The organism is Marisediminitalea aggregata (assembly GCF_900129565.1).
Lineage (GTDB): Bacteria > Pseudomonadota > Gammaproteobacteria > Enterobacterales > Alteromonadaceae > Alteromonas > Alteromonas aggregata.
On sequence record NZ_FQWD01000002.1, the window covers coordinates 669,782 to 888,717 of the forward strand.

General features: G+C 48.8%; 189 protein-coding genes and 1 riboswitch (1 of these 190 cut by a window edge). Of the genes, 83 read left to right on the plus strand and 106 right to left on the minus strand.

Annotation, left to right across the window (positions count from 1 at the left end):
- From BUB81_RS07095 to BUB81_RS07110, 4 genes are all read right to left on the minus strand, one after another.
- Positions 1–2,287, minus strand: the 5' portion of a protein-coding gene (locus tag BUB81_RS07095) for a glycosyl hydrolase 115 family protein (protein WP_175555779.1). It extends 11 nt beyond the left edge of the window; the window shows 2,287 of its 2,298 coding nt (coding positions 1–2,287); its start codon is at positions 2,285–2,287; its stop codon lies beyond the left edge, outside the window.
- A 337-nt stretch (positions 2,288–2,624) separates the two neighbouring features.
- The gene (locus BUB81_RS07100; RefSeq protein WP_073320363.1) at positions 2,625–4,007 is read right to left on the minus strand and encodes a M16 family metallopeptidase; all 1,383 of its coding nucleotides are present in this window, start codon (positions 4,005–4,007) and stop codon (positions 2,625–2,627) included.
- 5 nt (positions 4,008–4,012) lie between these two features.
- On the minus strand, positions 4,013–5,482 hold the full coding sequence (locus tag BUB81_RS07105; protein WP_217653455.1) for a M16 family metallopeptidase: 1,470 nt from the start codon (positions 5,480–5,482) through the stop codon (positions 4,013–4,015).
- A gap of 252 nt (positions 5,483–5,734) precedes the next feature.
- Entirely contained in the window at positions 5,735–6,235 is a 501-nt protein-coding gene (locus tag BUB81_RS07110) for a lactoylglutathione lyase family protein (RefSeq protein ID WP_073320366.1), read from the minus strand.
- 89 nt (positions 6,236–6,324) lie between these two features.
- Between BUB81_RS07110 and BUB81_RS07115 the strand changes: the two genes are divergently transcribed.
- Complete coding sequence (locus tag BUB81_RS07115) at positions 6,325–7,200, plus strand: LysR family transcriptional regulator (RefSeq protein WP_073320369.1); 876 nt, start codon at positions 6,325–6,327, stop codon at positions 7,198–7,200.
- On the opposite strand, the gene arfB is transcribed toward BUB81_RS07115, so the two are convergent.
- Positions 7,197–7,610 carry an alternative ribosome rescue aminoacyl-tRNA hydrolase ArfB gene (gene arfB / locus BUB81_RS07120; protein ID WP_073320372.1) on the minus strand — a complete coding sequence of 138 codons (414 nt, stop codon included), beginning with the start codon at positions 7,608–7,610 and terminating at the stop codon, positions 7,197–7,199. The genes BUB81_RS07115 and arfB overlap by 4 nt on opposite strands.
- A 154-nt stretch (positions 7,611–7,764) precedes the next feature.
- Here arfB and BUB81_RS07125 point away from each other — a divergent pair, with 154 nt between their 5' ends.
- The 3 genes from BUB81_RS07125 to BUB81_RS07135 all read left to right on the plus strand — a co-directional run bounded on the left by BUB81_RS07125 (position 7,765) and on the right by BUB81_RS07135 (position 12,656).
- The gene (locus BUB81_RS07125) at positions 7,765–9,357 is read left to right on the plus strand and encodes a sensor domain-containing diguanylate cyclase (protein WP_073320375.1); all 1,593 of its coding nucleotides are present in this window, start codon (positions 7,765–7,767) and stop codon (positions 9,355–9,357) included.
- A 108-nt stretch (positions 9,358–9,465) separates the two neighbouring features.
- Positions 9,466–10,980, plus strand: coding sequence for a bifunctional metallophosphatase/5'-nucleotidase (locus BUB81_RS07130; protein ID WP_084526299.1), 1,515 nt, complete (start codon positions 9,466–9,468; stop codon positions 10,978–10,980).
- On the plus strand, positions 10,980–12,656 hold the full coding sequence (locus BUB81_RS07135; protein ID WP_073320378.1) for a diguanylate cyclase: 1,677 nt from the start codon (positions 10,980–10,982) through the stop codon (positions 12,654–12,656). The genes BUB81_RS07130 and BUB81_RS07135 overlap by 1 nt, the downstream gene beginning before the upstream one ends.
- Before the next feature lie 73 nt (positions 12,657–12,729).
- Here BUB81_RS07135 and lysC read toward each other — a convergent pair whose 3' ends face one another.
- The 4 genes from lysC to BUB81_RS07155 all read right to left on the minus strand — a co-directional run bounded on the left by lysC (position 12,730) and on the right by BUB81_RS07155 (position 18,608).
- On the minus strand, positions 12,730–14,079 hold the full coding sequence (gene lysC / locus BUB81_RS07140; protein ID WP_073320381.1) for a lysine-sensitive aspartokinase 3: 1,350 nt from the start codon (positions 14,077–14,079) through the stop codon (positions 12,730–12,732).
- 34 nt (positions 14,080–14,113) lie between these two features.
- Positions 14,114–14,590 (minus strand): DUF192 domain-containing protein, encoded by a 477-nt coding sequence (locus BUB81_RS07145; RefSeq protein WP_245819131.1) that lies wholly within the window; start codon positions 14,588–14,590, stop codon positions 14,114–14,116.
- Positions 14,591–14,640: 50 nt separating this feature from the next.
- The gene (acnB, locus tag BUB81_RS07150; RefSeq protein ID WP_073320384.1) at positions 14,641–17,253 is read right to left on the minus strand and encodes a bifunctional aconitate hydratase 2/2-methylisocitrate dehydratase; all 2,613 of its coding nucleotides are present in this window, start codon (positions 17,251–17,253) and stop codon (positions 14,641–14,643) included.
- Positions 17,254–17,438: 185 nt separating this feature from the next.
- Positions 17,439–18,608 carry a PQQ-dependent sugar dehydrogenase gene (locus BUB81_RS07155; protein WP_175555780.1) on the minus strand — a complete coding sequence of 390 codons (1,170 nt, stop codon included), beginning with the start codon at positions 18,606–18,608 and terminating at the stop codon, positions 17,439–17,441.
- Between the two features lie 105 nt (positions 18,609–18,713).
- On the opposite strand from BUB81_RS07155, the gene BUB81_RS22350 reads away from it, so the two are divergent.
- From BUB81_RS22350 to BUB81_RS07195, 8 genes are all read left to right on the plus strand, one after another.
- The gene (locus tag BUB81_RS22350; RefSeq protein WP_073320387.1) at positions 18,714–19,229 is read left to right on the plus strand and encodes a hypothetical protein; all 516 of its coding nucleotides are present in this window, start codon (positions 18,714–18,716) and stop codon (positions 19,227–19,229) included.
- 158 nt (positions 19,230–19,387) lie between these two features.
- Positions 19,388–21,343, plus strand: coding sequence for a TonB-dependent receptor plug domain-containing protein (locus BUB81_RS07165; protein WP_073320390.1), 1,956 nt, complete (start codon positions 19,388–19,390; stop codon positions 21,341–21,343).
- 15 nt (positions 21,344–21,358) lie between these two features.
- The gene (locus BUB81_RS07170; protein ID WP_073320393.1) at positions 21,359–22,456 is read left to right on the plus strand and encodes an HmuY family protein; all 1,098 of its coding nucleotides are present in this window, start codon (positions 21,359–21,361) and stop codon (positions 22,454–22,456) included.
- Between the two features lie 58 nt (positions 22,457–22,514).
- Entirely contained in the window at positions 22,515–23,369 is an 855-nt protein-coding gene (locus tag BUB81_RS22355; protein ID WP_073320396.1) for a heme/hemin ABC transporter substrate-binding protein, read from the plus strand.
- A complete protein-coding gene (locus BUB81_RS07180) occupies positions 23,362–24,444 on the plus strand; it encodes a FecCD family ABC transporter permease (protein ID WP_245819132.1) in 1,083 nt (360 codons plus the stop codon). Before BUB81_RS22355 ends, BUB81_RS07180 begins: the two co-directional genes overlap by 8 nt.
- Positions 24,437–25,234 carry an ATP-binding cassette domain-containing protein gene (locus BUB81_RS07185; protein WP_073320399.1) on the plus strand — a complete coding sequence of 266 codons (798 nt, stop codon included), beginning with the start codon at positions 24,437–24,439 and terminating at the stop codon, positions 25,232–25,234. Before BUB81_RS07180 ends, BUB81_RS07185 begins: the two co-directional genes overlap by 8 nt.
- A 35-nt stretch (positions 25,235–25,269) precedes the next feature.
- Positions 25,270–26,010 (plus strand): HugZ family pyridoxamine 5'-phosphate oxidase, encoded by a 741-nt coding sequence (locus BUB81_RS07190; protein ID WP_073320402.1) that lies wholly within the window; start codon positions 25,270–25,272, stop codon positions 26,008–26,010.
- A 190-nt stretch (positions 26,011–26,200) separates the two neighbouring features.
- Positions 26,201–27,526: a DUF2254 domain-containing protein gene (locus tag BUB81_RS07195; protein ID WP_073320405.1), complete on the plus strand. Its 1,326-nt coding sequence runs from the start codon at positions 26,201–26,203 to the stop codon at positions 27,524–27,526.
- A gap of 2 nt (positions 27,527–27,528) precedes the next feature.
- Here the strand turns inward: BUB81_RS07195 and BUB81_RS07200 are convergent, their stop codons facing one another.
- The 13 genes from BUB81_RS07200 to phoB form a co-directional block, all read right to left on the minus strand.
- Positions 27,529–29,175, minus strand: a complete 1,647-nt coding sequence (locus tag BUB81_RS07200; RefSeq protein ID WP_073320410.1) for an alkaline phosphatase D family protein — start codon at positions 29,173–29,175, stop codon at positions 27,529–27,531.
- A 94-nt stretch (positions 29,176–29,269) separates the two neighbouring features.
- A complete protein-coding gene (locus BUB81_RS07205; RefSeq protein ID WP_073320413.1) occupies positions 29,270–30,394 on the minus strand; it encodes a TonB family protein in 1,125 nt (374 codons plus the stop codon).
- 144 nt (positions 30,395–30,538) lie between these two features.
- Positions 30,539–31,855: a tetratricopeptide repeat protein gene (locus tag BUB81_RS07210; RefSeq protein ID WP_073320416.1), complete on the minus strand. Its 1,317-nt coding sequence runs from the start codon at positions 31,853–31,855 to the stop codon at positions 30,539–30,541.
- A 7-nt stretch (positions 31,856–31,862) separates the two neighbouring features.
- Positions 31,863–32,474, minus strand: coding sequence for an energy transducer TonB (locus BUB81_RS07215; RefSeq protein WP_073320419.1), 612 nt, complete (start codon positions 32,472–32,474; stop codon positions 31,863–31,865).
- Positions 32,475–32,486: 12 nt separating this feature from the next.
- Positions 32,487–32,894: an ExbD/TolR family protein gene (locus BUB81_RS07220; RefSeq protein WP_073320422.1), complete on the minus strand. Its 408-nt coding sequence runs from the start codon at positions 32,892–32,894 to the stop codon at positions 32,487–32,489.
- Between the two features lie 46 nt (positions 32,895–32,940).
- Positions 32,941–33,456 carry a MotA/TolQ/ExbB proton channel family protein gene (locus BUB81_RS07225; protein ID WP_073320425.1) on the minus strand — a complete coding sequence of 172 codons (516 nt, stop codon included), beginning with the start codon at positions 33,454–33,456 and terminating at the stop codon, positions 32,941–32,943.
- A 5-nt stretch (positions 33,457–33,461) separates the two neighbouring features.
- Entirely contained in the window at positions 33,462–34,772 is a 1,311-nt protein-coding gene (locus tag BUB81_RS07230) for a MotA/TolQ/ExbB proton channel family protein (protein WP_425435068.1), read from the minus strand.
- A gap of 66 nt (positions 34,773–34,838) precedes the next feature.
- The gene (locus BUB81_RS07235; RefSeq protein ID WP_073320432.1) at positions 34,839–35,594 is read right to left on the minus strand and encodes a DUF3450 domain-containing protein; all 756 of its coding nucleotides are present in this window, start codon (positions 35,592–35,594) and stop codon (positions 34,839–34,841) included.
- A gap of 172 nt (positions 35,595–35,766) precedes the next feature.
- Positions 35,767–38,415 carry a TonB-dependent receptor domain-containing protein gene (locus BUB81_RS07240; RefSeq protein WP_073320435.1) on the minus strand — a complete coding sequence of 883 codons (2,649 nt, stop codon included), beginning with the start codon at positions 38,413–38,415 and terminating at the stop codon, positions 35,767–35,769.
- A 120-nt stretch (positions 38,416–38,535) separates the two neighbouring features.
- Positions 38,536–41,313 carry a hypothetical protein gene (locus BUB81_RS07245; protein WP_073320437.1) on the minus strand — a complete coding sequence of 926 codons (2,778 nt, stop codon included), beginning with the start codon at positions 41,311–41,313 and terminating at the stop codon, positions 38,536–38,538.
- Positions 41,314–41,575: 262 nt separating this feature from the next.
- Entirely contained in the window at positions 41,576–42,523 is a 948-nt protein-coding gene (locus BUB81_RS07250; RefSeq protein ID WP_073321099.1) for a PstS family phosphate ABC transporter substrate-binding protein, read from the minus strand.
- Positions 42,523–43,836 carry a phosphate regulon sensor histidine kinase PhoR gene (gene phoR / locus BUB81_RS07255; protein WP_073320440.1) on the minus strand — a complete coding sequence of 438 codons (1,314 nt, stop codon included), beginning with the start codon at positions 43,834–43,836 and terminating at the stop codon, positions 42,523–42,525. The genes BUB81_RS07250 and phoR overlap by 1 nt, the downstream gene beginning before the upstream one ends.
- A gap of 76 nt (positions 43,837–43,912) precedes the next feature.
- Positions 43,913–44,602: a phosphate regulon transcriptional regulator PhoB gene (phoB, locus tag BUB81_RS07260; protein WP_073320443.1), complete on the minus strand. Its 690-nt coding sequence runs from the start codon at positions 44,600–44,602 to the stop codon at positions 43,913–43,915.
- Positions 44,603–44,839: 237 nt separating this feature from the next.
- On the opposite strand from phoB, the gene BUB81_RS07265 reads away from it, so the two are divergent.
- Both BUB81_RS07265 and rdgC read left to right on the plus strand, forming a co-directional pair.
- Entirely contained in the window at positions 44,840–46,567 is a 1,728-nt protein-coding gene (locus tag BUB81_RS07265; protein ID WP_073320446.1) for a sensor histidine kinase, read from the plus strand.
- Between the two features lie 78 nt (positions 46,568–46,645).
- The gene (rdgC, locus tag BUB81_RS07270) at positions 46,646–47,554 is read left to right on the plus strand and encodes a recombination-associated protein RdgC (protein WP_073320449.1); all 909 of its coding nucleotides are present in this window, start codon (positions 46,646–46,648) and stop codon (positions 47,552–47,554) included.
- Positions 47,555–47,565: 11 nt separating this feature from the next.
- Here rdgC and BUB81_RS07275 read toward each other — a convergent pair whose 3' ends face one another.
- Both BUB81_RS07275 and BUB81_RS07280 read right to left on the minus strand, forming a co-directional pair.
- Entirely contained in the window at positions 47,566–48,822 is a 1,257-nt protein-coding gene (locus BUB81_RS07275) for a DUF418 domain-containing protein (RefSeq protein WP_175555781.1), read from the minus strand.
- Positions 48,823–48,855: 33 nt separating this feature from the next.
- Positions 48,856–49,395: a helix-turn-helix domain-containing protein gene (locus tag BUB81_RS07280; protein ID WP_073320455.1), complete on the minus strand. Its 540-nt coding sequence runs from the start codon at positions 49,393–49,395 to the stop codon at positions 48,856–48,858.
- Positions 49,396–49,500: 105 nt separating this feature from the next.
- Between BUB81_RS07280 and BUB81_RS07285 the strand changes: the two genes are divergently transcribed.
- The gene (locus BUB81_RS07285; RefSeq protein WP_073320458.1) at positions 49,501–50,676 is read left to right on the plus strand and encodes a benzoate/H(+) symporter BenE family transporter; all 1,176 of its coding nucleotides are present in this window, start codon (positions 49,501–49,503) and stop codon (positions 50,674–50,676) included.
- A 51-nt stretch (positions 50,677–50,727) separates the two neighbouring features.
- Here BUB81_RS07285 and BUB81_RS07290 read toward each other — a convergent pair whose 3' ends face one another.
- The gene (locus tag BUB81_RS07290; protein WP_073320461.1) at positions 50,728–51,564 is read right to left on the minus strand and encodes an HDOD domain-containing protein; all 837 of its coding nucleotides are present in this window, start codon (positions 51,562–51,564) and stop codon (positions 50,728–50,730) included.
- Positions 51,565–51,890: 326 nt separating this feature from the next.
- Between BUB81_RS07290 and BUB81_RS07295 the strand changes: the two genes are divergently transcribed.
- Positions 51,891–53,567, plus strand: coding sequence for a dipeptidyl-peptidase 3 family protein (locus tag BUB81_RS07295; RefSeq protein WP_073320464.1), 1,677 nt, complete (start codon positions 51,891–51,893; stop codon positions 53,565–53,567).
- A 111-nt stretch (positions 53,568–53,678) separates the two neighbouring features.
- Here BUB81_RS07295 and BUB81_RS07300 read toward each other — a convergent pair whose 3' ends face one another.
- Genes BUB81_RS07300 through folB form a run of 4 tightly spaced genes read right to left on the minus strand, consistent with a single transcriptional unit; the run spans position 53,679 to position 55,725 of the window.
- Positions 53,679–54,047 carry a histidine triad nucleotide-binding protein gene (locus BUB81_RS07300; protein ID WP_073320467.1) on the minus strand — a complete coding sequence of 123 codons (369 nt, stop codon included), beginning with the start codon at positions 54,045–54,047 and terminating at the stop codon, positions 53,679–53,681.
- 21 nt (positions 54,048–54,068) lie between these two features.
- On the minus strand, positions 54,069–54,869 hold the full coding sequence (locus tag BUB81_RS07305; protein ID WP_073320471.1) for an undecaprenyl-diphosphate phosphatase: 801 nt from the start codon (positions 54,867–54,869) through the stop codon (positions 54,069–54,071).
- Positions 54,866–55,372, minus strand: a complete 507-nt coding sequence (folK, locus tag BUB81_RS07310) for a 2-amino-4-hydroxy-6-hydroxymethyldihydropteridine diphosphokinase (RefSeq protein WP_084526307.1) — start codon at positions 55,370–55,372, stop codon at positions 54,866–54,868. Before folK (BUB81_RS07310) ends, BUB81_RS07305 begins: the two co-directional genes overlap by 4 nt.
- Positions 55,369–55,725: a dihydroneopterin aldolase gene (gene folB, locus BUB81_RS07315; RefSeq protein WP_073321101.1), complete on the minus strand. Its 357-nt coding sequence runs from the start codon at positions 55,723–55,725 to the stop codon at positions 55,369–55,371. Before folB ends, folK (BUB81_RS07310) begins: the two co-directional genes overlap by 4 nt.
- A 193-nt stretch (positions 55,726–55,918) precedes the next feature.
- On the opposite strand from folB, the gene plsY reads away from it, so the two are divergent.
- A complete protein-coding gene (plsY, locus tag BUB81_RS07320; RefSeq protein WP_073320474.1) occupies positions 55,919–56,521 on the plus strand; it encodes a glycerol-3-phosphate 1-O-acyltransferase PlsY in 603 nt (200 codons plus the stop codon).
- A gap of 24 nt (positions 56,522–56,545) precedes the next feature.
- Here plsY and BUB81_RS07325 read toward each other — a convergent pair whose 3' ends face one another.
- From BUB81_RS07325 to tsaD, 5 genes are all read right to left on the minus strand, one after another.
- The gene (locus tag BUB81_RS07325; protein ID WP_073320477.1) at positions 56,546–57,253 is read right to left on the minus strand and encodes a hypothetical protein; all 708 of its coding nucleotides are present in this window, start codon (positions 57,251–57,253) and stop codon (positions 56,546–56,548) included.
- 231 nt (positions 57,254–57,484) lie between these two features.
- Positions 57,485–58,318, minus strand: coding sequence for a TlpA disulfide reductase family protein (locus BUB81_RS07330; RefSeq protein WP_139241523.1), 834 nt, complete (start codon positions 58,316–58,318; stop codon positions 57,485–57,487).
- A 2-nt stretch (positions 58,319–58,320) separates the two neighbouring features.
- On the minus strand, positions 58,321–58,671 hold the full coding sequence (locus BUB81_RS07335; protein WP_073320483.1) for a carboxymuconolactone decarboxylase family protein: 351 nt from the start codon (positions 58,669–58,671) through the stop codon (positions 58,321–58,323).
- A 48-nt stretch (positions 58,672–58,719) separates the two neighbouring features.
- Complete coding sequence (locus tag BUB81_RS07340) at positions 58,720–59,886, minus strand: alkaline phosphatase family protein (RefSeq protein WP_245819133.1); 1,167 nt, start codon at positions 59,884–59,886, stop codon at positions 58,720–58,722.
- A gap of 191 nt (positions 59,887–60,077) precedes the next feature.
- Positions 60,078–61,091 (minus strand): tRNA (adenosine(37)-N6)-threonylcarbamoyltransferase complex transferase subunit TsaD, encoded by a 1,014-nt coding sequence (gene tsaD, locus BUB81_RS07345; protein WP_073320509.1) that lies wholly within the window; start codon positions 61,089–61,091, stop codon positions 60,078–60,080.
- A gap of 251 nt (positions 61,092–61,342) precedes the next feature.
- Between tsaD and rpsU the strand changes: the two genes are divergently transcribed.
- The 4 genes from rpsU (at position 61,343) to rpoD (ending at position 66,053) form a co-directional block, all read left to right on the plus strand.
- Positions 61,343–61,558, plus strand: coding sequence for a 30S ribosomal protein S21 (gene rpsU, locus BUB81_RS07350; RefSeq protein ID WP_012517258.1), 216 nt, complete (start codon positions 61,343–61,345; stop codon positions 61,556–61,558).
- A gap of 71 nt (positions 61,559–61,629) precedes the next feature.
- Positions 61,630–62,073, plus strand: coding sequence for a GatB/YqeY domain-containing protein (locus BUB81_RS07355; RefSeq protein WP_073320512.1), 444 nt, complete (start codon positions 61,630–61,632; stop codon positions 62,071–62,073).
- 111 nt (positions 62,074–62,184) lie between these two features.
- Entirely contained in the window at positions 62,185–63,972 is a 1,788-nt protein-coding gene (dnaG, locus tag BUB81_RS07360; RefSeq protein WP_073320515.1) for a DNA primase, read from the plus strand.
- A 245-nt stretch (positions 63,973–64,217) separates the two neighbouring features.
- A complete protein-coding gene (rpoD, locus tag BUB81_RS07365) occupies positions 64,218–66,053 on the plus strand; it encodes an RNA polymerase sigma factor RpoD (RefSeq protein WP_073320519.1) in 1,836 nt (611 codons plus the stop codon).
- A gap of 17 nt (positions 66,054–66,070) precedes the next feature.
- Here rpoD and tsgA read toward each other — a convergent pair whose 3' ends face one another.
- Both tsgA and BUB81_RS07375 read right to left on the minus strand, forming a co-directional pair.
- Entirely contained in the window at positions 66,071–67,315 is a 1,245-nt protein-coding gene (gene tsgA / locus BUB81_RS07370) for an MFS transporter TsgA (protein ID WP_073320522.1), read from the minus strand.
- A complete protein-coding gene (locus tag BUB81_RS07375) occupies positions 67,315–67,836 on the minus strand; it encodes a DUF3750 domain-containing protein (RefSeq protein ID WP_425435067.1) in 522 nt (173 codons plus the stop codon). The genes tsgA and BUB81_RS07375 overlap by 1 nt, the downstream gene beginning before the upstream one ends.
- 188 nt (positions 67,837–68,024) lie before the next feature.
- On the opposite strand from BUB81_RS07375, the gene BUB81_RS07380 reads away from it, so the two are divergent.
- The gene (locus BUB81_RS07380) at positions 68,025–69,587 is read left to right on the plus strand and encodes a sodium:solute symporter family transporter (RefSeq protein ID WP_139241524.1); all 1,563 of its coding nucleotides are present in this window, start codon (positions 68,025–68,027) and stop codon (positions 69,585–69,587) included.
- 49 nt (positions 69,588–69,636) lie between these two features.
- On the opposite strand, the gene BUB81_RS07385 is transcribed toward BUB81_RS07380, so the two are convergent.
- The gene (locus BUB81_RS07385; protein WP_073320547.1) at positions 69,637–72,738 is read right to left on the minus strand and encodes an efflux RND transporter permease subunit; all 3,102 of its coding nucleotides are present in this window, start codon (positions 72,736–72,738) and stop codon (positions 69,637–69,639) included.
- A gap of 3 nt (positions 72,739–72,741) precedes the next feature.
- Positions 72,742–73,809 carry an efflux RND transporter periplasmic adaptor subunit gene (locus BUB81_RS07390; RefSeq protein WP_073320549.1) on the minus strand — a complete coding sequence of 356 codons (1,068 nt, stop codon included), beginning with the start codon at positions 73,807–73,809 and terminating at the stop codon, positions 72,742–72,744.
- A gap of 62 nt (positions 73,810–73,871) precedes the next feature.
- Between BUB81_RS07390 and BUB81_RS22465 the strand changes: the two genes are divergently transcribed.
- A complete protein-coding gene (locus BUB81_RS22465) occupies positions 73,872–74,426 on the plus strand; it encodes an NUDIX hydrolase (protein WP_073320551.1) in 555 nt (184 codons plus the stop codon).
- A gap of 228 nt (positions 74,427–74,654) precedes the next feature.
- Positions 74,655–76,415 (plus strand): acyl-CoA dehydrogenase family protein, encoded by a 1,761-nt coding sequence (locus tag BUB81_RS07400; protein ID WP_073320553.1) that lies wholly within the window; start codon positions 74,655–74,657, stop codon positions 76,413–76,415.
- A gap of 116 nt (positions 76,416–76,531) precedes the next feature.
- Here BUB81_RS07400 and BUB81_RS07405 read toward each other — a convergent pair whose 3' ends face one another.
- The 3 genes from BUB81_RS07405 to BUB81_RS07415 form a co-directional block, all read right to left on the minus strand.
- Positions 76,532–80,179 (minus strand): ExeM/NucH family extracellular endonuclease, encoded by a 3,648-nt coding sequence (locus BUB81_RS07405; protein WP_073320557.1) that lies wholly within the window; start codon positions 80,177–80,179, stop codon positions 76,532–76,534.
- Between the two features lie 430 nt (positions 80,180–80,609).
- Positions 80,610–81,149, minus strand: coding sequence for a DUF3016 domain-containing protein (locus tag BUB81_RS07410; protein ID WP_084526309.1), 540 nt, complete (start codon positions 81,147–81,149; stop codon positions 80,610–80,612).
- 137 nt (positions 81,150–81,286) lie between these two features.
- Positions 81,287–81,679, minus strand: coding sequence for a hypothetical protein (locus BUB81_RS07415; protein ID WP_073320560.1), 393 nt, complete (start codon positions 81,677–81,679; stop codon positions 81,287–81,289).
- A gap of 437 nt (positions 81,680–82,116) precedes the next feature.
- On the opposite strand from BUB81_RS07415, the gene ccoG reads away from it, so the two are divergent.
- From ccoG to BUB81_RS07435, 4 genes are all read left to right on the plus strand, one after another.
- Entirely contained in the window at positions 82,117–83,550 is a 1,434-nt protein-coding gene (ccoG, locus tag BUB81_RS07420; RefSeq protein ID WP_073320563.1) for a cytochrome c oxidase accessory protein CcoG, read from the plus strand.
- An 11-nt stretch (positions 83,551–83,561) separates the two neighbouring features.
- On the plus strand, positions 83,562–84,539 hold the full coding sequence (locus BUB81_RS07425) for a serine/threonine protein kinase (protein ID WP_073320566.1): 978 nt from the start codon (positions 83,562–83,564) through the stop codon (positions 84,537–84,539).
- 77 nt (positions 84,540–84,616) lie between these two features.
- Positions 84,617–84,819: riboswitch (cobalamin riboswitch) on the plus strand.
- Positions 84,820–84,879: 60 nt separating this feature from the next.
- Positions 84,880–86,793 (plus strand): TonB-dependent receptor plug domain-containing protein, encoded by a 1,914-nt coding sequence (locus BUB81_RS07430; protein WP_073320569.1) that lies wholly within the window; start codon positions 84,880–84,882, stop codon positions 86,791–86,793.
- 106 nt (positions 86,794–86,899) lie between these two features.
- Positions 86,900–87,526 carry a thiol:disulfide interchange protein DsbA/DsbL gene (locus BUB81_RS07435; protein WP_073320572.1) on the plus strand — a complete coding sequence of 209 codons (627 nt, stop codon included), beginning with the start codon at positions 86,900–86,902 and terminating at the stop codon, positions 87,524–87,526.
- Positions 87,527–87,622: 96 nt separating this feature from the next.
- Here BUB81_RS07435 and BUB81_RS07440 read toward each other — a convergent pair whose 3' ends face one another.
- Positions 87,623–89,674, minus strand: coding sequence for a winged helix-turn-helix domain-containing protein (locus BUB81_RS07440; protein WP_084526311.1), 2,052 nt, complete (start codon positions 89,672–89,674; stop codon positions 87,623–87,625).
- 146 nt (positions 89,675–89,820) lie between these two features.
- Here BUB81_RS07440 and BUB81_RS07445 point away from each other — a divergent pair, with 146 nt between their 5' ends.
- The 3 genes from BUB81_RS07445 (at position 89,821) to BUB81_RS07455 (ending at position 93,821) form a co-directional block, all read left to right on the plus strand.
- On the plus strand, positions 89,821–92,139 hold the full coding sequence (locus BUB81_RS07445; RefSeq protein ID WP_073320578.1) for a CocE/NonD family hydrolase: 2,319 nt from the start codon (positions 89,821–89,823) through the stop codon (positions 92,137–92,139).
- A gap of 188 nt (positions 92,140–92,327) precedes the next feature.
- Positions 92,328–93,338 (plus strand): serine hydrolase domain-containing protein, encoded by a 1,011-nt coding sequence (locus BUB81_RS07450; protein ID WP_073320581.1) that lies wholly within the window; start codon positions 92,328–92,330, stop codon positions 93,336–93,338.
- A gap of 222 nt (positions 93,339–93,560) precedes the next feature.
- Positions 93,561–93,821, plus strand: coding sequence for a hypothetical protein (locus tag BUB81_RS07455; RefSeq protein WP_073320584.1), 261 nt, complete (start codon positions 93,561–93,563; stop codon positions 93,819–93,821).
- A 73-nt stretch (positions 93,822–93,894) separates the two neighbouring features.
- Here BUB81_RS07455 and BUB81_RS07460 read toward each other — a convergent pair whose 3' ends face one another.
- Positions 93,895–95,460: a SulP family inorganic anion transporter gene (locus tag BUB81_RS07460; protein WP_073320587.1), complete on the minus strand. Its 1,566-nt coding sequence runs from the start codon at positions 95,458–95,460 to the stop codon at positions 93,895–93,897.
- On the opposite strand from BUB81_RS07460, the gene BUB81_RS07465 reads away from it, so the two are divergent.
- The 3 genes from BUB81_RS07465 (at position 95,459) to BUB81_RS07475 (ending at position 97,304) form a co-directional block, all read left to right on the plus strand.
- On the plus strand, positions 95,459–95,938 hold the full coding sequence (locus BUB81_RS07465; protein ID WP_139241526.1) for a hypothetical protein: 480 nt from the start codon (positions 95,459–95,461) through the stop codon (positions 95,936–95,938). The two genes, BUB81_RS07460 and BUB81_RS07465, sit on opposite strands and share 2 nt — an antisense overlap.
- On the plus strand, positions 95,935–96,225 hold the full coding sequence (locus tag BUB81_RS07470) for an antibiotic biosynthesis monooxygenase family protein (RefSeq protein WP_073320593.1): 291 nt from the start codon (positions 95,935–95,937) through the stop codon (positions 96,223–96,225). The genes BUB81_RS07465 and BUB81_RS07470 overlap by 4 nt, the downstream gene beginning before the upstream one ends.
- Positions 96,226–96,359: 134 nt before the next feature.
- The gene (locus BUB81_RS07475; protein ID WP_073320596.1) at positions 96,360–97,304 is read left to right on the plus strand and encodes an AEC family transporter; all 945 of its coding nucleotides are present in this window, start codon (positions 96,360–96,362) and stop codon (positions 97,302–97,304) included.
- A 7-nt stretch (positions 97,305–97,311) separates the two neighbouring features.
- On the opposite strand, the gene BUB81_RS07480 is transcribed toward BUB81_RS07475, so the two are convergent.
- Positions 97,312–97,629, minus strand: coding sequence for a BolA/IbaG family iron-sulfur metabolism protein (locus tag BUB81_RS07480; RefSeq protein WP_073320599.1), 318 nt, complete (start codon positions 97,627–97,629; stop codon positions 97,312–97,314).
- Positions 97,596–98,246, minus strand: coding sequence for an alpha-ketoglutarate-dependent dioxygenase AlkB family protein (locus BUB81_RS07485; RefSeq protein ID WP_073321109.1), 651 nt, complete (start codon positions 98,244–98,246; stop codon positions 97,596–97,598). Before BUB81_RS07485 ends, BUB81_RS07480 begins: the two co-directional genes overlap by 34 nt.
- Before the next feature lie 29 nt (positions 98,247–98,275).
- Between BUB81_RS07485 and BUB81_RS07490 the strand changes: the two genes are divergently transcribed.
- Together BUB81_RS07490 and BUB81_RS07495 are read left to right on the plus strand one after the other, a co-directional pair.
- Positions 98,276–99,451, plus strand: coding sequence for a methyltransferase (locus BUB81_RS07490; protein WP_073320602.1), 1,176 nt, complete (start codon positions 98,276–98,278; stop codon positions 99,449–99,451).
- 9 nt (positions 99,452–99,460) lie between these two features.
- Positions 99,461–100,060 (plus strand): peptidylprolyl isomerase, encoded by a 600-nt coding sequence (locus tag BUB81_RS07495; protein ID WP_073320604.1) that lies wholly within the window; start codon positions 99,461–99,463, stop codon positions 100,058–100,060.
- On the opposite strand, the gene BUB81_RS07500 is transcribed toward BUB81_RS07495, so the two are convergent.
- From BUB81_RS07500 to BUB81_RS07545, 10 genes are all read right to left on the minus strand, one after another.
- Positions 100,057–101,565 carry a diguanylate cyclase domain-containing protein gene (locus BUB81_RS07500; protein WP_073320607.1) on the minus strand — a complete coding sequence of 503 codons (1,509 nt, stop codon included), beginning with the start codon at positions 101,563–101,565 and terminating at the stop codon, positions 100,057–100,059. The two genes, BUB81_RS07495 and BUB81_RS07500, sit on opposite strands and share 4 nt — an antisense overlap.
- A 166-nt stretch (positions 101,566–101,731) precedes the next feature.
- The gene (locus tag BUB81_RS07505; RefSeq protein ID WP_073320610.1) at positions 101,732–102,442 is read right to left on the minus strand and encodes an SDR family oxidoreductase; all 711 of its coding nucleotides are present in this window, start codon (positions 102,440–102,442) and stop codon (positions 101,732–101,734) included.
- 37 nt (positions 102,443–102,479) lie between these two features.
- On the minus strand, positions 102,480–103,913 hold the full coding sequence (locus BUB81_RS07510; RefSeq protein WP_073320614.1) for an alpha-amylase: 1,434 nt from the start codon (positions 103,911–103,913) through the stop codon (positions 102,480–102,482).
- A gap of 143 nt (positions 103,914–104,056) precedes the next feature.
- Positions 104,057–105,133: a tetratricopeptide repeat protein gene (locus tag BUB81_RS07515; RefSeq protein WP_073320617.1), complete on the minus strand. Its 1,077-nt coding sequence runs from the start codon at positions 105,131–105,133 to the stop codon at positions 104,057–104,059.
- 218 nt (positions 105,134–105,351) lie between these two features.
- The gene (locus BUB81_RS07520; RefSeq protein WP_073320620.1) at positions 105,352–105,873 is read right to left on the minus strand and encodes a GNAT family N-acetyltransferase; all 522 of its coding nucleotides are present in this window, start codon (positions 105,871–105,873) and stop codon (positions 105,352–105,354) included.
- Positions 105,857–106,489, minus strand: a complete 633-nt coding sequence (locus BUB81_RS07525) for a gamma-glutamylcyclotransferase (RefSeq protein ID WP_073320623.1) — start codon at positions 106,487–106,489, stop codon at positions 105,857–105,859. The genes BUB81_RS07520 and BUB81_RS07525 overlap by 17 nt, the downstream gene beginning before the upstream one ends.
- Positions 106,490–106,499: 10 nt before the next feature.
- Positions 106,500–107,243 carry a 23S rRNA (guanosine(2251)-2'-O)-methyltransferase RlmB gene (gene rlmB, locus BUB81_RS07530; protein ID WP_073320626.1) on the minus strand — a complete coding sequence of 248 codons (744 nt, stop codon included), beginning with the start codon at positions 107,241–107,243 and terminating at the stop codon, positions 106,500–106,502.
- Entirely contained in the window at positions 107,243–109,570 is a 2,328-nt protein-coding gene (rnr, locus tag BUB81_RS07535) for a ribonuclease R (RefSeq protein ID WP_073320629.1), read from the minus strand. Before rnr ends, rlmB begins: the two co-directional genes overlap by 1 nt.
- Positions 109,571–109,714: 144 nt before the next feature.
- Entirely contained in the window at positions 109,715–112,597 is a 2,883-nt protein-coding gene (locus BUB81_RS07540; protein ID WP_073320632.1) for an insulinase family protein, read from the minus strand.
- A 200-nt stretch (positions 112,598–112,797) separates the two neighbouring features.
- On the minus strand, positions 112,798–113,169 hold the full coding sequence (locus BUB81_RS07545) for a VOC family protein (RefSeq protein WP_073320635.1): 372 nt from the start codon (positions 113,167–113,169) through the stop codon (positions 112,798–112,800).
- A gap of 156 nt (positions 113,170–113,325) precedes the next feature.
- On the opposite strand from BUB81_RS07545, the gene BUB81_RS07550 reads away from it, so the two are divergent.
- On the plus strand, positions 113,326–115,014 hold the full coding sequence (locus BUB81_RS07550; protein WP_073321112.1) for an alkaline phosphatase D family protein: 1,689 nt from the start codon (positions 113,326–113,328) through the stop codon (positions 115,012–115,014).
- 185 nt (positions 115,015–115,199) lie between these two features.
- On the opposite strand, the gene BUB81_RS07555 is transcribed toward BUB81_RS07550, so the two are convergent.
- The 3 genes from BUB81_RS07555 to BUB81_RS07565 form a co-directional block, all read right to left on the minus strand.
- On the minus strand, positions 115,200–116,021 hold the full coding sequence (locus BUB81_RS07555) for a GH12 family glycosyl hydrolase domain-containing protein (protein ID WP_073320638.1): 822 nt from the start codon (positions 116,019–116,021) through the stop codon (positions 115,200–115,202).
- Positions 116,022–116,212: 191 nt separating this feature from the next.
- Entirely contained in the window at positions 116,213–116,845 is a 633-nt protein-coding gene (locus BUB81_RS07560; protein WP_073320641.1) for a tetratricopeptide repeat protein, read from the minus strand.
- A 59-nt stretch (positions 116,846–116,904) separates the two neighbouring features.
- Positions 116,905–117,147, minus strand: a complete 243-nt coding sequence (locus BUB81_RS07565; RefSeq protein ID WP_073320644.1) for a TIGR02647 family protein — start codon at positions 117,145–117,147, stop codon at positions 116,905–116,907.
- A 173-nt stretch (positions 117,148–117,320) separates the two neighbouring features.
- Here BUB81_RS07565 and ubiD point away from each other — a divergent pair, with 173 nt between their 5' ends.
- The 4 genes from ubiD to BUB81_RS07585 all read left to right on the plus strand — a co-directional run bounded on the left by ubiD (position 117,321) and on the right by BUB81_RS07585 (position 122,011).
- Complete coding sequence (ubiD, locus tag BUB81_RS07570) at positions 117,321–118,802, plus strand: 4-hydroxy-3-polyprenylbenzoate decarboxylase (protein ID WP_073321115.1); 1,482 nt, start codon at positions 117,321–117,323, stop codon at positions 118,800–118,802.
- Between the two features lie 30 nt (positions 118,803–118,832).
- Positions 118,833–119,528 (plus strand): NAD(P)H-flavin reductase, encoded by a 696-nt coding sequence (gene fre, locus BUB81_RS07575; protein ID WP_073320647.1) that lies wholly within the window; start codon positions 118,833–118,835, stop codon positions 119,526–119,528.
- A 23-nt stretch (positions 119,529–119,551) separates the two neighbouring features.
- Positions 119,552–120,925: a M28 family metallopeptidase gene (locus BUB81_RS07580; protein WP_073320650.1), complete on the plus strand. Its 1,374-nt coding sequence runs from the start codon at positions 119,552–119,554 to the stop codon at positions 120,923–120,925.
- Positions 120,926–121,009: 84 nt separating this feature from the next.
- Positions 121,010–122,011, plus strand: coding sequence for a type 2 periplasmic-binding domain-containing protein (locus BUB81_RS07585; protein ID WP_073321118.1), 1,002 nt, complete (start codon positions 121,010–121,012; stop codon positions 122,009–122,011).
- Positions 122,012–122,019: 8 nt separating this feature from the next.
- Here the strand turns inward: BUB81_RS07585 and BUB81_RS07590 are convergent, their stop codons facing one another.
- Positions 122,020–122,526 (minus strand): flavodoxin family protein, encoded by a 507-nt coding sequence (locus BUB81_RS07590; protein ID WP_084526319.1) that lies wholly within the window; start codon positions 122,524–122,526, stop codon positions 122,020–122,022.
- Positions 122,527–122,730: 204 nt separating this feature from the next.
- On the opposite strand from BUB81_RS07590, the gene BUB81_RS07595 reads away from it, so the two are divergent.
- The 4 genes from BUB81_RS07595 (at position 122,731) to BUB81_RS07615 (ending at position 124,997) form a co-directional block, all read left to right on the plus strand.
- The gene (locus BUB81_RS07595) at positions 122,731–123,222 is read left to right on the plus strand and encodes a hypothetical protein (protein ID WP_073320653.1); all 492 of its coding nucleotides are present in this window, start codon (positions 122,731–122,733) and stop codon (positions 123,220–123,222) included.
- Positions 123,215–123,427 carry a helix-turn-helix transcriptional regulator gene (locus tag BUB81_RS07600; RefSeq protein ID WP_073320656.1) on the plus strand — a complete coding sequence of 71 codons (213 nt, stop codon included), beginning with the start codon at positions 123,215–123,217 and terminating at the stop codon, positions 123,425–123,427. Before BUB81_RS07595 ends, BUB81_RS07600 begins: the two co-directional genes overlap by 8 nt.
- Before the next feature lie 227 nt (positions 123,428–123,654).
- Positions 123,655–123,870, plus strand: coding sequence for a hypothetical protein (locus BUB81_RS07605; RefSeq protein WP_073320659.1), 216 nt, complete (start codon positions 123,655–123,657; stop codon positions 123,868–123,870).
- Positions 123,871–124,169: 299 nt separating this feature from the next.
- A complete protein-coding gene (locus BUB81_RS07615; RefSeq protein ID WP_073320665.1) occupies positions 124,170–124,997 on the plus strand; it encodes a MipA/OmpV family protein in 828 nt (275 codons plus the stop codon).
- 124 nt (positions 124,998–125,121) lie between these two features.
- Here BUB81_RS07615 and BUB81_RS07620 read toward each other — a convergent pair whose 3' ends face one another.
- Positions 125,122–125,976, minus strand: a complete 855-nt coding sequence (locus BUB81_RS07620; protein ID WP_073320668.1) for a LysR family transcriptional regulator — start codon at positions 125,974–125,976, stop codon at positions 125,122–125,124.
- Positions 125,977–126,105: 129 nt separating this feature from the next.
- Here BUB81_RS07620 and BUB81_RS07625 point away from each other — a divergent pair, with 129 nt between their 5' ends.
- The gene (locus BUB81_RS07625; protein ID WP_073320671.1) at positions 126,106–126,810 is read left to right on the plus strand and encodes an FMN-dependent NADH-azoreductase; all 705 of its coding nucleotides are present in this window, start codon (positions 126,106–126,108) and stop codon (positions 126,808–126,810) included.
- Between the two features lie 203 nt (positions 126,811–127,013).
- Here the strand turns inward: BUB81_RS07625 and BUB81_RS07630 are convergent, their stop codons facing one another.
- From BUB81_RS07630 to BUB81_RS07640, 3 genes are read right to left on the minus strand one after another with little or no spacing between them, the layout of a single operon-like run.
- Positions 127,014–127,394: a VOC family protein gene (locus BUB81_RS07630; protein WP_073320674.1), complete on the minus strand. Its 381-nt coding sequence runs from the start codon at positions 127,392–127,394 to the stop codon at positions 127,014–127,016.
- 20 nt (positions 127,395–127,414) lie between these two features.
- The gene (locus BUB81_RS07635; protein ID WP_073320677.1) at positions 127,415–128,593 is read right to left on the minus strand and encodes an acyl-CoA dehydrogenase; all 1,179 of its coding nucleotides are present in this window, start codon (positions 128,591–128,593) and stop codon (positions 127,415–127,417) included.
- A gap of 22 nt (positions 128,594–128,615) precedes the next feature.
- Positions 128,616–129,089 (minus strand): Lrp/AsnC family transcriptional regulator, encoded by a 474-nt coding sequence (locus BUB81_RS07640; protein ID WP_370240206.1) that lies wholly within the window; start codon positions 129,087–129,089, stop codon positions 128,616–128,618.
- Positions 129,090–129,208: 119 nt separating this feature from the next.
- On the opposite strand from BUB81_RS07640, the gene BUB81_RS07645 reads away from it, so the two are divergent.
- The gene (locus tag BUB81_RS07645) at positions 129,209–130,198 is read left to right on the plus strand and encodes a PLP-dependent cysteine synthase family protein (protein ID WP_084526321.1); all 990 of its coding nucleotides are present in this window, start codon (positions 129,209–129,211) and stop codon (positions 130,196–130,198) included.
- A gap of 12 nt (positions 130,199–130,210) precedes the next feature.
- Here the strand turns inward: BUB81_RS07645 and BUB81_RS07650 are convergent, their stop codons facing one another.
- The 9 genes from BUB81_RS07650 to BUB81_RS07690 form a co-directional block, all read right to left on the minus strand.
- Positions 130,211–130,813 carry a hypothetical protein gene (locus tag BUB81_RS07650; RefSeq protein ID WP_073320682.1) on the minus strand — a complete coding sequence of 201 codons (603 nt, stop codon included), beginning with the start codon at positions 130,811–130,813 and terminating at the stop codon, positions 130,211–130,213.
- Between the two features lie 145 nt (positions 130,814–130,958).
- The gene (cspE, locus tag BUB81_RS07655) at positions 130,959–131,168 is read right to left on the minus strand and encodes a transcription antiterminator/RNA stability regulator CspE (RefSeq protein ID WP_073321127.1); all 210 of its coding nucleotides are present in this window, start codon (positions 131,166–131,168) and stop codon (positions 130,959–130,961) included.
- 271 nt (positions 131,169–131,439) lie between these two features.
- The gene (ubiB, locus tag BUB81_RS07660) at positions 131,440–133,080 is read right to left on the minus strand and encodes a ubiquinone biosynthesis regulatory protein kinase UbiB (RefSeq protein WP_073320685.1); all 1,641 of its coding nucleotides are present in this window, start codon (positions 133,078–133,080) and stop codon (positions 131,440–131,442) included.
- A 3-nt stretch (positions 133,081–133,083) separates the two neighbouring features.
- Positions 133,084–133,704 carry a ubiquinone biosynthesis accessory factor UbiJ gene (locus BUB81_RS07665; protein WP_073320688.1) on the minus strand — a complete coding sequence of 207 codons (621 nt, stop codon included), beginning with the start codon at positions 133,702–133,704 and terminating at the stop codon, positions 133,084–133,086.
- On the minus strand, positions 133,704–134,498 hold the full coding sequence (gene ubiE / locus BUB81_RS07670) for a bifunctional demethylmenaquinone methyltransferase/2-methoxy-6-polyprenyl-1,4-benzoquinol methylase UbiE (RefSeq protein WP_073320691.1): 795 nt from the start codon (positions 134,496–134,498) through the stop codon (positions 133,704–133,706). Before ubiE ends, BUB81_RS07665 begins: the two co-directional genes overlap by 1 nt.
- A gap of 105 nt (positions 134,499–134,603) precedes the next feature.
- Positions 134,604–136,241: a M28 family metallopeptidase gene (locus BUB81_RS07675; protein WP_073320694.1), complete on the minus strand. Its 1,638-nt coding sequence runs from the start codon at positions 136,239–136,241 to the stop codon at positions 134,604–134,606.
- A gap of 50 nt (positions 136,242–136,291) precedes the next feature.
- On the minus strand, positions 136,292–136,978 hold the full coding sequence (locus BUB81_RS07680; RefSeq protein WP_073320697.1) for a DNA-3-methyladenine glycosylase I: 687 nt from the start codon (positions 136,976–136,978) through the stop codon (positions 136,292–136,294).
- On the minus strand, positions 136,975–139,011 hold the full coding sequence (gene prlC / locus BUB81_RS07685; RefSeq protein ID WP_073320700.1) for an oligopeptidase A: 2,037 nt from the start codon (positions 139,009–139,011) through the stop codon (positions 136,975–136,977). Before prlC ends, BUB81_RS07680 begins: the two co-directional genes overlap by 4 nt.
- 274 nt (positions 139,012–139,285) lie before the next feature.
- Positions 139,286–140,947, minus strand: coding sequence for an EAL domain-containing response regulator (locus BUB81_RS07690; RefSeq protein ID WP_073320703.1), 1,662 nt, complete (start codon positions 140,945–140,947; stop codon positions 139,286–139,288).
- A gap of 193 nt (positions 140,948–141,140) precedes the next feature.
- Here BUB81_RS07690 and BUB81_RS07695 point away from each other — a divergent pair, with 193 nt between their 5' ends.
- The 9 genes from BUB81_RS07695 to BUB81_RS07735 all read left to right on the plus strand — a co-directional run bounded on the left by BUB81_RS07695 (position 141,141) and on the right by BUB81_RS07735 (position 154,452).
- Complete coding sequence (locus BUB81_RS07695) at positions 141,141–141,701, plus strand: response regulator (protein ID WP_073320705.1); 561 nt, start codon at positions 141,141–141,143, stop codon at positions 141,699–141,701.
- Positions 141,702–141,722: 21 nt separating this feature from the next.
- A complete protein-coding gene (locus tag BUB81_RS07700; RefSeq protein WP_073320708.1) occupies positions 141,723–142,556 on the plus strand; it encodes a phosphate/phosphite/phosphonate ABC transporter substrate-binding protein in 834 nt (277 codons plus the stop codon).
- 8 nt (positions 142,557–142,564) lie between these two features.
- A complete protein-coding gene (locus BUB81_RS07705; protein WP_073320711.1) occupies positions 142,565–144,241 on the plus strand; it encodes an ATP-binding protein in 1,677 nt (558 codons plus the stop codon).
- A gap of 85 nt (positions 144,242–144,326) precedes the next feature.
- A complete protein-coding gene (nosR, locus tag BUB81_RS07710; RefSeq protein ID WP_073320714.1) occupies positions 144,327–145,634 on the plus strand; it encodes a response regulator c-di-GMP phosphodiesterase, NosR family in 1,308 nt (435 codons plus the stop codon).
- 101 nt (positions 145,635–145,735) lie between these two features.
- Complete coding sequence (gene gorA / locus BUB81_RS07715; protein WP_073320717.1) at positions 145,736–147,085, plus strand: glutathione-disulfide reductase; 1,350 nt, start codon at positions 145,736–145,738, stop codon at positions 147,083–147,085.
- A gap of 311 nt (positions 147,086–147,396) precedes the next feature.
- Positions 147,397–147,981, plus strand: a complete 585-nt coding sequence (locus BUB81_RS22285; RefSeq protein ID WP_073320719.1) for a PEP-CTERM sorting domain-containing protein — start codon at positions 147,397–147,399, stop codon at positions 147,979–147,981.
- Positions 147,982–148,204: 223 nt separating this feature from the next.
- Entirely contained in the window at positions 148,205–149,734 is a 1,530-nt protein-coding gene (locus BUB81_RS07725; RefSeq protein ID WP_073320722.1) for a DUF3369 domain-containing protein, read from the plus strand.
- A 199-nt stretch (positions 149,735–149,933) separates the two neighbouring features.
- A complete protein-coding gene (locus BUB81_RS07730) occupies positions 149,934–153,299 on the plus strand; it encodes an amidohydrolase family protein (RefSeq protein ID WP_073320725.1) in 3,366 nt (1,121 codons plus the stop codon).
- A 406-nt stretch (positions 153,300–153,705) separates the two neighbouring features.
- Positions 153,706–154,452, plus strand: coding sequence for a dienelactone hydrolase family protein (locus BUB81_RS07735; protein WP_073320728.1), 747 nt, complete (start codon positions 153,706–153,708; stop codon positions 154,450–154,452).
- A gap of 58 nt (positions 154,453–154,510) precedes the next feature.
- On the opposite strand, the gene BUB81_RS07740 is transcribed toward BUB81_RS07735, so the two are convergent.
- From BUB81_RS07740 to BUB81_RS07760, 5 genes are all read right to left on the minus strand, one after another.
- Complete coding sequence (locus BUB81_RS07740) at positions 154,511–155,680, minus strand: metallophosphoesterase (RefSeq protein WP_073320731.1); 1,170 nt, start codon at positions 155,678–155,680, stop codon at positions 154,511–154,513.
- On the minus strand, positions 155,673–156,251 hold the full coding sequence (locus BUB81_RS07745) for an HAAS signaling domain-containing protein (protein WP_073320734.1): 579 nt from the start codon (positions 156,249–156,251) through the stop codon (positions 155,673–155,675). Before BUB81_RS07745 ends, BUB81_RS07740 begins: the two co-directional genes overlap by 8 nt.
- A 16-nt stretch (positions 156,252–156,267) precedes the next feature.
- Entirely contained in the window at positions 156,268–156,612 is a 345-nt protein-coding gene (locus BUB81_RS07750; protein ID WP_084526323.1) for a PadR family transcriptional regulator, read from the minus strand.
- A gap of 269 nt (positions 156,613–156,881) precedes the next feature.
- On the minus strand, positions 156,882–157,496 hold the full coding sequence (locus BUB81_RS07755) for an SOUL family heme-binding protein (RefSeq protein WP_073320740.1): 615 nt from the start codon (positions 157,494–157,496) through the stop codon (positions 156,882–156,884).
- Between the two features lie 209 nt (positions 157,497–157,705).
- Positions 157,706–159,250 (minus strand): hydroxymethylglutaryl-CoA reductase, encoded by a 1,545-nt coding sequence (locus tag BUB81_RS07760; protein ID WP_073320743.1) that lies wholly within the window; start codon positions 159,248–159,250, stop codon positions 157,706–157,708.
- Between the two features lie 294 nt (positions 159,251–159,544).
- Between BUB81_RS07760 and BUB81_RS07765 the strand changes: the two genes are divergently transcribed.
- The 5 genes from BUB81_RS07765 (at position 159,545) to BUB81_RS21925 (ending at position 164,674) form a co-directional block, all read left to right on the plus strand.
- Complete coding sequence (locus tag BUB81_RS07765; RefSeq protein ID WP_175555782.1) at positions 159,545–160,804, plus strand: HlyD family secretion protein; 1,260 nt, start codon at positions 159,545–159,547, stop codon at positions 160,802–160,804.
- Positions 160,801–162,972, plus strand: coding sequence for a peptidase domain-containing ABC transporter (locus BUB81_RS07770; RefSeq protein WP_073320748.1), 2,172 nt, complete (start codon positions 160,801–160,803; stop codon positions 162,970–162,972). The genes BUB81_RS07765 and BUB81_RS07770 overlap by 4 nt, the downstream gene beginning before the upstream one ends.
- The gene (locus tag BUB81_RS07775) at positions 162,965–163,207 is read left to right on the plus strand and encodes a helix-turn-helix domain-containing protein (protein WP_073320751.1); all 243 of its coding nucleotides are present in this window, start codon (positions 162,965–162,967) and stop codon (positions 163,205–163,207) included. Before BUB81_RS07770 ends, BUB81_RS07775 begins: the two co-directional genes overlap by 8 nt.
- Before the next feature lie 151 nt (positions 163,208–163,358).
- Positions 163,359–164,423 carry a hypothetical protein gene (locus BUB81_RS07780; protein ID WP_073320754.1) on the plus strand — a complete coding sequence of 355 codons (1,065 nt, stop codon included), beginning with the start codon at positions 163,359–163,361 and terminating at the stop codon, positions 164,421–164,423.
- A gap of 74 nt (positions 164,424–164,497) precedes the next feature.
- A complete protein-coding gene (locus BUB81_RS21925; RefSeq protein ID WP_139241528.1) occupies positions 164,498–164,674 on the plus strand; it encodes a DUF6435 family protein in 177 nt (58 codons plus the stop codon).
- Here BUB81_RS21925 and BUB81_RS07785 read toward each other — a convergent pair.
- The 6 genes from BUB81_RS07785 to priA all read right to left on the minus strand — a co-directional run bounded on the left by BUB81_RS07785 (position 164,671) and on the right by priA (position 170,798).
- Positions 164,671–164,973 (minus strand): HigA family addiction module antitoxin, encoded by a 303-nt coding sequence (locus BUB81_RS07785; protein WP_073320757.1) that lies wholly within the window; start codon positions 164,971–164,973, stop codon positions 164,671–164,673. The genes BUB81_RS21925 and BUB81_RS07785 overlap by 4 nt on opposite strands.
- On the minus strand, positions 164,973–165,251 hold the full coding sequence (locus tag BUB81_RS07790) for a type II toxin-antitoxin system RelE/ParE family toxin (RefSeq protein WP_073320760.1): 279 nt from the start codon (positions 165,249–165,251) through the stop codon (positions 164,973–164,975). Before BUB81_RS07790 ends, BUB81_RS07785 begins: the two co-directional genes overlap by 1 nt.
- 528 nt (positions 165,252–165,779) lie before the next feature.
- Complete coding sequence (gene hslU, locus BUB81_RS07795; protein ID WP_073320763.1) at positions 165,780–167,111, minus strand: ATP-dependent protease ATPase subunit HslU; 1,332 nt, start codon at positions 167,109–167,111, stop codon at positions 165,780–165,782.
- A 69-nt stretch (positions 167,112–167,180) separates the two neighbouring features.
- The gene (hslV, locus tag BUB81_RS07800) at positions 167,181–167,705 is read right to left on the minus strand and encodes an ATP-dependent protease subunit HslV (protein WP_073320766.1); all 525 of its coding nucleotides are present in this window, start codon (positions 167,703–167,705) and stop codon (positions 167,181–167,183) included.
- A gap of 129 nt (positions 167,706–167,834) precedes the next feature.
- Positions 167,835–168,410 (minus strand): SPOR domain-containing protein, encoded by a 576-nt coding sequence (locus BUB81_RS07805; RefSeq protein WP_073320769.1) that lies wholly within the window; start codon positions 168,408–168,410, stop codon positions 167,835–167,837.
- 201 nt (positions 168,411–168,611) lie between these two features.
- Positions 168,612–170,798, minus strand: a complete 2,187-nt coding sequence (gene priA / locus BUB81_RS07810) for a primosomal protein N' (protein ID WP_073320771.1) — start codon at positions 170,796–170,798, stop codon at positions 168,612–168,614.
- A gap of 266 nt (positions 170,799–171,064) precedes the next feature.
- Here priA and rpmE point away from each other — a divergent pair, with 266 nt between their 5' ends.
- Positions 171,065–171,277, plus strand: coding sequence for a 50S ribosomal protein L31 (rpmE, locus tag BUB81_RS07815; RefSeq protein WP_073320774.1), 213 nt, complete (start codon positions 171,065–171,067; stop codon positions 171,275–171,277).
- A 322-nt stretch (positions 171,278–171,599) separates the two neighbouring features.
- The gene (locus tag BUB81_RS07820) at positions 171,600–172,838 is read left to right on the plus strand and encodes a malic enzyme-like NAD(P)-binding protein (RefSeq protein WP_073320777.1); all 1,239 of its coding nucleotides are present in this window, start codon (positions 171,600–171,602) and stop codon (positions 172,836–172,838) included.
- 80 nt (positions 172,839–172,918) lie between these two features.
- On the opposite strand, the gene metJ is transcribed toward BUB81_RS07820, so the two are convergent.
- On the minus strand, positions 172,919–173,254 hold the full coding sequence (metJ, locus tag BUB81_RS07825; RefSeq protein ID WP_073320780.1) for a met regulon transcriptional regulator MetJ: 336 nt from the start codon (positions 173,252–173,254) through the stop codon (positions 172,919–172,921).
- A gap of 147 nt (positions 173,255–173,401) precedes the next feature.
- On the opposite strand from metJ, the gene metF reads away from it, so the two are divergent.
- Both metF and BUB81_RS07835 read left to right on the plus strand, forming a co-directional pair.
- Positions 173,402–174,292 carry a methylenetetrahydrofolate reductase gene (gene metF / locus BUB81_RS07830; RefSeq protein WP_073320783.1) on the plus strand — a complete coding sequence of 297 codons (891 nt, stop codon included), beginning with the start codon at positions 173,402–173,404 and terminating at the stop codon, positions 174,290–174,292.
- Positions 174,293–174,370: 78 nt separating this feature from the next.
- A complete protein-coding gene (locus BUB81_RS07835) occupies positions 174,371–175,258 on the plus strand; it encodes a virulence factor BrkB family protein (protein ID WP_073320787.1) in 888 nt (295 codons plus the stop codon).
- Positions 175,259–175,325: 67 nt separating this feature from the next.
- On the opposite strand, the gene BUB81_RS07840 is transcribed toward BUB81_RS07835, so the two are convergent.
- Positions 175,326–175,973, minus strand: coding sequence for a DUF2959 domain-containing protein (locus tag BUB81_RS07840; protein ID WP_073320790.1), 648 nt, complete (start codon positions 175,971–175,973; stop codon positions 175,326–175,328).
- A 16-nt stretch (positions 175,974–175,989) separates the two neighbouring features.
- On the minus strand, positions 175,990–176,223 hold the full coding sequence (locus BUB81_RS07845; RefSeq protein WP_073320793.1) for a hypothetical protein: 234 nt from the start codon (positions 176,221–176,223) through the stop codon (positions 175,990–175,992).
- A 98-nt stretch (positions 176,224–176,321) separates the two neighbouring features.
- Here BUB81_RS07845 and pip point away from each other — a divergent pair, with 98 nt between their 5' ends.
- From pip to BUB81_RS07860, 3 genes are all read left to right on the plus strand, one after another.
- A complete protein-coding gene (gene pip, locus BUB81_RS07850; RefSeq protein ID WP_245819135.1) occupies positions 176,322–177,275 on the plus strand; it encodes a prolyl aminopeptidase in 954 nt (317 codons plus the stop codon).
- Complete coding sequence (gene dtd / locus BUB81_RS07855; protein ID WP_073320800.1) at positions 177,272–177,709, plus strand: D-aminoacyl-tRNA deacylase; 438 nt, start codon at positions 177,272–177,274, stop codon at positions 177,707–177,709. Before pip ends, dtd begins: the two co-directional genes overlap by 4 nt.
- A 93-nt stretch (positions 177,710–177,802) precedes the next feature.
- Positions 177,803–178,708 (plus strand): bifunctional GNAT family N-acetyltransferase/hotdog fold thioesterase, encoded by a 906-nt coding sequence (locus tag BUB81_RS07860; RefSeq protein WP_073320804.1) that lies wholly within the window; start codon positions 177,803–177,805, stop codon positions 178,706–178,708.
- 67 nt (positions 178,709–178,775) lie between these two features.
- Here BUB81_RS07860 and rpoH read toward each other — a convergent pair whose 3' ends face one another.
- Positions 178,776–179,630, minus strand: coding sequence for an RNA polymerase sigma factor RpoH (rpoH, locus tag BUB81_RS07865; protein ID WP_073320807.1), 855 nt, complete (start codon positions 179,628–179,630; stop codon positions 178,776–178,778).
- Between the two features lie 266 nt (positions 179,631–179,896).
- On the opposite strand from rpoH, the gene BUB81_RS07870 reads away from it, so the two are divergent.
- Positions 179,897–181,120, plus strand: a complete 1,224-nt coding sequence (locus BUB81_RS07870; RefSeq protein ID WP_073320810.1) for an EAL and HDOD domain-containing protein — start codon at positions 179,897–179,899, stop codon at positions 181,118–181,120.
- Between the two features lie 135 nt (positions 181,121–181,255).
- The gene (locus tag BUB81_RS07875; RefSeq protein ID WP_073320813.1) at positions 181,256–182,497 is read left to right on the plus strand and encodes an EAL and HDOD domain-containing protein; all 1,242 of its coding nucleotides are present in this window, start codon (positions 181,256–181,258) and stop codon (positions 182,495–182,497) included.
- A 130-nt stretch (positions 182,498–182,627) separates the two neighbouring features.
- On the opposite strand, the gene BUB81_RS07880 is transcribed toward BUB81_RS07875, so the two are convergent.
- The 4 genes from BUB81_RS07880 to ftsY are packed head-to-tail and all read right to left on the minus strand — an operon-like array spanning position 182,628 to position 186,210.
- On the minus strand, positions 182,628–183,239 hold the full coding sequence (locus BUB81_RS07880; RefSeq protein ID WP_073320816.1) for an acyl carrier protein phosphodiesterase: 612 nt from the start codon (positions 183,237–183,239) through the stop codon (positions 182,628–182,630).
- A 39-nt stretch (positions 183,240–183,278) separates the two neighbouring features.
- Positions 183,279–184,259, minus strand: coding sequence for a permease-like cell division protein FtsX (gene ftsX, locus BUB81_RS07885; protein WP_073320819.1), 981 nt, complete (start codon positions 184,257–184,259; stop codon positions 183,279–183,281).
- On the minus strand, positions 184,256–184,939 hold the full coding sequence (gene ftsE, locus BUB81_RS07890) for a cell division ATP-binding protein FtsE (protein ID WP_073320824.1): 684 nt from the start codon (positions 184,937–184,939) through the stop codon (positions 184,256–184,258). Before ftsE ends, ftsX begins: the two co-directional genes overlap by 4 nt.
- A 44-nt stretch (positions 184,940–184,983) precedes the next feature.
- Positions 184,984–186,210, minus strand: coding sequence for a signal recognition particle-docking protein FtsY (gene ftsY, locus BUB81_RS07895; RefSeq protein WP_073320827.1), 1,227 nt, complete (start codon positions 186,208–186,210; stop codon positions 184,984–184,986).
- Between the two features lie 93 nt (positions 186,211–186,303).
- Between ftsY and rsmD the strand changes: the two genes are divergently transcribed.
- Positions 186,304–186,888 (plus strand): 16S rRNA (guanine(966)-N(2))-methyltransferase RsmD, encoded by a 585-nt coding sequence (gene rsmD / locus BUB81_RS07900; RefSeq protein WP_073320830.1) that lies wholly within the window; start codon positions 186,304–186,306, stop codon positions 186,886–186,888.
- A 26-nt stretch (positions 186,889–186,914) separates the two neighbouring features.
- Here rsmD and BUB81_RS07905 read toward each other — a convergent pair whose 3' ends face one another.
- Together BUB81_RS07905 and BUB81_RS07910 are read right to left on the minus strand one after the other, a co-directional pair.
- A complete protein-coding gene (locus BUB81_RS07905) occupies positions 186,915–187,496 on the minus strand; it encodes a YjaG family protein (RefSeq protein WP_073320833.1) in 582 nt (193 codons plus the stop codon).
- Between the two features lie 12 nt (positions 187,497–187,508).
- Positions 187,509–188,105, minus strand: coding sequence for a YhgN family NAAT transporter (locus BUB81_RS07910; RefSeq protein ID WP_073320836.1), 597 nt, complete (start codon positions 188,103–188,105; stop codon positions 187,509–187,511).
- 175 nt (positions 188,106–188,280) lie between these two features.
- Between BUB81_RS07910 and BUB81_RS07915 the strand changes: the two genes are divergently transcribed.
- Positions 188,281–188,463 carry a helix-turn-helix domain-containing protein gene (locus BUB81_RS07915; protein WP_073320839.1) on the plus strand — a complete coding sequence of 61 codons (183 nt, stop codon included), beginning with the start codon at positions 188,281–188,283 and terminating at the stop codon, positions 188,461–188,463.
- 68 nt (positions 188,464–188,531) lie between these two features.
- Here BUB81_RS07915 and pepB read toward each other — a convergent pair whose 3' ends face one another.
- Positions 188,532–189,818: an aminopeptidase PepB gene (gene pepB / locus BUB81_RS07920; protein ID WP_073320842.1), complete on the minus strand. Its 1,287-nt coding sequence runs from the start codon at positions 189,816–189,818 to the stop codon at positions 188,532–188,534.
- 33 nt (positions 189,819–189,851) lie between these two features.
- Between pepB and sfsA the strand changes: the two genes are divergently transcribed.
- From sfsA to BUB81_RS07960, 8 genes are all read left to right on the plus strand, one after another.
- Positions 189,852–190,556: a DNA/RNA nuclease SfsA gene (sfsA, locus tag BUB81_RS07925; protein ID WP_073320845.1), complete on the plus strand. Its 705-nt coding sequence runs from the start codon at positions 189,852–189,854 to the stop codon at positions 190,554–190,556.
- Positions 190,557–190,769: 213 nt separating this feature from the next.
- The gene (gene dksA / locus BUB81_RS07930) at positions 190,770–191,219 is read left to right on the plus strand and encodes an RNA polymerase-binding protein DksA (protein ID WP_073320848.1); all 450 of its coding nucleotides are present in this window, start codon (positions 190,770–190,772) and stop codon (positions 191,217–191,219) included.
- Positions 191,220–191,291: 72 nt separating this feature from the next.
- On the plus strand, positions 191,292–192,230 hold the full coding sequence (gene gluQRS / locus BUB81_RS07935; protein WP_073320851.1) for a tRNA glutamyl-Q(34) synthetase GluQRS: 939 nt from the start codon (positions 191,292–191,294) through the stop codon (positions 192,228–192,230).
- Between the two features lie 45 nt (positions 192,231–192,275).
- On the plus strand, positions 192,276–193,610 hold the full coding sequence (gene pcnB / locus BUB81_RS07940) for a polynucleotide adenylyltransferase PcnB (RefSeq protein WP_370166673.1): 1,335 nt from the start codon (positions 192,276–192,278) through the stop codon (positions 193,608–193,610).
- Positions 193,600–194,103 (plus strand): 2-amino-4-hydroxy-6-hydroxymethyldihydropteridine diphosphokinase, encoded by a 504-nt coding sequence (folK, locus tag BUB81_RS07945; RefSeq protein WP_073320854.1) that lies wholly within the window; start codon positions 193,600–193,602, stop codon positions 194,101–194,103. The genes pcnB and folK (BUB81_RS07945) overlap by 11 nt, the downstream gene beginning before the upstream one ends.
- 41 nt (positions 194,104–194,144) lie before the next feature.
- The gene (gene panB / locus BUB81_RS07950) at positions 194,145–194,939 is read left to right on the plus strand and encodes a 3-methyl-2-oxobutanoate hydroxymethyltransferase (protein ID WP_073320856.1); all 795 of its coding nucleotides are present in this window, start codon (positions 194,145–194,147) and stop codon (positions 194,937–194,939) included.
- Between the two features lie 11 nt (positions 194,940–194,950).
- Positions 194,951–195,790, plus strand: a complete 840-nt coding sequence (gene panC, locus BUB81_RS07955; protein WP_425435069.1) for a pantoate--beta-alanine ligase — start codon at positions 194,951–194,953, stop codon at positions 195,788–195,790.
- Between the two features lie 124 nt (positions 195,791–195,914).
- Positions 195,915–198,323 (plus strand): PAS domain-containing hybrid sensor histidine kinase/response regulator, encoded by a 2,409-nt coding sequence (locus BUB81_RS07960; RefSeq protein ID WP_073320862.1) that lies wholly within the window; start codon positions 195,915–195,917, stop codon positions 198,321–198,323.
- Positions 198,324–198,344: 21 nt separating this feature from the next.
- Here the strand turns inward: BUB81_RS07960 and panP are convergent, their stop codons facing one another.
- The 5 genes from panP to BUB81_RS07985 all read right to left on the minus strand — a co-directional run bounded on the left by panP (position 198,345) and on the right by BUB81_RS07985 (position 206,267).
- The gene (panP, locus tag BUB81_RS07965) at positions 198,345–199,982 is read right to left on the minus strand and encodes a pyridoxal-dependent aspartate 1-decarboxylase PanP (protein ID WP_073320865.1); all 1,638 of its coding nucleotides are present in this window, start codon (positions 199,980–199,982) and stop codon (positions 198,345–198,347) included.
- A 303-nt stretch (positions 199,983–200,285) separates the two neighbouring features.
- Positions 200,286–200,957, minus strand: coding sequence for a tRNA (guanine(46)-N(7))-methyltransferase TrmB (trmB, locus tag BUB81_RS07970; protein WP_073320868.1), 672 nt, complete (start codon positions 200,955–200,957; stop codon positions 200,286–200,288).
- A gap of 5 nt (positions 200,958–200,962) precedes the next feature.
- Complete coding sequence (locus BUB81_RS07975) at positions 200,963–201,736, minus strand: ABC transporter permease (RefSeq protein WP_073320871.1); 774 nt, start codon at positions 201,734–201,736, stop codon at positions 200,963–200,965.
- Positions 201,736–202,659, minus strand: coding sequence for an ABC transporter ATP-binding protein (locus tag BUB81_RS07980; protein ID WP_073320873.1), 924 nt, complete (start codon positions 202,657–202,659; stop codon positions 201,736–201,738). The genes BUB81_RS07975 and BUB81_RS07980 overlap by 1 nt, the downstream gene beginning before the upstream one ends.
- A gap of 188 nt (positions 202,660–202,847) precedes the next feature.
- Positions 202,848–206,267 carry an ATP-binding protein gene (locus tag BUB81_RS07985; RefSeq protein WP_139241529.1) on the minus strand — a complete coding sequence of 1,140 codons (3,420 nt, stop codon included), beginning with the start codon at positions 206,265–206,267 and terminating at the stop codon, positions 202,848–202,850.
- Between the two features lie 325 nt (positions 206,268–206,592).
- Between BUB81_RS07985 and BUB81_RS07990 the strand changes: the two genes are divergently transcribed.
- Positions 206,593–207,510 (plus strand): GGDEF domain-containing response regulator, encoded by a 918-nt coding sequence (locus tag BUB81_RS07990; RefSeq protein WP_073320877.1) that lies wholly within the window; start codon positions 206,593–206,595, stop codon positions 207,508–207,510.
- 63 nt (positions 207,511–207,573) lie between these two features.
- On the opposite strand, the gene pdsO is transcribed toward BUB81_RS07990, so the two are convergent.
- Positions 207,574–208,296: a sortase-associated OmpA-like protein PdsO gene (gene pdsO / locus BUB81_RS07995; protein ID WP_073320879.1), complete on the minus strand. Its 723-nt coding sequence runs from the start codon at positions 208,294–208,296 to the stop codon at positions 207,574–207,576.
- A gap of 406 nt (positions 208,297–208,702) precedes the next feature.
- Between pdsO and pdsR the strand changes: the two genes are divergently transcribed.
- Together pdsR and pdsS are read left to right on the plus strand one after the other, a co-directional pair.
- Complete coding sequence (gene pdsR / locus BUB81_RS08000; RefSeq protein WP_073320881.1) at positions 208,703–209,392, plus strand: proteobacterial dedicated sortase system response regulator; 690 nt, start codon at positions 208,703–208,705, stop codon at positions 209,390–209,392.
- 18 nt (positions 209,393–209,410) lie between these two features.
- Positions 209,411–211,573, plus strand: a complete 2,163-nt coding sequence (gene pdsS / locus BUB81_RS08005; RefSeq protein WP_073320883.1) for a proteobacterial dedicated sortase system histidine kinase — start codon at positions 209,411–209,413, stop codon at positions 211,571–211,573.
- Between the two features lie 6 nt (positions 211,574–211,579).
- Here the strand turns inward: pdsS and BUB81_RS08010 are convergent, their stop codons facing one another.
- The 6 genes from BUB81_RS08010 to BUB81_RS08035 form a co-directional block, all read right to left on the minus strand.
- Positions 211,580–212,662 carry a CNNM domain-containing protein gene (locus BUB81_RS08010; protein ID WP_073320886.1) on the minus strand — a complete coding sequence of 361 codons (1,083 nt, stop codon included), beginning with the start codon at positions 212,660–212,662 and terminating at the stop codon, positions 211,580–211,582.
- Positions 212,663–213,025: 363 nt separating this feature from the next.
- Complete coding sequence (locus tag BUB81_RS08015) at positions 213,026–214,690, minus strand: carbon starvation CstA family protein (RefSeq protein WP_073320888.1); 1,665 nt, start codon at positions 214,688–214,690, stop codon at positions 213,026–213,028.
- A gap of 119 nt (positions 214,691–214,809) precedes the next feature.
- Positions 214,810–216,345: a sensor domain-containing diguanylate cyclase gene (locus BUB81_RS08020; protein WP_073320890.1), complete on the minus strand. Its 1,536-nt coding sequence runs from the start codon at positions 216,343–216,345 to the stop codon at positions 214,810–214,812.
- 59 nt (positions 216,346–216,404) lie between these two features.
- Positions 216,405–217,673 (minus strand): hypothetical protein, encoded by a 1,269-nt coding sequence (locus BUB81_RS08025; RefSeq protein WP_139241530.1) that lies wholly within the window; start codon positions 217,671–217,673, stop codon positions 216,405–216,407.
- Positions 217,660–218,103, minus strand: a complete 444-nt coding sequence (locus BUB81_RS21930) for a type 2 periplasmic-binding domain-containing protein (protein ID WP_073320895.1) — start codon at positions 218,101–218,103, stop codon at positions 217,660–217,662. Before BUB81_RS21930 ends, BUB81_RS08025 begins: the two co-directional genes overlap by 14 nt.
- Before the next feature lie 444 nt (positions 218,104–218,547).
- Positions 218,548–218,936: elongation factor Tu (locus BUB81_RS08035; protein WP_483869306.1), on the minus strand; the 389-nt coding region annotated here is incomplete at its 5' end.

Genomic DNA, 218,936 nt, shown 5'->3' on the forward strand with positions numbered 1-218,936 from the left:
CTGTCTTTCCTGCCTGCGTCATCGTTACTTCATCGATAACAATACCCGTTTGATTCACCGCTAACGTCAAGACATGATGCCCTGCGGAAAGCGAAGACAGATGAAGCCTGTTTACCCTTCGATTTGCCAGCACACCTTGTTTCCAGGCCTCGCTTCTCCCTCGGGAATTAAGCGCAATTTGCTCAACCTGCTTGTTGTTGAGTAATACCTTTAACTGATGATCAAACTGATTCGCATGAGTGGGCAATGTCGCTATCTCAATGTTTACATCACCGCTAACGGGCAAATCAAACGCATAGCTCACAGTGGGTTGCTTAGATTCAAAGGATCTGGTCGCCAATGGAAATACCGTCTGTGCGTGACGGGAATAGCCCAGCTCTGGAATTGCGCGCCACTGTGCCCCTTTCGGGGCCCAGGTATCCGCTGATGCAAGCACCACCGGCTCTTGGTAACCGGAGGTAGACACTGGCCCTCCATTAATGAGCGAGGGCGAGTCAAACACAGGTAAACGACGCGGGCTCGCATCCATCATGGCCGCCCATTTACCGTTGTTCTGGCTATTGTACAGGTCGGTTAGTTGCCGAATATGCCGATGCGCTTGCACTGCCTTCGCCCTGTAACTTTCACGTACGTCAGGCTTCACGGTTGTGCTTGCCAGTTGACGGTAAAGCCATTTTCGATTCATCGCCGCCGCGCCCTCGATGGGATAAGCCACCAATTGATACCATGCCGACTGTAATTGGGCTGGCACCTGACGCGCCAATGCGCGCATCGAGTCCTCCAAGCGCTGATACGCCTGCAACCGATTATGAATGAATGATTCAGACCAGCTCGTCAGTGATGTAGGCGTAGTGGGCTCGGTCTGGCTCCAGCCCATGAATTCAGGCCGCCGAATAAACGCCAGGTGATAATACGTCAGCATCAAATCTGCTAAAGGTTCGGCGAGCGCCGGTCCGAAATCCCGAGCAAACTGCTGTTGTAAAAATGATCTGGCGTTATTAACGTCCAGTTCTGGGCCTGACCAGCCTAATTCAAGAAACCACTCTGTATTGTACTCAATTGGTTTAATGTCCCCGACGTTGGCAATCCATAATTGCTTAGCCCCATCTGCATAAGCCCTTGCCATTTCAACCTGAATTAACGCGGGATGCGTAGAGCTCAACCACAGATAGTCATGGGGCCTGCCCCAGTAACTTAAGTGATAATAGACCCCGCTTCCACCGGTTCTGAGCTGCTCTTGCGGATTGCTGCGACGTCGAATATACCCGTAGTTGTCATCCGGCCACACCAGCGTCACCTCTTCCGGTACTGCTAATCCGGCATTGTAGAGAGCCAGCACTTCTTTGTAAGGCGTAAAGACCTGTTTTATAGCCCGTTTGTCTCCATAGACTTCACGTAACAACTGACGTTGCTTTTGAATCACCTGCTGCAATACTGCGACGGACTCCTCTATCGACGACGTACCTTGCATGTGACTGTCATGAATGCCCCGCATTCCCAGTGTAAACAAGGGTAAATCCGGCACGTCGCCCAATTCCTCGACCCGGCTCTGCCAGTATTCCAATACCTGCTGAGAATTGTTCACATAGTCAAACTGACCGCGCTGTGTTGTCTGCCATTCGTAGACGTTATTGCGCATCATGGGCTCAGCATGCGATGTGCCAACGTGAATCTGATAGCGCTGCGCCATTGCTTTATTTCCCGGTACAGTAAAAACCGCCTTTGTTCCCGGGTGCATAGCAGGCCAAATCGTGTTTGCTTTGAGACGCAACAGCAACTGGAATATCTTTTCGTAGGTGCGCGGACCAATATTGCCGGTTTCAGGCTCAAACGTCTTCGCAGCCCAAGGCAACAACCCCCAATCCTCATCATTTAAAAATACCCCACGATACTTCACCGCCGGGCTTTCGAGCATGGGTAACCCGGTTAGAGTGAGTGACGCTTTATCTACTGCGCCTGCCGCCACTTCAACATCTGCCCACCAATGCCACGGTGAAATACCCACTTTCTCGGCGATGGTCATCAAACCATAAACCGCGCCCCTGATATCTGCGCCAACGACATGTAACGTCTCACCAGACACGAACACAGCAAAGCCTTCCCATTGACCATGGGGAGTATTTTCTAGGGCTTTCAGCCTGGGGTGAAAAGGATCAACGGTCACCAGAATACCCGCGCCGCTTTCGACATATTGCTCTGTTACTTCTATCGAGCGCCCCGCTCTGCGCCCAACGTTGTCGGCAAAATCATTCACCGCCCAGGTTAACAAGGGATCCTTGTGTGTCACATGCAAAAGTAACCTGCCTTGATTGGCAGTGAAATCAAATGAACTGGGTTCAGAAGCATGCAACACAGCGCTATTCAAAGTAAAAGCAATGAGTAGCAGAAATCGCAAAATGGATATATTAGATGGCATAAAGAAACGGCTTTTTTTTAACATGACTCACGCTAGGCCAGTGCTTTCGAGAGGTCAATGTGAACCGTTGCATTGTTCCAGATGCGAACTGCTTAAAGCGTATTCGGGGTCGCAATCAAGGGCATTATTAAAAGAGAAGGGTTGAGTGCAATGATATGTCGGGCTACCGGTATGTATTCCGGTAACCCGGCTGGGTATAATGATGTAGCTACAAGGCAAATAGTCCATCGAGAGTGGCCAGCTGTGCTTTTACATCTGCCTCATCTCCTACGACAACCAAATGCATTTTTGACACATCCAGGTATTGTTTCACCACATTGCTGACTTCCGCAGGGGTAGTGGCGTAGATCTTATCAACATAGGTTTGCAGATAAGACGCATCCAACCCATGCAGCTCAGTAAATGCCAGTTGACTAATAATGGCTCCGCGAGAACTGTTGCGCAGTACGAATATCCCGGCCATGTAATTTTTCACCCCCATCAACTCCTTCTCAGACGGATGTTCGTTAGCCAGCAAGTTGATTTCCTTTACGATTTCACTTAGTGAAGCCGCTGTCGCTTCAGCGGTCACATCTGCGCCCTGATACCAAAACCCGGTACCAACACGGTCCATTACTGACGAACGCGGTGAGTAGGTATACCCTTTGTCTTCGCGAATGTTTGAGGTAATGCGACTGGAGAAAGCACCGCCCAGCAGCGTGTTCATCACATTCATGGTCATGGCATCTTTATGACCCGGGCCAAAAGTCGCTAAACCTAAACGTAGTGTTGACTGCGGCGCATCAGGACGATCGATTACGGTAACCGACGGACCAGCCTGAGCCAGTACAGTTTTGCGCTGAGGTTCAGCACCGGCTTGCCATTCACCGAAGGCGCTCTTCACTGCTGCCAGTACAGCGGCTTCATCAAACACACCGGATACATACAGATGACTGCGATTTGGTACTAGGTTGGTTGCTACGAAGGCGGCAGTCTCTTCAGCCGTTATAGACGCCAGCGACTCCTGCGTTGGGTACAACTGTCCATAGGGGTGGTTGCCGTATATCTTGTGATAGAAAGCCTCGGTTGCCTTACTCGAAGGACGAGACTTTGCAACGTCAAGTTCACGCTGGCGATCGACCTTAATGCGAGCCAGATCGCTCTCATCAAAATTGGCGTTCAGGACCATGTCTGCAATGACGGCAACCGCATCGTCTGCAAACTCACTGAGTACATCCGTTCCCAACCAGCTGGAATCCAGCCCCACTGACGTGTCTATCTGTCCGCCCATACTGGCTACCGACGTTGCCAGAGCCTGTGCAGACTGATTGGCCGTACCCTGACGAAGCATTTCGAAGCTTAAATCAGACAGCCAGATTTTACCACCATCATCTATATTGCCAGTGTGAGTGACCAACCGCACCGTCGCCTTAGGCGTAGTGCCGTAGGGAATAAATGTGACTTTCAGGCCATTGTCCAGCGACACCTGGCGCGTTTCAGGCACAACAAAATTACTGGGCTTCCCACCAGCAGGCGGTAGCTCTTTCGCAACGGAAACAGCGGAAACCATCAGTGCCGCGGCGCAAAGCGAGAGTGTTTTAAATAATGTCATGCTGATTACTCCTTATCACTGGCTGGCTGGGTCGCAGGATCTTCGCCCGGGGTAACGGTGAGAACGGTACGATTAGTGGGTCGCAGATATTCCTTGGCGGTGCGAATGATAAGCTCCGGCGTTACCTGTTTAAAGTTCGCTTCCAGTTCATTGATCTTGTTCGGATCGTTGTCAAACAAGGCGAAGCTGGCCAGTAAGTCGGCCCGTCCAAAGCCATAATAACCATCGATGGCATCAAACAGGCTTGAGCGAATTTTTACAATCGCTCGAGACATGGCTTCTTCACTTAGCGGTTGCTCGGTTAACTGGCTTACCACACTGTCAATGGCCTGGGTAATTTGCTCCCGGCTGATATTGTCGTCATGGGTAAATGAACTCATCCACAACATAGGGCCGTTATAGTTGAACATATTGCCCAGCAGATAGTTAATACCACCGCCAACATCACCGGTTATCTGGCGGTTTTTCACTAATTCCTGATACAACAAGCTGTCTTCGCCCTGAACCAGGATTTGATCAATGATGCCCATCGCGTAATACTCAGGCGTCCCCCGCGGTGGCATTTTGTAGGCAAAAGCAAAGGCGGGTTTTGGCGCCAGTTTATCGAACTTATTAAAGACCTGTTCTTTTTCCTGACGTAATTCAGATAAATCGGGCTGCGGCGCTATTTCTGCCGAGGCTATCCCACCGAAGTATTTCTCCACCAGCGTTTTCGCTTCTGCCGGGTCAAAATCACCTACCAGGGCCAACGCTGCGTTATTCGGCGCGTAATACATCTTAAAAAACGCATCTACGTCTTCCAGCGACGCGGCATCCAGATCAGCCAGATCGCCATAGAAATTGTGCGCGTTGTACCAGTTATTAAAGGCATACTGCGGCATGTCCAGCCAGGGGAAGCCACCATAGGGCTGATTCAGCACATTGACTTTAACTTCGTTTTTAACCACACCTTGCTGGTTAGTCAGGTTTTCCTGCGTAATCGCCAGGCCTTTCATACGGTCGGCTTCTGCCCACAAGAAAGTTTCCAGTTTGTGCGATGGTACGATTTCAAAGTAGTTGGTGTAGTCAAAACGCGTCGAACCGTTCAAAACGCCACCGTTGTCATTAACCAGTTTAACGAATTCCATTTTGCCCAGGTTCTCAGAACCCTGAAACATCATGTGCTCAAATAAATGTGCAAAACCGGTGCGATCCCTGGGTTCATTTCTAAACCCGATATTGTAATACACTGCCACCGTGACAGTGGGTGACGTATTGTCCGGTGATAACACCACTTTCAGGCCATTATCGAGGGTGAAGTAATCCACCGGGACATTGTATTCCATGCCCATCGACACATCGCCTGCGCGCGCTGCGATGTTCTCTGCAGAAGGCATACTAGCTTGCGAGGATTGTTGCGACGCTGTATCTGGCTGACCACAGCCGAACAACATGGCAGACAACACGCCCGCTGTCAGTAAAGACATTGTTTTCATGACGTTCCCTTTTATTATTTTGTGTATAACGATAAGAGTTGCGCTTATACCCGGGCCTGACGAAACAGACGGAATGCGTAAAAACGGCGATCTGACAGCACTGCAGTTTGCTGCAGTGCTATGTTAAGGTCAGCATGCAACCTGATTATCTTTTGGTCAAGCTACAGACATATTTTGAAATGGTTTTGTTTGCGAACCGGATGATAAGTTCAGCAACGCCCCGGGTCCTTCAGGACGCTGCTAACAGGAAGGTTAGTAAGCCCCAGCACTGTAGATCAATTCATAACTGTGGCTGTATATTTCAAGAATATTGCCAAACGGGTCTTCCATGTAGATCATACGGTAAGGCTTCTCACCCGGATAATAATAACGAGGCGCAGGCATGCGACGCTTGCCACCCGCCGCTTCAATTCGCTCAGCTAACCCTTCTACATCCGGATCCTGAACACAAAAGTGGAAGATACCGGTTTTCCAGTACTCAAAGTTGTTTTCCGGGTTTTGCTGTTGGTCGAACTGAAAGATCTCGACGCCGATTCTGTCCCCGGTAGAAAGGTGGGCAATTTTAAAATGCTGCCAGCCTTTGCCAAACACGTCAGTGCACATTTCACCAATGGGTGAGTCGTCTTCCGTTATTGATGTCGGTGGCATAATCAGATACCAGCCTAATACCTCGGTGTAAAACGCTACGGCTTTCTCCAGATCGGGGACAGAAATACCGATGTGGGAAAATGTTCTTGGGTAAGTGTTACTCATCATTCCTCCTAAGTTGGTGGAATAAAGCTTAACTTTCGCCATCAATTACGTAAAATTATCAATTATCATTAAATAAATTACATTTCGTTATGATAAACACAAAGTGGTTACTGACCTTTAGCACGCTTTGCGAGGAAAAGAGCTTTACTCGCACTGCTAATAAGCTCTTTATGACCCAGTCTGGGGTCAGTCAGCACCTGGCAAAACTGGAAGACCACCTGGCACAGACACTGGTTATTCGAGAAGGAAAGCAGTTTGTTCTCACCGATGCCGGGCTAAGGCTGCTCGACGATGCGAATGCTGTACTGGCTGCCATCAATAATCTCGAACAGCACATTGGATTTGATACCCCTGATGAAGGCAAGTTACGGATCATGACGCCGGGCAGCGTTGGGCTTAAGTTGTATCCCCATTGTCTGGATCTTCAGCAGACACATCCTGCCCTGAGTGTTGAATTTCGCTTCGCGCCTAATCGCGACATCGACAAAGCACTGTTAGAGAACACTATTGATATTGGCTTAATGACAAGAACGTCATTACATAGTGAAATTGTCACGACCCCCCTTGCTGAAGAGCCCCTGTTACTGGTTACACCTGCTGTAGTAGAAGATTGTTCCTGGCAAACACTGGAAACACTGGGGTTTATTGCCCATCCCGATTCGGCCCATCATGCCGAGTTACTGTTAGGCGCGAACTATCCACAGTATCGCTCGGCGGCATCGTTACCTCAAACGGGGTTCTCAAATCAGATTGGGTTAATACTGGAACCAATCAGCCGGGGGCTCGGTGCTACCGTGCTTCCGGCACATGCCGTGGCCGCTTTTCCGAACCAACATGCCATTCGCATTCACCAACTCGATGTGCCGGTTAGTGAAACCATTTATTTAGCAGAGCATCATTTAAAGCCACGTCCTGCGCGTGTCGATATGCTGGTCACGCACATCAAGCGCTGGCTTAAACATTAAAACTGCACTTTTTGCCGCTGCTGTTTTCGCTGACTCTGAGCTTGCTTGGCGTCTTTACGACGGGCTTTAACAGCCCGGCTTACCCGAGTCGCCTTGCGGGGTTTATCTTGTTTAAGACGGCTTGCAATCCACTCAACCAGACGTGCAATGGCATCTTCGCGATTTTGTTCCTGCGTTCTGAATCGCTGTGCTTTTATCACCATCACACCGTCACCGGTCAACCTGCTATCAGTGCTTTCCAGCAGACGCGCCTTGACCTCTTCAGGCAAGGAAGATGCGGTAATATCAAAACGCAGGTGAATTGCACTACTTACCTTATTCACGTTTTGCCCGCCGCTGCCCTGAGCGCGAATGGCCTGCAATTCTATGTCTTGTTCTGCGAGATGCAGATGTGGAATTACTTCTATCATATTGGTCGATTTTGCAAATTACCCCGATATAGTGCGTAAGCGCTCGCCAAATGTCAAAGCACCGCCACACTGAATCATCTGGATTGAGCCAATTTAGTTGAGGTTTTACTGCTGTCGTCTACGCTTATTGTAAGATTTTTAACGGTGCAATGACGTGACAGTTAGTCTTCGGAGCAAGCTACTGCTTGCGGTAGCGTTGGCATTAATTTTCAGCCTTACTACCCAGGCATTCATTCGCTTCAATTGGACATTACCAGCCCTGGAACACATGGCCAATAGTGCGAATAAGGCCGATCTGTTGCGTCTTGAGGAAGCATTCAGTCAGCAAATTGAAACACTGCGCAGCATTTCGTTAGACAACGCCGTATGGGATAAAATGCACCGGGCTGCCATAGACCGAAACAACGAGTGGTTTGAGGAAACTTACTTTTTGCATGAAACCTTTAGTCAGCTCAATATTAACGGCTGGTACTTTTACGCCCATGACCACCGCCTCATTGCAGGTCAAAGTATCGAGTTACCCTACAAAGTAACCTCAAATCCCATCTTTGCCACGCCCGGCCATTCCATAACCCAACACTTTTTGTTCGATGCTGTGGCAGTGAATAAAAAAGCCATGTCCCGCTGGGGCCTGGTCACCATTAATGAGCGGCCAGCCATCGTGCTGTCTCATGCCATAACCAGCGGCGATGCCTCTGGCACCATTGCCGGAACCAGTCTTATTTGGTCGTACATCAATGACAAACGCATCTCGCAACTTAGCCTGGCGTTGCAGAAACCTCTGTCACTTATCTCCGTAGTATCGGCTACTGATATACCCGTCAACGTAGTCCCTGCTTATACACCGTCAAGCTTACACGGAGAGGCATATAACCGTCAGCTCAATCTGTTGTTTAACGACTATCTGGGCCGCCCCTTTTTTATATTGCGCTTTAACGAAACGCGCTATCCATTTGATAGCCGGGTGTTTGATCAGACTTTGCTGGTTGGCTTACTAGCCGCAACATTGATGCTGTACCTGTTTTATTTGTTTATCCGTCATCAAATTCTGGTGCCGCTTGGCAAGATGGTGGATATAGTGGCAGAAGTCATGGACACCTCGGACTTTTCAAAACGCATTGACTTAAAAGGTTATGATGCAATAGGCAGGCTGGGTAATCACATCGACAGTTTATTTGCATTAGTCAAAGACCAAAAGGCGGAATTGGTTGAGCACAATAAGCAGCTTAGAAACATGAGCTATGCCGATCCACTTACCGGTATCGCCAACCGCCGTTATCTTGATCAGCATTTACAGACACTGGCCGAGAGTGATGAAACCACGCGTATGCCCCTGTCATTACTGCTAATCGACGTCGATCACTTTAAGTCTTTCAACGACAATTATGGCCACAACCAAGGGGATAAAGCCTTGGTGGATGTCGCCACTATACTTCGTCAAAACACGCATGCGGCCACTGATTTTGTGTGCCGGCTGGGTGGTGAAGAGTTTGTTATTGTGTTGCGAGATACAGAGTACGACGATGCACTGGCAGTAGCTGAAAACCTGAGCGCGCAAATCGTCAGTGCCGGCATTTCGCATGTCATGTCGCCCTATCACGTACTTACGGTATCTATTGGTGTAGCAACTAAAGCACCAGGTGTATCATTGCACCAGGCAGAGCTGATAGATCAGGCCGATAAGGCGATGTATCTGGCCAAAGATGCAGGAAGAAACCGTGTTGAGGGTTATCTTTCGGATACGTAAATGTTTTTTTATGCGAAAACCCTTTTTCTTCGGGCTTTAATCCGCGACAATGACCAAAGCGGCGTAACCATGTCTGAATGACGTGGGGGTTACAGGAGTTTGTTTAGCGTGTACCGTTCACTTATTATTCTGGCGATGTCTATTGCTGTATCACTAGTGCCCTCGAGCGTACTCGCTGCCTCTCATCAACTTACTATTGTATATGCTGCTGAGCTCCCCCTGATAAAAAACGAACCGCACGGCAGTTATGCACAGTTAGCCACGCTATTGGAACAAACTCGCGAAACCGACCCCACTACGACCTTTCTATTTGGCGGAGGTAGCCTGGCGCCCAGTATGCTGTCGTCTTTCGACCGCGGTGCCCACATCATTGATATCCTAAATACCCTGGAGCCCGACGCCATGGCAGTGGCGAAGCGCGAATTCAGTTACTATGAAGATGAGTTTTCTTTGCGCGCCTATGAAGCGGCTTTTCCTATGGTGCTGAGTAATGCCATCGATCCGCTGACCGGGGCAAACATCGACGGCGCAGTCAGAAGAATTATCATTGAAAAGCCTGGCATCAAAGTAGGTGTTATGGCGCTAATCCATGACTCTGTTATTGAAGAATATTTGTTACAGCGACTACAGATCACTCAACCCCGCAACGCCGTGCGAGAGCAGATAGCGCTGCTCAAGGCTGAAGGGGCCGATGTCGTCGTATTGATGATTTCTGACAAACACGACTTTGTACACGATCTGTTAGAACAAGGCAGCGTAGATGTCGTGTTGCGAACCGATCCTCACTATACCCTTTCCAGCGATAATCAACACAGCAGTGAACACCCGGGTTACGTCTTTATCACCTCACCCGGTACCTCGGCTGTTGTCACCATTAGCTGGCAGGGCTCTGACACCGCAAAACAGGTCGCTGTAGACACAATAGCGCTAAATCAACTGCAGGCCGACAAAGTAGTAGACACGCAAATAAATGCATATGACGACCGAATTAGTGCGCTGCTCGGAGAAGAAATCGCCACACTGGCAACCAGCATGAATACGCAGCGTTACGATGTCAGAACCAGTGAAAATGGGTTTGGCAATTTGGTCAGCGACGCGTTGCGCAGCGCAAGTCATACCGATGTAGCACTGATAAATGGTGGCGCAATTCGAGGCGAGCGAACCTATAGCCCTGGTTACGTTCTCACCCGGGAAGATATCTCCACAGAATTACCGTTTCGCAGCCGTATCACCGTACTACGCCTGGCTGGTCGGCATATCAAAGCCGCACTGGAAAATGGATTAAGTCAGGTAGAACAGGTCGCGGGCCGTTTTCCTCACGTCTCTGGTATTTCGATGAACGTTGATTTAAACGCCCCGGTGGGTGAGCGTGTTAAACAGGTCATGGTAAACGGACAACCGCTGGAGGAAGCCCGCATATACAGCATGGCAACTTCTGACTTCCTGGCCGGCGGTGGCGATGGCTACGACGCATTGACACTTGGTACAGAAGTACCGTTTAGCCAGCAGGTTACGCCGCTGATTGCCGATATTGTGATCAGTGTACTGAGACGTCAACAAACCATTTCAGCCAGAAAGTCAGGCAGAATTAACTACATGCCCTCGATTGGAAGGAACGATTAATGAAAAAACAATCGCCTTTACAATCTGTCACTGCCGATAGCCATCAAAAGCGGCTTTACTCTTTAACCGGTATCATCAATATTGGTTTGGTTACTCTGATCCTGTCGATCTTTGTGCTTGCCGTTACCACCTATTCGAAGCTTAAGTCGTTTGAAGAATCGTTGATTTTGATGACCGATGAATCACTACCAACCGTCGTCCACTCTGGTGAATTGTATTCACAAATGAGTTTACTTATGAGTGTGACTGAGCGGTTGTCAGGCGCAAATTCTGATGCGATGCGCCGCATTGCCTACAATGCAATTAATCAACAACTGGCGTCTTTGGACGATGTGGCAATGGATCGCAGCGACAACGCTTATATGCTTGCACAACTGCGCTCTATTCGACGGGAACTGGCAGACTTAAATTCACTGGTAGAACAAAAACTCACGGTCAACACGCTGCTAAACACGCAGCAAGACAAATTGTTTACGCTACACAGCAATATTACGGATACGGCAACAGCGACGGTCACTAATTTGGCCAACCAACCCTGGTATCTGGCGTTTTCCAATGTTGTTGCCCGTGCATCCGAGGTGCTGACAACAGATCAATTAAGCTTAATACGTCAGCAGCAACGAACACTCAGCGCCCTGCTCGACAAACTCGATTCGCTGTCACAGGCCCAGCGCACAAGCAAAATACAAGGCGCGTCAGCCATCAGTACGCAATTGCGCAGAATGATCCTGGATGACAAAGCCGGTCTTATTGCCCTTCGACAGTCACAGTTGAAAATTGTAGGACGGGTGCGTGGACGAGGCAATTTTGTACGTAATCTCATATCAGATTACGCCCGTTTGAATGAGTTTGAATCTCACCAGTTGAATGAGTCCGTTCTGGAACGCGCTTACGATACCTCACGGCTGGTCACACAGCAGATTCAGCATATCAGTATCATATTTGTTTTTGTGTTTCTTGCGTACGTTGCTTTCGTATTGTTTATTCACCATGCGGTTGTACGCAGACTCAAGAAACTGCGCAATCAGGTGCAACAGCGCGCAGCCGGTGACAGCCGGGAAATTAAGATGAGCGGCAAGGATGAGATGACCGAGCTAGCCCATAGTTTTGAACAGTTTGCGTCTACCATAGAAACCCAAAAAGCCACGCTGGAAGAACTGAGTCTGCGGGATGCCCTGACCGGAATTGCAAACCGCCGAGCTCTCGACGAGCGCTATCTGCAGGAGATTCATGTGGCTTCGCGCCAACGCTGGCCACTTAGCGTTATGCTTTTGGATGTCGATTTCTTCAAACAATACAATGACAACTACGGGCATGGTCAGGGTGACGAATGCTTAAAACAAGTCGCGCAATTGCTGAAATCCACCCTGCCCCGTAAGACGGATTTACTGGCCCGTTACGGGGGTGAAGAATTTGCCATCCTACTTCCTGACACCGATCAGGCCGGCGCAATACGGGTAGCAGAGGCTATTTTAAATGCCTTCAAAGAAGCCCAAATCCCACATGATTTCAGTGGCGTAGCCGACCATATTACGATCAGTATTGGTATATCAGTAAGTAAGGATGTGTTAGGCGATCACACGATACCGTCATTCGATGAAGCGGATAAATCCCTCTACACTGCAAAGCGTCAGGGGCGAAACAAGTGGGTGATGTATGACGAGAGCATCGTTTAAGCCAATGCTCTCATCAGGTATGAACTAAGCAGAACCGACACGCCGTATACGGTTCGTACTTATATGCTTTACACTACTCGAATAACTCGCTGTGCAGTACTTTCACAATTTCAGTACTGTCAGATTCGTTCACCAGGAACGAAATGTTATGCGGGTTAGCACCGAAGCAAATCATTCGCAGGTTGTAATCGGAAACCGCTGCAAAGATTCGGCTCGATACGCCTTTACCCGTTTGCATGTGGTTTCCCACCACCGTCACCAAATCAAAGCCATGCTCAACCTTAACGTCACAGATGGTTTCCAGTTCAGCAATGGTTTCCCGATTCAGTCGCTGCGCGACAGAATTAGCCGGGTTATCCAGTGTAAATGACACAGAGATTTCAGAGGTCGTAACCAAATCCACGCTTAGTTTGTGTTTGGCAATGATAGCAAAGACCTGTTGCAGGAAGCCTTGCGCGTACATCATTTTCGGTGTTTTTACCGTGACCATAACCTGCTCTTTACGACGCGTAATGGCGCGGAATGACGGCTCGTGCTCGCAGTCACGAACAATCCAGGTACCGCCTTTTTCAGGCTCTTTACTGGAACCGACAAACACTTTGATGTCCTTACGCACTGCAGGCTCCATGGTTGCCGGGTGAAGCACCTTGGCACCAAAGGTCGCCATTTCAGCCGCTTCTTCAAAGCTCAGCTCTGGCAATGGGTGTGCTGCTGGCGTAATACGTGGATCAGTTGTGTATACACCGGTCACATCCGTCCAGATTTCACATACATCTGCCTCCAGGCCTTCGGCCAGCAAAGCGGCGGTAAAATCGGAGCCACCTCGTCCAAGCGTGGTAGTTCGGCCTTCTTCATCGGCACCGACGAACCCCTGTGTAACTACGATGGCATTGGCAATTTCAGGTTTTAACAGCTTTTGAGCGTTTTCTGCGATGGCGTCAATTTGCGGTGCCGCTTCACCAAATTCGCTGTCTGTGCGCAGTACTTTTCTCACGTCAAAGTTCAGTGTTTGCACATTTTGTTCAGCCAGAACAGCTGAAAACATCAGTGAAGACATGCGCTCACCCATCGACAGCAACTGGTCTTTTAAGTCGTTGCGGTGCAGGATTTCTTCATGGCTTGCCAAACTGCGCAATTCATCAAGCAGCTCGTTTAATTTAGGCTCAATGTTCGCTTTGTCTTTCAGGGCATTTAAGATAGCCAGTTCAATATCAATAATCGACTGAACGGTGTCATTGATTTGTTCCTGGGTCATCGGGGTGTGGGCCAGACTAACCAGATAATTTGTTACGCCAGCCGCGGCACTGACAACAACAATACGGGTTGCAGGGTTACCCGCAACAATTTTGGCACAATTTTGCATGGCCGCATAATTGGCCACACTGGTGCCGCCAAATTTTGCAATGGTTAACGCGTTGCTCACGGTGTTCTCCGTTATTACGCTGAGAGTTCTCAGTTTAAGGATTGAAAACCAGTTGGTCACCAACACGTATCTCGTGCTGTGCAAACCAACCTTGGTTCATTTCTAGCGCATACTTCACCACGCCTGATGCACCAACCGACGTAAGATCGTGTGGGTGCAGCGCTTTGATATCAGTGATCACGCCGTTTCTGTCGATAAATGCCACATCCAGTGGTATGAAAGTATTCTTCATCCACATGCTTGCTTGTTTTTCTGGTTCAAATCGAAATAGCATCCCGCAATCCTCGCACAAAGATTTGCGAAACATCAAGCCTCTGGCCCGCTGCTCAAATTGCTGTGCATATTCAAGTTCAAGCTTTATATCATTAATTTGTATTCGCACCGAATCAAATTCGACATCAGATGATGCCTGAGCCGAAAGCCACACCAGCGCGCTAAACAGCACACTTAATATCAGGCCAGTTTGTAGTCGGTTGCGAGTACGCATGATGATTCCTTGTTGTTTAAGCATAAAAAAAGCCGGGCCCTTACGGTGCCCGGCTTGCTAGTTTATATGCTAACTCAGGCAACATTCAACGTTGGAATGATCTTAGCCTTCGCATCTTCTTCCGCTTTCTTGAAGCTGTCCATCTTGTCGAAGTTCAGGTAGCGGTATACATCGGCTGCCATTGAGTCGATCTTACCTGCATATTCCATGTACTCCTCAGCCGTTGGCAAACGTCCAACGATTGCACCAACTGCTGCAAGTTCTGCAGAAGTCAGATATACGTTAGCGCCATCACCTAAACGGTTAGGGAAGTTACGGGTAGAAGTAGACAGTACCGTAGCACCGGCTTCCACACGCGCCTGGTTACCCATACACAGTGAACAGCCAGGCATTTCAGTGCGCACACCCACACGGCCGTAGATGTTGTAGTAACCTTCTTCCATCAACTGGGCTTTATCCATCTTAGTCGGAGGAGAAATCCACAGGCGGGTTGGCAGCGTCTTGCCGTAGTTATCAAGCAGTTTACCTGCTGCACGGAAGTGACCAATGTTAGTCATACAAGAACCAATGAAGACTTCGTCTACTTTGTCACCTGCCACGTCAGACAGCGTTTTCGCGTCGTCTGGATCGTTTGGACAGCATACAATTGGCTCTTTGATTTCTGACAAGTCAATTTCAATGACTTCTGCGTATTCAGCATCGGCATCAGCACGCATCAGTGTTGGGTTAGCCAGCCACTCTTCCATCTTACGTGCACGACGCTCAAGGGTACGAGGATCGCCGTAACCTTCGTTGATCATCCAGCGCAACATAGTGATGTTAGAACGCAGGTACTCTGCAATAGACTCTTCAGACAGGTTGATGGTACAACCTGCTGCAGAACGCTCTGCAGACGCATCAGACAGTTCGAACGCTTGCTCAACCGTTAAGTCTTCCAGACCTTCGATCTCAAGGATACGACCAGAGAAGGCGTTGATCTTACCTTTCTTCTCAACCGTCAGCAGGCCTTGCTTGATACCGTACAGCGGAATCGCGTGTACCAGATCACGCAGAGTGATACCAGGCTGACGCTCGCCTTTGAAGCGAACCAGAATTGACTCAGGCATATCCAGTGGCATTACGCCAGTAGCGGCAGCAAACGCAACCAGACCAGAACCGGCCGGGAATGAAATACCCAGAGGGAAACGGGTGTGTGAGTCGCCACCGGTACCTACGGTGTCAGGCAACAACATACGGTTCAACCAGCTGTGGATGATACCATCACCAGGGCGCAGAGACACACCGCCGCGGTTCATGATGAAGTCAGGCAGCGTGTGCTGAGTATCGATATCAACCGGCTTAGGATACGCCGCAGTGTGACAGAATGACTGCATGGTCAGGTCGGCAGAGAAACCAAGACACGCCAAGTCTTTCAGTTCGTCACGGGTCATAGGACCGGTGGTGTCCTGAGAACCAACCGTTGTCATTTTCGGCTCGCAATAGGTGCCAGGGCGGATACCATCAACGCCACACGCTTTACCTACCATTTTCTGAGCCAGTGTAAATCCTTTACCTGTATCCGCAGGTTGTTCCGGCTTACGGAACAGGTCAGAGGCGCCAAGACCCAGTGTTTCACGCGCTCTTTCAGTCAGACCACGACCGATAATCAGGTTGATACGACCACCAGCGCGGACCTCGTCCAGGATAACCTTGGACTTATAGTCGTACTCAGCCAGTACTTCACCAGTTTCGTGGTTTGTGATTTTGCCTTCGAACGGATAGATGTCGATAACATCACCCATGTTCATTTTTTCAACGTCAGCTTCAAACACTAACGCACCCGCATCTTCCATGGTATTGAAGAAAATTGGCGCAACTTTAGAACCAATACATACACCGCCACCGCGCTTGTTAGGTACGCCTGGCAGATCTTCACCGAAGAACCACAGCACAGAGTTAGTTGCTGATTTACGTGAAGAACCGGTACCGACTACGTCACCCACGAACGCAACCGGATAGCCTTTCGACTTGATCTCTTCGATTTGCTTCATTGGGCCTTTCACGCCATGCTCTTCCGGCTCAAGACCGTCACGAGTCATTTTATAGGCTGCCAGAGCATGCAGAGGGATATCAGGACGTGACCAGGCATCAGGCGCAGGTGACAGGTCATCAGTGTTTGTTTCACCGGTTACTTTGAACACGGTGTAAGTCATCTTGTCAGCCATTTGCGGACGTGAAGTGAACCACTCACCTTCTGCCCATGACTGGATAACTTCTGTTGCGAACGCATTGCCTGCTTTGTGCTTTTCTTCAACATCATGATACGCATCGAACATCAGCAATGTGTGCTTCAGTTCTTTGGCCGCCAGTGCAGCCAATTCGGCATCGTCCAGCAATTCAACCAACGTCGCGATGTTGTAACCACCGTGCATATTGCCCAGTAATTCAACCGCTTTTTCTTTGCTGATTAGGTCACAGCTTACTTCGCCTTTAACGATTGCACTCAGGAAACCAGCCTTAACGTAGGCCGCTTCATCAACACCAGGAGGCACGCGGTCAGAGATCAGCTCTAACAGGAATGCTTCTTCTCCTGCAGGCGGGTTCTTCAGTAACTCTACCAATCCGGCCACTTGTTCCGCATTCAGCGGTTTTGGTGGGATTCCTTCAGCAGCACGCTCATCTACGTGTTTGCGATATTCTTCTAACACGATGTTTTCCTCATGGTTATTCCTGCCTGATTTGACGGTCGACGGCAGGAAGTGACTATAAAAGCGCCAGAATTATAGCGGTTTGTATTTCAAAATTGAATTCCAATGCGCTGACGCCCGTTTATAACGGTTATTCAGGCAGACTATTCATTTTACTGAGTAGCGCTTATACGCCAGATGCTTTATCAGCGTAAGCTGTGTTCTGGCACATTCTTCGGACGCAATGGCGAAAAACGCATAATGCGAGCTCTCTCTCCATCGGTCAGAACATAAATAGCGCCATCCCGGCCTACAATTACGTCGCGCAATCGTTCATTTATGGTAGCAAAAATTTGCACTGCCGACATGCGATTTTGGTCTAATGAGACAGCATAGAGCGCTTTATTTTTAAGGCTTGTCACCAACAGGTGATTTTGCAATTCCGGAAACACATCGTTGTGGTAGATCGTCATCCCTGATGGGGCTATCGAAGGTGTCCAGTTCAACATTGGACCCTGCATGCCTTCGTATTGCGTAAACGGCGAAATACGCGCTCCGGAATAATCGCGCCCCAAGGTAACTACTGGCCAGCCGTAGTTTTGGCCAGCCTGAACCAGGTTAATTTCATCACCGCCATCAGGGCCGTGCTCGTGCAGCCAGATATCCCGGCTTTTGGGGTCCTGTATAAGCCCTTGCGGATTGCGATGTCCCAACGTGTAAATGTATTGTTCCGCTTCTGAATCACCGCCTGCATACGGGTTGTCAGCTACGGATTTACCCTCTGTAGTAAAACGCAACACCTTACCTAAAAAGCTGTCTTTGCGTTGTGCTTGTTCACGATAATCAAACCCATCACCACTGGTCATTAACCAGGTATCGTCCGGCAATTGCAGGAGGCGGCCGCCATAGTGAACCGGTGTGTCTTTTGGAGTAGACACCTTGAAAATATCCTTCACGACAGGTGTTTTGGTATCTAACACAGTCGTACCGAAAGTAAGGTAGTTTTCGCCTGCGGAACCACTGGCGTAGCTGAGGTATACCCGTCGCGACTCGGTAAAATCACGAGCCAGTTCAATATCCAGTAGTCCACCTTGCCCAGCCACATACAGTTGTTCGAATTGCAGCGGTATTTCCTGACGCTGTCCGGCGTGATCATACTCGATAATGACGCCACTGCGCTCCGTGATCAGCCACCCTCCTAACGGGTTTTCAACCGCCGCCCATGGGTAGTCTAAATAGCCGGCTATCTGGGTTTGGTGATAATTTCCAGTCAATGCCGGCGCCTCGGCTGAGGCACCAAGTGCCAGCGGAGACGTACACCCTAAAAGACAACCTATCAGCCAGCGCTGCCAGCCTCTCGAGAAACCTGAATTCATGCCCAAATAATGATCTACAACTTGTATTGCGCAGCTTACCATGAAATTATTGACCACCGCTAAATACCTTAGTCTTACCCTTCAGATTAACCAGAGAAGCAGTGAATGTCTGAACAAGCCACCGAATTCCACGTTGACACAGAGGTTAGCCGTTTTACCAAAGCGGGCGCGTTACTGGTTGCCTGGTTGGCTTGCTATACCATTGCAAGTGTTGCTCAATCTCAATTCGTACTGCAGAACCTTACTGAACTTGGTGTGGTGATTAATGGTAATCAATGGCTTGAACACACGATATTAGACTGGTGGGGTTTATTGCCGAAGTTCGGCGGCGCCATTTTCCTTTCCCTAACCCTGTCGGTGTTCATCAGTGGCAGACTGGGCCGCTGGTTGAAACTCAGACGCAACTGGCTGCATGCCGTTGGTGGTGCGTTAGCAATGTTGCTGATGCTGGCCATTATGCACCCATTGCTAAACGTCACGCTGATCGCCGGTACCCGCAGCTTCGCCGGAATGTGCTGGCAGGCACTTGCCGGGGCCGTTGGTGGTGAACTTTACCGAATACTGCGCCAGGACTTAGCGCGGTGGATTATTCAGCGCCCCAAACAAAACGCCCTTTTATAATCGACCAGCGGATAACGAACACAGCATTCTTCGCCACTCGTTCGTAGTCGTTACCCCACCGTTTATCGCTATTTCAGGTATTTTTTCCTTTTAGCTCTTGCCAAACAATTCCATCTTTGATTAATATCAAATGATAATCGTTATCATTTGTATTTTTAATGTTAATAAATAAATCAGATATCCATCACAGGTCCATTTCATCCCTGCTGCTGTTGACCCTACTAAGTCCGGCGACCCTGGCTGGTACTGCCGACGATCCCGAAACGATTGTTGTGACTGGCACCCGTTCGCCGAAGGCTTTATACGCCTCACCGGTGAATGTGGAAATTATAGAACAAGCCACTATCGAACGCTTGTCGCGTGGCACCTTGCGCCAGTTACTTGAAGTCATGCCCGGTGTAGTGGTAACCCGCAGCCGTAAGGACGGATATAACATTCAGTTACAGGGCTTTAGTGCAGACCGGGTGTTAGTGCTCATGGACGGTCAGCCGCTCATTTCGCCGACGGGTTCGGCGGTTGATCTGGACCAAATCAGCGTTAATAACATTAAGCAAATCGAAATCGTGCGTGGCGCTGCCTCTGTCCTTTACGGTAGTTCGGCCATGGGCGGCGTGATTAACATCATCACCGAAGCGCCGAAAAAGGGCACAGTTCGTGTCACGCTGGAAGCCAATAGTTACGCTAATAATGCCAGAGATGATGATAACTGGGGGCAACTCTACCGGCTCCAGGCAACAGAGACATTGTTTGACTGGCAAACCAGCCTGAATGTGCAGTACATCGACGATCCAGGTTTCGATTACGACCCGGACACCGTGCTACAGAATGGCGCATCTAACGACAAAACCTTCCTGCATCTGGATCTGTCCCGTGACTTTTCACAGCTTCGGTTTTCCAGTAAATCCCGTTGGTTCAGCGAAAATAAATACAAAGTGTTGTCCAGCGTGCCAGGTCAGTCTTCCGTACTGAGTTATCAGTCTGAAGTCGAGCAATGGCAACAGGATATGCGTCTTGCCGCCACAAACGACTGGCACATCAGCGCCCGGGCACTCGGGCATAATGAAACCAGTGGTAATTCAAACGGCTTGCGTGACACTCAGATTGCCATGCAGGAACTGGAGTTGCAGAAAGTCTGGATGGGCGACCTAGAGTGGATTGCTGGCATGACGCTGCATCAGGATCAGCTCGACCAGGTTAACCTCGCCTCGCAGATTGTGGAAGTCGATGATGCCAGCCGCCAGTCTGCTGAAGGCTTTGTACAGGTAAACGCCAGTTGGCAGTCTTTTCAAATGCTGCTTGGTTCTCGGGTGCAATACGACAGTGACTTCAACTGGCACCAGGCCTGGCGCGGAAGCGTGAGTTATCGCATTGAATCCGGCGACCACAGCTGGCAGTGGCGAGCGGGCGCGGGGCAGAGTTACCGGGTGCCAAACCTGAAAGAACGCTACTACATTTTTGATCACAGCAACCTCGGTTACATGATCATCGGCAATAACGAGCTGGTTCCGGAAACGGCCAATAATGTCTCGGGCGGAGTGAAGTGGCTCTATCGGCCCAATACTGACTGGCAATTCTCGTCAGACCTCAACCTCCACTACACCGACGCTGACGATTTTATTATCACCACCGCCGATGCAGTACTGTCTCAGCAGGCCGGTGTAGATGTATTTGTTTACAGTAATGTTGAGCAAGCCGTCATTCAGGGCTTTGATGTCGCCTTAAGCGCAGAGCACAATGTTACTAAGTGGCAGGTTAACTATAGCTTTCTGGATGCTAAAGATGGCAACGGCCAGCGACTGGCTGAACGTCCCCGCCATCTGGTTAAAGCATCGGTAACATATCAACACCTCCCGTGGGATGCTGACATCCAGTTTTATGTGGTTGCCAGTGATGAAGAGTCGCCTGACAGCAGCTATGCAGGTATCTATCGCGACCACGCTATTACCGCAAATGTTCAGTTTAAACACCAGTATTCCGACCACCTGAGTTGGCAGGTAGGCATAGAAAATATCTTCGACCAACACCAAAACACCGCCAAAACACAACAAGGCTTGTTCGATGCCCGCGGCATTGTGAGTCGTCAGATTGTGCTCAGCACCCAGTATCAATTTTAAACAGCAGGAGTTCTCATGAAAGTTTCGACCGGGCGCTTAACCGCCACTTTATTGCCAGCCACGATGGCCATGTTATTAACCGCATGTGGAGGCAGCAGTAACAAAACGCCCGAAGAAGAAATCATTTCCGAAGGCGAGATTTACGGCCCTTACAGCACAGGCTCTACCAGCGAGCCTGTAACGGTGTACTTCGATTTAGACACCCAGAGCACCGTTGAACTGACTGACGAGGAAGCGGCCACAGACACGACCTGGGATATCGCCTTCCGTCGCACCAAAGTGTGGCTGAACACGGCACAGGAAACGCCCGTCAGCGTATACTTTACCGGTAACAACGCTGACTTTTATGATGCTGACGGCAACCCTATCGCAGATATGTTCACTACAGCGACAGCTGATTCAGAACTGGATGACTACACGGCCATTACGCTGGCAGATGTACCTGAAGCTGACGCATTTAGCAGTGACGAAGCCGCTGCGGTAGTGGGCACCAGTTTCTATAACTATGACATGACAACCCACGTAGTCACCGCCGCTGACGATGTGTATTACATTGTGTATTCCGACAGTAACTACACCAAATTCCGGGTTACCGACATTCAAACCACGGGGCGTGAGATCGGTGAAATCACGTTTGAAATTGCGCATCAAAGCGTACTGGATGGACAAAGTGAGTTCGCTACAGCGCAAACGTTAACCCTGCAAACGGAAGCCTGTGCCGACGATACCTATGTCGACTTTGATACACAAACCACAGCAACAGAAGCCGGTGAGTGGGACCTGATGCTAACTTGCGGTGATGCCGGTGCAGCGTTTTCACTGACTCTGGCAGACGACGCAACGGTCATCAAAACAGATGGCCAGACCTACACAGGAATCGATTCTGCTGCTGCGCCTTACATGGGGTTCACCAGCGATGCCTACACCGAATACGCGTTTGATGCGACGCCGTGGTATTACTACGACGGCAGCACGCACCTGCTGTATTCGCAATTCGGCGTATATCTGATCCAGGCTGGCGATGTTACTTACAAATTCCAGATCACCAGCTATTACGATGAAGCCGGCACATCAGGTAACTACAGTTTCCGCGCCGACGCCATAACAGAATAACCTTTGCTGTCCGGGCCTGTACGCTGTGCAGGTCTGGTAGCAGTAATGAGAGTGATTTATGCAACGTATTGTTTTATTCCTGTGTACACTCTGGGCGTGCTCAACAGGCGCCCATGAGCAGTTACGCATTGTCGCAGCAGGCGCCAGCGTAACAGAAATAGTGTTTGCGCTGGATCGCGGTGACCATGTGGTCGCCACCGACAGCACAAGTTACTACCCCCATGCTGCCGCTGAACTTACGAAACTGGGCTACTTCCGACAGCTCAGTACCGAAGGTGTACTGGCACAAAACCCAACCCATGTGCTGGGCGCTGCGGCCACTGGACCCGATGCCGTGTTACAACAATTGGAAGCCGCTGGCGTAAGGGTGATCAAATACAATCACCCACGCACACTGGATGGACTGTTAGGCATGATAGGCGACATTGGCGAAGATCTCGACGCGACAGCCAATGCCAACACCTTAAAGCTGCAGGTAAAACACAGTATCGACACGGTCTTACAGTCCTCAGCCGCCGCTCAGGTGAAAGGGAAAAAGGCGCTCTATGTAGTGGCGAATAATGACCGAGGTCTAACCGTTGCGGGCAGTCATACTCTGCCGGATGCTTTGTTTAGCGAACTGGGTATGCACAACATTGCGTCTTCCCTCAACGAATACAAACTGATGAGCAACGAGAGTGTGATGCAAGCTAATCCGGATGTCATTTTCATGGCCAGCCACTTTGGCAGCGACCAGGCTGCCATTGAGGCCCTGTGTGCACATCCAGCCATCGCGATGACACATGCAGGCAAACAATGTGCTGTTACGCCATTGTCGAGTGCCACCAGCCTGGGACTCTCGCCCAGAGTGGCTGATACGCTGGCACAGATTGTTGAGGCCACCGTTGCTACGGACACACAACAACGTGACTAACCTCACCGCTCACGCTGCCGATGTGCAGGTTAATCAGCATATTACTGCGCGTGATCATCGCCGCCAGCATATATTAACTGGCGCCGTTTCTGCGGTGTTCATCAGTGCCTGGCTGTCCGTATCTTTGGGCAGCTACGACTGGCAATGGTCGGCGATTTGGCAATACCTGACTGCTGAAGACGCTGCACCAAGACACGTAGCAATGCAGTGGTACGTGCTCTGGGATTTGCGTTTGCCCCGCACGCTCATGGCCATTTGTGTTGGTGCGTTGTTGGGTATGGCGGGGTGTGCGATGCAGGGGTTAGTCAGAAACCCACTGGCTGATCCCGGATTGATCGGTATCTCCGGCGGGGCTGCAGCCGCAGCGGCCACCAGCATGGCGATACTGCCACTATACTGGCCCGGTATAACCCCTTTTGCCACGGTTATTGCCGCATTTTGCGGTGCATTACTAACAGTAGCGATGGTATTACATATGGCTAGACGCGCTCACGGTATTGCAGTCGGCACACTCATTCTTGCCGGCGTTGCAATAAATGCGCTGACAGGCACGGTCATTGGGGCAATCAGCTACCTTGCTGACGATGATGCATTGCGACAGATATCATATTGGACCATGGGCAGTCTGGCAGGAGCAAACTGGTTGCAGGTCGCTATACTTAGCAGCTGTTTAGCAATCAGCGCCAGTGTATTTTGGCATTGCCGCTCCGCGTTGAATTTATTTGCCCTGGGTGAACAAGACGCGGCTTATCAGGGGCTCAACGTTAAACGTTATAAAAACCTGTTGCTCTGGACAGTGGCATTTGCCGTTGCGCTTGCCACCGCCCTGTGCGGCATCATTGGCTTTATTGGTCTGGTGATCCCACATATTTGCCGCAACCTGGTAGGCGTTGACCAACGCTTCCTGATGCCAGCCAGTGGTATCTTGGGCAGTGTGTTACTGGTCCTGTCTGATTGTGTATCACGCAGCCTGTTCAGCCCGCTGGAGATCCCAATTGGCATTATTACCTCTGCCGTAGGCGCGCCATTCTTTTTGTATTTATTGTACCAACAGCGAGGGCGCATCGATGACTGATCCGGTACTTGCCATTCACAATGCGTCCATTACCAGAGGCAATCGCACGTTGATTCACAACCTGACAGGAAAACTGCGAGCCGGTGAAATGACCGCCGTCGTCGGCGAGAATGGCTGTGGTAAATCTACTCTGCTTTTACACCTCACAGGCATTCGCAATACGGCTCTGCCGGTTTCGCTGCTCAACAGGCCACTTTCTGCCTGGTCTCCTGCAGACATGGCAAAACAGCGGGCAGTGATGCAGCAGCATCCAAATACGCCATTTGCCTACTCAACAGACGAAATTCTGTTGTTGGGACGAAGCCTTTACAAAGAACCGCTGGCTTTGCGTACCGCCTGGGTTGCCCGCGTAGCGCAATGGTTTGATTTAACGCATTTACTGGGCAGGGATATACAAACCCTGTCAGGCGGCGAGCGCCAGCGCATATTTCTGGCCAAAGCGGTGTTACAGCTCATTCCTGAACATCAGCCAGTGAACGTCACCCCGGACCTGCGCGGCAAATTACTGTTGCTGGATGAGCCGACGTCGGCGCTGGATTTGCGTCACCAGCGCGGTGTCATGGAGCAGTTGAATGCCCTGACCAGCCTGGGCTTAGCGGTACTGTGTATCAGTCACGATATCAACTTAGTCTCGCCCTACTGTCAACAAATGTGGGTATTGGGCGAAGGCGCCTGCATTGCACAGGGATCACCGCGTAACGTACTCACTGAATCCGTGCTCACACGGTGCTACCGCACCCCAATAGAACTAATTACGCGTCCGGGTAAACCCCCTTTGGTTACCCACTGACGTACCATGTTATGTATTAAGAATAAGGAACACCCATGACCATGCAAACGCTCGCTTTTGAAGCCAAACAACTATGCCGTACCCAACACTCTGGTGTGTTAAGCACCCAGTCTACCTCAATGCCTGGCTACCCCTTTGGCTCAATTGTGCCGTTTGTCACAACCCATACCGGGGATGTGATCATTTACATCAGTGACATCGCGCTTCATACCCGCAATATAAAAGCCGACAGTAAAGTCAGCCTGACCGTATTCGATCCCAGCGAGGATGACTCACAGGCCAATGGTCGCGTCACCATTATGGGCGATGCCAGCCAGCTCACTGATGACGCAGAAATTGCGCTATGTTCTGAGCAATATTTTCAGTTATTTCCTCAGGCCAGAGCTTACCAGCAAACCCATGATTTCCACTTTTACAAAATCAGCGTAGCACGTGTTCGCTTTATTGGTGGGTTTGGTAAGATCCACTGGATCAATCCGGAATTCTGGCAAACGGAAAGCCAGGAATGGCAACGCAATACCGCCGGTATGATTGAACATATGAACGACGATCATCAGGATGCAATGCAACTCATTCTGGCTCATTTTGCCAACGTGCAGACCAGCAAAGTCACCATGCTAAGCGTATTTGCTGAAGGTGCTCATTATCAGTCGGCCGAAGGTAAAATTGTGTTTATTCCGTTTGCCAACGCCTGCCATAGTCCTACCGAAGTTCGCCAGGCACTGGTTGCACAAACCAAAGCGTGCCGTGACGCGCTGGCTGAAACGGCCGAGTAAAATACCGTACCTGTGAGAGGGTAATTTACCCTCTCCGCTTTATCGCCTGAACCGGCAAAACCTGGTACCTAAATTAGTCCTCTCAGCCTACCCGATTTAACAGCCATTCACCGGCTTCATCCTCACTTTGGGTTTCTTTCCTCGTCAAACGTGATAGCGTAGTTTTCCAACCTCAAAAAAGGAATACAGGGTGTCATTGAGTATCATTACTGCTCGGGTTCGGGTTTTCTGGGAGTCACTGTCTACCAGCTACTGGTTTATTCCTGTACTGATGATGCTGGGCAGCGTTGCGCTCTGCTATACCTGCCTGTCGGTAATAGAGCGAGCCTTTTTACCCGACTTTCTGCAACCACTGATACCCAGGGTCACGCCGGAGAATGTACAACAGCTGTTGTCTACCGTTGCCGGCGCAATGATCACCTTCACCAGTATCGCTTTTTCAATGACGCTGGTTGCCCTGACTCTGGCATCGAATCAGTTCGGACCAAGGCTCATACGCAATTTTATGAATGACAAAAGTACCCAGGCCGTGCTGGGTATCATGGTATCCACCTTTTTGTTTTGCTTACTGTCGTTACATCATTTGTCGTCAATTGCTGAAAATCAGGATGCCATCTCTCTGCTGGCCGGTTTTACCGTCTTTTTTGCTATCGTCGACTGCGTCACCATTGTGTACTTTATTCACCATGTATCGCGGTCCATTCAAGCCGATCAGGTTATCGCTAATTGCTTCAATGCGTTTTGCAATAGCATTGATAGCTTGCTGCCCAAACCCGAATCAGACTCAGCGCACAAAGCCGTTAACGAAAGCTGGACGAACACGCAAGAGAGTTTTCCTCTGGTGCTGCATGCCCGATGCAGCGGTTATGTGCAAACTATTAATTACGCCAGTTTTATGGCGATGTCAGCGGTTAAGGTCAGCGGCAGTGAAATCCACGTACGAAGCGGCGACCATGTCGTGAAAGACGCTAAACTGATTACGCTTTATTGCAAACAACCCTTTGAAGCTGACGCCTTCAGTGATTTGCACAACGCCGTTGTATTGGGGAGCGAGCGCACGCCCATTCAGGATCCGGAATTTGCAGTCAGCCAACTGGTTGAAATTGCCCTGCGCGCGTTGTCACCCGGCATCAACGATCCGCATACCGCCATTACCTGCATAGATAAACTCACCGCAGCCTGCGTGCTTATTTGTCAGCGTGACTTCCCTGCCGACACCCTGGTTCACAATAGTACTGAGGTATGGCTAAAGCGCCGCACCTTTACCTTCGAAGGGATAGTGGACACCGCATTTAGTCAAATAAGACAAATGGCCGGTTCGCATACAAAGGTGCAGGTTCATTTACTGAATAGCCTGGCGACGCTGCAGTCCCACTGTAACGCCTTGGCTGTGAATACCATTATGCAACACGCGAACAGTATTTACGCCAACAGCCAGACAAACACGTTGTGTGGCAGCGATCGCCATGCAATAGACGAAGCGATGCTGCCTTTCAGAAGGCAGCATGACGTTTAGCGCTATGCGCGCGTCATCGACAGCGAGCGACCTTGTTTGGTTATACGGTACTGACGAAGCGTTTTAGCGGTGTAATGCTCAGAGTTTACATTGCTTACCGCAATAAACTTCACTGTGGCTTGCTCAGGCTGCAGAGACACCTTTACGTAACCTCGGTGCTGACAGTCAGTCCACATAATCTCTCGATTGTGCGACGCAACACGCAAATCTAACTCTGTCGCCAGTTCAGGTCCCAACGACTCGAAATCACCCGGTGAGGTGATCCCGGCGGTACCCAGTTCGACGCCCATGGCATCGCCATCACCGGCATACAACTGATTCGCCCAGAAAGCATGACTATCGCCGGTCAGGACTATCAAATCCGTCGCGTCAACCGACTGACAAAGCTGATAGAATTTTTCTCTGGCAACCGGGTAACCGTCCCAGGTATCGAGGTAGATGGGCAAGTCCAGCTTGCCGAGGGCCATAAAATAAGCGAAGTGTGCCGCAACCGGATCGTTGTCGGCCAGACTCGTGGGCAATGTCAAGTCGGTCACATCCGGCACATGCGTCCGGGCAATGGGAATTTGATTGCCAATCAGCCGCCACTTGGCGTGTTTCACCGATGCCGCCAACTGTGCTTCTAAAAACTGCTCCATCGCGACGCTTATCATGGTACGGGATGGATCGCCCAATACGGTTTCAATGAAATGCCTGAGCGATTGTTCGGTATTCAACTGTTTTAAGTGTTCACCGTAGTCGATTTGAAGACTGCGACCGGTGTGGCGGGTTTCGAGGGTGGTCAGAGTGGCCAGGTTACCAAACGAAAAGTGTCGCCACAGTTGCGCTTTATTAGCCTGCGGACCGGGTTCGCGCAACGGCATCCACTCGTAATAAGCCTGAATTGACGCAGCTCTTCTTGCCGTCCAACTGCCTTCGTGCGATTGATGATTTTGCGCCCCATTCATATAAGGGTTGTTGGCCGACTCATGATCGTCCCAGGTCGGAATGAGTGGGTGTGTAGCGTGCATGAGTCTTGAGCCGCTGTCGGTTTTATATTGGCGGTGACGCTGGCGGTAGTCTGCCAGACTCACTATTTCATGAGCAGGCAGATGCTGACGATTAAGTTGACGTCCCGATTCAGCGCCCCACCCGCTCTGACCATATTCATAGATGTAATCCCCCAGATGCACCACGAAATCAATGTCACTGTCTGATGCAATATGGTGGTAGGCATTAAAGTAGCCAAAGGGGTAATTCGAACAACTGGCAACGGCAATCGACAATGTGTCCAGATTACCTTCAGGCAGGGTTTTCGTGCGGCCGGGTTCGCTTTGTTCGGAGCCGGAAGAAAAGCGATAGTAGTAGATACTGCCGGGCGTCAGCCCGGTCACATCCACTTTAAATGTGCAATCGGCTTCGTTAAAGGTCTGTCCCTGACCTTGTTTTACAATACGGGTAAATGCCACATCCTCGGCCACTTGCCACGTTAACGTTACCGGCTTTGTGGTGTGTGTCCAGATGATCACGGCGTCGTGGGTAGGGTCGCCACTAGCGACGCCACAATCGAATAATGCACTGTTTGGGAGAGCGAAAGCCGGTCGATAAAATGGAGAAATTAAACTGCTTGCCAAACCCGTTTTTATAAAGTGTCTGCGGGAAAATGTCATAACGTCACGCGCTGATAAATCAATATGCGCCGACTATGACAGTGGTCTGTGACAAAGTTATGAATCTCTTGAAGATTCATAACCTTGCTATTTGCTACGGGCTTAATTTGAAGTCCATTTGCACTTTCATATTTTGCGCGACCACGGGTTCTCCGTCGGTGAACTTCGGTGCGTACCGCCATTGATCCAATGCTTCCAGCGTTGCCCGAATGAATTTTTTACTCCCTGTGTATTCCAGTACATCGGGAGAAGTCACAAAACCTTGTTCATCAATAGAGAATTCAATTACCACGTACCCTTCTCGTCGCCCCATCGCCGCCGTACGAGGGTAAACCGGATTAACACGATAAATAGGGTCCGGCTCCTGATTCTCATCCCAGGGGGTCATTCTGCCAATAGTTTGGCAATGCTGTGTTGCTTTGTCTTGTTCACCCATTTTTGAATAGGTCTGAACCAACATAGCATGGGCTTTCAATGCCCAGGGGTGTGAATAGAGCATCGCATCATTAACGCGTTTAGCCACCGACTCAAGGTAACCACTCGCCTGTTCGTAATCTTTATGTGCGTAACGTAATTTCCCCATCAAAAAGTTCAGGTGAACCGTCCTTAAATCGTTCGGGCCCCAGCTTTCATTTGCCAGCACGAGGGCCTTTTCGGTTAAGGTTTCAGTTCTTGAAAATGACAAGGGGGTGGCGCCATAACGGGTAATAGGCGTCAACGCACTGTAGTAAATGATCGCCGCGTCATGGAGCGGTTCTTCCGGAACGTCCTCTAAGTCATTTAAAATGGCCTTTAAGGCTTTTTCTGCTCGCTGAAAACTCGATGTCGTTGACGGCAGCCTGGCAGTGGTTCGTATTAAATCGTAGGATTCGAGGCGTGCTAAAAACGTCTTCAAATGGAGCGGGCCAAAGGTATCCGATGCATAGCTGATGAGTGACTGATACGCGTCTTCCGCTTCACTAAACTGCTCGTTTAAACGCAGCGCATTGGCCAGGTTATACTGCAACGCATAATAATTTTCAGTGCTGCTCAATACCGAATCACTGGCCAAACTCAGTGCCAGATTCGCATATTTAACGGCCTGTTCGCCGTTCCCTGCATCAACCGCCTGGGTATAACGGTTATACGCTTCGCTGAACGTGCTCGCCGTTTGGGCGTAGGCGCTATTGCTCGCTATCCCAAAACAGAATGCAATTGTGAGTTGTCTGAGTGTTTTCATTTTATTCTGACATCCTTGTGTTAAATAAAAAGATAGACTGCACAACAAAAGCTATCTTTAATCACCGCCATATTCAAGTACAAAAAAGGTCGGCATCATGCCGACCTTTCATATTAAACGCTTTTAGATTTGCTTACTCGCAGTTTATGAACCTAATTCCGCCTGAATCTGCTCACTGCTGGCTTTTTCTGACTCAACAAATTTAGACCATTGCTGGGCCATACCGCGACTGGACTTAAACTTCTCGGCTTCCGCCAATTCGTTCAAGGCCTGTGCGTATTGTTTCTTATTGTAAAGCGCCATACCTTTGATCAGATACGGAATGCCCGCATTACGCAGCTCGCCTTTTTCAATCGCTTTCTCAGCAGCAGAAATAGCGTTGTCCCAATCTTCCATATTCAGGTAGATTTGCGCCAGCTGCGCATCCAGCTCACCATCATCAGACAATTCAGCTGCCTGAGCCATAACCGGTACCGCTTTTTCCTGTTCTTTTGCCAGAGTCCAGCTTTGTCCCAGGAACTTCAGATTGCGCAGGTTCTTTTCAAGCACGCCGTCATTCAGCGCCTGTTCCATTAAACGCGCACCTTTGTATGGGGCTTTATGGTAGTAATACAGCTGTGCAAGGTTAAAGATGTCCGCTGCAGAGCTTACGTAACCTTGCTGGTACGCGGCTTCCATAATAGCCAGCTGCTTTTTCTCTTCACCGAGCTCACCGTACATGCCAGCCAGTTGGATCCAGTATTTAGGCTCGTTGAACAACTTAACCATTTTCACCAGTACGTCTTTCACTTTCTCGGGCTGCTTCAGCTCGTAAAAGATAGCGCGCTGCAGAATTAGCCAGCCTTCATCCGGGATCATGCCTTCTTCTTCGTGGCCTTTAATGGCCTCGGTAATAAAGTCGGCCGCTTCGGCGTACTGTTTGTTCTGATAGTACGCCTGAGCCTTGATCACCAGGTTCTTCGGTGGAATTTTACCTGTATTCAGGTTTTCCCAGCGCTCGAGGTACGTAATGGCTTCGGCATAGTTGCCTTGCATCAGGTTTAGCTGTGCCAGACTGAACAGGGTGCTCAGCTCGAAGCTTTCCGGAATAGGCTGCTGCTCAACCACCTTCGCGAAATTTTCAAGGGCTTTGTCGTACTGTTCGTCGTTGTAATAAATAAACCCGTAAAAGTTATACATCATGGCCAGCTCGTAGCTGTTCATGGAGGTTTCTTTATCTTGTACAACGTCCAGAATTTCAATAGCTTCAGCCAGATTGCCACCATCAGCGGCTGACTGTGCACGGGCTAACTGCTCGTAAACTTTAGAACGTAGCGCCGGTGTACGTCTGGTAGGACGCTCACTGGCTTTTTGCTCCTGAGCAACAGCGTCATTACTGACCAACAGCGTAGACACACTGCCCGTTGCCAACAAGCCCGTTGCAACCAGTGATAACAGGGTGCGAGAGAGTGTTTGCTTCATACTGTCATTACCCGTCTATCTGGAATGTTATGCGGTTTTGCACACCGGATACTTCCGTGGCTTCGCCATTCACAACCCGAGGCTTGTATTTGAACTTCATGGCAGCGTCCATAGCAGCCTGTTCAAAAATCCCTTCCGGGTTTGCCTCAATAACGTAAACGTCTTTTACCGCGCCTTGTTTGGTAACCGTGAATTCAACAATCACGAATCCTTCGATACCGCGCTGCAGTGCACGGCGCGGATACACAGGTGATACCTTCACAATTGGCAGATATTCACCGTCACCCGACTCCAGCGCCAGACCGCCACCTTCCAGTGACATGCTGTCGCCAACATCGGCTGAGAATGACATTCCGCTGCCGTCTGCATCCGGACTTGGAGAGTCCATTTGCGGCGTATCCATTTGCGGCGGCTGTTCTTCCGGCTTAGGCGGCTTACGGGGCTTGCGTTCTTTCTTCTGAACCTGCTCTTCAGGCTTCACGCGAACAAAGTCCAGCACGCTGCCTTTCGGTGGTTCAGTTAATGCACTGCCGCCCATTTTGATCAGCGACTGCATTAAAAAGAACAATCCCAATGTAATCGCCAGTGATACAACAAATGCGATTAAAAATCGTGACATAGCAATGCTCGCTTATGGCTCTTGCGCTGCAATAGACACTTCGTACACGCCCGCGGCACGTGAAGCATCCATAACCTTAATAAGGGTATCGGTCGTGGCTTTCTTATCAGCCTGAATTACCACAGTACCTTGTGGGTTTTCAGCGTGCAGACGCTCAATATTGGCCTGTACAGCACGGACGTCGATACGGCGTTTGTTGATCCAGATTTCGCCTTTATCTGAAATAGCAATCAGGATGTTGGCCCGGTCTTGCTTCACTGCGGTGGCAGCTTCAGGACGGTTTACGTCAATACCTGCTTCCTTCACGAACGACGCCGTTACGATAAAGAAGATCAACATGATAAATACAACGTCCAGCATGGGCGTCATATCAATCGTTGCTTCTTCTTCGTCAACCAGGTTTTGAAAATGCTGTTTCATAATTCTTTTACCTTACTAGATGCACCGGGAATCCCCGATGCATGCCTTAACGCTTGATCAATGCTTCTTCAAGGTGTGCACGTTCGGTTTTCACCTTGCGGTTCAACCAGGTCGAGGCGAATACGCCTGACAGTGCGCCTACCATTCCCGCCATTGTGGGGATAGTGGCTTTAGATACACCAGAAGCCATTGAACGGGCATTACCTGAGCCTGAGATGGCCATAACATCAAATACTTCAATCATTCCGGTTACGGTTCCCATCAGACCTAGCAGTGGACACAGTGCCACCAGCGCCTGAATGATGGGGATACTGCCATTTAACTGAATGGTCAGCGTCGAAATCATCTTGGAGCGGATTTGTTCAGCGTGCCATGAAGAGCGATCTTCACGTGCTTTCCAAACTTTTACCGCTTCTTTACTGAAGTTTTTGTGCCAGATTAACAGGTACAATGCGCGTTCGAGGATCAAGAGCCACATCACGAATATCAGTAAACCGATGACCAGGAGTACCTGGCCTCCGGTTTCTGTAAAATCACGAATTGCTTCAAGAAACTCAATCATAATGATTAGCCTCGCTCAGCGCGCTCAGCAATCACACCAGCAGCTTGTTCCTGCAGAATGTAAACGATGTTCTTACTACGCGTATTCAGCATCGCGTACAGTAAGGTAGTTGGGATTGCTACTACCAGACCAAGAACCGTAGTAACCAATGCCGTAGAGATACCACCCGCCATCAGTTTAGGGTCACCGGTACCAAACAGGGTAATCGCCTGGAAGGTGTTAATCATACCGGTAACGGTACCTAACAGCCCCATCAGCGGTGCAACAACAGAGATGATCTTGATGATAGTCAGGTTGCGACCCAGCTTAGGTACTTCGGCCAGAATGGCTTCGGTTAAGTGCAGCTCTAATGCTTCAGTATCGGCATTTGGATGCTCGTCACGGACTTTCAGTACGCGGCCCAGCGGGTTGTTAGTTTTGACTTCAGCAGATTTCAGCTGGCTGTTCACCTTGGCGCGGATAAACGTCAGTGTAAACAAACGCTCAATAGACAGCAGCAGGCCAAATGCACCCACAATCAGGATGATGTAACCAACCACACCACCTTGCTCTACACGTTCCTGCAGGTTAGGCGCTTGGACTAACAGACCCAGGATTGAACCACCTGTAGGGTCGATACCGAACTTAACGATGTCGCCGTTTGAAGCTTGCAGTTCAGCAGCAGACTCACCGTAGCGATCAGCAGGTTGACGAATCAGCTCTGATACCGTGCCGGTTACGCCGTTAAACTCAAGGTATTTGCCGTCAGCAACCAGCGCAAAAGGACCTACGCGAACAACCTCTTTGCTGACTTTCGCGCCGCCCGCTTCAACCACATCAGTGGTGAACTTGGTCACTTTACCCGACTCGGTCATTTCGCGTTGCAGTTCGAACCATACGCGCTCGATTTCTTCGATAGACGCCAGTTTTGAGCTAGAGCCCATGTCTTGTGCCAACTGGTCAAGAAATTCTGAACGACCGCTGATTTCAGCAGAAATCATTGAGTTGTAGAATTTGTTTTTGGTGTCACCCGCCACTTGCTGTAGCACACCAAACAGTTCTTTTAATGAACCCAGGCGAGTCGTCAGCGCTTCGTTCAGGTCTGCCAGTTTAAATTCGTTCTGCTCAAACTGGGTTTCCAGACGCTCTGACAAAGCCAGGGTGTTGTCGCGTAATGTATTGGTATCACGCAAAATTTGATCTTGTTCAGCACGTTTAGCAAGGAACTCTTGTTCGCGTTGCTTGTTTTGTTGTGTCTGAGCAAATTTGCCTTCTTCCAGTTGCTTAAGCAGTGCATCCAGGTCCAGAGCTCGCTCATTCTCTGCCATGGCAGACATGCTCAGGCTTGCTGCAACCAGACCAAATACGATGGTTTTCAACGATTTCAACATCACTTCGTCCTCTTAGTCTGTAATGGCAACTGGCAGCATTAGCAGATCAGGCGCAAGTTGCTTCTTGGCCATGCGTAATGCTTTAGTGATTTGCGTACGGTAAGAGCTGTCTAACTCTTCCCATTGACGAGTTTGCTTATTCCACACTCCCTGCGTGCTGGCGTCGCGAGTCTGATAAATCAGCGCAGTACGACCAAGACGTAAAAACTCAACGTCACGTTCCTGACCGTCAATGTTGTGAATACCGGTGTAAGCTTCCATGGTGCGACCGTAGTCCATCTCAACCTGGTAAGCTTCCATTACACGGCGGAATTTCTCAGATGATGCAACGTCAGCGCGGTCCATCATGCTTTTCAGGTTCGCAATGCGGTCTGCGCGTTCCTGAGGCAGGAAAGGCACGTCCAGAGCGATAAACTGCTCCAGGCCGTCAATCATGCGAATCATCAGCGGGGTAATTTGACGTTCAATAACAGAAACTTCGTCAATCGCTGCATTCAAATCAGCCATTTCCTGTTCCTGGTTAGCAATTTGCTTTTGCAGTTGCTGATTGTAGATATTTAAACCTTCAATCTCTTTGTTCAGTGTCTTGAACTGCTGCAGTTTGCTGTCAATTTGATCGGTAATACCGTCAATTCTTTGCTGCGACGTGGCCGCAGATTCATTGATTTCCTTGGCAGCATCTATGGCAGGCGCTAATTCCTGCTCTTGTGCGAATGCTGATGCCGACAGAAGTGCCGTGCTTACCAGCAACGTGTTAAAAAGCTTCATACATTCAAACCTTTTTGTTATAAGAAATCGGAACAACCGACCACTAAAAACTGCGGGTAGGATAGGAGTTTTATGTGACAGTTTTATTACCAGACTGTCATAAAAAAACTTTCCCGTTTTGATAACAAAAAAAGCCGCTTAAAAAGCGGCTTTTTCAATGGGTTACGCTAGCTTAAAAATCGTACTTGTACGACAGGCTTAAGCGGGTTCCCTTTGTCTCAGACCGGGCCAGGGTGTTCTCAAATTCCAGCTCTTGCTGGTCATCCAGAATATTCTGCACCTTGAATGTGACAGTGGTATTAAAGTCAGGGTAATACTTGTACACCATATCCAGCGAGTGGAATGGCGCTTCGTAAGTATCGTCGAAGAAATCAATACCCGGAATGATGATACGCTCGCCAAATACGTTATACACCAACGATGCCGAGTGCTCGCCATTGTCAGAGTCATAACCTAACTGGGTGTTAAGTACATATTGTGAGTGACCGGTTAAGCGACGTTTCAGATTAGTAATCGACGCCGACACACCGGTTTGTTCTACGATATTCTGACGGTCCAGTTCAATCTCTGAATCACTCAGCGTGATGTTACCTGATACAAACAAGTTGTCCCAGATACCGTCGCCGATGACTTCCAGACCTTGCAGGAACTCGATTTCAATACCGTACAGTTCACCCGATTCAGCGTTAGCAATACGCACCAGCGGCGGACCATCCTGAGCCGGTGATTGCACCGATTCAATAGGGTCGTCCATGTCTTTGTAGAACAGGCCTACAGACAAGTTGTTGCCCGCTTCGCGATACCATTCCCAACGAATATCGTAGTTCGCAATTTTCGTTGTACGGATGCCTGGGGTACCACCAATCGGGAATTCCGTTAACGGATCGATGTAGGTAGCAGAAGAGACTTCACGCAAGTCCGGACGAACTACGGTTTGACCGAAGCTCACACGCAACTGCATGTCTTCTTCCATAAAGTACGTTACAGCAATCGACGGATAGAAGTCATCTTCCATAAATTGGAGCTGCGCACGGTCTGCGTCATCAGCCAAATCGATTTGGTTAGTACGCGGATCGAACGGCACAACTGCCTGACGGAAGTCTTCGTAACGTACACCACCACTTACGCGCCAGGTATTGTCGAAGAATAAATCAGCCTCGAAATAATAAGCGTCAATTAACTGAGCAGCAATGTAATCATCACCTGCAATCGTGGTATCACGCAGCAAGTTGATGCTGGTATAGCTGGCCGAATCCAGTACGTCATCAGTGAGGATATCCGAGTAGACGTTCCCCTGTAAAATAGACGTATCGGCAAATGCACGAGTACTCACGTCAAGACGGCGGTTTTCAGCGATACGGATTTTATTGACGTAATCGTAACCACCTTTGAATTCCATTTCCCAGCGACCCATAGTAACCGGGTAGTTTACATTAAAGCCGTAGTTTTCTACACGGTCGTGCAGCGCCTGAAATGAATAACGCGCAGCTGTTTGTGCGTTGGTTAACACACTTTCATTGACCTTGTCGTATACACCGTCCAGGTTTTCATCGGTCAGAATGAAACGCGCTTCCATGTTGCCTGGTGCATTACGCGATGATCGACCCAGCGAGTATTTCCAGTCTAAACCCATAAAGCCAAGGCTTGGGAAAGTGTGCATGCCTTTCAACTGGTTTGTGTACATACGACGTTCTTCGTACAACACTTCATATTCGCGAATACGCTGATCATCCACCAACTGAATGTTGGCTGAGTTACCGACTTTTTCGCGGAACTGGTCGCGGGTATCGTTCAATACGATCAGGCTGTAATCAATCTGATGCTGACGGTTATAGTCGATACCAAGGCTCATCAGGGTAGACCATTTTACCGAGTGTTCAGTGGTATCGACTTCGTCGAAGAAACGCACCATGCGGATGGAGTCTTCGCCGTCGCGCAGTGGTTGTTCGCCGATGTACTCTTCAGACACGTTCCATTGGTTGTTATAACCCGTGGTAACCAGATAACCCCAACGCCATTCATCGTCGATATCGTGGCTGTTACCCAGGGTCATGTTGAAGCCGGTATCCGGATCAACTTTTGCCTGATAAGGGTCGTAGTCGCGGTGCAAGCCTTTGAACATTTCTACCGATTCGGCTTGTGTCAGGTCATCGAGGAACTTGAATTCGTTCCATTGCTGAAGAATAGATGCGGGTGCCGCGCGGGTACCATCATCTTTACCCATCCAGTCATCGCTGCCGCCATCGTAGAAATAAGCATCATCAAAGTTGTTGGTATTGGTGCCCAAACTACCGCTCATGTTAAAAATGTACTGAGACGGAATAGACTTAAGGCGTACATTTACGTTACCACCACCGAATGAAGCGGGCATGGAAGGCGAGAACGCCTTTTGCACAGACAGGCTTTCGATAATACCCGATGGAAATAAATCCAGTGGAATAACGTTACGCGTTGGGTCAGGGCTCGGTACCGATGCACCGTTTAGCTGCGTTGATGAATAACGCTCACCTAAACCACGCACGTAAATAAATTTACCGTCAACTAGCGTCAGACCCGTTACACGACGAAGTGCCGACGCAGCGTCACCATCACCCGTTCTGGAAATCTGCTCCGCGCCCATGATATCGGCAACGAATGCCTGATTTTTACGCTCTTCCATCACAGCCGTTGCTGTGCCTTTCAGACGCGTTCCTGTAGCAACCACTTCTTCAATGGCTTCTTCTTCACTTTGTGCCAGGGCCACACCTGACTGAGCGAACAGTCCGGCTGCCACTGCCAGTGACAAAGATTTCATTGAAAACGTGTAGGCAGGATTCTTCATTTTGCTACCTCGTTGAAAGCAATCTCAACCAGAAAGTGAGTAATTCACGTTCTATATTTATCTTATAAGTAAGCCCGCTGCGGTGTGCAACGGGCTTTCTTGTTAACCAGCTACCGGTCTTTACTCCAGACCAATGGTCCAGCCTGCAGTCCAGTCATCACCTTCTTTAACCGCACCAATAAAGTCAGCGTTGTCGAAGAAGCTGTCACCTGTAAAGTCAAACGGTGTGGCTGTTGTTGTGCTGTAGATACCAGAGACAACATCTGCCTGAGTAGCTGCAACAGCGTTACCCGACTGTGAGTTCAGGAACCAGTCTTCCAGGTCTACTGCAGTGTCAGCATTCTTGAAGTTTTCGCCGTTTTCACATGCGATAACTGAGTTGCTGAACATGATAGTGCCGTCGCCCAGGTTAGTTTGTGATTCAGTTGAATCTTCAACTTCGAAACACTCACCCATACCAGCTGGACCGGTTACGATGAAGTTGTAAAGTTGTGCACCTGTACCTTCGCGCAGATAAACACCTTCTGAGTCATCTTCACCGTCGAACGTGTTACCGATAATGGTTACGTTAGCCAGTGACGGGTTAGACTGAGGCTCAATAGCCGGGTTAGAACCGTCGTTATCAGCTTCGATACCGCGGTTAGCATCTGAGTTGTCTTGTGCCTGACGTACCAGTACGTACTGCATGTTGCCCTGGAAGCCGTTATCCCAGTCGATGCTGTCATCCTGAATGTCGGTCAGAACCAGGTACTTAACGCTTACAGAACCGCCGAAGAACTCAACACCGTCATCCGCATTCGCGTGAACCTGGATGTGGTCAACAGTGGTACCAGAACCTACACCACCAAACGTGATGCCGTTCAGCTCGTTGTCCAGCGCGATTTCAAAACCGCCGAACTGTACGCGAACGTAGCGCAGGATACCAGAGTTGTCTTCAGAGTTAGTGCCGCCGAATACAGCACCTTCTTCTACACCTTCAACCTGAAGGGCACAAGCTGAACCGTCATCCGGACATTTGTTAGAAGGCGCGTTACCCAGAATTACCAGGCCACCCCATTGACCAGCCGCCGTTGTGCCGCCAGTTACGTCGTCGTATGAAGTAAATACGATTGGGTCAGTCGCTGTACCTTCAGCTTCAATCTTTGAACCGCGGCTTACTACCAGGTAATCGTTACCAGACGCACCATAAACCGTTACACCAGCGTCAATTGACAGCGTAGCGCTATTTTCATTGTCGCCGCCTACAAATACCGCACCAGACAATGCATAGATGTTACCTTCAGTCAGGTTCACATCAGTAGTCAAAGTACCGCTTAATGAACAGGTCGTTGTAACACCGTCTACAGACGCGATGTTAGAGGTACCAGCAGGACAACCAGAGGTTGATTCAACAACCTGAATTGTGCCGCCGCCGAAGCCAAACGCCCAACCCTGACGCCAGTCAGTTTCACCCACTGCACCAATGAAGTCAGTTGCTTCGAAGAAACCGTCAACTTGCGATGCATCATCACCTGCACCTAACAGTGGGCTGTCAGCCAGAGGCTTGCCTGTAGAGCTCAAAAGGATGGCAGACGCATCCAGAACCTTGTTGCTGGTTTCAGCAGTGAACCAGGTTTCCAGGTCAGTACCGCCGTTTGCTGTGTCAGATTTAAAGTTTTCACCGTTAGCACATGCAATAACAGAAGACTTAACAGTGATGGTGCCGTCAGCCAGGTTAGCTTGTGATTCAGTTGAGTTTTCAACTTCGAAACACTCACCCATACCTGATGGACCAGTAATAACCATGTTATAGATTTGAGCGCCAGTGCCTTCGCGCAGGTATACGCCTTCAGAATCGTCTTCACCGTCAAAGTTGTTACCTATGATTGTCAGGTTAGAGATCATTGGGTTTGATTGCGGCTCGATGTCTGGTACAGAACCGTCGTTATCGGCTTCGATACCACGGTTGGCGTCGCCGTCAGCGGTGTTCTGCTGAACGAATACATACTGCAGTTTACCCTGGAAGCCGTTGTCCCAGTCTACAGAGTCATCTTCGTTACCGGTTAATACAAGGTGCTTAACGTTAACGTTACCACCGAAGAATTCTACGCCGTCATCTGCGTTTGAGTGAACCTGCAGGTAATCAACTTCGGTACCAGAACCAACACCACCGAAAGTTACACCGTTCAGTTCGTTGTCAACTGCAATTTCAAAACCTGCATACTTAACAACAACGTAGTTAATTGTACCTGAACTGTCTGTTTCGTCAGTACCACCGAATACCGCACCTTCTTCTACACCTTCGATTTGAAGTGCGCAGTCAGAGCCGTCTTGTGGACATTTGTTAGATGGCGCATTACCCAGCAATACAATACCACCCCATTGGCCTGCGCCAACTTCGTCACCGGTAACGTCCTGATAAGAAGTAAAGATGATGGGTGCGTCTGCAGTACCCACTGCTTCGATTGAAGAGTCACGGCTAACAACCAGGTAATCACCACCGCTGCGACCGAAGATGATTGTGCCTTCTTCGATAACCAGGTTAACGCTGTTTGCTTTGTCTTCGCCAACAAACAGTGGACCTTCAATTGCCCATACTGTGTCGTTAGTCAGTGTAATGTTGCCGTTCTCGTCAGCATCGTCGGCAGTTAGTGTGCCAGACAATGTGCGTACTTCAACCGTTTGACCTAATGCCGCAGAAACTTCAGAGCTTAAGAAGCTGCTGGTTTCACCTGGTAGCGTGTCGTCAGTACCACCGTCTGTACCACCACCAGTGCCACCATCGGTACCTGAATCACCGTAGTTGTTTGTTACACTGTTGTCGATACTACCTTCAGTGATGTTAATGTCGCCACCACAACCAGCAAGAGCCAGCGCCGCAGCAATTGCTGAGGCTTGAAATAACTGCTTAAGTTCCATGCGTGTCTCCAAGTGAGAAATAGACTTATAATTTAAAAACGCGAGAAGAGTACCTAAGCAAAATGACAGAAATGTTACATTACAGGTTCGTCACAAAACTTTAATAAAAAAACAGCGGTAAAAATTAGATATATCAATGACTTTAAGCTACCAAGCTAGCCTGAATTAAAAATTCCACTTAAAAAACAAAAGCTTAGAGATTGATAAGAAAACGCGTTGTGTAGATCAGGCGAGCCGGCAAAGTCGGCTTTGCTGTCACAATTTACCTTGAAGCCCCCAGCAATTGGCGGCGTTGGCGTAACAATAGCGTTTCTTTGATAGGAAAATAACCGTCTCGGGCCACCAGCTTTTGCCCGGTATCTGACAGCACAAAGGTAAGAAACTCTCTGACCAGCGTGGGCAACGGCTCGTCAGGGGATTTGTTGATCACTAAATACAGAAAACGCGTGAAGGGGTATTGCTGCTCCCGCACGGTTTCTACGTTGAGGGGAATAAACTCCGCAGCATTCTCACCCAGCGGCAACGCCCTGACACCAGCCGTTTTGTAACCATAGGCCGCATAGCCCATGCCGCCTTTACTGGATGCAACAGAAAGCACGACCGACGCCGAGCCGGGTTGTTCGTTGACGGTTTTGGTAAAATCACCATCACACAACGCTATGATTTTAAACAAGCCGTACGTACCCGATACCGAATTCCGGCTAAATAAGCGGATTGGCGCGCCCTGACCATAATTATGGACACCTAACTGAGACCAGTGAGATATTGCTTCCTCACCACCACAAAACCGTGTTGCGGAAAAGATTGCATCGACCTCAGAAAGAGTCAGGCCTGGCAATGGGTTTCTGCGCTCAACAAAAATCGCAATCGCATCCAACGCCACCTGAATGACCGTGGGCGGATAGCCGTGCGCTCTTATAAATGCCTGAATTTCACTGGGCTTCAACTCGCGACTCATCGGCCCGATTGTGGCGGTACCCTCGGTTAGCGCAGGCGGTGCCGTTGATGAACCGGATGCCTGAATCTGAAACTTTACATCCGGGTACAAGTGTTTAAATTCCTGCGACCACAGGGTCATCAGATTCGCCAGGGTGTCGGAACCCACAGACGTAATCTTGCCGGCCACGCCGGGTTTGCGTTCGTATTCAGGTGCGTCAGCGGCGACCAGTGCAGGCCAACAACACAACAAGGTTAGTACCACAATACGCATCATAGAACAGGATCCTGACTGGCAATCATTTCGGCGTCGAAATTAAAGAAAAACACACTACCCTCGCCCACCACACTGGTGATCTGAAGCTGAGAATTATGGTGATTCAGTACGTGTTTCACAATCGACAAGCCCAGTCCTGAACCACCCGTCTTTCTGGAGCGCGCTTTGTCGACCCGGTAAAAGCGCTCGGTCAATCGCGACAAGTGGCGTTGTTCAATGCCGTCACCATCGTCTTTAACCGCGAACTTAACACCATCTTTGGTCACCGACCAATACACATCTATATGGCCGCCCGGCGGCGTATAGTTAATGGCATTAAAAATGAGGTTGGAACAGGCACTGCGCAACTCCGTTTCAATGCCGTAAATTTTAACCCCTTCATCAAGATGAAAGGCTATGGTGTGGCCTTTGTCTTTGTTGAGTGCATCGGCTTCCAGTTTAATCTGGCGCAGCATTGCGGGCATATCCACAGTGTTTTCATAAATCCGCTCTGAGCTCGCTTCAATTCGCGACAGCACCAACAAATCTTCAATCAGACTTTGCATACGCTGCGTCTGCGAACTCATTTCCAAAAAGGCCTTTTGCGTCAGCGGGTCAAGTTCTTCACCGTTGCCCGCCAGGATTTCCAGGTAACCATTGATCACGGTTAATGGCGTGCGCAATTCGTGAGACACGTTAGCCACGAAGTCTTTGCGCATTTCTTCCAACTGCGACACCCTGGTCACATCCCGTGCTATCAACAGCAAATGTTCTTCACCATAGGGCATGATTCGGTATTCGAAGGTTTTTTGCGGATTCAGCGGCGAAGGCACTTCAATGGGGTAGTGGTATTTACCCGCGTGAAAATACTGAATAAATTCCGGATGGCGAATAAGGTTGTCCAAGCGGCGACCAGCGTCACTCGGCCAACGCAATCCCAGTTCCAGTCGAGCCAAACGGTTGCACCAGATAATACAGGCTTTTGCATCAACCACTACTGCAGCATCGGGTAGCGCTTCTGACCCTTCCCGAAACCGCTTAACCAACGCGCCTAATTCTTTGCGCTTGTTACGGTTGCGGCGCTGCAGGTAATAAATCCCTTCGTAGATATGTTCCCACAGACCATTTACCGATGGCGGTGACATTTTGCGACTATGCCACAACCAGCGATTGAGCTTATAAAGATGCCAGTAATTCAGTAACAGTAACCCGGTAGCACCTAACGCCACGGCGAGCAGCATGTCGTCGAGATACCAGCCAACCAGGGCAAATACAATGAGAAACAGACACAGTCGCACAATCGACTTAAACCATGAAAAGGGGTAGTACATCCCGGTTTATCCTTTACTTGTGCGACGTAATTGAAAGCTGAATGGGGCAACCACTATACCCCATTGCGCTAATGACTTACAGTTTAGTAGAAAAGCGGTAACCGGCACCACGCACAGTCTGGATCATAGCATCGTGACCATGCATGCCAATCGCTTTACGCAACCGGCGAATGTGTACGTCTACCGTTCGATCCTCTACATACACATTGGTACCCCATACATTGTCGAGCAGCTGTTCACGGCTGTAAACACGCTCGGGGTGTGTCATAAAGAAATGCAGGAGTTTGTACTCCGTCGGCCCCATATCCAGCGCGTCTTCATTGGCCATGACACGATGCGAGATAGGCTCTAACTTCAAGCCGTTGAATTCGATTGGCTGTTCATTCGACGTGGGTGTAACGCGACGCATTACCGCTTTAATACGGGCAATCAGTTCTTTTGGTGAAAAAGGCTTGGTGACGTAATCATCCGCGCCCGCATCCAGGCCGCGAATTTTGTCTTCTTCTTCGCCGCGAGCAGTCAGCATAATAACCGGGATATCCCGCGTAAACTCGTGCTGCTTCAGACTTTTCGCTAACTGAACTCCACTGCCACCTGGCAGCATCCAGTCAAGCAGGATCAAATCCGGGTACGGTTCCACCAATTTTTGCTGCGCGATGTCGAAGTCTTCCGCCTCAATTGTTTCAAAACCAGACTGCTCCAGCACAAATTTCAGCATGTCGCGAATCGGCGCTTCATCTTCCACTAACAAGACTCTTCTTGACATAGATTTTTTCCAGCTCATAACCAAAACGCCGCTATTATTATCAGGGTGTGTGACAATTTTATTAAACGATTACATTATTATGTCAAGTTTATGAACTTTGACACCGAATCCAACGTAACACAAAAGCTACGATGAAACTTAACGTTAAACACTCGCGTATAACTTGTTAATTCAGCAATTTGCACATATTCTTGACTGAGCACAGGTTTTTCAATTCGTATAGCAAATAGGTTGCAGATGGCGTCGGTTCAGACAGGATTGTCGAGAAAATTACTTACCCGGGTATTGTCGGTGTATTTCATACTGACGTTTATCGTTACCATTGGCCAGATATTCACTGAGTATCTAAGCACCAAAAGTCACATCGAATCTGAACTTCAAACCCTGAAAAACACCTTTTCGACCAGCCTGACCCGCGCCATTTGGGAAGTAAACATACCTCAGGCTCAATCCATTGCCGAAGGATTAATGGAGCTCCCGATTGTTACCGGCGTGCAGATTCGCGATGAAAACGGTGAGTACATTGCGGATTTAGGCATGACCATTGCGCAAATTCGCGCGCCAATAAGCAGCGGCGAACTGGAAGATCACAGCGGCGGTTTATTCAGTTACAGCTTTCCGCTTATCTTTGAATTTTCCAATCGCGCTTCAACGGTGGGTGACGTTACCCTTTACTCCAACTTTAATATTATCTTTAGCCGAATCGAAGTCGGTATTTTCTTTTTGTTGGGTAACGCCATTGTAAAAACCGCGTTTTTAGTGTTTTTATTTATGACCGCATTCCGACGGATGCTGTCTGATCCGTTGGTAGAAATCACGCAACAAATGAGCGCATTCAACCCGGAGCATCCGGAAGAGTCAAAAGTGCATTTAACACTGCACGATGAAAACGAGCTGCGCTTATTACAGTATTCCTACAACCAGGTCATAGACGACTTGATAATTTCTCAGCAAAAGCTGCGAAGTACCCAGGAAGAACTCACCCGGGTCAACAAAAAACTAGACGACCAGAACCTCCTTCTCGAGCAGGAAGTTGCGAAAAAGACCGCTTCACTTAGCCAGATCATGCTGGACCTTGAACGCCAGAAAGACGAACTGATCACCAACCAGCGAGAACTTCGCCAGGAAAATGAAAACCGACAGTACATCGAAAATGTACTCAGAGAAAAAAACCAGGAACTGGCGAAATCTATGGAGCACCTGAAGCTGGCTCAGGATCAGCTACTTGAATCGGAACGAATGGCGTCGTTGGGCGGATTAGTCGCGGGTATCGCCCATGACGTAAATACGCCTTTAGGTGTTGGTGTTACCGCAGCCAGTTTCCTGCGTGACCGCATTGATACGGTAAAAGCAGCCTACGAGGAAAAGTCGCTGACTAATAAAACCATGGCCTCGTTTTTGGGAGAAGCTGAACAAACAACCCACCTGTTACTGACAAACCTGAATCGTGCCTCTGAGCTTATCACTAGCTTCAAACAAGTAGCAGTAGACCAGACAAGTGAAGCCGAAAGGGTATTTAATTTAAAGAGTTACCTGCACGAAGTACTGCAATCTCTGGCACCTTCATTCAAACACCAAAAGCACGTTGTGAACATTGAATGCCCCGAGGACCTCGAGATACGTTCTGCGCCGGGTATTATTGCTCAGGTCGTTACTAATATGATCATGAATTCAATCATTCACGGTTTTGAGCACAAGGACAATGGCGTCATCGACCTGCTTGTAAAAGAAGAAGACGAAGACGTTATGATCACCTACAAAGACGACGGTTGTGGCCTGAATGCAGGTCAGCTTGACCGCTTATTCGATGCCTTTTTCACCACAAAACGCGGCCAGGGCGGCAGTGGTTTGGGTACGCATATCATGTACAACCTCGTCACCCAGGCACTGGACGGCCAAATCGACGCCTTCAGTGAACCCGACAAAGGCCTTCGATACGAAATTCGCTTTCCAAAACGAACGTAGATTCCGTTTTCCTTCTATTGCGATCAACGGGCGGCACTGCTAACCTTTGCCGCCCTTTTCAAAAGAATCTGTTGCTCTATGTGGTTTAAAAATATTAAAGCTTATCGGCTGACACAACCTCTGTCCCTGGATGACGAAGCGCTGCAAACGGCGTTAAATGAATTCGCTTTTCGCCCTTGTGGCACTCAAGAAACGGCCACTATGGGCTTTGCCTCGCCTTTTCACTCAGCAGGCCAACACAGCATGTTGTTTCATCAAACGCAGTTGCGTTACTGGATCACATTGAAGAAACAAGAGCGACTGCTGCCGTCGTCGGTTGTTAATGCTGAACTGGCTGAGAAAGTCGAGCAAATCGAAGCCGAAACCGGCTCACCGGTAGGTAAGAAGGCCCAGTCAGATCTTAAACAGCAAATTATCACCCGTTTGCTGCCACAGGCGTTTACCAAAAACACCTACACTAATGGCTTTATTTCCATTCCGGACAACCTGGTCGTGGTCGATGCCAGTGCCGACGGCAAAGCAGAAGCTTTCCTTGCTATGGTAAGAAAGGCGCTGGGTTCATTGCCGGTAGTGCCACTGGTGCGCAGCAGCCTGCAAAGTGAATTAACTCATTGGTTAACTGAACAGCCACCCGAGAAAATTGAATTACTGGAAGAAGCGGAGTTCAAGTCTACAGACGAAACCGCGAGTATCATTCGATGCAAAAACCAGCCACTGGACAGCGAAGAAATTCAGCACCACTTGGACGCCGGCAAGCTGGTTCAGAAAGTGGCCTTTGAATTCGACGAAACCCTGGAAGCGGTTATACAGGAAGACGGCACCATAAAGCGCGTGAAGTTTACCGACCGTATCAAAGAAGAAACCCAGGACATTCCGAAAGATCAGGTTGCAGCTCGTCTTGACGCTGAATTTGCCCTGATGTCGGCAGAAGTGTGCGGCATTGTGGGTTACCTTAGCGAAACGCTGGCTTTAGATAAAGACCTGTAATTAATGACGCCCTAACGTCGCCAGGCTTGCCGGCGACGTTGGGTGGCACTGCGCCAAATCCATTCTACCGGTCCAAATTGAAAACGGGTTAGCCACCAGCGTGACCAACTAATTTCAATTAACCAAATAACCACCACCACCATAGAAACCTGCCAGCGCGACAGTGACGCATAAAGCCCCATTCCCCAGCCGTAGAATATCACGCCGCACAACACACTTTGCATCAGGTAATTTGTTAGTGCCATTTGCCCTACCGGCGCCAACCAGGCGGTAATGCGCCCGCCAATACCTGAAGCACTAACCTTCGCCTGTTGCACTATTAGCATGAACAAACAGGTGTACCCCCAGGCGGTTAGCAACGATCCCCACAGGTTCCATAAGCGGTCGGTAGAAAAGGACGAGGGCAGCGCAAATTCACTGCTGGCAATTGCCCAGGCGCCGCAAGCACTTAACGCCACACCCAGCGGTAAAAATAGCAACAAATGTGTAAGGTAGAAACGCGAGGATCTTGTTGCCAGCAATACCCCTGATTTATACAGGGCCATACCTATCAACATGATCCCGGACATACGCACAATAAGCGGAATCAAATAACTGGTTTGGTATTCGATGGTAGTCGCTACCCGATAGGTAGTTTGCTGCCACCAGGAGCCGAGGTTAGCGTTAATTTCCGCCCTCAGTGTTTGCTCAGATGGCCAGAATACCGCTTTGGACTCTGCCAGCTCATCGGCCGGCATGACATCCCAGCCCCAGTACATTAGCAAATACAAACACGTGATCGCCAACTGCAATAGCACAGCCACAATCCACAAACTTCGAATACGCCAATGGCGGCAAGAGTAAATCAACATTCCCGAAATGGCATAGGTGACCAGAATATCTCCCCACCACAACAGGTAACCGTGAATCAGGCCAATCATAAGTAACCAGAGCATGCGGCGGTAATGCAGATTTTTCGCTCGTTGCGGATCAGATTGCTTGTTTGCCATTAGCACAATGCCGGCACCAAACAACATCGAAAACAACGCGTAAAACTTTTCTGCAAAAAACAGATCGGTCAGCATCCATTGCCACAAATCAGCAGAAGACAGCGCCCCCATTGCAAACGGATTGGAATAGACGATTTCGGGATACGCAAACGCAATCGCGTTCATCATCAGAATGCCAAGCAACGCGAATCCGCGCAGCGTGTCCAGGCTGATATAACGGGTATTCTCCGTTTTTGAAAGGTCGGATGGCGAGGCCGTTAACGAATGCGATTTACTCAAACTAACTCCTTGTTCACGCATTTATGTTTAAAATCAGGGGTAGCTAATCACATCGATAAACCGGGTTTGTTGTCCATTTGTTTTGTACCCGTGGCGTTGGTTGGCATGGAACCGGGCACTCTCGCCCTCTTTCAACGTATGCCATTGTTCGTCATAGTAAAGTAGCAACTCGCCATGTTGTACTACAACATGTTCATAAACACCAACAGCATGCGCGTCAGACCATTGGGTATGTGCGTTTAATAGCGTTAACTCAAACATTTCAAAGCCGCTGTCCGGATTAAACGCGAACAGGGTCTTTACCCGAAAGTTATCTTCATGGCGAGCCAGCTCCTCATCGTCACCGTAAGGTGATGCATCGGTGCGACTTAATAAGCCAGAAAACGAACATTCGAGGCCTGTCGCAATTTTCCACAGGGTCGCGACCGTGGGGCTAGACTCCTGACGCTCAATTTGCCCCAGCATTGCCTTTGACACGCCACTTGCGGCTGACAGCTTATCCAGACTCCATCCGCGCGTTTTTCGGCGCTGTTTTATTTGTTCTGCAATGCTCTTTGAAATGTGGTCGTGCATAGTATTCCCAATTGTGCGCTATAACGCACAATGCTATGATGCGTTTTTTGTGCGCTATAGCGCACATTAACCATTTATGTTGTGTTCTGCAACGTGGGGAGTGTCATGGCAGGGTATTTTCGCATCAGTCACATTGCCGCAGGTTTGACTGCTGTCGTGGTGGGTTATAGCAGTTCCGTTGTTATTGTTATAGAAGCCGCGCGACAAGCCGGTGCTAACGATGCTCAGTTAATCAGTTGGTTACTGATATTAGGACTCGGCATGGGCATTTCATGCCTGTACTTCTCGCTTAAATTTCGCATGCCGGTGGTGACAGCCTGGTCGACCCCTGGTGCGGTATTTCTCATTTCGACTGCTGGCCCTTTCTCACTTTCCGACGTAACAGGCGCGCTGATTGGCGCCGGTATACTCAGCCTGATTGCGGCGCGCAGTCAGGCGTTGATGCGGGGTATCGAACGTATTCCGCCCGCGCTGGCGGCGGCGATGCTGGCCGGCATACTATTGCCCTATTGCCTGAATGTATTTAGCAGCGCCACGTCACACCCGCTGCTCACCATGTTATTTGTTGGAATTTACTTACTTGGCAGCCGGCTTTTTGCCCGTTATCTCATGTTGATATTACTGGTTGTGGCAGGTATCGCTGCCTGGGTGTTAAGCCCTGCCGGGGCTCCCGCCGTCACGCTTGGCTTACCCACACTGGAGTGGGTAATGCCTACCTGGTCGCTATCTGCGTTTATCAGTATCGGCGTGCCGTTATTCCTGATTACCATGTTGTCGCAAAACTTACCCGGCATCAGTATTTTGCACAGCCATCACTACAAACCAGACAACCGTTTTGTACTAACGGGTATTGCTTTACTACAGCTGTTCACCGCGCCGTTTGGAGGATTTATGTATAACCTGGCTGCCATCACCGCTGCAATTTGTATGGCTGAAAACGTCGATGACGATCCGGCACAACGTTACAAAGCCGGTGTTGCAGCAGGCCTGGGTTATTTACTGTCAGGTGCGATGGCGGTGGCAATTGTGTCGGTATTTACCATGATGCCAACTGTCGTCACACAGTTGCTGGCAGGTATAGCACTTCTGGCTACGTTACAAAGCAGTTTGCTGCGCGCACTGGAAGAAACCCACTATCGTCAGGCTGCACTGCTCACTATGTTGTGTAGCGCTTCCGGCTTAACCATGCTGGGGATAAGCGCGCCGGTCTGGGGATTATTATTAGGCGTAGTGACGTTAGGGTTTACGTCAGGCTGGAAAAGACAGGTTGTCAGCAGATAACGTCTCTGCGGCAGCATTCAGGCTGCCGCGAAACGCTGCTATTGGAACGGTTTACGCAAAAATCTGTTTCGCTGCTGAACGCATTTCAGCAAACTCGTCAGACAACAACGAATTAACGTCTTCTACCACACCGCGCTGAATCGCCAGATTCAATATGGCGTCTTTCTGATTGTTAATTTGGCCCGCTAATGCCGCTCCCACGCGCACAAAGTCAACATAGGACAGTTTTTCAGGAATATAGGCCAGATCATGCCAGCGCTCTGCTACCGTGACAAAATTATCTCCAAATCCCCAGCTTTGCATGATGCTGCCACCAATGCGCGGCGCCAGTTTATCAATCGCATCATCGAGGAACGTCGGGCTGGCAAACACTTCTTCATGGCGTTCGGCTTCGGTAAGAATAGGCAGTACACCAATGTTGTGGACCAAGGCCGTTAGCGTCATGGTATCAATGGTCATTTCGCGATTTTTGGTGCGAGCCACGTACAGTTGTAGCGTCGCCATGGCATTAGCCACCACTTCAACTGTGTTATTCCACTCGCGTTTCATGTACTCGCCTACCAGTTCGTTTTTAGACACGAACAGCTGCTCCATGGCCAGTGCAGTAGCGATATTTTTAATTTGGCGCAGCCCAATACGGGTTACCGCCTGAGAAATTGAAGTTACTTTAACAGCCCGCCCCATATAAGCGCTGTTCGCGATTTTAATCATGCGAGCACTAAGTGAGGGGTCCTGACCAATTACATCGCCCATTTGATTCAGGTTTATATCCGGATCATCTGCTGCTTTACGAACTTTTAATGCAACTGCAGGTAATGTGGGTAATACCAGTGTATCGTTCTTGATTTTCTCAACCAGAATGGTTAACAGCGCGTTTTGTGTCGACATAGTCCTACCTTAGTCTTGGCTTATTGTGTGCCTGGTTATAGCCAGACAGCTATTCTCGCGATCTCATGCCTTCCGTGGAGCCGGCATTAGTATGCAGAAAATCCAATATAACAACGATTCTGAGATCGCGCACCCAGGGATTGTTATTCTTTTTGACCCTGCGCAATAAATATAAGGGTCATACAAAAAACCCGCCGCCTGTTCCGACACCCGGCGTGTTTACCCTGTCTGGTTTGAGTATAGCATCTGCATAAAAGGTTGGTTATGCTAACGCTAAATTTTCAAATTTTTAGACTAAAGAACAACAAAAACAGACGGAAAATCATATGAAACAGTTATTTACCAAAACACTGCTAGCTACATTAATGGGCGGTGTTATTGCCCTCTCTGGCTGTAGCCAACCAACCAGCAATGACTCACCCGGCAGTACGACGACTTCGCCCTCGTTACTTGTTCCAAAAGAACGTCTTGCTATTTATCACGAGGTTCCTCTTACCGCGGACCTGACTCATTTGAGCGAAAATCAGCGCGCAATGCTGTCGTTACTCATTGATGCCTCTGTCATTATGGACAACCTGTTTTGGCAACAAGCGTTTCACGAAAACAAAACCGACTTTCTTGCATCACTTACAGACCCCGCCATTCGCCGTTTTGCTGATATCAATTACGGTCCGTGGGACAGGTTAAATGGCGACAGGCCGTTTCTTAGCGGATACGAAGAAAAGGCACCTGGAGCAGAGTTCTATCCCCACGACATAACAAAAGACGCGTTTAACAAGGCGTCATTTGCCGACAAAGACGGTCTGTACTCAATAGTTCGCTACGACGATGCAGGTAACCTCACCAGCATTCCTTACAGCGAGGCCTACGCAGCGCCATTGCAAAAAGCCGCAGAGCTACTGAGAAAAGCGTCAGAACTGGCAGACAATCCAGCTTTTGCGAATTACCTGTCACTGCGCGCAGATGCCTTGTTATCCGATGACTATCTGGCTTCGGATATGGCCTGGATGGATATGAAGACCAACCCCATTGAGTTGGTCATTGGCCCCATTGAAAGCTACGAAGATCAATTGTTTGGTTATCGCGCTGCATTTGAAGCCTACGTGTTAATTAAAGATATGGCCTGGAGCGAAAAGCTGGCCAAGTACGCCCAGTTTCTGCCTGAACTGCAGCGCGGGTTACCTGTCCCTGATGCTTATAAACAGGAAACTCCAGGATCAGACGCAGATTTAAATGCTTATGACGTGATTTATTATGCCGGCCACTCAAATGCGGGCAGCAAAACCATCGCAATCAACCTGCCAAACGACGAACGTGTGCAGCTGGAAAAAGGGACTCGTCGGTTACAGCTGAAAAATGCTATGCAGGCAAAATTTGACCATATTCTGGCGCCGATTGCTGACGTACTTATTGCACCGGAACAACGTGAGCACGTAACGTTTAACGCGTTTTTTGCCAACACTATGTTCCACGAAGTCGCACACGGGCTGGGCATAAAGAATACACTGGACGGCAAGCAAACCGTGCGCGCAGCACTCAAAGAACATGCTTCGGCACTTGAAGAAGGCAAGGCTGATATTTTAGGTCTGTACATGGTACAGAGCCTGCTGGAGAAAGGTGAAATCACCGAAGGTACACTGAAAGACTATTATGTGACCTTTATGGCGGGCATTTTCCGTTCGGTGCGCTTTGGTGCCAGCTCTGCACATGGAAAGGCCAATATGATTCGCTTTAACTATTTTGCCGAAGCCGGCGCGTTTGACCGTGACGAACAGGGACTGTATAGCGTAAACATGGACAAAATGTCGGCGGCTGTCGCGTCACTCAGTGAGCGTATTCTTACACTGCAGGGCGATGGTGACTATGCTGGCGTTGCTGCATTGGTTGCAGACAAAGGGGTAATTAAGCCACAGCTGGCTGGTGACCTTGAGCGACTGGCCAGCGCCAGCATTCCGGTTGATATCGTCTTCGATCAGGGTAAAGCGCAATTGGGACTCAAGTAACCCCGCTTTACTCACCAATCCAATACAATGAAGCCGCTGTTTAAGCGGCTTCGTTTTATTCCTGGCACCTACAATTAATGAACCAGAATTAGGTATAGAAATCGTTCAGGGCTATTCCAACGGTTTCATCTTATCAGTGTAAGGTGGCCATCCCATCGGTTTACCTGCCAGTACGTGTAGATGAATATGGTACACCGTTTGACCACCATACTCGTTGCAGTTCATTACCGCACGGTAACCCTGATCAGCAAAGCCTTTCTCGGCGGCCAGTTTCGCTGCCACAACATACAAATGCCCCACGACTTCGCGATCAGCTTCAGTTATGTCGTTAATCGTCGCGATTTGTTTTTTCGGGATCACCAGAAAGTGTACCGGTGCCTGCGGGTTGATATCACTGAAGGCAAGCGCCAGCTCATCTTCATATAAGATCTCAGCAGGGATCGACTTATCGATAATTTTGTCAAAAATGGTTTCAGCCATCAGCTATCTCCAATAAAAGGTTTACCAGAATATAAAGGCAACCAATACAGCGCCCAGCAGCAAACGGTAGATCACGAACGGTAACATACCAATGCGGCTAATCCAGCTTAAAAACAGGAAAATACACAGATACGCCGCGACGAACGAGAATCCCGCACCGTAGATAAGTGCATTCCAGTCTACTGCCGTGTCAGCCTCTACCAGGTCTTTCACAGCCAACAGGCCTGCACCCAGGATCACCGGAATTGAAAGCAAGAATGAAAAGCGCGCGGTACTTTCGCGGTCCAGCCCTAACATTAAGCCTGCTGTCATGGTAATACCTGAACGGGATGTGCCGGGAATGAGCGCCAGCATTTGTGCAAAACCAATAATGACCGCTTGTTTAAGCGTAATCGACTCCAGCTTTTGTACATGCTTAGCCTTCACATCGGCGTACCAAAGCAATAGTCCAAATACAATGGTTGTTACAGCTATGACAGCTGCACTTCTGGCATGGGTTTCGATGATGTCCTTTAGCGAGAAACCCGCTATGACGGCCGGAATCGTCGCAATCACTACAAACCAGGCCAGACGGCTGTCCGTCGTTTGTTCTTTGCGCCAACCATGCTGCAGAAACGCGACCGACATGGTAAAAATATCCCGCCGAAAATAAATCATAACGGCAAGTAAACTTCCAACGTGCACCGCCACATCGAACGCCAACCCCTGATTGCGCCAGCCGAGTACTTCAGCGGGTAAAATTAAGTGCGCAGAGCTACTGATGGGCAGAAACTCGGTTAAGCCCTGAATTATGGCCAGTACAATGATTTCAAATAACGTCATGCCTGTGTTGAACTCCATTCAAATGCAATAGGCTGTATAGGTTGGGATGTGCGGTCAAATTGTTGCCAGAGCGCTTCGTAGGTTTTGCCTGTAACCGGATGTCGTTCATTTGGCACCAATTCTGCCAGAGGCCGTAGCACAAATGCCCGGGCGAGTATTTCGGGTCTGGGCAGCACAACGGGTGACTGACACACCTGGTTATCGAAGCACAATAAATCCAAATCCATTGTGCGGGAACACGGCGTCTTATGCCAGTTTTTTCGGCCGAACTCCGCTTCAATCTGCTTGAATAACTGATAGGTTTCCTCAAGGCTTAACGGGGTTTCTACGCTGGCTACCCAGTTGTAAAAACCTGGTCCTTCAAAGCCTACCGCAGGACAATCATACACACTGGACACCTTCACATTGTGAAAATGCTGGTTAAGCACATGATATGCCTGGCGCGTGTGGTATTCCCGCTCGATGTTTGAACCTATACCAATTAAAACGCGGTGCAATGTCACTCGCTAACCTCGTGTGTTACCTGAATGCCTACTTTTTGCGCATCGGGCAAAATTCCGGGCTTTTCGATTTTCAATACCAGTTTCTGAATCGGGAAACGTGCACAGAGGCTATCAACAATCGCTTTAGACAACGCCTCGAGCAATTCAAAGCCGCTTGATGCGCCGACTTCTTTAACGCATTCAGCAACAGCTGCATAGTCTATGGTGTGATTGACATCATCAGACGCCATGGCCTCAGACAGGTCAGCATTGATCAGCAAATCCATTATTAACGTGGTTTGTTGCGTGCGCTCCCAGTCGTACACGCCAATCAGGGTAGGTACGCTGAGTCCTTCTATAAAAATTTGCTGCATTTTTAAGGCCTTTAGTCTACATCGAATTACATTCTGAAACGCTTTGAAACCGCTAGCGGTTTTTGCGCGCAGTATAGCATACAGATACACAGACGCAGCCGGATCAGTCATGGGCAGTTACATTGTGTTTCTGGCTTTCGGACAAAGTTTCTAGTAGTGTGTGCACACTTATTGTATGACAGCGGATATAGTCATGATTGCACTGAGTTTACTGATGGTTTGTGTGGCCTATTTGGTTGGGTCAGTATCCAGTGCTGTGCTCATTAGCCGGCTATTTCGCTTACCCGATCCCAGAAAAAATGGCTCAGGCAATCCTGGCGCAACCAATGTGCTGCGCATTGGCGGTCGTTTCCCGGCCGTGTTGGTATTGCTCTCGGATATCCTGAAAGGCACCATCCCGGTGTATTCCGCGTATTTTATGGGGATCCCTCCGGTTGCACTCGGCCTGATTGCCATCGCCGCTTGTCTGGGACATATCTACCCCCTTTACTTCCAGTTTAACGGCGGGAAAGGCGTAGCAACCGCATTTGGCGCGATGCTGCCTATTGGCCCTTCCCTGGCTGGTTTGTTAATCGCTAGTTGGGCTGTGGTGGTCTTTATATGGGGGTACTCATCGCTGGGCGCACTGGTATCAGTCATGCTGGCGCCGGTATTCACCTGGTTCATTAAACCCCAGTACACACTGCCCGTTGCGATGCTGTCGATTCTGATCATTTTCCGCCACCGCGACAATATCAAACGCCTTTGGGCCGGTGAAGAGAGTAAAGTGTGGGACAAGGGCAAAGCCAACGAGTAACTCCTTAACTCAGCCCCGCTTAAGTTAGCGCCTGGTGCCCACAATAAACGAGCAACCGCCAGGTAAAGAGCCCGCATTTAGCGAAACAAGTTCAACGTAGTCTATTTCGCCCACAACATCACTGCCAGTGAATTGCTGTATTTCAAAATAATACTCTGCGTAGGTTAACCCCGCTTTTTGCAATTCTACGAATGGATATTGCCGGTATTTCCAGGTGCCTTTCACCGAATCTCCCAGGTAGCCACCGCTTTGGGACTGAACGTCCAGAAGAAATGTGCCGTCACTCTCTAAATTCAGCGCGGTCACATTTTCACACTGTTTTCCTTCGTATCGGTTGATAAGATCCTGTTTAAATAACACAAGGTTACTACCGTTATTTTCCGGCAGTAAAAACAAAGCCAGTGAGTTCTTCGTATACCAGTGATTTCCCTTCGTCATCCCCTGGGTGCGCTTAATCGGAAAACCTGCCTCAACAGACAATGCCTCTGCAAGTGCAATAAATTCAGGATCGCGAAGCAACAAAGAATAAAGTAGGGTGTTTTCAGAAATGGACGCTGGCATATCGAAGTCATTCAGTATAATTTGATATTGCTCCGACTCCTCGAACGCCTCTTTAACCTCTTTTTTCTGACTTTCACTTAAATATTTTGCGTATACATATACCGTTGGCTTACTCGCACATCCAGCCAGCAATATGCTGACAATCGCAAAGAAATAGACAGCTAATTTCATTTCCACATCCCTTTACCAGATTGATTACAACTGTAATCCATATTGATTACAACTGTAATCCATATTGATTACAAATGTAATCCATATGGATTACAAATGTAATTCATATGAAAGCACGATGCAAATGAAGAATACAATTAGAGGAATACAGAGGGTCGTTAATCGACGACAAGCAGGCCAGATTTTGCAATTTCTCTTTAGTAAGCAAGGCTTAAGTTACTGGACGTTGAACTACGGCGTTGATTCTGCCTGTAAAATACGTATTGCTTTTGCCAGACTGGCATCAGAAACACCGCCAACGTGCCGGTATATTAATTTGCCGTCCCGGGAATAAAACAACGTAGTCGGCAACACGGCAACACCAAACTCCCGACTTACGTCACCCGAGACATCCATTAGCATATTGTTCAATTCAAGTTCTTGTTCAGCGAGAAACGCCCGAACCTGAGCAGGCGATTCAGACTGGTTAATCAGCACAATATGGATATCCGGATTATCTCGCTGCGCCCTGGCCATCGCCGGCATTTCGCGGCGACAAGGTGGGCACCAGGTTGCCCAGAAATTAATTACCAGCGGTTTGTCTTTAAAGTCAGAAAGATTCACCGGACTGCCTTCCAGCGACCCTACCATAGGCACTGGCATCGACGCTGAACGCAACAACAGGGAAACCGCGACATAAAGTGGAAGCATAACGACGGATGTTGCAACACCAGTCCATAGCAGGGTAGAGCGGATTACAGGATGGCGATGGATACTGTAGCTGACATACAAAGCCGCTGCGACCAGGCCACTTCCGACAGAAAAACCGCCGTCGCGCACATCCAGCATAGCGAGAACATCACCATGAAAATACGACCACTGTCCAACAATGAAACCAAGCCGGGCAAAAAAGAAGCCTATGGCAAAGGCACCAAACACCGCATTGCTGGCAAATTGGTAACAGGTTTTTGGACTATTTGCGCGCCGACTGAATACATAGCAGCCTGCCCAGGCCAGCATTAACGCTCCCCATATCAGCGCATAGTCAATAGAAAGCCCAAGTGGTCCGAGGGAAATACTGTGCAAATCTACTCCGCATATTGACTAAATTGTTCGTACGCCAGCATCGCATCTGCCGCGTACATCAAAGAAGGCCCGCCCCCCATATAGATGGCCATTCCCAGCGTTTCCTCCACTTCAGCTTTAGTGGCGCCCAATTCCACCAATGCTTTGGCGTGAAAGCCAATACAACCATCACAGCGGGTTGAAACACCTATAGCCAGAGCAATCAGCTCTTTGGTTTTCTTGTCCAGTACGCCATCACGGGTGGCCGCCTGGGCCATGGCGGAAAAGCCTTGCATGGTATCGGTTATATCCGAACGCAGGGTTTTCATATTGCTAGAGATTCGCTGGGTTATCTCTGGATAGGATTTGCTCATGGTACCGCTCCTCTTACCACGCCATGTCAACACGGCGGGCATGGCGAATTATTCAACCTGCAAAGCCGGGGCTAATACTGATAACTGACCGTCAATTGGCGTTAATACTTTCAGACCCAGGATCTTTGCCAATGCCGGATACACTTCCAAGTTACGCATTGCTGGGAATGTCAGCCCCGCTTTAAACGCCGGGCCAGCAGCAACAAAAAACGCCCCCATGTCCGGGTGTTCTGGCAAATAGCCATGACCGCCAGGGCCAACACGACTGTCTTTGCGCTTAATAAACTTTGCCGGTGGTGCAATGGTAATAATGAGGTCTCCGGTACGGTCATTATGCGGCATTCGATAATGCTGACGTTGATCCTTATCAAACACCTGCACGCCTGGTAGTCTCAGCGCGTTTATACGGTTACGCTGCGCCTCAATTGCCGCCTGGTCCACACCGTCTTTAGCGTAGAGCAGGATCTGCTCGCCTTCATTCAACACCAGAAAATCCTCACTGATATGCAGTTCAGATTCCTCTATGGCTTTCGCTCGGTCCACCGGCGTCATGCCGTGATCAGACACCAATACCAGGTTCACTTTAAAAGGCAGTGCCTGAATACGCTTGTAAAGCTGCCCCATTAGCGCATCCAGTTGCTGAACCGCTTCATAAGTTTCTGGTGCATCAGGTCCAAAATCGTGCCCAACGGTATCAACCAATGAAAAATACCCTGCGATAAAACGAGGACGGCTCACCTCTGGGTAAGACAGCCATTCCATGATTTGATCGACGCGTTGTTGGTAGTCGGCATATTTAGAATAGTGGAAATGATAAGTAGGAAGCTGTCCGCCAATGCGCGCATCAGACTCAGGCCAGAAAAACGTTGCGGCTTTTAGTCCGTGTGTTTCCACCAGGTTCCACATGGGCATGGCCGTAATCCACGTGCTGTCTTCATACCCCTTACCCATTTTGTAGTAATCATGACGCGCTTTGTCGTAAAAGCGATTATTAATAATACCGTGATTCACGGGCAGCAAACCGGTTAACAGCGAAATATGATTGGGAAACGTATTGGCCGGATATACCGGTTGCATCGACATTACACGAGTCCCCTGCCGGGCGATAGCCGCTATATGCGCAGCCTTATGCTTTTCAATGTAATCATGCCTAAAGCCATCTATTGAGATCAGTACCACATGCTGGTCAGAAGTGGCATAAACGCTGGATGTCATTATGGAAAAACACGTAATAACAAAAACAACTAAGCGCTGCATAACAATCACTACCTTTTTATTCTTTGTCCATTCGTCCAAACAGAATGGTTTCTTTTTAGGATCTGAGAGTGACAGTATTTATCGGGGAAGTGTGACAATCCAGTGAAAATCGCTGGGTAACCAGCGATTTTGCGATTACTGAACCAAAATCAAAGCGCAGAAAGCGTATCCAGTGGCCAGCGAGGTTTAACTGAATCGGACAGGGGGGTGCTTTGCCCGGCTTTCAGACGCTGTAAGCCCGCATAGGCAATCATGGCGCCGTTATCAGTACAAAATCCCAGACTGGGGTAAAATACTTCGCCACGGATATCCTGCATGAGCTTTTTCATTGCACTACGCAGTTCGGTGTTGGCGCTTACGCCTCCGGCGATAACTAACCGCTTCAACCCCGTTTGCTTTAGCGCACGCTTGCATTTGATCGACAGTGTATCAATGACCGCCTCCTGAAACGCATAAGCAATATTAGCGCGGGTTTGCGGATTGTCGTCAGCGTCGCGAATGGTATTGGCAGCGAAGGTTTTCAAACCACTAAAACTGAAATCCAGTCCCGGGCGATCGGTCATTGGACGCGGAAAAGCGTAATGGCCGGGTTCGCCCTGCTCTGCCAGTTTAGCAAGTAACGGACCACCGGGATAATCCAGCCCCAGTAGTTTTGCGGTTTTATCGAATGCTTCCCCCGCAGCGTCGTCTATCGACTCACCAAGCAACGTATAACGGCCAATACCGTCAACCTGCACCAGCATCGAGTGGCCACCAGACACCAGCAGGGCCACAAACGGGAATTCCGGGGCAGTCTCTTCCAGCATCGGCGCCAGCAAATGCCCTTCCATATGATGAACACCAATAGCAGGCACATCCCAGGCGTAGGCCAGCGAACGCCCTACTGACGCGCCGACCAACAGCGCGCCAACCAGTCCCGGCCCCTGTGTGTAAGCAATACCGTCTATATCTTCTTCTTTACAGTTGGCGTCATCCAGCGCCTTTTGAATAAGCGGTACAATTTTTCTGACGTGATCCCGCGAAGCCAGTTCAGGCACAACGCCACCATAGTCAGCATGCAGTTTCACCTGACTGTACAATGTGTGCGACAACAAGCCCGCTTCATCATCGTATACTGCAATGCCGGTTTCATCACATGAGGTTTCTATACCTAATACACGCATGGTCGTAATTTCTTTGCTAAGGACGGATTTAATCGTTAAAGTTTACCCGATTCATAGCGGGCTGGACAATCAACAATCTCAATCACCCACGCCCTGCCCCGACACATTGGCTATTTTTTATCGGCTTTTTTGTCACCGGGGCTTTACATCGCCGTCTCGAATGATTAGAATTTCGCACCATTTTTAACCCGGGTGGTTGAAAAAACCCAGTTGAACCCCGGAAATCCGTTAAGTTTTGAGGTGAGATTTTAATGCCCATCGTTAAAGTAAGAGAAAACGAGCCATTTGACGTAGCACTGCGTCGTTTTAAGCGTTCTTGTGAAAAAGCAGGTGTACTGTCTGAAGTACGTCGTCGTGAATTCTTCGAAAAGCCTACTTGGGAACGCAAGCGCAAGAAAGCAGCTGCTAAAAAGCGTCATCTTAAGAAGTTGGCTCGCGAAAACGCACGTCGCGTAAAACTTTACTAAGCAATGATTGGCAGTGGGGTCTCGTTGAGACCTCTTTGCATTTTATTGATTAGCAGTAAACGAGTATCCCAATGGCACTGATTGACGAATTAAAAAACGCCCAAAAAGACGCTATGCGAGCGAAAGACAAAGTTCGCTTGGGGACTATTCGTATGGCCCTTGCTGCCATAAAGCAAAAAGAAATCGACGAACAGGTAACCCTGTCTGACGCCGATGTGCTTGCGATCTTAACCAAGATGGTCAAGCAGCGTCAGGATGCTGCGTCACAATACGACGCGGCAGGTCGCGATGATTTGGCACAAACAGAACGTGCTGAAATCACCGTCATCGAAACCTTCTTACCACAAGCACTCACCGACGACGAATTGGCCGCGTTAATTAACGAAGCCATGGCGAGCACGGGAGCCAGTGGCATGCAAGACATGGGCAAGGTAATGGGCTTCCTGAAACCTAAGGTCCAGGGCCGTACCGACATGGGTGCGCTCAGCGCAAAAATCAAACAGCAACTAAACTAATAGCTGTATTTTCCCTTTTCTGAATCAGCTAACTGTTTGCGCAATTTCCCCAGCCTGATACAGTAGCCTGAATACGTTTCTGAATTAACTTCTTGGCAGTGTGTAGCAGTTATGGCGGGTAAAATCCCTCGCGAATTTATTGATGATTTACTGGCTCGAACAGACATTGTCGAAATCGTCGACAGCCGCGTTCGCCTTAAAAAAGCCGGTAAAAATTACTCTGCCTGCTGCCCGTTTCACAACGAAAAATCACCGTCTTTCACTGTTGCACAGGATAAGCAGTTTTATCATTGCTTTGGATGTGGAGCCCACGGGAACGCTATCTCGTTTTTAATGGAATTCGACAGGCTTGAGTTTGTTGAGGCCATTGAAGAACTTGCCCGCTTGCACGGCCTTGATGTGCCGCGAGAACAAGGCATTGGCGCACGAAGCTTCAGCCCCGAGAAGAAGCAGCAAACCGAGTCTGATTATCAGTTAATGGAAAAAGTGACGCGCTTTTTTCAGCACCAATTAAAACACCACAAACAAGCCGCCGGTGCAGTGGAATACCTTAAAAAACGCGGCCTGTCTGGCGAAATCGTTAAGCAATGGGAAATTGGTTACGCGCCGCCGGAATGGGATGCGCTGTTATCAACATTTGGTAACGACAACCAGGTACGCAAGCAATTGATTGACTTAAAACTGGTTAATCAAAACGACAATGGCAAGCAATATGACTTCTTCCGCGACCGCATCATGTTTCCTATTCGCGATAAACGCGGCCGTGTGTGTGGCTTTGGCGGGCGTATTCTGGAAGGTAATGGGCCGAAATACCTGAACTCCCCGGAAACCCGCATATTTCACAAAGGCTACGAACTGTTTGGTTATCACCACACCCGTCAACAACGCAATTTACCGAGGATTTTGATTGTTGAAGGCTATATGGATGTGGTTGCCCTCAGTCAGTTTGACATTCAGTACGCAACCGCCGCCCTGGGTACAGCAACCACTCAGGAACACATGACTATGCTGATGCGCAGCAATCAGGAAATCGTGTGTTGCTACGACGGTGACCGCGCCGGACGTGATGCTGCCTGGCGAGCGGTAGAGAATGCCCTGCCCGCTTTGAAAGATGGCGTGCATTTAAAATTCCTGTTCCTTCCCGACGGCGAAGACCCGGACACCATGGTGCGTAAAGTTGGCAAAGAGGCATTTGAATCTCTGATTGCCGACGCTGCGCCATTATCGCGCTTTTTCTTCGATACGTTACTCAAACAGCATCCGGTGGGTACCCCCGAAGGCAAGGTTGCGTTGAAGTCTGCCGCTCAGCCATTGATTGATCAGGTTGCCGGCGAACAACAAAAACAAATGCTGCAGGAAGAATTAAGCAAACACGTAGGCGAATACGACCGCTTCAAACTGGACCGTGATATTCGCAACGCCAATGACCGGGCCCAGAAACCCAATCGGGCCGGTACTTTCGACAACATGAAAAAGTCACGCCTGTCACCGATTCGCATGATGATACGCCTGCTACTTGAGCATCCGGGCTTAGCCGCGGATTGCGCAGATTCCGTGCAGCCCTCTTATCTGGCGGGATCTGGCATCGCTGGCCTTCCGGTGTTACAGGATTTATTTGCGTTTTGCGAGCAGCATCCTAATGCCAGCACCGCGATGGTACTTGAAAACTTCCGCGATCATCCCCACTCAGTAACCCTGGGCAAGATGCTCATGCAAGAACACCTGGTATCGGAAGAGGATGCAGCACGGGTTTATCGCGACAGTTTTGCCCGATTGCTTGACTGGCATTTCGACAGCCGAATCGATCAACTTTTGTCCAAATCACGTATAGAAGCCTTGTCTGATTCCGAAAAAAAGGAATTGACGCTGCTAATGAAAGAACGCCAGGCTGGTCGATAACAACAATCGTCAAAAAGCTAAAATAAACGAGTCAAAAATAGACAGCAGAGTAGTCAAAATAACGACGGTTCTGTTATACTGTGTAATTCGCTGCCACTGTCGCAAACGGCAGTCGAACAGACAAAACCACATTGAAGCACGTGTAAACCGATATCGCTTTGAGCGAATATCGAACGATCACACCTTTAAAGTGTCTAAACTTTGAAGGGTATTGCAATGGTTAGAATTTAAGAAGTGTAGGGTATATGGCGCAAAGCAAGCAGTCTCAGATTAAACTCCTGATTGCGAAAGGTAAAGAGCAAGGTTACTTAACGTTCTCAGAAGTTAATGACCACCTGCCACAGGACATTGTCGATTCGGATCAGATCGAAGACATCATCCGTATGATCAACGACATGGGAATTCAGGTAGCCGAGTCGGCACCGGATTCTGATGAATTGTTGATGCAGGAAACCACCACCGATGAAGAAGTTGCTGAAGCCGCCGCGCAAGCGTTGGCCACAGTAGAAAGTGAAATCGGCAGAACCACTGACCCGGTGCGCATGTACATGCGTGAAATGGGTACCGTAGAATTGCTTACGCGTGAGGGCGAAATTGAAATCGCCAAGCGTATCGAAGACGGTATTAACCAGGTGCAGTGTTCAGTGGCTGAGTACCCTGAAGCGATCACGTATCTGTTGGATCAATGGGATCTTTACGAAGCCGAAGAAATTCGCCTGAGCGATATTATCTCTGGCTTTGTTGACCCGAACAGCGAAGAAGATCTAGCCCCTACCGCGACTCACGTTGGCTCTGAATTATCTCAGGAAGAACTGGATGATGAAGACGATGACGATGATGATGACGACTCAGATGATGACGACGATAGCGGCGTCGATCCTGAGCAAGCGCGTGAAAAGTTCGCCGAATTACGTGAACAGTACAAAGTTACCCGCAAGGTCATTGAAGCCAAAGGCCGTACGCACGAAACATCGCGCAAAGAAATTGCTGCGCTTAGCGATATATTCAAAGAATTCCGTTTAGTGCCTAAGCAGTTTGACCGCTTAGTGAAGAACATGCGTGAAATGATGGACCGTGTTCGTATCCAGGAACGTCTGGTTATGAAGTACTGTGTCATGCACGCGAAAATGCCGAAGAAAGATTTCATTAAAGCATTTGCTGGCAACGAAACTACAACAGCTTGGTTAGACACCTTGTTGAACAGTGGCGCGCCTTACGCTGGCCTGCTCGCTCAGTACAAAGAAGAAATTGAGCGTAGTGTTAGCAAGATTTCTCAGGTGGAGCAGGAAACCGGTCTGGTTATTTCTGACATCAAAGACATCAACCGCCGTATGTCTATCGGTGAAGCGAAAGCCCGCCGTGCGAAGAAGGAAATGGTTGAAGCCAACCTGCGTTTGGTAATCTCAATTGCGAAGAAATACACCAACCGTGGCCTGCAGTTCCTGGATCTGATTCAGGAAGGTAACATCGGTCTGATGAAAGCGGTAGATAAGTTCGAATACCGTCGTGGTTACAAGTTCTCAACTTACGCTACATGGTGGATTCGTCAGGCAATCACCCGTTCAATTGCGGACCAGGCGCGGACTATCCGTATTCCGGTTCACATGATTGAGACCATTAACAAGCTGAACCGTATTTCGCGTCAGATGTTACAGGAAATGGGTCGTGAGCCTACGCCGGAAGAATTGTCTGAGCGCATGCTAATGCCAGAAGACAAGATCCGCAAAGTACTGAAAATCGCCAAGGAGCCAATCTCGATGGAAACCCCCATCGGTGATGATGAAGATTCACATCTGGGTGACTTCATTGAGGACAGCACTATCGTGCAGCCTCTGGACTCAGCAACTGGCAACAGTCTGAAAGACGCGACACAGGAAGTGCTGGCAGGTTTAACAGCACGTGAAGCGAAAGTACTGCGCATGCGTTTCGGTATTGATATGAACACCGACCACACGCTGGAAGAAGTAGGTAAGCAGTTCGACGTTACCCGTGAGCGTATTCGTCAGATTGAGGCGAAAGCCTTACGCAAACTGCGTCATCCAAGCCGCTCAGAGCAACTGCGCAGCTTCCTGGATGAATAAGTAAGAAATTAGCTGCACTATGCAGCACGTTGCAAAGGCCAGTCAGTCGACTGGCCTTTTTTGTTTTCGCTCAATATCGTCACTAAAAACAACAACGCCATTATAGTGTAGCAGCATACAGAGAGCCATAACGCACCCTGTTCATGACTGAGTGACACCACCACACCTGATACAGCAGGTGCCAGTGTGCTACCAACACTGCCACTGAAGAGCATCAGCGTAACCAGCATAGGCGGAGCATTCGGTATCTGTTGCGTGCCGAGGGAGATGGCGACTTTGTAAATACAGGTGGTCATAAAGCCAAATGCAAAGCCCAGCGACACAAAGGTATCTGGTGAACCACTCACAACCATAGCGGTGGTCAAGCCAATTGCGATAACACTGGCACTAAGCAGCAACAATCTGGTCGGCACAATATTGACCAGCACCACAGATAGCAGTAATCCGAAAATTGAAGCGCCCCAGTAATTGCCAACTACCTGACCGGCTTGGTCGGGTGGCAACGCAAAAGCCGATGTCAGGTAACTCGGTGCCCAGGTCAAAAAACTGGTCTGTGCTACCAAATACAAGCACACTGCCGAAGCCATGCACAATACACGTACACAGAGGAGTGAGCGAAACTCCTGCCAGGCAGAATAAGGCTCTTCAGTGTCTGCGCTTTTATCGGGTGCTTTACTCGCTTTTACCTGATGCGCCTGCGGACTGTCTCCACACACTACCAGGGCAATAATAAACAGCCCAACTATACCAACCGCCAGATAACTGTATTGCCATGGATATTGCTGTGCCAGTAACCAACCCGCCAAGGTTGGAAATAGATACCCTGCAGCACTAAAGGCACAGTCCGTAGCAATAAACGCAGAAGCCCGCCTTTGAGCCTGATAAATTTTTGAAATAATTACTGCCCCGCCAGACAAACCACAACCACAGGCCACACCAAGCACCATGAAAATCAACGCAACGGAAGCATAGTGTTGCGGCTTAAAAAAGCTCAATATGCACAATAAAACAAGTAACAAAGAGTATGTAAGTACCAACAAACTTTTAATAGAAAAGCGGGTATAGAGATACATAGACACACAGGTGCCAATCAATACCCCACCGGTTAGCCAGGAAAATATACTCACCGCGACAGCAGGCGCTAGCTGCAATTGATCAGCTACCGCATTCAGAATAACCCCGGCCTGCGTCAACAGGCCGGACATAACCATGTAGCTAAAAAAGGCGATAAGGGTTAGTCGTGCCTGATGTATCAGGTGCATTATTCTGCATCCACTTCGTTGTCGGCGTACCCTGACCCGATTGCACTAAACGGCAAATCCAGTCCTAACTCAGGTACTTGTAACCCCACCCAGGCAGGAAAGGTATTGCTGTTTGGCCCGGGGAAGACCTGATATTCATTGGCCCAGGGATAATTTGCCACAGCCTCGTTCACCTTCGGAATTAACACTGACGCTTTCTCTCCCTGTATAGACAGTACCTTCTCCGGACGGGAGCCATACCAGTAGCGGTCCGGTGTTTTTGTAGTGTATGTACGCAAGGCAGGATGCCCTTGCCTGACACGCCAACCAACGACTTCATAGACGGTGTATTCTTCGGCTTTTTCCGCCTTCACGGCAATCCAGGTATGAACAGCGAACCAACCCCGCCAGCTAAATGCATCGGCGGCATACACTTCAATGACAGCTTCGGTAGTTTGTTCCGGGGACGGTGCAATACCAGCCGGTTCGCGGCTAGCCGTGCGCCAGTCACTGTTGCTGCACGCCGACACAAAAAAAGACATGAAAACCACCAGACAGACCAGTCTACCCATAATTAATTTCCCGGATTAGTGTATAAACCCCATCTAATCAGGTGAGCAGAATTCAAGCAAGTAGTCCTCAGACCAAACCACCAGCTAGCTCGACCAATACGCGACTGGTAATTTAATGAGCAAATAAGCATACTGGTCAGAAAGGAAGGAAACGCATCGTGACTTGGATAGACTACAGCATTATTGCGCTGTACCTCATTGGCTTGCTTGCCATGGGCGTCAGTTTTCGCAATCAACCGACCAGCAAAGACTATTTTTTAGGGGGCAGAACCATTCCCTGGCCAGCCCTGGCGCTGTCTGTTATGGCCACTCAACTGTCGGCAATCAGTTTCATTTCTGCTCCGGCTTTCGTAGGACTCAGGGAAGGCGGCGGCTTAATTTGGCTGTCGTATGAACTTGCTCTGCCATTGGCAGTATTACTCATGATGTGGCGCTTATTACCTACCCTGCATCAAAGTGGTGTTGTCAGTGTCTATGATTTTCTAGAGCGCCGTTTCGAACGCTCAACACGGCTGCTTATTAGTTTTGTGTTTCAATTAAGCCGCTCTTTTGCCACCGCAATCATGATTTATGCGATTTCATTGATCCTGCAAGGCACCATGGGCATGGCGCAGTGGCAAAGCATTGTGCTGATCGGTGTGATTACCCTGATTTACTCTGCCGTTGGCGGCATGAAAGCCGTTGTGTTTGGCGACGCGGTGCAAATGGTGCTTATTCTGGCTGGCGCAATTATATGCCTAGTAGTTGCACTTAGCGCAATGGGCGGTATCGACGCGACATTAGCGGCACTGGATACAAACAGGCTAAACGCGATTAACCTTGAATCCCTTGGCTTGCAAGGCAATGATTTTGGTTTACTACCGATGCTGTTTGGCGGCGTTGTGCTGTATGCGTCCTATTATGGCTGCGACCAATCGGAAGCCCAGCGTTCCCTGTCTGCCCATAATGTCAGTGATTTACGCAAGGTTATGTACACCGTCGCGCTGAGTCGATTTCCCATTACCTTAATCTATTGTTGCGCAGGTCTGGTTATAGGCACCCTGGTTATGCAAACACCGGAACTGCAAGCGCAAATTCCTGACAATAAACCCGACTGGATGATGCCTGTGTTCATTGTTAATTATCTGCCGAGTGGCTTAATAGGATTATTGGTCGTCGCCATTATGGCGGCGGCCATGTCGTCACTGAGCTCTGCGATTAACAGCCTGGCTGCAGTAACAACCGAAGATATTTGCCGGGTGAAAGGCCACGAACTGAGTGACGAGCAATACATGCGCTTTGCCAAGCGGGCTGGTGTGGGTTGGGGACTTATCACACTGATTTTGTCGTTTTTTGCCGGCGATATAGCCCCAACCATCATTGAAGCGATCAATAAAATCGGCTCAGTGTTTTATGGTCCGGTACTGGCCACGTTTTTGTTGGGTATCCACAGTAAACGCATTACTGCGAAAGCAGCCAACATAGGTTTACTGTTAGGCGTTTTCAGTAACACATTTCTGTGGCTCAGCGACAATCCGCTGTTCTGGTTCTGGTGGAACTTTATTGGCTTTGTCGTTGCAATACTGTCTGCACACCTTGCAAACAGGCTTATTCCAAGCAGCAACAAACCAAAACCACAACGCGCCTTCTCGGGTATTACGCCTACGCTGGCCACCACGTTATTTGTCTGGTGTACCTTACTGGTTGTGGTGTGTTCGCTGCTACCAGACTGGTTAGTTTAAACTCAAAAAGTCGTGTTGCTTATGAGCTTACGCAACACGACTTTGATGATTACTCCCCCTTCACATAAGGCGTTTCAGCATCCAGTTTTTCGAGTTCGTGCGTACGCTTCAGCGGCGAACCAGTATGGCGAGCCATCCAGTAGTAAGCTGTGGGAACGATGTACAAAGTCAGAAATGCTGACACTAATACACCGGCAAAAATCACCATGCCTATCGCCATACGGCTTTCGGCTCCCGGCCCGGAGGCCAGTACCAGAGGAATACTGCTGAACACGGTTGTAAAGCCGGTCATCACAATCGGGCGAAGACGCAATGCCGATGCTTTACGCAGCGCTGATTCGAACTCCTCCCCCGCGTCGCGAAGCTGATTGGCAAATTCGACGATGAGTATGCCGTTTTTGGCTGCCAGCCCAATAAGCATGACAAGGCCAATCTGGCTGTAAATATTTAGTGTCATGTCGGCAAAGAAAATACCAATAAACGCACCGAGCAGTGCCAGCGGCACGGTCATCATGATCACCAGCGGATGTACCCAGCTCTCAAACTGAGCGGCCAGAATGAGATACGTAATAGACAAAGCCAGCAAGAACACGAAGATAAACGAGTTCCCTGACTCCTGATAAAGCTGAGACTCGCCTTTGTAGTCAACCGACACTGAATCCGGTAATTCGGTCTCTACAATGTTATTGAGGTAATCCAACGCTTCGCCCAAGGAATAGTCGTTTGCCAGGTTTGCTGAAATCGTCACCGAGCGCATGCGGTTGTAACGATTTAACTGCGCTGACGTGGCTGACTCAGTAAAACTCAATAAGTTGTCCAGCGGGATCAACTGGCCGGTATACCCCGAGCGCACATAGAGGTTTTCGATGCTGTTCGGACTGCGGAAAGCTGACTCTTCACCTTCAAGGATCACATCGTATTCTTCACCACGGTCAAGAAAAGTCGATACCCTGCGCTGTCCCAACATTGTTTCAAGCGTTCTGCCTACATCACTAATTGACACGCCTAAGTCGGCGGCACGGTCGCGATCGATCTCAATAAGTAACTGCGGTGATGTGGATTTATAATCAGAATCTAATCGTAATAGTTTAGGGTTTTCTGAGGCTTTCTCGATCAGGATATCCCGCCATTCCGCGAGGTTTTCGTAGGTGTCGCCTTGTAGCACGAACTGCACTGGGCGGTTAAATCCACCGCCCCCTAGTCCGGAGCGCATAATAGCAAAAGCGCGTACATCGGGAATTACGTTAAGACGTTCGCTGATCTCATCCATGATCTCAAATGAACTGCGATCTCGCTGATCCCAAGGGACTACGCCTACAATGACAATGCCGGCACGCCCCCCCCAACCCGGAGCACGCACCAATACCCGGTCCAACTCACCGGCTTCACGATATTCCATGACAATATCTTCAATCTGTTTCAGGCTGCGCGAATTACTTTCAAAACTGGCACCTTCCTGCGACTGCATGATGATAAAGAAATTACTGCGGTCCTCTTTCGGGGTAAATTCATTGGGTATACGTTCGCTAAGCTGGTAAATAGCCACAACCGCAAAAGCCAGCAACAGCACCATCATAACCGGCTGATGAATGGTTTTCCCTAAGCTCCCATGATAGCCCGACTCCAGTTTCTTAAAGCGACTATCCAGCCAGTTGCCAAATCCGGAACGCTCACTCTTCTTCAACAGTATTGAGCCGAGCATTGGCGACAGGGTCAATGCCGTCACACTTGAGAATGCCACGGCAGCGGCAATAGCGAGGGCAAATTCAGTGAACAAACGCCCCACATTGCCATCCAGAAATACCAGCGGTACAAATACCGATATCAGTACCAGCGTAGTCGCGATAACCGCAAAACCCACTTCCCGGGTTCCTCGGTAAGCAGCCAGTAACGGCGCTTCGCCCATTTCAATGCGGCGGTGAATATTCTCCAATACCACAATAGCATCATCCACCACCAGGCCAATGGCTAAAACCATGGCTAACAAGGTCAGTAAGTTGATGGAAAACCCAAGCGCCAGCATTACAATGAACGCTGCTATTAACGACACCGGCACGGTCACTGCCGGAATCAACGTAGCACTTACATTGCCCAGGAATAAGTAAATCACCACAATGACCAGCAACATGGCGATACCCAGGGTGTTGTATACTTCTGAGATTGATTGTTCGATAAACACCGACGAGTCATAGCTCGGCACAATAAAAATGTTGTCTGGCAATGACTGTTCGATTCGGGCGATTTGCTCTCTGGCCGCACGAGCAACATCCAGCGTATTGGCCTTGGATTGCTTGATAATCCCCAGGCCAATCATATTTACGCCGTCACCACGGAACTCGGTTTCATCGTCTACCGCTGCTAGTTCGACTTTAGCCACATCCCCCAATCGTACAAGGTATCCATCGTCGCCAATGGCTACCGTTAACGCTGCAAAATCATCCGGTGTTAAGAAACTTCTGGCAACACGTACCTCAAAGTCCCGGTTAAACGACTCTACCTGTCCGGCTGGTAGCTCCACGTTTTCAGAACGGATCACCGACTCGACGTCTGCTACCGTAACCCCGCGAGCCGCCATGGATGTTCTGTCTAACCATACTTTCATGGCGTAGGTACGGCCGCCACCAATGCGCACTCGGGCGACCCCGTTTACGATGGACAGTCTGTCGACCAGATAACGCTCAGCGTAGTCAGTTAACTCCATGGTATTTAAATTGGTACTGCGAAGGTTAAACCACATTACTGGTTGTTCGTCGGAGTTTGACTTGGACACCTCGGGAGGATCAGCCTGATCAGGCAGGTTGTTGAGTGCACGACTGACGCGTTCACGTACATCGTTAGATGCAGCGTCGATGTCACGGGATAATTCAAACTCGATGGTAATGTCGGAACGTCCGTTCCGGCTGGTCGACGTAATATTTTTAATTCCCTCGATACCGCTAATGCGATCTTCCAGCAACTGCGTAATGCGGGTTTCGACAATATTCGCAGATGCGCCCGGATAGTTGGTACTAATACTTACAATCGGCGGATCGATATCGGGGTATTCACGCAAAGACAGCATCGAAAAAGACACAATGCCGAAAATAATGAGAAGCAGATTAACTACCGAGGCAAAAACCGGGCGTTTTACCGAAACGTCAGACAGCCACATCAATCAGCTCTCCTGCGTTGGTTGATTTAACACCTTCACTAACGAGCCATCGCGAACCCGCAGTGTGCCTTCTGTGATGATGTGTTCACCTGATGCAAGTCCGCTCACTACCTGAACCCAGCCCGGGCGGCGCTCGCCAATCAGGATTTCACGTTCGGCCACAAGGTTGTCTTCGCCGACCACGTACACAAATTGTTTATCACCATTCGGCACCAGGGCTTCTTCAGGTACCACCAGCGTGTCAAGTACCTGCTTTTCAATGGTGACGCTCATTAACATCCCCGGACGTAAATCTGCACTGGCATTGTTGATCATTGCCCGCGCCAGAATCGACCGCGTTACCGGGTCGATACGAGAATCAATCGCCGTGATTTCGCCCATAAACTCACGACCAGGATACGCCACCGACGTCGCAGTCACTTTTTGACCTACCGCCATACTGGCTAAATGATTTTCAGCGACGTTGAAGTCAACTTTAATAATGCTGATATCGTCCAGCGTGGTGATTTCATCGGCGGGACGAACCAAAGAACCGACACTGACCTGACGAATGCCCAGCTTTCCGCTGAATGGCGCACGAATTTGCAGGTCGGCCAATTGCGCATTGGCTACAGCAATTTGCGCTTCCAGCGATTTAACTAATGCTTGTTGCTCATCCAGCAGTTGCTGTGACGCGGCGCTGGTCTTGGCCAGATTTTTAATCCGGGTTAGCTGGCGCTTTGCTTCGTCCAGACTGACCTGTAACTGGGCTACACGCGCCACTTCTTCAGTATCATTAAGCTGAACCAGTAATTGCCCCTGCTCGACGGTATCACCATCGTCAAACTTTACCTGAGTGACGGTATCGGTGACCTGCGCAGTGAGAGTTACAGACTCGTTGGCGTTAGCGGTGCCCAATGCGTCTATGGTAACGGGAAACAAACGGTGCTCGACAGTGAAAACTTTCACAGGTGTGGCGCGCTGTGCAACCGCTTGCGCAACGTTGTCTTCAGGCCAGTTTAAAAACGCTAATAAACCTATCATCAAGACAACACCGAAGAGTAACGGTGACAGCTTTTTACCCATTGCCATAATAAACCCTGTTATACTGCACCCTCGCTGGCACGTAGCCATGGGCACCTGTTGTTAAAAACATGCAAAATCACTTACTAATTCTACCGAAACATCAGAATCGCGGATCGCTTTTAACAGCGTTTTTCGTAGTTTTAACGCTTTTCGGCTGCACGCCCTCCTCGCCTTCCGCACCATTTTGCCGAACGGCGGCGGAATCGCTCACCATCGATTCGACAGCGACAGGTGCTGCGTGTCTTGTAAGGACTGAAGGTTACGTCTTGCTCATTCGTCATCGTTTAACCGGAAAGCTGGACTTTCCGGCAGGCGGTCGCAACGAAGGTGAGTCACTTCAGTGCACAGCGCACCGTGAAGCCTGGGAAGAAACCGGGTTCAATGTTGAAGTTGGCGAACAACTCGCAACAACGGCATCTGGTATGCCCATCTTTAACTGTATCGCAGACGAATCACTTGCCCGCCTGCCAGCCACATTCGACGCACCGGACTGGGCCGCTCTGGAAGTCATTCAGCTTGAAAAGACCGACCCTTTTCTACTGAACAAGAACGCCCTGCGTTTTGCCGATGACCTTATCCCCTTGCGCGATGCCTATGTAAAAGCGGGCAAACAAGCCAAGTAAGCTCAATAACGCCGCCATAGTAACTTTGCTCTGGCGCAAACTTTTGACACTTAACCGGTGATTATTTGTGATCCGGCTGTACATTTTTCTGGTAGCACTTCTACAATTAAAACACCTGTTTATATTTACCTACATCACGCTTGATCGAACGGGATCACAATGCTGCGTGCTTTCGCACATTGTTATCGCTACATCAGGGGTTAAATCGGTTCACATTAGGAGAAGGCTATGCCTGGCTACATTCCACCACTAGCAGACTTTGGTTTTTTACTGCGCGACTGGTTAACGATAAATGAACACTATGCGGCTCTGGGGTTAGAAGACTTTGATGCAGACCTCGCGATGGAAGTTGTGGAACAAGGCGGTAAATTTGCTGCCGATGTCGTGGCCCCGTTAAACCGGGAAGGCGATGAACAAGGTTGTCGTCTGGCTGACGGTAAAGTGACTACACCAGAGGGCTTTGCAGCGGCGTATCACAGCTACGTCGAGAATGGCTGGAACGCCATGTTAGGCGACGTTAATTACGGTGGACAAGGCTTACCCTACTCGATGGCAGTGCCGGTTCACGAAATGTTGAATTCCGCCAACCTGAGTTGGCGCCTGACGACTATGTTAACCGAAAGTGCCGTGCTGGCGATTAGCAAACACGCCAGTGAATCACTAAAAGCAACCTACCTCGAGAAGCTGGTAACCGGTGAATGGACAGGTACCATGAACCTGACGGAACCGCACGCAGGCACAGACTTAAGCTTGCTGTCTACCAAAGCCGAACCCAATGATGACGGCAGCTTTACCATTACCGGAAGCAAAATCTTTATCACGGCCGGAGACCATGACTGGACCGATAATATTATTCATATGGTCTTGGCCAGACTTCCGGATGCCCCACCGGGCGTTAAAGGGATCAGTTTGTTTCTGGTGCCTAAATTTTTGCTCGACGCCGATAACAACCCTGACAAACCCAACGCACTGGGCCCCAGTGCCATTGAGAAAAAGATGGGTATCAAGGCCAGCCCCACCTGTGTAATGAACTTTGACGGTGCTACCGGCTGGCTGATTGGCGAAGCTAATCAGGGCCTCGCGTGTATGTTTACCATGATGAACGATGCGCGTTTTCAGGTTGGACTGGAAGGCCTGGGCGCCACAGAAGCCGCCTTTCAGGGCGCGTTGACCTATGCACGGGAACGCCTTCAATCGCGAGCCCCTCAGGGTGTCCAGCAACCAGACGACAAAGCCGATGCAATCATTCATCAACCTGATGTTGCGCGTATGCTGCTAACACAAAAAGCCTTTGCAGAGGGCTGCCGCGCTCTGGCTATGCTATATGCGAAATACATGGATATTGCACACCTCGCAGACGATGAGCGTCGTGACGAGGCAGAAGCCATACTACAGTTCTTAACCCCGGTGTGTAAGGCGTTCATGACTGACACAGGACTAGAGTCTACTAGTCTGGGGATTCAGGTATTTGGCGGCCATGGCTACATTCGTGAGTGGGGCATGGAGCAACTTATGCGTGATGTGCGCATTGCCATGCTGTACGAGGGAACCAATGGTATTCAGGCACTGGATTTAATTGGTAGAAAACTGACCCGTGACAAGCAAGGTATGCTGGACACCACCTATCGCGCTCTCGATACTCTGGTGCACGATATTGAACAACCACTGACCAAACAAGCAGCCGAACAGTTGCTGAATGATTGGTATATAACGTCGCAGGCCGTTAAGGATTTTGATGCGGTCAATGCCGCCAGCGGCGCGTGTGACTATCTGCATTACACGGGTTATGCCTTGCTTGGCGTACTGTGGTATTCCATGGCAGATGCAGCCAGCCGCTGTGATAACCCCAACATTGCACAAGGTAAACAGAAAACCTGCAAGTTTTATATCGAGCGCTTGTTACCGCGTATGCAGGGGCACAAAGCCGCGCTGTTTTCCGGCGCGTCGAACTTGCTGGATATCAGCGGAAGTGAATTCGACTATTTGTAAATCTGCCGATGTGCTGACTAGTCATCGTTAGCACCAACGGCGCATATCGAAGCAGAAATAAAAAAGCCGCTCATTTAACAATGAGCGGCTTTTTGTTGCGTATTAATCAGTGTTAGTTATCTCACTGCACAACGAGCACGTGTGCAGCTGCGACGCAGTAGTAACCCGTCAACAATATTCACAACACCGTCGCCGTTTATGTCGTTCGCAGCATCGAACGGCTTTCTGGTCAGAATGGCACGCATGATCAGAATAAAGTCCATGCGGTCAATGTCACCATCGCCATCCAAATCGCCCTTCAGTACCGAAGACAGCGACAGGCCGATAAGCAGCGGATCGTGGTCAGACGTACGGTAGGGTGTGGTTCCGTCGAAGATATCTGTCGGACGGCCGAAGTCAGTGTTGTAATCCAACGCGTCGGCTTCGTCTGAGTTGATATTCCACGAGGTTGCACCGGTGATTTGATCCATGAGTGAGGCTGACGCCAGACCATGGTCCAGATTTCCTGCGAAACCGTCGAACACGTAAGAATAATGAGCTTCACCACCCGTTACATTGGTATAACCGTTAGACGTTAACTCAACAATCGGATCTTCCATGCTGTAGGCATTCAGGTCACCGATGATCAGGATGTCATCATCGCTTACCCCTGTTGGATACGTGGCTAACCACTTGTGAAGTGCTTCAGCAGCCTGAGTACGACGCTCATTCCAGTTACCCGCACCATCATTCGCATCGGCGTTACCACCTGAACCAGAACCGCCTTTAGATTTAAAGTGGTTAACTGACACAGTGAACACTTCCGACGTCGCTTTCTCCGTGAAGCTCACAGTCAAGCTTGGGCGGCTGGTTGATGAACCGTCAAATACAGGCGCGTAATCACTTAATCCCAAACCAGCCAGTTGGCTGTCGTCAAGGATTGCAATGCTGCTGCCAGCAGTGACTTCTACCGTGTCAGCACAGTAAAGGAAGCCGACTGCAATCGCATCAGTACCAACGCGCTGCTGCGGGTCAACATACTGGTAATCACTACAGGCGGAGCCCGCTTGATTCAATGCGTTAACCAGCGACGCCATTGCGCTGTTCTGACCTTCAACAATGTCATTCTCAATTTCAATCACGCCCAGTACGTCAGCATCCAACGCCGTAATTGCAGTGACTGTTTTCTGTAATTGACGATCGTACTCTTCGGTGTTGTCAGCGCCGCGACAGTCACCCGTACCGCCACCCAGGTAACAGCTGTTGCCGAAGGTGTTGAAGAAGTTCAGCAGGTTAAAGCTTGCAACCTGAATCGAACCACCCACATCCGGACGGTCTTTGCGAGACTCTGGACGCGTAAACACTGGCTCAACAGTCGGCATCAGACGATACATTTCATCACCTGAACCGCCGCTACCACGACGATAGCTGATGACACCAGTCAGGTTGGTAACTTCATCACTCATTCGCACGGTATTGGCTGTTGACAAGCCAGGCGCCGGGAAGCGGATGGGCGATGGATTCTGAATACTAAAGCCATCATCCAACATCAGACGATTCGCTGCAGCGGACGCAACGTAAGCAGCATAACCTTCTACCGACGGTGTCATAATTTCAGTGTATTGCACCTGACGACCTTCACTGCTCAGCAGGATTTCACCGAAGCGATCCAGATTGAAAAGCTCGGTAACGGCAAGGGTTTGCGCGAACATAACCTGCATACCTTCGTAAGCTTCCAGGTCTGCTATGGCTTCACCACCAGAGTTGGTAGTCGTCGCCAGAGGCAAGGTTACGATAGCTGGTGAAGGCAACGCATTGCCCGAGGACACAACCTGCACAGAACCAGACTGCACATCCAGTTGGGTGTCGCCAAAGTATTCGTCGACTGTACCTACCAGATAAACTTTATCGCCCACAGCCACGTCAACTGCTGGAGAGCTACCGTCAAATACGAACAAGCCTTCCGACGTTGATGAATCTGCATCGGCATCCGCATCTTCTTCCTGAACGAAGAAGCCGCGTAAATCGCCATCTGTGCCGCTGCCACTTTGATGGTCTGCCACAACAATGGCCTCAATAGCGACTTGGGCGTTGATCAGAGGACTTGACGAACCACTGCCCTGCACTTCACTGATTTTAACCAACGTAACTTCACCGCCAGTACCGCCGTCACCACCGTCGTTGCCACCACAAGTCGCACCAACTGACGCATCAAAGGTTTGACCCGCGTTAATTTCTCCTGGTGAAGACGTTGCCGGACCACTCCATGAGAAGTGACAGACTTCACTGCCGGTGCCAGTTAACTGAACAGACTCGGTGGACAGTGTTGAGCCCGTTTCTGCAACACCAATATCGGTAGCAGTCACACCAGACGCGCTTCCGCCTGTCGCGGTCAGTTCGCCTTCATAGCTAATGAAATCGATTAACTCGCCGTTGTAACTCAGTGCGACGCCATCAGGTGCACCGTTTTGAATACCGGAAATATACTCGGCAACAGTTCCAAAACCACCAGCTTGCTCCGGGATTGTGCCAGACAGCGCAACAGTTTTATAAACACCGCCACCGTTACCATTGTATAACTCAATGCTAACACCGGTCAGGTCAGTGCCCGCAGGACCCGCGATCTCAACAAATTCACCCACATCCGAACTGGCATTATCGTAATGCAGCTCGTTAATGAATAGTTTAGCCACATCACCCGTGCCCGGAGTTGGTTCTTCTGGCTCTTCAGGTTCTTCTGGCGTTCCGCCGCCTACACCTTCGAAAGTTTGCGAAGCATTGGTGTTGTCTGGCGTTTCACCACCGGCGATCCAGGTAAAGTCGCTGTAACGCGTACCAGTACCACTCAATTGCAAAGACTGACCAATCGCTGTTGAAGAGGTTTCCGCGATACCAATATCAGTACTGTCTGTACCCACGGCGGCACCCGCAGTTGCACTCACTACCCCTTCGTAACTCAGGAACTGAATAACTTCGCCAGTTGCTGACACCAGAGCCATGCCGTCTGGCGCCCCGTTTTGAATAGAGCTCGGATAGTAAGCAATAGTGCCGAACCCATTGCCGTTGTCTGGCAGTGCACCCGACAACACGATGGTGTTATAAACTGTGCCGTTGCTGCCGTTATATAATTCAATGGTCATCCCGGTCAGGTCTAAACCTGCAGTCCCGGCGATTTCGATGAACTCACCGACATCGCCGCCTGCGTTGTCGTAATGAATTTCATTAAAAAAGACAACTTCATTACCCGTAAAAGTTTGACCTTCGTTAACAGCATCTTTTGTAGCCGTGGTAAATGCCTGCCAGGTAAAATCGCTGTATTGGGCGCCGGTTCCGGTTAACTGCAGCGACGCACCTGCCGGCGTGCTGCTGGACTGGCTAACACCAATGTCCACACTGGTAAGTCCGGCTAAAACACCTGCCGTTGCGGTAAAGCTACCTTCGTAACTTAAGAACTGAATAACATTACTGCTGGCATCGACCAGCGCAACACCATCCGGGGCGCCGTTCTGAATACCAGACACGTCGATTGCATAGGTACCAAAACCGTTGCCCATATCAGCAACCAAACCAACCAGTTCACGGCTGTTGTATTGCGTACCATTGCTACCATTATAAAAGAGCACTTTGTAGCCGGTTAAGTCGGTACCAGCAGGCGCTACGACTTCGACGAACTCGCCAACGTCGCCACCTGAATTGTCGTAATGAAGTTCATTGATGAAGATATCGGTTGCGAAAACCTGTGACGCCCACATCGCGCTGATGAGAGCGGGATACTTTATTTTCATTGTTGTTCCTTGGAAGCCAGTTATCCTAATTCTTATCGTTAGGTGTGTGTGTTTCGGGCCTGTAAAATTATCAGCAGCAAGTGACAACATTGTGACACCTGTACTAATGGTACAAGTTAAGAGATTTTCCCTTATCTATCAATTATTAGTATTTGTAAACGGACCAGACGGTCTGGTCAAAAACAAGAAAAAAGTGTAAAAATAGCTGACACATTAATGACGAAAAACCGAACGTTTTTTGAGCGCCAAAAAACGGGTATGTATAAGAAATAAACAGTTATCAGTCAGGCTAATTTGGGGAGAAAACGTAAAAAAAGCTGACACCATCCGAAATCAATGGTTAAGAATATTTTTTGTGGAAATGTGGTAAGACCAATAGAAATGGTTATAAGCGTGGCGCCAGAACGGCGCCACAATACAGACTCTGAAATCAGGATTTGACTAATGAGTCAGCAAATTCTTTGTCAAACCAGCGCTTTAGCATGACTTTTTCATAACGCAATGCATCGTTATGGCGGATGTTCGTTGCACGATTCATAAAAGCCATGTCTTTTAATGACACATCCGCCGTTTTAATCACTTCATCGTTTTCAGTAAGTGAGTAACTAAATGTCATTCTGGGAATATCCAGGTCTCTGATTATGCGGATATCCACTGCCCCACCGCCAAACGTTGGCCAAACATGCCCGGCCAAATCCACATTGGTCACATTTATCGACAGTTGCTGCCCTTCTGGCAATGACTCAGCCAGCTCTTCAAAATATTCGCCGAGTTCCCGCATTACACGGTTGCGAAACCGTACCCGGGATTCATTACTTGGGCGTACGTCTGTGTATGACTTGGGATCTTCCCAGGTTATTTCTACATTACTGGTTTGGGCGTCGTTGCCGTCAGCTTCAGTACCAGCCACAGCGGCCAGAGAACACGCTGCGGTTGCAGACAATAATAAAGTTGTAGCCAGTTTACGCATGATCGCTCTCCCGTTCTGAAAATCAGACTTCTCAACAAGCACCTCGAACTCTACTACCAAAGTGTATGTTTTCGGCTTCCAGTGTCAACTATTTATCCTTAACAGAACATGAACGAGTAGCATATTGCTCTATTGGGTTATTTCGACGCTGTCAAACGCTCTTCCCCACTGCCCTGATAATACAATGGCGACTGTTTTATTTCCTGACAGAATAAATGCAGAGTCGCGCCGTACACGTAAGGGTTACGATCATCATTCACACAATAATTGTCATAAAACTTTATGAGTTGCAGGCGTGACGACAGAATGGTTGCAACATACTCTTGTTGATAAGGACGCATAGCGTCGATTTGACCTTGCAGGTTGGCAGAAATATCCGCGAGTTGTTCGCGTTCTTCTCGTTGGGCAATTTCGGTCATCCATTCACTTACAGTCTCCTGCACATCTGACAGCAAATACTGAACAAATGGCAGCTGTAAAATCACCACCAACACCGCGACTTCTAAAGCGATGGCAAATGAACGAAACATGTGAGTATTGGTCTCCAGTTATAAGCATCAGGTTACCTGGAAAAATCAGCGCGCTGATGCGCGCCTCAAAACATATAGCCAGGTCAACGGTATTGACTCTATTACATTCTCTCACCTGAATACGTTGTTTGATTTATACCTAGTTATAGTTTTCTTCAATAACCGGTAAATCGTTCACGGTCAGAGCACCTTATAATTTCAGCGACACAGCGCATAAGCTGGCCACAAGCACTGCGCTATTGATACCATTGTGGCATAGAGGGAACGATGCGCTTGGTCTACACTTAAGTCATGACCAACAGCAAGCCTCTGACTTACCAGTCTGCTTCGCAAGCTAATCTGAACACAGTGGACTTGATCTATATTAATTAAAATTAATATGTTGTTGGTATACTGCTGCCGCATTCTTCGATTTCTGTTTTAAAAAAGGTAGTCAAATGAACGATGAAATTCCGGTGAAAAACGTTACTCCGGTAAAAGTTCACAAACCCGAGGGGAGTAAAGAGGCAAAGAAATACACGCCTCGCAGCCGTATTTACGTACGAGCGGTTCAAGGACCTCTTGAGAACTTCAGGCGTTTATTTGGTTTCTTCTTTATTGCCATATTTGCGGTTTTTCCGTGGATTCAATACGACGGTCATCAGGCAATACTGCTGGATATTATTGACCAACGCTTTACGATCTTCTCGCTAACACTGTGGCCTCAAGACCTGACATTGCTGGCTTACATCTTTATTGTCTCTGCCTTTGCCCTGTTCTTCGTTACCACCTTTGCCGGTCGTGTTTGGTGTGGCTTTATGTGTCCGCAAACCACTTGGACTTATATTTACGTGTGGTTTGAAGAAAAATTTGAGGGCAATCGCAACAAGCGTATCAAACTTGACGAACGCCCCATGGATGCTGACAAGTTTCTGCGCAAAACGGCTAAACATACTGCCTGGGTCCTGGTAGCCCTGTTAACGGCCTTAACGTTTGTTGGCTACTTTACCCCTATCGGCCCGCTTTTCATTGACTTCTTTACGTTTAACGCGAGCTTCTGGGCAACGTTTTCTATACTGTTTTTTACCGTTTGTACTTACGGCAATGCCGGCTGGATGCGCGAAATCATGTGCACGCACATGTGCCCTTACGCCCGCTTCCAGTCTGCTATGTTCGACAAAGATACCTTTACGGTTTCCTATGATCCTACCCGGGGCGAGAAGCGCGGCCCGCGCCCTCGTAAACTGGCGCACACTGATTTGGCAGAAAAAGGCCTGGGAGACTGTATTGACTGCAACTTGTGTGTGCAGGTGTGCCCGACCGGCATCGATATTCGCAACGGTCTGCAATATGAGTGTATAAACTGCGGTGCGTGTGTGGATGCCTGTAACGGCGTAATGGAAAAAATGGACTACCCCAAGGGCCTGATCAGCTTTACCTCTGAGCATCAGCTCAATGGTGGCACCACACATATCGTGCGCCCCAAACTCATTGGGTACTTTGTGGTTCTGCTGGTGATGGTAGGGCTGCTGATCGCCGACATTGCCACCCGTATTCCGCTTGAAGTTGATATTATTCGCGACCGCAACTCCCTGTACCGCGAAAATAACGACGGCTTAATTGAAAATGTTTACACCTTGAAAGTACTCAACAAATCCCAGACTGAGTATACCTATACGATCAAGGTCGAAGGCTTGCCAGAGTACGAATTTATTGGCGAACAGGTCGTCACTGTGGATGGGGGTGAAGTGTTTAGTCTACCGGTATCCATCGCAACCGATCCGTACAACCTTGACGGCCGGGTTACCGAAATCTACTTCCATGTCTCGACTACCGACCAGGATGGCAGTATCGTAGAGGTCCTTGAACCAACGAAATTCCTCTATCGGTAACCAATTATTCTGTGAGTGACTTTACTTTTTCTGCGCTGTCACCCGATACCATACTTGCCGCACTTGAACAGTGCGGCATTTTTCCACAGTCGGGCCTGCTGGCGTTAAACAGCTATGAAAACCGCGTTTATCAGTTCGTTAGCGATGAACAACAACGCTTTGTTGTGAAATTCTACCGGCCCCAGCGCTGGACAGACGAGCAAATTCTGGAAGAACACCAGTTCAGTCAGGAACTGGCCGACGCTGAAATTCCCATTATTGCCCCCTGCATCCACAACGGTCAGTCGCTGCATTACGCAGAGCAATATCGTTTTGCCCTTTTCCCGTCTGCCGGTGGGCGTCAGTTTGAGCTGGACAATCTGGATCATCTGGAATGGATGGGACGGTTTATCGGGCGCATGCATAAGGTCGCGGGCAGCAAGGCTTTTGCACATCGCCCTACCCTGACCACGGAAAGCTATTTAACCCGTCCGCGCCAAACCCTGGAAAACAGTGAGCTGCTTCCCGACGGCTTAAAGACTGCTTTTTTTACCATTCTTGATCAGGTTATTGCGCTTACAGAAGAGCAGTATCATCCAACCAGTGCCATTCGACTGCATGGTGATTGCCATGCGGGTAACATCCTGTGGCGTGATGGACCGACCTTTGTCGATATGGACGATTGCCGAATGGGCCCGGCGGTGCAGGATTTATGGATGATGTTAAGCGGTGATCGCCCTCAGCAAATGTTGCAATTAGAAACCATGCTCGACGCATACGAAGAATTCTGTGATTTCGACAACCGCGAACTGGCGTTAATCGAACCGCTGCGCGCCATGCGTATGATTCACTACATGGCCTGGCTGTCGGATCGCTGGCAAGACCCTGCATTTCCCCGAGCCTTCCCCTGGTTTGGTGAATTAAAATACTGGGAACAGCAGGTACTGGCGCTGAAGGAACAGTTTTCCGCCTTGCACGAACCGCCGTTGTCGCTGACACCGCAGTATTGATATCTGTCTGCCTGATGCCAGAAGCCTGTACGACATGCATTCTGGCATAATCGATTTACTTTTTATTCCATCCACTTATAATTGCCGCCAACACAGGTGCCCAGCCTTATACGCGCTGGGATAATCGGGAAGTAAGTTAAAGTCTTACGCTGCCCCCGCAACGGTAATCAAACAATCTCCATATTGTGTTCCCAACGTGCCACCGGCTTTGCCGGGAAGGCGGGACGCACGCCATAGCGTGTTTGAAAGCCCGGAGACCGGCCTGTGCAGGGCGATGCGAAATTAACGCATCGAAGTATTTATCTCGGCACTCGGTGGGAGTGCTAACAGAGAGCACACTATGACAATTCGCACACTATCTTACGCGGTAGCAATCGCTTGCTCTGCGGGTTTTTCAGCAGCCGCCGCAGCGCAATCAAATTCAGTAGAAACCATTACGGTGACCGGGTCTCGCAGTCCAATCGCCATCGACAAACTGGCTGCTTCAGTCACTGTACTTACAGAACAGGAAATACAAGCGTCTGGCGCAACTCAAGTTACCGATTTATTGCGTGGTTTGCCAGGTATCAGCATCAGCCAGTCGGGTAGTCCGGGTTCATTGACGGAACTGCGTTTGCGCGGCAGTGAAACAAACCACCTGTTAGTGCTAATTGACGGTGTGGTAGCCAACGACATCAGTCAGGGTAGCTTATTTGATTTTGCCCATTTAACCGCAGCGAATATCGTACGCATTGAATTACACCGTGGTGCACAGAGCGCGCTTTGGGGCAGTGGTGCTGTAGCTGGCGTACTGAGTATTACCACCAGCGCGGCTAACCAATCCGATTCAACGGTCAGTTTGACTGCCGGTGCAGGCAACGCTGACACTTACCGGGCATCAGCCTCAGCCAGTCACCGCGGCGAACACATGCAGGCGAATGTGTCAGCCAGTATTTTCGACACCGCAGGAGACAATGTTTCACGCACCGGCAATGAACGCGATGGTTACGAAAATACAGCGCTGAACGCCGGTATCCAGTGGCAGCCTGCTGCACAACACAACCTGGACGCAAAAGTGCGTTATGTCGACTACACCAACGAATATGACGGTACAGATTACGTAACTACCGGCTTGCCGGCCGACGCCGACAATGTGACCGACGGTGAGCAGTTTACCACGCAACTAAACTGGCAATATCAGGACAGCGACCTGCCTTACCGCAGTCTGGTAAGTGTGCAGTACAATCGCAACGAGAACAATAACACGACGTCGGGTGCAGATGCTGGCGGTACATTAGGTGAACGCAAACAATTTACCTGGACGCAATTCGTGTCGTTTGGTGACACCACGCTGGCCGTGGGCAGCGAGTTTTTGCGCAGAGAGTTTGAACAAAGCGGTCCGATAGGCTGGGACGATCCGAATTACCGCGGTGAAGACAGCACCAGCAGTGTGTTTGCCGAGTTAACCGGGTTGGGCACCGACAAACTGGATACCCAGTTTAGCCTGCGTTACGACGACAACGAGCGTTTCAGCCGCGCCTGGAGCTATCGCGCTGGGGCTCGCTACGCCGTCACCCGCAATATCAAAGTATTTGCTAGTGTGGGGCAAGCGGTAAAAACACCGAGCTTTACCGAACTGTACGGTTACTACCCATCTACCTTCATAGGCAACCCTGCCCTGCTTCCTGAACAGAGCCAGGAAGTGGAGTTAGGAGCCGATATCATTCTCCCTGCAAATGTGACACTGCAGTTGAGTGTGTTCTCCACCCGTCTGGAAGACGAGATACTTGGCTTTGTGTATGACGCAAACAGCGGAATGTATACGGCACAGAACGCCAGCGAAAAATCTCGACGTGACGGCTTTGAGGCTTCAGCCCAATGGCGTTCAGACGATGTAAGCCTGACAGCACACTACAGCTACCTGGACGCTTCTCAGGGAGATGGCACAGCGCAAACCGTGGAGCTACGGCGTCCAAACCACACAGGCTCAATCACGGCGGCTTATTCATTCCCGGTTCAGGGTTTGTCTGCTTACATTAAGGCTGCGTATACCGGTACACGTTTGGATACCTTTTATCCACCCTGGCCGGCTACGGCACAAACGCTGAATCTGGCGCCTTACTGGCTGACCACTGTCAACGTTGACTACAAAATTGATAGCGACTGGCAGGTTGGCTTACGCGTCGATAACGCGCTGGATGAATCGTTTGAAGATATTGTTGGGTACCAGGGCAGTAACCGTAGAATTCTGGCGCACACACGCTATTCGTTTTAACGGTTAACCGACAGCAATATTCGCCTGGTCGTTAGCGACTAGGCGAATATGAGCCCTTGTGATAATCTCAGCACTTTCCATAGCTTGACGAAGGAAGTAAACAGGAATGAAGAAGTTTGCGTTTTGGATGATCTTGGCATTACTGGTGCCACTACAGGCTTGTGCTGCCGAGAAATGGCAGGAAGGCGAACACTATGAAGTGCTGGACAAGCCACTGAGCGAAAAGCCTCAGGTGGTTGAGTTTTTCTCTTACTGGTGCCCGCACTGTTATCGCACAGAACCTTTTGTAGCGAAATTAAAAGGCGAATTAGACAAAGGCGTTAAATTCGACAAAGTCCACGTTAACTTTATGCCTTACACCACGAAGGAAGTGCAAGACGACGTAACCAGTGCCATGCTTATGGGCAAAGCGCTGAAACAGGAAGACCAACTGAGCGGTGCTATTTTCAACTACATTCACCGTCAACGCGCAACCATTACCGGTATGAAAGACCTTCGCAACATCTTCGTCATTAACGGTGTCGATGGTGAGAAGTTCGATAGTCTGGTAAAAAGCTATGGCCTGCAGTCACAGCTAGCAAGAAATAACAAAGCTATCGAAGACTACCGCAACGTGGTTCGCTCAGTACCTACGTTTATTGTAAACGGGAAATACAAAGTACAGTTTACCCGTGATATGACTGAACAAGATCGCCTGGATTTGATTAACTTCCTGGCCGCTAAGAAGAGCTAATACCGCCTCTTAATTCTTTGAAAAGCCGAACACATTGTTCGGCTTTTTTGTTTGCGGCATTCTCATAACTATTGCAGTACGCCCCTGGCTTTTCACTTAAAACGATGCAGAACGCTGTTGTGTCTGATAAATATCGCTGTTATTTACCTTCGACGCTTTTCGGCTAATTAAAACATTACTGCCCCGTATGGAGAAATGCCCAATCTGGCTTTCTAATTCGGCCACGAGAGAACCCTCACGTAGATTGAAGACTTCCAACTGCTGTTTCGACCAATCGAAATACGCCAAATAGTCGCCAGCTTTTTGCATAGCGAATTGCCGACCCGCAAATGGCGTAAGAGGAAGCTCTGGCATCGTTAAGGGTGTCACGTCTTCGCCGTAAAACCACTGTTGCTCCTGATTGACCCACAACCAATTGTCTGGCGATGCGTCAAACCGAACACTTTGCCATTGCGGATCCAAACGCGTCATGACATCGCTAACTAAGTCGTACGACACCACTTGCCAGTTTTTCCCCAACTGCATGCTGAATGCGAGCTCTGTGGCAGATTTAAACGAAATACCACGCAGTTCCTTTTCTGGCAGAGAGAGTGCAGTTACGTTACCGGTTCCTACATCAATGATATGGATTGCATTCAGTGTAAGGCCCGCCACCCGAGTTTGATCAGGTGACCAGGCGAGATCCAGATAGTGCCGGCTGTCGTCAAACGCGGTCACTTTTTGTTTTTGGCCCGACTGGCGATTGTACAGCCACAACTCTTCACTGCCCGTGGTTAAGCTGATATAGGCCACTTGTATTTCATCTGGCGACAATACGGCAAGCCGCTCGTCTACCGTATCTTGTAATATTGCCTGAGTTTGTCCCTCGACGAGGTGGTACTCCTCAACATTCAGATCGTACTGATAAGCGATAAAAACATAATCTTCACCATTGCTGTGCCGTTCAGGTCGCGACAATTGTTGAGTGCCTGAATAGATCAGGGTTTTGTTGTTTCCATCGAGGTCGTAGCGGACAATCTCTCTGGCCGGATGCTCTCCCATTAACACCACGTGTTTACCATCGTGTGACCAAATCCCACAGCAAATATAGGCATTTAATTTAAAGAGCTGTGTCAAAGTGCGGGTGTTAAGGTCTAATTCATAAAACCCTTCCCACTGATGCTGATCCGGCGAAGAAATCAGCAGTTTGTCTTCTTTCGGGTGAAGATCGAACTGACTGTTACCCCCTAAATGTAATTCTGGTTGAGGTAACCACTGAACTTGCCTGGTGGTTATGTCCAATTGATACAGAGAATAAGGTTTTCCGGGACCGGGAGATTCAGCGAAAACAACAAGATTATCGTCGTGGGTAAACTTCACCACACCATAGCTGCCAGGCTTACAGGTATGAATCAACTCTGGCTCCGACATGTGTAAGCCGTGAAATTCACGAGTAAAGTATTGGCATTTGTCTTTCGTCGCCACCAGGTAAACCAGCTTGTTGCCCTTATCGTTCCAGCTGCCCGGACCTACTCCTTCCTCTTTCCCATGACGAATTTCAACCACGCTTTCGGAGGCCACCAGTTTCACAAACAGCCGGTAACGATGACCATCATGATGCATGTATGCCAGCCTTTCCCCATCCGAAGTAAAGGCTGGAAAGTGCTCACTGCCTCTGTCTGCGGTGAGCGCTTTGGCTGATGTAGCTATGGATGGTGCTGCGTCATAGAGCCAGTAAAAACCACCCACTGCCGTTGCGATTGCGACTAACAATACCATGCCTAAAAAGCTGCTCGGTAAAGACCTTTCAGAAGCAGCGCTGCCACTTTGCTGTACTTCTGTTAGTTCTGATGGTTCTGATATTTGCTCGACGGGCGCGACTAACCGGTAGCCACGTTTTGGTATCGTAACGATATACATTGGGTTTCTGGCATCATCACCTAGCGCCTTTCTTAGCTTAGTGACAAGTTTGGCAATACTATTGTCACTAACATAGCGGCCATGCCACACATCGTCCAATAGCTGCTCCTTGCTAACCACGACCCCCTGATGATGGCAAAAATAGGCCAGCAGCTCGCTCATCATCGGTTCAATGCGAACCGAATGTTGTGGGCTCGATAAAGTTTGTTGTTGCTCGCAAAGGACAAAGTCCCTAATTTTCCACCGCATAATAATCCATTGTTACGCTTCCCCAGCCCTTTAAATACAAGGCCGTCATAAAAAGTCACAACTTTTCCTGTGTTGGTCAGGACGTTGTTTGTTGCTGTCTTTTACGATGCGTCATGTGTTTTATTTTTTGTACTACCGGAGCTAACATGGACCCGCTTAAACGCGTCACCCCGCTTTTTTACCTGGCGATCATCTTACTAAATTTCACCCACAATACCTATGCAAGTACTACGCAGGATTTTCCTGTGCCCCCCGATATTGCCAATTCGAACATACAAGAGGTGCGGGATGCGGATGCGATTCTTACTTCTGCGCAGTTTCGACAAACCTTGCACAAATTTGCCAACGGCTTAACCCCAGAAGAAATTGCACAGCAAAGTCTGTTTAACAAAATAGCGCTGTTGTCACTGCGAAGCGACGTGCAGACTATCAACAAAATAGCAGCTCAACAGCACGCGCTATACACTTATGCGCATTATCAGTTTTACCACCAATCTGTATTGGCATTGCAAGATGCGCCGGACACAGACTTTAATCATATCGCTGCCAGCGTCATTGAAACGGAACTGGCAAAGCTGGATGACAAGCAATTTGTAAAAATGAACATGGCGCTGGGCTGGTCAGTATCCAACGCCAGAACTTACGTGTTTAACCTCTTCAAACAAGCACAACAAGAATCGTCACTCAGCAAAGATGAGTTGCTCAATATCGCCGTGAATTGCCAGCTTTACTACGTGCTTGCAGACATCATTCCTGTTGCCAATGCGGTGATCACACAACAGCAACACCGGCGCTTCATTATTGAGCCCAACACTGTTGTGAACTTAGATAGCGACCTTACGCTGTCTACAACCATTGTGCGTCGCCGGGACCAGAGCAATCCTGCCAGCACCGCTTTGCAATACACCATTTACGCTGACGAATCGGCTCACATTAAAACCGCAATGAATGCCGCCGCCCACGGATACATTGGCATAGTCGCCAATTCCCGAGGAAAACGTTCAAGTAAAAACCGTGTTGTCCCCTGGGAGCACGAAGGCGAGGACGCAGCGAAACTGATTAAGTGGATTGCAAAGCAAAACTGGAGCAATGGTAAGGTAGTGATGTATGGCGGCAGCTATAATGGATTTACTCAGTGGGCAGCCGCCAAACACATGCCCAAGGCATTAAAAGCAATTGCCCCCTATGTGGCAGCAAACCTGATTACCGGACTCCCCTATGAAAATAATATTGCGTTAACCGGCAATTTCGAGTGGCCTATTTACGCCGCGAGTAATTCGACTCTCGACGACAGCGTCTACAGTGACTGGCAACGTACAAACGACATTGTCGACACACTCTACACCAGTGGTCGTCCTATTGTGGATATCGACAAACTTGCTGGCCGTCCAAGTCCGTGGCTTCAAAAGTGGCTGGCACATCCCCAAAGCGACAGCTATTACCAGGCTATGGTGCCCTACCAAACCGATTATCAACGCATAAACATTCCGGTGCTAACCATTACCGGCTATTTTGAGGGAGGCCAGATTTCTGCACTGGATTACTTCTACGAACACTACAAATACAACAGCAACGCCAACCACGCGCTATTAATCGGCCCTTATAATCACTGGACGGCACAAAATGTACCTCGTTCTCATCACAGCAATTATGCGCTGGACCCGGTTGCGTTAAAGAAAGATACAGAAGATCTTGTTTTTCGTTGGTTCGATCATGTACTGGAGGACAAACCAAAACCAGAACTGGTGCAAAATACAGTGAATTATCAGCTAATGGGAGCCAACGAGTGGCGCTTCGCCGACTCGATTGACCTGCTCAACAAGCAGAACATCCCCTTTTTTATACAGCCCCTAGAGCCCAATGAAGTACAACCCTACAAACTGGGTCGGCAACTTTCTCGCCATGCAGGTCGTTACCTGGAACAAATCGTAGATATGTCAGACCGAACGGAGCAGCGCAATCTGGCTCCCTGGCCAATTATTCAGGACACACTGGACACGCAGGGTGGGCTCCATATTGAAACCCCTGTTTTTGAACAGGATATGGAATTAACCGGTTCGATCACTGGCTTTTTCGATATTGCCGTCAATAAACGGGATGTTGATATCGGCTTTAACTATTATCATATTTTGCCAGATGGCAGGGTGTTTCACTTGAACAACTATCGCAGTCGCGCCAGTCATGCCGACAGCAATGAGAGCAGAAAGCTACTGGAGCCTGATCAATTGACGCGCGTGCCTATTGTCAATGCGCGCTTCACATCAAAGTTAATTCCAAAAGGCAGCAAAATAGCCTTGGTGCTAAACGTAAACAAAAACAGGGATGCGCAGGTGAACCTCGGCACAGGAGGGCCAGTTAACCATGAACACATTTCACAAGCGGGTGAGCTTCTGAAATTACGCTGGTACCTGTCATCTCAAATAAACCTGCCACTTAAACGCTACACTGAACAACCAAAGAACTAACGCTAATGTGCGATTAACCCGGCATGATATAGTGCCGGGCCCTGCCCCATTTCGTCATCCCAAAATCGGGCAGCAAAATCCGGGCTCCCTGGAGAAATCCGTTAATTCAGCAGGTACTTGGAACCGCATATTGCAACGTGTTACTGTGAATAATTAGATGGTTTGTTAGTTACAGTCAAAGGGAATTTATGAAGTCACGCCTTATGTTTTTATTGTTATTGAGCATGTCGCTGCAAGTCATTGCCAGTAGCAATAACCAATTAAATCTGACTGAAATTCACACCTACGCTGATGAGGCAGGCTTCAACGGCGCTATTTTAGTTACCCGGAATGAAAAGCTGATTGTCGAAGCCTATCTTGGCTACGCGGATAGTGAAAAGACGATGGCGCTAACTCGCCAACACCTGTTTAGTCCAGGTTCAGTTGGCAAAGAATTTACAACCGTCGGCATGATGCAACTCGAAGCACAAGGCCTGTTGTCTTATGAGGACAAGGTCTCGAAATATGTCAAAGGGCTCCCTGAATGGGCGTCGAAAGTAACCATTCATCAGGTTCTCAACCACACTTCAGGCTTCCCCAAAATCAAATGGCACAGTGGCATTTCAACCGCCGATGCCATTTCGCAAATCGCTAGCAGTGAGGGGTTATTCACGCCAGGAAGCGGATATCAATACTCGAATTTAAATGTTGTGGTCCGCGCGTTGATAATCGAAGCGATAGCAAACATGCCATTTTCAGCCTACTTGCAACAACATATATTCGAGCCTGCAAAAATAACGGAGGCCTACCAGCAATTGACCCCGCAAGATGTCTCTGCCAACAAGGCCGCAGGTGATTACCCGACGTATATCAACGGCGTTACGGTTTACATTACACCGGAAGAATTATTGAAATTCGAGCAGGCCCTGACGTCAGAGCTATTACTGCCATTTTCATCACTTCAAGCCAAACTGGACGGTGATGTGTTATCCGGACAACAACATCGCGCGCTGTACGACTTTGGTTCATTCTTTAAGGATGAAAAAGGCGCATTACTTTACTGGCAACATGACGGTTCGAACCCATCTCACCACACATTAAAATTCCATGATTTCGAAAACGAGATTGTCATCATATTGATGTCCAGCGATGGAAACAAATCGACGCTTTATGCACTAAAAGAGAAAATCCTGAAGCTACTGGCTGAAACAGAGATCTGAATATCAACAACTTATATTTCGCTAAAGTATGGGTGCTACGATTACTCACAATGTGAGCATATTCACCACATTGTGACTAAAACAAACAATAGGCGCATACCAGCCACTGGCCTGAAAGCCGCCGAATGAGGGGATATTGGAAACTGGTTCAATAATTGCTACTTCTCCAATGACAAAGTAGTAATGATTTCTAACAATGAACAACTTTTAAGGGAATAAACCATGAATAAAACCATCACTGCGCTCCTTCTGGTTGCCTGTATCTTTTTACTCTACTCACAGTTTTCTGAACTGGCTTACAAATTTGGGTTTGCTGAACTCAAGCTGGTTGCCGTGTTGGAGAATAGCGAAAAAATGAAAGTAAAATGCGATGCCTATTCACTTGGGTTTTTTGATGAGATTAAGCTCCAGAATAAATACCAGAAGTGTATTAACGACTATGAAGCACAGGGTTTTAAACTTATCAGCCGAAGCGACAGCTAACAGTAGAGCACAAAAAAACCGAGTCAGTGTGAAATGACTCGGTTTTTATAATAACGCTTGTTCAAATTAGGGGTTAGCCCAGCTTATCTGTGGCTACCCGGTAACGTGGATCTTCATTCACGTTGATCTCTACGAACTTATTGGCTTTCGAGAGCAGTGCTAAACACTCCTGACTGACGTGACGGATATGCAGCTTTTTACCTGCATTTTCGTACTTATCGGCCAGACCGTCCAGCGCGTCGATACCCGATGAATCCCAGATACGGCTGGACTGAAAATCAATCACCACATCGTCCGGGTCATTGGTAATATCAAACAAATCACGGAAATGGCTTACAGAGCCAAAGAACAAGGGCCCTTGCAACTCGTACACTTTCCAGCCGTCTTTGTCGACGTGTGTTTTGACTTCGATATGGCGCGCGTGCTTCCAGGCGAATACCAGTGCAGACACGATGACCCCTACCACTACAGCAATAGCCAGGTCAGCAATAACGGTAACCGCCGTTACCAGGAATAATACAAAGGCATCTTCTTTGTTCACACCACGAATAATGCGGAACGAGGCCCATTCGAAAGTACCAATCACCACGACGAACATAACGCCCACCAGCGCGGCAAGCGGAATCATTTCAATCAGCGGCGCGGCAAACAAAATAAAGCCAAGCAATACGATAGCAGCGGTAATACCTGACAGGCGTCCACGACCACCAGAGTTAATGTTGATCATACTCTGACCAATCATGGCACAACCACCCATGCCGCCAAAGAAGCCATTAACCGTATTCGCTACACCCTGACCGATACATTCTTTATTACCGCGACCGCGTGTGTCGGTCATTTCGTCGATAAGCGTTAGCGTTAACAAGGATTCAATTAGGCCCACCAAACACAAAATTACTGCTGTCGGCAGCACAATCATGAAGGTTTCCCAGGTAAACGGCACCATCGGAATCGCAAATGACGGCAGTTCTCCAGCCAGTGTTGCACTGTCTTTCTGGTCTGCTGGCAGCATATCACGCACAAAATCAATGACCGTACGCGCTTCAAGATCCAAACCGTGAACCAGTAGCGTTATGGTAATGATGGCAGCCAGTGAGGCAGGAACGGCTTTGGTTAGGCGCGGCAGCAAGTAAATGATTGCCATAGTGAGTGCAACCAGACCCAGCATCCAGTACAACATGGTGCCTTGCATCCACTGTTGTTCACCCAGTGCGTCAGCTACTTTGAACTGGCCGAGCTGCGCCAGGAAAATCACGATGGCCAGGCCGTTTACAAAGCCCAGCATAACCGGATACGGCACCAGACGTATAAACTTACCTAGGCGGAACACACCGCAGAGTATCTGCAGCAGACCCGCCAACACAACGGCGGCAAACAAATACTGTACGCCATGCTCGCTTACCAGCGACACCATGACGACAGCCATGGCTCCGGTTGCACCGGAAATCATACCGGGACGGCCACCAATGGCAGACGTGATCAAACCCATCATAAAAGCGGCGTACAGGCCAATCATTGGCTCTACACCTGCCACAAAGGCAAAGGCAACGGCTTCTGGCACCAATGCCAGTGCAACCGTTATCCCTGAAAGCACATCGTTTTTGATGTTGCTGTCTTTACTGGAGATTATGTCAAACATGTTTGTTTCTTCAGTGGGGTGGTTAAAAATCGGTCGGGGATCCTACCACTATCCGGGCATTTTGTCCTTTAACAGTTTGTTAATATTTGACCGCCCACTTGACCCTGTGAACGATATTCGATTTACTGACCCGGTGTGGTTTTTACAAAATAAAGTTATGGACATCAAAGAGTATATCGACCATTTCCCCGAAATTGCCCAACGCGAACGCCACGAGCAGTTTAAGATTCTGGAACAGGCGCAGGCCGCCGCCTTCACGCCCGCCGCACAGCGCGCATATACACTTTACAGTTGGCTGGTGCCGATGTTGTGGATTGCCGGTATCGGTGCCGGGTTATACTTCACGGTAGGATTTGCCAGTTGGGTACCTGTAGTCGCACTGATCGCTGGCCTGGTTATCTCCCGGATTATGATTAACAACCGACGTGAAACACTTATGCAAAACGGCTTGCGAACGGTATTGGATGAACCTTCATGATCGTGGTCATTTTTCGCGCCACGGTAAAGCAGTTAGATGACGAGTACCTGCAACAAGCAGGCAAACTGCGCCAGCTGGCGTTAGACCACTACGGCTGCCTCGAATTTACCGCGCTATGTGAAGGCGATAAAGAAATTGCGTTATCCTACTGGCCCGACGAAGACAGTGTACTGCGTTGGAAAAACGATCCACTCCACAAAGCTGCTCAGCAGCAAGGTAAGCGCAGTTGGTATCAGGATTATCAAGTTCAGGTGGCTGCCATAAACAGGCAGTACACATCGGGTTAAGTTTTTATAACCCTAGGATTTTCTAACAATATCCCAGTTCACCGCTTAGTCCATTGCGCCGGCCTGATCGCCTCTGCTAAATCACAACATTCAGTGCTAGACTATCGACCTGATTACTTTCCCTCGTGTCGCTCATGCAATCCTCCACTATAGACTTCGCGGTTACCGTTATCGGGCCAGTGCTCGCTTTGCTCGTAATGGGCAACATTCTTATTCGCGTGAAACTGATAAACGACGATTTTGTCGCTATGGGCTCAAAACTGGTGTTTACCGTTGCTCTGCCCGCCTTACTGTTTTTGTCGATTAGTCAGGCGGACTTTAGTCATGCTGCCAACCCGTTATTGATAGGCGTTGGGTTAGCAGGCACCCTGGGGTATTTTCTGGTCCTCATGGGGCTAAGCCATTTCATGGTGTCAGAATCTGACGCCAGAGGTGTGGTGACTCAGGGCGGATTTCGAGCCAACATGGGCATCATTGGTTTAGCTTACTGCGCCAATACCTATGGCAACGATGGTTTAGCCGCGGCGTCGGTTTACCTGGGGTTAGTCACCATATTGTTTAATATTCTGAGTGTGTTTGTGCTGAATTTTTATCAGGAAGGCAAACGCTCACTGACCAAACAGCTCTCAGGTATTGCGAAAAACCCACTCATTATTGCCATTTGCTGTGCCTTGCCGTTTTCCTACTTTGACTGGTCTCTACCAGGTATTGCTGTGACCACCGGTGAGTACTTCGCCCAGTTGACGTTGCCACTGGCTCTGCTTTGCACAGGTGCCTCGTTGCAATTCCGCTCGTTTAGTGACGACTGGTTCAATATTTCACTGAGTACGCTCAGTAAGTGCGTGTTTTACCCGTTAGTGCTGGTCGCACTGGCCTATGTTGTCGGACTACGTGGTATGCCGTTGGGGATTGTACTGCTCATGGCTATTTCGCCCACGGCAGCAGCCAGTTACGTGATGGTAAGAAGTTTAGGTGGTGATCACCGACTGGCGGCCAGTATTATTGCGGTCACCACCTTGCTGTCGTTACCCGTCACCATCGTTGCGTTTGATTTATTGGCTTCGCGTAACTTGTTGTGAGATGTTGCTAGCCCGCCTTGCTGCCGCCGCGACATGCCGGCGATGCAAACGCCTGTTCACCACGTGCGGTCCATTCTTCAGGTGTATAGGTGTGCAAGGCTAACGCGTGAACCGGGCCAGCTAATGCATCAGCCAACAAGCCGTTCACCTGGCGATGGCGACCAATCAGGCGTTGCCCGATAAAAGCGTCAGTCACAACGGTAACCTTAAAATGACTTTGCGCACCAGGCGCCACATTGTGCTGATGACTTTCGTCCACAATCTCAAGAAAAGTGGGCTTAAGGTGTTCGCTCAGTTGTGATTCGATAAACTCGTATACTTGCATAAATCCGGTGAAATATAGCGAAATGTGAGGTTAATTCTACCATCAATGATTTTGCGCGTCTTGCTTAACCCATGATGGTAAAAACGTTGAGTCTGACCCGCCATGACCAGCAGACTGCCATTTTCGAGTTGAATGTCAGTGCGCTCACCGGTGGGCAGGTGCTTGAAACTGAACTTGCGTTCCGCGCCCAGTGAAACAGACGCAATGACAGGCTCTTCGCCGAGCTCAGGTTCATCGTCTGCATGCAACCCCATGCCGTCCTGGCCGTCGCGATACCAATTGGCCAGCACACAATTAAATGGCGCGCCCAGCTCATCTGTAAGCCGTTGTTGCAATGCGCCTAATGCCTCTGGCATGGGGTGAGGTTTCATGCGCAGTCCGGAATAGGTGTATTCGCAGTGTGGTGCCCCGTGCCAGCTCTGCAAGCGTGGAATCGATACCGATTTGCCGTACAATTTGATAGTATCCTGCCGCCAGGGCAAGCTTTGTTGCAGTTGCGTGATGAGTGTCGACGCGGCTTGTTCCGACAACCAATCAGGCTGATAACTCACCTGGGCGTCTTTGAGCGGCAATGCCTGAAGCCCCGGAGTGGATGTGTGAAATAAATCAGACTGCACAGTATTCAACACCAAGATAAAATGCGTTCATGAACACAGAGTTTACACTATTTGACCGGCAGCTAACGTTGATTCGTTACCCGGCCAAGCATCAACACAAAAGCCTGCAGGCCTGGGACAGTGCCGATGAACTGGTTATCGAACACCTGTTAACCGAGCAATGCGTGCCTGACGCTCAGCCATGGATAATCATGAACGATGATTTTGGATCACTGGCTACGTTTTTTGCCGGTCAGAACGCGACTACGGCTGTTCCGACCTGGGTTAGCGACTCAACCATTGCCCGCTTGTCCCTGGCAGAAAACCTGCAGGTTAATCATTGTAAACAGGTAGACGTGGTTGATTGCCTGGCCTCTTTACCGACCGCTCCGGCGCTGGTTGTTATTAAAGTCCCCCGAACACTTGCGCTTCTGGAACACCAGCTTATTCAACTGCGCAGTGTAGTGTCGGCGCAAACGCATATTGTTGCCGCCGCCAAGGTTAAAGCCGTTACCCGCGGCGTGTTAGATCTGTTTGAGAAGTATCTCGGCCCAACCCGTACTTCACTGGCCAAAAAGAAGTCCCGACTGATCTTCTGTGAAGCCGACTCCAGCAAACTCAATACGCCTGTCTCATCGCCCTATCCGACCCGCTGGCAATGCACGCTGGCAACCGGTCAGGCAGTCTCGGTGAGTAACCACGCCAATGTGTTTTCCCGGCAGTCTCTGGACATCGGAGCTCGCCTGTTACTGGAACATATGACCGTCGCAGACCATGACCATGTTGTCGATTTGGGTTGTGGCAACGGCGTACTTGGACTCAATGCCCTGTCACTGGCGCCGGGATGCAAAGTAACCTTTGTTGATGAATCACTGATGGCGGTTGAGTCAGCCAAAGACAACGTGGCAAACAATTTTCAAGATCAAGTTGAGCAATGCGAGTTTGTTGCCAGCAACTGTCTGGAGTCTCTGCTGGATCGCCCTTACAGACCGTTAGTGACAAAAGTGTTTTGTAATCCCCCTTTTCACCAGCAAAACGCCATCACCGACCATATTGCCTGGCAGATGTTTCACGATGCCTATGAACTGCTTAATAAAGGCGGTCATCTTATCGTGGTAGCCAACCGCCATTTAGATTATTACCCTAAATTAAAGCGCTTATTTGGTGGCGTAAACACCATCGCCAATGACCGAAAGTTCGTAATTTACAGCGCAGCGAAACGATAAGGAGTCCTCATGCTGAGATCATTACTACTGTGTTTAGCGTTGATAACTGCACCTGCATTTGCCGCGAAGAAAGCCGATGACGGCTCGCAAATTCAACCTGACAATTACTACCCCAGAGTAAAACTGGAAACATCCATGGGTGACATTGTCATCGAGCTGGACCGCAGAAAAGCCCCCATTACGGTGAACAACTTTTTGCGCTATGTCGACAAGCGCAGCTACGAAGAAACCATTTTCCACCGTGTTGTGCCCGGGTTTGTTGTCCAAGGTGGCGGTTACACTGTCGACTTTGACGAAAAGCCTTCGTACCCGGAAATCTATAACGAGTCAGGCAATGGATTGAAAAACTCACTCTATTCTGTCGCCATGGCGAGACAAAATGATCCGCATACGGCAACACGTCAGTTTTTCTTTAATCTGGACGACAACGACAGTCTCGACCCGGGCAGAAACTGGGGCTACACCGTGTTCGGTGCGGTAGTTGAAGGGTACGAAGTCGTTGATGCCATGGGTGAGGTAGAAACTGAATACAAAGCACTGTTGGGGTTCGCTGACGCGCCCGTAGAACCCATTATTTTGCACAAAGCGACGGTGTTACCAGAACTCTAATCGTCAGGGCTTCTCCATGCACTGGCGAAAGTAATCCGGCTTTCGCCAGATGCCTTGGACTGATACATGGCCTTATCCGCCAAGCTCAATAAATCCGCTTCCTCTTGTGCATCATCCGGGAAACACGCCACGCCGATACTGGCGCCAACGTCTACCACGATGTCCTGAATCAGATAAGGCTTGCATATTGCGGCCAGTATTTTCTCCACCAGCGCTTTGCATTGTTGATAGTTTGCCACGTCAGTCAGGATCAGTGTAAATTCATCACCGCCAATTCTGGCAACCGTATCTGACTCCCTCACCGTATCACGCATTCTAACTGCGACGCGACCTAATAGAAGATCGCCAAATTTATGTCCGTATTGGTCGTTAACACTTTTAAAACCATTGAGGTCAATAAACAACACAGCCAGTTTTTCGCCCCGACGGCTGGCATGTTTTAATTCCAAATCGAGCCTGTCTTTGAACAAATGACGATTGGGCAAATCAGTTAACTGATCGTGATAAGCTAACTGGGCCAGTTCCTGCTGCTGTGCAACAGATACTGAATCGTCTATTACGGTATACACCGTTGCGGGCTTGTTGTTTAGCGTCACCTTGCTCACTTCAAGCTTGCAGTGATACCGTTCCCCGTACTTTCTGAGCCCATAGGTTTTACCCTCATAATCAACTAGCAGCACAGATTTTTTCTTGTTCAGAAGTTCTTGCTGAGAAAAGCCGCTCATCTCAGCCATTACCTTATTGGCTCTTACGATTGACCCACTGGCGTCAACAACGATGATCCCTGTCGCGATACGATTCATTATGTTATCGACCAGGTCCAGTGTGTGGTGCGCTTTTCTGACCCGCAGTCTGTATAAAATGATGGCAACGCTAAAATTAACCAGCGCCAAAAGAAACGCTATCCCCTGGAAAAAGCGAATGCGTTGCGCCTCTTCCTGTGTTTCATGTTCGAGTTCTACGGTGAGGGCGTTCATTAGTGCGAGCAGCGCGAGGTTTTTTCGTTGCGCGACATCGTTGGCTTGCTGAAGTAACAGCATATCGAATTCCCGCCCTATCAACTGGCGAACCTTCTGCCTTAACGGTGCCCATTCACGTAACGCCTGATTAATAATTTCCCGTGTAGCTTCACTGGTTAGCGGCGCAACTTCTATCATGTCAGACTCTGCGGAGAATGTACGCCCACCTCGATGAAAGGCATCTAATGTGTATTCAAAGCGGTCGAAAGTACTGCTCAGCTCCTCCAGGTACTCAAGATAGACCTGTTCATTCTGAATATTTTTGTCCATCAGCAACAGTGTTTTAACCATACGTTGGCTCAACATACGCTGACGACCAGACAAGTTAATATTTATGGCTTGCTGTTCAATTCGGTATGACAACCAGACATTTAAAGACAGGGCAATAAAATCGAATAGAAGAAACAGTACAATGGCAAGTACAGTGAGTGAGCTTCCTTCCTTTTTGCTAAAGGAAGCCAGAGAGTTTTTGATACCAGAATACATTGACACTAGTGCATCCCTCACTAGGTAATTGTGCAAATTTGCAGATATACGCCGCGTTTGAATTTGCTAATCCAAACCTATTGCTCAGTTATTATTTAATATAGCGTATAGCAAATATACTGCGCCTTGCGATGCAAAAAAACAAGGCTCTACCTGCAACTTTTAGCTAAAACCCCCATAAGCCAATATTATCGATCTTCAATCGTCTTGGCTGTTGCAGCAGATACACAACCATGCCCGCAATATCTTCATTTTGAATCAGACCATCGTCAATGGCTTCATCAGGTTGACGTGATGACTGGATTAGTGCAGGGTTTAGCGAATGTACATGGATACCATATTCACGCACTTCCTCCTGCAATGCCTTTCCAAGGCCCACCATGGCAAACTTCGACGCGCAATACACGCCGGCTTTCGCATAGCCATTCAACGCGGCCTGTGAAGCAATATTAATAATGTATCCCTCGCGATTTTCAATCATTGCAGGCACCGTCTCTTTACACATCAGAAAGGTCCCTTTCACGTTGGTATTCATTACCTCATCCCAGTCGGCTTCAGGTGTTTCCCACACCCGGGTTTCCTTGCCAAAACCACTGTTGTTGATCAACACATGTACGCTGCCAAACTGTCGAATAACCTGTTGCACAAAGTTTGCGGTCTCGCTGGCATCACTCACATCGCACACCGCGCCAAACAGGCGGTTGCCAAATCGTTCGGACAAATCATCAACGGTACCTGTAATCGTTTTTTCAGTCCGGCCACAGATGGCCACTGACATCCCTTCAGCCAGTAAATATTCGGTGATAGTGCGACCAAGGCCTTTACCGCCGCCGGTTACGATGGCTACCTTATTAGTGAGTGAATATGTTTGGTTCATAGAGCTTCCCCTTGTTTTTATAAGCCAGACGCCGGGTTTAGTCTGAGGTTAGCCGTGCGTTGTGATGGATAGCAACGGCCTGCATTGCAGGTAGCGACAGCTTTAATTGCCCGGCGTCGTCAATCACAATTTCCCCTCCGGTACACTGCGGCTTTTTTGTATCCAAGCCGCCGGTCAGTGCATTGCAATACCGTCCTTCCGGCAGAGAGGTCAACAGCGTTTTGTTAAGGCGCTGCTCACTGGCATTAATAACCACATAGCCGCTGCTCCCCCGGCCAAATGCAATCTGGTCACTGCCATTGTCCCACCAGTTTGTAACGTCTGCATGCGCAGACGTATTGCGTCTGAAATCCACCGCGCCTGCGATATAGGGCCGGCGATGTTCACATTGCCATGCATTGTTAAAACAAGCGGGTTTTGCATCACCGTGCACATTCACACCAGGCGGCCCGGCGTCGGTATCACCGTCAAATGCATAACTCGACATCACTTTAGGATAACCATAAGGCCAGGCGAGCATGAAGACGTTGGCTAAGTCATATAACCGGCCGTCTTCAAAAGTAATGACATGACCACCGCCGCCGTGTCCACGCTGATTATCATGGTTATCGACAAACACCACAGCGTCGCCAGAAGCTAACCACTGCCCCGTTCCCACCAGTTGGTGTAGTGAAGCCAGCGACCCACGGCTAAAAGCCTCTCCAATGGCCAGCGAATAGTTAAATTCAGTGACAGCGCCATTGCCGGTATATTCCGAAGCGCGTATAGGCTCACCGCCCTGGTCGATGACTTCCTGAAATACCCATGGCTCGCCTTCTACCTGCTCCAATATCTGTTTTATGTCGCGCGCAGGCATATGCTTGGACGCATCAATACGAAATCCTGCCACGCCAATGTTAACCAAATCACTCAAATACCCGGCAATACGCGCCTGTACTTGCGGATCTTCGGTTTTGAGATCGGCGAGACCAACCAATTCACATTGTTGAACATTGTCCCGGTCCCGGTAATTAGTAATACCGCAATCCATGTGAAAATCTTTGGGGGTAAAATCAGGGAATTGCTTTCGTTCAAATGCGGTTCCGGTGAGACTGCGACCACTGCCTGCAGCCATATGATTGATCACTGCATCAACGTAGATATCCACACCAACCGCTTTACACCGCTGTACCATATCGATGAATTCAGCACGATTGCCACTGCGACTTATTAATGCATAGCTAACCGGTTGATAACGCGTCCACCATTGTGAACCGGCTCTGTGTTCACTCGGCGGCGATACCTGCACGGCGCTGTAGCCATGTGGCCCAAGAAACGCCTCACATTCAGTTGCAATGTCAGGCCAGCGCCATTCAAACAGGTGTACAAAAGTGTCGGCCTGTAAATCAGGCTGCGCCATGAGTTTGAACGGACAACACAACGCCACGGCAAGCACGGTAAAACGCAAAAAGCGACTCAGTATGGCAAACATGATTCGAATTCCTGGCAATAAAAGAGATAACAACCCTAGGTGCTATCCGCTTTGCCCTCAATAAGAATACGTATGCAGTGAAAGTTCGTTCTAACCTTGTGCATTCCACAGCGCCTGAAACGACAAGTTGGCTTTTGAACCTCCTAAGCCTTCTTGTTTAGTTGCTTTTTCAGGCCTTTCAAAATTTTTGCAAAGCGCTTGTCTTCCTCTCCTTGGATTGACGCCAGGGCATTTTTGGCTTGTTCGACATCATTGGCATTTAAGCGCAGCTCGGCCAAGCGCAAGTGTGCCCAGTTCAAACTGGGTAAATGGGTCGTTTCGATATTGGTCGCGTTATATTCTTCAACGTATTGCTCAAGTGCAGTTATTCCGCTTTGGGTATAGTCACCACTCTCTACTGCAAGCTGACCAAGGCGGTACTTTCCATAGAGCAAATTGCTTTTGTTCTTTTCATAGGCTTCCCACGCTTCCGACTCAGTATCTTCAACGGACACAACCGACGCCGTTAGCAGTGCAGATAACGCATTAAACGCGTCCTCGTAGCGCTCATCTGAGAGATAAAAACTGCCTAATTCGTAGCTGGCACGTATTTTCGTCTCGTCTTGCTGAGAGAGTGATTCATAGATAGCACTGGCCTTTTCCGTTTGTTCATCTTCGAGATAAAACTTCGCTTTCGCAAACTGCCCCTCAAGCGCATCGAGCGTAGCGATTTTGTCGGCCAGTTTCTCGGCCTCTTCCATATCACCGCCAGCAATAGAGGGGGCCATTAAATGAAACTGCATCAGTGCCTGATAGACGTTTACTTCTTCCGGCGCAACGGTGATCGCCGCTTCTAAACTGTGTTTCGCTTTTTCCGCATAGCCTAACGCAGAGAAAATGCTGCTCGATGCCTGCGCGCCCATTACGCTGGCATGCGTGTGATAGGCTCTGTAATCGTCTTTGTAGTGCGCTATAAATTCTTCGGCAATCTCTTCTGCATCATCCAGATCGGTATTCATAAGCGCAGATATAAGCATGTTGTATTGCTCAGGTGTCTTTGAATTGGTGTCTTCCAGCGCTGAAATAACGAATTCGTAATCACCTTGCTTAAAGTGCTCATCGAGCAATTCGGCGTTGATGTCGGAGCTGATTCCGACGCTGTCTGGCAATGCCTGTAGCGGTAACGACAGTGACACCAGGACAGCAAAAGCCAGTGTTGATGACGTTTTTTTAAGAGTCATTTCAATTCCTTTTGATAAACACGTTGTGGAAAAAATTGATGGCCTGCAACGTAACAACCAGCCAACCGTAATTTGAACATTTAACGTAAACTACCTTAGCCAGAATCATTGTAAACCGTTCATTTGTAACAAAATCAGAAACAACTCAATGCCTGGACGAATGGGTAGCAACCGCTTTTTAGAGCGACATTGACAGAAAATGTTCCTTGAATCAGGACTTATTCAGGTTCAATCGTTTTCAGAAAAAACTGGTGGGAAGGTACATCCCGCTGAAAAAACTTGCCCATGGCGGTGAAGCCGGCTTTTTCCAGTAAGTGCAAAGAACGAGTATTGTCGCAACGGCAGATCGCGCTGATCTGAGAATTAAGCCCGGACTTTGCGGCCCATCTGAGGGCTAACGTCACCGCCTCTAATGCCAAGCCCTGTCCTCTGCCATGTGGCAGAAATGCATAGCCGAGATCCGGGCAATCTAAAAACGAGCGATGCAGAAAACCACATAAGCCAATGCGGCTATCGCCTTCTACCACATCAATCTCAACTACCCAGAGGCCAAAGCCTTGCTGGGAGAAACTGCTACTTGACGTATTGATATATTGTTTGGCTTCGTCGGGCTCTTTTACCCCGCGATCGCCAATAAAGTAGAGCCAGTCCGGATCGCTGGTAATTGCCAGCACGAAATCCACATCCTCTGTGGTTAGCTGACGAAAGCGCACGCGCCCTGATTCAATAACCGTATTCACGTAACAACCCGTCGATGATAGTGTGCTGCGCCGCACTGACCCGCGCAGCTCTGGGGTAATTGGGGGACGACCGGTCATTAACTCGTGGATGATTCCAGGCTTTTGTAGAGTGAATGAATTCGCGTGCTGCCGCTTCGCCGCCCAGCTCCAGGCAACCCGCCAGACACGTATCGATGTAAGATTGATTGACCGGGAAGTCATTGGTTGCCGGATGGATATCCAGCGTTTCGCATATCCACAGGTCCCGTTCAGACAACCAGGATGCAAGAGTCTCGTTCACCTCTGCATCGTAGGGCAAGCAAAGTTGCGCCTCGCTTACCCGTGTAAAGCGATAGTCCTGTTCGCGTTGTTGAATACTGGGGTCGAGGTGTGACGGTACTAACTGCGCATTTAACCAGGCATCGGCCTGTTGATACGCACCGACATAGGTTTGTTTCTCAGGCAATGAGCGTGTTACCCACGCCCGTTCAAATCCGAGCACACTGACGGCAATGCCATGATGAGGGATATTGGAATGGCGATGGCGCGAATCGGCATTCATCAGGCTGCCGTACCCCATGATCACATGGGGTTCATCAACCGCTTTCAACCACTTTTTCAGTGCCGCCGGTGTCATTGGGTATCTATTAATTTGCCGTGCGCTGGCGCACGATTTCATACAAACAAACACCCGTTGCGACCGATACGTTCAGGCTAGAAACGCTGCCCGCCATGGGGAGTTTAACCAGCTCATCGCAATGTTCCCGGGTAAGACGTCGCATACCTTTACCTTCTGCGCCCATCACCAGTGCCATTGGACCGGTCAGTTTACAGTCGTAAATCAGCTGTTCTGCTTCGCCTGCGGTGCCGATAACCCAGACACCCTTTTGCTGAATGTGTTTAAGCGTACGAGACAAGTTTGTCACCTGAATGAAGGGCACCACTTCGGCTGCGCCACACGCCACTTTCCGCGCGGTAGCAGTCAGCCCGCCAGATTTATCCTTTGGCACAACTACGGCGTGCGCGCCCGCTGCATCAGCGGTTCGTAAACAGGCCCCAATGTTGTGAGGGTCTGTCACGCCGTCCAAAAACAATAACAGGGGAGAATCGGTATTATCCAGCAAATAGTCCAGATCACTTTCGTCCAGGGTTTTCGCCGGCTTTGCCCGGGCAACAATTCCCTGGTGCTGTTCACCATTTACTTTGTCATCCAGCACCTTGCGGTTACAGAATTGTACAGACACCCCCATACGGCGCGCGGTATTCACAATAGATTGTAAGCGTGCATCATCACGTCCTTTAAGGACCATGATTTCAATTAACCGTTCGGGTTCTTTGTCGATCACAGCCTGCAATGCATGCAGACCATAAAGCCACTCTTGCTGTGCCATTAACGTCGTTTACCTTTGTTCTTATTGGGTTTCTTTGAGCCTCGCTTTTTCGGTGGCGGGGCGGATTTGGGTGTGCCTCGACTGCCTTTGGCGTCGGCCGTTTTGCGAGGTTCCCGTTTCTTCACGACTTTGACCTTTTTACCGGTCGTCGCTTTTAACCATTTATTGTCGAGGATAAGGTCAATTTTACGCTCATCCAGATTTACTGCAGCGACTTTTACCTGTAGTTGATCGCCTAATCGGTATTGACGCGCGCCGCTGTCACCAGCCAGGCATTGTTTTACATCATCATAGCGATAGTAGTCGTCATCCAGTGAGGTAATGTGCACCAGTCCGTCGATATGGTATTCGGTGATCCGCACAAAAATACCAAAACCGGTTACCGAGCTGACGACCCCTTCAAAGGTCTCGCCAACATGGTCCTGCATGAATTCACATTTGAGCCAGTCTGCAACGTCCCGGGTGGCGTCATCCGCTCGACGCTCGGTCATAGAACACTGCTCACCAAGCTGCTCAATTTCCTCTGCGCTGTAAGCTTTAGCACCGTGCACCGTCTGCCCTTGTTTCTTCAGAATTGCTTTAATTGTTCGGTGAACAACTAAGTCCGGGTAACGCCGTATGGGTGAAGTAAAGTGGGCATAGGCGTCGAGCGCCAACCCAAAGTGGCCGATATTCTCACCGTCATATATGGCCTGCTTCATAGACCGCAATAACATGGTTTGGATCAATTCCTGATCAGGCCGGTACAGTGTTTTCGATACCACGTCGGTAAAATCAGCAGGCACCGCGCCATCAGTAATACGGTGTGGAATGCCAATTTCACCCAAGTAAGCGGTAAACGCGGCCAGTCTGTCGGCATCGGGTTTGTCGTGCACCCGGAACAGCGCATGCGCTTTATTTGCCTCAATAAACTGGGCGGCACTCACATTAGCCATGATCATGCATTCTTCAATGAGCTTATGCGCATCATTGCGCTCAATAGGCACAATATTTTCAATTTTGCGCTGTGCATTGAACACGAATTTACTTTCCTGGGTTTCAAACTCAATGGCACCACGCAAACCACGCGCTTTTTTCAGGGCGCGATACAAATCATGCAGATTGCGTAAATGCGGTACAAAGGTTTCGTAACGCTGATGGAGCTCTTTGTCGCCCTGCAGAATTTGCCAGACTTTGGTGTAAGTGAAGCGCGCGTGAGAATTCATCACTGCTTCATAAAACTGGTATTGCTTGAGCTGCCCTTGTGGACTGATGGTCATTTCGCACACCATACACAAGCGGTCTACTTCCGGATTGAGTGAACACAACCCGTTCGACAGCACTTCTGGCAGCATGGGGACAACCTGGTCCGGGAAGTATACTGAGTTACCCCGGTTCAGCGCTTCTGTGTCTAAAGCTGTGCCCATTCGCACGTACTGACTGACATCGGCAATGGCGACCCAAAGCTGCCAGCCACCGTCATCCAACGGCTCACAAAATACCGCGTCGTCGAAGTCACGTGCATCTTCACCGTCAATGGTGACCAGCGGTAGTTGGCGTAAGTCGATACGTCCGGCTTTTGCTTCTTCGTCTACGGTATCACCCAACCCTTCAATTTGGCGGGTAACGCCTTTTGGCCACTGATGCGGGATATCGAACGTGCGCAGGGCCATTTCGATTTCCATGCCCGGCGCCATATGCTCGCCGAGCACTTCAACAATGCGCCCAACCGGATTTACCCGTCGACGCGGTCGCTGCGTGATCTCAACAACAACCACGTGCCCCTGACGTGCGCCGTGGGCATGCTCAGGCGGGATGATGATCTCATGATTAATTCGGCTGTCGTCAGGAATAACAACGCCCATACCTTGTTCGGTGAAATAGCGGCCAACAATGGGCTCTTTGCGCGGTTCGATAACCTGATTGATAAAGGCTTCGCGCTTACCTCGCCTGTCGGTACCACTTTCTCTGGCTTCAACAAAATCATCATGCAACAGGTTTTGCATTTGCCCTGCGCTAATAAACAAGTCGCCGGATTTGTCTTCTGGTCGCAGAAAGCCGTAACCATCGCGATGGCCAATCACGCGTCCACGAAACAGCTGCTCTTGTTGCAGCACCGCATAACGCTTTTGTTTAGTAAATTGAATTTGCCCTTCGCGCTCCATGGCGCGTAAACGGCGTTGAATACCAATACGACTGTCTTCGTCCAGCGCATTCACACTGTGGCAAATATCCATAAAGGACATGGGTTTGCCGTATTTTTTCAGTGTTTCCAGCAAATATTCACGGCTGGCGACTGGATTGTCGTATTTGGATTTTTCCCGCTCGAAATGCGGATCTTTACTCATAATATATGGATCTTCCTTATAGTCTGTTTGCAGTATAACAGCTTGCCTTCAAAGCGTGTGCCCTTTTATTTTTTACCAAATAAAAAGGCCCGCTGAATCAGCAGGCCTTTTCAATACAACACGTAAAACGCGAAATGACTAACGTTATTGGGTTTTCATATTGCTGTGGAATGTTGCCATGTCAGCAATCGGTTTCGCGCCTTCCAGGCCTGCAAATGGCTTATCGGCAAATTTTGCACCGCGCATTTGTACAGACACTCTTGCTGCGTCTTTGTTCAGCATGGTTTTAGCGTAGAAGTCTTTTAATCCTTCCAACGTCACATTTTCAACGGCGGCAATGAGCTTTTCCTTACTGTCGAAATCATAGTTTTCTTTGTACCAATCAGCCATGAACGGCGTAACTTCATCCTGCAGGTTCTTCGGCGGCTCTTTCAGCGTAACCAATGTACTGGCTTTTAACTGCGCGAAGGTCTCTTCGGTCATGCTGTTTAGCTGCTCTACATACTCCTGCTTGAAGGTATCAAAGCGAGCCTGCATAGCCTCTACATCTTTAACCGGCGTCTGAATGTACATGGCAAAACCGGTGTAATCGCCAATTTGCACCGCTGCGCCACCTACGGCATAAGCCAACTGCTCTTCGGTACGCAATTTATCGAATGCTGCCGTGCGGAAATGACCGCGTAACACTGATGCCTGTGCCTGCGCCTCGAAGCCAGCTTCAGGGTGAACGGAAACATCAACAATGGCAACATCAGCCACATCGAGATCTTGCTGCCACAGCAGTTTTTCACCTGGCTGAGGCTTCCAGAAATCGCGGTAGTCATACGCAATGGCTTTACGATCTTCAGGCAACGCTGCAGTAATTTGTGCAACAGCACTGTCCAGATCTTTGCTGTCGTAGTTACCGAATGCAAAGACACGTAACTGATGCTCGCCCAATAAGGCCGGCATATAGGCAGTTAAATCTGAAGGCTTGAGCGATTGCGCGGTGGCAATCAACGCCTCAGTATTGAAGTTACCTTTACGGACCAGACGACCATAAGCATCAAATGCCTGATAGAACGGGAACTGTTTGCCCTGGTTTTGTAAACCGCGAATGAAACGGTCTACCGCCTGGGCAAAGTTCTGTTCATTGACGTCTACCACCAGCGCGCCAAGCGCTTGTTTTAACAGCTGTGGTTGCTTGTCGGTAAAGCCTGACAGAGTCATTCTCAAGCCATTACCTTCGTTCAGTTTCAGGTTCATACCCGCAATACTGGCTTCTGTCATAAGCGCACTTTGCTGCAGCGAGTACAAATCTTTCCAAAGCGTGGTCAGCACATTCGCTTTAATATCGGTTTCGGCTTTACCGTTGTTGATATAGATTTCCATGGCGCCGCGCGGCTGATCGGCAAACGCTTTGCTTGGGTAGTGCCAAACTTTAATGTCGTCTTTATCAACAACCAGCTCAGGCTTGGCTTTGCTGCCAGTGTCTTTAATTTCAAAGTTTTCAGGCAGCAAATTGTTGACTGCAGGCAACTGCAGTGGAATTTGCGGCGCTTGTTTCCAACTTGCGACTTCTTCCTGACCAATATCGGCAACCTTGTATTTGCCGTCGTAGAAATGCAGCTGACTGTCCGACGGCTCGCCTTTACTGATATACCAAATACGCAGGTGTTCTGGTGTCAATTGCGCCAGTACGTCGTTAATAGCCTGAGCATCAAAGGCTTCGTAATAGTACGGCGAAGATACCGCATGTTTGGCGGGAACGTTTTGCATTGCCGCGGCCAGATTCGACACATAACCGAATTCATCGGCCTTTTCCAGGAAGCGGAACTGGTTATTCAGGCTGGTTTTGATTTCGCTGAAATACTTCTCATCAACGCCTTTTTCACGAATCAGGTCGATGTATTGCATTACAACCGCCACAATAGCTTCGCGGTTTTGCATTCCTGCATCAGTTAAATCAATATCAATACTGAAAGAGCCGTAGTTCCCATACATATCAGGTGATGCGCTGGCGACCAGGTTGGAAATAAGCCCCATCCCTTTCAACTGATAGGCAGGTGTACCTGGCATCTCTGAACCAATTAAATACGTCAGGTATTTGTTAGGCTTTGACGCATACTGATCGCTGTTATTGGTGATAGTAAAATCAATTTTCAGCTGTTTTACGTCTTCGTTTGGCACATAGTGAATACGTTTTCCGCCGACTTTAGCAAAGTCCAGCGTGTCAGTGACTTCCGGATCTTCAATTTGCTTGTTCTTGATGTCACCAAAGTACTGGGTAGCCAGTGCTTTCATTTCACTCAGCGGACGGTTGCTGATCATAGCGACTTTCATAATATTGGCAGAATAATACTGATCGTAGAAGTTCACCGTCTCGGTGTGCAGCTTACTGCCTTCTTTGTCGCCCAGGGTTTCCAGGTTTCCGATTAGGAAACGGTTCGCCGGGTGATCACCCATCAGGTTTCGCGCCAGCTTAAACTGACCAAAGAAATCCATTTCGCGGCGCATTGACCATTCAGCATTTACCGCGTTCTTTTCTTTGTCAGTATATTCAGGGTAAAGCTTAGGGGCCTTAAAGAAATCAGAAAAACGATCAAGCGCTTCCGGGTAGCCCTCGTTATTGACCTTGAACATGTAGTTAGTGATGTCCAGCCAGGTATAAGCATTGTGCTGACCGCCATTGGCCGTCATAAAGTCGGTATAACCTTTGGTGTCAGGAAAACGCTCCGTCCCCAAAAACAACATATGCTCCAGATAGTGAGCCATACCTTGTTGAGACATAGGGTCATGCAGCAGACCAACGCTAACACTCAGTGCGGCAGCTGATTTTTCGGCGTCGGGATCTGACACCAGCATCACTTCAACGCTGTTGGGTAAGGTAAACGTATCGTACTGACGATTGTCGTTCGCAGAAATAATGACTGATGGCGCAACCGCCTCCGCATTGGTTTGTGTAGGGGTAACTTGTTTCGCTTGCTCTGCACTACATCCAGCCAGAATAGCCAGTGTAACTGCACTCATAGCAAAGAGCTTTTTCATTCTAGGTGCCTTGTATTATCTGTATTTAGTGGACATATACGTAAAACGCCGCCAAAAGACGCAGTGAATGTTGCACATCTGTCGCACGTATATGAATACCTCTTTGGGTATCGCAACATTAAGCAAACTTTGCGTCACTGGCTACTGCCCTTAAACATAGTATTGTAAAAAAGTATGTCTAATGACTGCAGAACGCAGTGCTAACGATGTTGGTCGATAAGAATGGCGTTGCCGTCGGGGTCAAGGAATGCAATGCTTTCCGGCCCTTCCCCGCCTGGCTCGGTGGGTTTTGTCAGTTCAACGCCTTGCGCAACCAGTTGCGCCTCGATCTCTCTGACATCGGTAAAACTGTCCAGGTTTCGGGCGTTTTGATCCCAACCCGGATTAAACGTAAGTACATTACCTTCGAACATGCCCTGAAACAGACCAAAGATGTGGTCACCGTTTTTCATAATAAGCCAATGCTGAGTAATATCACCGCCGAACACGGTGAACCCAAGCTTCTCGTAAAAGGCCTTTGATACATGAATATCCTTTACCGACAAACTTACCGAAAATGCACCCAGTTCCATTGTAACCCTCACTTGTTCACAAACCGTTCATGAATTTCCACTATCCTCCGCTTTACAGATAACTTCAACCATTCACCGCATTTTGCCGTTTGAAGGTAGGCAAGTCGCTTGAGCTTGGTTAAAGTAAATTTTTTTGCCCTTCACAGATGTATTGTTATGGACAGACGACAGTTTATTAAGCTCTCTTCACTATTTGGTGGTGGTATAGCCATTTCTACCCAGTTAACCGGATGCGGTGCTACGTTCCAGCCAGACGGTGACGATTATGTTCCTGCAGCCACTTTTACGCATGGCGTTGCCAGTGGTGACCCCACTGCAAATTCAATTATTTTGTGGACACGGGCAGTACCGGAAAACAACAACAGCAGTGGTTATGTGCGCTGGCAGTTGGCCACCTCTCCTGACTTTGCTGCCCCCATTCGCAGTGGCGTTGTAAAAACAGAGCGTAGCCGCGACTTCACGGTAAAAGTAGATGTGCGGGATCTGCCCGCAGGTCAGCGTTATTACTACCGCTTTTTTACCAGCGAGACACGTTCGCCAACCGGCCAAACACTTACCCTGGATAACGGTGTGGTAGACCGCGTTAAGTTTGCAGTTTTCTCCTGTGCGAACTTCCCGGCAGGCTATTTCAATGCCTACGATGCTGCCGCAAAAGACAACAGTGTCGACGTAGTGCTGCATCTGGGAGATTATATTTACGAGTACCCCAAAGGCGGTTACGCCACAGCAAATGCTGATGCGATTGGACGCAGTTTTGTGCCGGGCAACGAAGGGGAGCTACTCAACCTGACTGATTACCGTACGCGCTACGCACAATATCGCGGTGATAAGGGGTTACAGCTATTGCATCAGCGCAAGCCTTTTATTGCTGTATGGGACGATCACGAAATCGCCAACGATACGTTTTTATCTGGCGCTGAAAATCACAACGAAGGCGAAGGTGACTTTTTTGCACGTCGCACCGCTGCCATTCAGGCTTACTATGAATGGCTCCCGATACGCCCGCCGATGGGCGACGAGAATCCACAGATTTACCGCTACTTTGAATTTGGCAACCTGGTAAGTCTGTACATGCTGGATACAAGGGTAATCGGACGTGACGAGCAGTTGTCGCTGCGAAATTATAAACTGGCAAACGGTAGTTTCGATTTCCAGTCACTCCAATGCGACATCAATGATCCTGCACGGACCTTACTGGGCTCCGAGCAGTTCAACTGGTTAAAGAAACACGTAGCTTCCGGCAACAACCGTTGGCACGTTTTGGGCCAGCAGATCCTGATGGGTAAGATGCACTATCCTGCTGAGATCATCGCCACGACCAATCGTCAGGCCGTTCCAGGCGTTATCGCAGAACTGATGGAGCTTCGCCAAAAGCAACTGGCCGGGCAAACACTCACACGTGAAGAACAGCAACGATTATCAGTGAAAATTCCCTACAACCTCGATGCCTGGGATGGTTATGCCGCAGAACGTGATAAAGTGCTAAAACTTTTCAGTCAGGAAGGTAAATCGCTGGTAGTACTGGCCGGTGATACCCACAATGGCTGGGCAAACACAATTGCAGACAGTTCAGGTAACACCGTTGCCGTGGAATACGGCACGCCAGGGGTCACTTCTCCAGGCTTCGAGGGATACTTAGGGTTAACCGACAAACAAGCCGAAGATCTCGCGCGTGCGTTGCCACTGCTCATCGACGAAGTTGAGTACTGCAACCTGCATCAACGCGGCTACATGAGCGTTGAGTTCACCTTAGGTCAGGTCAACACCGCCTGGCATTACGTCAGCAATATCAAAGACACCTCCTACACCGTACGAACTCAACATAGAGAACGGTTCGTGGGATAGTGTTGTTGCTGGTTAGCTTGTTGATTCGCTGTCATCTGGGGCTCCTGGGATCTTAGGTCCCCGCCTTCGCGGGGATGACGAGGGGAATGTGGGAGGACGCGAGGGAAGCGGGATGATCTGGGATGACTGGGAGGTCGATGAGGATGGCAGACTTATGCTTAATGCGTAAAAAATAGTTAGATTGTTTAGTGAAAATTCACAGCAAACTTTTTAACCCATGTCATGCCAGAGCCACTCATCACCTCGTTGCCCAACTCGACATCTGCGATATAGAGATCTTCACTTATCAATCCTTCACTAATAGCAAATTGCAATAGTACCAATGCAGGTATCGAAACTTTCATCGATGATTGTTTTAACCGAAAAGACAAACTTGTCCATTTATTGTCATTTACCCCTGATTTGTCATCCCAATCTTCTTGGTACCACACTTCCCAAACCTTACCGCCGAACTGAAACTCACCATATTGTTTACCCGCTGGTTTAAAGTGATTTTTAGTTGAATACGTCCATATCATTACTTCTACAGCAATAAGATCTGACCTGACATCAATGCCTTTGTAAGGCTCGGATATTAACCACATGGTTGTGACATTGTTGTGTTCGCCATTGGACAACACTTCAAGTTCATGGTTTATGTTGAGCGTCTTAAGTTCGCTTACCTTCAGGGGAAATGCATCGTTAAATCGGGGGTAAGGCGCCCAGGGAGAAGCACCTATTTTAATTTGAGGTTGGGAATAAATGACCCGGCGTTCAAAAGGCCAGGACCATGACCAGCCGTATTGGACAATATCGTCTACCGTGCGTTTCTCTATACACTGTTTCCAGGGATCTGTCTCAGCAGCATGCTTATTCCAAACATTGTTTGTGAAAACACCAAGATCTGTTTCCAGATTGTAGTATTCATCGCAACTAATGGTTACGGAATCAGGCTTTATCCACTGCCCCCTGTTTTCCTGAGAACACGAACTTAAAAATACAGCCAAAGCGAAAATTAAAACTTTCATCAATTGTTCCCTTCACATGATTCCTATGCAGCATAACGTTAATAACTCGACGTTACAGATGAAAGTAAAATGGTTCGGCGATATTGACCAATTTTCAATAATGAAAAATTGACCTGCTCGTAACTTGAATAAGCTCTATCAAAATAACTGGGTAGTTAATGCTTTTTCACGGCAAACAGGTACCTGTCGAACTAACTATCCAACGGTTTGCGGGCGGCTCGCACTGCCCGTGGGTGCATTAATTTTTCCAGCTCAGTAAGGTATACCGCGATTTGCGAGTGGGTAGACTTGTCATCGGTTATTGCGTTGTATAACCAGTGATACGCATCCTGATAGTCATAAGGACTGCCGTAGCCATCAATGAATAGCTCAGCTAATTGCATTTGCGCCTTCAAATTCCCAAGCGCGGCAGCTTCGCGTAAAAACATCACCGCGCGCTTTCTGTCCTGCTGCACCAGTGTGCCTTTGCTGTAGTAACGTCCGAGCTGCTCCAGCGCAGCAGGCAAACCTTGGTTTGCAGCCTGACGCATAAAATCTATACCCCGAACCGGGTCAGCTTCTACACATACGCCCCAAGCCAACATATCGCCCCATAAAAATTGATACGCGGGGACTTTCAGTACTTCTGCACGGGCTTCAATATCCTGGTTTAACTGGCAGCGGTCCATCACCACGCGGTCAAGGTGCTCGTTTCGGTTTATCAGGTTAATCAATTCGTCCTGAGTGTATAGCTGTACCGCTTTGACTTCCTGAGCACTGGCCGTCGACACGGGTAACAGCGCGCAAACAAAAGCGAACACGGAGGAACGAACGAAGGTATGCATAATGAATCCTGTTGACGACCAATATCTATGCAAAGGTTATCGGCCGCCGGAATAAAAACCTAATTAAATTTAATACACATGGCACTGTTGATGCGCCTTGTGTGTTCTACCACATCGACACCAAGATCGGTAAGGTAACCGCCGTCGACCTGGGTAATTAACCCTTTAGTGTAAAGTCTGGAAGCGGCTTCTACGATTGCCTGACTGGCATCGTGGTGGATTTTAAGTCCCTGCATCAGGCTTTCCGCAGGAAACTTTAACAATAAATTCAGCTCTTCAATTACATCGTGGGTAAAGGCCATAGTGTCTCCAGGCAATTTATTATTTACAGCCAGTATGCGCCGATTAAACGGCCATGTCATCAATTGTAGATCCTGTTCAGGCTATCGCGAGTTTTTTGTTATGCATCAATGTGATCGGCTTGGTCGCTTTGATGGTATACTGCCTGAGCTACAGCAGTGTGAGTTTGTTCATAATGAAATACAAAGATCTTCGGGATTTTATCAGGCAACTTGAAGCCAATGGTGATCTGGTTCGCATATCCCACCCAATCGATACGAAATTAGAAATGACCGAAATTGCTGACCGCACGCTGCGGGCAGGCGGTCCTGCGCTTCTATTTGAAAACCCTAAGGGGTTCGATACGCCCGTATTAATGAATCTGTTCGGTACGCCCGAACGGGTGGCGCTGGGCATGGGGCAAAGCTCAGTATCAGCTCTTCGGGAAGTGGGTAAACTCCTGGCGTATTTAAAAGAACCTGAGCCACCTAAAGGGCTGAAAGACCTGTGGGAAAAACTCCCGGTATTCAAGCAAGTGTTGAACATGCCGGCTAAAGAAGTGCGCAAAGCGCCTTGTCAGGCCAATGTTATCACCGGTGACGATGTGGACCTGACCAAGCTTCCCGTACAACACTGCTGGCCTGGCGACGTAGCCCCCCTGATTACCTGGGGCCTGACAGTGACTCGCGGGCCACATAAAAAACGCCAGAACCTGGGTATTTATCGCCAGCAAGTACTCGGCAAAAACAAATTAATCATGCGCTGGTTGTCACATCGCGGTGGCGCGTTGGATTTCCGCGAATGGTGTCAGACATACCCTGGTAAACCCTACCCGGTCTCTGTGGCTTTAGGGGCCGATCCTGCGACCATTTTAGGTGCAGTTACCCCAGTGCCAGATACCTTGTCAGAATACGCCTTTGCCGGCTTGTTGCGCGGCGATAAAACCGAAGTCGTGAAATCTATCAGCAACGACTTGCAAGTGCCGGCTTCTGCAGAATATGTGCTGGAAGGCTACATTGACCCGAATGAAACGGCACCTGAAGGGCCTTACGGCGACCATACCGGCTACTACAACGAAGTCGACGACTTCCCGGTGTTCACCGTGACGCACATCACCCATCGCGACAATCCGATTTACCACTCGACGTATACCGGACGTCCGCCAGATGAGCCAGCCATTCTGGGTGTGGCACTGAACGAAGTGTTCGTGCCCATTTTGCAAAAGCAATTCCCGGAAATCGTAGATTTCTATTTGCCGCCAGAAGGCTGCTCATACCGCATGGCGGTAGTCACTATGAAGAAACAGTACCCAGGCCACGCTAAACGGGTCATGATGGGCGTCTGGTCGTTCCTGCGTCAGTTCATGTATACCAAGTTTGTTATTGTGTGTGACGACGACGTAAATGCCCGCGATTGGCAGGATGTTATTTGGGCAATCACTACCCGAATGGACCCCGCCCGTGATACAGTGATGATTGAAAACACCCCCATTGATTATCTGGATTTTGCGTCACCGGTTTCCGGCTTGGGCTCCAAAATGGGTATGGACGCGACCAATAAAATGCCAGGTGAAACCGACCGGGAATGGGGCGTGCCTATCGTAATGGATGACGACGTTAAACGCCGTGTTGACGAACTATGGGATGAACTGGGCATTATGCCCGGTAAGCCCCAATAACCTTGATTTACACAAAGAGATTCTATTTTCATGTCACAAATTAGATGCCAGGTGGAAAGCATTGCACCGCTGACCAGCACCGTTTTTCGGGTCGATCTGACCCCCGATGTTTCATTAGACTTCAAATCTGGTCAGTATGTGCTGGTGCACATGGGTGAAAAAGACCAGCGCCCGTTTTCAATTGCGAATGCTGCTCACGACAACAATCGTCTGGAACTGCACATCGGTGCCGAGCCTGGTAACAAATATGCTGGTGAAGTCCTTGAGCGTGCTCGTCAGGAGAAAGCCATCTACATTTCTGGCGGTCATGGTGAAGCCTATTTACAAGCTACCGACAAACCCATTGTGCTGATTGCGGGTGGCACGGGTTTCTCCTACGCTTATTCGATTCTGATGCAATCCCTCAAAGAAGATCCTAACCGCGACATTACCCTGTACTGGGGTGGCCGCCATTTAGATGACCTGTACTATCACGACGAATTGGTTTCTTTAGCCGCTCACCACCCGCATTTCACCTTTTTGCCTGTGGTAGAGTTTGCAGAAGAAGACTGGCAGGGTCGTAAAGGCTGGGTTCATCACGCAGTACTGACAGACTATGCCGATTTATCTGGCGTACAGGTATACATTGCCGGTCGCTTCGAAATGGCCAAAGTCGCTCGTGATGATTTCTTTGCTCGCGGCCTGTCGAAAGACGATCTGTTCGGAGATGCCTACGCCTTTATCTAAACCGACAGAATAAGGTGGTTAGAATGAAAAAAATAACACTTCCACTCGCAGTTGCCGCATTGCTTTGCAGCGCAACTTCTTTTAGCGCTGAACTGGCGTATACCGACCAGGACAGGCTGCATGACATTGCAGCCGATGTGTCAGCCGAACGGATTGAACAGGATATCCGCAAATTAGTGGGATTTGGTACCCGCCACACCCTGTCTGACACAAAATCAGACACGCGTGGTATTGGCGCAGCCCGCCGATGGATAAAGCAGGAATTCGAAAAGATTTCGGCGGCCTGCGGCAACTGCCTGGAAGTGTATTATCAATCGGCCACCATTAGCGGTGAAAAGCGCATCCCTGACGCGACTGAAGTGGTCAGTGTCATTGCTATTCAGCGCGGCATTACCGACCCGGGTCGCTACGTCATAATGTCGGGCGACATTGACTCCCGCGTATCAGACGTCATGGATGCCACTTCAGATTCGCCGGGCGCAAACGACAATGCATCGGGTGTTGCGGGCACCCTTGAAGCTGCACGTGTGCTCAGCCAGTACCGCTTTAACGGCAGTATTGTTTACGCCGCGCTGTCGGGTGAAGAACAAGGCCTGTTCGGCGGCAGAATTATGGCCGAACAAGCGCAAAAAGACGGCTGGCGTATTAAGGCTGTGTTAAACAACGACATGATCGGCAACATTGAAGGCATTAATGGTGTTATCAACAACACCACTGCCCGGATTTTCGCCGAAGGTACTCGCCAAACAGAAACCGAGCGCGACGCGCGTGTTCGTCGCTTCACGGGTGGTGAAGTCGACTCTCCCAGCCGCAATCTGGCGCGTTACATTGATTTAATTGCTGACCGGTACATTGAAAACCTGGACACCATGGTGATTTACCGACTCGACCGCTTTGGTCGCGGCGGCCACCACCGCCCGTTTAATGATTTAGGTTACCCGGGTGTACGCATCATGGAGACCAATGAGAACTACAATCGCCAGCATCAGGACCTGCGCACTGAAGACGGCATTGAATACGGTGACACCATCGATGGCGTAAACTTTGATTACGCAGCCAAACTTACTGCACTTAACGCCACCAGCCTTGCCAGTATGGCGTGGGCGCCAAACCCGCCGATTAATGTAAGCATTAAAGGCGCGGTACAACCCTCAACAACACTGAGCTGGGACGCCCTTGATGCCAAGCAGAATCCACACCTTGCCGGCTATAAAATTTACTGGCGCTACACCGACGCCCCGCAATGGCAATTCAGCCGCTTTGTGGGCGATGTCACCAGCTTTACACTGGACAATGTAGTGATCGACAACTATTTCTTTGGCGTAGCCAGTGTAAGTAAAGACGGTTTTGAAAGCCCAGTGGTATTCCCCGGCGCTGCAGGTGCATTCGGCGAATAAAGCCCTGCCAAGTGTTATGAACAAGCGGGCGCTCTGCGCAGGCAGACGTTCGCACACCGTCGCAACCAAAGGTAAATGAATGTTATGGCAAATCGAGTACGAGCGGGTCTGTTGAGTTTTATATCAGCGTTGCTTACCAGCACAGCGGTATATGGCGCCGAACCATTAAATCTGGTCGCAAACCCACTGCCCACCTTGGTTGCCGAAGATAACGAGCCAGCTCGCATCAACGTACTCATTACCGAAGCGTTATCGAGCATCGACTTACCCGCTTCGTTACATATCGACCGCCCGGCATTTTCAGGTAGTGGGCTGCTCACTGGCAAATACGACGGCGAATATGCCTTTTTATCGCTGAATGACAAACGCGCCGGCTTCCTGTATTCCGACGCTTATCTACCGGTAAATTTATATTTGGCTAGTCGAAAAGAGGCACTGGACGACATCAGCCATTTCTCTCATATTCGCAATGGTCGGGTGGCTGCGGAGAACCGACTGGCTAATACACCTCCCCTGCGTTTGGTTAAAGCCGTATCCTGGGTCAGAAATCCAACCGTTTTCGACAGCTTTAAGCAGCTTTCAGAACAGCGCGCAGAATACCTGTTGGAAGACGAATTGTTGCTGAGGGAGTTCAACAGGCTATTAGTTGAATACCGCGAACGACCACTGTATAGCTCAATAAAACCCATTATTCAGGCGAGCTTGCATCTGAGTATCCGCGCTGACCATCCACAAGCACAAAAGGCAATAAACGCTTTCAACACGTACATTGCAAACGCGCAGCATGATGGCAGCTACAACAAGATTCTTGGCTTGTCCTGGATTTCAAAAGACGTAGACGATGATGGCGTGGCAGATTGGATAACCAGTTCGAGCGTGCCGCATCCGCTCTCATCCACAGACGCGTTAACAGGTGCCTTTGCGTTGGACTCAACCATGCCGTCTCAAGCTTCAAAATACCTGGTAGATGGCGAAGTGCTGCCTGACTGGGCCGCTGTTCAGGCAAAATTAGCCGGCGCCCCTACAACACCAAGAAAATCCTATCTTGATCACGAAGTCTACAAACGCATGATGAATCGCTGGTAACGGCAATATCAATAGCCTTTGATTAGTTCAGCAAAGTTCGAAATGGCGACTTTATGTTGTGATTCGTTAAAGCCATCCGGACACTGACAATACAGTGGCGGCAACATTTGCATGCCAAGGTAGTCACCAATACGTTGGAATTGTTCAGTAAAGCAAGCCGGTAATTCAGAATCTGTGCCGGTCGCGATTACCGCAAACCGCTTCCCTCTTAACGCTCTGCCCATTTCTTTTTCTATTGTGAGCAAGTCGGTAAGCCGGTCTATAAACACTTTGAGTTGTGCCGACATCGAATACCAATACACCGGGGTGGCAAACACAATAAACTCACTAGCGATCAAGTCGCTGAGAATGTGTAAAAAATCGTCTTGCTTATTGCCATGTTCATAGTCGAAATACGACAGCTGCTTTTCAGACAAGTCTATTACCGTTGCAGGCTCGAAGGTAACGAGTGAATTCACTAGGGCTACTGTATGCCCGTTTTGCCGGGAAGACGCGACAACCACACTGATAGCCATACCTTTCCTTCCGTAGATAAAAATCACTATTAAAAACAATAGAGTATCACCAAAATCATTAATCGCGACTAGAAAACAAACAAAAAGTACTTGCCATATGTGATACCCAAAGGTAACAATAGATACCTATAGGTTACATTTGATAGTTTAGGGTATCAGCTCACTAACGAGTTCGGCACCCACGGTCAAAAAAGGAATGACATCATGACAGCAACGCAAGTAAACACACTATCGATCGCAGAAAAAGAACAGCTTTACCTCAACCTAACCGGTAAATGCAGCATTGCACTCGCCTGCTTTTGGGCGCTGTTAACGGTAGAGGATGCCAATGTATTTAACGACGGTATTTTTCATTGGATATTCGAAGGAACATTGCTGGTCTGCCTGATTAGTCTTATTTGCTTTGCAATAAAAAGCTGGTCCTACAAAGGGCAATTTCACACCAAAGCATTCTGGACAATGCAATTTTCAGATGAATATACCGATTACGTATCGTCACTGAGTATTCGTCTGGCGTTTATGGTGATGTCGATTGGCTTAATGATGTTGGTTGTTTTCGGCGATAGCCAGTGGTTTTATGACCTGGCAGGCGAAAATGCGCTGTTAAGCCTAGCGCAGATAGTGCTGTCACTGAGCTTCTTACTGCACGGCATTGTTGTACTGGTAAAACTACAGGGTAACGACAACGATGAATGAAGAACTAGACAACCACATTCACAAGTTACGCCTGCAACACAAACTGTCTCAACAGGACCTCGCTACCGCTATTGGTGTTTCAAGAAAAACCATTAGCACGGTCGAAACGGGTCGCTTCACCCCCTCAGTGGTGATTGCGCTTAAAATTGCCGAGTACTTTAATGTTCCAGTCGAGTCGGTATTTGAACTGAAAAAGAGCCAGTAACGGTACGATAAAAACGCCGTACTCCCAACTACTCCGTCACCCCGGGCTTGACCCGGGGCCGTGAACCGGGGCCGTGACCCGGGGCCGTGAACCGGGGCCTACGCCCCAAAAAATCATCACGGCTAACACAGCAACATTCTGATCTCGCAGTCAGTAGTTTCCCATTGTTTGACCAACCATACTGTTTATGAAGCATGTGCTTCGTTAACCCCCTTAGGAAAAAGAATATGGAAAACACTGCAATTCAAACTCTCTCGCCCCAGGAACTGGAAGCGGTATCTGGTGGCATATCTAATGATACTGGCTATGGTGCGTCGCTGGCTGCATCAATCTTTTTTACCGGTGTTCTGCTGGTTCCGGGCATCGGTGCTACAGTAGCGCTTACCGCATTCAGTGCATCACTCATATCCAGCGGATATGCACTGCATTATGGCACTCATTAAATTACATGATGGTAATACGCGTCAAACCATATTGCTGAAGAAAATAGCAGGTAGTATTTTGTTTTCAGTTGCATGTGGATTGGCGATTATTACCCTATTTGACTTAGATAAATCGTCACTGCTTGCAGTGAGCACCTGCGTTTTCATTTGTAATATGCTGGAGCAACAGTGGCAAAAGTTTGTCCTGTAGAGGTCAAAATCAATCCGTTGAATGCTGAACTTATCGGCATTCACTTCCGTATACCCACCTATAAAAATTTAACTACACTTTACATACCCAACTTTTGGAAATTGCCATCATGAAAAATCACATTGCCAGGGCACTGTTAATTTGTGCAGGGTTGCTTGCCTCATACCCAGCGATTGCTCAGAACACGGATACTGCTTTGGTTCCACTGCCCTCGCTAGACGACTTTACTAAAGGTGAAGATGGCTGGGCAGTTGGCCTGGGGCTCGGTGTCGAATACGAGACCGCCTACGAGGGTTCTGATGAATTTGGCTTTGAAATTCAACCTGCCGGGGCCGTGCAATGGCGTAGTGGTGACAATATCTTTTACTTCGCCGGTGAAGCCTTTGGCTGGCGTGGACGTCGCGATGACGTCTGGCTATTTGAAGCATTATTAGGCTTCGAAGAGGGCCGCGAAGAAGGTGATTCTGACGAGGGCTATCTGGACGGATTAGGTAGTCAGGAAGAAGGCTTTGAAGCAGTATTTCAGGCCCGTCGGGCATTCAGCACAGATTGGCGGTATTGGTTAGTGGGGAGGGTAGTCACTGGCGGTGATGGTAATCTGGGTTTATTTGGCATTGGCCGCCGTTTCGGGGATCAAACTGATGGCTCCGGCTCTGAAATTAACCTGGTTGCAGTATTCCACGACAGCGAATACGCCAACAAAGGATTTGGTATAAACGATGCGCAATCGGCTGCATCAGGACTTGATGCTATTTCGCTAAGCGGCGGCTTGCGTTCTATTGGCGTAGATTACAGTTTCCGCTACTACGTCAGGGAAAATTGGCAAATTTACGGTGAAGCCCTGTTTGAATACTACAGCAGTGAAGTGCAGAAAAGTCCTATCGCCCGCAGCGATTATGAAGCTGAGGTAGGAATTGGGTTTATTTACGTTTTTTAGATATACAGTACGTTATAGCGGCGCAGATTGTTAGCACTGGGTATCGTCTACTAAGAGCGAAAAGTGACATTTAAGCGTATTAACTATTCAAGAGTTACTGTTAGGTTCGTTGTAACCTCTTGCTTTATGAGTCTCTGATGATGTGTCCCAGCCATTCTACAAAGTTAACATTAGTTCGGTTTCGACGTTTTGATCTTTCTGGAATGTAATAGCAAAGTGCTGAATCAACAGCCTTTGTATTCAGTTCTGTAAGTACCCCGGCCTTAATATAACTTTTCACGAGCGTAGCTGAGCAAAACACCAATGCATTTTCAAGCAGTGCCTGTTGGATACCAAATAGTTCCTGATCAAATGTTTTGACTGTGACAGGCTTATTCTGCAAACCATTAAGCTCAAGCCAGGCCTGAAGAGGCACTTTAGGCAGTTCAATATTCTTCCATTCGGTTGTGTAAATAGTTAAATGTTCGGCCCGCTCGTGCTGGTGTACCGACTGGACACTGCAAAATGTATTAAACCTTTCAGAGCTGAGAATATCATCTTCATTCTGCCTTGCTTTGTCACCAAACCTAATGGGCAAACTGTAACTATCCGTATCGATACTTTCGCCACTTGTTATATTTATCTGAACATCAGGATGCTTTCTATAAAAAGCATGTAGTGATGGAATTAGCACCAATCCAGCAAATGACGATGTAGTAGATACTCTGATGTGCTTATTATTGAACACTATGTTTTCAATAGCAGTCTCAATAGTTTGAAACCCTTGGCAAGTAGCAACTGAAAGCTCTCTCCCCACTTCGGTTAGCGCTACCCTCCTTGCGGCGCGTTCAAACAGAGTCACACATAAACGCTGTTCCAGATTAGAGATATGATGAGATACCGCAGTAGGAGAAATGGATAATTCAGCCGCCGCTGCCTTAAAACTCCCAAGCCGTGCTGCAGCGTCAAATGCTCTCAGTGCGGGTAAAGAAACCTGCATAACATCCCCTTTCGTCAGAATTCCATGCAAGATGAATTTTACTCATCATTAGTTGCATTTTATTCGTTTGTCACTAATGTTCAATCGTTTCAGAATCACAACTCATCTTAACCAAAAAAGGTATTAGTAATGAGTGTTATATTACATATAGATTCAAGTGTCAGAAAGATATCCAATACAAATTCTGATCATGACTCAATCTCTAAAAATCTGGCAAAACTGTTTATTACACAATTAAAAAACGAAACAAACATAGATGAATATATCTATCGTGATATTGGTGTTAATCCGCCTCATTTTATTACTCAGGACTGGATTGGTGCAGTGTTTACACCTACGGCCAAAAGGAACAAACAGCAATTGCAGACCCTGGCGCTATCAGATGAGCTTATCGGTGAAGTAGAGCGCGCTGAACTCATTGTCATATCATCGCCTATGTATAATTATGGTATGCCTGCCCAATTAAAGGCATGGTTTGACCAAATTATAAGAATAAATAAAACTTTCGACTTTGACTTAGCTCGAGGCGATCAGCCGCTGAAACCACTGTTATCTCATAAAACCTTAGTCATTATTACTTCAAGTGGCGAATTCGGCTTTGACAAGGGTGGTATTAACGAAACATCAGGCCACTTGGTACCGCATATACGCACACTAAGTAAATATCTCGGTGTGACAAATATTTACGAGATTGCTTCGGAGTATCAGGAGTTTGCCGACCATCGGCACGAACAATCATTACAGAATGCCAAAAACAGAGCCAGGGCACTGGCAAACCAACTAGCGACAACCCTGAATGAAAACAGTCAATCTAAAAGGTGTGAGCAATTTTAAATCAGATAAAACAGTGCCGTTCTGACCTACAAACACAATTTAACGACTGTTGGGATGTTATGCAGAGCAGTTTCATCCTGCACATTTCAACGCAATCTCAGCGACGGCATAAAGGTGGATTGATGTTTAAAATCTGTAAGTAGTGGGGTGTCACTAAAGCGTTCTAAAAAAGCACGCCTATGATGTATATCCCAGTCAAATTTTTACTCCGTTACATTAATCCGCCAGGGCGGATTCAAACGGTTTTTGCCGGCCCAATACAGTTTTATTTTGTTCCCTGAAGGGTCAAGAACAACAGCTTCGCGCCATAGATACCGCTCAGTTTTGGGGAGTTGCTCAAACTCCACGCCTTTGGTTTGCAGTTGTTCTACCCATTCATCGAGTTGCTCATGCTCAAAGTAAATCACAGCCTGCTGCGAGCCGCAGTCTTCGCTTAATGACAACGAAAACGTGGCGTCACCTTCAGGACAGGAAAAACGAGCGTATTGGGGAGTATCTACTATTAAAGTAAATCCCAGCTTTAAGTAAAACGCCACCGACTCAGGCATATTGGTGACGGGCAGCGTTACCTGGTTGAGGTTCATTTCACGTCCTTGTTTAACAATTAGAAAAAGGCTTGTAAGCCGGTTTGCGCGCGCCCCAGAATCAAACCGTGAATATCATAAGTACCTTCGTACGTATTCACTGTTTCGAGGTTGATCATATGACGCATAATATGAAACTCGTCGGCAATACCGTTACCGCCATGCATGTCGCGAGACTTGCGAGCAATATCGAGCGCTTTGCCGCAGTTGTTGCGTTTAATCAGAGAAATCATAGCAGGGTCGTAGTCGCCACTGTCAATTAACTGCCCTACCCGGTAAGCCGCTTGCAGCCCCAGTGCAATTTCAGTTTGCATGTCAGCCAACTTGGTTTGAAACAGTTGTGTTTGGGCCAGAGGCTTACCAAACTGCGTACGCTCTAATCCGTATTGTCTTGCTGCATGCCAGCAAAACTCAGCCGCGCCCATTGCGCCCCATGCAATACCGTAACGTGCCATGTTTAAACAACTGAATGGGCCTTTTAAACCGGATACGCCAGGCAGCATGTTCTCTTCTGGCACAAACACGTTGTCCATGACAATTTCGCCGGTGATCGACGCCTTTAGCGATAGCTTGCCATGGATTTCTGGCGTGCTTAAGCCAGACATTCCGCGCTCAAGCAAAAAGCCGCATATCGCGTTATCCATGTCAGTATTTTTTGCCCATACCACCATCACGTCGGCAAGCGGCGAGTTGGTGATCCACATTTTGCTGCCAGTGAGCTTGTATCCACCTTCCACTTTTACCGCACGGGTTTTCATCCCGGCGGGATCAGACCCGGCGTCGGGTTCGGTTAACCCAAAACAACCAATCAACTCACCGGTCGCCAGACCCGGTAAAAACTTCTGCTTTTGCGCTTCGCTACCAAACTTATTGATAGGATGCATCACCAGTGAAGACTGCACACTCATGGCACTGCGGTAGCCACTGTCTACCCGCTCGACTTCCCTTGCAATCAGTCCGTAACCTATATAACTCAACCCGGCACACCCATAACCATCAATGGTTGAGCCCAGCATGCCCATTTCGCCAAACTGGCGCATAATAGCCGGGTCAAACTTACCCTCTCTGTTAGCCTGTAAAATACCCGGTTGCAGCGTCTCCTGGCAAAACTGATGGGCAGTGTCCCGCAACATGCGTTCTTCATCAGAAAGTTGCTTGTCGAGCATGAGTAAGTCCTGCCAGTAGGGATTGGCGGCCATAGTTGTCTCCTGTTTTTATTCGTTACATTTGGTTTAAAGGCAGTGACGTGGTGTATTTAATTTGTTCCATGGCAAAACTGGACGTGACATCACCTAAGTTCACCCCTTTGATAAGGCGTTTGTAAAAGTGATCGAAACGCTGCATGTCCGCCACCATCACTTTCAGCAGATAGTCGTATTCACCAGACATGCGGTAAAACTCCACGACTTCTTCAAACGCACTGCAATGTTCAGCAAATTGCGTTAACCATTTGTCGTCATGCCGCGCGGCTTTTACCTGCACAAACACTGTGAGATTTAACCCAAGCGACTGGGCGTCGAGTAACGCAACGCGTCGTTGTATAAGCCCTTGCTCTTGCAAACGCTGAATGCGACGCCAACAAGGCGTGGCGGTTAAACCCACTTTTTCCGCAATATCTTGTATCGCAATATCAGAATCGGCTTGAAGGAGACTTAAAATCTCCTTATCAACCGAATCAAGAGTAATATTTTTCAACTTATCTTCATTGAGTAGAATTAATTTTTAAAAATAGTGACATTATCTGAATTTGTTAGCAATTAATTTCGACCGATGTTGCGATACTGGTGTTATGTTTAATTGCCAGAACCAGCTGCATGAATAATACGCTTTCCTTTCCACACCGCGTTGCGCCACGTCAACGCGTGGTGCAATGCATTACCGAAACCATTGGCAATACCCCTATGCTCCAGTTACAACGTTTGTGCAATGAAGAAGGCACGTTAGGACAGGTGTTTGCCAAACTTGAGTATTTCAACCCGGCAGGCTCAATCAAAGATCGTGCGGCAAAAGCCATGTTCGAGCATATTTTGAATACCCACCAGCACGCTAAGCTAAACGTCATTGAAGCGACTTCGGGCAACAGCGGTGTAGCTTGTGCGTGGTTAGGGGCCATTCATCAGGTTCCGGTAACCATAGTGATGCCTGAACATATGTCCAAAGAGCGCCAGCAGTTGATTCGTTTTTACGGGGCGAACCTGGTGCTCACGTCTGAAACAGACGGGATGCCCGGGGCCATGGCAGTAGCGGAAACACTATTAAAAACGGTTGAAGGCGCGGTATCGATGGACCAGTTTGCTAACCCGGTCAATGCTGCCGAACACGCCAGAAGTACTGCCCGCGAAATATGGCAGGACATGGGTGAAGATATTGATGTTGTCGTCACCGGAATGGGCACAGGCGGCACTGCCACGGGTATTGGTCGCTTTTTAAAACAGCAGGACGCTTCAATAGAAATTGTGATAGCAGAACCCAGCAACTGCCCGTTACTTAGTGAAGGCAAAGCAGGCTCACACGGTATCCCTGGCGTTCACCCAGGTTTAATTCCGCCTTTGCTGGATAAGCGTTTTATCGATAAGGTACTGACGGTAACTGATGACGCTGCACTCGATACCGCGCGTCGGGCAGCCAGAAAAGAAGGGATAGCCGTTGGCATCTCAAGCGGCGCGACCCTATCGGTTGCGCTATCGCTTGCCAGGCAACCCGCTTACCGGGGTAAGAAAATTGTTGCTATTGCGGCCGACGGTGCCGAGCGTTACTTCTCAACGCCGCTTTTTTCTCAATTGCCCTGCGACCTGACAGCCTGATCAGATGTTTTGTTATCGCGCCACACTCATCCACCATGGTGAATCGTACTTGACGTCCTGAGGAGGTATTTCCAGCGCGTCAGGACGCTCAAGGCTTTTCCAAAACAGGGACTCGTACTTCTGTTCATGAAATACCAAGCGCCCCGACTGTTTGTAAGTCATCAGCAGTTTTGAATAAGCCTCAATAGGCATTTTAGGGTGTCCCTGATCAAACACGACTCTGCCGCCAAGCTGTTCGTACATGTGTTTATCTGTCGCAAATCGCAGCGCGTTAAAGTTAGCCAGTGAGGCCAGTTTTTCTTCTGACAACCCTGCGCTCGCGTAAGCTTGCTTAAAGCCTTCAACATGTTCCGGCTTGGGTGTTATCTGATTGTGTTCAGCGTAGTCTTCAACCAGTGTTCGCAGCACAAACGCGTTGACCTGACTAAAGTAAAAAATATCCTGACGAAGCTGATTGTTTTCCTCGTCCTGTTCGTCTTTTTTGGCGGGTTGTTCGAAATTCGATTTCAGAAAGGACTTGCCAGCAACAGTGACAACCTGGTCAGCTGGTGCGTCAGTCTGTGCAATGGTGAGTGTAGAAATAAATAGCAGGCAACTTAGGAGGTATCGATACATACAATCTCTCAAAAGGGTTCGAGTGATGGGTATCAAACATGCTGCACCTACCACTGCGAAGCAGTAATACGTGTAAGGACTGAAACAGGGAACCTGTCTTCAGGTATAAAACGAGCTCCCGACAACGCCGGGAGCCGTAAAATCATTAAAGGGCTGTTACGTTAGCCGCTTGAAGACCTTTTTGGCCTTGTTCAACTTCGAATTGAACCTTTTGACCTTCTGCAAGGGTCTTGTATCCGTCAGATACGATTGCGCGGAAATGTACGAATACGTCTTTACCGCCGTCGTCTTGCGTTAAAAAGCCATAACCTTTTTCTGCGTTAAACCACTTAACGGTACCAGTTACTTTAGACATGAAAACCTCAAAAAAACTCTGTAAAACCTTTGTGCTAAATTGCACGGACTTGCTTTTAAATAGGGTGACTCACGGCAAAACTAACAACAGGTTTAACAGCATCGAGGTTGAAGTCGATGTTTATATCTGCGCGACGTTAATAAACCAACGAAAGCACAACTATTTAAAGAACATAACCACTATAACCACACACTGAGCAAATTGATACAAAAATTGCGAAAAGTCTTTAGATTTAATAAAAAATTAATCTCGCTGACATGTAAAAAGCCGCTTACTCCGGGGCTTTTCGGCCCTTCCACCAGGCCGCAAACCAACACATCATACCAGTTAAGCCGATACAAGCCGGAACCGTCCAGTGTACGTCGTATAATGGTACGATGGCGCTCACAATAACCAGGGTCGCACCCACGATGCTAAAGTGCAGCGCTTTTTGTGCCCGAGCATGTTGCTGCAAAAGCGCCAGATTTGCTTGCTGCTGTTTCTCAGGGAAGCGCTTGACCTGCTTGAGTGTGTCGTATAGCAAATCAGGCATTTCCGGCAGCTTCTCGCTCCAGAATGGCAGGTTTGCTTTGACTTTGGTGAACATGGCTTTCACACCAATTTGTTCGCGCAACCAGTTTTCTAAAAACGGCTTAGCGGTTTGCCACAAGTCCAGTTGCGGATAAAGCTGACGACCCAGCCCCTCAACGTACAGCAATGTTTTTTGTAGTAACACAAGTTGAGGCTGCACCACCATGTTAAATCTACGCGCCGTATTAAACAACTGAACCAGCACATTGCCAAAAGAGATCTCTGCCAAAGGCTTCTGAAAAATAGGTTCGCACACAGTGCGGATGGCCACTTCAAACTCATCGATATTGGTGTCTGATGGCACCCAGCCAGAGTCAGCGTGGAGTTGCGCTACTTTGCGGTAATCGCGGTTAAAGAATGCAATAAAGTTTTCTGCCAGGTATCGCTTATCTTCCTGATTCAGCGTGCCCACAATACCGAAATCAATGGCGATGTACTGCGGGTTATCAGGATGTTCGCGGCTAACAAAGATATTTCCCGGATGCATGTCTGCATGGAAGAAGCTGTCGCGGAAAACCTGCGTAAAAAACACCTCTACGCCACGTTCAGCAAGAATGCGTAAATTGGTGTTCTGCTCAATGAGCGCTTCGATATTAGAAATCGGGATGCCGTAAATGCGCTCCATGACCAGCACGTTTGCGCGGCAGTAATCACTGTAAATAGTGGGTACGTACAAGGCTTCCGAACCTTCAAAGTTTCGCCCAAGCTGCATGCCATTGGCGGCTTCGCGGGTAAGGTCCAGTTCATCAACGATGGTTTTTTCGTACTCTTTGACGACTTCCACCGGACGCAGGCGTTTGCCATCGGGTAACCACTTTTGCAGCACCTTAGCCAGCGTCATCATCAGTTCGGTGTCGGCCACAATGGTCTTGCGAATATCGGGGCGAAGTACTTTCACCACCACATCAATATCGCCTTCTTTTAGTCTGGCAGCGTGCACCTGCGCTATAGACGCAGAGGCAAGTGGCGTAGTATCGAACTCGCTGAACACCTCGTCCAACGATGTCACTTGCAGTGATTGGCGAATAATGTGCTGAGCTCGCTCGGTATCAAACGGGGCAACCCGGTCCTGCAGCAAGGCAAGTTCATTGGCAATATGTGGGGGCAACAAGTCTCTGCGGGTAGACAGCATCTGGCCAAATTTAATAAATACCGGGCCCAGTGCCTGCAACGCCAGCATAATGCGCGCGCCAGCGCTTTTGTCCTTATGGCGATTCGGGATCCAAAAGATACAATGGCGCAAGAACCGGACGTACCAGGGCAGCCAGCGTCCGGGGATCAATTCATCTAATCCGTGTTCCAGCAGTACTTTGTTAATGTGATAAAGACGAAGAATACGCATAATTTAAGACTGCTTGGACTCCAGGCGCGACAAGCGGGATTCGAGACGTTCGGCATCATCGCGCAAACGACTTACCTCATCGGAAAAATGTAATACGGCCAGTTTATGCGCTGCCAACTGCTTTTCATCGGTCAGCGCACTACCAACAATCAGCGACGATTTATCGCCGAAGCGCTTTAGTTGCTGACCTACCGACCTTGCAATGGAAAACACCTGATTGGCAATCACATCACCTGTGTGCAGAGCAAGCTGCTCTTCCCAGTCAATATCCAGTGAGTTTATTACCGAGGAAAACTGCTGTGCGATAGCCAATTCTCCAGACACCTCCAACTCGCCCGCTTTGATTAATTGGGTTAGCTGGCTGGCTTCTTTGAGTTTTGGCAATACTGCCAGGCGAGTGGTTACCACACAGGTGAGGTCGTCACCTTCTGGTAGTTCCTGCAAGGCCAGTACATCGACCTGTTCGGAAATTGCCAGCGCTATGCGCTGATTTACATCGGTCAGATTAATCACCAGGCGCTTGCCTTGCAGCCGTTTAAGGCTTTGCTTAGCGTCAGGGTCGAGTGCTAACAGCTTGTTAGCAAGCACTTCAGCTGCGGCGGTGAGAAGCGGTACCGTGGGCATTAAAACTTGTACCCGCGGTGCAGTGCCACAATACCACCTGTCAGGTTGTGATAATCACAACGCTCAAAGCCGGCATTTTCGAACATGCCTTTCAGCGTATCCTGATCCGGATGCATGCGAATCGACTCGGCCAGGTACTGGTAACTCTCTTTATCGTTCGCCACTATCTGGCCCATGGTAGGCAGAATGTTAAACGAGTACCAGTCGTAGGTTTTTGACAGCATGTCGTTGGTAGGTTTGGAAAATTCCAGCACCAGCAAGCGGCCTCCCGGTTTCAATACGCGGAAAATCGACGCAAGTGCTTTGTCTTTGTCGGTTACATTTCGAAGCCCGAAGGCCATGGTAACCAAATCGAAATGGTTATCAGGAAACGGTAACGCTTCTGCATTGGCCTGCACGTAATCAACGTTCCCTACCACGCCTTTGTCGCGTAATTTATCGCGGCCAACCGACAACATTGAGTGGTTAATGTCCGCCAACACGACATGCCCTGTAGGGCCAACTAAACGCGAGAATTTAGCGGCCAAATCGCCCGTACCACCAGCGAGATCCAGGACTTTTTGACCTGGCTTAATACCGCTGCAATCAATGGTGTAGCGCTTCCACAAGCGGTGTACGCCCATCGACATCAGGTCGTTCATCATGTCGTATTTTGCGGCGACAGAGTCAAAGACACCGGCAACCAAAGACGCTTTTTTTGAACGCTCTACCTGACGAAAACCAAAATGGGTAGACTGTTCCGCACCGCTTTCAGTTTGATCGGATGCGGATGGAGAGGATTGTTGCTCTTGCATGGCTGACTTCTTCTGTTAATGCTTAGCGCACCGTTTTTCAGATTCTCCGGTGCGCTAAAGCCTGAACTGGCAATAAATTTCTGCTTGCCAGTGTACCCAAAACCGCTACTGCTTACCATCCTGAGCTTGTTTGAAGGTGGCAAAGAAGCTGTCTTCATTCCAGCTTGGGGTCTGCTTACCATTAGCCAGGCTCATCACGATTTCAAAGTTAATATCCACAAACTTTGCCGCCCATTCATAATCAATAGGCAGGTTCAGGTCGTCGGACGGCATGTGATAGTGCTTTTTCAAAAAGTCAGACGCAGGCATGCCAATCGCGTTTTCTTCTTTGTTGTCCATGCCCGGTACCAAATACACCGCCGGTACGCCTTGCTTCACGAGGCTATATTGGTCACTTCGTACAAAAATGGCCTGTTCCGGCATAGGATCGTCTATCAGCTTGATCTCATGTTTTAACAAGGCTTCACGAACCGGCTTTTCCAGTGAGCTGTGCGAGGCACCAAAGGCAATCATCTCGTCAGTACGATACGTTAAGATAGGCATGTCTAAATTGACGTTCGCCACCATGCTTTGCACTGGCACCGGTGGATAGTGTGCAAAATACTCAGAACCCAACAGTCCCTTCTCTTCGCCCGTCACAAAGGCAAAAATAACTGAGCGTTTTGGTTTCACGTCAGAGTGACTAATTGCATGGGCAATCTCAAGCAAGGTAGACACGCCGCTGGCGTTATCCATTGCGCCGTTGTTGATTTTATCTTTCAGCACAGAGTGGCCACTTACGCCAATATGGTCACTGTGCGCAGTCAACACGATAAATTCATTTTTAAGTGTTGGATCGCTGCCTTCCAGAATGCCAATCACATTAGGACTGGTGGTCGTAGTGTGATTCGCTTTGCTGGTAAACGTAGCGGTAAGGCCCAACGGACGTCCTTCAACCGGTTCACCGTTTTCAACTTTGTCAAAATAGGTTTGTAAGTCCAGACCAGCCAGTTCAAATAACTGCATGCCAGCTTCTACACTCAAGGTGGCGCCAGCTTTTAACTCAGGGTAACCGCCAAACACTTCACCATTGGGGTCTACCCATCGAGTGCGCGGCGTCCTTACATACAGTTTACGCTTTTCGAAAGGAAAGACGTTTTCCGACACTGGCGTGCTCAACACAATCGCGCCGATTGCACCGTGTTTTACCAACGCCTGGGAAATTTGACGGCGGAAATGCGAACCTTCTTCGCTTGGGAAGCTATGAGGGCGGTCAGATAAAATCACCGCCACTTTACCGCGTAAATCTACGCCATCGTAATCGGTGTAATTCAGAAACGGCGCTTCGATGCCAAAGCCTGCGAACACCAGTTCACCGGTCACTTGGGTGTCTGTGTCGTTGATATTCGCGCTCATTAGCATGTTATCCATGAACGCAAATTCAACTGTTTCACTGCCGTTGGATACCGATAGCGCTGGCGCTTTCATATCGATAGTGGCCTGCTTAAAGGGCACCATTTGATAATAACTGCCGTCGTCACCCGCCGGCGCAATGCCCAGCTTAGTCAGTTCACTGGCAATGTAGAGCGATGCAAAGTCATGGCCGATACTGCCGGTATCCCGGCCTTGCAGGAGGTCGTCAGCCAGCAGGCTCATATGACCTTTAAAGCGCTCTGCAGTGCCGGCTAATGCAGCACTACTGCTTGCTGCAACCAGCCCGGCTGCACAAGCGACACCTATCAGTGTTTTCACGGTTTTTTTCATTTCTGCCTCAATATTTTTTCGTTTTTATAGTAAGTAGGAGTGGGTTTGCGTTACACGCGGTTATCGCCACAGCTGTAGGACACGATCTGGCTGATAGCCTGTAAACTTCTGCCACTTTGCGCTTGCCAGTCGGCAAACGTGTTTGCAATGGTTGTTAAACTTTGCTTACTGGTTAATCCACCACTGATCAAATCATGGGCACGGAAATACCCTTCAACATCGCGACTCAGCAGGAAGGTATCAATTCCCAGCGTGCGCAGCGCATAAGGCCCGGTATTGCCGCCCAAACGCGCGCCGTGCTTTTTCAGGTGCGCCCAAAGGTCGATAACTGATGCGCCGGTAAAGTCAGCGGCAAACTTGCCAAAACTTCCATGTTGTAGCGCTATATCCTTCAACATGATGGCATTGTCGCGAATTGTCATGACCTTTTTCAGGTTACGCACAATACGCTTATCCTGAGCCCGGCTTTCTAACATCTCGTCAGACATCAACAAAACTTTGTCGACATCAAAATTAAAAAACAGATCTTCGAAGTCTGGCCATTTCTGTTCGATGACCCGCCACACAAAACCCGATTGGAATACTTTTTTGGTAAAGGCCGACAGTACTCTGTCATCGGTTAACTTAGCCACGGAGGCAGCCGGTAAAGGCTGCCCCACGATGGCTTCTAATCCGGCTTCCCCGCCCTTGCGTTCTGCCGCCCGGGCGTAGATGGCATCAAATTTCTCTGCATTCATGCCTGAATGCCATTATGACGAAGGAGTGCATCAACCTGAGGCTCGCGCCCTCTAAATGCAACAAACAGATCCATTGGCTCGCGGCTGCCGCCCATTTCCAGAATGTTGTGCAGGAAGTCCGCGCCGGTCTGCGGGTTGAAAATCCCCTCTTCTTCAAATCGGCTGAACGCGTCAGCAGACAGGACTTCGGCCCATTTGTAACTGTAATAACCGGCCGCATAACCGCCCGCAAAAATATGACCAAAGCTGGTTTGGAAACGGTTAAACGACGGCGGCTGTATAACAGACACTTCATCGCGCACCGTTTTTAGTACGCCCTGGACATCGGCGGTTTTGCCATCTTCCATATGCAACATAAAATCAAACAAACTGAATTCCAATTGACGAATCATTTGCATGGCGGCCTGGAAGTCGCGCGCGGCCAGCATTTTGTCTAACAAGGATTTTGGCAGCGGCTCGCCGGTCTCGTAGTGACCTGAAATAAAGCCCAGTGCTTCTTCCTGCCAGCACCAGTTTTCCAGAAACTGACTGGGAAGCTCTACCGCATCCCATGGCACACCATTGATGCCTGATACGCCGGGTACCGACATTTGGGTCAGCATGTGGTGAATACCGTGACCGAATTCATGGAACAGGGTAACCACTTCGTCGTGGGTAAACAGTGCGGGCTTGTTACCAACTGGTCCATTGAAGTTACAGGTTAAGTACGCCACCGGCGCTTGTAGTTCACCGCTGGCTTTTACCCGGCGCACCCGGCATTCATCCATCCAGGCACCACCGCGCTTCTTGGGTCGTGCGTACAAATCTAAATAAAACTGCCCGCGTAAAGTACCGTCTTTGTCGGTAATGCTGAACAGGCGAACATCTTTATGCCAGGTATCGGCGTTCTCCACTTCGCTAATCGATAGCCCGTATAACTTTTCGACCACGGTGAACAAGCCAGTTAGTGCTTTGTGTTCAGGGAAATAGGGACGCAGGATTTCATCTGAAATGGAATAGCGGTCCTGCTTTAACTTTTCGCTGTAATAAGGCACATCCCAGGCTTCCATTTCATCCATACCGTGCTTTTCAGCGGCAAAGGCGCGAACTTCAGCCAGTTCACGCTCAGCCTGCGGCTTGGATTTAGCCGCCAGATCGCGCAGGAACCCTACAACCTGCTCGGTGGTTGAGGCCATTTTGGTGGCGATTGAGCGCTCGGCGTAATTGGCAAAGCCCAGCAGTGAAGCTAACTCGGTACGCAGTGCCAGGGTTTCCTGAATAATCGGGTTATTGTCCCATTTTCCGGCATTCGGCCCCTGTTCAGACGCGCGGGTCGCATAGGCGCGATACATTTCTTCGCGCAGCGCCCGGTTGTCGGCGTACAACATCACCGGCAGGTAACTGGGGATATCCAGCGTAAACAACCAGCCCTGCAAGTCTTTCTGATGCGCAGCCTGTTTCGCCGCATCCAGCGCTGACTCAGGTAACCCAGCAAGCTCTGCTTCGTCGGTAACGTGCTTCGTCCACCCCATGGTGGCATCCATAACGTTGTTGCTAAAGGTGGAGGAGAGTTCAGAAAGACGCGCCTGAATCTGTGCAAAACGCTTTTTCGTGTCAGCGGGCAAGGCAACACCAGACAACGTGAAATCGCGTAAAGTATTGTCGATGACCTTGCGCTGGGCCTCGTCCAGTTGTTCGTATTCCTGACTGTCGCGCAGGGATTTGTAGGCCTGATACAAGCCTTCGTGTTGCCCTACCCAGGTACCATACTCAGAGAGTAACGGTAAGCAGTCGTCATGCGCTTTGCGCAGTTCATCACTGCTAACCACCGAATTCATGTGTGACACAGGCGACCAGATTTTATTCAGCACGTCATCGGCTTCGTCAATGCTGTCGACCACGTTTTTATAGGTGTACTGATTGCTGGCAACCACCTGTTCAATAGTCGCTTTACAATGGGCAATGGCTTTCTCCACTGCTGGTTTAATCTGATCTGGCGTAATGGCAGAGAATAACGGTAATCCGTCTACTTTTTCTAAGGCGAGTGCTGTCATGAACTTCTCTTAAATTTACGGGTATGTTGAAAAACGGCATCAGTATCACGGCGAACAACTGGTCAGTTACCAGTGGATCAACGTTCGCATTTGCTGACCAGTGCATATCATTGCCGCACGATTTACTTTTAACGTGTGTCAGTCGTTATAAGAATGAAATTGGGCTTATTTAGTAAAAAACAAGTCCGGCAGAATTGCCAGTGCGCACAAATAAAAAAGGCCAAAGTGCAATGACTTTGGCCAAGTGCCTAAGGGCACAACAACAACCGGTGTGTTATTTACAAAAGGGTTGGCGAATCATTAATTTTTCAAATTCCTGACGTGGTACCGCCGGACTGTAGATAAAGCCTTGAATTGTGTCGCAGCGCATTGAAGACAAGCAGGCTAATTCCGCTTCTTCCTCCACGCCTTCCGCAACCACTTTAATGCCCAGTTTTTTGCAACTCACGATCAGGCTACCGATGAACTCCTGCCTCTGCCGGTCTTTATGCACATCCACAATCAGGCTGCGGTCTAGCTTTAACACATCGATGGGCAGTTTCGATAAGTAAGAAAATGACGTAAAGCCAGCACCAAAATCGTCAATGGCCAGCTTCACGCCCAATAATTTTAGTTGCCACAATAGCTCTTCCAGGTATTGACCATTTTCGGCCAGTGCCGTCTCTGTAATTTCCAGCTCAATAAACGAAGGGGGTAAATAATACTGCTTCAGCTTTTCACTGATGAACTCAACGATATGCGTAGACTGCAATTGCTTGGCCGATATATTAATCGCAATGCTGCTTAGCTCACTGCTAAACCGGCGTAGTTCGCTGGCCGCTTTGAATCCATTTTCCAGCACCCATTCACCAATGGCCTGAATTTGCCCGTCTAACTCTGTTAAACGCACAAATTCCGAGGGCGGTACCCAGCCCAGACTATGGTGCTGCCAGCGCAGCAATATTTCAGCGCTTTGAATAAACCCTGTTTCGGTGGTGACTTTGGGCTGAAACGCTAATTTAAACTCTTTGTTTCTGAGCCCCTGCTCTACCTCTGCACTCAATTGCTGTTGGCGTTGGTATTGAGAAATAGTGGAGTTGTCCAGATGCGATACGCTGATTCTGTGACTATCTCTGACAATAGTATCGTTCAGGCTATTTATAAGAATGTCGTGGTCCAGACTGCAATCGTGAAGCGCTCTGAAACCAATACCGACATGACAAAAAATCGCACTGCCGTTCACGTTAAATGTGCGCTGGAGTTGCTGTCTGATTTGAGCGCACAGGATTTGTGTTTGTTCTACTGTAGTTTGTTCAAGGTATAAACCAAATAAACCGCTCTGTTCAAGACGCAAGCAGTGCTTTTGCGTAATAAGGCTGTCGATCCGGCTCTCCAGCAAGGCTTCGAGCTCTGAAGCATGTTGCTCCCCGTGACTTAAGCGAATATCACTAATATTCATCAGCCTAATCAATATAAGAGACTGATAATCGCGAAGTGACACAGCCTTAATCGCTTTTTGTTGTGCTGCGTTGTCCTGAACATGGCTGTCATTCGCCGCTTTGCACGCGTTTAAAATAGCTGACACTTCTTGTTGCAGTGATACCCGATCCCACGGCTTAGCCAGATACTTTGTAATGAGTCCCTGGTTTAATAATTCAACTGCGGCCTGAAGATCGCCCTCGCCACTTAACATGTAGCTTTTTGTTTGCGGAGAATACTGATGAGCAAACCGCAATAAATCCACGCCCGTGACTTCTGGCATATTATGGTCTGTAATAAGCAGGGATATGGATTGAGTGCGCAGGATAGACATGGCCTTACGACCGGATGTAGCTGTCACCACCTGGCAGTCTAAGGAACGAAGCTCTCGTTTAAGCGCGTTCACAATGGCTTTTTCATCATCAACAACCAATACGGTCAGTGTTTGGCAAGATTGTTCTTGTTGTGCACACATCATTCGATTAAGCCTCTTGAGCTGCAAAGAAACACATACGACCAGCGCAGTTGAACAACGCCTTTTACCGCCGCTTTAGTAAAGATAGCACAATGTCACTAATGTCACATATTATACATAAGGCTTAATTGCCTTAAGTTGCTTTTAGTGCTATAACTTGGTGGTAATTTATTTATTAACCCGCTGAGGTACGGCAGTGAAAACATTAACCTCTGGTGAAATTGCACAGTATTGCGATGTAAACCTGCGAACAGTCATCCGTTGGTTAGAAAGTGGTAAATTAAAGGGCTTTAAACTCCCTGGCCGCGGCAATAACCGGGTACTGGTGAGCGACTTTATCGAATTTCTGGAACGGCATGAAATGCCAATCCCTGAAGCGTTAAAACCCGAAGCTTCACCGCTTATTCTGATTGTTGACGACGAGATGCCAGTCGCGAAATCCATTCAGCGGGTCGCTCGCAGAGCAGGATTTGATACCCTCATCGCAACCGGTGGCTTTCAGGCCGGTATGATGCTTAGCCAGCATGCGCCGCGCATTATGACACTGGATTTAAGTATGCCTGGTATGGACGGTTACAGTGTTATTGAATACACCCGCGAGCAGGAATCGCAAAAAGGGCTTAAAATTATCGTTATCTCGGCACTGGATGATAGCAGTTTGCAGAGAGCGATGGATTTAGGGGCTGATGCTTCATTAACCAAACCCTTCTCCAATCATGATTTGACGCAACTTTTTGAGCAATTCATGCAAAATTAACCGGGGCGGGAGACAATACCGATGAAGTTATTGACCATTTTACTGTTCGTTAGCTGTTCCGCATTGGCACAGCAATCCCAGTCTGGTGACGCCGGTAACGTGGAATATTCGCTCGGCATTGTCCCTCAACAATCGACGCAAAAGCTGGCCACCATGTGGCTGCCGCTGATTGATTACCTGAATGCGCAAACCGGCTTTTCAATCACGTTTTCAACGGCAAAGGACATTCCTACGTTTGAAGACAGAGTTGCAGAACAAGAATACGACCTTGCCTACATCAATCCTTATCATTATGTGGTGTTCAGCGATTCGGCAAATTACGTTCCACTGGCCAGAGACGCTCACAAGCGGATCAGCGGTATTATTGTTGTTCGGGAAGACAGTCCTTATACAACCCTGCAACAATTGCATGGCGCAACGCTGGCATTTCCAGCCCCAGCTGCTTTTGCTGCCAGTATTATTCCACGTGGAATGTTGGCAAAAGAAAACATCAGTATTAACGCACAGTATGTAAATTCTCACGACTCCGTCTATCTTAATGTTATTAACGGTTTATTCCCGGCCGGAGGCGGCATAATTCGCACGCTCGAACATTTACCCAAAATGCAAAACGAAAAACTGCGCATTCTGTGGAGGAGTCAGGACTTTACGCCTCATGCCCTTGCTGTTCACAGCAGAGTACCAGAGGCGCACCGGAAGAAAATTCTAGCCGCACTTATAGCATTGAACGACAGTGCGGAGAACGCACATTTACTGCGCGGTATAAATTTTTCGGGGTTCGCTGAAGCACAAGACAGTGATTGGGACGATGTTCGCGAGCTTGGAATTTTGTCTCTGTCCAGGCCTTACTACTAGGAACGGAAATGCGTTTATCGTTACGAACGAAGACAATTGCTGGTACCGCGATAATTGAGGCAACCTTACTGGTTGTGTTGATTGTGACCAGCTTATCGTTCATTAACAGCCTGACTGAAGACAGTGTGTTAAAGCGCACGTCCACCACTACAAACCTTTTCGCCTCAACCACTAAAGATGCGTTGCTGACACTGGACCTTGCTTCTCTGGAAGCCTCAGTACAAGAATTAATGACGAACCCGGACATCGCTTATGTGCGCGTAATCGATAACCAACAACGGATCCTGGCCGTGTCCGGAGACACTTCCAGTCTGTCATCGGGATTTACCGCAGATACAACTCTGGCCAATGTAAATGACGGCGTATTCGATTCGAATCGTCGCATTGTGGTGTCGGGCCATTATTACGGTGAAATCCAATTAGGTATCGACATAGGCTACGTACAATCGTCACTCATTCAAATTCGCAATTGGATTGTCTCGCTGGCCCTTATCGAATTGGGCTTGGTAGCTTTGTTCAGCTATGGGTTGGGCACTTACCTGACTTCACAGTTAAATACACTTCGCCAAGGCGCTAAAGATATTGTGAACGCCATAAAAACCAGTAATTTCAATACAGCGCCTATTGCAGAAAAAGGTCACGACGAGCTTACCGAATTGGCGAAAACGTTTAATTTACTGGTCAAAAATCTGGAGACCGAATATCAATCCCGGCTGGAAGCCGAAAACGAACTGACCCAGTTGAACCAGTCTCTTGAAGAAAAAATCGCTCGCCGTACCCAGGCACTCAGTGAGAAAAACGAGCTGTTAGAGCAGTCGAACAAAGAATTAAAAGAAACCCAACAACAACTGTTTCAAGCGGAAAAAATGGCTTCGGTTGGTCAGTTGGCTGCCGGTGTCGCCCATGAAATCAACAACCCGGTTGGGTTTGTCAGCAGCAACCTGAACACGCTAACAGACTACCTGTCGATGTTCCAAATCCTTATGACGCTGGTGAAAAAGCTGCAGCCTGATGCTGACATAGAGGCCCAAAAAGCACTGATAACAGAAATCCACCAGTTCTATGCCCAGCACGATTTTGACTTCATCAGCGAAGATGTTACCCCGCTTATCGAGGAATCGGTTGAGGGTTTGGCGCGGGTCAGTGAAATAGTGAAAGGGCTGAAAGTCTTCTCGCGTATCGATTCAGATGAAAAGCAGTGGTTCGACTTAAACCACTGTCTCAACACCACCCTGACAATGGTGAATAACAAGCTGAAATACATTTGCAAAGTAGAAAAGCAGTTCGCTGATTTACCGCGAGTCTATTTCAACGTAGGCAAACTCACCCAGGTGTTTACAAATTTACTGATCAACGCCGGCCAGGCCATTGAGGCAACCGGCAAGCAAGGGGTAATTACCGTACACACTTACCTGCAGGGCAAGCAGGTCATTGTTGATATTACCGATACAGGCTGTGGTATTTCTGAAGAAAACCTGGAAAAGCTGTTTAACCCGTTTTTCACCACAAAACCTGAGGGACAGGGAACCGGATTGGGCCTGTCAATTACCTACGGAATTATTCAGGAACATGGCGGTAGTATTGAAGTAACGAGTAAAGAAGGCGAAGGCAGCCGATTTATTATTACGTTGCCAGTCGGCGACAATTCTCAGCCTTTGCAAACACAAACGAGCGAAGCGCAATAATGGCGGCTTCTTTTTCACTGATTAAATTTACGCGGCGCCCCATGCAAAGCACCTCAGGCGGAGTGAGTTTAACAAGGAGAATGACATGACAGATGCACAACAAACAGAGCAAGTGAAATATCAGGTGCTGTGTGTTGATGATGAGCAAAATATATTGCGAGCTATTAAGCGGGCTCTATTTTCCTTGGATGTCGATCTCACGCTGGTAGACAGTGGTGAAAAAGCACTCGCCGTGATGAAAGAGAAAACCATTCATGTGGTGATTTCCGATATGAAAATGCCCGGTATGACCGGGGCAGAGTTACTCGAACAGGTTGCTGCGCACTACCCCGACACTTTTCGGGTCGTGTTAACTGGCTTTGCCGATATTGACGCCACCATTAAAGCGGTAAATCAGGGGCGAATTCATCGCTACCTGCAAAAACCCTGGGACAACCAGGAACTGATCAATACCATTGAAGAAGGCCTGGAGCGCATTAAGTTAAAAGACGAAAACACGCGTTTGCAAAAACTGACCAAGTTACAAAATGCCAAGCTTAAGGAAGTAAATAACTCATTGGAGCAGGTAGTACAAAAACGTACTAAACAGATCAAAGCGGCACTGCGTCGCATTGAACAACGCAACGCGGCCCTTGAACAAGTGCTGTTTAACGTCATTTCAATCAATCCGGATATCGACGGCAAGTTTGCAATTGAAGTCAGCGAACTGGCCACCAAATTAGCCAATCTGCTGGAGTGTTCAAAAGAAGAAACGAATGTCATCCGTTATGCCTGTCTGATAGGCGAATTCGGATTGTTAGGTCTGAAGCCTGAGCATTATCGCCCGGCATTTAACAAGCTATCCTATCAGCAACAAAAGAACTATTTGTCGCAAACCAAACTGGCAAAAACCATTTTGGCGCCGGCCGAACACCTGCGTGAAGTGAGTGATATTCTGGAATACCAGTTTGAATACTACAATGGCGCAGGCCTTTACAAGTTGGTTGCAACGCAGATCCCCATTGGGGCACGGATTTTAGCTGTAGCCAGAGACTATTGGCGCATGGTTAGCGGCCGAATTACCGGTCAGCCAATGACGCCTATTGAAGCTCGTGTGGAATTGAAAAAGCACCGCAATACCCGATATGACGGCAACGTGCTGGATATCCTGTTAAATACCAAGGACATCGATAAGCCCAGTTACATAGAGAACCGTCTGAGTACCGAAGAACTTAAACCGGGCATGGTCCTCAGCAAAAACCTGTATAACGAGAGTCACATTTTACTGCTACCGGAAGGCCATGTATTTACCGATGCCACCATTGCCAAGCTGGCGCAGTACGAACGTGAACACAATCGCTTTTTTGATATCGCCGTAGAACGAAACGGTATGGAAGATGCGACGATAGGGTAACTTTCACAGTCAGACCGAACTATACTTGCTGTAAACGGGTGTTTTAAAAGCGTAAAAAATGCCAAAATACCTTAATGATTCGAAACCCAGGCGAGTAATTCATGCAACAGTTTGACTATATTTGTATTGGCGGCGGTAGCGGCGGTATCGCCTCTGCTAACCGGGCAGCCAAACACGGTAAAAAAGTACTTTTAATCGAAAGCAAAGCCGTTGGTGGTACCTGTGTTAACGTGGGCTGCGTGCCCAAAAAAGCGATGTGGTACGGCGCGCAGGTAGCCGAAGCGATTCACAAATACAGCCCTGATTACGGGTTTGATGTCACAGTAAATAACTTCAGTTGGGAAACCCTGGTTGCCAGCCGTCAGGCTTATATCTCCCGCATTCACGCATCCTACGATCGCGTACTGGGCAACAACGACGTCACGCTGTTAAATGGCTACGCCAAATTCGTCGACAACCACACTGTTGAAGTAAACGGTGAACACTACACTGCACCACACATCACCATTGCTACTGGCGGTCGACCGTTTACTCCAGACATTCCAGGCGCTGAACATGGCATTGATTCTGACGGCTTCTTCGCGTTAAACGCCCAGCCGAAAACCGTTGCCGTAGTAGGCGGTGGCTACATTGGCGTTGAGCTGGCGGGCGTACTGAATGCACTGGGCAGCGAAACACATTCTCTGATCCGCCAAACTATGCCACTTAGAGGCTTCGATCACACGATTCAGGAAACCCTGAAAACCCTGATGATAGAAGAAGGCGTAAATGTGCATGATCAAACCGAAATCACTCACATTGAGAAGCAACAGGACGGCCAGTTAGTATTGACGCTGACCGACGGCAACTCACTTACTGTAGAATGCCTGATTTGGGCGACTGGCCGTCGCCCAAACACCGACAACATTGGCCTGGAAAACACCCAGATCGACGTTACCGATAAAGGGTTAATAACGGTCGACAAGTATCAGAATACGACGGTAGACGGCGTGTACGCCGTTGGTGATATTACGGGTCAGCCTGAACTCACACCGGTCGCGGTAAAAGCAGGCCGCTTGTTAAGTGAACGTTTGTTTAATCAGCAGCATGACGCCCATTTAGATTATACCTTAGTCCCAACGGTTGTTTTCAGTCACCCGCCCATTGGCACTGTAGGGCTGACAGAAGCCGAGGCTGAGGCGCAATATGGGAAGGAAAACCTCACTATTTACCGTTCAAGTTTTGCCGCAATGTACACCGCAGTAACGCGTCATCGCCAACTCACCAGTATGAAGCTGATTTGTGAGGGTGAATCCCAACGCGTAGTAGGTTTACACGGTATCGGTTATGCAATGGATGAAATCCTGCAAGGTTTTGCGGTAGCCATGAAAATGGGTGCAACCAAGGCAGATTTTGACGCCTGTATTGCTATTCACCCCACCAGCGGCGAAGAATTCGTTACTATGGCTTAAGCGCCATAACCCGTTGGCTCACTCATCGGTCTTGGGATGAGTGAGCCTATCGCGCTTACTATTAACGTCCTGTTTTATATATTTAAAATTCAACGCACCAAATATAAACAAAATTAAACACAGATCTGTCAGCTTTTTTTACTCACCTATTTGCCCTTTTACCAATTAAGCCGTAAGCACTTGAAAAAAATACAAATAAAAAATGGCACGCATAGTGCTTAATCAGTAATGTCATTTGACAAGTTAAAGCAAATAATTGGAACGAAGTTTTAGTTGTTTTTGTTTTAAATGGAATTTAACTTGGGGTAGTTATGATCTTATCTAAACTAAAAAATGCGGCATTCGCATTGGTACTTTCGGCGGTAGGCATGTCTACTGCTAACGCTGGTCTAATCAACGTCAGCTACATCGAAATTGAAAACAACATTGGCCAATACCTGCAGGTTGCAGAAGTTGTTGCGTTAAACATGGACCTGAATGATGTTGCGCTTGGCACAGCTGGTGCTGTTGCATCTGCACCGAATCAGTGGAACCATCTTACCAATGCAAGTAATGCAATTGATGGTGTTACCGCGGGTAGTTATGGTGCATCTCAAATCTACCACAATGCATCTGGTCAGTTTAATACTGCATTAACCATTGCATTTAGTAGTGTGCAAGAACTGTTTTCTTTCCAAATTTTTGGTCGTGACGATTGCTGTCGGGAACGTGACGTGTACAAAGTTACTTTCTTCGATACGGATGACAACTCTTTGTTCAGCACTATTATGGATGCGCGCTTCGGCGCTGAGCCTACTGTAGTATTACCAGACACCAGCGATGTGCCAGCACCGGCAACTCTTGCGTTACTGGGTCTTGGTCTGGCTGGCCTGAGATTATCTCGCCGCAGCAAGTAATCTGCTTACCCTGGCTGCGACAGGCAGCGTTCAATTGAATTCAAACGCCCGATTGGTAACAAGCCGGGCGTTTTGTTATTTACGCCTCTATAACCCGCAATATCCCTCTTCGCAGGCATATCCTTTAGCCTAAAGTCTACCCGTTAACGCCCCCTGAAAACCGGCAGAACCCAAACTCACGTACTATATTAGTATTGGATAATATGAAAAAGGTAATGATTGTATGCTGGGTGATGACTTACTGTTTGCCAGTGATGACGAAACAGAAGAGCAAGAGCAAGGCTTGGCTGCATGGAAAGTACTGATTGTCGATGACGAACCAGAAATTCACGCCGTCACCAAGATGGTGTTGGGTGACTTTGAGTTCGAAGGCAGACGAATTGAATTTCATACCGCCAACAGTGCGCTTGAAGCCCGCACGCTGCTGGAAGCGCAAGACAATGACGGTTTTGCTGTGGCGCTGGTCGATGTCGTAATGGAATCATCCCAGGCAGGTCTGGATTTGGTGCGCTGGATCCGGGAAACACTGGATAACCAGGTAGTGAGGATAATCCTGCGTACCGGTCAGCCCGGTGAAGCGCCGGAAGAACGCGTCATCCGCGACTACGATATTAACGACTACAAAAACAAAACAGAACTCACGGCACTGCGCTTAAAAACCGCAATGTATGCAGCACTGCGTGCTTACCGCGATCTTCGCCTGATTGAGCGACACCGTCTGGGCCTGGAAAAAATTATCCATGCAACAACACAGTTCATTGAGTGTGATACGCTACCGCAATTTGCCTCCACGATTTTGAACCAAATTTCGCTGATACTGGGCATTGAGTCCAGTGACATCATTTGCTGTGCCGTTACGCGGGACGCCAAATCGGGTAATCAATACAATGTATTAGCTACCAACTTACAGCACGAATCTACAGCCGCCATACCCAATGATATTCAACATCGCATTGAAAGCGCCTTGCGACAGAAACAAAGCGTAAAAGGCGATGACTATTTCGTTAGCTACTTTACAACCCGACGCGGCATGGAAAGCGTGTTGTATGTAGCCCGCGATGACGAACTGGAAACCGTACAGCACCATCTGCTAAGCTTTTTTGCTCACAACATTGCGGTATCCCATGAAAATATCAAACTTCGCGAGGTAATACGGGAATCGCAAAAAGAGCTATCGTACATCATTGGAGAGGCTGTTGAGGTACGTTCCAAAGAAACCGGTTCACACGTTCGGCGCGTTGCCCATATCAGCCATTTACTGGCTGTTTATGCCGGCCTCAATGAATCAGAGGCGGAAATGATCAAACTGGCCTCACCACTTCACGATGTCGGCAAAGTTGCCATTCCGGATAGCATACTCAACAAGCCCGGCAAACACACGGAAGAAGAGTCTGAAATCATGCGCTCACATGCCAAAGCCGGCTATGACATGCTGAAAAAAAGCAGCAATCCCATTTTACAAGTCGGCGCACAAATTGCCCATGAGCACCACGAACAGTGGAATGGTAACGGATACCCTAATGGGTTGTCGGGGACGCAAATATCAATGGCTGGCCGAATTGCCGCCGTGGCGGATGTGTTCGATGCACTTGGCAGCAAACGTTGTTACAAAGGCCCCTGGCCAGACGATGAAATCAAAGCCTACTTTGAAAAGCAACGGGCTAAGCAATTTGACCCTGCCTTAGTCGATATTCTGCTCACACACTTTGATGAATTCTCAGCAATTCGTCCCAGATTCCCGGATCCAGAGTAACGATAGAGCCGTGCGGACAGGTTCCTCTGTTCGCACAAGTTACCAAAAATCTCCGACGAAATTCCCCACATAGCCAAATACATCCCCTATACTGACGTTTGTTGCTAAAAGTAGCCGTCAATCACACCGCTCACGCTCGTCTTTACCTACTGAGAAGTATGATCTGGCGTCTGAACAATTACATCAACAGAGAACAACAATGAATAGCACTCGACAGAACAACAAGGGGTTTCGCCCCCGCAAGTTAGCTTTATCTCTACTCAGCGTTCTAGCTTTACACAGCCCATTGCTGCTGGCTCAGGACGATGATACGCAAACCAGTGAGTCAACCGGATACGATGTGTCTGACTGGGATATCACCAATCCGCCTTTTGCTTTAACCGATGTTAACATCACTACTGATGAGACAACCTGGTCAAGCCTGGATATTGCACCTGACGGTAAATACTTCCTGTTTGATATGTTAGGCGATATCTATCGCGCCGGTATCGACGGTGGCAAAGCCACTGCACTGACAGAAGACTTCGCCTGGAATATTCAGCCAGCCATTTCGCCGGATGGCAGTAAAGTGGCCTTTATCTCTGATCGTGACGGCGTGGCCAATGTCTGGGTGATGAATACCGACGGCACCGAACTCAGACAAGTTACCAAAGAAAAAAACAATATTATTCATTCCCCGAAATGGAGCCCGGACGGCCAGTACATTGTAGTGACCAAGGGCATCATGTCTTCTCGCAGTATTCCTGCCGGTGAGATTTGGATTTACCACCAGGCTGGTGGTGCCGGGCTGCCCATTAAGGAACGCGTAAACGGCAAGCGCGACCAGCAAAACATTGCTGATCCGGTATTTTCACATGACGGAAAGTATATTTACTACACACAAAACACCGTACCGGGCGCCAGATTCGAATACAACCGCGATCCCCTTGAAGGGATTTTCGCCATTACCCGCTTCGATCGCAGCACAGGCGAAGCCAGCCGTTACATTAGCGGCACAGGCGGCGCAGTGGTTCCAACGCCCTCACCCGATGGCAAATACATTGCTTTCCTCCGCCGCGTAAAATACGACACCGCCCTATTTATTAAAGACGTAGAAACCGGTGTGGAAACTATGCTTAGCCGTGAGCTTGAGCGTGATATGCAGGAAGGTTTTGGCTCAGAGGGATATTACACCTATTTTGACTGGACGCCAGACAGCAAGTCTATTGTGTACTGGACCGGTGGTAAGTTTAATAAACTGAATGTGAAGACCCGTGAAACAACTCAGATCCCGGTCAGCGTTAATACTACCAAACAGGTGGCCGACGCTCTGCACTTTGATGTTGATGTCGCGCCAGACGAGTTCGACGTAAAAATGATCCGCTGGTCGCAAAAATCACCCAACGGCAAGTCTATTTTATTCCAGGCCCTGGGCAAGCTTTATGTTAAGGATGTGAAGTCAGGCAAAATGAAGCGTCTGACCCGTCAGGATGATCACGATGAGTTTTACCCGCGCTATTCCGATGACGGTAAATACATTATCTACACCACCTGGAACGACCAGAAATTGGGCAGTGTACGTATCGTGTCTGCACGGGGCGGTAAAGGCAAAGTAATCACACCAACACCTGGTCACTATGTTGAGCCGTCGTTCTCACCGGATGGCGATTGGGTCACTTACCGCAAGTTTACCGGCGGCTATTTACTGGATCCCAAGTATTCCGTTGATCCGGGCTTATACGTGATGAACCTGGATGACAAGAAGCCGGTAAAAGTAAGCGATAGCGGTGTTCAGCCTCACTTTGCAGGTAACACCGACAGGCTGTTCTATACCGAACGAGTTTCAGGAACGCCCTATTCAGAAACCCAGCTATCCAGCGTAAACCTGCAGGGTAACGACCATCGCGTGCACCTGTACGGTGCCGACAAAGTCGCGGAGTACAGATTGTCGCCAGACAGGAAATACGTCGCGTTTGTGTATCAGTTCAATACGTATGTCACGCCTTTCGTCGACAATGGCAAAAAAGTCACGATTGGACCAAACATGACTTCTATGCCGGTTACCCAACTGTCTGATCGAGCTGGTGAATATCTGACATGGCGGGCCGACAGCAAGTCTTTGGGCTGGTTCCATGGCCCTTATTACTTCGAGCGCGAGCTTAGTGATGCGTTCACCTTTGCGGGTAACACCAGTGAAGATGCGTTGCCGGAGCCGGTGTCAGAAGGGGTGGATTTGAGCTTTAAAGCCACTACCGACAAACCAATGGGCTACAAAGCACTGATTGGCGGAACCGTCGTGACTATGCGCGATGCTGACAATACCCAGGAAGTCATTGAAGACGGCGTGGTGTTGATATTAGACAACCGCATTGCTGCTGTCGGTAAACGCGGCGAGATAGACATTCCTAGTGACGCAATGCGTATTGATACGTCAGGCAAAACCATCTTACCGGGTCTGGTAGATGCGCATGCCCACGGTGCCCAGGGACGTAGCGAAATCATCCCGAGACAAAACTGGACCCAGTATTCAAATCTGTCGTTTGGTGTCACCACCATTCACGATCCGTCTAACGACACTACCGAAATTTTTGCTGCATCTGAATTGCAGCGCACCGGCAATATTGTTGCGCCGCGTATCTATTCTACCGGGACCATTTTGTACGGTGCAGAGGGACTGGGTTATAAAGCTATTATCAACAATTACGATGATGCCTTCTTCCACGTTCAACGTTTGAAAGACACTGGCGCCATCTCGGTGAAAAGCTACAACCAGCCTCGCCGCGATCAACGTCAACAAGTGTTATGGGCAGCGAAGCAGCAGGATATGATGGTTGTGCCGGAAGGTGGTGGTAAGTTCCACCAAAACCTGACAATGCTTGTTGATGGTCACACTGGCCTTGAGCACAGTTTGCCAGTTGCGCATGGTTATAGCGATTTAACCCAATTGTGGTCGGCCACGCAGTTTGGTTATACGCCAACATTTGTGGTGTCGTATGGCGGCCTGATGGGCGAAGAATACTGGTACGATCGCACCGAAGTCTGGAAGAACGAACGCTTACTGCGTTATACGCCTGCAACGATGCTGGACCGCCGTGCTATTCGCCGTCCAACCGCACCAGATGATCAGTACAATCACGTAAATGTTGCGGCCTATGCGAAGACCCTGCGCGATAAGGGCGTGAGGGTTAACATTGGTGCTCACGGACAGCGTGAAGGTCTGGCTGCTCACTGGGAAATGTGGAGCATGGTTCAAGGTGGTTTCACCCCTTGGGAAGCGCTGCGCGGCGCTACCATCGACGGTGCCACTCACCTGGGCATGGGCAAAGACCTGGGCAGTATCGAACCAGGTAAACTGGCTGATATTATGATCACCGACGGCAACGTACTGAACGATATCCGCCGCAGTGAATATCTCACCTATACGGTTATCAACGGCCGGGTGTTCGACGTTGCCACCATGAACGAATTGGGTAGCAAGAAAACCCGTAAACCTTTCTTCTTCGAAGCAGACAACCAGGCATTTATGCCTGAACAAACTGCAACGGAAATGGAAGAAAAAGCCCATCATTTACACTGGACGCACTAAGTTCGGATAGTCCCAAAGCCCGCCGGTTAACACGGCGGGCTTTTTAATGCCTAGGCTATAGGGGCTGTTGACCTTTGCTGTATCATTTTTGTTCTATATAGAAGCGTTTTAATCGCGAAACAGGCCTACAGGCATAGTCATTCTACGTCAAAGGACTGTGACAAAGAGTAAAACGCTTCTATGACGAACCCGAAGGGCAGCGTCCGGTGACCGGCCAGTGTGCGTTATTTATGCTGCGTTATCGCCCACTTAAGTAAAGCAACTACACTACGTGGACTCTGCCTTGCCTAAATGACGCACAACTCGCTGCAAAAACATACAGCAAAGGTCAATAGCCCCTAGTATTTTCAATTAATTCAGCGAATAATCTTAGGCTAATTTGATAAGCCCAATAGATGAATTCAACATGCAAATCATTCAGCACACAGAAGATTTGAGCACCGCAACCGGCACAATGCGTTGCTATGTTTACCGTCCCGCTACTGAAGGCCAATACGCAACCATTGTATTTTACTCAGAGATATTTCAGCACACCGCGCCCATTGCGCGTTCGGCTGCAATGATGGCCTGCCATGGCTTTGTAGTGATCGTGCCTGAAGTGTTCCACGAACTAAACGCCATTGGCACTGTGCTGGGCTACGATGACGAAGGTAAAGACAAAGGCAATAACGACAAGTGGCAAAAGCCACTGACCAGTTATGACTCCGACCTGACTTCAATTGTGGAGTATTGCCAGAGTGCAGATTTTTGCACCGGCGCAGTAGGTGCCATGGGCGTCTGTTTAGGTGGTCATCTGGCTTATCGAGCGGCACTTAACCCGGCTGTTTCAGCAGCCTATTGCTTATATGCGACAGACATTCACAGCGATACCCTGCCCGCCAGCCCGGAAGAACAAAGTCTTGCCAGCATGGCCGAGATACAGGGTGAGGTGTTTTTTGTGTGGGGAAAACAAGATCCCCACGTGCCGGCCGAAGGGCGTCTGAAAATTTATCAGCAATGTATGGAAACTGGTTTGAATTATCACTGGCAGGAAGTTAACGCCGTGCACGCGTTCATGCGTGATGAGGGGGAACGCTATGACGGTGCCCTGGCATTACAGATGTACCAACAGGCGGTGCAGTTCTTCCAGCGCACATTGGTAACCGGTAGATAGTATCGAGCAAGCATAAATAGCTTCTGAAGCAACTCCGCTTCCGAGGCTCTGCTTTCACTTAAAACAGGTGTTTTTCTCCATCATCCGTCAGGCGGTAAAATTGACCATCCTGAATCAGTAATCCTTCTGACGACTTGTTAGGGAAGCTACTTCTGTAATCATTCGGGTGCTTCACATCGATGGCGAATAGGCGATTATCGAACAGACTGTTTACGCTAAATTGTATGGTATGCCCAACAATCATCGACCTGGCATTATAGAAAGCCAGGACAGTTTCAAATTCATCATCGGTAACTTCCTCGCGTAAGTATCCTCTGAACCAGGCAGGTCCCGTTTCAGTAGACAGCAGGCTTTCCGTTTTTTCATCAGTCAATCCGGGATAATACATTTGCCGGTAGTAGTCGCGAACTCGCTGATTCATGGCGTTTATGCTCCACTGATGTTTCACTACATCAGGGTGCAAACCGCCGTGAACAAACAAATGACCATTGATCATTTCGACCGTATTTTTTGCCGCTAGCCACCGTCCCCAGAATGTATCTTCAGTAAATAGCTCTGCGGATGACTTACCCAGAAATCCCGCGATGGGCGTGTACTTTTCTGCAGCTGACTGCATGTTGCCCTGCAGGTTTTTAATTTCGTGGTTGCCCAGAATATAGTGCACGCGACCACCCGCTAACAACGCTTGTTGTTCCAGCTTGTAGATAAACCACAACAACTGTGTAACGGCTTGCCCGCGATCTACAATGTCGCCCAACAGCACCAAATGCCCCTGACCAAATTGCCAGTCGTAGTGTTGGTTTACTACTCCGTGGGCCAGAAGAAATTCCCGAAACGTATGGAAGTTACCTTCCAGGTCGGAGATAGCCAGAATAGGTTCATTGTCGTTATAAATAGCCGGCTGAATTTGACCTGGTTGGTTCAGTAAAAAGGAAAAGGTCGAGTCATCCCGAGCAAAATACACGTCGGCCGTTACTGCGTTACCTAACGGGTAATAATCAGATTCAACGGTAAAGCCTTCGTCGCGAGAGCCGCGAATATATTTCACTGCCATTTGGTTGTTCTCGAAGAACACAAACGGACCTTCTCCTCCCATTTTATAAGCCTGTGGCGCATCACCTAAATTAACAGAACCGTGTTCTGAGACAACAATACCCAAGCCAATAACAAGCAGCACAACTGACACGAGTAAGAAGTGGCCAACGGCGCGAACGACCGATTTAAACATAATGTGGCTCAGCTTTGGTTTGGCGAATAAAGCCCAGTACTTTGTGCGTTGTAAGCATAATGATATAGCCCACTATCAGCGCCACAGGCGTTATCCAAAAGCCCCGTAACGTATCGGGCTGTTCTGAATTTATCGGATGTTGCATCAACCCAATAACCACCGTATTGCCATCAGCAGACGACCAGATAGCCACACCATTAGGGACCAACAAATTCACAAAGGCCAACGCAAACAACGCCAGGCCGAAGCCAAAACCAAACACCGCCAGACTGTAATAAAAAGTGCGGGATAGCCCTTTGCGCACAGTTGCAATTGCACTTAGCCCTTCTGGCGGTGGAGTGCCGCTTCGCACATGACTGACATACTGTGCAGCCAATTCTCTTGGCGGCCCTAACCGCGCCAGGATCCGGGTAACATCGGCTTCCTGCCCAGCCATTTCCTGGCTATCGATGACATCAAAAATATGAGATTCAATTTCTCTAACGACTTCACCGGCTTCCTCATCGCTCAGCGGCGCTAAATACCGGTTTAGCGACGTTAAATACGTTCTGATGACGTTACGCTCAGACATATACCTGTTCCTTTTTTTATTTAGTCAGAAGGCTACTGAGATCAGCAACCGTTTTAACCCAGCGCTGTTTCAAAAATTCGAGTTTTTGCTTACCAGCGTCGGTCAGCGAGTAATATTTCCGCGGGCGCTGTTCCCCTTCCTGTAACCAACAGGCTGTGAGAATGCCTTCTCGCTTTAGTCTGTCCAGTAACGGATACAAGGTACCCTCTGTAATTTGTAACGTGTCAAACTGTTGGAAGTAATTCAGCAACTCCAACCCATACTTTTGCTGACCTTCCAGCGCGGCGAGTACAGCTAGCTCAAGCGTTCCTTTGCGCAACTGCGCATCCCACTTGGCATGCTGTTGTGATGTATCTGACATCGACATTAACCTGTATAACCTAATACTATGCAATACATAGTATTAGGTTATAGCAACCAATTAATTGATCTTCAACCGTATTATGTTTCAGGATATGTTTTGGGAACGGAAAGGATAGTTAATGCAGATCAGCAAGACTATGAAAGATGACCGACAGACCGCGACATTAGGTACCTTGTAGAAGTTATCGATATCGTTGGCATGAGCGAGTGTCCAGACACCCCGGGCGAATGTTGCCTTCGGCTAACTACCTAGGCATATTCTGAGGGCTATTCAATGGGAATAATGATTTCGTGACGTTTATTCCACGGCAACGTGAACGGAGAATCATAGCCCAGATAACTGGTATTGCCGACTATCTTGATACCGTTTTCACGAACCACCTGTATCAGTGCCTCAGCGTAGCGTTGTCTTTTTGACTGTGACGCTAATCCAGAAAAACGGATAGCCGCCACTTTGCGCTTTGGCACCTCTACCAGAGACACGCCATCGCCAGTCGGCAAAGGCGCGTTAGTCATATCATATTGGTTTGGGAGGAAAAACATCATCTCGCCACCGGGTACCATTTCAACTGGCGCGGTCATCGCGATTTTCGTGCTTTTCTGTTCCTTCTGACGCGACTCAGTAGGCGAGGTCATGGCAATGTCTTCGTTAGACCTGTTAGCGCCGGAAATATAGTTAAACAGCTTTCTGAACGGCTCTGACTGCCCGTCTCCGGAAGCGGTAACCGCTACACTTGCAGGATAAACACGTATTTCCACATTTTCGGCTAATGTAGATTCTACTGAATATCGCAGTGTTTCCGTCTCTTTGTAGTAGACCTTGTCGGCAAAAGATGGTGCCGACAAAGACAGCGAAATAATTAACCAGAACAGTAATTTCATTTACATTTCCAATGTTGCGCTACTACACGCATTACGCTTGGAACAGATATTGAGATTACTTTACAGCCTGACCAGCTGTTTTAGAACGCAGCGAAATGCTCACCGCGTGGGACGTTATTTCCCCCCCACCGTAGAGTCGCCCGGTTATTTTTGAGTCACTAAAATAACCGGGGAGAACTTCGCTGCTTGCTGGTGCATTTGCAGTATGTTTAGCGGTTACGCCCGTATTGTTCGTGAGACGACACCCAGTCGGAACTGGAAATGGCTGAGGCCAGTGAAATTTCACCCGCCAATGCCACTGCGCCTACGATTTCGGCAAACTTCTGTACTTTGTCACGTCCGTAACAATCCATTAGCTCCAGGCATTCTTTCTGTGTACCTATACCAGTTCCGCCGCCGTAGGTCGCTACAATCAGTGACGGAATGGTTAACGATATATACAGATCGCCGTCGTCGGTTAATTCAGAGTACATGATCCCCGCCGACGACTCCGACACGTTTGCGACGTCCTGGCCAGTGGCAATAAACATGGCAGTAATGCCATTGGGTGAGTGCAAGCCGGTGTTGTTTACACCGGAAAGGAAAGACCCCACTGCAGACACGCGACCGTGATAATCAATCTGTTTAGGATCAACACGCATGACTGAAAGTAAGTGCTCACGTTTAATTGTTGCTTCGGCAATAACCCGCTTGCCGCGTGTGCGCATGATGTTTATTTGCGAGGCTTTTTTATCGGTTGCGAAATTAGACTCCAGATAGAAGTTCTCGATACCTTCATAATGATCCAAAATCCAGCCACACGCAGCAAAGGTTGCTCTGCCAACCATGTTCTGCCCTGCCGCATCACCAGTTCGGTAGTTGAAACGCAGGAAGGCGAATTTGTTCGACAGGAAGCTGTCGATATAAGTAAGTTTAGCAACCGAGGAGGTGGCTTCGGCCTCTTCGCGGATTTTGCCGATATTCTCGTTAACCCACTTCACAAAATCCCGTGCGCCACGTGCATCAGAGAATACGAAAACAGGCGCACGCTGCATGGCATCATCCACCACCGTCGATTTAATTCCACCACTCATATTGAGAAGCTTCATACCGCGATTGTATGACGCCACCAGCGTCCCTTCGGTTGTGGCAAGCGGAACCAGGAACTCTCCCTTGGCATATTCACCGTCTATTTTCACCGGCCCGGCCACACCGATAGGCACCTGAGCAACACCAATGAAATGTTCGATGTTACCTTTCAGCGTTTGCGGGTCGATAGAGTACTTACCAACATGATCAATTTTGCCGCCGCAGTGATTTTCAAAAAACCGCTGACGTTTACCAATAATGTCCTCGCCATAGTCATCATGCGAATCTCGCGGAATGTGGCGATTCGACGTATCCGGTGCAGAGATATTGTCTTCCACGGTAAATTTCAGCTTACCAAATGGTGAGGCTTTAAATGCCAGTTCAATTTTATGTTTTTCAGGGCTTACCGGCAGCTTTACATCTAAAAACACAGTGATGGCCTGTTTGAGCGCGAATGGAACATCGCCCGACTCATTGAGCTCGTCGAACGACATAATTTGCTCAGGTCCCACCTGAAAAGTGATGGATTCTGCCGGGATAGCTTTCCCGTCGATGGAAATACCATCAACGCGATTTAACACCGCATCTTTTAATCGGTTCTTAAGCATGAACTGCAAACCATCTTCGGTTTGGGTCAGGCTGCCGTGAGTGTAAAGCTGGCGAAGTAGGATACTTGGTATAAACATAAAACTTCCTTGGCAAGTTACTGCTTGTCATTTTTTATTGGGTATCTTCATACAATAGCCAGTCGTTCACGGTTTGTACAAGTGAATTCTGTATTCATTTACTGCACTTTGATGTATCGCAATACGCATATTTACCTTTTAATTTGATGTGAAAAATTGGGACATCAATATCAATTTTGGGACGTCGCTATATAGCCGTCCCCTCCCCATTCCGCACCGGCCCTGGCCTGCAGGCAGTCGTTAATGTTTCGCCATACCGTTAACACAACATTCAATGCAGGGAGCCACCGCGTAATGCAAGCAAACACACTTTTTAGACACCAGGTGCTGGAAGCGCAGCAACAACGAATAAATGGGCAGGTATTACTTCGGCCTCGAGTGTCTTTTGTTGTGATTACCATTGCCTTGTTTGTGTGGTTGACCGCTGTTGTGAGCTGGTTGGTGTCTGGGAATTACACCTATACCCAATCGGTATCGGGCTGGCTGGAGCCGCCCGCAGGCGTAACGCATGTATACAGCCCGCAACCGGGTACTATCATTGATGAGATTCTGGTAGCAGAAAATACAGTCGTTGAGGCCGGCACTCCCCTTATTCGTTTGCGGCGCGACACCGTATTCAGCCATAACCTTAACGCAGGCTTGCTGCAAACCCAGGAAATCAAACACCAAATCGAACGATTACACAGTCAACGTACAATCACTGAACAAAACTACCAGCAGCGTCTTAAACAGTTAACTGCCTCGCTACAAACCTTGGTAGACGACCAGCACCAGCTGCAAAAAATGAAAACACTGCAATCCCAAAAACTGGCTTTAGCAGCACGTCAGCGGGATGCGATGCAAGCCTTGGTATCGCAACATCACGCCAGTGAATATCAGTTTAGTGAAGTGCAAAGCCAATGGTTCAATGAGCACTATCAGCATGAACAACTCTCCAGAGAGTTGCTAAAGAATGCGGCAGAGCAACAGTCCCTGCGATTTGAACGCTCGACAACCCGACAGCAACAAGCCCTTGCGTTATTAGAAATAGACAATCAACTCAGTGAACAACAAAGCCGCCTAAACCAGCATTTGAGTAGCCAGGATATTCTGGTTGTCGCGCCAGCTAAGGGCAGAGTCTCGCAATTACAAGTTAAAAAAGGGCAATCCACCCAGTCTGCCATCCCTCTGCTGTCTTTGATGCCCGAGCATGCAACGGTCGAAGCCAGGCTATTAATACCGGTATCTGCGGCTGGCTTTGTTGAGCCCGGACAAACGCTACAGGTGCGGTACGACGCTTTTCCTTACACCCAATTTGGTACCCATGACGCGGTGATCACCACGTTGTCTTCCCATTTATTGTTGCCTCAGGAAATTGCACAAACCCCCTTTCAGGCTGAACAGCCCGTCTATCTGGCGACGGCGACACTATCGAGCAACCATATTCAGTTTGCCAGCAACGAGGTCGCGCTTCGCGCCGGCATGACCTTCGCGGCAGAAATTCAGATCCGCGAGCGCAATTTGCTGCAGTGGTTATTTGAACCACTCTATGCGCTGCATGGGGGTGTCCTATGAACGCGTCTGTTACCTCTGTTTCTTCAACACTTCAGTTGCCCTGGCGCCGTAAGGTGCCGCACATCATGCAAGCTCAACACAGTGAGTGTGGCATTGCGTGTCTGGCGATGGTGGCCTCTTTTTATGGCCTGAAAGTGGATTTGCATCGCTTACGTGGCGCGGGGTTGGTGTCTGAGCAAGGCGCGAATTTAAAACAACTTACCGAATACGCGGCCATGCTGTCGCTCAACAGCCGGGCAGTGAAACTCGAACCTGAACATTTAGGCGAACTCAAACTGCCCGCCATATTGCATTGGGACATGCAACACTTCGTGGTACTTAGTCGGGTTTCAAAACGCGAAATCACCATTAATGACCCCGCCATTGGTGAGCGTAAGCTCAGTTGGGGCGAGTTTAACCAACACTTCACCGGGATTGCCCTTGAATTACAACCTGCCAACACCTTTGAAAAAGCCGATGTGCGCAGCAAAGTGTCACTTGCCGGATTGTGGGCCCATATTACAGGGCTAAAACGCTCATTGTGTCTGATGTTTGGCCTCTCGTTGTTACTACAGTGTTTCGCCCTCGCCAGCCCCTATTACATGCAGTTGATCATTGACGATGTGATCTTAAATCAGGACACCCAGTTGCTGAACGTCCTATTCGTTGGCTTTCTGCTATTACTGGCAGTAGAAACCCTGACTAACTTTATCCGCCAGAACGTGGGTCTGCATCTGACAAGCCATCTGGCCCAGCAATTGTCGGTGAATGTCTTTACCCATTTACTGAAGCTGCCCTTTAGCTATTTTGCCAGCCGCCATATTGGCGATTTAGTAACGCGCTTCGGCGCTCTGCACGAGATTAGAAGATTCATAAGCGAAGGTATCGTCAGTCTGGTACTGGATTCACTGATCGTACTTTGCACGTTAGTGCTGATGGCCATTTACAGTGTAAAGCTGATGCTGATAGTGCTGGGCTTCTCTGTGTTATTTACGTTGTTGAGGATGGTGATATTCCGCCCTCTGCAGGTCCTGCAACAGGAAAAACAAGTCTGTGATGGCAAGGAAAGCACGCACTTTATTGAGACGGTGCGCGGTATTCAATCTGTTCGCATGTTGCGCCTGGAGGGGTTTCGTCTGCAAGGCTGGCAACATTTACTTACCGATTGCCTGAATCGCGATATTCGCATCAAGCGCTGGGATATGGGCTTCAACGCCGCGCAACTCTTTCTGTTTGGTCTGGAAAACCTGCTGGTTGTGTACTTCGCCGCCCAACTTGTGCTGGTTCAAGCGCTCAGCGTGGGGATGCTCTACGCCTTCATTAGCTACAAAGGCCGCTTTAACAATGCGATTAACACGCTGGTGTCGCAACTTATTCAGTGGCGACTACTGCGTGTACATTTAGAGCGCCTTGCAGACATTGTTCATACCCCAGCTAAGCTGGAGTCGCTAAGTACAGCATCACCGCAGAATAACTCGCTTGCGCCTGCCCACAAGGTCGAACTGCGCGACTTTAGCTTTGCTTACACTGGCGGGCATCCGGTTTTAAAAGGGCTGTCGCTTACCATTCATCCCGGTGAACTGGTGGTTATCACCGGTCACAGCGGAAACGGAAAATCGACGCTCGTGAAATGCCTGACGGGGTTATACGAGGCCACTAGCGGTCAGCTATTAATCGACAATTTACCCCTCGACAACCGACATCCTCAGCAGCGTATCAGTGCCGTGATGCAAGATGACATCTGTTTGTCTGGCACCCTTATCGACAATATCTGTGGTTTTCAGGCCGATATCGATATGAACCGGCTGGTGCAATGCTGTCAGTTAGCCTGTCTTCATACCACCATCATGCAGCTTCCCATGCAGTACTTCAGCTTACTGCACGAAGGTGGCAGTAACCTCAGCGGCGGCCAGCGACAACGCCTATACCTAGCCCGCGCGCTATACCAAAACCCGGCCTTATTGATATTGGACGAGGCCAGCAGCCACTTAGACATTGAATGCGAAAAAGCCATCAATACTAATCTTGCCCGGCTATCGATGACCCGCATTGTGATAGCTCATCGCCAGGAAACTATTGCCATGGCCCAACGACGATTTCACCTACAGGATGGATGCCTGACCGAGGTACCCGTTAGCTTCCGTGCTGATCTACCCCCAAAACCAAGCCAAGGAGAACACTATGCTTGATCAAGAGTTATTCACTAACGACCAACTCGAAGCACTGTCGAAACGCGAACTGCAAGTCGCCCGGAAAATTATTGAAGGGTTGCCGAATAAAACCATTGCTACACAGCTGTTTATTAGCGAACGAACCGTGAAGTTCCACTGCGCTAACATTTACCGCAAACTGTGTATTCGCAATCGCGCCGCGCTGATGGCCAGATACTTTCGGTTTATCTACGCACAGGCGCCGGCAGCATGAGAGGAAAAAGAGTGAGGCGATTACCTCGGTGATCGCCCATTCTTTATTGCTTTAACCACTAAAGTAACAATATGTGCTGACTGGTCCTTACCAAAGTAAACCTTTATGATGTTGCGTGATTCATTTCATTCAACCATGACAGGGACAGGTTGTGAGAGCATTTTATATTGTTGGTACAGCAATCGTTATTGCTGCTGTTTGCGCATATTTTTTTATGGCGGGCCAGCCACAATCCAGTTTGCCGACTGAAACGGAATTGGAAACTGTCAACGCTGATAGCACTACCGTAGGCAACTCAGACGCACTAAGTACGTCCAGTGATGTAACTGCTGACTCTATTGTAACGAATGCTGATCAAGCCGAAACAACGATGTATCAGCCTGACACTAACCGAGCCGATAGCGGCAAAAACATTGACGACGACTGGTGTATTGCCAATACGGAACTTGCGGACAGTGACTTCCAGCTTGCTCAGGAGCAAAAGCGTGAATGGGATTTAGCCCGGGGTGACATCAGCCTTGTCGTTGTGAAAGCCAATCCCGACGCCCCTAATGCGGACTACATTCAACCTTACATAGAGCTTAGCAAGGACGATCTTATCGCCCATGCTAAAAATGACGACAAATACGCCTTACTTGTGCTTGCGCAACGTCCTGACATTGATTCGAAAGACCGGGAACGAGCAGCGAAACAACTGGTTATTCTGGGTCAGACTTCACAGCCGCTTTCACTTTTAATTATCCACGAAATTTCTCAGGCGCAGGTTGCATATCAAAAGGAAAACGCCGTGGTGCCCGAAGTCAAAAAGCATGTCGCCAATACACTGAGCTATGTGAAATACGGCCTGACCAGAAAAGACCCGACTGCACTACTTACCTACCTGTTATTTGTTAAACAACATCACGAAGGTCAGTTTGTCTTTGACCCGGAATCGGTGCTGAGCGACGAAGAGTTATCGCGAATTGATTCCCACACGCAAAAACTGACAGACATGCTCGACAGTCGACGTGCGAAACGGTATTTGCCGCCCATTCAGGATGTGGAAATACCCGCCATTGCATATCACGATTACGACTATGAACTAGCTCGCGCACATCATTTATACGATACCTACTTAACTAACAGCCGAACTATCAAAGCGCTATACCCGGAAGCAACTGAACGCTCTCCTTGTGTTGAGACAATTCTTTCTCATGTAGGCAGTGCTGCCAAATAACCTGAGCCAGTACACTAATCCAATTCGCGAGCGGCACGTATAGCTATACATTATCCGGCTTAAAGAGACTTCCCATGTTTGGCTTATTCAAAAAAGATCCAACTAAAAAAATGCGTGCAGAATACAACAAGCTGTTGGAACAAGGCATGCACGCTCAGCGCAATGGCGACATGCGTTTATACGCAGAAATTACCGCGAAGGCTGAAGCCTTGTGGAGCGACATTGAAGCGTTGGAGAAACAACAAAACTAACTGGATACCGTTACCGATTTATAGGGTGAAACATTGAGAGAATCTTTTTGCATGCGCGCCAGCCACAAGTCATGAGCGCTTTGCAGTCGAAGCCAATGGTCGGCAGACGGCTTACCAAATACCAGCTCTAATCTTACCGCCATTTCAGGTGTTATCACCCCTTTCGCATTCAGTACTTTTGAAACAGTTTTACGGCTGACATTTAAATGCTGAGCGACATCGGTTACTGTCAATCCAAGTGTTTCAACAACCAGCTCTCTTAATATCTCACCTGGGTGCGCAGGATTGTATAGTGCCATTAGTGATAATCCTCATAGTTAACCACTTCCACATCATGCCCGATAAAACGATAAGTGACGCGCCAGTTTCCACTTACACGAACAGACCATACGTCTGCCCGGTTACCCTTTAATTTATGCATATACAAGCCAGGCAGATCCATATCATCTGGACAACGAGCCTGATCGAGATTCGATAGAATCAACCTTAACTTTGCCTTATGCTGATATTGAATTCCGCCGGTCGAGCCATTTTTGTAAAACCGAGCCAAACCTTTATGAACAAAACTTCTAATCACGACAAAGTGTAACCCATAAGGTTACATTTTACTAAACATACAACGCGTAGCGCGTTGAAAAATTGGCTGAGCATCTGTTTAACCAACGGGATATCTCCTACAAAATTCGGCATCTCCTTTTGTGTTACACGCTAGCAGCCCTGATAAATCTGAAAACTGCACATTAGATCTGAATTTTCGCCCAACTTTTAGGGGCTGTTGACCTTTGCTGTATGTTTTTGCAGCGAGTTGTGCATCATTTAGGCAATGCAGAGTCCACGTAGTGTAGTTGTTCTACATAAGTGGGCGATAACGCAGCATAAATGACGCACAAACGCTGCCCTTCGGGTTCGTCATAGAAGCGTTTTACTCTTTGTCACAGGCCTTTGACGTAGAATGACTATGCCTGTAGGCCTGTTTCGCGATTAAAACGCTTCTATATAGAACAAAAATGATACAGTAAAGGTCAACAGCCCCTAGTTACTCGCATGTTATTAGGCACAAAAAAGGCGACCTCTCCGGGTCGCCTTTGGTATTTCTTTTGAGCCCTTACAAGATAAAGCGGCTCAGGTCTTCGTTGTCTACCAGCGCATCCAGGTGCGCATTAACGTACTCGGCATCAATGCTGTAGGTCTCACCTTGCTTTTCTGAGGCATCGTAGGAAATGTCTTCCATCAAACGCTCCAGCACCGTATGCAAACGGCGTGCACCAATATTTTCAGTTTTTTCGTTTACCTGCCAGGCAGCCTCGGCAATACGCTGAATACCGCTATCGGTGAACTCTACCGTCACGCCTTCGGTTTTCATTAACTCAACATATTGCTCGGTTAGAGACGCATTTGGCTCAGTAAGAATGCGCTTAAAGTCTTCTACTTTCAGTGCAGATAGCTCAACGCGGATCGGTAAACGGCCTTGTAACTCTGGAATCAAGTCCGACGGCTTGCTCATTTGGAATGCGCCCGACGCAATAAACAAAATATGGTCGGTTTTAATCATGCCGTGTTTAGTCGATACCGTAGAACCTTCCACTAATGGCAACAGGTCGCGTTGCACACCTTCACGAGAGACATCGGCTGAACTGGTGCCTTCGCGCTTACAAATCTTGTCGATCTCATCCACAAACACAATGCCGTGTTGCTCAACCGCTTCCAGCGCTTTGGCTTTAAGATCTTCTTTGTTAACCAGGCGTGCGGCTTCTTCTTCCACCAGCACTTTCATGGCGTCGCGAATACGCATTTTCTTTTTTTTCTTCTGCGAACCCGCAGAAAGATTTTCAAACATGCCTTGCAGCTGATTGGTCATTTCTTCCATGCCCGGAGGGGCCATGATTTCAACGCCAATTTGCTGTTGCGACACATCGATTTCAATCTCTTTGTCGTCCAGTGTTCCTTCACGCAACTTCTTGCGGAAAGACTGACGGGTGCCGCGATCTTCGGTGCGCTCTTTCTCGCCCCAGGCATTTTCCGGCGGCGGGATCAGGATATCCAGAATACGCTCTTCGGCGGCTTCTTCTGCGCGGAAACGCACTTTTTCCATTTCGCGCTCTTTGGTCATTTTCACTGCGATATCAGCCAAATCGCGGATGATAGACTCAACTTCCTTACCCACATAGCCCACTTCGGTGAACTTAGTCGCTTCCACTTTAATAAATGGTGCATTCGCGAGTTTAGCCAAACGACGGGCAATTTCAGTTTTACCTACCCCGGTTGGACCAATCATCAGAATATTTTTTGGTGTCACTTCCTGACGCAGCTCCTGAGGCAGCTGCATGCGACGCCAGCGATTTCGCAGCGCGATGGCCACGGCACGCTTAGCGCCTTGCTGACCAATAATGTGTCTGTCGAGTTCGTGAACAATTTCTCTTGGAGTCATTTCAGACATAGCAAACCCTTTTTACGTAAGCTGGCTTCGCCAGCCGGGCAATCGGTTGGAACACGACTGCCGAAAAAATTAATAATCCAGTACTTCAACCGTTTGGTTGTGGTTGGTAAACACACAAATGTCTGCGGCAATTGTCAGACTCTGTTCAGCGATATCTTTGGCGCTTAACTCAGTGTTGTTTAATAAGGCTGTTGCTGCGGCCTGGGCATAGTTTCCGCCTGAGCCTATGGCAATGAGATCCTGCTCTGGCTGCACCACATCACCGTTGCCGGTAATAATTAACGAGGCGGTCTCATCGGCAACTGCAAGTAATGCTTCCAGTTTGCGCAACATGCGATCAGTACGCCAGTCTTTGGCCAGCTCAACCGCGGCTTTGGTTAAATGCCCCTGGTGCATCTCTAATTTTGCCTCAAAGCGTTCAAATAAGGTAAACGCATCGGCTGTGCCGCCTGCAAAGCCGGCCAGTACTTTATTCTGATACAGGCGACGCACTTTTCTGGCGTTGCCTTTCATAACGGTGTTGCCCAGCGACACCTGACCATCTCCGGCCATTACTACCTGGTTGTCCCGACGGACAGATACAATCGTAGTCACATTCACTCCACTGTGGTGGTTATGGCACTGTCAGCGTCAAAAGACAGACAATGCATGAACAATGAATAGGGAAATGGGGGGGGATGAAGGAAATTCAAGGGCCGTTGCACACAACGGCCCGAAAAGAGATCAGAAGTTCCAGTACCAGATTTGGCAGGTGGTAATATTCACTTTACGCAGTGCGTGCTTAGCACGCTCGGCGTCGCGTTTGGCATCATATGGCCCCAGTATCACCCGGAACCACTCGCCATTGTCACCGTCACTTCGGCGTATCTGCGCTTCCAGCCCCTGAAAGGCAATTTTTGCGCGCATTTCTTCAGCCTGAGCCCGGGTTTTAAATGAGGCACACTGCATTAAATAGCGCTTATCCGATTTCTCTTGCTCTGCGACATCGACTTCAACTTCATAACCAGGCAGCGTCTTAATGTATTCCCACTCTTCCTGTGGCAATCCAGGCAGTTCATCTTCAACCGCTACCGGCTTTTTCGCCATGGGTTGGGCACCGTCTGGTTCCACGTTATCCTTAATAGACCACAGGAAGTAGGCAAACCCTACCAGCAAAGCCACGACCACAGCTACCGCAATCCAAGACACCGTTTTTACCGGTGCTTTGGGGGCATTACTGCGTGCTGTGCCTGACGCCTTTTTGTTTTTTTGTTTTTTCTGTGGTGCGCGGCCACGAGAAACATAATCGCGTTGAGACATAATGCTTTTTTAATTATCCATCATGCGACACTGTTGTGATTCGCATTTGCTGCTAAAAACCAAATTTCTGATGAGCTACATTCTCAATGAGCTGACCAGTGTAGCGCGCTTGATCAAAAAAAGCTGCCCAAGATTTACCCGTAATCGCAATTTGTGTCGCAGGCCTTTAAATACGGAGCGTAAAGTGGACGTTCCGCGTGATTAACTGAAGTCTACCGGGTCAATATCCAGGCTCCAGCGTACCCGTGTCGCTAACGGTAAACTCTGTACCTGTCGAAGGGTACTGGCGATCCAGTTGTGTAAAGCGGCGCGCTGCGAGCATTGAAGCAGTAACATAAACCGAAACCGCCCTTGTCGCTTTTCTATTAAACACGGCAGCGGGCCGGCTATGTAACCACCAAACTGGTGACTGTGATCGCTAAAGGCCTGTTTCACCTGTTGCAAGAACGTATGCACCTGTTGCGCAGCATTCGCTTCGGCCCGGATCACAGCCTGAGCACTGTAAGGTGGCAAGTTGGCCATTTTACGCTCGTGCAGGGCATGGCGGGCAAAGTGCGCAAACCCGTTGTGAATGAGCTCCTGTAACAGCGGGTGACCCGGATTATCGGTTTGAATATACATTTCACCGGGTTTGGTGGCGCGCCCGGCGCGGCCAGCTAACTGCGTGATCAACTGAGCAAATTTTTCCGGCGCTCGAAAGTCGGCGGAAAACAGCGCGCCATCGCAATCCAGCACCACCACCAGCGTAACATGAGGAAAGTGATGCCCCTTTGAAAGAATTTGTGTGCCAATTAACAATTGGTATTTTCGCGCATTGATTTCATCTAAACGCGTTACCAACGCGTCTTTGCCTCTAACGGCATCACTGTCTATGCGCACTTGTTTAATATCGGGAAACAACTCTCCCAGCCCCTGTTCGAGCTGTTCGGTACCTAATCCCGACGTTTGCAGAGACGTACTGTGACAGGCACTGCATTGGTTTGGCATGCGTTTGCTTGCGCCACAGTGATGACACTGCAGGCGCCCCTGTGACTTGTGATAAGTAAACGGGCGTTCACAGCTTTTACAATCTACGGTTTGCCCGCAGTGATGGCATAACACCGCCGGCGCATAACCCCGACGATTCAAAAACACCAGTACCTGGTTACCTTGCTGCAGGTGACTACGCATGACACTGAGTAAACCCGGAGCAATACCCGCCTGTAGTGGTTGGTCACGTGAGTCCAGCACCTTTAACTGAGTATGACTGGCGCCCCCCGCTCGTTCACTGAGTTGTAAGTGAGTGTAACGTTTGGCCAGCGCATTATTGAGGCTTTCCAAAGATGGTGTTGCGCTGCCGAGCAATAAGGGAACGTTCTCAGTCTGGGCGCGTTTCACCGCTAAATCTCTGGCGTGATACCGCAACCCATCCTGCTGCTTAAAAGACTCATCGTGCTCTTCGTCAACGATGATCATGCCGGGACGCACCATGGGCGTAAAAATCGCCGAGCGCGTACCGATAACAATGCCCAATTCGCCTCTGCGGGACTGTTGCCATACCTGCAGCCGCGCCAGGTCGGACATTTGTGAGTGCAACACGCCTACCTTAATACCGAAGCGTCGCTCAAAGCGCCCGACAGTTTGTGGCGTTAACCCTATCTCGGGCACCAGAATCAATACCTGTCGATTGGCCTTCAACACTGGGGCGATGACTTGTAAATACACTTCCGTTTTACCGCTGCCGGTAACCCCCTCAAGCAAAAAGGTCCGAAATTCAGTGCCGTTTTGATTCACACCCGCAATCGCAACAGCCTGTTCGGTTGAGGCGACAGGTGTCGTCTCTTGTAATGTGTACGACGCCCAGTCTGTCTGGATTTCCTGCTTAATTCGTACCGTTTGTATCAGGGCTTTTTCTGATAATGCTTTAATCACAGCGGGTGAAAATCGCTGTTTAATTTCACCCTCTTCTACCGGCTCGTCAGCTAACGATGCCAGACACAACTGCTGCTTTTTCCCGCGTACCAGTGACTGTTCAAGTGCGTCTTGTCCGGCTTCAGTGAGGGTAAAGGCGTCCAGTTTGTCGGTCAGCGGCATGCCTTTTCGCAACCGCACGGGCATCAGGGTCGACCAGACTTCACCAATGGGGTGGTGGTAATATTTAGCCAGCCAGTTAGCCAGTGTGATCAGTGTCGGATCAAACAGCGGCACTTCATCGAGTACCTCAATGACTGACTTTAACGTCAAACCGGTATCTTCGGTTTGCGTTTCAATGTTACCTATTACTACACCAATCAGCGTTCGGTTTCCAAACGGCACTTTTACCCGCACACCGGTTGCAACAGGTGTGTCATGGAGATAACTGAACGATTGCTTGAGCGGCACAGGCACCGCGACATCAACAACTGGCATGGGTAACGATCTGACTTTATATGCTAAGGTTGAAAATATACCGATTGAGCAGGATAACACTAATCGAAGATCTTGCCGATGCAATTACGTGGATATCAATGCAAAGTGAATGGTAGTACACGATAAAAACCTTGATTGATTAATCGACATCCAGTAATATGCGCCGCTCTTAAAAACCGAGCGATTATCGCTTGTACTGAATTTAGCAACGTATGGTGTTCAGCTTCGGGCTGGATAGCGATACGGCCTTTTTTTGAGGTAACCCAATGAAACAAGATATCCACCCTAAATACGAAGAAATTACTGCGAACTGTTCTTGTGGCAACGAGATCAAAGTACGTTCTACTCTGGGTAAAGACATCAACCTGGACGTATGTTCAGCTTGTCACCCTTTCTACACTGGTAAGCAACGTAACGTTGACACCGGTGGTCGTGTTGATCGCTTCAAGAAGCGTTTCGGTGCACTGGGCAAAAAATAAGTCCGGTAAGTTTCAGAAAAAAGCGCCTTTACGGCGCTTTTTTTGTATCTGCTCGCCGTAAATATACCGCTCACCCGCCACTATCGATACATCAAATAAATAGTATTTACAAAATAGATAAACACAAAAAATAGTGAGTATAGTATTCTGTATTTGGCAGTAACTCATCGGACACGTTATTTTAACGGTGTGTAAGCGAAATTGTTTGTATACCATAGCGATTTCACTGTGTTAAAGTTTGCCAACAATAACAATAATAAACTAGCGACTGACGGTCACCTTCATAAAGGTGCTAAAACTAGCATTACAGGATATTTACAGAATGTCAGATTTTCGCCAACGTGCCCTCGATTATCATGCCTACCCTACGCCGGGCAAAATTCGCGTAGAACTGTCTAAACCCGCCGACAGTGTTGATGACCTCGCCCTGGCCTACAGCCCAGGCGTGGCAGAGCCTTGTCGCGAAATCGCAGAAGATCCTAACGCCGCTTATACCTATACCGGTAAAGGCAACATGGTTGCCGTTATCAGTAACGGTACCGCTATTCTTGGTTTGGGTAATTTAGGTCCACTTGCATCAAAACCGGTGATGGAAGGTAAAGCGCTGTTGTTTAAACGCTTCGCCGGACTGGACTCGATAGACATTGAAGTAAAACACCGCACGACGGAAGAATTCATCAATACGGTTGCCAACATTGCCGACACGTTTGGCGGTATCAACCTGGAAGATATCAAAGCACCAGAGTGTTTTGAAATTGAACAGGAGCTGATCAAGCGCTGTAAAATCCCGGTATTCCACGACGACCAGCACGGCACAGCCATTGTTACCGCGGCCGGGATGCTGAATGCGCTCGAAGTGCAAGGCAAGACCATTGAAGACGCCAAAATCGTGTGTATGGGTGCCGGCGCGGCGGCTGTAGCCTGTATGGAACTGTTAATTAAGTGTGGCGCCCAGCGCGAGCGCATTTATATGCTCGACAGAAAAGGGGTGATCCACACACGTCGTGACGACTTAACACCACACAAGATGCTGTTTGCGAACAATACCGACAAGCGCACCCTTGAGGATGTGATGGAAGGCGCAGACATTTTTGTCGGTGTATCCGGCCCGGATCTGCTTCCACCAGAAGCCCTTGCACTGATGGCACCTAACCCCATTGTATTTGCCTGTTCAAACCCGGATCCCGAGATCAAGCCTGAAGTGGCACTGGCTACTCGCTCAGATATCATCATGGCAACGGGTCGTTCTGATTATCCCAATCAGGTTAACAACGTGTTGTGCTTCCCGTTTATTTTCCGCGGAGCACTGGATGTTCGGGCGACGGCCATTAACGATGAAATGAAAGTGGCTGCCGTTGAAGCGTTACGGGCTATCTCCAAAGAACCCGTACCAGAGGTTGTACTGAAGGCCAGTAAATCGGATTCGTTGTCGTTTGGTAAAGATTACATTATTCCAAAACCCATGGACCCGCGCTTGTGCGCGCGCATAGCGAAAGCGGTAGCACAAGCAGCAATTGATTCAGGCGTTGCGCGTTTAGACGTGGTACCTGAATACAAATAGCGAGTTAGCAGCTCTCAACACTAAAAACGCCTCAGATGAGGCGTTTTTTGTTTGTGTTCACGCTAAATGGATTAAGCGCGTTATTCTTCCTCGCTGTCCTCACCTTCCTCGGCATCGGGATCCAGGCCCATTTCCAGCATTATACGCCGCGCTTCGCCAGGAATACGGTTGGGGTTATCTTTGCGTAGATCTTCATCATCCGGTAACGGCTGCCCGGTAAAGGCATGCAGGAATGCCTCGCACAACAGCTCCGAGTTAGTTGCATGGCGCAGATTATTAATCTGGCGTCGGGTCCGTTCATCCGTCAGCACTTTCAGTACATTGATGGGAATCGAAACAGTGACCTTTTTAACCTGTTCACTTTTTTTACCGTGTTCTGCGTACGGGTGAATGTACTTTCCGTCCCACTTTGCCATTATTAATTCCAGCTAATGATTATTTATTATGTTGAGAAATTCTAAACAAACCACAGAAAAGGTCAATTGAGCAGTGTAAACCGCTTGACGTCTAGACATATATTCTTTAGTTTAGACGTCTAAACGTCCAGTTGAGAATAATAGATCATGGTGTCATACGCACAAGGGGTCGATGCCCTAAACCAATCGCTGTCAGAACTACGTGACATAGACGTGTCATTTGAATTCTTTCCGCCGAAAACAGAGTCGATGGAAAAGACCCTGTGGAAGTCTGTTGAGCGTTTGGCGCCATTAAACCCGTCTTACATGTCGGTGACCTACGGTGCTAACAGTGGCGAGCGTGATCGTACTCATGACATTGTAAAGCGCATTCAACAACAAACGGGTGTAACCGCGGCACCGCACTTAACGTGCGTTGACGCCACCAAAGACGAACTGAAGCAGATTGCTAAAGATTACTGGGATTCTGGTATTCGCCGCATCGTAGCCCTGCGTGGTGACCTGCCACAGGGCGTTGAAAAAACCGATATGTATGCGTCTGATCTGGTTGCCCTGCTGAAAGACGTGGCAGATTTCGATATCTCTGTTGCGGCCTATCCGGAAAAACACCCTGAAGCACCAAACGCTCAGTTCGACCTGTTGAATCTGAAACGCAAAGCGGAAGCCGGCGCGACAGAAGCAATTACACAGTTTTTCTTTGACGCGAGCGTATACCTGAGATTCCGCGATCGTGCCGCTGCGGCAGGTATCGACCTGGATATCGTTCCGGGCATATTGCCGGTCACAAATTATCAGACCCTGGTGAAGTTTGCAGGCTTCACGAACGTACACGTACCCGGTTACCTGCACAAAATGTTCGAAGGGCTGGACGATGACGATCAGACCACTCGTAACCTGTTAGGCGCCAACATTGCCATGGATATGGTAAAAGTACTGGCCAAAGAAGGCGTGAAGCACTTCCACTTCTACACCCTGAACCGCAGCGAATTGAGCTACGCTATTTGCCACATGCTGGGTGTACGTGCCAACGGGAATTAAACGCCCGTATCACAAATTATTTGATGAACCGCAAGGACGCGGTAGACTATGCTTTTTTAGCATAGGCAAGGAATTGTTGTGGAAAAGCCTGATTGGCAACAGCTAAGGGAAACCTGGCAACCAAAACTACTGCACTTTGGCACCATTTTCGTTACCCGGTGCCGTACCGACAACATCGCCATCTCGGCAGGCCACTTAGCCTACGTTACCCTGTTATCTTTGGTCCCCTTCATCATGGTATTTTTTACCATTTTGTCTGCCTTCCCCGCGTTCGACAAAGTCCGTAGCAAGCTTGAACAGTTTATCTTCAGCAACTTTGTGCCTACCGCCAGTGACGTGGTGCATCGGTACATCGGCGACTTTGTAGGTAATGCCTCACAAATGGGCGCGGTGGGTATTCTGTCGTTATTAGTGGTGGCCCTGCTGCTTATTTCCAACGTAGACAAAACCCTGAACCGCATTTGGCGTACCCAAAGCGACCGTCCGCTTATTTACACCTTTGCGATTTACTGGATGGTGATTACACTGGGCCCGCTGCTCATGGGAGCCAGTGTGTTAATGACGTCTTACCTAACAGGTCTGGCTGAGTTCGCTGAAGAGTATACGCCGGGACTTGGCACATTCATGTTAGAGCTGGTACCCAGTTTTACGGCACTCGCTGCGTTTATCATTTTATACATGCTGGTGCCTAATCGGCGGGTTCCCGCTAAACACGCACTCGGCGGCGCTGTTCTCGCCACCATGCTGTTCGAGTTCAGTAAAAAGGGCTTTGCGCTGTATGTCACCAGCTTCCCATCATATCAGGTTATATACGGCGCGCTGGCTGCGCTGCCTATCCTGTTTTTATGGGTGTACTTGTCATGGATAGTGGTATTGGTTGGCGCAGAATTCACCTGTTCACTGGCTGATGCCTCGGAAACAGAAAAAGGCACCACGGAAGAACCCCGGGATTTACCGACCAAGTAAACACCAAACCGCAACGCATACAAAAAAGGTCAGCATTTGCTGACCTTTTTGTTATACATGCAACGAATTATCCTGCCATGTCGGCAATAAACGCATTCGACTGAGAAATAGCCGTTTGCATATCTTTAAGCAGGCTTTTCACGTCTTTTTCGATAGTACCTAACTCACCCTGAAGCGCACCAATAGCACTGGCATTCAGGTTGTGCTTTAAGAATAGAACGTTGTCTTGCAGCGTAGACAGCACAGGTTGCATGCTGCTTTCAACACGACGCATTGCCCGTACCATTTTGTTGTACTTCAAGCGCGTTTCTGACAGCTTTTGTTGACTGGTGCGTTTCAGGCTCGCGTTTGAATACTGTTCCAGTTCGGTTTCCCATTCATCAAACAACGCTTCTGCAACGCTTTCAATTTTATCGATGCGATTAGTTACATCGTCGGCCGCTTTTTTACTGGCTTCGTACTTATCGCTTAATGCTTCGTATGCTTCCTCAAGTTCACCGCCATCAAATTGCAGTAACGCAGAGAACTCTTCCAGTGCAGACGTGAATTGCTCTTCGGCTTCTTGCTGTGAATCTCTGGCGTCCTCTACGCGGTCAACCAGGATTTCACGCTTTTCTACGCCGACTTTCTCCCAGGCTGCATAATAAGCGCTCTGGCAGCCAGAAAGACTAACCGATAAAGCCAGGGTCATTGCTACGGGGATTAAGCTTCGCATGGATCACCTTTTCCGGTTAGGCTGGGCTTCTGAACTTCGCCGCATCAATGATTGACCACAGGTGGAAAATCGCACCTACCACCCACATAAAAATAAGAATGATGGTGGCCGACAGCGCATAGCTGACCGCACAGATAATAAAGAACATCAACGCCGCCATAATACGGCCTTGAACTAATTGACCCAAACCTGGAATAAAGAAGCTACAAATTGCAGCGATAACGTTACCGCCTGAACCTTGACCAGCCATGAAATTACCTCAAAACAAATACAATTTACACTGTAAACTAAATCAATTAGGGTTAAGTTACAACGATTTCGAATTTTGATTTGTAAGAGAAAATATCAGTGACCACCGTTCGCTATCATCAGGGCCATTTAGACGTTGGCGACAACCACCATATGTATTACGAGTGTTCCGGCAACCCACAGGGCATTCCTGTGCTCATGCTGCATGGCGGTCCAGGCGCTGGATTGTCACCAGATTACACTGACTTTTTCCCTTTGGATGCCTTCCATGTTATCGGCTTTGAGCAGCGAGGGTGTGGTCGTTCGACGCCGCATTTATCGCTCACCAACAATACCACCCAACATTTGTTAGCCGACATTCGACGGTTAAGAGAACACCTGGGCATAAACAAATGGTTGCTGTTTGGCGGCAGTTGGGGCAGTACACTCGCTTTACTGGCCGCGCTGGAAGAACCCGACACTATTAGTGGTTTGATTCTGAGAGGTATCTTCCTTGCCCGCCAACAGGACTTTGACTGGTTCTTAACCCCACAGGGCGGCGCCGCTCAAGTCTACCCGGATTTGTACCCGACTTACATCGAGGGCTGCCCTGAAGCGACGTCGGTAGAAGATATCCTGCAATATTACCGCAGCCAGTTTGCCGACCTTACGTCGGAGCAGGCTCAGCTCGCCGCAATTAAATGGTATAACTGGGAAGAGAGTATCGCACGGGTATATCCCGGCCCCGGTTACCCAACAACGCTACCCGCCCACCCTACCGTGATGTCGCTGGCAGTGCTGGAATGGCATTACATTGCGCAGCAGTGCTTTATTCCTGAAAACGACATTCTGAATCGCGCCGGGGCGCTTGCGCATTTGCCGGGCATCATTATCCATGGGCGATGTGATACAATCTGCAAGCCGGAAAATGCAACCGCATTGCATGAGCGCTGGCCGCTGAGCCAGTTACATCTTATTGACGGTGCCGGGCACAGTAGCTCGGAGCCGGCCATAAAGCAGGCGTTAAAAAACGCAGTTCAACATTTCAGGACACTATCACAAAACACGTTATGATTGGATTAATTCAGCGCGTATCGGAGGCCAGTGTCACGGTAGACGCTACCACAATTGGCCGCATCGAACAGGGCATGTTGTTGCTGTTAGGCGTCGAAAAAGAAGACGGCCAGGCGCAAATCGACAAACTGGTAAAGAAAGTCAGTCAGTACCGTATGTTCAGTGATGAACAAGGGAAAATGAATCTGAATATTCAGCAAGCTGGCGGTTCTGTTCTGGTGGTTTCGCAATTTACCCTGGTGGCTGACACTCAAAAAGGAAACCGACCGGGCTTCTCCCGCGGCGCGTCACCGGAGGTTGGTAAAGCCTTGTACCTCCAATTTATTGAAGCCCTGAAGGCAACCGGGATACCAGTACAAACTGGCGAGTTCGGCGCCGATATGAAGGTCCATTTAGTTAACGATGGGCCTGTCACCTTTCACTTTCAGGTATAGCCAAATCCATTCTATTCGTCTTATGTCGCTTGCTGTTAGTGAAGGCATAGGATTTAATGTGTAACCCTGTGAGCAATACGAGACAACTTACTTGTGTTTAAAATCGTAACACCACAAAGCGACGAAGAGTTAGCCGCGTATTATCATTTTCGATGGCAATATCTGCGTCAACCCTGGAACTTTCCGCCTGGTTCGGAAAAAGACGAGTACGAGCAGGTCAGTGAGCACCGCGTAGTTGTCAACAACAATGGGGATATCGTGGCTTGCGGTCGTGTTCACCTCAACACCGCGGAAGAGGCGCAAATACGCCACATCGCTGTCCACGGTGATTATCAGCGTCGAGGTCTAGGCCAACTTATTCTTAATGCACTGGAGGCCGTAGCCAGGGAGCTGGGCGCCATTCGTGCAGTCACCAACAGTCGCGAGATATCCATCGACTTCTTCAAGGCCTGTGGGTTTAAAATTGAACGTGAAGCCCCGAACGAGCTCGGCTTACTCAAGCGTCAGCAAATGGTCAAAAAGCTCGACGATTTCTCTTTACTGGTATTGCACCCTGATTGGTGTCAGGAATTGCAAAACACCTGGTCAGAAACCATCCCGATTACCGAACACATGGGCATTAAACTGCATCAGTATACCGGTAAAACCCTGGAAACCCGCGCCTCTCTGAATAAAAACATCAATATCCACGGCACTATGTTTGCAGGCAGTATTTTTTCGCTGGCCACCCTGACTGGCTGGGGAATGATATTCTTACAGTTAAAAGAGCGCGGACTGAACGGCGATATTGTGTTGGGAGACGGCAATATCCATTACCATAAGCCCATTACCATGAAGCCTCGTGCCGTGTGTAACCTGGAACGATTGAAGGGCAAATTTACCCTGCTGGAAAAAGGCAAAAAGTGCAAGCTGGAGTTGGAAGTGGAAGTACTCGACGATACAACACCAGTGGCCGAGTTTCACGGTATCTACTGGGTGCTCCCCCCAACAGAAAAGTAGACACGCTGATTCAGAAACAAAAAAACGCCTCGAATGAGGCGTTTTTTAATGCTTGTTTGAAAACAGCTTAGGCGGCCATGGCAGCCTGGAGCTTTTTCATCGCGTTCTTTTCAATTTGACGAACGCGCTCTGCGGATACCTGATACTTGTCAGCCAGGTCCTGTAGCGTTGTTTTGTCGTCAGCTAGCCAACGGGTTTCAATGATGTGTTGGCTACGCTCATCCAACGTTTTGATCGCTGAGTATAAACGTTTTGTTGCGTTAGCGTCCCAATCGTCACTGATTACCGTGGTTTCAACGTCAGCTGACTTGTCTTCCAGGTACTGTACCGGTGCAAAACTGCCGCTTTCATCGTCATCGGCTGACAAATCAAATGCCTGGTCCTGCGAACTCATGCGCGCTTCCATCTGGAGCACTTCTTTGGTGCTAACACCCAGCTCGTCTGCTACCGTTTTCACTTCTTCGTGAGTAAACCAGCCCAAACGCTTCTTGGCTTTACGCAGATTGAAGAACAATTTGCGCTGTGCCTTTGTGGTAGCCACTTTCACAATGCGCCAGTTCTTCAGTACGAACTCGTGGATTTCCGCTTTTATCCAGTGTACCGCAAAGGACACCAAGCGAACGCCTACAGAAGGGTCGAACCGCTTAACTGCCTTCATTAATCCGATGTTACCTTCTTGAATCAGGTCAGCCTGAGGAAGGCCATAACCGGAATATGACTTGGCAATATGCACAACAAAACGTAAGTGAGACATAACGAGCTTACGTGCCGCGTCGATATCTTCGTCTTCACGCAAGCGCAGCGCCAGTGCACGCTCTTCTTCAGCAGACAGCATGTCGATTGAACTTACGGCCTGAATGTAGCCTTCAATGCTACCGCTGTGAGGAACGGACAACGCCATTGTTTGCAAATTATTGCTCATATTCACCTCAAAAAATCCTTAGCACACCAATATAACAAAAAAGTTAACTATGTGCGACGCCAAGACGATAACTCACCGACTTCGCAAACCCTGAATATAGGGTCATTAAATATATTATTCAAGACCGTCTTTATGAAAAAAAGTTCCCAAATGTGTCGAGAATTGAATAGCAATTCATCTTGATATAGGTATATTACAAAAAGTGAATAACAAACGATCAACAATAACAAGTTGTTTGCGCTTAACTGCTGTATTTCGAGGTTTGAATGTTTGCGTATGTAGCAAGGCAACCCATCGTCGACACCAATAAACAGCTCTACGCTTATGAACTTCTGTTCAGAGACGGCGAACGTAACTGTTTCCCCAATATATCGCCCGACGAAGCCACCTCCCGCATTTTAACCGAAAGCCACCTTAACGTTGGTATCGATGAAGTAACCGGCGGCGCAATTGCGTTCATCAACTTTCATACCGATACCCTGCTGTTTCGCTTTCCAACCAGCCTAACCCCTGCTGACGTCGTTATCGAAATTACCGAAACGGTAACGGTTAGCGACCAATTAGTCGCCACCTGCAAACAATTTGCAGAACAAGGTTATGCGCTGGCTCTCGACGACTATGATATCGACGAGAAATGGCTACCGTTACTGCCTTATATCAGTATAGTGAAGTTTGACGTTACGACCGTCACCGACGACCAAATCCGCACCTCAGTACCACTGCTGAAAGAAAACGGTATTAAGCTGGTTGCCGAGCGCATAGAAACGGCACAGCAATTTGAGTATTACCGAGGTTTAGGCTTTGATTACTTTCAGGGATACTTCTTTTCCAAGCCGCAAATACTCAAACACCGTCGCTTAAGCTCCAGTGAACTGAGCATGCTGGAGTTGCTAAAAGAGAGTACTAAACCTGAACTCGATATAGAGCTCATAAACCAGATACTCGAACGCGACGTGTCGTTGTCTTATTTACTGCTTCGTTTTATTAATAATCCGACGGTCAACAAGCGCAACGAAATAACCTCACTCAAACACGCGATGACCTTCATGGGTCAGGAGGAAGTGCGTAAATTTATTGCATTGCTTGCACTAGCAAATATGTCGGGTGACAATCCCACTGAGCTTCTTACCATGAGCCTGGTTCGCGCCAAGTTTTGCGAGTCTATCCTGATTGCGCTCAAACAACGTGACGAAAGTAACGCCGGCTTTCTGACAGGCCTCTTGTCTTTGATTGACACGCTCATGCAGCAGGAAATGCGAACCTTAGTGGAGAAACTGCCTTTGCCAACCGATGCAAAAGCGGCGCTGTGCGGTTCCAGCAATACCCTTAAAGATTGCCTTTACCTTGTGAAAGCCTTCGAGCAGGGACAGTGGCCGGCCGTTAAAACACTGGGCACCCGTCTAAAGCTCAAACAGGTAGACTTACACCGGTATTATACAGAAGCGCTGCAATGGGCAACAAGCATGTGCGAAAGTACTCCCAATCAGTGATCGTAGCCTGCCAGAGCCGCGTATTTATATGCATTAAGTCTTAACAAAAGATGGACCAAACTTTAACCATCGGGTAAAGTTTACGGTAGGTCGCTTTGCGCAGACCCTGATGTACGATAAGGATAATGCTAATTAATGTTTGCTTTTATAGCTCGCCAACCCATTTTAGATCGGGAAAAGGATGTCTTCGGTTACGAATTGCTTTTTCGTGACGGCAAGTCTGGCGCTTACCCATCTCACGATGCCGATAAAGCGCGTTATATTGCAGAGCATTTTCATACGTTAGGTTTGGACGATATTTGCGGAGAAAAAACCTCCTTTATCAATTTCCAAAGCGAAACGCTGATTTCAGGACTGCCTACCGCGTTAAACCCGGAAACCGTGGTTATTGAGCTGTCTGATTATCCTATGCAGCAAACCGCACTGGTTGATGCCTGCAAACACGTTAAGCAACTCGGATTTAAACTGGCAATCGATGACCCGGGCATGATCAGTGGCCAGCATTCCATTTTTCCGCTTATCGATATTCTGAAAGTCGACGTTACCAAAGCCAATTACAACATTATCGAGAAAAACATCCCTCGGTTCCTGGCTTCGCATATTCAACTGGTGGCAGAGAACGTAGATAACCATGACGATTTCGTGGTGTGTCGGGATTTAGGTTTCGATTTCTTCCAAGGCTACTTTTTTGCGACCCCTGAGAAGAAGGTGCAGCGTCAGTTACCTGCGTCGAAAATGAACCTGGTGGACTTAATGGGCGAGAGTGCGAGTTCACAGTTCAACCTGGATCGCATCAACCAAATCGTAGAACGCGATGCCGCTTTGTCATTTTTACTGCTGAAGTTCATTAACAACCCAACCGTTAATAAACGTTACAAGATCACCTCACTTCGTCACGCTTTAAATTACATGGGCGAAGTCGAAATTAAGAAGTTTATTGCCCTGCTGTCACTGGCGAATCTGGGTGACGACAAGCCTCTGGAGCTACTTCACATGTCGCTGGTGCGCGCGAAGTTTTATGACTTGCTGGCACAAGAGCGCGGACTCAACTCGGATCCCCCCATTGGTTTTCTGATTGGGCTGTTTTCACTGCTGGATGCCTTGTTAGATCAGGAAATGCCTGACGTATTACGCCAGTTACCGTTAACCGATGAAGTGAACGATGCGTTGTTAGGTAAGTCAGCTGAGTTTAACCATTACAGCAAACTGGTTCGCGCCTTTGAGAGCGCGCTGTGGATGAACGTTATTCGTGAGTCACGTGAACTGAATATAGACCAGAAGTACTTACATAGTCTGTATAACCAGGCCATTGTGTGGGGCAACGGCATCCGTCAGACTATTTCGAACTATTTCCCCAAGAAAGTCGTTACTAAATAGTCCCTGTTTCGAGTTCACTGAGCAGCGTCCTTGGGCGTTTTATGTGAATCGGAGCGCCTACATCGTCTCTGTGTGTTAACATCGACCTGAATCGCGTACTTCCCGGTCATCCCTGAATCGCGCAGCGATATCAGGGACCTAAAACCTCAACGGCAACGCCAGGTTCAGGGCCATTGTGCTGAATATACTGCAACAGATCGGGAAACAGGCTAAGAAACGCCGACTCGAAGGTGTCATAATGGCGTTCTACTTCCTCAATACTGCCATGAAAATGGTGTTTGAATCGGATACGACTTGCAGTGCGCTCCAGCACTACATTTAGCTGTGCCATATCATCGTAACTATCCAGCCAACGGTCTGTCACCATACTGCTAACCATTCGCTGCATGGTAGCGGGCATGTCAGGCAGATTAGCCGACAGATTTGAATAGGCATGCTCAGTAAACTGCGACACGGGTGTGGCCAAAAAACGCTGCCAGTGCACCAACAGGAAGTGGTCAAAGCAAATATCCAGCAAGATACCGGCAAAGCGCCTGCGCTGTGTGCTGACCTGTTGCTTCGCAGCAATGACTGCAGGGTGGCTATCCGTAAACTTATCGACCAGCAGGTGATTAGTCACCCCTGCCTGTACAGATTCAGAAAAGGCCGTCACTTTTACGCCACGGCGAAAATCGCCTAACAGATTGCCAAAATACGAGTCGGCATGCGGTTGCGACAAAACCAAGTGAGCCAGATAGTTCACCTGGCTGCCCCTGCACGCAGGGCGGGCACAACCACAAGGTTATTTTGGTTCAATTTCTCGCACATGTCGTTGTACAGATATCAGTGAACCGACCAAGCCCAGCAACACAGACAACCCCAGCATGGTAAACAACGCCGTCCCGGTCAGCCCCGTGATTCGGAAGCTTTTGTCGTATAGCGCAGCAAATGCCTGAATACTGCTGTCCATCCACCACAAAATCAGGATAACGGCCATCCAGGCAATGACCCCACCGAGCAGACCGTACCAAAACCCCGTGTACAGAAACGGGCGGTGAATAAAGCTGTCAGTCGCACCAACCAGCTTCATTACCAGAATTTCATCGCGTTTATTTAAAATGTTCAGCCGGATGGTATTGCCAACTATGAGAATGACGGCAATAAACAGCAGCACACCGATAATCGTAACCAGTTCCGTGGCAATATTCAGGAACCGATACAGGCGCTCCAGCCATTCTATATCCAGCTTGCCAATATCCACTTCGCGCTGCTGTTGTAACTTTTCCAGTAACAATCGCGCCGAGGTAGGGGCGACATGTTTTTCATTCGGCGTGACCAGAACCACATCTGGTAATGGGTTTGACTCCAGATACTTAACTGCATCGCCCAGGCCAGACAGTTGCTGAAACTCAGCTAATGCATCGTCGGCGGGAATATACACCACGCGGTCAATTTCAGACCAGGTCTGCAGCCGCGTAAGCAGTTGCTGAGCACTGCCCGCGGAAGTGCCGGGCTTCAGAAACAAAGAAATCTCGGCAGCCTGTTCCCAGCCAGCACTGATTTTTTCGGTATTTTTAACCAGGATATACAACGTACTCGGTAACGTAATACTTAACCCCAATACGCCAATGGTCATTAGTGAGGCCGCCGGCTGACGCCACAACTCACCTAAGCTCCCCAGTGCCTGTCTGACATGATTAACGAAGAACATGACTATACGTTGCAGGATATTGATCTTACGCTCGCTAGCGCCCTGGCTACGGCCTTTAAACAAGATACTCATAGCAAGTCCTCATCTTCGGTTAGGCCGTCGGTTATCATTTTGCCGTTTTTCAAGGTGAGCGTGCGATACTTCATTCGGGCGATAAGCCCCAGATCATGGGTGGCGATGAGCACAGATACACCGGCCTGATTGAAATCTTCGAACAACCGCACAATTTCCATCGACAGCTTGGGATCCAGGTTTCCGGTAGGCTCATCAGCCAGTAACAGCGGCGGCTTGTTTACCACTGCCCGGGCAATACCAACACGCTGTTGCTCACCACCAGACAGAGTAATGGGCAAATTACGCGCTTTGCTGCGAAGCCCCACCATTTCAAGCGCGGCATCGACACGCTTGCTGATTTCTTTGTGGGAGTAGCCTTCAATCACCAGTGGCAGGGCGACATTGTCGAATACGGTTTTTTCCATCAACAACTGGTGGCTCTGGAAAATCATCCCGATATCCCGTCGGATGTAGGCGATTTGACGGCGTTTGATCACGTTCAGGTCATGGCCATTGATGAGCACTCGCCCCACGGTGGGACGCTCCATAATGCTAATCAGTTTGAGCAGCGTACTTTTACCGGCACCAGAATGACCGGTTAAGAAAGCCATTTCGCCCTGTGCTATGTGAAAATCCACTTTTGACAAGGCCCGTTGTCCACCGGGATACGTCTTGCTTACCTGCTCAAATCTGATCATCGTTGATCCTGACTGCTGATTATTGTTGTTATTGTGCCTCGCGCTTATTCGCCTTTTTCTGCCTCGGCAAATAACGCCTCGATGAATTCATCGCCATTGAAACTGCGCAAATCGTCAATGCCTTCACCTACCCCAATGTAACGAATAGGAATACCAAACTGATCGGCGATAGCAAAAATGACACCGCCTTTGGCGGTCCCATCCAACTTGGTTAAGGTAATGCCGCTAAGCCCAACTGCCTGATTAAACAGTTTGGCCTGACTGACAGCATTCTGACCGGTACCGGCATCCAGTGTCAGCATAACTTCATGGGGCGCAGACGGGTTAATTTTCTTCATTACCCGTACTACTTTTTTCAATTCTTCCATTAAGTTATCTTTGTTTTGCAGGCGTCCGGCAGTATCGGCAATTAATATATCAATACCGCGAGCCTTCGCCGATTGCAAGGCATCAAATAGCACAGACGCGCTGTCTGACCCAGTTGGCTGTGCAATCACCGGGATATTGTTGCGCTCTCCCCAGACCTGGAGCTGTTCTACTGCAGCGGCACGGAAGGTATCACCGGCAGCCAGCATAACTTTCTTTCCATCCTGCTGAAACTGCTTGGCCAGTTTACCAATCGTGGTTGTTTTACCTACGCCGTTAACGCCAACCATTAAAATAACAAAAGGCCCTTCGCTATTGTCGTGCTGTGCAATCACTTCCGGGAGGGGTTTGTCGACATTCTGTAGCATTTGCTTTAGCTGCCCTTTCAGCAGCTCATAAAGCGCATCACCGTCTTTTAACTGAGACAATTTCGCTTGCTCGGTCAGTTGCTTGATGATTTTACCTGTTGTGTCCATGCCCACATCGGCCACCAGCAACTGGGTTTCCAATTCCTCGTACAGGTCTTCGTCGATGGTTTTACCTTTAAACAGGCTGACGATGCCGCTACCCAGATTAGCCTTGGTTCGGGACAGGCTGGCTTTCAGGCGTCCAAAGAACGACTTTTTCTCTTCTACCGGCTTTTCGGAAGCTGGTACTGGAGTTGCTACAGGCTCAGTCACTGCTGCAGGCGCCTGAGTAGGTTCTTCAACAAGCTCAACGTCAGGCACATCGTTGTTTTCTGCAACTTCGGGTTCCGCGGCTAACTCAACAACCGCAGGCTCCACCGGCGCGTCAGCGTCTGGTGTGATATCGGCAGGTACGTCTGCAGGCTCGGTTGCTGGCACGTCGTTCTGTGGTTTTTCTTCGGGCTTTTTCTTGTTCAACCAGCCAAAAAGTTTAGACATAGTTTTGACAAATCCTTACTGAGAATCCGCTTTGTGCGGTAAACTGGATACAAATAGAATCAATATCGGCGAATAATAGCATTCTCTGGCACAATGAATCGAGTAGCAAAAAAATCTCAACGCCAATCGGGGCGTAGCGGCAGTGTAAGAATAATCAGCGGACAATGGCGAGGACGGCGTTTACCCGTGCTCGACGCAGAGGGCTTGAGGCCGAGCACCGACCGTACCCGCGAGACTCTGTTTAACTGGTTAATGGCCGATGTCCAGGACGCAAAAGTGCTGGATGTGTTCGCCGGTTCAGGGGTGTTGGGGTTGGAATCCTTATCGCGCTATGCCAGTGACGCCACGTTTATTGAAAAAAACAGCCAGGCAGTGGCCCAGCTAAAGAAAAACCTAACCCTGTTGAAAGCCCAGGCAGCCGTTCATCAGGGCGATGCACTGCAGGTTTTAGCGGGACTTTCACAGCCCTATGACCTTATTTTCATCGACCCGCCGTTTCAGCACGACCTGGTTAACCCGACACTGAATGCGCTGCAACAACACGGGTTAATTGCTGAGCATGCCAAAATCTATGTCGAGCAGGAAGCCAATGCGCCGCAGTTGGTTTTACCTGAAGGATTAAGCGTGCTGAAACAAAAACACACCGGTCAGCTGAGCTATTATCTACTCACCGCCTGACCCCAGCCTGTGCGTGCCACAGTGCGTTAATCCCGAGCGATACCGATATTGCTAATCCCTTCACTGGCAGCAATGTCTTTTAGCAATTTAAGCTTTTCCAACCAGGGTTTGTCGCTTTGCACGGTATCGAGCAGCTCTTGCTGAATCGCTATCTCAAACTCCATCAAGGGGTGTGATTTTACTGTCTCGTCGGTGGCTTCGTCTGTAGCCAGCAAGTAAGCTTCTACACTGCCCTGTGACAGCTTACTCACCACAACCGCGCCTTGCGGATCATCTTTGAGTATCAGGTTGATGGTTGCCGACATCGCAATAGCAGCATCAATCGCCGGGTACACGCCATAGGTATCAAAATCACTGGTATCTGGCGTGGCTTCTTCCACTTTTTCCAATTGAGTTGCAAAGTTTACTTTGCTTTTGGGATTGCCCAGCACTTCCCACATCAGACTCAGACAATGTGTCAGCACCGACGGATCACCATACTCAGTGACTTCACAAAACAACTGATAATTTGGCACCATTCTATCCAGCAACGCAACGCTAAATGCAATAGCATTGCGCCCCTCTAACGCGCGCACCTGTGCAAAGGTGGACAGTTTCTTTTTCAAAATACGTCTCCTGGGCTAGCTTACATGTGAAAAGTAAGTACCCACTCCGTTTAAAAACATTTGTATTGCAATCATCACCAGAATCATGCCCATCAGGCGCTCCATCGCGGCCAGCCCTCGCTCGCCCAATATCCGATGAAATACGCCGGAGAAAAGTAAAATAGCAGCACTGACAATCCAGGCAGCACCCAACGCCAACGCCCAATCCCCCATTCGGTCAGGGCTTTGGTTTGATAACAAGATAAGTGCAGCCAATGTGGAAGGACCGGCAATCAACGGGATTGCCAGCGGCACAATGTAAGGCTCTTCTCCCGCCGCCAGACCTATCGGGCTGGCGCCTTTTACCGGAAAAATCATCTTCAGCGCTATCAAAAACAAAATAATCCCACCGGCAATACTTACCGTTTCCTGCTTCACATTTAAGAAATCCAGCACGGCTTGACCGCTGAACAGAAAGACATACAGGATGACCAGCGCAAACAGCAGTTCCCGGACCAGAATGAACCGGCGTCGTTTGGGCTCGATCATTTTTAACACCGACATAAAAATCGGCAGGTTGCCCAGTGGGTCCATAATCAAAAACAGCATCACCGCTGCAGACCAGGTATCCATTTATATCCTCTTTATGGAAAACTCTTCGTAATCAACCGGTAGTGATTGCGCTAAATATAGCAATGCGCTTATAAGATTGCCTTTGTTTTGTAACGCATTAATGATTAACTTTTTATTCACAAATGTACATTTATGCGCTTTACTTTACCTACCCTAATCGAGACAGGTAACAAAAATGAGTTTAATGACAGTCCAGGAAGTAGCGGACTTCCTAAATGTGCAAGAAATTCGCGTTGAACGCTTACAGCGCGAGAGTTTACTGGTTGCCAAAGACAAAGACCAGAACGGGAATCCTCTGTTCGACCGCAGTGACGTCGAAAAATATAAAACACTGGCAGAGCGATTGGGCGGCATTTAACCTCCCCATCGCCATGCATTCTTATTCTTTGCACCAGTTTGATACAAGGCGAACCGGTGCTGTCTTTGTCAGCCTTCGGCGCGTAGAAATGCCGCCAGAGTTTTAATTCCGGCCCCGGTACCGCCAGCAGGCATTTCCGCATTTGCACTTCCATGATATGCCGCCGCCAGATCCAGATGCAACCAACCCTGTTCATTGCCAGTCACAAAGCGCGATAAAAACCCAGCAGCATTCGATGCACCACCAGCGCCCCCGCCTTTTTGTGCCCGTGAATTTGCAGTATCGGCAAATGACGAAGGACAACGATCCTGATGCCAAGGTTCTAAAGGTAACGGCCAGAAGCGCTCTTGCTCGGACTCCGCTACTTTTAAGAGTGATTGAGACAAAGAAGGATTAAGACTGAATACTGCGTGGTAATCATAACCCAGCGCAACCGTCGCCGCGCCAGTTAGCGTAGCGGCATCAACGATATACTTAGCCTGAGACTCGACAGCGGCAATCAAGCCATCTGCCAGCACCAGACGGCCTTCTGCGTCGGTATTCACTATTTCAACCGTGGTGCCGTTTTTATACGTCAGAATATCACCTAATTTATAGGCATGACCGCTCACCAGATTTTCCGCGCAACACAGGAACAATTTAACCCGCTTGTTGAGCCCTTGCATAATGGCCAGCCCCAACGCACCGGTCACGGTTGCAGCACCGCCCATATCGCATTTCATATCCAGCATACCTTCACTGGACTTCATGCTGTAACCGCCGCTGTCAAACGTAATGCCTTTACCTACCAATGCAGTGGATACAGGCGTATCGCTCAGGCCACCCGGGTTATAATCGAGCTGCAGGAATACCGGCTCGCGATCGCTACCTCGTCCCACATTATAAATGCCAGTCCAACCCTGAGCCTGCAACGCTTCGCCTGTAACGAGCTGATAGCTTACTGCATCGGGTGCCAGCGACTTTAACCAGTCTGCGGCTCTTTGTGCCAATGCCATTGGCGATAGGACTTCAGGCGTGTCATTAATCAGCTTGCGCGTGAACAACAATGCAGAGAATGCCTTTTCCAGCTCGGCCTTGTCACTGTTGTCGCAAAACACCACTCTACCTGGCTTAAACGGACGGGTATAGCTGCCTGCAAAGGTCCACTGTTCGTTCTTTTTCCACGTATCAACAAGGGTTACAACCGGTATGTTCATGCTGTCGAGCTGACGCGCAGCACGTCGAATGACCCGCAAACGGTCCTGATTTCCATTGATGTGAATCAGTGCCTGATTCCCGGCAAAACTCAGCACGGCTTTCTCACCCCAGCTGATATCGGCGGGTGTATCCGTGATCTTCACTTGCATGTCAGTCATAATAATCCTCATGTTTTATAACGTGATTCTTTTATGCAGTTTACTTCACCTTTGCTACGCGGCACACTGATTCGTCGATATAAACGTTTTTTTGCCGATATTTTGCTCGACTCCAGCGAAGAAATTACCGCGCACTGTCCGAATACTGGCGCCATGACAGGTTGTGCGCAGCCCGGCTTTACTGCCTATGTCAGCCCCGCTAACAACCCAAAGCGTAAACTTAAATTCACATGGGAGTTAGCCGTTACCCCGGAAAAGCAGTGGATTGGTATTAACACTCAGCACGCCAATACACTCGCTCATGAAGCGATTGAACAGCGCGTACACCCGATTTTTGAAGACCTTCAGGACATTCGTCGGGAAGTAACGTCGCCAGACGGTCAGTCGAGATTCGATTTTTGCCTTACTCAGCGAGACGGCAGCCTGCGCTACCTGGAAGTAAAATCCGTTACTTTAGCCGAAGGAAATCAGGGCTACTTCCCGGATGCAGTCACATCGCGGGGAACTAAACATGTTCAGGGGCTGGCTGAATTGGCCAGAGCCGGTACCCATACTTGCTTGCTGTTTTGTGTGCAGCACAGCGCCATTGAACAGGTCAGCGTTGCACGGCATATCGACCCGGCTTATGCGGCTGCAGTCACCGACGCGGTTGCAGCCGGCGTGCAAATCATTGCTGTAGGCTGCGAAATGAGCCAAGAAAAAATCACTATAAATCAATTACTCCCAGTTATTTTATAAAAAAAGAGTTGATTTTTAAGAAATGAACGGCATATTTGCGGCTTGCTGAAAAAAGCCTGTACCTTGAAGTACAGCAAAAGGGTGTGCGATTAATAGGAAGCGCATGCCATAATCAGTCATAGACACTTTACGTTGCCTGTACAACACGATTCTGTTATAGATATCCGTTTATTTCAGGACATTTAGGGTGTCGTAGTGTAGGAGAAGTGGCACATGCCTGCTGAGAAAGAAACCAAATCCCTTGGCCTTTTGGCACTTGCCGGGCTCACCCCGTACCAGCCAAAGGACGACGAAGAGTATATGAACGATGCTCAAATGGAGCATTTTCGTTTAATACTTAAGGCCTGGCGTAATCAGTTGCGCGAAGAAGTGGATCGCACTGTAACTCATATGAAAGATGAGGCTGCAAATTTCCCTGACCCGGTAGACCGTGCAGCTCAGGAAGAAGAATTCAGTCTTGAGTTGAGAACACGTGACCGCGAGCGCAAGCTAATCAAAAAAATCGAGAAAACCCTGAAGCGCATTGAAGAAGACGATTTTGGCTTCTGTGACTCATGCGGTATCGAGATCGGTATTCGCCGTTTAGAAGCCAGACCCACTGCAGACTTATGTATTGACTGCAAAACCATGGCTGAAATTAAAGAGAAGCAACTACAGGGGTAACCCTGGTGGTACCGGCCTGTTGTCTTTAGCAGGCTGGTTGCTTTGCCACATTAGTATTGCTTTACAATAGCGATGCAGGATTCCTTGTCCCGTTTTTCTTCCCCCTCTCACCCTAATCGGTACGTTGGCAGATTCGCCCCATCACCGACGGGTCCGTTGCACTTTGGTTCTTTAATTGCCGCCTTGGCCAGTTTCCTGGATGCCCGAGCAAACAAGGGGCGATGGCTGTTACGCATGGAAGATATTGACCAGCCGCGTTGTGTCGACGGTGCAGACACGGTCATTATTGAACAGCTGCGAGCACACGGGCTGCAATGGGACGGCGACATCTGGTATCAGTCACAGCGACTGGATGCTTACAAAAGCATCATCGACACATTGCACCAGCAAAATCGAGTGTACGGATGCGGTTGTACGCGTAAACAAATACGCCTACAAGGCGGCATATACCCCGGCACTTGCCGCCAGGCATCACGCCCGCTGCAGGATAATGCAGTGCGATTGCAGTGTGACCACATGGTTTCTGAATTCACCGATCTGATATTGGGGCCTGTGAGCGTAACCGAGCCACATGCGCTTGAAGATACGCTGTTGCAGCGCCGTGATGGCATCTACAGCTATAATCTGGTGGTCGTGGTTGACGATATTGCCCAGGGCGTAACCCATATCGTGCGAGGCAGTGATTTGCTGGATACGACTGCGGCACATCTGACCCTGTATCATTGCCTGGGAGCCTCCCCTCCCCAATATGCGCACATTCCCGTTGCGGCCACAGCAACCGGACGCAAGTTGAGTAAGCAAAACCACGCCAGAGCATTAGATTGCCAGACGCCGGAGCATAACTTACTTCGCGCACTGGACTTTTTAGGGCTATCTGCCGTTCAGGGCAGTACTGTATCGGATATATTAGACTCCGCAATTGCAAGCTGGCAGTATGGAAATGTGCCTAAAATGCAGGAAGTTATTGTCGATGAGTCAGAATCTACTTATCATACCGGCCGAGATATTTGAGGAGTAACCATCATCATTACCCGCGTTCTGGACAAAGTGAAGCGAGTGTTAAGCCGCGAAACAAGTGAATCCGCACTACAAGGTGTTGTGATCCCGCGCGCCGAGCACTGTATTTCACGGGAAGACATTAGCGATAACGCGTTAAAAGTCATGTACCGCCTGAATAATGCTGGCTTTGAAGCCTACCTGGTTGGTGGCTGCGTTCGCGACTTAATGTTGGGTCATAAACCCAAGGATTTTGATGTTGTTACCAATGCAACACCGGAACAAATTAAAGGCTTGTTCCGAAACTGCCGGTTAATCGGCCGCCGCTTCCGACTTGCACATATTGTATTTGGTCGTGAGATAATCGAAGTAGCGACTTTCCGCGGCCATCACAGTGACGAGTCCAGTAACTCCAAACAGGACGAGCAAGGGCAACTGGTCCGCGACAACGTATTTGGCACCATTGAAGAAGACGCAGAACGACGCGACTTTACCTTTAATGCCATGTACTACGAAGTAGCTAACTTCACTGTCACTGACTTTGCCAATGGCGTAAACGCCATTAAACGCATGGAAGTCGACCTGATTGGCGACCCGGATGTACGTTACCGCGAAGATCCGGTTCGCATGCTACGCGCTGTGCGTTTTGCCGCTAAACTCGGCATGAGCATCACACCGCGTACAGCCAAACCCATTTTTACTCATGGCCACCTGCTGAGTAACATACCGCCTGCGCGGTTGTTCGAAGAAACCATGAAGCTGTTTTTGTCGGGTCAGGGACTCAGTACTTTCCGCCTGCTTAACCAGTATAAACTGCTGGACCCGCTATTTCCGGCGCTCGCCAATGTATTGCACACCAAAGACAGTCGCGAAGTTCAGTTACTTGAAATTGTACTGAAGAACACCGACGACCGAATCAATAGCGGTCAGCGCGTTACACCGGCATTCCTGTACGCCACCTTGTTGTGGTATCCGGTTGAAGAGCACGCGATGAAACTGCAGGCTGAGGCCGGTCTGAACAACCATGATGCCTTCAATATTGCGATGGGCGATATTTTGCACCGCCAAACTCAGCGAATTATGATACCCAAACGCTTCAGCACTGTGATCAGAGATATCTGGATGTTACAGCAGCGCCTGCCACGTCGCTTCGGTCGCCGCGCATTCCAGTTGCTGTCGCACCCTAAATTCAGAGCAGGCTACGACTTCTTGCTGGCCCGAGGCCAGGTAGAAGGAGGGCAAATCCTGGAGCTTGCCGATTGGTGGACACAATTCCAACACGCTGATGCAGGTAAACAAAAGAAACTGCTAAATCAGTTACGTCAAAAAGAGGGCGCAGCACCGCGTAAGCGCCGTCGTCCTCGTAAGCCAAAGCCTGAAAATCATGCAGAGTAGTCGCGTTTTTATTGGACTGGGCAGCAACCTGGGCGACTCAGTCGGACAATTGGTTGCCGCCATTTGCGCCATCAACGATCTGGAAGGCACGCAAGTCGTGAATTCATCCTCGTTTTATCAAAGCAAGCCAATGGGACCGCCCGACCAACCGCCTTATGTAAATGCGGTGGCAAAACTCACTACCACGATGCAACCCCACGATTTATTGCGCAGTCTGCAAAAAATTGAGACAGCGCTGGGACGAATTCGCGATGGCGAACGCTGGGGCCCACGCACAGTGGATTTAGACATACTACTGTTCGGTGAAGAAACCATCGACACTCCGGATCTCACCGTGCCCCATTACGGCATGGCAGAGCGTGAATTTGTTCTGGTACCGCTGTTTGAAATCGCACCTGAACTTATTATGCCCGACGGCCACCCGTTATCTGTATGGGTGTCCCGTTGCTCTCTTGATGGCCTGAAGCGCCTTCCCTCTTCCAATCGCACGTAAAATACGTATAGTTCCCGTGTATCCTCTTTAGGAGATCACCTATGAAAAAAATAACAATTTCTACCCTGCTGGCAAAAAAGCAACGCGCTGAGAAAATCACTGCGCTGACCGCTTATGACGCGAGTTTTGCCAAGCTATTCGACGAGCAAGGCATTGATGTGCTGCTCATTGGCGACTCATTGGGTATGGTGCTGCAAGGACAGGACAGCACGTTGCCGGTAACCACAACCGACATTGCCTACCACACGCGATCGGTTCGCGCTGGTGCGGAACGCGCTTTTGTGATCGCTGATATGCCATTTATGTCGTACGCAACGCCAGAACAAACCTACGCTAACGCAGCGACATTGATGGCTGCTGGCGCCAGTATGGTTAAGCTGGAAGGCGGCGATTGGCTTGCAGAATCTATCAGTGGTCTGAGAGACCGTGGCGTTCCTGTGTGCGGCCACCTTGGTTTGACCCCTCAGTCAGTGAATGTTTTCGGCGGCTTTAAAGTACAGGGGCGTGAAGAGGACAAAGCACAACAGTTGCTGGATGACGCGTTAGCACTTGAACAGGCCGGTGCACAGCTATTGGTACTGGAACTGGTGCCAACTTCACTAGCCAAGCGTATCAGCGAAGCACTGACAATTCCGGTTATTGGTATCGGCGCCGGCCCTCACACAGATGGGCAAATCCTGGTTATGCACGACATGTTCGGCATCAGCGCCAATTACATGCCAAAGTTTTCAAAGAACTATTTAACCGAAACCGGTGATCTTCGCGAAGCGGTAAGCCGGTATATAGAACAGGTGCAAGCGGGCGAATTTCCTGGCCCGGAACACAGCTTCGAGTAATCATGAAATTTATTGAAACCTTAAGCGCCCTGCGCGAGATTCGCCAGCAATGGCGTAATACTCAACAACGTGTTGCGTTCGTCCCAACCATGGGAAATCTGCACGACGGTCACATCGAACTGGTGAAAAAAGCCAGGACACTGGCTGATGTCGTTGTTGTGTCGATTTTTGTTAACCCAATGCAGTTTGGTGCAAACGAAGATCTGGACGCCTACCCACGCACTCTGGATGCCGATAAAGCCAAACTGGAAGCCGAAGGCGTAGACGCCTTGTTCTTTCCCTCAGCCAGCGACATCTATCCGCACGGTTTGAATGAACAGACGTTCGTTGAGGTCCCCGGCATCTCAGATTTGTGGTGTGGAGCCAGTCGCCCCGGGCATTTTCGCGGTGTCGCGACTATCGTATGTAAGCTTTTCAACATGGTTCAACCTGACGTTGCGTGTTTCGGCGAAAAAGACTTCCAGCAATTGCAGGTTATCCGCACTATGGTGGAAGACTTATCCATGCCCATCGATATCGTTGGCGTTCCTACCCGCCGCCAGCCAGATGGATTAGCCATGAGCTCGCGCAACGGCTACCTGACCGAGACCCAACGACAACAAGCCACGCAAATATTCGCTACCATGAACACGATGCGTGATGCCTTGCAAGCCAGGAGTGACAGCCAACAGGCCATTCTTGACCTGGCAACGGCGCAATTAGAAGGGGCTGGTTTAAAACCTGACTACGTTGCCATTTGTAATGCCCGCACATTGCAGCCAGCCAATGAAGAAGACAACGATTTGGTAATCTTAATGGCGGCCTTTATGGGTAAGACCCGCCTCATCGATAATTTACACTTTACGCGTTAAGCCCCTTTATGTCAGGGCAGACTGGTCTGCCCTGACATAATTATCACCTTTGCCCCAATCTACTTTGCCGGTCTTCTGACTCACTGCTACGCTTTACTTAGTTTCCGCAACGAGCCAATGCATTATGAGTGACTCAACACACTCAACTCACAGATTGTATGACGAGCTTCAGGACCTTTTGCGATGTGATAATCGCGTATTCAATTTTATTGACAGTACGGCCCTTGACGGCCTTTGGTATTGGGACTTAGAAGCCCCCGAACACGAGTGGATGAGCGACTCGTTTTGGCAAACACTAGGCTATGATCCGGCGACTAAACAGCACTTAGCATCTGAATGGCAATCGATCATTAATCAGGATGACCTGGCTGTCGCGACTGAAAATTGTTTAAAGCACTGTGAAGACCCATCACACCCCTATGACCAAATTGTTCGCTATACCCACGCCACGGGGAAAACGATCTGGGTTCGCTGCAGAGGGATGGCCATCCGGGACGAATCCGGAAAACCGATTCGATTGCTTGGTACACATACCGACGTTACCGCATTAAAAGAACAAGAGCTGACGCGAGTACAAACTGAACAAGAGCAAAAACTGGCCTACAAAAAACAAGCCCTTGTACTCGAGGAGCTCGAAAGGACGGCCAGTATAGGCACCTGGGAGATAGACTTACAAACCAATGAAATCACCTGGAGCCCACAAACCAAGCGTATTCATGAGGTCCCTCAGGATTACACGCCAACCATTACTTCCGGGATAAACTTTTATAAAGAAGGCGAGAGCCGCCGTGTGATATCTGAAGCAGTAGAGCAAGGTATTGCCCATGGCACGCCATGGGATTTAGAACTTGAACTTGTCACCGCCAAAGGAAGAAATATTTGGGTGAGAGCCTTGGGTAAGCCCCACTTTGAGGACAACAAATGCGTCCGCTTATTTGGTGTTTTTCAGGACATATCCCAACAGAAACAAGTTGAAAAAGCGTTGCGTGATGCTCGCCAGGAAGCCATAAATAACGCCGTTCGATTGCAACTTGCCCACAACTCAGTCGGTATGGGCGTGTTTGAACTGGACCTGACAAACGGCGAATTACACTGGGACAAGTGGATGTACCCGCTCTACGGCGTATCTGAAGCGCAATTTTCCGGCGCTTATGATGCCTGGGAACGGTGTGTTCACCCCGAGGATATAGAGCAAGCGAAAGCGCTACTGGTTACCGCTATTGCAGAAACGAGTACGTATGACACCCAATTCAGAATTATCCGGCCCGACGACGGCAAGGTTCGACACATCAAGGCAAATGCGGCCGTAGTTACCGACGATACTGGTACGCCAGCCAAAGTGATTGGGGTAAACTATGATATTACCGACAAAGTAAATACGATGGCGGTGTTAAGGCAAGCTAAACAGAAAGCGGAAAGCGCGGCGCAGGCTAAGAGTGACTTTCTCGCCAATATGAGCCACGAAATCCGCACTCCGATGAATGCCATTCTGGGCGGAATTCAACTGCTAAGAAGCGCTAACCTGAATGAACCTCATAAAACGATTATTAACAATGCCGCTTTTTCGGCACAGAGTTTACTCACTATCATCAATGATATTCTCGATTACTCGAAAATTGAGTCCAACAAACTTACTCTCGAAAAAGCGCCCTTTTCCCTCAAAGATGTTATCAATTCGATCACTTATGAACTGGATGCACTGGTTAGCAATAAAGGCATAAAGTTAATCACCGCCATAGAGAAAAACGTAGAAGATGGCTGGATAGGAGATGTAGTCCGGGTAAAACAGGTGCTGCTGAATATTGTGTCCAATGCCGTTAAATTCACCTCTGAAGGCGAAGTACGCTTGCATATTCATTGTGAACAGTACCAAACCAAGCAGGCATTGTTTATTGAAGTGACCGATACCGGCATTGGTATGTCTGAAGCGATGTGTCAGCGTATTTTTGAACGCTTTACCCAGGCAGATACCTCTACGACCCGGAAATTTGGTGGCACTGGCCTGGGTATGTCGATTACGCAAAGCCTGGTTAATTTGATGGGGGGCGAACTGAGGCTCAATAGTACAGAGGGTAAGGGCACAACGGTGAATGTCATTTTACCCCTGACACCAACGCCGCTGGATGAAACAGGTACACCAGTAAGAACCTTATCGACGCCGCAACTTGCCGGTGTGCGCGTACTGGTAGCCGAAGACAATGCAATCAATCAGGCTGTTATAGAGGCGTTTTTAAATGAAACTAACGCGGATATTACGCTGGTTGAGAATGGTATAGAAGCCGTCGATACAGTGAAACGTGAGGACTTCGATATCATACTGATGGACATTCATATGCCTGAAATGGACGGGCGACAAGCTCAACAACACATCGCTCAGCTAAAAAAGCACATTCCTATTGTCGCGCTCACTGCCAATGTCATGCCTGACGACGTAGCCGGCTATATAAAGCAGGGATTCGTGAGCCACATTGGCAAACCTATTGAGGTAACTACCCTGTACAGTGTACTCAGGCAGTATACCGGGCGTGGATAGGGGCAACCTGGGGTGGTAGCCTTAATTATTGACGACGTTCGCCAACGGTTCCCCGGAGAGCGTTAAGTCCTGCCAGACACGATTGCGCATCGCAATGTCATGCTGCTCTTGCAAAATCGCTTTTAAGTCAGCCACTGTGGTTAACGGATTTGCCAGCACCACTCTGAATACCGTAATGGGATAAGCACCGTAGGTCGGGCTTTCCAGGCGTGTCCGTGAAACAAATGATTTACCCGCCTCACGTTGAAGCTTTTGCACATTTACAACTAATCTGTCGACTTTGCCATTCAGTCGCTGCGCTTTACCGGCAGGTAACGCGAGTAAGGTTTGCTGAACAGACTGCGGACAGACACGGTAGGTCAGTAACGACAGCGTTGGCGAGGTAACCAGCTCAAAATCCGGATGCTCGTCTATCATTTTGGCGAATTGCTTCGCTTTGTCGATACTTTGATTGATCAGCAACTCATAACCACGGCGCCCCAGAATATGTAATGACGAATACACCATCATAGCCATTCCGTTACGCGAGCCTTCCAGCGTTGTAGCGCCGAGGTCTTTTGAACCTTCCCGAAGAATATACTGCGCATGATGACGTACCGCATTGGCATGCTCAGGATTCTTAAACAATGTCATACCGGCCCCCATGGGGACATACATCTGTTTATGGGCGTCGATGGTAACAGAATCCGCCCGCTCAATGCCTTTCATAATGTAGCGGTAAGACTGTGAAAACAACGTCGCACCGCCCCAGGCAGCATCGACATGGAACCAGCACCCCAACTCTTTTGCCACATCAGCCAGTTCATCCAACGGATCGACATGACCGGTTTCCGTGGTCCCACCAATCCCGACAATGGCCAGCAGCCGGTTGCCTTGTTCCTGGTAGGCTTTTCCTGCCTGCAGAGCTTTTTCCGGATCCAGCACCTGATCCGGGCACGGTAGTGTCAGCAGCCCTTCCCGGCCGATACCCAGCAGATCAACGGCTTTCGACAAACTGTAGTGACCACGTTTTGAGCAAAGCACGCCGAGGTTATTGATGTTGTAGTGACGAAGTGCACTGGCCAGGCCCGCTCGCGCGACACCTGAAAAGCCTGAGTCAGGCCCGAGAAGTTTGTTTCTGGCAACCCACAAAGCGGTAATATTAGCAACAGTCCCACCCGAACAGAATGCTCCTAAAGCGTGGCGGGCACTGTGCAGGTATTGCTCGTAAAATGGTTCGGACTGTTCATAAACAAGGTTGTGCATCATGCCAAGCACCTGACGCTCCAACGGCGTGAATGCTTTTGACGTTTCAATCTTAACCAGGTTCTGATTTAAACCAACAAGTAGCTTCGATAGCGACAGATGAAAATACGGCAGCGCCGAGGTCATGTGCCCGATAAAGGTTGGAGAATAGGTATTAACAGAGTGAGCAACCAGCTTTTCCAGCAGGTTTTCCGCATGCGTCGACACGAACTCTGGCGATTCAGGCATTGCTGCATCGGCAAAGTCCTGCTCAACCTCTTCCAGCGAGGTTTTCTTAGTCACCACATGTTGCGACAAAAAATCCAGAATATTGTCGGAAAGGTGTTGTTCAATTTGTGCCAGCTTGGAGTCTTTGTGTTCCGGTTTGGTAAACACACGAAACAGGTGCTCTAAGCTTACTTGTGCTTCACCCACACTACACACCTCTCGAATAGAAACAAATTTCTGTGGCAGACCTGTTCACGGGTCTTATCTACCACAGCATTGCGATAAGGCTACGTTTGAAACTCACCCTGTAAACTTAGCGGCAACCTTTCTTTCTGTTACCGAACTTTATCGCAGAATACACAATACACCAAGTACCGGAGGCGCAATTGAATGTCACACCGGCCATTTCAGGGCAACGATTATAAGGATTTTAACGTAAAAGCCCACGAAAAAGTGTAACACTATTGACACAAACGCCTACTTTCGCAGCATTTTCGCGCACTTTCAAGACTATGCGTCAGTGCTTCTCAATACCCAGCAATCCTGACCACTGCGTAAATACTTCTCTTCAAAAGGGGTAATCGGGTCTGACGTTGCCACTTTTTCTATACGGGTGGCTTTGCCATAAAGTTCGCAAGCTCTGGCAAATTCCTGTAGATACAACAGCCAGTTGCTACGCACTTCAATGAGCGGCGAAATAGCCATTAGATCGGGCATCGCTGGCCCACCGTGCCAACGCTTTTGCACCTGCGCAGATTTGGGGTAAGGGTTGGGGTAAAGTAAATAATGACGCTCGATATGCCAGGCAGCCGTAGCTTGCGCCTCGCGTAACAGTCGCCAGAAGTCGTTTACATCGGCCCGGAAAACCCGGTAGTTATTAGCATCCTGCTGATAGTGTGCGTGCTTATCGACCCGCAATGCAGACTTGTCTAATCCAATTACACGGGCGTGCGGGTAGCGCTGAGCCAGTGTTGCGGTGCTTTTTCCCACTCCACAACACGAATCGACAATTAACGCCCCCTGCCAGTCGCCCAACCAGGCCGTAAATTCATCAAATGCCAATCGAGTATGCTCGGATACCGGCCGTTGATGGGTGTGGGCCCGATACCGGGCCACCAGCTTGTCGAGTTTTTCGTGGATACCTGCTTGTGTGGTCTCCACTGTACGAGAGTTACCTTGCATAGTAGTTAGGTTCGAATTCCGGTTCCGCGCTTTAATAGCGTATAAGCTACTGTAAATAACGCAATGTTAAACACAACCAATACGCCCATCGCCGCGCCAATATTGACATCGGAGACACCCAAAAAGCCGTAACGGAAACCATTCACCATATACACTATGGGGTTCGCTTTACTTACCCATTGCCAGAATTCAGGTAACAGGCTCAACGAATAGAACACGCCACCAAGATAGGTTAGCGGTGTTAACACAAAGGTGGGGATCAAACTGATATCGTCGAAGGTCTTAGCGAAAATACCGTTGACTAATCCGGCGGTCGCGAACAAGGTGGCCGTTAATAACAACGTAATCACGATAACGGGCAGGCTGTGAATACTAACGTCAACAAACAGCATGGATACCACGGACACAATCAGGCCTATGAGCATTGCACGCGCTACGCCGCCGCCAATATACCCCAGGATGATGACCCAGGTTGGCACCGGCGCTACCAGCATTTCTTCCAGATTCCGCTGAAACTTAGCGCTAAAAAACGACGAAGAAACGTTGGCGTATGAGTTGGTGATCACCGACATCATAATCAATCCGGGTACAATAAACTCCATATAGCTGAAGCCCCCCATGTCGCCAATTCGCTGTCCGATCAGGTTTCCGAATATGACGAAATAAAGGCTCATGGTAATGGCCGGCGGCACCAGAGTCTGAACCCAGATGCGCAAAAAGCGCGTGCATTCCTTGATCCAAATAGTGGTCAGTGCGACCCAATTATTTCCTGCAGACATTACGCTTGCTCCTTACGGCCAGCCTCAACCAGACTAACAAACAATTCTTCCAACCGGTTCGCTTTGTTACGCATACTCATTACTTGAATCCCTTGTTCGGTTAACTGCGAAAAGACCGGATTTAATCCATCGGACTTAGCGACATCGACTTCCAGCGTCGTGGGATCCAGCAATCTGTTTTCGAACCCTTCTAATTTGAGCTGTTGGGTTTCCCCTTGCACATCGAGTACAAAGGTTTCCATGTTGAGCTTCGACAACAGCGCTTTCATCGAGGTATTTTCAACAATTTGTCCCTTGTCGATGATAGCGATATTGCGGCATAGCATTTCCGCTTCTTCAAGGTAATGCGTGGTTAGAATAATGGTGATCCCCTGGTTGTTAATCTCTTCCAGGAATCGCCACATTGAACGACGGATTTCGATGTCTACCCCGGCAGTCGGTTCATCCAGGATCAGCATTTTGGGTTCGTGCATCAGCGCACGTGCAATCATAAGCCGGCGCTTCATACCACCAGACAATTCTCTGGCCCTGGCATTGCGTTTTTCCCACAAATCCAGTTGCGTTAAGTACTTTTCCGCTCGTTCGTTTGCAACCTGACGCGGCACACCGTAATAACCGGCCTGATTCACAACGATTTGCAGTACGGTCTCAAACTGATTGAAGTTAAACTCCTGTGGGACCAATCCAATGCAGGATTTCGCTAACTCTTTTTGCGTGTGCAGATCGTAGCCAAACACTTTTACGTCGCCACTGCTGGGGTTAACCAGCGAACTAATAATGCCGATTGAGGTGGATTTACCTGCCCCGTTTGGTCCGAGAAGCGCAAAAAAGTCGCCCTCCGCTACGTTCAAATCAACGCCTTTTAGCGCCTGAACGCCGCCACGATAGGTCTTGGTTAACCCGGATATTGTTAACGCTTGCATGCTTTGTTCCATGGAATAGTCGATGTGCCGTGCGGCATTTGCAGAGCCGGTGTGTTCACTACACCGGATAGTCGTATATTGTGAACCTGACCGCAGGTGACCCAATAGTCGGTTACCCCAGCTTTTTGTTCTGGCTCTAGTATGGGGGTGAGGAATGTATTTTCAACCCTTTACGTGCTGAGTCTTGCTTATGCTGCGATGTACTGAGTTAACGTTTGACGTAGTGTTTCGCTGTCTTTGACAACCTGACTAAACACAGCTCGATTGTCCTGCTCTGCATCAGGATGTTCCAGAGACTGCAACAATATATGAAGTGATTTAGCGCCAATCTCACCTACTGAGCCTTTGAGTTTATGGCTATGCTGGCGCAGGGCTTCAGCGTCTTCATTATCGATTGCGTTGGCGATATCTGCCAAGCGATCATCAAGCGACTCAAGTACCATTTTAACTATGCGTTTTAAGAGTGCTTCGTTACCAGCCAACCGCTGTAGCGCGTCACTCTTGTCCCATATGACTGACTCTGATGTACCTTCCTCGACCTCAGGGGTTTTAGGTACTGGCGCTTTTGCGCTATCCCGATTAAGCCACAGCGACAGCTTATCTATAAGAATATCGGACTCAACCGGCTTGGTGATGTAGTCATCCATACCCGCTTCAATGCACTTATCCCGCTCCCCTTTCATTGCGTTTGCCGTCATGGCAATAATAGGAACCCCCATGGATTTTAATCCGCCCTTCCCGTTGCGAACGGCTTGCGTGCAGGTGAACCCATCCATGACCGGCATGTTGCAGTCCATCAGAATAATATCGACATCTTCATTTTTTTCGTAACGGGCCTGAAGGATATCGAGCGCCGCTTTGCCATCCTCTGCAAACAGCAGGTTCAAATCAAAGCCCGACAACAAATGCATCACCACATCCTGGTTTATGTTGTTGTCGTCTACAATAAGAATGGTCTGATTATCAAAGTGAGACGCATCAGAAGCTCGGCTGCGCTTCCTGTCTGAATCTCTGCGTTTATTTGCAACAACGGGTAAGTCAACGCTTCGCTGATTTGCCAGAGCCGACAACAAAGACGACACCATAACCGGCTTGCGGATAGGAGTGAGCGATTCACCCGTAGCGGCAAATGTATAGCCGGTTCGACTCAGTCCGAACAAGCGGTAGTCGATACCAGGTTGCTGCCGGTTAATGAATTCCTGAGTTAACTGCTCTGCATTGGCAGCATCGAGGTTTACCAGAACACATAATTGCGCATCGTCATTTGACAATATAGTGTTGGCATCAATGAGGCGCACGTCTGCCCCCAGATTCTGAAGACAGTTAATCAGTGGCCGTTGCTCTGTTTCATCGACAAACAGCAGTCCGATCTCAAAGCCATTCAAGCGCGCTTTTCTTATTGCAGGCACTAATGTAAATTCCGTTGCAGGAATACTAAAAGTGACTTCAGTTCCCTGTTGAAGTGCAGACTTGAGGGATATCTCTCCTCCCAGTAACTCGCACAGCTGTTTACAAATGGCCAGACCCAACCCGGAACCGCCGTAATTGGCTGCAATTGATCTATCGGCCTGAGTGAAAATCGTAAACAGGGATTGTTGAGCTTCTTCCTGGATCCCAATGCCGGAGTCTTTAACGGTCACCACCAGCCTAACATTGCTGGCAGTGTCATCAGCTTCTGTTTTTGCAATAACCTGCACAGCCCCCTGCTGAGTGAATTTAATGGCGTTGCTGACCAGATTATTGATAACTTGTGTGATGCGGAACGGGTCGCTCTTCAACTGCGTAACGTTCAGACCCGAGGTGTCAATGAAAAAGTCGATATCCTTTGCAAACGCCGTAACCGCCTGAGATTGACACACGCCCTCAATGAGCTTTTCCGGGCTGAACATCGCTAAATTAATATCCAGCTTGCCCGCCTCTATTTTCGACAAATCCAGAATGTCGTTTACCAACATAGCCAGGCTATTGGTGCTGACTTCGGCCATACCAACAATGTCGTTGATGCCTTTGTTACCGTGATCCCGTTTAAGAATAGACATTGCCCCCAGAATACCATTCAGCGGTGTACGCATTTCATGGCTGATTGACGATATAAACCGGGTTTTAATGATATTAGCCTGCTTCACCTCGGAAAGTGCCTTTTCCAGCTCTTGTGTTCGCTCAGCTACCGCGTCTTCCAAATGGCGATTTGCCACCGAAAGCTCTGCGGCATATTTTTTAATAGCGGTAACGTCATTTAGCAACAGTGCAAACTGTCCGGCTTTTTCTTTATAGGCCAATGGAATCAGCAAGCAGCGAAAGTAACGTATCGACAAATCGTCGCGCCATTCGATTTCGGCCTCAGTACTATACCGACTGGCCTTAGCGGCGTTGTGTAATTCACATAACGTTGTGCTGGCATACTGATTAAACGACGTATCCAACGGTGCATTTAACAACTCTTCTGGCGACTCATTGAACAATCCCTCAGCGGCGGGGTTGATATCCAGTAATCGGTGTTGCCTGTCAAATAGCAAAATGGCATCGTTGCTATTTTCAACAACCGTTTGCGACACGGCTCTGGATTCAGCCAACGCTTCGTGATGCTTCATATTGCGAAACAGAAGCAGAAACACACCGGCAAAACTAATGAGAACAAAGCCCAGCGCACTGTAGACTTTTAGACGCGACTGATTATAAAGCGCATTGATTTCTTCATCAGACTTTCCCACCACCGACAATATGTAATGACTGGCATCAATCTGAAAGCGCCGCGACTGCCCGACAAACTGATCGCTCGAGTCACGTACATTAGAAAAATGCTCAATCCCTTTCGCATCAAGCGCGGGCTCTCTTTTGTACAGACTGAAAAACAACGCATCAGATCCCAATTGACTAGCGAACAGATAATCCGATTCAGGGTGTTTAATGATCGTGCCGTGTTCATCGGCAACAATTATGTGTAGATCGGAAGAAATGAGATCGTCTACCTTGGCAAGTAGTGATGTCAGATCAGCATTGGCAACCAACAATCCAACCAGTTGGTTTTGTTCACTGTAGATCCCTTTTGCTATCCGAATAGTCGGACGGTAAGGCACCTCAACTTTCCCGTACTCTTCATTCAGACTGACTGCTGATACATAAGTTTCGTGTATTGCTAATTTCAGCCCTTGTTCAACATAACGTTTATCCGCCTTGTTCTGAAGGTTTGCGTCATTGGCTAGCAGGACACGGCCGCCCCGGCGCTCAATTCGAATATACTCGTCGCCACTGGGTAAAATGATGCGCACTTGGAAAAAAGCTGGCGACGTTGCCAGAAACGCCTTAAACAGCTCTTCTGTCTCAAAGTCTGGCACAACGGATTGCAGACCCAGATTTGCTTTAGTGGGTTGAGATAAACGCGTGTGAATGCGAGTAGCGCCGAGGCTACTATGAAGAAACTCTACGTCATTCTTAAACTCATTGAGGTGATCTGACAGCATGGCAGAAACCTCATTGGCGTTTACCGTCAGGTCTTCGGCGATAGCATCGTTGACAGTATCAACCATGTATTTATTTGCCAAATAAGACGATACCACTGCAACCAGCACGAACAAAGCCACCAGTTGCAAGGGAAGTCGGCTAACCACTATTCACCCCTACGCGTTGCTGTGTGTCAGCACTTTAGCACTGACTTTATTATGATTGTCATTGTTTGCGAGGTTATTTTCAGCAGTGTCAAAACGCCCGGTTTCAAAACCTGCTCTGTAGAGCAGTAATGCATTGCACAGCGAGGAATTGCCCTATACGCTAATTCGCAACTTTTATTATATTGTCTGATACTATGTTATCGAACAGACTTTTCATCAACTTTAGCTAAAAATATAAATATTACAATTTAAACCGGCGGTATTATCTGTCAGGATGACAACAGAACTAACGAATAATTGAGCAACCCATGCCAACAGCACATTTATGTTAGCGCTTGACACCAGAACAATAGAATCCTGCACCGTGCTGATTGTCGACGACGACAATGTCAGCCGCACCGTTATATCTACGATTTTAAGCGATCTATGCCAGTGCGTAACCGTGTCTAATGCTCCGGACGCATTGAGTTACTGTAAACAACAAAAGCCCGATTTGTTAGTGGTTGATGTCAACATGCCGGAGATGAACGGCCTGAATTTATGTAAAGCCATCAAGCACGATGACGATCTGGATGATATTCCACTTATTTTCATAACGGGCAATGTCAGCAAAGAATCGCAACTGCAATGCTGGGAGTCAGGCGGCAATGACTTTGTATCCAAGCCGGTCATCGCACAAACGCTTATCCACAGAGTTCGCAATCAATTACTAAGTAAACTGCGAATGGACGCGTTAACAACGCTGACATTTCACGACTCGCTCACCGGTTTATTGAATCGCAATTATTTAAAGCAAGAGTACCCCAGGCTATCGCGACAACTCATGCGTGACCAACAACCACTTGGCGTGATCTTGTTTGATATCGATTATTTCAAACAGTACAACGATCACTATGGACACTTATACGGCGATCAGTGCCTGGAAAGAGTCGCAAAAATACTGCAACAACACGGGCGCCGCTCACGCGATGCCATGATTCGTTACGGTGGTGAAGAGTTTTTGGCAATACTGCCGGACGCGGATATGACGGCGACTCGCAAAATAGCGCAAAACATCGTAAAAGCGGTTTACGACACCAACATACCGCATGTGCAAACTGTACACAGCCGCGTTACGCTAAGCGCAGGGGCTATCAGTACCAAAGCCTTTGATCAGGACAGTCTCGAAGATATATTGGATCTTGCCGATATAAACTTGTACGAGGCCAAGCTTAATGGCAAAAACCAGGTAGTGTGTAAGTAACGAAACGGAATGGCTGCTCAAACCATTCCGTAACGACGTTACACTATCGCTCGCAAAACGAACCTAGCGTTGGGCAGTTAACGTAGCATCCTCATTGCCTAGTTCAATAACCACTTTACGGTCAAAAAACGTTTGTTCACCGCCGTCGTAAGCACTTTGAGATTCACCCAGTGCGACTGTGAGTATTTGTTGGCTATCTACCCCCTTATTGATCAGATATTGCTTAACACTTATTGCCCGTTGCATGGACAATGCCTGGTTGTATTCGTCTTTGCCCCGCTTGTCTGCATGACCGGTTAGCCTCGCAGTTAATGTCGGATAGCCCTTCAGCGTTTTGGCAATCAGGTCCAGTTGCTTTTGATAGTCCGGGGCGATGTCGTAGGCTCCGGTCTGGAACTGCACACTGCTTTGCAAGGAAATAGAAGGTGTGGTGCTTTCTTCCTGCATAGCGACTTGTGTCACTGAAGCTTGCTGCATCGTCTGCAGTTGGTTTCGCATTGCAATCAGAGCCCGATCCCGCTCAGACAGCAACTGAGCCTGAGCTGACAGGCGCTGAGTCTTAGCCTCCAGTGCTTTGTCCTGGCGAATGTCGTTGCCCAGCATGGCGCCCATAAAACCGGCAACCGCTGCGCCAACCGGCCCGGCAACGATAGCGCCAATGACGACGCCTGTGCCAAGACCAACGCCGGGCGCATGTTCGTATTCAGTTTCTTTTTCTTTTGCATAAGCGCTAGTGGCAGTAAGTGTGGTCGCTAAAACTAAAGCTGACATTGTTGATTTACGCATAGTCATATCCTTTAAAACAGTAGTGAGGTGTGTTGATTCGATGGTGTTATTACAACAAGCTCTCATGGCTGAATGCTTCTGCTGTTGAGGAAATGTCGTGGCAAAAATGTGCTAACCCTGACCAAACCGGGCAAAATGACATAAAAGATGAGCCAGATGACTGACTGGCTGTTTTGAGTAAGTCCCGTGTTTACTACTAAGGCAAGCTACCGATATCACTGATATCAAAAACGAAAGGTGGCAGAAAAATGGCAAGTTCGGGGAATTTATGCCGAACTTGCCATGTCAGTAACACTCTTAATGTATAGTGCTTATCACACGCTAATTGTTGGTCTATTCATTTTGTTCTGAATCAACGCTTTTATCGCAGAACAAACCTTAGTAAATACTGTTTAAAGAGACTGCTATGCCAAGAAACATTGCCCTTGTAGAAGACGACATTGCCATCCGCGACAATTATACCGCCGCTTTAACCGGCCAGGGCTACACGGTTAATGCGTTTGCAGACCGTCCTTCAGCCAGTGCGGCTTTTACGCAGTCTTTACCAGATTTAGCGATTATAGATATCGGCCTTAAAGACGAAATGGAAGGCGGCTTTATGCTTTGTCAGCAGTTGCGTCAGTTATCGCAAACCCTGCCGATTATTTTCTTTACTGCCAGAGACAACGATGTAGATACCATCAGTGGCTTGCGCATGGGTGCAGATGATTACCTGACTAAAGATATCAGCATGGCCCACTTGCTAGCGCGCATTGCAGCACTGTTTCGCCGCACTGATTTACTTGCTACACCCAAACAGGACAGCGATCTTATCAAGCTTGGTCATTTGTTAGTGGATGTCAGCCGCATGACAGTGAGCTGGAAAACAATGCCTGTTGCACTTACCGTGACCGAATTCTGGATGCTGCACGCAATAATCAAACGCCCAGGGCACGTCAAGAGCCGTCAACAGTTAATGGATGAATCCCGCATGGTTGTTGATGATTCCACCATCACCTCACATATCAAGCGCATGCGTAAGAAGTTTATTCAGTTGGATGCGGACTTTGATCACATTGATACCGTGTACGGTATGGGTTACCGCTGGCAACAATAGTCGATTAGGGAAAAGGCTTTGAAGTTACGTTTTTCAATTCGGTTACAGCTGCTTGTTTTGTCGCTGTTCCTGTTCGCAATTCCCTGGCTTGGGTATAAATACGTTTGGGAACTTGAACAGTACCTTCGAATTGGTCAGGAACAAACCATGATAGGTACGGCGCGGGCAGTGGCCACCGCGCTGCACGAACGCCCCGCCCTGTTCGACAGTCAGTCGGCCTATTTGCAAAATGTACGGCCCGGCACAGATTTATATGCCCCGCCGATTGATGTGCCGATCCAGCTGGACGGCCGACTACAGGAATGGCAAGCCGTATCCCCGCTTATTCAGTCGTACGGCAGCAATAATGTCGTGACCTGGTTTGAAGACAATGCTGACGTTTCAATGTCATTTCAACATATGGTTGGGCGTTTCGATCAGTATTTTTACGCCATGTTTGCGGTCAATGACGATAAGGTGGTGTTTCGCGCTCCAAACAGTTTGAGCGTCGATCGTTCTGATCACTTGCTGATTGGCATGCTCGATGCCCAGGATAGCTTACAGCGTTATATTATTTCCCCCTACAAACCCGGCTGGGTGAACGCTTACCGACTGGACAGCGACCCGCGATATTTCCGCGCGACAGATAATGCTCTACAAATACAGGGCCGCTGGCTGCTTACACCCGATGGCTACAGCATCGAGCTGCGCTTCCCGATTACCATGACATCCGGCTCGTTAGCCTTCGCGCTGGTAGATGTTGATGATGAAATAGACCGTACCAAGCAATACGCCATGGGCACGGCGAATCCCAATCAAAGCGATGATCTGGGCACGGTCGTAACTCCGTCACCGGAAATCGAACGCATTTTGTCTGGCCTTAGATATGCAGATTCAAGAGTGTGGGTTATCGACAAACACAAACGGGTGTTGGCTCGCTCAGGCTCTATTCATTCCTCACAAGGGTTCAACGCCGGACAACAACGGCCGGCTGGAAATAGCGGATGGGAATACATTGAACAAAACTGGTTGTTACCGCTTTATTATCAGATTCTGACTCGCCCGCCAGGTGACTTTGTCGACGAGCTGGCAGATGCATATGCCTTAGCCGGTAAAGACATTAACCGCGCACTGGCGGGTAATCCCGATTCGTTATGGCGGCTTACGCCCGACAACAAAGCGGTCATTCTGTCGGCAGCCTATCCTATTTATATTGGCGACGCCGTCATGGGTGCCGTGGTGGTAGAACAAACCACACACGGGATTCGTACCTTGCGCAACCGTGCACTTGAGCAATTGTTTCACGTTATCCTGGCCGTCATGCTGCTGGGCACAACCGGGTTATTATTGTTCGCCCACCGGATTTCCAGTCGCATTCGCGACCTCCGCGACAACACTGAAGCGGTAATAGATTCAAACGGAAAAATAATTGGTACATTACCTCCCTCACGTAATGCCGATGAAATTGGCGATTTGTCCCGCTCGTTTAGTGCCGTACTAAGCCGCTTGCAGCAATACAACTCATACCTTGAAAATATGGCGTCGAGGCTGTCTCACGAGCTACGTACCCCCATCGCTGTTGTACGTTCATCACTGGATACGCTCAATCAGGTACAGGACCCGGATCAGCAACAAGTATTTTTAAGCAGGGCACAGTCGGGGATCAGTCGTTTAAGCAGTATTCTGAACAGTATGAGCGAGGCCACCCGCCTTGAACAGGCCATTAGTCAGGAAGACACCGAACAGTTTGATTTAACCCGAGTGGTTAAAGGCTGCGTCGAGGGGTACCAATATGCTTATCCACAGCGTCAGTTCACATTAAAGCTATCGGCCAAACAGGCGCCCTTGGTGGGTTCCCCGGATCTGATTGCGCAAATGCTGGATAAGATCATCGCCAATGCCGTTGAATTCAGCACTCAGGACAGCACCATTGCCTTACATATCTGGCAGGAGCAGCGTCAGATCAAGTTGAGCATTACCAATACCGGGCCGTTGCTACCGCAGGGCATGCAATCACAGCTAACACAATCTATGGTATCGGTGCGGGCAGAGGGGAATCAATCCGATGGCCCCCCCCATCTGGGACTGGGCCTGTACATTGCCAACATTATTGTAGGATTCCACCACGGCAGTATTGTGCTTAACAATTTACCGGATAATACCGGGGTTTGTGTGGTCACCACCTTTCCGGCAACACAATAGCGCCTATTATTGTTTACCGGAGCCTTGAGTCATGCTGCTGTCGGGTACATTTTTCAGCAGCATTTGCTGTTTGCGTCGGTACATCATGTAAGCCAGCCTGCGCATACTCACCTTGGTGTCTGTTTCATCCACAATATCGACCCCAAGTAATCGCTCCAATAAGTCCTCCAATGTAAGCACGCCTTCTAGACCACCGTACTCATCGACCACTAATAACATGTGGATGTGATTTTTAAGGAAGTGGTCGAAGGTTGAAGACAGCGGCATCGAGCCCAGCACAGTAACCATGCTCTTGCTGTACTTCTTTAAGGGTGAGTCACCGTTGCCACGGGCCTGCGCAAGCAGTAAATCGGAACGTAACACAAAACCGGTGATTTGTTCGCTGTCCTGAGATTCATAAACCGGGATTCGGGAAAACTCAATATTGCTGTGTTTGTGAAAAAACGCTTCTACCGTCATATCTTCCGATACTGAAAACACCTGGGTACGGTGAGTAATGGCGTCTTTTACGGTTAATTCGTTCAGACTGAGCAAGCTTTTTAAGAAGACCGCTTCGTGTTCGTCTAACTGCCCTTCCTGACCGCTCAGATCGGCCATGGCATGCAGCTCGGCACGGCTGAGACCGCGTAGTGGAGACTCTTCCTTGAAGCCTTTGGTCAGCCATTGCGACATCTTTACAAAAGGAAGTAGTACAATCACCAGGTATTTTAGAAAATAAGCGGTAATTGGCGCTAGCCCACGCCAATAGGTAGCCCCAAGGGTTTTCGGAATGATTTCTGAAAACACCAGGATCAGCAGAGTCAGAATTGCCGAAATGATGCCGAGATAAGCGTCGCCAAACACAACCGCTGCCTGGGCACCAGCACCTGCCGCCCCCATAGTATGAGCAATGGTATTCAGGGTTAAAATAGCCGACAACGGGCGATTGATGTCATCGGTGAGTTCGCGAATGATCTTCCCGCTGGGTTTGCCCTCTTTTTCCATGAGCGATATGTATGCCGACGATACACTCAAAATCACCGCCTCCGCGACTGAGCACAAAAACGAAAAGCCCAGCGCGATAAAAATATAAATTAACAGCAGCAACATAGTGTTCGGTCCGGTTCCTTGTCAAAGTCCATTGGCTGGCAATACAGCCTCAACGATTTATTATGCGGGTTGTACCTGAAGATACAACCCACAATCTAAGACCAAAGAATAATTAACAAACACAGAACAGTTCGTTACAATTATATTACATTCGCTGATAAGAGGTACGAATGATGTCAAAAACTCGATTATGTGACCAAATTACTTTGGTGTTGTATTCAGTGTCTTTAGCAATTATCACGGCTGGTATTTTCAGGGCTTATCTCTAACGCCCTTGTGACAAGGATAAGTAAAAACGCCAGGCACATGCCTGGCGTTTTTATATTTGATACAAAACAACTCGCGATACAAACTAACTTGCGATTATTGTACTGCTTTAAATCGCCGGATCACCGACCAGGATTCGAGCATAACCAGCACGCTCACCACAAGCACGATGGCATCCAATCCAACCAGCAAATAGTTGCCTGCCAGGTAATATTCTTTTAACTTGATAATGCCAGCTAAAAACGCCATCACAATGACAAACATCATAGGTACCAAAGTGTAAATAGCCGGACGTTTCAGCTTGATCAGCATGACTGAAATAACCAGCAACGTCATACTTGCAAGAATCTGATTAGTGGAACCAAATAAAGGCCAGATGATCATTCCGCCGCTACCGGAAGAGCCGCCGGCACCAAATGCCAGTAACAGGCAGGTACCAACAGCAACCAACGTTGCCACCAGGCCGTTTTTTAACGCCGGGATTTGATAGATCTCTCCCCACTCCTGAATAATGTAGCGCTGCAGACGAACACCGGAATCCATAGTCGTACCAGCAAAAAGCACGACCATGACCGCAAGAATGGTGGACGAGAACGACACCGACAATCCCCACCCCTGTTCAATGAGATTCGCACCACCGGTAATGAAAGCGCTCACGCTGCCAGCTCCAAGGTGGCTGTACACTTCGTGCCACTCCTGAGGCGATGCAGCCAGTGCTACGCCGCTTACCGCGACAATTGTAATAAGTGCCAGTGAGCCTTCACCAACGGCGCCCAAATAACCAACAAAGCGGGCGTCGGTTTCTTTATCAAGCTGCTTGGAGCTGGTACCGGAAGAAACGATACCGTGAAAGCCGGAAACTGCGCCACAGGCTATCGTTACGAACAGCAAAGGAATAATACTCGGCGTGTCTACTGCTGTCGCTGTATTAAACGCTGGCGCAGTAATGTCAGGCAATGAGAAAAAGACCGCGCCGTACAATAAAAACAACCCAACAATGAGCTGCATACCGTTAATAAAGTCGCGAGGCTGTAGCAACATCCAAACCGGTAATAACGACGCAATCATGGCGTAAACAAACAAAATAATGATCCACGATGCTTTGTCAGACAAGCCCATGATGGTCTCTGGCAAACTTATTGGTAGATAACTGCCTGCGTACACAGACGCATACAACACGATAATGCCAATAATACACAGTGGAATCAGGCTGAACTGCCGCTTTATTAACTGGCCGATAACCAGCGCAACAACTATCGCCATCCAGGCCGGGAATACGGCGTTAGGCTGAGACACAAAGCTATTCGCAATAACCACACCAAACACGGCGTTAACCATGAGCAACACCAGGAACACAACAATCATGAACAGTGCCCGAGTGCGTTTACCAATCACGCTTTCAGACAAAGCGCCCATGGATTTGCCTTTGTGTCGTGCACTGGCCCATAAAGCGCCCATATCGTGAATACCTGCGAAAAAGATAGTGCCGAAAACCACCCACAGTACCGCAGGTACCCAGCCCCAATAGACCGCAATAGCAGGGCCAACGATGGGCGCAGCACCCGCTACTGAGGTAAAATGGTGTCCCCACAACACCACTTTATTGGTCGGCACATAATCAATGCCATCATTCACTTCATGAGCAGGCGTAACAAAGCTCTCGCTGAGCTTAAAAATTTTCTCTGCAATAAATTTGGAATATAAAAACCAGCCGGCCAACATGCCAGCGATACCTAATAATACAATCGCTACAGATGCCATAAACCACCATAGTTAAACATTAGAGTTATGACAGATTATATAGACTTTTGGATAAGGGATCGCGAACACTTGCCTACGCTTAAGATGAAGCGACAACGCAATGAGACCAGCAAAACTGGTCAGACAATCATGTAGTTGGAACGGCCTTCACGTTTAACCTGATACATGGCCTCATCAGCTTCATTTAGCAAAGCCTCCAGACTTTGTGTAGGTGAATACGCCACTGCAACACCAATACTGGCAGAGATTGCACAGTGTTGTGTGTTAGTCAGGGTGATTGGCATTTCAATACCGTGCAACAGTGTATTACACAAGGTTTCCAACGCCGACGGTAATAATACATCGCGCCGAAAGCCAACGACGAATTCGTCACCGCCCCATCGGCAACAAACGTCATCATCGTCATTAAAGAGCCGTTTAATGCGCTGAGCCGTCTCCTGAAGCACCACATCACCTGCATCGTGGCCATAGCTGTCGTTGATGGGCTTGAAGTTGTCGAGGTCGATGAGCATGACCGCTGTCATGGTTTTATTGGTGATCGACTGCAGTAATGCCTGCAGTTTAATTTCACCGCCGTGTCGGTTAAGCAACCCGGTCAGTGCATCGTGCTGTGCCAGGTACTTGGATTTCGCCTCTTTTTCCTTTCGCTCAGTCACGTCGTTCAGAATAACTTCAATGAGCATATCGTCATTGCGTTCAGTGCTTCGCTGGTCGATTACAAGCGCGAACAGACAATTTACCCATCGGGTTTGCTGCTCGCTGTTCTGGTACGACAGGTCTATCGTTATTGGGCTGGACTGCTGCGTGGTTCTTAACTCATGAATTGCTTCTGACACCACCTCAGGATTGTCAAACATATTGACGAAATCGTGGAGTGAGCAAATCTGCCCAACAATATCGTGAAAAACGGGGTTCTCAAGCAGAATACCCTTGTGAGTCGAGATCAGGCCAATCCCTACCGACGCTTTGTCAAACACCAGTCTAAAGCGCTGTTCCAGCTTTTCAGTCCGCATTCGCAGGCGACGTTCAGCAACGAAGTTAATTCGTACAGCATGGATGAGTCGGTTGATACCGCTTATTAAAAAGCCTACTTCATCCTTTCTGGTGTATTGGATATCAATTTTCTCCAATAACTCAGGGTTACTCGGGTCGACTCGCTCAAACGCCGTTGATAATTTGATTAGTGGGCGTGAGAGTAATTGATATATTGCCACATACATCGTTAGCGTGAGTGCCATAGAAACCAGCATCATTTCCCACACGCTGTTACGTGCATCACTGATTGCCAGGCTTTGTATAAACACATTGTCGGGATATACCAATAACTCACCTACCACGTCGGAATCCAGGAAAGGGTGAGGAAGAGCAAATGCGATAGGTGAACCAGATAGGTCTTTTAGTGATGTCTCTGCAACGACACCGTTTTCGTTGCGAATTTCCGCCGCGAGTATTAAATCATTTATTTGCAAACTGGCGAGGATTTCCTGAGCAAGTTCAATATCATTCACATAGACAGAAATCGCTGCGGGCTTTACTGAACCTTGCGCTATTTGATTGAGTAAATGCGCGCTGAAACGCTGCTGTTCAGCCTGAGCGAGCTGAAATACAATAAAACTGCCGGCAATTGACACCAAAATGCCAACTATCCCAACCACGAATGCAAGCCTGACATGTAACCTATCTGTAAGCTTTCTCATCGCTATTTATAACGCCGTTAGAATATAACATTGAGATTGAGGTTAAACACATTAACATCACGCGTATCTTCAATACTGACTTGCTGATCGCTGCCCCACATTCCGTAACCAGGGCCTTGTAATTCAAATGCGGTAAACTGCGCCTTCAACGCCCAATTTGCGGCAAAGTCCCACCGTATTCCTACTGCAGCAGAAGACTGCTCTATACGAGATATATCCAGCAGGTACTGATAACCAAAGTACATTCGCGCGAGGCCAGGAATGGCTGTAGGGTCAGTAACCTCTGCATAATCTGGTTCAGCGATTACATTGCGCTTTTCCGTTGTATTGATCGTTGCAACGGTAACGTAAGGTGTAAAATCACCCCAAATATAGCCAAGGCTGGCGTATCCGTAAGCGAGATTCCCTAAAACGCTCCACTCGACATCCAGCATGGCCATTTCTGCCATGACAATATACTCACCATTGTTATAGCTATACCCCAAAGCAGCGTAATTTACATGCTTACCTTCAAAGTCAAGATCGTCAGACATTGCTTGGGCTTCAGGCCACCAGGTTGAAGGAATCTCCCGCAGATTGGCCTGGAACGTATTCAGGCTACCAAAAAAAGAGCGCTTACCATGGAACTGACTTAATGTGCCCTTAATAGCCCACTCGTCCGTTTCAAACATCACAGACGCATTAAAAACATAATCGTATTCCAGAAAATAATTAGACCTGTTGTTTAGTACGTCGGCCTTACTGGTTCCTACTGCCAGCGCAGCTTGTAAAACGCCTGATGAATAGGATTTGCGGTATTGTACTTCGGCGCCGTCAATATACGACAAATTAGAAGAAGGTGTGTAATACTCCATGGGTGGCGCGGCCCACAAATAACTGTATCCGACATGGACATACTCGGATAACAGATAAGCGTTGTAGTTTATTCGCCCCGCTCTAGCCGACCAGTTGCGGTCAAACTGATATCGTACAAACGCCATTTCAAAATAATCCATGACCTGGTCATAGTTTTTATTTTCGAGCAAACTCTGTACAACAATGTCGACTTTGTCAGACACCTGATAGTTAAGCTGAAGGCCCAGTGCTGATTCAGTTTTAAAGTTACTGCCTTCTTCTGGCCAGCGATTAATTGCAGAACGAAAAACCAAGTCGTCAGCGTTACTGCTTGTGTAACCAACAGTCGCAAAGCCGTTCACGCTCACTTGTGCATTTACATTCCCTGCTGAACAGATAGAAAATAACAAGCAGGTGATGACAAAGACGCTTTTACGGTTATTCCAGAACAAGAACAATTTTCATCTCCTCTGAAACCAAATTGACCGGTACGTATGTGATCATAGACGTGTCATTACTGAGTTCATCAATGCTCACTTCTACACTGGCGACTTGTGTTGGTGGCTTCGCCCGACCAGAGAATAATAAGCGCGACCAGTATGCCGCAATCTGACGTTCGGATTTGTTGACTAGAGAGCGATAAAACTGCTCTCTGAATGGATAACCGTTATCGTAATCTACGGGCTTTATTTTCTGGCCATTTTCGAGAAAATCAAAACGGCCCATAAAAATATCGATTACCTGCTTCCTGGATAATGCATTGATATCGCTTTGCTTTGGCACTACCACCGCAATTGGGTCCGCAAATGCTGAAGCACAGGTAGCAGCACTGCTAACTGTGATTACCAGAATTAACCTGCAAAGCCAACTAAGCCTAGTCATCAAAATAATAGGAACCTACATAAAGGAATCAATAACGCTTTATGGTAGCAGACGTCTAATGGTTAACCTCAATCCACTTATATAAAGCAAGAAATAATCGTCACTAACTTAATATGAGCATCAAACCGAGACAGTAATTATTTCACTATAAAGCGTAGCTGACTTCAATGAGAGTTCAATAAAATCCGAGCGATATGAGCAACAGAATACTAAAGTTAGCACCCAATTAGAAATAACAAACAAAGCCTGACTTAACTAGGGCGTGTGATTTATTGAGAGTCTAATGTTTTGCGGCAGAGCTGAATGAAATCGCTGATGACTATGATAACAGCAAGTGAAGCTGGCAAACTTACTGTGAAGAAATCCTTCAGGTTTCAGGGAGTATTGGAAAACAAAAAAGGCCGCTTGCGCGACCTTTTTCAGATGACTTAGTGAAGCCTAAGATTAGTCGATAATCTTAGCAACAACACCAGCACCTACTGTACGACCACCTTCACGGATTGCGAAGCGCAGACCTTCGTCCATCGCGATTGGTGCAATCAGTTCAACTTCGAACTTCAGGTTGTCGCCAGGCATTACCATTTCAACGCCTTCTGGCAATTGAACAGCACCTGTTACGTCAGTTGTACGGAAGTAGAACTGTGGACGGTAACCTTTGAAGAATGGAGTGTGACGGCCGCCTTCATCTTTAGACAGTACGTATACTTCCGCTTCAAATTTAGTGTGCGGGTTGATTGAACCAGGCTTCGCCAGTACTTGACCACGCTCAACTTCGTCACGCTTAGTACCACGCAGAAGAACACCAACGTTCTCACCTGCACGACCTTCGTCAA

What these genes read in the sequence shown, in the direction of transcription:
- BUB81_RS07355 (WP_073320512.1), top strand. Translation starts at nt 61,630, where the DNA reads ATGGCACTGATTGACGAATTAAAAAACGCCCAAAAAGACGCTATGCGA.
- BUB81_RS07745 (WP_073320734.1), bottom strand. Translation starts at nt 156,251, where the DNA reads ATGTCTGAGCGTAACGTCATCAGAACGTATTTAACGTCGCTAAACCGG.
- BUB81_RS22285 (WP_073320719.1), top strand. Translation starts at nt 147,397, where the DNA reads ATGATCTTATCTAAACTAAAAAATGCGGCATTCGCATTGGTACTTTCG.
- dtd (WP_073320800.1), top strand. Translation starts at nt 177,272, where the DNA reads ATGATTGGATTAATTCAGCGCGTATCGGAGGCCAGTGTCACGGTAGAC.
- BUB81_RS07915 (WP_073320839.1), top strand. Translation starts at nt 188,281, where the DNA reads ATGAGTTTAATGACAGTCCAGGAAGTAGCGGACTTCCTAAATGTGCAA.
- BUB81_RS07740 (WP_073320731.1), bottom strand. Translation starts at nt 155,680, where the DNA reads ATGTTTAAATCGGTCGTTCGCGCCGTTGGCCACTTCTTACTCGTGTCA.
- fre (WP_073320647.1), top strand. Translation starts at nt 118,833, where the DNA reads ATGTCACAAATTAGATGCCAGGTGGAAAGCATTGCACCGCTGACCAGC.
- BUB81_RS07730 (WP_073320725.1), top strand. Translation starts at nt 149,934, where the DNA reads ATGAATAGCACTCGACAGAACAACAAGGGGTTTCGCCCCCGCAAGTTA.
- BUB81_RS07235 (WP_073320432.1), bottom strand. Translation starts at nt 35,594, where the DNA reads ATGAAGCTTTTTAACACGTTGCTGGTAAGCACGGCACTTCTGTCGGCA.
- BUB81_RS07405 (WP_073320557.1), bottom strand. Translation starts at nt 80,179, where the DNA reads ATGAAAATAAAGTATCCCGCTCTCATCAGCGCGATGTGGGCGTCACAG.
- pdsR (WP_073320881.1), top strand. Translation starts at nt 208,703, where the DNA reads ATGCCAAGAAACATTGCCCTTGTAGAAGACGACATTGCCATCCGCGAC.
- rlmB (WP_073320626.1), bottom strand. Translation starts at nt 107,243, where the DNA reads ATGGCACAGCAAGAGTGGCTTTATGGTCTGCATGCATTGCAGGCTGTG.
- BUB81_RS07105 (WP_217653455.1), bottom strand. Translation starts at nt 5,482, where the DNA reads ATGAAAACAATGTCTTTACTGACAGCGGGCGTGTTGTCTGCCATGTTG.
- BUB81_RS07165 (WP_073320390.1), top strand. Translation starts at nt 19,388, where the DNA reads ATGTTAATAAATAAATCAGATATCCATCACAGGTCCATTTCATCCCTG.
- BUB81_RS07375 (WP_425435067.1), bottom strand. Translation starts at nt 67,836, where the DNA reads ATGTCTTTTTTTGTGTCGGCGTGCAGCAACAGTGACTGGCGCACGGCT.
- gorA (WP_073320717.1), top strand. Translation starts at nt 145,736, where the DNA reads ATGCAACAGTTTGACTATATTTGTATTGGCGGCGGTAGCGGCGGTATC.
- BUB81_RS08015 (WP_073320888.1), bottom strand. Translation starts at nt 214,690, where the DNA reads ATGGCATCTGTAGCGATTGTATTATTAGGTATCGCTGGCATGTTGGCC.
- arfB (WP_073320372.1), bottom strand. Translation starts at nt 7,610, where the DNA reads ATGATAGAAGTAATTCCACATCTGCATCTCGCAGAACAAGACATAGAA.
- BUB81_RS07755 (WP_073320740.1), bottom strand. Translation starts at nt 157,496, where the DNA reads ATGAAATTACTGTTCTGGTTAATTATTTCGCTGTCTTTGTCGGCACCA.
- BUB81_RS07435 (WP_073320572.1), top strand. Translation starts at nt 86,900, where the DNA reads ATGAAGAAGTTTGCGTTTTGGATGATCTTGGCATTACTGGTGCCACTA.
- BUB81_RS07465 (WP_139241526.1), top strand. Translation starts at nt 95,459, where the DNA reads ATGTTTGTTTCTTCAGTGGGGTGGTTAAAAATCGGTCGGGGATCCTAC.
- BUB81_RS07840 (WP_073320790.1), bottom strand. Translation starts at nt 175,973, where the DNA reads ATGCGAAGCTTAATCCCCGTAGCAATGACCCTGGCTTTATCGGTTAGT.
- BUB81_RS07680 (WP_073320697.1), bottom strand. Translation starts at nt 136,978, where the DNA reads ATGAATGCAGAGAAATTTGATGCCATCTACGCCCGGGCGGCAGAACGC.
- BUB81_RS07615 (WP_073320665.1), top strand. Translation starts at nt 124,170, where the DNA reads ATGAAAAATCACATTGCCAGGGCACTGTTAATTTGTGCAGGGTTGCTT.
- BUB81_RS07185 (WP_073320399.1), top strand. Translation starts at nt 24,437, where the DNA reads ATGACTGATCCGGTACTTGCCATTCACAATGCGTCCATTACCAGAGGC.
- BUB81_RS07650 (WP_073320682.1), bottom strand. Translation starts at nt 130,813, where the DNA reads ATGTATCGATACCTCCTAAGTTGCCTGCTATTTATTTCTACACTCACC.
- BUB81_RS07110 (WP_073320366.1), bottom strand. Translation starts at nt 6,235, where the DNA reads ATGAGTAACACTTACCCAAGAACATTTTCCCACATCGGTATTTCTGTC.
- metF (WP_073320783.1), top strand. Translation starts at nt 173,402, where the DNA reads ATGGTGTCATACGCACAAGGGGTCGATGCCCTAAACCAATCGCTGTCA.
- BUB81_RS07460 (WP_073320587.1), bottom strand. Translation starts at nt 95,460, where the DNA reads ATGTTTGACATAATCTCCAGTAAAGACAGCAACATCAAAAACGATGTG.
- BUB81_RS07555 (WP_073320638.1), bottom strand. Translation starts at nt 116,021, where the DNA reads ATGAAAGTTTTAATTTTCGCTTTGGCTGTATTTTTAAGTTCGTGTTCT.
- BUB81_RS22465 (WP_073320551.1), top strand. Translation starts at nt 73,872, where the DNA reads ATGCAAAATCACTTACTAATTCTACCGAAACATCAGAATCGCGGATCG.
- rpoD (WP_073320519.1), top strand. Translation starts at nt 64,218, where the DNA reads ATGGCGCAAAGCAAGCAGTCTCAGATTAAACTCCTGATTGCGAAAGGT.
- BUB81_RS07490 (WP_073320602.1), top strand. Translation starts at nt 98,276, where the DNA reads ATGAACACAGAGTTTACACTATTTGACCGGCAGCTAACGTTGATTCGT.
- ubiB (WP_073320685.1), bottom strand. Translation starts at nt 133,080, where the DNA reads ATGCGTATTCTTCGTCTTTATCACATTAACAAAGTACTGCTGGAACAC.
- phoR (WP_073320440.1), bottom strand. Translation starts at nt 43,836, where the DNA reads ATGTACTACCCCTTTTCATGGTTTAAGTCGATTGTGCGACTGTGTCTG.
- BUB81_RS07475 (WP_073320596.1), top strand. Translation starts at nt 96,360, where the DNA reads ATGCAATCCTCCACTATAGACTTCGCGGTTACCGTTATCGGGCCAGTG.
- BUB81_RS07875 (WP_073320813.1), top strand. Translation starts at nt 181,256, where the DNA reads ATGTTTGCTTTTATAGCTCGCCAACCCATTTTAGATCGGGAAAAGGAT.
- BUB81_RS07410 (WP_084526309.1), bottom strand. Translation starts at nt 81,149, where the DNA reads ATGCGTAAACTGGCTACAACTTTATTATTGTCTGCAACCGCAGCGTGT.
- BUB81_RS07200 (WP_073320410.1), bottom strand. Translation starts at nt 29,175, where the DNA reads ATGACATTTTCCCGCAGACACTTTATAAAAACGGGTTTGGCAAGCAGT.
- BUB81_RS07115 (WP_073320369.1), top strand. Translation starts at nt 6,325, where the DNA reads ATGATAAACACAAAGTGGTTACTGACCTTTAGCACGCTTTGCGAGGAA.
- BUB81_RS07545 (WP_073320635.1), bottom strand. Translation starts at nt 113,169, where the DNA reads ATGGAACTGGGTGCATTTTCGGTAAGTTTGTCGGTAAAGGATATTCAT.
- BUB81_RS07510 (WP_073320614.1), bottom strand. Translation starts at nt 103,913, where the DNA reads ATGTTTGCCATACTGAGTCGCTTTTTGCGTTTTACCGTGCTTGCCGTG.
- BUB81_RS07230 (WP_425435068.1), bottom strand. Translation starts at nt 34,772, where the DNA reads ATGTCTGCCATGGCAGAGAATGAGCGAGCTCTGGACCTGGATGCACTG.
- BUB81_RS07805 (WP_073320769.1), bottom strand. Translation starts at nt 168,410, where the DNA reads ATGTCTCAACGCGATTATGTTTCTCGTGGCCGCGCACCACAGAAAAAA.
- BUB81_RS07590 (WP_084526319.1), bottom strand. Translation starts at nt 122,526, where the DNA reads ATGGCTATCAGTGTGGTTGTCGCGTCTTCCCGGCAAAACGGGCATACA.
- rdgC (WP_073320449.1), top strand. Translation starts at nt 46,646, where the DNA reads ATGTGGTTTAAAAATATTAAAGCTTATCGGCTGACACAACCTCTGTCC.
- tsgA (WP_073320522.1), bottom strand. Translation starts at nt 67,315, where the DNA reads ATGCACCTGATACATCAGGCACGACTAACCCTTATCGCCTTTTTTAGC.
- pepB (WP_073320842.1), bottom strand. Translation starts at nt 189,818, where the DNA reads ATGACTGACATGCAAGTGAAGATCACGGATACACCCGCCGATATCAGC.
- BUB81_RS07785 (WP_073320757.1), bottom strand. Translation starts at nt 164,973, where the DNA reads ATGGCACTATACAATCCTGCGCACCCAGGTGAGATATTAAGAGAGCTG.
- folK (WP_073320854.1), top strand. Translation starts at nt 193,600, where the DNA reads ATGCAGAGTAGTCGCGTTTTTATTGGACTGGGCAGCAACCTGGGCGAC.
- nosR (WP_073320714.1), top strand. Translation starts at nt 144,327, where the DNA reads ATGACAGATGCACAACAAACAGAGCAAGTGAAATATCAGGTGCTGTGT.
- cspE (WP_073321127.1), bottom strand. Translation starts at nt 131,168, where the DNA reads ATGTCTAAAGTAACTGGTACCGTTAAGTGGTTTAACGCAGAAAAAGGT.
- rnr (WP_073320629.1), bottom strand. Translation starts at nt 109,570, where the DNA reads ATGAGTAAAGATCCGCATTTCGAGCGGGAAAAATCCAAATACGACAAT.
- rpsU (WP_012517258.1), top strand. Translation starts at nt 61,343, where the DNA reads ATGCCCATCGTTAAAGTAAGAGAAAACGAGCCATTTGACGTAGCACTG.
- tsaD (WP_073320509.1), bottom strand. Translation starts at nt 61,091, where the DNA reads ATGCGTGTATTAGGTATAGAAACCTCATGTGATGAAACCGGCATTGCA.
- rpoH (WP_073320807.1), bottom strand. Translation starts at nt 179,630, where the DNA reads ATGAGCAATAATTTGCAAACAATGGCGTTGTCCGTTCCTCACAGCGGT.
- BUB81_RS07620 (WP_073320668.1), bottom strand. Translation starts at nt 125,976, where the DNA reads ATGCAGGTTTCTTTACCCGCACTGAGAGCATTTGACGCTGCAGCACGG.
- phoB (WP_073320443.1), bottom strand. Translation starts at nt 44,602, where the DNA reads ATGTCAAGAAGAGTCTTGTTAGTGGAAGATGAAGCGCCGATTCGCGAC.
- BUB81_RS07580 (WP_073320650.1), top strand. Translation starts at nt 119,552, where the DNA reads ATGAAAAAAATAACACTTCCACTCGCAGTTGCCGCATTGCTTTGCAGC.
- BUB81_RS07550 (WP_073321112.1), top strand. Translation starts at nt 113,326, where the DNA reads ATGGACAGACGACAGTTTATTAAGCTCTCTTCACTATTTGGTGGTGGT.
- BUB81_RS07215 (WP_073320419.1), bottom strand. Translation starts at nt 32,474, where the DNA reads ATGTCACGATTTTTAATCGCATTTGTTGTATCACTGGCGATTACATTG.
- BUB81_RS22355 (WP_073320396.1), top strand. Translation starts at nt 22,515, where the DNA reads ATGCAACGTATTGTTTTATTCCTGTGTACACTCTGGGCGTGCTCAACA.
- BUB81_RS07280 (WP_073320455.1), bottom strand. Translation starts at nt 49,395, where the DNA reads ATGCACGACCACATTTCAAAGAGCATTGCAGAACAAATAAAACAGCGC.
- BUB81_RS07455 (WP_073320584.1), top strand. Translation starts at nt 93,561, where the DNA reads ATGAATAAAACCATCACTGCGCTCCTTCTGGTTGCCTGTATCTTTTTA.
- BUB81_RS07220 (WP_073320422.1), bottom strand. Translation starts at nt 32,894, where the DNA reads ATGAAACAGCATTTTCAAAACCTGGTTGACGAAGAAGAAGCAACGATT.
- BUB81_RS07735 (WP_073320728.1), top strand. Translation starts at nt 153,706, where the DNA reads ATGCAAATCATTCAGCACACAGAAGATTTGAGCACCGCAACCGGCACA.
- BUB81_RS21930 (WP_073320895.1), bottom strand. Translation starts at nt 218,103, where the DNA reads ATGACTAGGCTTAGTTGGCTTTGCAGGTTAATTCTGGTAATCACAGTT.
- BUB81_RS07290 (WP_073320461.1), bottom strand. Translation starts at nt 51,564, where the DNA reads ATGTCGACACAAAACGCGCTGTTAACCATTCTGGTTGAGAAAATCAAG.
- BUB81_RS07845 (WP_073320793.1), bottom strand. Translation starts at nt 176,223, where the DNA reads ATGGCTGGTCAAGGTTCAGGCGGTAACGTTATCGCTGCAATTTGTAGC.
- BUB81_RS07445 (WP_073320578.1), top strand. Translation starts at nt 89,821, where the DNA reads ATGGACCCGCTTAAACGCGTCACCCCGCTTTTTTACCTGGCGATCATC.
- BUB81_RS07765 (WP_175555782.1), top strand. Translation starts at nt 159,545, where the DNA reads ATGCAAGCAAACACACTTTTTAGACACCAGGTGCTGGAAGCGCAGCAA.
- BUB81_RS07775 (WP_073320751.1), top strand. Translation starts at nt 162,965, where the DNA reads ATGCTTGATCAAGAGTTATTCACTAACGACCAACTCGAAGCACTGTCG.
- BUB81_RS07250 (WP_073321099.1), bottom strand. Translation starts at nt 42,523, where the DNA reads ATGCGTATTGTGGTACTAACCTTGTTGTGTTGTTGGCCTGCACTGGTC.
- BUB81_RS07540 (WP_073320632.1), bottom strand. Translation starts at nt 112,597, where the DNA reads ATGAAAAAGCTCTTTGCTATGAGTGCAGTTACACTGGCTATTCTGGCT.
- BUB81_RS07415 (WP_073320560.1), bottom strand. Translation starts at nt 81,679, where the DNA reads ATGTTTCGTTCATTTGCCATCGCTTTAGAAGTCGCGGTGTTGGTGGTG.
- BUB81_RS07335 (WP_073320483.1), bottom strand. Translation starts at nt 58,671, where the DNA reads ATGAGCAAATCCTATCCAGAGATAACCCAGCGAATCTCTAGCAATATG.
- folB (WP_073321101.1), bottom strand. Translation starts at nt 55,725, where the DNA reads ATGCAGCAAATTTTTATAGAAGGACTCAGCGTACCTACCCTGATTGGC.
- BUB81_RS07760 (WP_073320743.1), bottom strand. Translation starts at nt 159,250, where the DNA reads ATGTTTATACCAAGTATCCTACTTCGCCAGCTTTACACTCACGGCAGC.
- BUB81_RS07145 (WP_245819131.1), bottom strand. Translation starts at nt 14,590, where the DNA reads ATGCTTAAACAACAAGGAATCATCATGCGTACTCGCAACCGACTACAA.
- BUB81_RS07265 (WP_073320446.1), top strand. Translation starts at nt 44,840, where the DNA reads ATGGCGTCGGTTCAGACAGGATTGTCGAGAAAATTACTTACCCGGGTA.
- plsY (WP_073320474.1), top strand. Translation starts at nt 55,919, where the DNA reads ATGATTGCACTGAGTTTACTGATGGTTTGTGTGGCCTATTTGGTTGGG.
- BUB81_RS08010 (WP_073320886.1), bottom strand. Translation starts at nt 212,662, where the DNA reads ATGTTGCTGCTGTTAATTTATATTTTTATCGCGCTGGGCTTTTCGTTT.
- ftsX (WP_073320819.1), bottom strand. Translation starts at nt 184,259, where the DNA reads ATGAGTATCTTGTTTAAAGGCCGTAGCCAGGGCGCTAGCGAGCGTAAG.
- BUB81_RS21925 (WP_139241528.1), top strand. Translation starts at nt 164,498, where the DNA reads ATGTTTGGCTTATTCAAAAAAGATCCAACTAAAAAAATGCGTGCAGAA.
- BUB81_RS07585 (WP_073321118.1), top strand. Translation starts at nt 121,010, where the DNA reads ATGGCAAATCGAGTACGAGCGGGTCTGTTGAGTTTTATATCAGCGTTG.
- BUB81_RS07630 (WP_073320674.1), bottom strand. Translation starts at nt 127,394, where the DNA reads ATGAACCTCAACCAGGTAACGCTGCCCGTCACCAATATGCCTGAGTCG.
- BUB81_RS07440 (WP_084526311.1), bottom strand. Translation starts at nt 89,674, where the DNA reads ATGCGGTGGAAAATTAGGGACTTTGTCCTTTGCGAGCAACAACAAACT.
- BUB81_RS07560 (WP_073320641.1), bottom strand. Translation starts at nt 116,845, where the DNA reads ATGCATACCTTCGTTCGTTCCTCCGTGTTCGCTTTTGTTTGCGCGCTG.
- BUB81_RS07500 (WP_073320607.1), bottom strand. Translation starts at nt 101,565, where the DNA reads ATGTATTCTGGTATCAAAAACTCTCTGGCTTCCTTTAGCAAAAAGGAA.
- BUB81_RS07385 (WP_073320547.1), bottom strand. Translation starts at nt 72,738, where the DNA reads ATGTGGCTGTCTGACGTTTCGGTAAAACGCCCGGTTTTTGCCTCGGTA.
- BUB81_RS07625 (WP_073320671.1), top strand. Translation starts at nt 126,106, where the DNA reads ATGAGTGTTATATTACATATAGATTCAAGTGTCAGAAAGATATCCAAT.
- BUB81_RS07480 (WP_073320599.1), bottom strand. Translation starts at nt 97,629, where the DNA reads ATGCAAGTATACGAGTTTATCGAATCACAACTGAGCGAACACCTTAAG.
- BUB81_RS07390 (WP_073320549.1), bottom strand. Translation starts at nt 73,809, where the DNA reads ATGGCAATGGGTAAAAAGCTGTCACCGTTACTCTTCGGTGTTGTCTTG.
- BUB81_RS07565 (WP_073320644.1), bottom strand. Translation starts at nt 117,147, where the DNA reads ATGGCCTTTACCCACGATGTAATTGAAGAGCTGAATTTATTGTTAAAG.
- BUB81_RS07430 (WP_073320569.1), top strand. Translation starts at nt 84,880, where the DNA reads ATGACAATTCGCACACTATCTTACGCGGTAGCAATCGCTTGCTCTGCG.
- BUB81_RS07505 (WP_073320610.1), bottom strand. Translation starts at nt 102,442, where the DNA reads ATGAACCAAACATATTCACTCACTAATAAGGTAGCCATCGTAACCGGC.
- dksA (WP_073320848.1), top strand. Translation starts at nt 190,770, where the DNA reads ATGCCTGCTGAGAAAGAAACCAAATCCCTTGGCCTTTTGGCACTTGCC.
- BUB81_RS07870 (WP_073320810.1), top strand. Translation starts at nt 179,897, where the DNA reads ATGTTTGCGTATGTAGCAAGGCAACCCATCGTCGACACCAATAAACAG.
- panB (WP_073320856.1), top strand. Translation starts at nt 194,145, where the DNA reads ATGAAAAAAATAACAATTTCTACCCTGCTGGCAAAAAAGCAACGCGCT.
- BUB81_RS07295 (WP_073320464.1), top strand. Translation starts at nt 51,891, where the DNA reads ATGAAACAGTTATTTACCAAAACACTGCTAGCTACATTAATGGGCGGT.
- priA (WP_073320771.1), bottom strand. Translation starts at nt 170,798, where the DNA reads ATGCCAGTTGTTGATGTCGCGGTGCCTGTGCCGCTCAAGCAATCGTTC.
- BUB81_RS07100 (WP_073320363.1), bottom strand. Translation starts at nt 4,007, where the DNA reads ATGACATTATTTAAAACACTCTCGCTTTGCGCCGCGGCACTGATGGTT.
- BUB81_RS07525 (WP_073320623.1), bottom strand. Translation starts at nt 106,489, where the DNA reads ATGACACCGGCGGCACTGAAAAAGTGGTTGAAAGCGGTTGATGAACCC.
- prlC (WP_073320700.1), bottom strand. Translation starts at nt 139,011, where the DNA reads ATGACAGCACTCGCCTTAGAAAAAGTAGACGGATTACCGTTATTCTCT.
- BUB81_RS07205 (WP_073320413.1), bottom strand. Translation starts at nt 30,394, where the DNA reads ATGAAAACACTCAGACAACTCACAATTGCATTCTGTTTTGGGATAGCG.
- BUB81_RS07155 (WP_175555780.1), bottom strand. Translation starts at nt 18,608, where the DNA reads ATGAATTCAGGTTTCTCGAGAGGCTGGCAGCGCTGGCTGATAGGTTGT.
- BUB81_RS07340 (WP_245819133.1), bottom strand. Translation starts at nt 59,886, where the DNA reads ATGACATCCAGCGTTTATGCCACTTCTGACCAGCATGTGGTACTGATC.
- BUB81_RS07210 (WP_073320416.1), bottom strand. Translation starts at nt 31,855, where the DNA reads ATGAAGCAAACACTCTCTCGCACCCTGTTATCACTGGTTGCAACGGGC.
- BUB81_RS07960 (WP_073320862.1), top strand. Translation starts at nt 195,915, where the DNA reads ATGAGTGACTCAACACACTCAACTCACAGATTGTATGACGAGCTTCAG.
- ubiD (WP_073321115.1), top strand. Translation starts at nt 117,321, where the DNA reads ATGAAATACAAAGATCTTCGGGATTTTATCAGGCAACTTGAAGCCAAT.
- BUB81_RS07975 (WP_073320871.1), bottom strand. Translation starts at nt 201,736, where the DNA reads ATGTCTGCAGGAAATAATTGGGTCGCACTGACCACTATTTGGATCAAG.
- BUB81_RS07285 (WP_073320458.1), top strand. Translation starts at nt 49,501, where the DNA reads ATGGCAGGGTATTTTCGCATCAGTCACATTGCCGCAGGTTTGACTGCT.
- pdsO (WP_073320879.1), bottom strand. Translation starts at nt 208,296, where the DNA reads ATGCGTAAATCAACAATGTCAGCTTTAGTTTTAGCGACCACACTTACT.
- BUB81_RS07300 (WP_073320467.1), bottom strand. Translation starts at nt 54,047, where the DNA reads ATGGCTGAAACCATTTTTGACAAAATTATCGATAAGTCGATCCCTGCT.
- BUB81_RS07470 (WP_073320593.1), top strand. Translation starts at nt 95,935, where the DNA reads ATGATCGTGGTCATTTTTCGCGCCACGGTAAAGCAGTTAGATGACGAG.
- ubiE (WP_073320691.1), bottom strand. Translation starts at nt 134,498, where the DNA reads ATGCAAGAGCAACAATCCTCTCCATCCGCATCCGATCAAACTGAAAGC.
- gluQRS (WP_073320851.1), top strand. Translation starts at nt 191,292, where the DNA reads ATGCAGGATTCCTTGTCCCGTTTTTCTTCCCCCTCTCACCCTAATCGG.
- metJ (WP_073320780.1), bottom strand. Translation starts at nt 173,254, where the DNA reads ATGGCAAAGTGGGACGGAAAGTACATTCACCCGTACGCAGAACACGGT.
- BUB81_RS07170 (WP_073320393.1), top strand. Translation starts at nt 21,359, where the DNA reads ATGAAAGTTTCGACCGGGCGCTTAACCGCCACTTTATTGCCAGCCACG.
- rpmE (WP_073320774.1), top strand. Translation starts at nt 171,065, where the DNA reads ATGAAACAAGATATCCACCCTAAATACGAAGAAATTACTGCGAACTGT.
- BUB81_RS07635 (WP_073320677.1), bottom strand. Translation starts at nt 128,593, where the DNA reads ATGGCCGCCAATCCCTACTGGCAGGACTTACTCATGCTCGACAAGCAA.
- BUB81_RS07245 (WP_073320437.1), bottom strand. Translation starts at nt 41,313, where the DNA reads ATGGAACTTAAGCAGTTATTTCAAGCCTCAGCAATTGCTGCGGCGCTG.
- BUB81_RS07595 (WP_073320653.1), top strand. Translation starts at nt 122,731, where the DNA reads ATGACAGCAACGCAAGTAAACACACTATCGATCGCAGAAAAAGAACAG.
- BUB81_RS07450 (WP_073320581.1), top strand. Translation starts at nt 92,328, where the DNA reads ATGAAGTCACGCCTTATGTTTTTATTGTTATTGAGCATGTCGCTGCAA.
- hslU (WP_073320763.1), bottom strand. Translation starts at nt 167,111, where the DNA reads ATGTCTGAAATGACTCCAAGAGAAATTGTTCACGAACTCGACAGACAC.
- BUB81_RS07240 (WP_073320435.1), bottom strand. Translation starts at nt 38,415, where the DNA reads ATGAAGAATCCTGCCTACACGTTTTCAATGAAATCTTTGTCACTGGCA.
- BUB81_RS07910 (WP_073320836.1), bottom strand. Translation starts at nt 188,105, where the DNA reads ATGGATACCTGGTCTGCAGCGGTGATGCTGTTTTTGATTATGGACCCA.
- BUB81_RS07515 (WP_073320617.1), bottom strand. Translation starts at nt 105,133, where the DNA reads ATGACTCTTAAAAAAACGTCATCAACACTGGCTTTTGCTGTCCTGGTG.
- BUB81_RS07700 (WP_073320708.1), top strand. Translation starts at nt 141,723, where the DNA reads ATGAAGTTATTGACCATTTTACTGTTCGTTAGCTGTTCCGCATTGGCA.
- ftsY (WP_073320827.1), bottom strand. Translation starts at nt 186,210, where the DNA reads ATGTCTAAACTTTTTGGCTGGTTGAACAAGAAAAAGCCCGAAGAAAAA.
- sfsA (WP_073320845.1), top strand. Translation starts at nt 189,852, where the DNA reads ATGCAGTTTACTTCACCTTTGCTACGCGGCACACTGATTCGTCGATAT.
- BUB81_RS07705 (WP_073320711.1), top strand. Translation starts at nt 142,565, where the DNA reads ATGCGTTTATCGTTACGAACGAAGACAATTGCTGGTACCGCGATAATT.
- rsmD (WP_073320830.1), top strand. Translation starts at nt 186,304, where the DNA reads ATGAATCGAGTAGCAAAAAAATCTCAACGCCAATCGGGGCGTAGCGGC.
- BUB81_RS07990 (WP_073320877.1), top strand. Translation starts at nt 206,593, where the DNA reads ATGTTAGCGCTTGACACCAGAACAATAGAATCCTGCACCGTGCTGATT.
- BUB81_RS07135 (WP_073320378.1), top strand. Translation starts at nt 10,980, where the DNA reads ATGAAAAAACAATCGCCTTTACAATCTGTCACTGCCGATAGCCATCAA.
- BUB81_RS07645 (WP_084526321.1), top strand. Translation starts at nt 129,209, where the DNA reads ATGAATAATACGCTTTCCTTTCCACACCGCGTTGCGCCACGTCAACGC.
- BUB81_RS07725 (WP_073320722.1), top strand. Translation starts at nt 148,205, where the DNA reads ATGCTGGGTGATGACTTACTGTTTGCCAGTGATGACGAAACAGAAGAG.
- BUB81_RS07605 (WP_073320659.1), top strand. Translation starts at nt 123,655, where the DNA reads ATGGAAAACACTGCAATTCAAACTCTCTCGCCCCAGGAACTGGAAGCG.
- BUB81_RS07750 (WP_084526323.1), bottom strand. Translation starts at nt 156,612, where the DNA reads ATGTCAGATACATCACAACAGCATGCCAAGTGGGATGCGCAGTTGCGC.
- BUB81_RS07665 (WP_073320688.1), bottom strand. Translation starts at nt 133,704, where the DNA reads ATGCCCACGGTACCGCTTCTCACCGCCGCAGCTGAAGTGCTTGCTAAC.
- ccoG (WP_073320563.1), top strand. Translation starts at nt 82,117, where the DNA reads ATGAACGATGAAATTCCGGTGAAAAACGTTACTCCGGTAAAAGTTCAC.
- BUB81_RS07190 (WP_073320402.1), top strand. Translation starts at nt 25,270, where the DNA reads ATGACCATGCAAACGCTCGCTTTTGAAGCCAAACAACTATGCCGTACC.
- BUB81_RS07820 (WP_073320777.1), top strand. Translation starts at nt 171,600, where the DNA reads ATGTCAGATTTTCGCCAACGTGCCCTCGATTATCATGCCTACCCTACG.
- BUB81_RS07690 (WP_073320703.1), bottom strand. Translation starts at nt 140,947, where the DNA reads ATGATGTGTGCACAACAAGAACAATCTTGCCAAACACTGACCGTATTG.
- BUB81_RS07980 (WP_073320873.1), bottom strand. Translation starts at nt 202,659, where the DNA reads ATGCAAGCGTTAACAATATCCGGGTTAACCAAGACCTATCGTGGCGGC.
- BUB81_RS07770 (WP_073320748.1), top strand. Translation starts at nt 160,801, where the DNA reads ATGAACGCGTCTGTTACCTCTGTTTCTTCAACACTTCAGTTGCCCTGG.
- BUB81_RS07675 (WP_073320694.1), bottom strand. Translation starts at nt 136,241, where the DNA reads ATGAAAAAAACCGTGAAAACACTGATAGGTGTCGCTTGTGCAGCCGGG.
- BUB81_RS22350 (WP_073320387.1), top strand. Translation starts at nt 18,714, where the DNA reads ATGTCTGAACAAGCCACCGAATTCCACGTTGACACAGAGGTTAGCCGT.
- BUB81_RS07600 (WP_073320656.1), top strand. Translation starts at nt 123,215, where the DNA reads ATGAATGAAGAACTAGACAACCACATTCACAAGTTACGCCTGCAACAC.
- BUB81_RS07325 (WP_073320477.1), bottom strand. Translation starts at nt 57,253, where the DNA reads ATGAAATTAGCTGTCTATTTCTTTGCGATTGTCAGCATATTGCTGGCT.
- trmB (WP_073320868.1), bottom strand. Translation starts at nt 200,957, where the DNA reads ATGCAAGGTAACTCTCGTACAGTGGAGACCACACAAGCAGGTATCCAC.
- BUB81_RS07400 (WP_073320553.1), top strand. Translation starts at nt 74,655, where the DNA reads ATGCCTGGCTACATTCCACCACTAGCAGACTTTGGTTTTTTACTGCGC.
- BUB81_RS07225 (WP_073320425.1), bottom strand. Translation starts at nt 33,456, where the DNA reads ATGATTGAGTTTCTTGAAGCAATTCGTGATTTTACAGAAACCGGAGGC.
- BUB81_RS07305 (WP_073320471.1), bottom strand. Translation starts at nt 54,869, where the DNA reads ATGACGTTATTTGAAATCATTGTACTGGCCATAATTCAGGGCTTAACC.
- dnaG (WP_073320515.1), top strand. Translation starts at nt 62,185, where the DNA reads ATGGCGGGTAAAATCCCTCGCGAATTTATTGATGATTTACTGGCTCGA.
- ftsE (WP_073320824.1), bottom strand. Translation starts at nt 184,939, where the DNA reads ATGATCAGATTTGAGCAGGTAAGCAAGACGTATCCCGGTGGACAACGG.
- BUB81_RS07495 (WP_073320604.1), top strand. Translation starts at nt 99,461, where the DNA reads ATGCTGAGATCATTACTACTGTGTTTAGCGTTGATAACTGCACCTGCA.